The 230,686-nt window shown below is 31.6% G+C and carries 205 protein-coding genes and 5 pseudogenes (1 of these 210 running past the window's edge); 69 read left to right on the plus strand and 141 right to left on the minus strand.

The genetic code is table 11. The features are described from left to right. The 10 genes from nreB to Q4528_RS00305 form a co-directional block, all read right to left on the minus strand. Window positions 1–527, minus strand: the 5' portion of a protein-coding gene (nreB, locus tag Q4528_RS00260) for a nitrate respiration regulation sensor histidine kinase NreB (protein ID WP_017637740.1). It extends 505 nt beyond the left edge of the window; only the first 527 of its 1,032 coding nucleotides appear in the window; it begins with the start codon at window positions 525–527; the stop codon falls past the left edge of the window. An 8-nt stretch (window positions 528–535) separates the two neighbouring features. Continuing rightward, window positions 536–991: a nitrate respiration regulation accessory nitrate sensor NreA gene (nreA, locus tag Q4528_RS00265; protein ID WP_029055761.1), complete on the minus strand. Its 456-nt coding sequence runs from the start codon at window positions 989–991 to the stop codon at window positions 536–538. A 21-nt stretch (window positions 992–1,012) separates the two neighbouring features. Continuing rightward, window positions 1,013–1,690: a respiratory nitrate reductase subunit gamma gene (gene narI / locus Q4528_RS00270; RefSeq protein ID WP_017637738.1), complete on the minus strand. Its 678-nt coding sequence runs from the start codon at window positions 1,688–1,690 to the stop codon at window positions 1,013–1,015. Further along, window positions 1,683–2,258 carry a nitrate reductase molybdenum cofactor assembly chaperone gene (gene narJ, locus Q4528_RS00275; protein ID WP_046467070.1) on the minus strand — a complete coding sequence of 192 codons (576 nt, stop codon included), beginning with the start codon at window positions 2,256–2,258 and terminating at the stop codon, window positions 1,683–1,685. Before narJ ends, narI begins: the two co-directional genes overlap by 8 nt. After that, window positions 2,251–3,804: a nitrate reductase subunit beta gene (gene narH / locus Q4528_RS00280; protein WP_017637736.1), complete on the minus strand. Its 1,554-nt coding sequence runs from the start codon at window positions 3,802–3,804 to the stop codon at window positions 2,251–2,253. The genes narJ and narH overlap by 8 nt, the downstream gene beginning before the upstream one ends. Then, window positions 3,794–7,477, minus strand: a complete 3,684-nt coding sequence (locus tag Q4528_RS00285; protein WP_017637735.1) for a nitrate reductase subunit alpha — start codon at window positions 7,475–7,477, stop codon at window positions 3,794–3,796. Before Q4528_RS00285 ends, narH begins: the two co-directional genes overlap by 11 nt. A 293-nt stretch (window positions 7,478–7,770) precedes the next feature. Continuing rightward, window positions 7,771–8,703: a uroporphyrinogen-III C-methyltransferase gene (gene cobA, locus Q4528_RS00290; protein WP_046467069.1), complete on the minus strand. Its 933-nt coding sequence runs from the start codon at window positions 8,701–8,703 to the stop codon at window positions 7,771–7,773. Further along, on the minus strand, window positions 8,694–9,008 hold the full coding sequence (gene nirD / locus Q4528_RS00295) for a nitrite reductase small subunit NirD (protein WP_046467068.1): 315 nt from the start codon (window positions 9,006–9,008) through the stop codon (window positions 8,694–8,696). Before nirD ends, cobA begins: the two co-directional genes overlap by 10 nt. A gap of 2 nt (window positions 9,009–9,010) precedes the next feature. Then, window positions 9,011–11,416 carry a nitrite reductase large subunit NirB gene (gene nirB, locus Q4528_RS00300; RefSeq protein ID WP_017637732.1) on the minus strand — a complete coding sequence of 802 codons (2,406 nt, stop codon included), beginning with the start codon at window positions 11,414–11,416 and terminating at the stop codon, window positions 9,011–9,013. 70 nt (window positions 11,417–11,486) lie between these two features. Continuing rightward, on the minus strand, window positions 11,487–12,206 hold the full coding sequence (locus Q4528_RS00305; protein WP_072291824.1) for a sirohydrochlorin chelatase: 720 nt from the start codon (window positions 12,204–12,206) through the stop codon (window positions 11,487–11,489). 303 nt (window positions 12,207–12,509) lie between these two features. On the opposite strand from Q4528_RS00305, the gene nikA reads away from it, so the two are divergent. Continuing rightward, a complete protein-coding gene (gene nikA / locus Q4528_RS00310) occupies window positions 12,510–13,988 on the plus strand; it encodes a nickel ABC transporter substrate-binding protein (protein ID WP_272900874.1) in 1,479 nt (492 codons plus the stop codon). Window positions 13,989–14,270: 282 nt separating this feature from the next. Beyond that, window positions 14,271–14,648, plus strand: a pseudogene (locus Q4528_RS00315) (transposase); the annotation flags it as partial. Window positions 14,649–14,680: 32 nt separating this feature from the next. On the opposite strand, the gene Q4528_RS00320 reads toward Q4528_RS00315, so the two are convergent. The 7 genes and pseudogenes from Q4528_RS00320 to Q4528_RS00350 all read right to left on the minus strand — a co-directional run bounded on the left by Q4528_RS00320 (window position 14,681) and on the right by Q4528_RS00350 (window position 19,455). Continuing rightward, the gene (locus Q4528_RS00320; protein ID WP_046467064.1) at window positions 14,681–15,217 is read right to left on the minus strand and encodes a GNAT family N-acetyltransferase; all 537 of its coding nucleotides are present in this window, start codon (window positions 15,215–15,217) and stop codon (window positions 14,681–14,683) included. 153 nt (window positions 15,218–15,370) lie between these two features. Then, window positions 15,371–16,189 carry a formate/nitrite transporter family protein gene (locus tag Q4528_RS00325; RefSeq protein WP_046467063.1) on the minus strand — a complete coding sequence of 273 codons (819 nt, stop codon included), beginning with the start codon at window positions 16,187–16,189 and terminating at the stop codon, window positions 15,371–15,373. A 206-nt stretch (window positions 16,190–16,395) separates the two neighbouring features. After that, a complete protein-coding gene (locus tag Q4528_RS00330; protein ID WP_017637726.1) occupies window positions 16,396–16,581 on the minus strand; it encodes a hypothetical protein in 186 nt (61 codons plus the stop codon). An 84-nt stretch (window positions 16,582–16,665) separates the two neighbouring features. Continuing rightward, window positions 16,666–17,136, minus strand: a complete 471-nt coding sequence (locus Q4528_RS00335) for an SRPBCC family protein (RefSeq protein ID WP_046467062.1) — start codon at window positions 17,134–17,136, stop codon at window positions 16,666–16,668. A 153-nt stretch (window positions 17,137–17,289) separates the two neighbouring features. Then, window positions 17,290–18,279 (minus strand): annotated as a pseudogene (locus Q4528_RS00340) (metal ABC transporter solute-binding protein, Zn/Mn family); the annotation flags it as partial. Window positions 18,280–18,473: 194 nt separating this feature from the next. Next, window positions 18,474–19,073, minus strand: coding sequence for a DsbA family protein (locus tag Q4528_RS00345; protein WP_017637723.1), 600 nt, complete (start codon window positions 19,071–19,073; stop codon window positions 18,474–18,476). A 22-nt stretch (window positions 19,074–19,095) separates the two neighbouring features. Beyond that, window positions 19,096–19,455, minus strand: coding sequence for a DUF4467 domain-containing protein (locus Q4528_RS00350; protein WP_046467060.1), 360 nt, complete (start codon window positions 19,453–19,455; stop codon window positions 19,096–19,098). Window positions 19,456–19,745: 290 nt separating this feature from the next. Here Q4528_RS00350 and Q4528_RS00355 point away from each other — a divergent pair, with 290 nt between their 5' ends. Continuing rightward, a complete protein-coding gene (locus Q4528_RS00355; RefSeq protein WP_046467059.1) occupies window positions 19,746–20,993 on the plus strand; it encodes an aminoacyltransferase in 1,248 nt (415 codons plus the stop codon). 73 nt (window positions 20,994–21,066) lie between these two features. On the opposite strand, the gene Q4528_RS00360 is transcribed toward Q4528_RS00355, so the two are convergent. The 4 genes from Q4528_RS00360 to Q4528_RS00375 form a co-directional block, all read right to left on the minus strand. After that, the gene (locus tag Q4528_RS00360; RefSeq protein ID WP_017637720.1) at window positions 21,067–21,792 is read right to left on the minus strand and encodes an amino acid ABC transporter ATP-binding protein; all 726 of its coding nucleotides are present in this window, start codon (window positions 21,790–21,792) and stop codon (window positions 21,067–21,069) included. Then, window positions 21,789–22,508: an amino acid ABC transporter permease gene (locus Q4528_RS00365; RefSeq protein ID WP_017637719.1), complete on the minus strand. Its 720-nt coding sequence runs from the start codon at window positions 22,506–22,508 to the stop codon at window positions 21,789–21,791. The genes Q4528_RS00360 and Q4528_RS00365 overlap by 4 nt, the downstream gene beginning before the upstream one ends. Further along, complete coding sequence (locus Q4528_RS00370) at window positions 22,489–23,271, minus strand: transporter substrate-binding domain-containing protein (RefSeq protein WP_017637718.1); 783 nt, start codon at window positions 23,269–23,271, stop codon at window positions 22,489–22,491. Before Q4528_RS00370 ends, Q4528_RS00365 begins: the two co-directional genes overlap by 20 nt. Window positions 23,272–23,389: 118 nt before the next feature. Then, a complete protein-coding gene (locus Q4528_RS00375; protein ID WP_017637717.1) occupies window positions 23,390–24,826 on the minus strand; it encodes an MDR family MFS transporter in 1,437 nt (478 codons plus the stop codon). Between the two features lie 169 nt (window positions 24,827–24,995). Here Q4528_RS00375 and Q4528_RS00380 point away from each other — a divergent pair, with 169 nt between their 5' ends. After that, window positions 24,996–25,100 (plus strand): putative metal homeostasis protein, encoded by a 105-nt coding sequence (locus tag Q4528_RS00380; RefSeq protein ID WP_017637716.1) that lies wholly within the window; start codon window positions 24,996–24,998, stop codon window positions 25,098–25,100. A 159-nt stretch (window positions 25,101–25,259) separates the two neighbouring features. Here Q4528_RS00380 and Q4528_RS00385 read toward each other — a convergent pair whose 3' ends face one another. After that, window positions 25,260–25,946, minus strand: a complete 687-nt coding sequence (locus tag Q4528_RS00385) for a 2,3-diphosphoglycerate-dependent phosphoglycerate mutase (RefSeq protein ID WP_017637715.1) — start codon at window positions 25,944–25,946, stop codon at window positions 25,260–25,262. A gap of 406 nt (window positions 25,947–26,352) precedes the next feature. Here Q4528_RS00385 and Q4528_RS00390 point away from each other — a divergent pair, with 406 nt between their 5' ends. After that, window positions 26,353–26,862: an aggregation-promoting factor C-terminal-like domain-containing protein gene (locus Q4528_RS00390; protein WP_046467057.1), complete on the plus strand. Its 510-nt coding sequence runs from the start codon at window positions 26,353–26,355 to the stop codon at window positions 26,860–26,862. An 86-nt stretch (window positions 26,863–26,948) separates the two neighbouring features. Here the strand turns inward: Q4528_RS00390 and Q4528_RS00395 are convergent, their stop codons facing one another. From Q4528_RS00395 to Q4528_RS00405, 3 genes are all read right to left on the minus strand, one after another. Then, window positions 26,949–27,842, minus strand: coding sequence for a cation diffusion facilitator family transporter (locus Q4528_RS00395; RefSeq protein ID WP_046467056.1), 894 nt, complete (start codon window positions 27,840–27,842; stop codon window positions 26,949–26,951). A 539-nt stretch (window positions 27,843–28,381) separates the two neighbouring features. Next, on the minus strand, window positions 28,382–28,762 hold the full coding sequence (locus tag Q4528_RS00400) for a GtrA family protein (protein ID WP_017637712.1): 381 nt from the start codon (window positions 28,760–28,762) through the stop codon (window positions 28,382–28,384). Between the two features lie 2 nt (window positions 28,763–28,764). Further along, window positions 28,765–30,288, minus strand: a complete 1,524-nt coding sequence (locus tag Q4528_RS00405; RefSeq protein WP_108000327.1) for a hypothetical protein — start codon at window positions 30,286–30,288, stop codon at window positions 28,765–28,767. A 190-nt stretch (window positions 30,289–30,478) separates the two neighbouring features. Here Q4528_RS00405 and Q4528_RS00410 point away from each other — a divergent pair, with 190 nt between their 5' ends. The 3 genes from Q4528_RS00410 (at window position 30,479) to tcaB (ending at window position 33,773) form a co-directional block, all read left to right on the plus strand. Further along, window positions 30,479–31,624: a glycerate kinase gene (locus Q4528_RS00410; RefSeq protein WP_046467054.1), complete on the plus strand. Its 1,146-nt coding sequence runs from the start codon at window positions 30,479–30,481 to the stop codon at window positions 31,622–31,624. A gap of 36 nt (window positions 31,625–31,660) precedes the next feature. After that, a complete protein-coding gene (locus Q4528_RS00415; protein WP_303520106.1) occupies window positions 31,661–32,344 on the plus strand; it encodes a hypothetical protein in 684 nt (227 codons plus the stop codon). A 223-nt stretch (window positions 32,345–32,567) separates the two neighbouring features. After that, window positions 32,568–33,773 (plus strand): putative multidrug effflux MFS transporter TcaB, encoded by a 1,206-nt coding sequence (gene tcaB / locus Q4528_RS00420; protein WP_303520108.1) that lies wholly within the window; start codon window positions 32,568–32,570, stop codon window positions 33,771–33,773. A 70-nt stretch (window positions 33,774–33,843) separates the two neighbouring features. On the opposite strand, the gene Q4528_RS00425 is transcribed toward tcaB, so the two are convergent. Beyond that, window positions 33,844–34,320, minus strand: coding sequence for a GyrI-like domain-containing protein (locus Q4528_RS00425; protein WP_046467052.1), 477 nt, complete (start codon window positions 34,318–34,320; stop codon window positions 33,844–33,846). A 165-nt stretch (window positions 34,321–34,485) separates the two neighbouring features. On the opposite strand from Q4528_RS00425, the gene Q4528_RS00430 reads away from it, so the two are divergent. Further along, window positions 34,486–35,103 (plus strand): C39 family peptidase, encoded by a 618-nt coding sequence (locus Q4528_RS00430; RefSeq protein ID WP_029056149.1) that lies wholly within the window; start codon window positions 34,486–34,488, stop codon window positions 35,101–35,103. Window positions 35,104–35,157: 54 nt separating this feature from the next. On the opposite strand, the gene Q4528_RS00435 is transcribed toward Q4528_RS00430, so the two are convergent. Continuing rightward, a complete protein-coding gene (locus Q4528_RS00435) occupies window positions 35,158–35,967 on the minus strand; it encodes a putative phosphoesterase (protein WP_046467187.1) in 810 nt (269 codons plus the stop codon). A 349-nt stretch (window positions 35,968–36,316) separates the two neighbouring features. Between Q4528_RS00435 and Q4528_RS00440 the strand changes: the two genes are divergently transcribed. Together Q4528_RS00440 and Q4528_RS00445 are read left to right on the plus strand one after the other, a co-directional pair. After that, complete coding sequence (locus Q4528_RS00440) at window positions 36,317–37,720, plus strand: amino acid permease (protein ID WP_017637582.1); 1,404 nt, start codon at window positions 36,317–36,319, stop codon at window positions 37,718–37,720. A 133-nt stretch (window positions 37,721–37,853) separates the two neighbouring features. Continuing rightward, a complete protein-coding gene (locus tag Q4528_RS00445) occupies window positions 37,854–40,052 on the plus strand; it encodes a cation:proton antiporter (protein ID WP_046467050.1) in 2,199 nt (732 codons plus the stop codon). 61 nt (window positions 40,053–40,113) lie between these two features. Here Q4528_RS00445 and kimA read toward each other — a convergent pair whose 3' ends face one another. Continuing rightward, window positions 40,114–41,943, minus strand: coding sequence for a potassium transporter KimA (gene kimA / locus Q4528_RS00450; RefSeq protein WP_046467049.1), 1,830 nt, complete (start codon window positions 41,941–41,943; stop codon window positions 40,114–40,116). Window positions 41,944–42,196: 253 nt separating this feature from the next. Between kimA and Q4528_RS00455 the strand changes: the two genes are divergently transcribed. Further along, the gene (locus Q4528_RS00455) at window positions 42,197–43,696 is read left to right on the plus strand and encodes a serine hydrolase FLP (RefSeq protein ID WP_046467048.1); all 1,500 of its coding nucleotides are present in this window, start codon (window positions 42,197–42,199) and stop codon (window positions 43,694–43,696) included. A 151-nt stretch (window positions 43,697–43,847) separates the two neighbouring features. Then, entirely contained in the window at window positions 43,848–44,660 is an 813-nt protein-coding gene (gene yidC / locus Q4528_RS00460; protein ID WP_017637578.1) for a membrane protein insertase YidC, read from the plus strand. Between the two features lie 75 nt (window positions 44,661–44,735). On the opposite strand, the gene Q4528_RS00465 is transcribed toward yidC, so the two are convergent. The 4 genes from Q4528_RS00465 to Q4528_RS00480 form a co-directional block, all read right to left on the minus strand. Beyond that, window positions 44,736–45,587: an NAD-dependent epimerase/dehydratase family protein gene (locus Q4528_RS00465; RefSeq protein WP_029056142.1), complete on the minus strand. Its 852-nt coding sequence runs from the start codon at window positions 45,585–45,587 to the stop codon at window positions 44,736–44,738. Between the two features lie 41 nt (window positions 45,588–45,628). Beyond that, on the minus strand, window positions 45,629–46,102 hold the full coding sequence (locus Q4528_RS00470; protein ID WP_029056141.1) for a DUF1440 domain-containing protein: 474 nt from the start codon (window positions 46,100–46,102) through the stop codon (window positions 45,629–45,631). Between the two features lie 171 nt (window positions 46,103–46,273). Continuing rightward, complete coding sequence (locus tag Q4528_RS00475) at window positions 46,274–47,206, minus strand: 2-dehydropantoate 2-reductase (protein ID WP_017637576.1); 933 nt, start codon at window positions 47,204–47,206, stop codon at window positions 46,274–46,276. Window positions 47,207–47,370: 164 nt separating this feature from the next. Then, the gene (locus tag Q4528_RS00480) at window positions 47,371–48,774 is read right to left on the minus strand and encodes an MFS transporter (RefSeq protein WP_046467047.1); all 1,404 of its coding nucleotides are present in this window, start codon (window positions 48,772–48,774) and stop codon (window positions 47,371–47,373) included. 590 nt (window positions 48,775–49,364) lie between these two features. On the opposite strand from Q4528_RS00480, the gene lrgA reads away from it, so the two are divergent. Next, on the plus strand, window positions 49,365–49,811 hold the full coding sequence (gene lrgA / locus Q4528_RS00485) for an antiholin-like murein hydrolase modulator LrgA (protein ID WP_046467046.1): 447 nt from the start codon (window positions 49,365–49,367) through the stop codon (window positions 49,809–49,811). Window positions 49,812–49,813: 2 nt separating this feature from the next. Next, window positions 49,814–50,515 (plus strand): antiholin-like protein LrgB, encoded by a 702-nt coding sequence (lrgB, locus tag Q4528_RS00490; protein ID WP_017637573.1) that lies wholly within the window; start codon window positions 49,814–49,816, stop codon window positions 50,513–50,515. A gap of 75 nt (window positions 50,516–50,590) precedes the next feature. On the opposite strand, the gene Q4528_RS00495 is transcribed toward lrgB, so the two are convergent. From Q4528_RS00495 to Q4528_RS00510, 4 genes are read right to left on the minus strand one after another with little or no spacing between them, the layout of a single operon-like run. Continuing rightward, complete coding sequence (locus Q4528_RS00495; RefSeq protein WP_017637572.1) at window positions 50,591–51,280, minus strand: ABC transporter permease; 690 nt, start codon at window positions 51,278–51,280, stop codon at window positions 50,591–50,593. Between the two features lie 2 nt (window positions 51,281–51,282). Continuing rightward, complete coding sequence (locus Q4528_RS00500) at window positions 51,283–52,236, minus strand: osmoprotectant ABC transporter substrate-binding protein (protein ID WP_017637571.1); 954 nt, start codon at window positions 52,234–52,236, stop codon at window positions 51,283–51,285. 21 nt (window positions 52,237–52,257) lie between these two features. Then, on the minus strand, window positions 52,258–52,893 hold the full coding sequence (locus tag Q4528_RS00505) for an ABC transporter permease (protein WP_029056137.1): 636 nt from the start codon (window positions 52,891–52,893) through the stop codon (window positions 52,258–52,260). Beyond that, window positions 52,893–54,167, minus strand: coding sequence for a betaine/proline/choline family ABC transporter ATP-binding protein (locus tag Q4528_RS00510; RefSeq protein ID WP_046467043.1), 1,275 nt, complete (start codon window positions 54,165–54,167; stop codon window positions 52,893–52,895). The genes Q4528_RS00505 and Q4528_RS00510 overlap by 1 nt, the downstream gene beginning before the upstream one ends. A 494-nt stretch (window positions 54,168–54,661) precedes the next feature. On the opposite strand from Q4528_RS00510, the gene Q4528_RS00515 reads away from it, so the two are divergent. Then, entirely contained in the window at window positions 54,662–55,441 is a 780-nt protein-coding gene (locus Q4528_RS00515; protein ID WP_046467042.1) for a (S)-acetoin forming diacetyl reductase, read from the plus strand. A gap of 87 nt (window positions 55,442–55,528) precedes the next feature. Here Q4528_RS00515 and Q4528_RS00520 read toward each other — a convergent pair whose 3' ends face one another. Next, window positions 55,529–56,131 (minus strand): YdeI/OmpD-associated family protein, encoded by a 603-nt coding sequence (locus Q4528_RS00520; protein ID WP_017637567.1) that lies wholly within the window; start codon window positions 56,129–56,131, stop codon window positions 55,529–55,531. Window positions 56,132–56,309: 178 nt separating this feature from the next. Here Q4528_RS00520 and Q4528_RS00525 point away from each other — a divergent pair, with 178 nt between their 5' ends. Together Q4528_RS00525 and Q4528_RS00530 are read left to right on the plus strand one after the other, a co-directional pair. Further along, window positions 56,310–58,010, plus strand: coding sequence for an APC family permease (locus Q4528_RS00525; RefSeq protein WP_017637566.1), 1,701 nt, complete (start codon window positions 56,310–56,312; stop codon window positions 58,008–58,010). Between the two features lie 122 nt (window positions 58,011–58,132). After that, window positions 58,133–59,488: a carboxylesterase family protein gene (locus tag Q4528_RS00530; protein ID WP_046467041.1), complete on the plus strand. Its 1,356-nt coding sequence runs from the start codon at window positions 58,133–58,135 to the stop codon at window positions 59,486–59,488. Window positions 59,489–59,531: 43 nt separating this feature from the next. Here Q4528_RS00530 and Q4528_RS00535 read toward each other — a convergent pair whose 3' ends face one another. Further along, complete coding sequence (locus Q4528_RS00535) at window positions 59,532–60,701, minus strand: MFS transporter (RefSeq protein ID WP_046467040.1); 1,170 nt, start codon at window positions 60,699–60,701, stop codon at window positions 59,532–59,534. A gap of 729 nt (window positions 60,702–61,430) precedes the next feature. Between Q4528_RS00535 and Q4528_RS00540 the strand changes: the two genes are divergently transcribed. Together Q4528_RS00540 and Q4528_RS00545 are read left to right on the plus strand one after the other, a co-directional pair. Beyond that, window positions 61,431–62,108: a response regulator transcription factor gene (locus Q4528_RS00540; protein ID WP_046467038.1), complete on the plus strand. Its 678-nt coding sequence runs from the start codon at window positions 61,431–61,433 to the stop codon at window positions 62,106–62,108. Then, window positions 62,101–63,570 carry a sensor histidine kinase gene (locus Q4528_RS00545; RefSeq protein ID WP_046467037.1) on the plus strand — a complete coding sequence of 490 codons (1,470 nt, stop codon included), beginning with the start codon at window positions 62,101–62,103 and terminating at the stop codon, window positions 63,568–63,570. The genes Q4528_RS00540 and Q4528_RS00545 overlap by 8 nt, the downstream gene beginning before the upstream one ends. Before the next feature lie 88 nt (window positions 63,571–63,658). Here the strand turns inward: Q4528_RS00545 and Q4528_RS00550 are convergent, their stop codons facing one another. Together Q4528_RS00550 and lnsB are read right to left on the minus strand one after the other, a co-directional pair. After that, window positions 63,659–64,447 (minus strand): CPBP family intramembrane glutamic endopeptidase, encoded by a 789-nt coding sequence (locus Q4528_RS00550; protein ID WP_037555644.1) that lies wholly within the window; start codon window positions 64,445–64,447, stop codon window positions 63,659–63,661. Between the two features lie 34 nt (window positions 64,448–64,481). Next, window positions 64,482–65,237 carry a CPBP family lipoprotein N-acylation protein LnsB gene (lnsB, locus tag Q4528_RS00555; protein WP_046467036.1) on the minus strand — a complete coding sequence of 252 codons (756 nt, stop codon included), beginning with the start codon at window positions 65,235–65,237 and terminating at the stop codon, window positions 64,482–64,484. A gap of 207 nt (window positions 65,238–65,444) precedes the next feature. Between lnsB and Q4528_RS00560 the strand changes: the two genes are divergently transcribed. The 3 genes from Q4528_RS00560 (at window position 65,445) to arsB (ending at window position 68,750) form a co-directional block, all read left to right on the plus strand. Further along, on the plus strand, window positions 65,445–67,022 hold the full coding sequence (locus tag Q4528_RS00560; protein WP_046467035.1) for an FMN-binding glutamate synthase family protein: 1,578 nt from the start codon (window positions 65,445–65,447) through the stop codon (window positions 67,020–67,022). A 121-nt stretch (window positions 67,023–67,143) separates the two neighbouring features. Then, complete coding sequence (locus Q4528_RS00565) at window positions 67,144–67,461, plus strand: ArsR/SmtB family transcription factor (protein ID WP_046467034.1); 318 nt, start codon at window positions 67,144–67,146, stop codon at window positions 67,459–67,461. Beyond that, a complete protein-coding gene (arsB, locus tag Q4528_RS00570; protein ID WP_096807869.1) occupies window positions 67,461–68,750 on the plus strand; it encodes an arsenite efflux transporter membrane subunit ArsB in 1,290 nt (429 codons plus the stop codon). The genes Q4528_RS00565 and arsB overlap by 1 nt, the downstream gene beginning before the upstream one ends. A 49-nt stretch (window positions 68,751–68,799) precedes the next feature. Here the strand turns inward: arsB and Q4528_RS00575 are convergent, their stop codons facing one another. Further along, window positions 68,800–69,267 (minus strand): YehR family lipoprotein, encoded by a 468-nt coding sequence (locus tag Q4528_RS00575; RefSeq protein WP_046467033.1) that lies wholly within the window; start codon window positions 69,265–69,267, stop codon window positions 68,800–68,802. A 159-nt stretch (window positions 69,268–69,426) separates the two neighbouring features. On the opposite strand from Q4528_RS00575, the gene Q4528_RS00580 reads away from it, so the two are divergent. Continuing rightward, on the plus strand, window positions 69,427–70,503 hold the full coding sequence (locus Q4528_RS00580; protein ID WP_072291823.1) for a M42 family metallopeptidase: 1,077 nt from the start codon (window positions 69,427–69,429) through the stop codon (window positions 70,501–70,503). Window positions 70,504–70,527: 24 nt separating this feature from the next. Continuing rightward, entirely contained in the window at window positions 70,528–70,698 is a 171-nt protein-coding gene (locus Q4528_RS00585; protein WP_017636427.1) for a hypothetical protein, read from the plus strand. A gap of 72 nt (window positions 70,699–70,770) precedes the next feature. Here the strand turns inward: Q4528_RS00585 and Q4528_RS00590 are convergent, their stop codons facing one another. Continuing rightward, entirely contained in the window at window positions 70,771–71,589 is an 819-nt protein-coding gene (locus tag Q4528_RS00590; RefSeq protein ID WP_029056120.1) for an SDR family oxidoreductase, read from the minus strand. Between the two features lie 247 nt (window positions 71,590–71,836). On the opposite strand from Q4528_RS00590, the gene Q4528_RS00595 reads away from it, so the two are divergent. From Q4528_RS00595 to Q4528_RS00605, 3 genes are all read left to right on the plus strand, one after another. Continuing rightward, the gene (locus tag Q4528_RS00595) at window positions 71,837–73,375 is read left to right on the plus strand and encodes an AbgT family transporter (RefSeq protein WP_029056119.1); all 1,539 of its coding nucleotides are present in this window, start codon (window positions 71,837–71,839) and stop codon (window positions 73,373–73,375) included. Between the two features lie 243 nt (window positions 73,376–73,618). After that, window positions 73,619–75,151: an exopolyphosphatase gene (ppx, locus tag Q4528_RS00600; protein WP_046467031.1), complete on the plus strand. Its 1,533-nt coding sequence runs from the start codon at window positions 73,619–73,621 to the stop codon at window positions 75,149–75,151. Between the two features lie 58 nt (window positions 75,152–75,209). Then, window positions 75,210–77,375, plus strand: a complete 2,166-nt coding sequence (locus tag Q4528_RS00605; RefSeq protein ID WP_017636431.1) for an RNA degradosome polyphosphate kinase — start codon at window positions 75,210–75,212, stop codon at window positions 77,373–77,375. A gap of 83 nt (window positions 77,376–77,458) precedes the next feature. Here the strand turns inward: Q4528_RS00605 and Q4528_RS00610 are convergent, their stop codons facing one another. Next, window positions 77,459–78,154 carry an SDR family oxidoreductase gene (locus Q4528_RS00610; RefSeq protein WP_017636432.1) on the minus strand — a complete coding sequence of 232 codons (696 nt, stop codon included), beginning with the start codon at window positions 78,152–78,154 and terminating at the stop codon, window positions 77,459–77,461. Window positions 78,155–78,346: 192 nt separating this feature from the next. Here Q4528_RS00610 and Q4528_RS00615 point away from each other — a divergent pair, with 192 nt between their 5' ends. After that, window positions 78,347–78,634: a DUF1413 domain-containing protein gene (locus Q4528_RS00615; RefSeq protein ID WP_046467029.1), complete on the plus strand. Its 288-nt coding sequence runs from the start codon at window positions 78,347–78,349 to the stop codon at window positions 78,632–78,634. Between the two features lie 152 nt (window positions 78,635–78,786). Here the strand turns inward: Q4528_RS00615 and Q4528_RS00620 are convergent, their stop codons facing one another. The 7 genes and pseudogenes from Q4528_RS00620 to Q4528_RS00650 form a co-directional block, all read right to left on the minus strand. Then, window positions 78,787–78,978 (minus strand): hypothetical protein, encoded by a 192-nt coding sequence (locus Q4528_RS00620; protein ID WP_002450408.1) that lies wholly within the window; start codon window positions 78,976–78,978, stop codon window positions 78,787–78,789. Between the two features lie 204 nt (window positions 78,979–79,182). Further along, window positions 79,183–80,316, minus strand: coding sequence for an FAD-dependent oxidoreductase (locus tag Q4528_RS00625; protein WP_082082898.1), 1,134 nt, complete (start codon window positions 80,314–80,316; stop codon window positions 79,183–79,185). Window positions 80,317–80,565: 249 nt separating this feature from the next. Beyond that, window positions 80,566–81,423 carry a patatin-like phospholipase family protein gene (locus Q4528_RS00630; RefSeq protein ID WP_096807731.1) on the minus strand — a complete coding sequence of 286 codons (858 nt, stop codon included), beginning with the start codon at window positions 81,421–81,423 and terminating at the stop codon, window positions 80,566–80,568. A 93-nt stretch (window positions 81,424–81,516) separates the two neighbouring features. After that, window positions 81,517–82,452, minus strand: a complete 936-nt coding sequence (locus Q4528_RS00635; protein WP_046467026.1) for an alpha/beta hydrolase family protein — start codon at window positions 82,450–82,452, stop codon at window positions 81,517–81,519. A gap of 322 nt (window positions 82,453–82,774) precedes the next feature. Continuing rightward, a pseudogene (locus Q4528_RS00640) lies at window positions 82,775–85,639 on the minus strand (DEAD/DEAH box helicase). Between the two features lie 2 nt (window positions 85,640–85,641). Beyond that, window positions 85,642–86,034, minus strand: a complete 393-nt coding sequence (locus Q4528_RS00645) for a (deoxy)nucleoside triphosphate pyrophosphohydrolase (RefSeq protein WP_029056111.1) — start codon at window positions 86,032–86,034, stop codon at window positions 85,642–85,644. A gap of 149 nt (window positions 86,035–86,183) precedes the next feature. Then, complete coding sequence (locus tag Q4528_RS00650) at window positions 86,184–87,674, minus strand: glycosyltransferase (protein ID WP_029056110.1); 1,491 nt, start codon at window positions 87,672–87,674, stop codon at window positions 86,184–86,186. 304 nt (window positions 87,675–87,978) lie between these two features. Between Q4528_RS00650 and Q4528_RS00655 the strand changes: the two genes are divergently transcribed. Next, entirely contained in the window at window positions 87,979–89,619 is a 1,641-nt protein-coding gene (locus Q4528_RS00655; protein ID WP_046467024.1) for a phospho-sugar mutase, read from the plus strand. A gap of 186 nt (window positions 89,620–89,805) precedes the next feature. Next, window positions 89,806–91,662: a glycosyltransferase family 2 protein gene (locus Q4528_RS00660; protein ID WP_052728888.1), complete on the plus strand. Its 1,857-nt coding sequence runs from the start codon at window positions 89,806–89,808 to the stop codon at window positions 91,660–91,662. Window positions 91,663–91,711: 49 nt separating this feature from the next. Here the strand turns inward: Q4528_RS00660 and galU are convergent, their stop codons facing one another. The 10 genes from galU to Q4528_RS00710 form a co-directional block, all read right to left on the minus strand. Next, window positions 91,712–92,578 carry a UTP--glucose-1-phosphate uridylyltransferase GalU gene (gene galU / locus Q4528_RS00665; protein WP_029056107.1) on the minus strand — a complete coding sequence of 289 codons (867 nt, stop codon included), beginning with the start codon at window positions 92,576–92,578 and terminating at the stop codon, window positions 91,712–91,714. A gap of 725 nt (window positions 92,579–93,303) precedes the next feature. Beyond that, window positions 93,304–94,662, minus strand: a complete 1,359-nt coding sequence (locus Q4528_RS00670; protein WP_046467022.1) for a gluconate:H+ symporter — start codon at window positions 94,660–94,662, stop codon at window positions 93,304–93,306. Window positions 94,663–94,778: 116 nt separating this feature from the next. Beyond that, the gene (gntK, locus tag Q4528_RS00675) at window positions 94,779–96,317 is read right to left on the minus strand and encodes a gluconokinase (RefSeq protein ID WP_046467021.1); all 1,539 of its coding nucleotides are present in this window, start codon (window positions 96,315–96,317) and stop codon (window positions 94,779–94,781) included. Between the two features lie 25 nt (window positions 96,318–96,342). Next, the gene (locus Q4528_RS00680; RefSeq protein WP_046467020.1) at window positions 96,343–97,023 is read right to left on the minus strand and encodes a GntR family transcriptional regulator; all 681 of its coding nucleotides are present in this window, start codon (window positions 97,021–97,023) and stop codon (window positions 96,343–96,345) included. A 136-nt stretch (window positions 97,024–97,159) separates the two neighbouring features. Further along, the gene (locus Q4528_RS00685) at window positions 97,160–97,882 is read right to left on the minus strand and encodes a MerR family transcriptional regulator (RefSeq protein ID WP_303520153.1); all 723 of its coding nucleotides are present in this window, start codon (window positions 97,880–97,882) and stop codon (window positions 97,160–97,162) included. Window positions 97,883–98,087: 205 nt separating this feature from the next. Continuing rightward, on the minus strand, window positions 98,088–98,786 hold the full coding sequence (locus Q4528_RS00690; protein ID WP_046467018.1) for a GTP pyrophosphokinase: 699 nt from the start codon (window positions 98,784–98,786) through the stop codon (window positions 98,088–98,090). Window positions 98,787–98,926: 140 nt separating this feature from the next. Beyond that, window positions 98,927–99,340, minus strand: coding sequence for a DUF2188 domain-containing protein (locus tag Q4528_RS00695; RefSeq protein WP_046467017.1), 414 nt, complete (start codon window positions 99,338–99,340; stop codon window positions 98,927–98,929). Between the two features lie 105 nt (window positions 99,341–99,445). Beyond that, window positions 99,446–101,347: an FUSC family protein gene (locus Q4528_RS00700; RefSeq protein ID WP_232515349.1), complete on the minus strand. Its 1,902-nt coding sequence runs from the start codon at window positions 101,345–101,347 to the stop codon at window positions 99,446–99,448. A gap of 232 nt (window positions 101,348–101,579) precedes the next feature. Then, window positions 101,580–101,867: a putative quinol monooxygenase gene (locus Q4528_RS00705; protein WP_017636538.1), complete on the minus strand. Its 288-nt coding sequence runs from the start codon at window positions 101,865–101,867 to the stop codon at window positions 101,580–101,582. Window positions 101,868–101,991: 124 nt separating this feature from the next. Next, window positions 101,992–103,266, minus strand: coding sequence for a pyruvate MFS transporter (locus Q4528_RS00710; RefSeq protein WP_046467015.1), 1,275 nt, complete (start codon window positions 103,264–103,266; stop codon window positions 101,992–101,994). 432 nt (window positions 103,267–103,698) lie between these two features. On the opposite strand from Q4528_RS00710, the gene uptA reads away from it, so the two are divergent. From uptA to Q4528_RS00725, 3 genes are all read left to right on the plus strand, one after another. Further along, window positions 103,699–104,310 (plus strand): undecaprenyl phosphate transporter UptA, encoded by a 612-nt coding sequence (gene uptA / locus Q4528_RS00715; RefSeq protein ID WP_046467014.1) that lies wholly within the window; start codon window positions 103,699–103,701, stop codon window positions 104,308–104,310. A 275-nt stretch (window positions 104,311–104,585) separates the two neighbouring features. Then, window positions 104,586–106,550, plus strand: coding sequence for a fructose-bisphosphatase class III (locus tag Q4528_RS00720; protein ID WP_046467013.1), 1,965 nt, complete (start codon window positions 104,586–104,588; stop codon window positions 106,548–106,550). Between the two features lie 154 nt (window positions 106,551–106,704). Further along, window positions 106,705–106,815 carry a type I toxin-antitoxin system Fst family toxin gene (locus Q4528_RS00725; RefSeq protein ID WP_108016997.1) on the plus strand — a complete coding sequence of 37 codons (111 nt, stop codon included), beginning with the start codon at window positions 106,705–106,707 and terminating at the stop codon, window positions 106,813–106,815. Between the two features lie 108 nt (window positions 106,816–106,923). Here the strand turns inward: Q4528_RS00725 and Q4528_RS00730 are convergent, their stop codons facing one another. Further along, window positions 106,924–108,711 carry a cation:proton antiporter gene (locus Q4528_RS00730; protein WP_046467184.1) on the minus strand — a complete coding sequence of 596 codons (1,788 nt, stop codon included), beginning with the start codon at window positions 108,709–108,711 and terminating at the stop codon, window positions 106,924–106,926. 320 nt (window positions 108,712–109,031) lie between these two features. Between Q4528_RS00730 and Q4528_RS00735 the strand changes: the two genes are divergently transcribed. The 4 genes from Q4528_RS00735 to Q4528_RS00750 all read left to right on the plus strand — a co-directional run bounded on the left by Q4528_RS00735 (window position 109,032) and on the right by Q4528_RS00750 (window position 112,954). Continuing rightward, on the plus strand, window positions 109,032–110,081 hold the full coding sequence (locus Q4528_RS00735; RefSeq protein ID WP_046467012.1) for a YkvI family membrane protein: 1,050 nt from the start codon (window positions 109,032–109,034) through the stop codon (window positions 110,079–110,081). A gap of 92 nt (window positions 110,082–110,173) precedes the next feature. Next, window positions 110,174–111,601: an aldehyde dehydrogenase gene (gene aldA / locus Q4528_RS00740; RefSeq protein ID WP_046467011.1), complete on the plus strand. Its 1,428-nt coding sequence runs from the start codon at window positions 110,174–110,176 to the stop codon at window positions 111,599–111,601. Between the two features lie 127 nt (window positions 111,602–111,728). Next, window positions 111,729–112,010 carry a GNAT family N-acetyltransferase gene (locus tag Q4528_RS00745; RefSeq protein WP_303520158.1) on the plus strand — a complete coding sequence of 94 codons (282 nt, stop codon included), beginning with the start codon at window positions 111,729–111,731 and terminating at the stop codon, window positions 112,008–112,010. Between the two features lie 137 nt (window positions 112,011–112,147). Continuing rightward, window positions 112,148–112,954: a VOC family protein gene (locus Q4528_RS00750; RefSeq protein WP_017636546.1), complete on the plus strand. Its 807-nt coding sequence runs from the start codon at window positions 112,148–112,150 to the stop codon at window positions 112,952–112,954. 85 nt (window positions 112,955–113,039) lie between these two features. Here the strand turns inward: Q4528_RS00750 and Q4528_RS00755 are convergent, their stop codons facing one another. Further along, complete coding sequence (locus Q4528_RS00755; RefSeq protein ID WP_303520161.1) at window positions 113,040–114,533, minus strand: aldehyde dehydrogenase family protein; 1,494 nt, start codon at window positions 114,531–114,533, stop codon at window positions 113,040–113,042. 269 nt (window positions 114,534–114,802) lie between these two features. Beyond that, window positions 114,803–115,465, minus strand: coding sequence for an NAD(P)H-dependent oxidoreductase (locus tag Q4528_RS00760; RefSeq protein WP_046467009.1), 663 nt, complete (start codon window positions 115,463–115,465; stop codon window positions 114,803–114,805). A gap of 276 nt (window positions 115,466–115,741) precedes the next feature. On the opposite strand from Q4528_RS00760, the gene Q4528_RS00765 reads away from it, so the two are divergent. Further along, the gene (locus Q4528_RS00765) at window positions 115,742–116,734 is read left to right on the plus strand and encodes a D-lactate dehydrogenase (protein WP_046467008.1); all 993 of its coding nucleotides are present in this window, start codon (window positions 115,742–115,744) and stop codon (window positions 116,732–116,734) included. A 57-nt stretch (window positions 116,735–116,791) separates the two neighbouring features. On the opposite strand, the gene Q4528_RS00770 is transcribed toward Q4528_RS00765, so the two are convergent. Both Q4528_RS00770 and srtA read right to left on the minus strand, forming a co-directional pair. Next, the gene (locus tag Q4528_RS00770) at window positions 116,792–117,598 is read right to left on the minus strand and encodes a Cof-type HAD-IIB family hydrolase (protein WP_046467007.1); all 807 of its coding nucleotides are present in this window, start codon (window positions 117,596–117,598) and stop codon (window positions 116,792–116,794) included. A gap of 182 nt (window positions 117,599–117,780) precedes the next feature. Then, window positions 117,781–118,395 (minus strand): class A sortase SrtA, encoded by a 615-nt coding sequence (gene srtA / locus Q4528_RS00775; protein WP_046467006.1) that lies wholly within the window; start codon window positions 118,393–118,395, stop codon window positions 117,781–117,783. Between the two features lie 204 nt (window positions 118,396–118,599). Here srtA and Q4528_RS00780 point away from each other — a divergent pair, with 204 nt between their 5' ends. Continuing rightward, window positions 118,600–119,097, plus strand: coding sequence for a GNAT family N-acetyltransferase (locus Q4528_RS00780; protein WP_046467005.1), 498 nt, complete (start codon window positions 118,600–118,602; stop codon window positions 119,095–119,097). Between the two features lie 36 nt (window positions 119,098–119,133). On the opposite strand, the gene Q4528_RS00785 is transcribed toward Q4528_RS00780, so the two are convergent. The 5 genes from Q4528_RS00785 to xylB all read right to left on the minus strand — a co-directional run bounded on the left by Q4528_RS00785 (window position 119,134) and on the right by xylB (window position 124,087). Next, window positions 119,134–119,307 (minus strand): hypothetical protein, encoded by a 174-nt coding sequence (locus Q4528_RS00785; protein WP_096807728.1) that lies wholly within the window; start codon window positions 119,305–119,307, stop codon window positions 119,134–119,136. A 174-nt stretch (window positions 119,308–119,481) separates the two neighbouring features. Continuing rightward, window positions 119,482–120,381: an L-serine ammonia-lyase, iron-sulfur-dependent, subunit alpha gene (sdaAA, locus tag Q4528_RS00790; RefSeq protein WP_046467004.1), complete on the minus strand. Its 900-nt coding sequence runs from the start codon at window positions 120,379–120,381 to the stop codon at window positions 119,482–119,484. Window positions 120,382–120,393: 12 nt separating this feature from the next. Continuing rightward, on the minus strand, window positions 120,394–121,074 hold the full coding sequence (gene sdaAB / locus Q4528_RS00795; RefSeq protein WP_017636554.1) for an L-serine ammonia-lyase, iron-sulfur-dependent subunit beta: 681 nt from the start codon (window positions 121,072–121,074) through the stop codon (window positions 120,394–120,396). Between the two features lie 2 nt (window positions 121,075–121,076). Further along, entirely contained in the window at window positions 121,077–122,120 is a 1,044-nt protein-coding gene (locus tag Q4528_RS00800) for a PTS sugar transporter subunit IIC (RefSeq protein WP_017636555.1), read from the minus strand. Window positions 122,121–122,608: 488 nt separating this feature from the next. Then, window positions 122,609–124,087 (minus strand): xylulokinase, encoded by a 1,479-nt coding sequence (xylB, locus tag Q4528_RS00805; RefSeq protein ID WP_046467003.1) that lies wholly within the window; start codon window positions 124,085–124,087, stop codon window positions 122,609–122,611. Between the two features lie 233 nt (window positions 124,088–124,320). Between xylB and Q4528_RS00810 the strand changes: the two genes are divergently transcribed. After that, window positions 124,321–124,986 (plus strand): MBL fold metallo-hydrolase, encoded by a 666-nt coding sequence (locus Q4528_RS00810; RefSeq protein WP_017636557.1) that lies wholly within the window; start codon window positions 124,321–124,323, stop codon window positions 124,984–124,986. A 7-nt stretch (window positions 124,987–124,993) separates the two neighbouring features. Here the strand turns inward: Q4528_RS00810 and Q4528_RS00815 are convergent. The 6 genes and pseudogenes from Q4528_RS00815 to pgsB form a co-directional block, all read right to left on the minus strand. After that, window positions 124,994–125,170 (minus strand): annotated as a pseudogene (locus Q4528_RS00815) (IS5/IS1182 family transposase); the annotation flags it as partial. A gap of 378 nt (window positions 125,171–125,548) precedes the next feature. Further along, window positions 125,549–127,150, minus strand: a complete 1,602-nt coding sequence (locus Q4528_RS00820) for a gamma-glutamyltransferase (protein WP_017636559.1) — start codon at window positions 127,148–127,150, stop codon at window positions 125,549–125,551. 2 nt (window positions 127,151–127,152) lie between these two features. Further along, entirely contained in the window at window positions 127,153–127,314 is a 162-nt protein-coding gene (locus Q4528_RS00825; protein WP_017636560.1) for a hypothetical protein, read from the minus strand. Further along, window positions 127,304–128,377, minus strand: coding sequence for a CapA family protein (locus tag Q4528_RS00830; RefSeq protein WP_017636561.1), 1,074 nt, complete (start codon window positions 128,375–128,377; stop codon window positions 127,304–127,306). The genes Q4528_RS00825 and Q4528_RS00830 overlap by 11 nt, the downstream gene beginning before the upstream one ends. Before the next feature lie 26 nt (window positions 128,378–128,403). Beyond that, entirely contained in the window at window positions 128,404–128,856 is a 453-nt protein-coding gene (gene pgsC / locus Q4528_RS00835; protein WP_002450119.1) for a poly-gamma-glutamate biosynthesis protein PgsC, read from the minus strand. Window position 128,857: 1 nt separating this feature from the next. After that, window positions 128,858–130,015, minus strand: coding sequence for a poly-gamma-glutamate synthase PgsB (gene pgsB, locus Q4528_RS00840; RefSeq protein ID WP_026083444.1), 1,158 nt, complete (start codon window positions 130,013–130,015; stop codon window positions 128,858–128,860). A gap of 453 nt (window positions 130,016–130,468) precedes the next feature. Here pgsB and Q4528_RS00845 point away from each other — a divergent pair, with 453 nt between their 5' ends. Continuing rightward, the gene (locus tag Q4528_RS00845; RefSeq protein ID WP_029056088.1) at window positions 130,469–130,798 is read left to right on the plus strand and encodes a hypothetical protein; all 330 of its coding nucleotides are present in this window, start codon (window positions 130,469–130,471) and stop codon (window positions 130,796–130,798) included. A 56-nt stretch (window positions 130,799–130,854) separates the two neighbouring features. Here Q4528_RS00845 and Q4528_RS00850 read toward each other — a convergent pair whose 3' ends face one another. From Q4528_RS00850 to Q4528_RS00865, 4 genes are all read right to left on the minus strand, one after another. Next, complete coding sequence (locus tag Q4528_RS00850) at window positions 130,855–131,829, minus strand: alpha/beta hydrolase fold domain-containing protein (RefSeq protein WP_029056087.1); 975 nt, start codon at window positions 131,827–131,829, stop codon at window positions 130,855–130,857. 78 nt (window positions 131,830–131,907) lie between these two features. After that, window positions 131,908–132,756, minus strand: a complete 849-nt coding sequence (locus tag Q4528_RS00855; RefSeq protein WP_046467001.1) for a YitT family protein — start codon at window positions 132,754–132,756, stop codon at window positions 131,908–131,910. Window positions 132,757–132,946: 190 nt separating this feature from the next. Then, on the minus strand, window positions 132,947–133,288 hold the full coding sequence (locus Q4528_RS00860; RefSeq protein ID WP_303520177.1) for a thioredoxin family protein: 342 nt from the start codon (window positions 133,286–133,288) through the stop codon (window positions 132,947–132,949). A 66-nt stretch (window positions 133,289–133,354) separates the two neighbouring features. Beyond that, window positions 133,355–133,762 carry an acyl-CoA thioesterase gene (locus Q4528_RS00865; protein WP_017636567.1) on the minus strand — a complete coding sequence of 136 codons (408 nt, stop codon included), beginning with the start codon at window positions 133,760–133,762 and terminating at the stop codon, window positions 133,355–133,357. Window positions 133,763–133,977: 215 nt separating this feature from the next. Here Q4528_RS00865 and Q4528_RS00870 point away from each other — a divergent pair, with 215 nt between their 5' ends. Continuing rightward, on the plus strand, window positions 133,978–135,033 hold the full coding sequence (locus Q4528_RS00870; protein WP_029056084.1) for a zinc-dependent alcohol dehydrogenase family protein: 1,056 nt from the start codon (window positions 133,978–133,980) through the stop codon (window positions 135,031–135,033). A 358-nt stretch (window positions 135,034–135,391) separates the two neighbouring features. On the opposite strand, the gene ptsG is transcribed toward Q4528_RS00870, so the two are convergent. The 5 genes from ptsG to cidR (Q4528_RS00895) form a co-directional block, all read right to left on the minus strand. Continuing rightward, complete coding sequence (gene ptsG, locus Q4528_RS00875) at window positions 135,392–137,458, minus strand: glucose-specific PTS transporter subunit IIBC (protein ID WP_303520178.1); 2,067 nt, start codon at window positions 137,456–137,458, stop codon at window positions 135,392–135,394. Between the two features lie 229 nt (window positions 137,459–137,687). Beyond that, complete coding sequence (locus tag Q4528_RS00880) at window positions 137,688–139,427, minus strand: pyruvate oxidase (protein ID WP_029055994.1); 1,740 nt, start codon at window positions 139,425–139,427, stop codon at window positions 137,688–137,690. 44 nt (window positions 139,428–139,471) lie between these two features. After that, complete coding sequence (locus tag Q4528_RS00885; RefSeq protein ID WP_017636570.1) at window positions 139,472–140,161, minus strand: LrgB family protein; 690 nt, start codon at window positions 140,159–140,161, stop codon at window positions 139,472–139,474. Then, window positions 140,158–140,550, minus strand: coding sequence for a CidA/LrgA family protein (locus Q4528_RS00890; RefSeq protein WP_303520180.1), 393 nt, complete (start codon window positions 140,548–140,550; stop codon window positions 140,158–140,160). The genes Q4528_RS00885 and Q4528_RS00890 overlap by 4 nt, the downstream gene beginning before the upstream one ends. A gap of 213 nt (window positions 140,551–140,763) precedes the next feature. Further along, entirely contained in the window at window positions 140,764–141,642 is an 879-nt protein-coding gene (gene cidR / locus Q4528_RS00895) for a cidABC operon transcriptional activator CidR (protein WP_017636572.1), read from the minus strand. Between the two features lie 177 nt (window positions 141,643–141,819). Between cidR (Q4528_RS00895) and Q4528_RS00900 the strand changes: the two genes are divergently transcribed. Together Q4528_RS00900 and Q4528_RS00905 are read left to right on the plus strand one after the other, a co-directional pair. Further along, window positions 141,820–142,035, plus strand: a complete 216-nt coding sequence (locus tag Q4528_RS00900; protein ID WP_002450133.1) for a sterile alpha motif-like domain-containing protein — start codon at window positions 141,820–141,822, stop codon at window positions 142,033–142,035. Window positions 142,036–142,486: 451 nt separating this feature from the next. After that, complete coding sequence (locus tag Q4528_RS00905) at window positions 142,487–142,924, plus strand: CHAP domain-containing protein (RefSeq protein ID WP_046466998.1); 438 nt, start codon at window positions 142,487–142,489, stop codon at window positions 142,922–142,924. Window positions 142,925–142,981: 57 nt separating this feature from the next. Here Q4528_RS00905 and Q4528_RS00910 read toward each other — a convergent pair whose 3' ends face one another. Beyond that, window positions 142,982–144,337: a hydroxymethylglutaryl-CoA reductase, degradative gene (locus Q4528_RS00910; protein ID WP_256219682.1), complete on the minus strand. Its 1,356-nt coding sequence runs from the start codon at window positions 144,335–144,337 to the stop codon at window positions 142,982–142,984. Window positions 144,338–144,585: 248 nt separating this feature from the next. Between Q4528_RS00910 and Q4528_RS00915 the strand changes: the two genes are divergently transcribed. Continuing rightward, a complete protein-coding gene (locus tag Q4528_RS00915) occupies window positions 144,586–145,752 on the plus strand; it encodes a hydroxymethylglutaryl-CoA synthase (protein ID WP_046466996.1) in 1,167 nt (388 codons plus the stop codon). A 112-nt stretch (window positions 145,753–145,864) separates the two neighbouring features. Here the strand turns inward: Q4528_RS00915 and Q4528_RS00920 are convergent, their stop codons facing one another. After that, window positions 145,865–146,386 (minus strand): methylated-DNA--[protein]-cysteine S-methyltransferase, encoded by a 522-nt coding sequence (locus Q4528_RS00920; protein ID WP_017636577.1) that lies wholly within the window; start codon window positions 146,384–146,386, stop codon window positions 145,865–145,867. A gap of 89 nt (window positions 146,387–146,475) precedes the next feature. Between Q4528_RS00920 and Q4528_RS00925 the strand changes: the two genes are divergently transcribed. Next, window positions 146,476–146,808: a YrhK family protein gene (locus tag Q4528_RS00925; RefSeq protein WP_046466995.1), complete on the plus strand. Its 333-nt coding sequence runs from the start codon at window positions 146,476–146,478 to the stop codon at window positions 146,806–146,808. 57 nt (window positions 146,809–146,865) lie between these two features. On the opposite strand, the gene Q4528_RS00930 is transcribed toward Q4528_RS00925, so the two are convergent. From Q4528_RS00930 to Q4528_RS00945, 4 genes are all read right to left on the minus strand, one after another. Continuing rightward, complete coding sequence (locus Q4528_RS00930) at window positions 146,866–147,330, minus strand: hypothetical protein (RefSeq protein WP_017636579.1); 465 nt, start codon at window positions 147,328–147,330, stop codon at window positions 146,866–146,868. Window positions 147,331–147,541: 211 nt separating this feature from the next. Then, entirely contained in the window at window positions 147,542–149,086 is a 1,545-nt protein-coding gene (gene pruA / locus Q4528_RS00935; RefSeq protein ID WP_303520188.1) for an L-glutamate gamma-semialdehyde dehydrogenase, read from the minus strand. A 334-nt stretch (window positions 149,087–149,420) separates the two neighbouring features. After that, window positions 149,421–149,984, minus strand: a complete 564-nt coding sequence (locus Q4528_RS00940) for a sugar O-acetyltransferase (protein WP_017636581.1) — start codon at window positions 149,982–149,984, stop codon at window positions 149,421–149,423. 42 nt (window positions 149,985–150,026) lie between these two features. Further along, entirely contained in the window at window positions 150,027–150,896 is an 870-nt protein-coding gene (locus tag Q4528_RS00945) for an SDR family oxidoreductase (RefSeq protein WP_046466994.1), read from the minus strand. Window positions 150,897–151,088: 192 nt separating this feature from the next. Between Q4528_RS00945 and cwrA the strand changes: the two genes are divergently transcribed. From cwrA to copZ, 3 genes are all read left to right on the plus strand, one after another. Next, entirely contained in the window at window positions 151,089–151,295 is a 207-nt protein-coding gene (gene cwrA, locus Q4528_RS00950) for a cell wall inhibition responsive protein CwrA (protein WP_029055986.1), read from the plus strand. 215 nt (window positions 151,296–151,510) lie between these two features. Then, window positions 151,511–153,895: a heavy metal translocating P-type ATPase gene (locus Q4528_RS00955; protein WP_303520191.1), complete on the plus strand. Its 2,385-nt coding sequence runs from the start codon at window positions 151,511–151,513 to the stop codon at window positions 153,893–153,895. A 91-nt stretch (window positions 153,896–153,986) separates the two neighbouring features. After that, window positions 153,987–154,193, plus strand: a complete 207-nt coding sequence (copZ, locus tag Q4528_RS00960) for a copper chaperone CopZ (protein ID WP_046466993.1) — start codon at window positions 153,987–153,989, stop codon at window positions 154,191–154,193. A 99-nt stretch (window positions 154,194–154,292) separates the two neighbouring features. Here copZ and Q4528_RS00965 read toward each other — a convergent pair whose 3' ends face one another. From Q4528_RS00965 to Q4528_RS01010, 10 genes are all read right to left on the minus strand, one after another. Further along, complete coding sequence (locus tag Q4528_RS00965; RefSeq protein ID WP_046466992.1) at window positions 154,293–155,291, minus strand: D-lactate dehydrogenase; 999 nt, start codon at window positions 155,289–155,291, stop codon at window positions 154,293–154,295. 18 nt (window positions 155,292–155,309) lie between these two features. Then, window positions 155,310–156,464 carry an aminotransferase class I/II-fold pyridoxal phosphate-dependent enzyme gene (locus Q4528_RS00970; protein WP_181910900.1) on the minus strand — a complete coding sequence of 385 codons (1,155 nt, stop codon included), beginning with the start codon at window positions 156,462–156,464 and terminating at the stop codon, window positions 155,310–155,312. Between the two features lie 163 nt (window positions 156,465–156,627). After that, the gene (locus tag Q4528_RS00975; protein ID WP_072291822.1) at window positions 156,628–158,133 is read right to left on the minus strand and encodes a phytoene desaturase family protein; all 1,506 of its coding nucleotides are present in this window, start codon (window positions 158,131–158,133) and stop codon (window positions 156,628–156,630) included. Window positions 158,134–158,145: 12 nt separating this feature from the next. Next, window positions 158,146–159,009, minus strand: coding sequence for a phytoene/squalene synthase family protein (locus Q4528_RS00980; protein WP_046466989.1), 864 nt, complete (start codon window positions 159,007–159,009; stop codon window positions 158,146–158,148). 34 nt (window positions 159,010–159,043) lie between these two features. Further along, complete coding sequence (locus Q4528_RS00985) at window positions 159,044–160,189, minus strand: glycosyltransferase family 2 protein (RefSeq protein WP_117239241.1); 1,146 nt, start codon at window positions 160,187–160,189, stop codon at window positions 159,044–159,046. Next, window positions 160,189–161,691, minus strand: a complete 1,503-nt coding sequence (locus Q4528_RS00990; RefSeq protein WP_046466987.1) for a phytoene desaturase family protein — start codon at window positions 161,689–161,691, stop codon at window positions 160,189–160,191. The genes Q4528_RS00985 and Q4528_RS00990 overlap by 1 nt, the downstream gene beginning before the upstream one ends. A 4-nt stretch (window positions 161,692–161,695) precedes the next feature. Beyond that, window positions 161,696–162,181: a glycosyl-4,4'-diaponeurosporenoate acyltransferase CrtO family protein gene (locus Q4528_RS00995; protein WP_046466986.1), complete on the minus strand. Its 486-nt coding sequence runs from the start codon at window positions 162,179–162,181 to the stop codon at window positions 161,696–161,698. 226 nt (window positions 162,182–162,407) lie between these two features. Beyond that, on the minus strand, window positions 162,408–163,184 hold the full coding sequence (locus Q4528_RS01000) for an aggregation-promoting factor C-terminal-like domain-containing protein (RefSeq protein ID WP_303520199.1): 777 nt from the start codon (window positions 163,182–163,184) through the stop codon (window positions 162,408–162,410). A gap of 459 nt (window positions 163,185–163,643) precedes the next feature. Then, on the minus strand, window positions 163,644–165,068 hold the full coding sequence (locus Q4528_RS01005) for a polyphosphate--AMP phosphotransferase (RefSeq protein ID WP_017636594.1): 1,425 nt from the start codon (window positions 165,066–165,068) through the stop codon (window positions 163,644–163,646). Between the two features lie 97 nt (window positions 165,069–165,165). After that, window positions 165,166–166,221 carry a PTS sugar transporter subunit IIC gene (locus Q4528_RS01010; protein WP_303520202.1) on the minus strand — a complete coding sequence of 352 codons (1,056 nt, stop codon included), beginning with the start codon at window positions 166,219–166,221 and terminating at the stop codon, window positions 165,166–165,168. A 269-nt stretch (window positions 166,222–166,490) separates the two neighbouring features. On the opposite strand from Q4528_RS01010, the gene Q4528_RS01015 reads away from it, so the two are divergent. Beyond that, the gene (locus Q4528_RS01015) at window positions 166,491–166,850 is read left to right on the plus strand and encodes a DUF488 domain-containing protein (RefSeq protein ID WP_029055975.1); all 360 of its coding nucleotides are present in this window, start codon (window positions 166,491–166,493) and stop codon (window positions 166,848–166,850) included. Window positions 166,851–166,911: 61 nt separating this feature from the next. Here the strand turns inward: Q4528_RS01015 and Q4528_RS01020 are convergent, their stop codons facing one another. Beyond that, a complete protein-coding gene (locus Q4528_RS01020) occupies window positions 166,912–168,285 on the minus strand; it encodes an amino acid permease (protein WP_046466983.1) in 1,374 nt (457 codons plus the stop codon). A 202-nt stretch (window positions 168,286–168,487) separates the two neighbouring features. On the opposite strand from Q4528_RS01020, the gene Q4528_RS01025 reads away from it, so the two are divergent. The 3 genes from Q4528_RS01025 to Q4528_RS01035 all read left to right on the plus strand — a co-directional run bounded on the left by Q4528_RS01025 (window position 168,488) and on the right by Q4528_RS01035 (window position 170,480). Beyond that, the gene (locus Q4528_RS01025) at window positions 168,488–169,054 is read left to right on the plus strand and encodes a TetR/AcrR family transcriptional regulator (RefSeq protein WP_029055974.1); all 567 of its coding nucleotides are present in this window, start codon (window positions 168,488–168,490) and stop codon (window positions 169,052–169,054) included. 232 nt (window positions 169,055–169,286) lie between these two features. Beyond that, window positions 169,287–170,231: an LLM class oxidoreductase gene (locus tag Q4528_RS01030; RefSeq protein WP_303520204.1), complete on the plus strand. Its 945-nt coding sequence runs from the start codon at window positions 169,287–169,289 to the stop codon at window positions 170,229–170,231. 12 nt (window positions 170,232–170,243) lie between these two features. Beyond that, a complete protein-coding gene (locus tag Q4528_RS01035; RefSeq protein WP_017636600.1) occupies window positions 170,244–170,480 on the plus strand; it encodes a DUF896 domain-containing protein in 237 nt (78 codons plus the stop codon). Between the two features lie 52 nt (window positions 170,481–170,532). Here the strand turns inward: Q4528_RS01035 and Q4528_RS01040 are convergent, their stop codons facing one another. The 3 genes from Q4528_RS01040 to Q4528_RS01050 are packed head-to-tail and all read right to left on the minus strand — an operon-like array spanning window position 170,533 to window position 172,095. After that, window positions 170,533–170,910, minus strand: a complete 378-nt coding sequence (locus Q4528_RS01040; RefSeq protein WP_017636601.1) for a VOC family protein — start codon at window positions 170,908–170,910, stop codon at window positions 170,533–170,535. A gap of 49 nt (window positions 170,911–170,959) precedes the next feature. Beyond that, window positions 170,960–171,775, minus strand: a complete 816-nt coding sequence (locus Q4528_RS01045; RefSeq protein ID WP_017636602.1) for an NmrA/HSCARG family protein — start codon at window positions 171,773–171,775, stop codon at window positions 170,960–170,962. Window positions 171,776–171,792: 17 nt separating this feature from the next. Next, entirely contained in the window at window positions 171,793–172,095 is a 303-nt protein-coding gene (locus Q4528_RS01050; protein WP_017636603.1) for a DUF2316 family protein, read from the minus strand. Between the two features lie 126 nt (window positions 172,096–172,221). On the opposite strand from Q4528_RS01050, the gene Q4528_RS01055 reads away from it, so the two are divergent. The 4 genes from Q4528_RS01055 (at window position 172,222) to Q4528_RS01070 (ending at window position 175,434) form a co-directional block, all read left to right on the plus strand. Continuing rightward, a complete protein-coding gene (locus Q4528_RS01055) occupies window positions 172,222–172,785 on the plus strand; it encodes a TetR/AcrR family transcriptional regulator (protein ID WP_017636604.1) in 564 nt (187 codons plus the stop codon). After that, entirely contained in the window at window positions 172,778–173,482 is a 705-nt protein-coding gene (locus tag Q4528_RS01060; RefSeq protein WP_046466981.1) for an SDR family NAD(P)-dependent oxidoreductase, read from the plus strand. The genes Q4528_RS01055 and Q4528_RS01060 overlap by 8 nt, the downstream gene beginning before the upstream one ends. Before the next feature lie 74 nt (window positions 173,483–173,556). Continuing rightward, entirely contained in the window at window positions 173,557–174,558 is a 1,002-nt protein-coding gene (locus Q4528_RS01065; RefSeq protein ID WP_046466980.1) for an amidohydrolase family protein, read from the plus strand. A 42-nt stretch (window positions 174,559–174,600) separates the two neighbouring features. Next, window positions 174,601–175,434 (plus strand): alpha/beta hydrolase, encoded by an 834-nt coding sequence (locus tag Q4528_RS01070; RefSeq protein ID WP_046466979.1) that lies wholly within the window; start codon window positions 174,601–174,603, stop codon window positions 175,432–175,434. 89 nt (window positions 175,435–175,523) lie between these two features. Here the strand turns inward: Q4528_RS01070 and Q4528_RS01075 are convergent, their stop codons facing one another. After that, complete coding sequence (locus Q4528_RS01075; RefSeq protein ID WP_046466978.1) at window positions 175,524–176,381, minus strand: fructosamine kinase family protein; 858 nt, start codon at window positions 176,379–176,381, stop codon at window positions 175,524–175,526. A 237-nt stretch (window positions 176,382–176,618) separates the two neighbouring features. On the opposite strand from Q4528_RS01075, the gene Q4528_RS01080 reads away from it, so the two are divergent. Together Q4528_RS01080 and Q4528_RS01085 are read left to right on the plus strand one after the other, a co-directional pair. Continuing rightward, window positions 176,619–177,686, plus strand: a complete 1,068-nt coding sequence (locus Q4528_RS01080; RefSeq protein WP_046466977.1) for a quinone-dependent dihydroorotate dehydrogenase — start codon at window positions 176,619–176,621, stop codon at window positions 177,684–177,686. A 119-nt stretch (window positions 177,687–177,805) separates the two neighbouring features. Then, window positions 177,806–178,114, plus strand: coding sequence for a hypothetical protein (locus Q4528_RS01085; RefSeq protein WP_390323661.1), 309 nt, complete (start codon window positions 177,806–177,808; stop codon window positions 178,112–178,114). A gap of 52 nt (window positions 178,115–178,166) precedes the next feature. Here Q4528_RS01085 and Q4528_RS01090 read toward each other — a convergent pair whose 3' ends face one another. Both Q4528_RS01090 and Q4528_RS01095 read right to left on the minus strand, forming a co-directional pair. Next, window positions 178,167–178,853, minus strand: coding sequence for an epoxyqueuosine reductase QueH (locus tag Q4528_RS01090; protein ID WP_375371831.1), 687 nt, complete (start codon window positions 178,851–178,853; stop codon window positions 178,167–178,169). Between the two features lie 146 nt (window positions 178,854–178,999). After that, on the minus strand, window positions 179,000–179,500 hold the full coding sequence (locus Q4528_RS01095; RefSeq protein WP_017636612.1) for a DUF3278 domain-containing protein: 501 nt from the start codon (window positions 179,498–179,500) through the stop codon (window positions 179,000–179,002). 163 nt (window positions 179,501–179,663) lie between these two features. Here Q4528_RS01095 and Q4528_RS01100 point away from each other — a divergent pair, with 163 nt between their 5' ends. Next, window positions 179,664–180,113 (plus strand): VOC family protein, encoded by a 450-nt coding sequence (locus Q4528_RS01100; protein ID WP_046466975.1) that lies wholly within the window; start codon window positions 179,664–179,666, stop codon window positions 180,111–180,113. A gap of 503 nt (window positions 180,114–180,616) precedes the next feature. Here the strand turns inward: Q4528_RS01100 and Q4528_RS01105 are convergent. Further along, window positions 180,617–181,204: a TetR/AcrR family transcriptional regulator gene (locus Q4528_RS01105; RefSeq protein WP_029055960.1), complete on the minus strand. Its 588-nt coding sequence runs from the start codon at window positions 181,202–181,204 to the stop codon at window positions 180,617–180,619. A gap of 146 nt (window positions 181,205–181,350) precedes the next feature. On the opposite strand from Q4528_RS01105, the gene Q4528_RS01110 reads away from it, so the two are divergent. Beyond that, on the plus strand, window positions 181,351–183,033 hold the full coding sequence (locus tag Q4528_RS01110) for a CocE/NonD family hydrolase (RefSeq protein WP_046466974.1): 1,683 nt from the start codon (window positions 181,351–181,353) through the stop codon (window positions 183,031–183,033). A gap of 74 nt (window positions 183,034–183,107) precedes the next feature. Here Q4528_RS01110 and Q4528_RS01115 read toward each other — a convergent pair whose 3' ends face one another. From Q4528_RS01115 to panB, 7 genes are all read right to left on the minus strand, one after another. Next, window positions 183,108–184,472 (minus strand): zinc ribbon domain-containing protein, encoded by a 1,365-nt coding sequence (locus tag Q4528_RS01115; protein ID WP_046466973.1) that lies wholly within the window; start codon window positions 184,470–184,472, stop codon window positions 183,108–183,110. Then, window positions 184,472–185,563, minus strand: coding sequence for a zinc ribbon domain-containing protein (locus Q4528_RS01120; RefSeq protein ID WP_029055957.1), 1,092 nt, complete (start codon window positions 185,561–185,563; stop codon window positions 184,472–184,474). Before Q4528_RS01120 ends, Q4528_RS01115 begins: the two co-directional genes overlap by 1 nt. A 344-nt stretch (window positions 185,564–185,907) precedes the next feature. Then, window positions 185,908–186,795, minus strand: coding sequence for a TcaA second domain-containing protein (locus Q4528_RS01125; RefSeq protein WP_046466972.1), 888 nt, complete (start codon window positions 186,793–186,795; stop codon window positions 185,908–185,910). Between the two features lie 184 nt (window positions 186,796–186,979). After that, window positions 186,980–187,921: a zinc ribbon domain-containing protein gene (locus tag Q4528_RS01130; protein ID WP_046466971.1), complete on the minus strand. Its 942-nt coding sequence runs from the start codon at window positions 187,919–187,921 to the stop codon at window positions 186,980–186,982. 160 nt (window positions 187,922–188,081) lie between these two features. Continuing rightward, complete coding sequence (gene panD / locus Q4528_RS01135; protein ID WP_017636620.1) at window positions 188,082–188,465, minus strand: aspartate 1-decarboxylase; 384 nt, start codon at window positions 188,463–188,465, stop codon at window positions 188,082–188,084. Window position 188,466: 1 nt separating this feature from the next. Beyond that, window positions 188,467–189,318 carry a pantoate--beta-alanine ligase gene (gene panC, locus Q4528_RS01140; RefSeq protein WP_017636621.1) on the minus strand — a complete coding sequence of 284 codons (852 nt, stop codon included), beginning with the start codon at window positions 189,316–189,318 and terminating at the stop codon, window positions 188,467–188,469. Further along, window positions 189,311–190,129, minus strand: coding sequence for a 3-methyl-2-oxobutanoate hydroxymethyltransferase (panB, locus tag Q4528_RS01145; protein WP_046466970.1), 819 nt, complete (start codon window positions 190,127–190,129; stop codon window positions 189,311–189,313). The genes panC and panB overlap by 8 nt, the downstream gene beginning before the upstream one ends. A 76-nt stretch (window positions 190,130–190,205) precedes the next feature. Here panB and Q4528_RS01150 point away from each other — a divergent pair, with 76 nt between their 5' ends. Next, window positions 190,206–191,084 carry an oxidoreductase gene (locus Q4528_RS01150; RefSeq protein WP_046466969.1) on the plus strand — a complete coding sequence of 293 codons (879 nt, stop codon included), beginning with the start codon at window positions 190,206–190,208 and terminating at the stop codon, window positions 191,082–191,084. Window positions 191,085–191,147: 63 nt separating this feature from the next. Here Q4528_RS01150 and budA read toward each other — a convergent pair whose 3' ends face one another. The 5 genes from budA to Q4528_RS01175 form a co-directional block, all read right to left on the minus strand. After that, window positions 191,148–191,852, minus strand: a complete 705-nt coding sequence (gene budA, locus Q4528_RS01155; RefSeq protein ID WP_017636624.1) for an acetolactate decarboxylase — start codon at window positions 191,850–191,852, stop codon at window positions 191,148–191,150. Between the two features lie 34 nt (window positions 191,853–191,886). After that, window positions 191,887–193,551, minus strand: coding sequence for an acetolactate synthase AlsS (gene alsS / locus Q4528_RS01160; protein WP_017636625.1), 1,665 nt, complete (start codon window positions 193,549–193,551; stop codon window positions 191,887–191,889). Between the two features lie 110 nt (window positions 193,552–193,661). Further along, window positions 193,662–194,615, minus strand: a complete 954-nt coding sequence (locus tag Q4528_RS01165) for an L-lactate dehydrogenase (RefSeq protein WP_017636626.1) — start codon at window positions 194,613–194,615, stop codon at window positions 193,662–193,664. A gap of 346 nt (window positions 194,616–194,961) precedes the next feature. After that, window positions 194,962–195,843, minus strand: a complete 882-nt coding sequence (gene cidR, locus Q4528_RS01170; protein WP_017636627.1) for a cidABC operon transcriptional activator CidR — start codon at window positions 195,841–195,843, stop codon at window positions 194,962–194,964. 31 nt (window positions 195,844–195,874) lie between these two features. Then, the gene (locus Q4528_RS01175) at window positions 195,875–196,561 is read right to left on the minus strand and encodes a YoaK family protein (protein WP_303520213.1); all 687 of its coding nucleotides are present in this window, start codon (window positions 196,559–196,561) and stop codon (window positions 195,875–195,877) included. Between the two features lie 330 nt (window positions 196,562–196,891). Here Q4528_RS01175 and Q4528_RS01180 point away from each other — a divergent pair, with 330 nt between their 5' ends. After that, on the plus strand, window positions 196,892–198,346 hold the full coding sequence (locus Q4528_RS01180; RefSeq protein WP_029055948.1) for an APC family permease: 1,455 nt from the start codon (window positions 196,892–196,894) through the stop codon (window positions 198,344–198,346). Window positions 198,347–198,421: 75 nt separating this feature from the next. Here the strand turns inward: Q4528_RS01180 and Q4528_RS01185 are convergent, their stop codons facing one another. Next, window positions 198,422–199,759, minus strand: a complete 1,338-nt coding sequence (locus Q4528_RS01185) for an aspartate aminotransferase family protein (RefSeq protein ID WP_017636630.1) — start codon at window positions 199,757–199,759, stop codon at window positions 198,422–198,424. Window positions 199,760–200,022: 263 nt separating this feature from the next. On the opposite strand from Q4528_RS01185, the gene Q4528_RS01190 reads away from it, so the two are divergent. Next, a complete protein-coding gene (locus tag Q4528_RS01190) occupies window positions 200,023–200,454 on the plus strand; it encodes a hypothetical protein (protein ID WP_072291833.1) in 432 nt (143 codons plus the stop codon). 57 nt (window positions 200,455–200,511) lie between these two features. Here the strand turns inward: Q4528_RS01190 and Q4528_RS01195 are convergent. Beyond that, window positions 200,512–201,445: pseudogene (locus Q4528_RS01195) on the minus strand (YdeJ family lipoprotein). Window positions 201,446–201,749: 304 nt separating this feature from the next. Here Q4528_RS01195 and Q4528_RS01200 point away from each other — a divergent pair. After that, window positions 201,750–202,307, plus strand: coding sequence for a hypothetical protein (locus Q4528_RS01200; protein WP_017636632.1), 558 nt, complete (start codon window positions 201,750–201,752; stop codon window positions 202,305–202,307). Window positions 202,308–202,523: 216 nt separating this feature from the next. Continuing rightward, a complete protein-coding gene (locus Q4528_RS01205) occupies window positions 202,524–203,885 on the plus strand; it encodes an FAD-dependent oxidoreductase (RefSeq protein WP_046466968.1) in 1,362 nt (453 codons plus the stop codon). Between the two features lie 64 nt (window positions 203,886–203,949). Here the strand turns inward: Q4528_RS01205 and Q4528_RS01210 are convergent, their stop codons facing one another. Together Q4528_RS01210 and Q4528_RS01215 are read right to left on the minus strand one after the other, a co-directional pair. Continuing rightward, a complete protein-coding gene (locus Q4528_RS01210) occupies window positions 203,950–205,167 on the minus strand; it encodes a putative glycoside hydrolase (protein WP_232159553.1) in 1,218 nt (405 codons plus the stop codon). A gap of 157 nt (window positions 205,168–205,324) precedes the next feature. Continuing rightward, on the minus strand, window positions 205,325–205,783 hold the full coding sequence (locus tag Q4528_RS01215) for a P-loop NTPase family protein (RefSeq protein WP_046466966.1): 459 nt from the start codon (window positions 205,781–205,783) through the stop codon (window positions 205,325–205,327). A 155-nt stretch (window positions 205,784–205,938) separates the two neighbouring features. Here Q4528_RS01215 and Q4528_RS01220 point away from each other — a divergent pair, with 155 nt between their 5' ends. Beyond that, window positions 205,939–206,829, plus strand: coding sequence for a fructose bisphosphate aldolase (locus tag Q4528_RS01220; RefSeq protein ID WP_017636636.1), 891 nt, complete (start codon window positions 205,939–205,941; stop codon window positions 206,827–206,829). Window positions 206,830–206,887: 58 nt separating this feature from the next. Here the strand turns inward: Q4528_RS01220 and Q4528_RS01225 are convergent, their stop codons facing one another. The 14 genes from Q4528_RS01225 to betB all read right to left on the minus strand — a co-directional run bounded on the left by Q4528_RS01225 (window position 206,888) and on the right by betB (window position 225,537). Then, window positions 206,888–207,466, minus strand: a complete 579-nt coding sequence (locus Q4528_RS01225) for a PadR family transcriptional regulator (RefSeq protein WP_046466965.1) — start codon at window positions 207,464–207,466, stop codon at window positions 206,888–206,890. Between the two features lie 135 nt (window positions 207,467–207,601). After that, window positions 207,602–209,446, minus strand: coding sequence for a subtype A tannase (locus Q4528_RS01230; protein WP_046466964.1), 1,845 nt, complete (start codon window positions 209,444–209,446; stop codon window positions 207,602–207,604). A gap of 133 nt (window positions 209,447–209,579) precedes the next feature. Then, window positions 209,580–210,461, minus strand: coding sequence for a LysR family transcriptional regulator (locus Q4528_RS01235; protein ID WP_303520222.1), 882 nt, complete (start codon window positions 210,459–210,461; stop codon window positions 209,580–209,582). A 164-nt stretch (window positions 210,462–210,625) separates the two neighbouring features. Continuing rightward, the gene (locus tag Q4528_RS01240) at window positions 210,626–210,949 is read right to left on the minus strand and encodes a YciI family protein (RefSeq protein ID WP_046466962.1); all 324 of its coding nucleotides are present in this window, start codon (window positions 210,947–210,949) and stop codon (window positions 210,626–210,628) included. 31 nt (window positions 210,950–210,980) lie between these two features. Beyond that, the gene (locus tag Q4528_RS01245) at window positions 210,981–212,420 is read right to left on the minus strand and encodes a 6-phospho-beta-glucosidase (protein WP_046466961.1); all 1,440 of its coding nucleotides are present in this window, start codon (window positions 212,418–212,420) and stop codon (window positions 210,981–210,983) included. 127 nt (window positions 212,421–212,547) lie between these two features. Further along, complete coding sequence (gene lqo / locus Q4528_RS01250) at window positions 212,548–214,041, minus strand: L-lactate dehydrogenase (quinone) (protein ID WP_017636644.1); 1,494 nt, start codon at window positions 214,039–214,041, stop codon at window positions 212,548–212,550. Between the two features lie 256 nt (window positions 214,042–214,297). Then, window positions 214,298–215,122 (minus strand): pyruvate, water dikinase regulatory protein, encoded by an 825-nt coding sequence (locus tag Q4528_RS01255; protein ID WP_108000426.1) that lies wholly within the window; start codon window positions 215,120–215,122, stop codon window positions 214,298–214,300. Window position 215,123: 1 nt separating this feature from the next. Further along, entirely contained in the window at window positions 215,124–217,754 is a 2,631-nt protein-coding gene (ppdK, locus tag Q4528_RS01260; protein ID WP_046466959.1) for a pyruvate, phosphate dikinase, read from the minus strand. 240 nt (window positions 217,755–217,994) lie between these two features. Beyond that, entirely contained in the window at window positions 217,995–219,584 is a 1,590-nt protein-coding gene (gene mbcS, locus Q4528_RS01265) for an acyl-CoA synthetase MbcS (protein ID WP_029055936.1), read from the minus strand. A gap of 173 nt (window positions 219,585–219,757) precedes the next feature. Beyond that, window positions 219,758–220,231: an antibiotic biosynthesis monooxygenase family protein gene (locus Q4528_RS01270; RefSeq protein ID WP_303520231.1), complete on the minus strand. Its 474-nt coding sequence runs from the start codon at window positions 220,229–220,231 to the stop codon at window positions 219,758–219,760. Window positions 220,232–220,262: 31 nt separating this feature from the next. After that, on the minus strand, window positions 220,263–220,472 hold the full coding sequence (locus tag Q4528_RS01275; RefSeq protein WP_017636649.1) for a YozE family protein: 210 nt from the start codon (window positions 220,470–220,472) through the stop codon (window positions 220,263–220,265). 388 nt (window positions 220,473–220,860) lie between these two features. Continuing rightward, window positions 220,861–222,036, minus strand: coding sequence for an amidohydrolase (locus tag Q4528_RS01280; protein WP_046466958.1), 1,176 nt, complete (start codon window positions 222,034–222,036; stop codon window positions 220,861–220,863). A gap of 156 nt (window positions 222,037–222,192) precedes the next feature. Then, on the minus strand, window positions 222,193–223,902 hold the full coding sequence (gene betA, locus Q4528_RS01285; RefSeq protein ID WP_017636651.1) for a choline dehydrogenase: 1,710 nt from the start codon (window positions 223,900–223,902) through the stop codon (window positions 222,193–222,195). A gap of 144 nt (window positions 223,903–224,046) precedes the next feature. After that, entirely contained in the window at window positions 224,047–225,537 is a 1,491-nt protein-coding gene (gene betB, locus Q4528_RS01290; RefSeq protein ID WP_046466957.1) for a betaine-aldehyde dehydrogenase, read from the minus strand. A 500-nt stretch (window positions 225,538–226,037) separates the two neighbouring features. Between betB and cudC the strand changes: the two genes are divergently transcribed. Continuing rightward, complete coding sequence (cudC, locus tag Q4528_RS01295; protein ID WP_303520234.1) at window positions 226,038–226,595, plus strand: choline uptake/conversion transcriptional regulator CudC; 558 nt, start codon at window positions 226,038–226,040, stop codon at window positions 226,593–226,595. Between the two features lie 402 nt (window positions 226,596–226,997). On the opposite strand, the gene Q4528_RS01300 is transcribed toward cudC, so the two are convergent. Together Q4528_RS01300 and Q4528_RS01305 are read right to left on the minus strand one after the other, a co-directional pair. Beyond that, window positions 226,998–228,620 (minus strand): BCCT family transporter, encoded by a 1,623-nt coding sequence (locus Q4528_RS01300; RefSeq protein WP_017636654.1) that lies wholly within the window; start codon window positions 228,618–228,620, stop codon window positions 226,998–227,000. A gap of 350 nt (window positions 228,621–228,970) precedes the next feature. Then, window positions 228,971–230,263 carry an anaerobic C4-dicarboxylate transporter family protein gene (locus Q4528_RS01305; RefSeq protein WP_046466955.1) on the minus strand — a complete coding sequence of 431 codons (1,293 nt, stop codon included), beginning with the start codon at window positions 230,261–230,263 and terminating at the stop codon, window positions 228,971–228,973. Window positions 230,264–230,686 lie beyond the last annotated feature (423 nt).

Raw genomic sequence — 230,686 nt, forward strand, 5'->3', positions numbered from 1 at the left:
TACTTTAATAAGCGTAATTGAACGTTTATATTTAAAAGTTCTTGAACTAGACTATCATGTAATTCTCTCGAAATACGTTTACGTTCATTTTCTTGTGCAGAAATGGTTTTTCTTATCATCCTACGTTGGTTCATTTTTTCTTGACGTTCAATCTGAGGTGCAACATCTTGCAAAGTAAATGCATTGATACCTTTTTCTTTATCAATTGTTTGATATGTAGCAGTAAATGGTGCAATTTCTCTTTGATTAGTTTTCATAAAAACTTGAAATGTAGATCTATTAGGTTGTTCTACATCTAAAAAACAATTTTTACATGATTGCAAATCAAATTCATTGGTATAACCTTCACATCTACGACATATTGCATTGGTCATCGTACTATAATTATCTTCCATTGAAATCACTTCATTAGCTGCTTCATTCATAGCTATTACTTTGCCATCATTATTAACAAACACAATTTTCTCATTTGTGCACTCATAATATTTTTTCAATAAAGTTTCAAGTTTGATATCATCATGTCCCAACAATTTAATCACCTAATATCTTCTTTTAATTCACCTAGTCGCTCATTGATAATAATATTTTCTATATTATCAGGCAATGGTTTGTGATTTCTTTGGCCAAATAGTATTACACCATAAACTTGGTTATTAAAGCAAAGTGGTACTGCTATCACCGCTGTTAAACTTTCACTTAATAAAATGGGATATTTTACTTTTTCATCTGGTGACAGCGCCATATCTACATTAGAAATTAGCATTCTTTTCCCTGTTTTCATGACGTTACCAGCTAATCCACGACCTTTTCGTAGAACGATAAGTTTATATCTATCGTTGTTATTTCCGGATACATATTGCCATTTTATTGGGGAATAAGTACTCGAATGCTCACAAAATGCAATCGCTGCAAAATCGACGCCTTCTTCTTCTCTTAATTTATCAATATTGTATTGAATATTTTGCAGTTTCATATTTAAACCTGGAGTCATTATCATTCCACCTTTGGATCATTACAATTTATTTTTTCGATATATAATATATCTTCTATTAGTATAAGATAACGGTACACTCCATACATGAACTAAACGTGTAAACGGCCAACATGCTAATATTGTGAATCCTAATAATACATGAATTTTAAATTGAAGTGGTACCTCTAACATTAATTCAGCATGAGGTCTAAATAAAAATAACTGTCTAAACCACACTGAAATTGTTTCACGATAGTTAAATCCTTCATTTGTTATATTAGTAACAAGCGTTGAGTAACATCCCATAAAAATAATTAAAAGTAATAAAAAATTCACGAAGATATCAGAAAATGAACTCAAGCGTCTTACATTTTCAAATGTTATACGTCTTGCTGTTAACAATAACATACCAATCAATGTCATTATACCAAAAATGCTTCCTATATAAACGGCACCAAAATGATAAATTCCTTCAGTAACACCTAATGCTTCTGTCCATGATTCCGGTATTGCCAAACCAACAACATGACCAAAAAACACAGGAATAACTCCTAAATGAAATAATAGACTTCCCCATTTAAGTTGTTTCTTTTCAATTAATTCACTAGACTTGGCTGTCCAAGAAAATTGATCATATTTATATCTTGCAATATGTCCTATAATAAAAATCATCAAACATAAGTAGGGATAAATGACCCACAAAAATTGACTAATCATGTTGCGTCACTCCTTCTGGTGACTTTAGATATAATTTTAATGTCTTACGTAATGCTTGGATAACATATCCATAAGGATGATTATGTTTACCAAGCTCATTTGCCAATGCATACGTACCGTCTTCAATAATCATAATTACAAGTTGAATATTTTCTTCCGCTCTATCATCGCCATACCATTCGATAGTTTGTAGAAATTCTAACATTAACGGTAGATAATCAGATAATTCATTATCTACCATTTTTAATCCAAACATTTCGTATAATACTTTAAGTTTGGCTAACATTTGTCCTCGTTCTTTTTGAGTTTCAAATTTGTTATATGTCATATATAATGGAGAATTTTTACTGAAATCAAACGTATCAGTATAAATTTGTTTTGCTTCAGACAAAGTATAATTCATCATAACTTCTCTAAAATTAACAATATCTTGATAACCAGGGTGTTGTGAAGTAATGGATTCATTAAACACATTTTCATTAAATGTTAATTTTTCTGGAAAGCTTAATAACATTGCTATATAACCAAAACTATCTTGATATTTTTTTAAATTATCGAAATTAATCACGGAATATCCCTCCATAAAAGTTTTCGTTATATATTTCTTGGCCTGTTTTTCCAGAGCCAACTGCAACGCCGCATCCTTCACAATTTGCACCGAAGTTCTCTCCACCATATCCTTGAGATCCTTGAGCATGATAAGTATCTAAATATGTTTCTTTATGTGATGTTGGTATTACAAAGCGTTCTTCATATTTTGCTAAACCTAATAATCGATACATATCAGAAACTTGTCTTTCGGTAAGATCTAAAGCATCTAACTTTTTAACATCAAATGGTCTATTAGTCACTTTAGCTCTCATATAGCTACGCATCATTGCCATTTTTTGTAATGATTTTTTCACTGGTTCAGTATCTCCAGCAGTAAACATATTAGCTAAATATTCGATAGGTAATCTCATTTCTTCAATTGCTGGGAAAATCATGTCTGGATCTTGTTGTGTATTTTTACCTTCGAAATAACTCATGATTGGGCTTAATGGTGGACAATACCAAACCATTGGTAAAGTACGATATTCTGGATGTAATGGGAATGCTAATTTATATTCAATAGCCAATTTATATATTGGTGATTGTTGTGCCGCTTCAATCCATTCGTGGTTGATACCATCTTTTTCAGCTTGAGCAATAACATCTTCGTCATATGGATCTAAAAATAATTCTAATTGTTTTTCATATAAGTCTTGTTCGTTTTCAGTTGATGCGATTTCTTCAACGCGATCAGCATCATATAAAAGTACTCCTAAATATCTCATACGACCTGTACATGTTTCTGAACATACAGTAGGCATACCTGCTTCAATTCTTGGGAAACAAAATGTACATTTTTCTGCTTTATTTGTTTTCCAGTTGAAGTAAACTTTTTTATAAGGGCAACCAGTCATGCAATATCTCCAACCTCTGCATGCATCTTGGTCAACCAATACAATACCATCTTCATCTCTTTTATACATTGCACCTGAAGGACATGATGCTACGCAACTTGGGTTTAAGCAATGTTCGCAAAGTCTAGGTAAATACATCATAAATGTTTCATCAAATTGGAATTTAATATCTTCTTCAATTTTTTGGATGTTAGGGTCTTTAGGGCCTGTAACATTAGCACCTGCTAAATCATCTTCCCAGTTAGGTCCCCATTCAATATCCATATTTTTCCCAGAAATAACGGAATACGCTCTTGCTACAGGTGAATGGTTACCTTGTTTAGCTGAAGTTAAATGTTCATAGTTATAATTCCATGGTTCATAATAGTCTTGTATTAAAGGCATATCTGGGTTATAAAAGATTTTACCTAAAGCAATCTTAGACCATTTACTACCTGATTTAAGTTGTAATTTTCCTTTTTTATTTAAAACCCAACCACCTTTGTAATGTTCTTGGTCTTCCCATCGTTTCGGATATCCTGTACCTGGTTTAGTTTCAACGTTGTTAAACCACATATACTCAGCACCTGGTCTATTTGTCCATGTGTTTTTACATGTAACACTACAAGTATGACATCCTATACATTTATCTAAATTCAACACCATTGCGATTTGCGCTTTAATCTTCAAGCCAATTGACCTCCTTCATTTTTCTAACTGCAACGTAAACATCTCTTTGATTTCCTATCGGACCGTAGTAGTTAAAATGATAGCTAATTTGAGCATATCCGCCGACTAATTGTGTCGGTTTCAAATGTATTCTAGTTGGTGCGTTATGTGAACCACCTCTTGTATCTGTAATTTCAGATCCAGGTGTTTGAATATGTTTATCTTGAGCATGATACATAAACATTGTTCCTTGAGGCATTCTGTGAGAAATAACCGCTCTAGCAGTAACAACACCGTTTCGGTTGTAAACTTCTAACCAATCATTATCTTTAATATCATGTGCCTCAGCATCTACATTCGAAATCCAAACATTTGGACCACCTCTGAATAATGTCAACATATGTTTATTATCTTGATACATTGAATGAATATTCCATTTACCATGTGGTGTAAGGTAACGTAATACTAATGCATCCGTGCCGCCTTTAATTTTTTTATCTCTTGTACCAAATACCATTGGCGGTAAAGTAGGTTTATATATTGGTAGACTTTCACCAAATTGTTGGAACACTTCATGGTCTAAATAATAACTTTGTCGTCCAGTTAATGTTCTAAATGGTACTAAACGTTCAATATTAGTTGTAAATGGAGAATAACGTCTTCCATTTTTATTTGAACCTGGAAATACCGCTGTTGGTATAACTTCTCTAGGTTGCGATGTAATATTTAAAAATGTAATTTTTTCAGAAGCTCTTTCACTAGATATATCTGCTAATTTCATACCTGTTTGTTGTTCTAAATCTTGGTAAGATTTTTGAGATAATTTCCCATTAGTAGCTGATGAAATATTTAGCATGGCATCTGCAACATTTCGTGCTGAATGAATACGTGGTTTATCATTTTTAATTGAGTCTGGATCGGTATCATTCCATGTACCTAACATACTTTTAAGTTCTTCATATTGATCTTTAACGCTAAAGCTAACTCCATGTGCGCCTATTTTACCTGTCTCAAGTTTAGGTCCTACTGTAACGTATTTATCATAGATTAGTGTGTAATCTCTTTCTACGATTGAAAAGCTAGGCATTGTTTGACCAGGAATCGGATCAATTTCACCTTTAGACCAATCTTTTACAATTCCGAGTGGCGTACCTATTTCTTGTTTTGAGTCATGACCTAATGGTGATGTAACCACATCTTTAAATGTACCTGGAAGATAATCTTTAGCCATTTCAGATACTGCTTTAGCTAATGTTTTATAAATATCCCAATCTGAACGTGATTCCCATAATGGATCAATAGCCGGATTAAATGGATGAACATATGGATGCATGTCTGTTGATGATAAATCGTGTTTTTCGTACCAAGTTGCTGCCGGTAAAACAATGTCAGAATATAATGGCGTTGCTGTCATTCTAAAGTCGAGTGATACTAATAAATCTAATTTTCCTGTTGTTTCTTCTCTCCATTTGATTTCTTCAGGTTTGTCATCTTCGTTTGGTGAAGCTAATAAACCTGATTTAGTACCTAATAAATGTTTCATGAAATATTCTTGTCCTTTAGCAGAACTTGATATTAAATTTGAGCGCCAAACAAACAATGTTTTAGGATGATTTTTTCTTAAATCTGGATCTTCTACTGCAAATTTAGTTTTCTTAGATGTCACTTCATCTATAGCGCGTTTAAGAATTGCTTCATTTGAATTGTCACCATTTTCTTTAGCTTCTTCACCAAATAACAAACTATTTTTGTCAAATTGAGGATATGATGGTAACCAACCTAATTTTGCTGCTGTCACATTATAATCAGCAGGATGTTTATGTTTAATATTTTTAGCTAAAGGTGATTTTAATTTATCTACATCTGATTCTTCGTATTTCCATTGATCAGTAGCAAAGTAAAACCAACTAGTTCCATTTTGTAAACGTGGTGGTCCTTGCCAGTCTTTTGCAAATGCAAGTGTATTCCAGCCTTCTATTGGGCGACATTTTTCTTGACCAACGTAGTGAGCCCATCCTCCTCCGTTAACGCCTTGGCAACCACATAACATAACTAAATTGAGTATTGCACGATAAATAGTATCTGAATTGAACCAATGGTTTACGCCAGCGCCCATAATAATCATTGAACGACCTTCAGTATCAATAGCATTTTGTGCAAATTCTTTAGCTACTTGAGTGACTAAATTACTTTTAATACCTGTTATTTCTTGTTGCCATGCTGGAGTATATTTAGAATCTTTATCTTCATAACTATCTGCTTCTAAATCATGGTTAAATCGACGTACGCCATATTGACTTGCCATTAAATCAAATACTGTTGTGATATATGTTTCTGTTCCGTCAGCTAAAGTGACTTTTTTAGTAGGAATAGGTCTTTCAAATATTCCATCACCATTACTATCAAAATATGGAAATTGAATTTGCTGTAATTCATATTCACTATCAGCCATGGATAATGAAGGATCTATTTTGTTTCCTTCATCATCTTCTAATTTAAGATTCCATTGTTTGCCTTCTTCCCATCTTTGTCCCATTGTGCCGTTAGGTACTGTTAACTCATTTGAAATTTCATCAAAAATTAATGGTTTCCATTCCCCATTTTCAGTTTGTTGACCTAAATCAGTAGCTCTTAAAAATCTGCCTGCTTTAAATCCATTTTCATCTTTATCTAACATCAATACGAAAGGCATATCAGTGTATTGTTTAGCGTAATCGATGAAACGTTGGTTTGGTTTGTTTATATAATATTCTTGTAAAATGACGTGTGTCATTGCTTGCGCCACTGCTGCATCTGTACCAGGATTAGGCGCTAACCAATTGTCCGCAAATTTAACGTTCTCTGCATAATCTGGTGCTACAGAAATAACTTTAGTACCTTTATATCTAACTTCTGTCATAAAGTGAGCGTCCGGTGTACGTGTTAAAGGTACATTTGAGCCCCACATAATAATATATGATGCGTTATACCAATCACTTGATTCAGGTACATCAGTTTGTTCTCCCCAAATCTGTGGAGAAGCAGGTGGTAAATCTGCATACCAATCATAAAAGCTAAGCATTTCGCCGCCGAGTAAATTAATAAAACGTGCACCTGCAGCGTAACTCACCATTGACATTGCAGGTATAGGCGTAAATCCTGCAATTCTATCAGGTCCATCTTTTTTTATTGTGTATAATAATTGAGCTGCTATGATATCAGTAACATCTTTCCAATTAGATCTTACATGGCCACCCATACCTCTTGCAGATTTATACTGTTTAGCTTTTTCTTCATCTTCAACAATAGATGCCCATGCCGCAATTTTATTACCTTGATTTTCTTCTAGTGCTTCTTGCCAGAGTTCTAATAATTTTCCTCTTATATATGGATATTTAACTCTTAAAGGACTATATTCGTACCATGAGAATGATGCTCCTCTTGGGCAACCTCTAGGTTCGTATTCTGGCATATCAGGACCACAGCTTGGATAGTCTGTTTGTTGGTTTTCCCATGTAATAACACCATTTTTAACAAAAACTTTCCATGAACATGATCCAGTACAGTTAACACCATGTGTAGTTCTAACTTCTTTATCATGGCTCCAACGTTCTCGATACATTTTCTCCCATTCTCTGCTTTTACTTTCTAATACTGACCAGTTCCCGTTAAATTTTTCTGTTGGTTTAAAAAAATTCAATCCAAATTTCCCCATATATATCCTCCTACACTAGCAAAGTGATTATCTATGTCCGTTAATTAATTTCGCTACTTTTTCTTATATTCAAATTGTATATTTTTTCACAAACTTTTTATATTAGGGAAAGTCCTAATTGAAGGTATAAATCCCCTATGATTTTTTATAATCTTTCAATATTCTTTTTAATAAAAAAAGACCACCTCTTATTGGTGGCCATACTGAAGTCTAAGACAAAGATATAATGTACTCTCTTTTTATTATTGAGTTAGTCATATTTAGGGCTAGCTCCTAAAGGAACAATATAGAATCTAGACTTTAATAAATTGATGATGATATTGATTTTTGATTTTTTCATATAATTGTTGTTGTGAAATATGGTATTTGTCATTATTTTTCACTTCAATTATGCAACCATATCCTTCATCACTTAATATTTCGCATTTTTCCATTGCTCTTCCTTTTTCCCCTTGGACAATGTAAAAAGGTTGATCCGGTTTACTATCAATTTTAGATTCCACATAGTTAACGATATCTCCAATAATACAAACGCCTGGCATACCTTCAAGTTGATGAGATTTTATCTTTTGTTGAATATCGCTTAATGTTCCAATGATTACTTTTTCATCAAATAAGGAAGCTCGGAAAATAATAGCGATTGGAAAATTGATATCACTGAATTGTTGTATCTGATTTATTATTTTCGGAAGTCGTTTCACTCCCATATATATTGCTAATGTACCTTTATTAAGGAGCGGAGTAATATCCAACTGATTTTCTTGATTATCTTTAAAATGACCTGTTGAAAAAGTTACGTTTTTCGCTAAACTTCTCATCGTCAACCCAATATTCATGGATTGTGCAGCAGCACTTGCAGAAGTTACTCCTGGAACTATTTCAAAATTGATATCTAAATCACTTAGTGTCTCAACTTCTTCATGTAAACGTCCAAATATCGCTGGATCTCCGCCCTTAAGCCTTACAACATGATTGTGTTCTGAAGCTGCCTTAACCATGAGTTGATTAATATTATCTTGTTGAATATGTTTGGTATAAGGTTTCTTTCCTACATCTACAATTTCTATTTCAGGTTTAGCATACTGTAAGATTAATGGATTTACCAATCTGTCATATAGAATAATATCTGCATTTTCTATAAGACGTTGTGCTTTCTTAGTTAGAAAATTAGGATTACCTGGTCCAGCACCTACTAAATATACTTGACCATAGTTACTTACAGACATATGAATATATCTCCATCGATAATTTCCACAGGATAAGTTTCTACACAACCGGTATCTGGTTCTTGCACATTACCAGTAGTTAAGTCTATTTTTTGGTTATGTAATGGACAATAAACAAAATCTCCACTTACTGTGCCTTCTGATAATGGTCCTTGTTTATGTGGACATACATTATTCACTGCAAAAATTTTACCTTCATTCGTTAAAAACAAACCAATTTCTTTATCTTTTACAATTACTTTTTTTCCAATGAGTGGTGTTAATTCATTCAAATTAGAAACTTTAATCTTTTCCATACTTTTCATAACTATACCCTCTCAACTTCAAAGATTTTTTGTGATGCTTTGTCATTTGCTATTGCTTGCCATGGTTCTTCTTTAATTGCTTGTTTAGCATCCATCACTCTATCGAATAAAGCTTGTTGGCGTTCAGGGTCCAATAAAACTTCTTTTACATTTTCAAATCCAAGACGTTCTAACCAAGGCGCTGTTCTTTCAGCATATATACCAGTTTCACGATAATATTGCATTAACGCACCGCACATACGTATTACGTCATCTTCGGTTTCTACCGTAGTTAAGAACTGTCCTTTTGTTACTTCAGTTCCTCCATTGCCACCAATATATAATTGGTATCCATTTTCAACAGAAATGACACCAAAGTCTTTCACACCAGATTCTACACAACTTCTAGGACATCCTGATACGCCCATTTTAAATTTATGAGGTGTATCAATATATTCAAAGGTTTTCTCTAATCTGATACCTAATCGTGTTGTATATTGCGTTCCAAAGCGACAAAATTCTTTACCAACACAACTTTTAACGGATCTTGTTTTTTTACCATATGCTGAAGCAGAACGCATACCTAAATCTTTCCATACTTGTGGGAGTTCATCTTTTTTCAATCCATATAACCCAACACGTTGTGATCCTGTTACTTTTACAAGAGGTACATCATATTTTTTAGCAACTTCACCAAGTCTAATTAATTGATCTGCGTCTGTCACACCGCCACGCATTTGAGGTATTACAGAGAAAGTACCATCATTTTGAATATTTGCATGATATCTTTCATTTGCAAAACGTGATTCTTTTTCATCTTTATGTTCATATGGATATACCATATTCAAATAGTAATTAATAGCTGGACGACATTTAGGACATCCATTTTTATCTTTGAAATCAAGGACATGTCTAACTTCTTTTGATGTTTTTAAACCTTTTGCTCTAATTTGAGTTACAATTTGATCACGTGTTAAATCTGTACATGCACATATTCCTGAAGGTTTAGCGGCAACAAAATCATCACCTAAAGCATATTGTAAGATTTCTCCTATTTGACCTTTACATTTACCACATGAATTACCTGCTTTTGTTGCTTTAGTTACTTCATCTACAGAAGTTAGTCCGTTCTCTTTAATAGCTTTGACAATAGTGCCTTTGTCTACACCATTACATCCACATATTGTTTCATCATCAGCCATATCTTCTATAGAGTTACTAGCTTCCTCTCCACCTTTAGTTAGTAATGAAACTAATGTATAATCTTCAATTGATTCATGTTTTTTCATCATATTGTAAAATCGTGAACCATCATCTGTATTTCCATATAGTACTGCACCAACGACTTCGCCATCTTTTAGAAATACTTTTTTATAGTTATTATCTACACTATTAAAAATTTCAATGCCTTTAATTTCAGGTGATTCAACTATTTGACCGGCGCTGTATAAATCACAACCAGATACTTTTAATGACGTAAATGTTGTTGAACCTTTGTAACCTTCTGTGTCATTATCAGTTAAATAGTCAGCAAGCACTTTACCTTGTTCATATAATGGTGCAACTAATCCATAAACTTTACCTTGGTGTTCAGCACATTCTCCTACAGCATATATATTAGGGTCGCTCGTTTGCATCATATCATTAACTACAATACCTCTATTTACTTCTAAATCACTTTGTTTAGCTAATTCAGTATATGGTCTTATTCCAACAGCCATAACGACTAAATCCGCTTCTAAAACACGTCCATCAGCTAAACGTACAGCTTCAACATCTTCTTCACCTAAAATTTCTTTTGTATTAGCTTGTAGTTCAAAATTCATTCCTTGCTTTTCTAAGTCAGCTTTTAACATTTGTCCAGCTTTCGCGTCTAGTTGCATTTCCATAAGCCATTCAGCTAAATGAATTACCGTTACTTCCATACCTTGGTCCAGTAAACCTCTCGCACATTCTAAACCTAAAAGGCCCCCACCAATAACAATTGCATGTTTTTTAGATTTAGCAATTTCCATCATGCGTTTAGTATCATCAATCGTTCTCCATCCAATGACACTTGGAAAATCAGAACCTTGGATTGGTAAAACAAATGCTTTAGATCCAGTTGCAAATATACATTGATCATAATCAACTTCGATGCCACTCTCTGTCATAACTTTTTGATTATTACGATCTATTTTAATAGCTGGGTCATTATTAATGAGTTGGATATTATGCTCATCATACCAATCATATGAGTTCATTATCGTCTCTTCTACTGACATTTTATTTTGTAAAATATTGGATAACATTATTCGGTTGTAGTTTGGATATGGTTCCTTACCGATAATAGTAATATCAAAACGTTCATCGTCTCTTTCAAGAATCTCTTCAATCGTTCTCAAACCTGCCATACCATTTCCTATCATCACTAATTTCTTTTTAGCCATAAATATGCCCCTTTATCACTTGTGAATAGTTTTTATTAAAGGATTGGATAATTAGGCACATAGATTTTTCTTATACATATAATGCTTCGAATCGTTCTCTAATAATTAATTTAAGTGAACCATCAAAGTTAATTGAAGGTGTGATGTGTAGATTGCAGTGAATAGGCATCTCATCAATCACTCCTTTCACTTTGTTGACTAATCTGCCGTCAAAAAAGAACAAAGGCACTATAATAAGTTCATCATATTGTTTTGATATTTCTTCTAAGTCATTTCTAAATGTTAGTGCACCGTACAATGTGCGTGCATACACAGGTTGTTTCGAATCAACTGCTTCTACAAAGTCTATAAGTTCATCATGAGCCTTTGTAAATCGACCACTACCATTACCATGTGCGATAATAACAACCGCTGCGTTAGAATCATCGGATAATTTAACATCATCAATTCTTCTTTCAACTAATGCTTTCATATATGGATGTGTTCCTAACGGTTCACTAATATGACTAGAGATATTCGGATACTTATTTTGCATTTTCATTAAAATATCTGGAATATCACTCATATAGTGCATTGCACTGAAAATAAGTAATGGTACAATTCTAAATTCTTTAATACCTTGATGAACCATTCTTTCCATCGTTAATTCTAAACTTTGTGTATCACTCTCTAAAAATGCTAATTCATAATGGTAGTCTTCGTCTTTCAATAAAGTTGCAATAAATTCTGCTAAGGCCTTATTCTGATTTCCTTTTCTCATACCATGCGCCACTAAAATATTGCCTACCATAAAAACCAATCCTTTCACCTTGAATTGTAAACTAATTCTATGTATTTTTGTGATTATTTTCACATTTTAAGGAAAAATTAGGGAATCCCCTTATATAACAAGTATTATTTATATAGGTATTTGGGTCTTATAAAAAGCTATGAATAAAGATTTATTTTACATGAAATAAGATATATAATTGAATAGTTGGTTGTTAATATATTACACAAGTAATCACTATTCTAAATGAATAGTCATATACATAATGATTCGCACCTAATTTTTAATTAACAACTTAATCTATTTTCACATTAGAGAGGAGATATGTTCGTGAAAAGATTTACCTTTTTAATTATTATTGTATCTTTTATTTTAGCGAGCTGTAGTAATAATAACGCTTCTAAAAAGGATACTTTAAATGTTGAGATACCGTTAAAAACAACATCTATTGCGCCTTATGAAACTGACGTACCTGTCAAAGTTGGAGCATTAGAATCTTTATTTAAAATGTCTAAAGACGGTAAAGTGAAACCTTTGTTAGTGAAATCATACAAACAAAAATCTAATGACACATTAACACTTACACTTAAAGACAACATCAAATTCCAAAATGGTCATAAATTAACTGGTGATGCAGTGAAACGAAGTCTTGAACAAGGTATAGAAAAGAGTGATTTATTAAGAGGTTCATTACCAATAGATAACATTACTGCTAAAGGTCAAAAAGTGACTATCAAAACAAAAGAACCTTATCCTGAATTAAAATCAGAACTTGCTAGTCCATTTGCTGCTATTTATGATACGAAAGCAAAAGAAAAAGTCGCTGATCAACCTGTTGGTACAGGTCCTTATAAAATTGACAATTATAAACGTTCACAAAAAATTGAACTATCAAAATTCAAAGATTATTGGCAAGGTAACCCTAGATTAAGTAAAATTAATGTCACTTATCATGAAGATGGTAACACTCGTGTTAGTCACTTACTATCTGGCAAATCTGACTTAACAACAGACGTACCAATCGATCAAGTCAATGATGTAAAGAAATCTAATAAAGCCAATATCCAAAGCACTTCAGGTTTCCGAACTCATTTATTACTTTATAACCATGACAGTAAAAAAATGAATAAAAATGTTCGTGAGGCCTTTGATTCAGTCATCAATCGTAAAGAAATAGCGAAAACTATTTCAAAAAATTATGCTAAACCGGCATCTGGACCTTTCAATAGTAGGTTGAAAAATATTGATGAAGGTAAAGTTCAACCTCAAGATATTAACAAAGCTAAAAAATTATTGGCTAAAGAAGGATACTCTAAATCTCATCCATTAAAAATAAATATGGTAACTTATGATGGTCGACCAGAATTACCTAAAATTGGACAAGTCATTCAGTCTGAAGCTAAAAAAGCTAATATTGATGTAAAACTTCGAAATGTAGATGATATTGAAGGTTACTTGAAAGATAAAAATGCTTGGGATGCATCGATGTATAGTTATTTAACTGTCCCTAGAGGAGATACTGGTTACTTCTTTAACACTGCTTATTTACCAAAAGGTGCTAACAATAAAGGAAACTATGATAATAAAGAAGTCACTCAACAAATCAAACAACTTAATCAAACATTTAGTCAATCTCAACGTGAACAAATGACTAATAACATTTTGAGAACATCTAACAAAGATATTCCAAATAGTTATATTACTTATAATGATCAAATTGATGGTGTAAGTAAAAATGTTAAAAACTTTAATGTTACACCAGAATCAATCTATTTAATTGATTATAAAGTAGATAAGAAATAAATATTAAAAGAAACTAGGACATAAATCCTAGAAAAATAGCCAGTAAATGAGTTTATCCAAAAAACTCATTTACTGGCTTCTTTATTTATAATACTTCGTATTATCGGCTCGCTTTCTTAGGGGACAGCTTCAGCCTGTAGTCTTCAGCTTGTCCTGTTCCCTCAAGAGTCTCGCCAAAATACATCGTATTTATATGTAATTTTACATCAAAACAATTTTAAAAAATAAGGCCCCTTCGTACAATTTAATAAACATCACTAAACAAACTTAACGAGATACCTTATGTATAAAAATCATAACATGACTCAACTTACACTACTAATGGAAACTTCAGTTCTTATCCCCACAAATGATATGTCACGACATGTTAATAAAATCGTTGAAACTATTCCACATAATGAATTCGATGAATTCAAACATCATCGTGAAACCATATCATATCATCCTAAAATAATGTTGAAAGTCATTTTATATGACTATACACAATTTGTATTTTCTGGTAGTAAAATAGAAAAATTACTTAACGATAGTATACGAATGATGTGGCTTTCACAAAATCAAACGTCTTATACATTTGTATGGAAAAAGAGTTTTCAAAATTATGAATCCAAAATGAATAAAGATTCTAAAGCACTTTATCATGAACTAGTGACAAATCAGTTCGGAACTTATTAGTTCCGAGCTTTTGAATTTTAAAATGGCGGTTGTCCTAATATTTTTTCTTCAAAGCGTTCTGGAATTAAAATTTTTCTCATGATAACACCTAAATCGCCATCGTCATTTTCATGCTTTGCATAAATTTCATAGCCTCTTTTTTCATAAATGCTTAATAGCCACGGATGCAAACGTGCTGACGTACCTAACGTCACCGCTGCTGCTTTTAATGTATCTCTTAAAAAATCTTCTTCTACATATTTCAACAACTGACTTCCATAGCCTAGTCCATCATATTCTGGTTTAGTTGCAAACCACCATACAAACGGATAGCCAGAAATACTTCTAACACTTCCCCACGGATAACGAACCGTAATTGTTGAAATAATTGTATTATCTATTTCTAATACGAAGGTTGTATTATTCTTGATATTATCTTTGACCATTTCAATGCTAGCATTGACTGATGGCCAATCTATACCTAATTCTCTTAAAGGTGTAAAAGCCTCATACATTAATTGGTGAATTTCCTTAGTGTCTTTCTCGTTTGCAATTCTTATATTGACATTACTCATCTTATTCACGTCCCCATTTTTCTCATTTCATGATTTTAAGCGTAAAAAGAAATGAGTATATAGTCAATTAACTTGATTCAGCTTACATTAATTTCTAAAAGAAAGCATAAGTCGTTCAATGTTTATTATGAACGCTTACGCTTTATTATCAATTTATTTTAATTGATTTCTGTGGCCATTTAGATATGCATAGACTAATCCTACAAAAATACCGCCACCAATATAGTTACCAATTAAAGCAAATACGATATTTTTCAAAACACCTAAACCTGATAAGGCATCTATATTAAAAAATAACATCCCTGAAAATAGTCCTGCATTGAAAACAACGTGTTCATATCCCATGAATACAAAAACAACAACGCCACATGCAATAAAGAACGCTTTAGCCAATCCTTCTTTAAATTGCATAGAAACAAATATTCCAATATTAATGAAGAAATTACAGAAAATACCTTTAACTAGAATAGTTAACCATGTGGACGCTTCTGTTTTCTTATGTACTGTTTCAGTTAATGCACTTGTCATTTCTGGTGTCATAATATGTGCATATTTCATTAAGAAAAATAAAATGATGCCCCCAATAATATTGCCAATAAAACAAAATGTAAATATCCAAATCATCTTATTTAAGCGAATCGTTTTGTAATACCAACCTACAGTTAAATACATAAAGTTACTAGTAAGTAATTCTGAATTGGTCAATACGATTAATACTAAGGCTAAACTAAATGCAATAGCACCTAATAAATTAATCAACCCATCAATATGTGTAGATGCAAATTGTGTTTTAATGGCAAGCATAAACACAGTAACAATGGCTAACAAAAAACCAGCCATCATTGATTTTAAAGCATATCTCATAGGTGTTTTATCAGCCATCACTTCTTTCATTTGTGTTTGGCCGACGATTGTTTCTATAATCTCTTTCGTCACATATGTATCCTTAGTGCTTTTACGATTTTCTATCATTTCTATCCTCCATAAATATCTCACTCTTTATTCTAACCACACTTATTATATGTGGAATTAAAGATAAAAAATAGAGGTAAATCTACTAAAAATTAAAGTTTCACTATTATCAATCTACTTTTCATTTTGATAAATAGCAAAAATACTACCTACATCAACAACTATGACGTAGGTAGCTAATATTCTTATATTTAGTAATTAATACATTATTTTGCTTTTCTTTTTAATTTAGCAAAGTAATGTAATCCTGTAGCAAAAATACCATATCCTAATAATGTTCTTAATACAAAGCGTAAATAACGATTAGATATACATTTTGAACTAACAGTTATAGCTGAGACTAAATGTGTTAATGAGTATAATACTAATACAATAAGATATCTTTTCTTCATTTAAAATCTACCTCTTCTTTTGATTTGTTTATACCTATATTATACATCACTCATCCAACACTAAATGGTACAATTCGTTAACAATTATGATTCTAATAATTTTTCTAGTTGATCTAATGTTGAATTCATACCTTGTTCGACACCCATATCAAGCGCTTGTTGAGCAGCATCTTCTGTTGGGAAGACTGACGTCGATGTTACTGTTGTTTGATTGGGTTTTTCTTCGTTAAATTCGATAACAATATGCATACCTGGCATACTTGTATCCTTTTCCCCATCAGGTGTAGCAAAGAAGTCTAAATACTCTATATAATTCGGTTTCTCAACTTTTTTATACTCGGACAAAGTGTAACTTGTCATGCTAGGTGTATGAATTGCGAAAAACGCGTGCCCACCTTCTTCGACATTAAATTCAAATACTTCAGTTGAAGCGCCTGCAGGGTGAAACCATTGCTTAAATAAATCCTCTTGAGTATAGGCATTGAACACTTCATGTATTGTACCTTTAAATGTTCTTGAAAAAATGATTTTATTTTTATCAATGTTAATAGTCATAGTCCATCTCCTAATTCATTATGTTTTAACCAGTTTAATCATAGCAAAATATAGAAATGGTTACTAAAGAATTTATTAATAAAGCACTTCAAAAGTTAAATGCTTGGCTAACTTTTAAAGTGCTTAATATAGGTTTAAGGGGTAAATCTATTAGTGATGATGCTCGTGCTCATCGTCTTTGACTTTAATCTTACTATCTAATGCTTTTTTAATATTTTTAATATTTTCTTTCATTAGGGATTGATAAGATAGTCCATTTTCATTTTGTTGTTCTTTTGTCACTGATTCCATATTATTAAATTTCAATGGTTTAGCATCAGTTTCTTTTCGAATCGTTTCAGTGATTTTATTTGATACATTTTCTTCATATAAAATATATTCCACTTTATTCTTTTTAATTTCTTTTACTATGTTAGTTAAATCTTTTTGAGATGGATCTTCAGCACTCATATTTTGTACACCTACTTGTTTAAATCCATATCTATTAGATAAGTAACCTAAAGATTCATGTGATATAAATACTGCATTACCTTTTTTACCTTTAGTAGCATCTTTCATATTTTTATCAATATTCTCTAAATCTTTATTTAATTTCTTATAGTTCTTTTCATAATATTCTTTATGATCTGGATCTTTTTTCACAAGTTGGTCTTTAATTTCTTTAGCAAATGTTTGGTCCATTTTTGGATCTAACCAAATATGTGGATCATATTTACCATGATGGTGTTCTTCTTCTCCATGATGTTCCTCTTCACCCTCGTGATGATGGTGATCTGCTAATAAATCGTTCTTGCTAATTTTATCTTGTAAAGATAATTTTTTATTATCATTTTTGATTGTTGAAGCTACTTTTTTTGCGACTGGATCTAAATCATCGCCTGTATAGATGAATAAATCTGATTTAGCTGCATTCAACATGTCTTTTTGTGTTGGTTCATAACTATGTAAATCAGCACCTGCTGGATAAATTGATTTTACATCAACATGCTTTCCACCAATTTGTTCTGTAAACGACTTAAGTGGATATACCGTCGTGCTAACTTTGAGCTTATCTCCTTTGTTGTTAACACTATCGTTGCTGCAGGCTGCTAGTGCAAATATCATTAGAGGAATAAGAATTAATAAACTTAGATTTTTTTTCATATCGCTTCTCCTAAATAGTAATTATTACGATTAATGATTATATACCTTCTTTCTTTAAAAAACAAGTACCTGATTATACTTTTATATACTTATTATGTCTTTATGTATATTTAAATTTATTTATTCGAATACTCAATTTATTTTTGAAATTAAAAACTGCTAGCAAAGCAAGAAGCTTTGTTAGCAGTTCAATATCAATTCTCTTTTAAGACTTTATCATATTCTTTGAAATGATATGGATCTTCAATTTTCTTTCCTTTTATAAATACTGTAGGTGCTGTAGAAATATGATGTTCTTTGGTATCTTTTTTATCTTTTAAAGCTGCTTTCCATGATTGACTATTCTTGGTTTTATATTCCTCTTTGATTTTCTCTTTTTGATCTGAGGTAATATTAAGATGATTAATTTGTTGGTCAACCACCTTTTCAGTAATCCACTGTTTCTTTTCATCTTTTTGGTGTTCGAACATTAATTTTTGAAATTCTAAATAAGATTTAGGGGCAATTTGTTGGACAGCATGCCCTGCTCGGGATCCTATAATTGAGTCTTTACCTAAAAATGCCATATTTACATATTTAATTTTAGCTTTATTTTTGTCTAAATAATGGTCTTTAAGTTTAGGCATGACATTTTTCTCTACTTTTTTACAGTAAGGGCATTTAAAGTCACCATAAATGACGATAAGTGGTTTGCCATCTTTTGTTGCCTCGGGTGCTTTTTCTTGTTCTTTACCGCAACCACTAATTAACACAACAATTAAACATGCGCTTATTATTCCTATTAACTTTTTCATTGTTGCTCCTTATAACTAATAGCTAATGCATATTTTCTTCTTTGTAATCAGGATCATTTTGTTGGTAATAACCTTTTGAATTGAAATTTTCTTTATATTTAGCTTTCTTGCCTTTAAATTCATAAGTGTAGTAATGTACTTCTTCATCATCGTTTAAAGGTTTATAAGCCAAAATGACATATTTTCCTTTATCGTACACATAAATGTTAGCATCCTTTTTATCAAAGTGTTTAACTTCGTCGCCAGCATCTCTTTTAGCTATTTTTGATTGTTTCTTTTCTTGTAATTTAACTGCTTTATCAATTTTGTCAGTATACTTACCGCTACTACATCCAACTAATACAAGCGTCAATACTGCAATAACTGCCACTATCTTCTTCAATATATTCACTCCCGATAATATGAATCACTTTATATGAAATCTTATTTTAAATCCGTGTCATCTTTCACTTTAAATTTTATCACAGAATTCATAGCATCACAGTAATAATTAACGTAAAAATAACGTTTTTAAAGGATTTTTTAAATTTAATTAAATACTTAGTATTTGTTATATCGTACAAAAGTATGACGCTATTTTTTATGTTATGATGTGTAATGATTGCAGGAATTTGATAATATGAATATTAACGATTCATTTAATAGTTCTATTTCTAGAGGGGAAGATATATATTGAAATTTGTTAACTTAACATCAGAGGAGTTCGGTAAATTTACAGCCGAACATTTCTCACATTATACACAATCAAGTATCCATTACGATAATCGTAGTGAGATGAAAGGAGACGTCCATCTTGTCGGCGTAAAAGACGATCAAGATGAAGTCATCGCTGCTTGTCTTTTAACAGAAGCACGTACGTTAAAATTCTTTAAATATTTTTATACACACCGAGGACCAGTGATGGACTTCAAAAATTTATCACTTGTTCGTTTCTTCTTTAAATCTTTAACATCATATTTAAAAAAACATAATTGTTTATATGTACTTGTAGACCCATATATTCTTGAAAATGTTAGAAACGCTGACGGTGAAATTTTAACATCTTACGATAACCGTGCATTTGTTAAAACAATGGAAGACCTAGGATATAAACATCAAGGTTATACTGTTGGATATGATTCAATGAGTCAAATTCGTTGGCTTTCTGTATTAGATTTAAAAGATAAAACTGAAGATCAATTGATGAAAGAAATGGATTATCAAACACGTCGTAATATTAAAAAGACTTACGAAATGGGTGTTAAAGTAAGAACGTTACCTATTGAAGAAACAGATACGTTCTTTGATTTGTTCAGAATGGCAGAAGAAAAACACGGTTTCAAATTCCGTGAAAAACCTTATTTCGAAGAGCTACAAAAGACATACGAAGATCAAGCTATGTTGAAACTTGCCTATATTGATTTGCAAGAATATCTCACTACTCTAGAAGATAAACATAAAGAATTATCAAAACAACTTCAAGAAGTAGAAACAGCGTTACAAGAAAATCCTAATTCTAAGAAAAACAAAACGAAACATACTCAAGTTAAACAACAACATGATAGTAATGAAAGAAAAATCAATCAAACAAAAGATGAAATTGCTCAAGAAGGCCAAGTATTGAATTTAGCTGCTGCAATATATATTTATAATGACCATGAAGTGTATTATTTATCAAGTGGCTCTAATCCAAAATATAACCCTTATATGGGTGCATATCGTTTACAATGGGAAATGATTAAATTCGCTAAAGAACATAACATTGATCGCTATAATTTCTATGGTATCACTGGCGACTTTAGTGAAAATGCTGAAGATTTTGGTGTGCAACGCTTTAAAGAAGGCTTCAATGCTGATGTCTATGAATATATTGGCGACTTCATCAAACCTATTAAACCAGTATTCTATCAAGTAAAAGAACTTCTTGAAAAAAGAAAATAGCAAGTTTGTTTCCAACTTAATAACATATAAAAACCCAGTGAAATTAAATTCACTGGGTTTTCTATATCGTCATTTATTGTATTACATTTAAAAAGCGTTTAAGTTCGTCCGTTTTCGGATGATTGAAGATATCTTCTGGGGAACCTTGTTCACCAATTTTACCTTCATGAATAAACACTATTTGATTTGAAACTTCTTTCGCAAATCGCATTTCGTGAGTGACAATAACCATTGTCATACCTTCTTGTGCTAAATCTTTAATAACTTTCAACACGTCATTAACAAGTTCAGGGTCTAATGCTGATGTTGGTTCGTCAAACAACATCACTTTAGGATTCATAGCTAATGCTCTTGCTATCGCTACACGTTGTTGTTGTCCACCAGACAATGCATGTGGTCGTTGATCTTTAACGTGGGTTAAACCAACTTTTTCAAGTAAATCTAACGCTTTATTTTTAGCTTCTGATTTACTTTGCTTTTTAACTGTGACTAAACCTTCCATCACATTTTCTAATGCTGTTTTGTGCGGAAATAGATTATAACTTTGAAATACCATTCCAGATTGTTTTCTAACTTCTATTTGTGACTTTTTATCCTTTTCAGTGTATGTCTTGCCATTTACATAAACTGTTCCTTCAGTAGGAATTTCAAGTGCATTCATCATACGTAAAAGAGTCGTTTTACCTGAACCGGAACGTCCAACTAATGTCACAACTTCGCCCTGATCTACTTTTAAATCAATACCTTTAATCACTTCTGTTTGATTAAATGATTTATGAATATTCGATAATTCAATCATGAGCGATACCCTCTTTCAATGTATGATTCATAAAAACTTTGGATTACAGATATAATGAAACAAATTACCCAATACATTAATGCAACAAGAATATAAATTGTTAAATATTCATAAGTTGTTGAAGCTACTTCTTGAGCTTTACGAAACATTTCAGCCACTAAGATAAATCCTAATAGAGATGTATCTTTAATTAGGCTTAAGAACGTATTACCTAGTGCAGGGATGGAAACTCTTATCGCTTGCGGTAAAATAATACGTTGCACAGTTTGGCGGTAATTCATTCCGATTGAATATGCCGCTTCTGTTTGACCTTTTGGTATAGAAATAATTCCGCCACGAATGATTTCTGATGCATATGCACCTACATTGAGTGACAAACCAATAATTGCTGCTACAACAGGAGCTAATGTCCATTGATTATCAGCATCATTGGTAATTAATCTGCCTAATTCTGGAATACCATAAAATATAATAAATAATTGAACAATCATCGGTGTACCACGAATAATCGATACATAAACTCTTGCTACACCTTTTAAAAATTTACTTGTAGAGATACGCATTAATGCTGTAAATAAGGCAATTATTAAACCTAATACGAATGTAACAAGTGTAATCGGGATAGAATATTTAACTAACCCTTCTAACATTGGTCCAAATGCTTGCTTTGCAGCGTCTAATGCATGAAGTTGCTCACTATTCAGGTTTAGAGACATCTTGACCAAACCATTTCTTACCTATTTTTTTAAGTTCGCCACTCTCTTCGATTTTTTTCAATCCATCGTTGAATTTTTGAACTGTTTTATCATCAACTTTTTTAGAGAAGGCAAATGCTGATTTATTTTTCTCTGCGTCACCTTTGATTGCTTTGATTTTAGCATTAGACTTTTGTTTTTTATAATCTAAATAAGATAGGCTATCATTAAATGTAGCATCTACACGTTTAGATAATAATAAATCCATAGATTGGTTAAAACCATCTACTTTAGTAATTTTAGCACCTTTATCTTTTGCTAATTGACCGTAATTAGAAGTAAATGTTTGTGCTAATTTTTTACCTTTAACATCATTAAAAGATTTAATATTCTTTTCGTTATCACGAACTACTAACACTGCGCTTGAATAAGTATATGGATTAGAGAATTTATATTTTTTCTCTCTATCTTTATTAATACCTACTTGGTTAGCTATAACATCAAAACGACCTGCGTCTAATCCAGCAAACATAGAATCCCATGATGTTTCATTAAATTTTAATTTAAGTCCTTCTTCTTTAGCTACTGCTTTAATAACGTCGATATCATAACCAGTTAATTTGTCTTGTTTATTGTGGAACGAGAATGGTGCATATGTACCTTCTGTACCCACTTTAATCGTATTATCATCTTTACTGCTTGATTTACTGTCTTTACTAGAATTATTACCACATGCTGCTAGTACGAATACTAATGCAACGACACAAAATAATAGTCTTTTCATTAAACATTTCTCCCTTATCCTTATTATTCTAATCGGAATAAAAATATTTTAATCCTTAATGGGTGTGAAGTCAATAACTTGTTTCGTGATTCTTACTGTCATTTCAACTTTCAACCACTTATTTATCATTTGGAGTTTGAGCATTTCTTTTTAACATAAACGAACATAAGAAACTTACTATTGTAATAATAACTGCAAATAAGAATCCAGCATGATAACCATGTAACATTGTATCTATTTTAATTTGACCTAACATTTCACTGCGTTTCATACCATCATAATCACTCATATTAGGCGTATAGTTTTTACTAGCTTGGCTTAAGATTGTAATTAAGACTGCTGTCCCTATTGAGCCGGCAATTTGTTGAGCTGTATTCGTCATAGATGAACCATGTGCATTCATTTCATATGGCAATTGATTCATTGTATGTGTCATGACAGGCATTAAACCAAGCGCAATACCAATCATGCGTATACCATATACCGTTGCCAACATTGTCGAACTTGTATTTTCATCCATCACAACAAAGTAAGTAGTTGTGATGACTACAATTAACATACCTATTAATGCTAAAGGTTTAGCACCAAATTTTTCATAAAGTGATCCTGAAGCAAATGACATAATTGCCATTACAATTGCACCAGGTAATAAAATTAAACCAGAATCTAGAGGCGTACGATTTAGTAAGTTTTGGACAAACATAGGTAAAACAGTTTCTGAACCAATCATTGAAATCATCGTTACTGCCATAATTAAAATACCAATTGCGAATTGTGAATTTTTGAAAACATCAAAGTTTAACAATGGGACCTCGAGTTTTGATTGTCTCCAAATAAATAACACAACTAAAATAACGCCACCAATAATAGTGGTTAATACAATTGGATCGTTCCAGCCATCGTGTGATATAGAACTAGTACCATACAGTAAGCCTCCAAATCCTAAGACAGACAATATGATAGACAATACATCAATTGGGGCCTTAACAATTTGTCCTACATTTTTAACTGTAAATATTGCGATAATAAATACGAGTGCCGCGATAGGCGCAACAACATGGAATAATGATCTCCAGTTAAAATATTCAACTAAATATCCTGATAAAGTGGGACCAATTGCCGGTGCCAAACCAATCACTAAACCAAACATCCCCATATACTTACCGCGTTCATGTGGTTCAAATATATTTAAAATACTAGTCATCATGAGGGGCATCATGATACCTGAACCTAACGCTTGAATAATTCTTGCAATTAATAAAATAGTGAAATTAGGACTAAATCCACCTAATATTGTTCCAATAAAGAATACTAAAATAGCTATTAAGAAGACCTGTCTAGTGGTATATCTTTGAATAAATAAAGCTGATAGTGGAATGACTATGCCGTTCGTTAATAAAAAGGCGGTTGTTAGCCATTGCACTTGTGAATATTGGATATCAAAATCTTTCATAATACTAGGTAGAGCTGTTGTTAATAATGTTTCATTTAGTAAACCAAAAAAGCCACCTAGTAACATCGTAATAATCATTACCAATTTTGCTTTAAGTGTCACGTTAATTCCTCCTTACTTTCCTTTTCAATTATCACAACATTATACATAAGTTATATGCAATATGCATTTTATTAGTTTAGAATTAATATTTTCTTACAAATCGTAATAATTACTATTTACATTTTCGAAACTTTAATTCATAATATTACTACATAAAGGAGGTCATTTTATGAAAACTGATTTACAAACTGCACGCCGTAATTTGAACAGCCCAAATATTAAAACGAGAAAACGTGCTTTAAAAATTATTAAACAACATAAAAAAATAAAATAATTAGACATATCTGTTTTTGCAATGCTCATATATTTAATTTCTAATCATACTAAGCATAAATTTAGATAATAAAATGCTTAAATTCTTATTTAAATTACTCCACAAAAAAGGTCACTTATTGATGCTTTTCAACATCAGTAAGTGACCTAATTTTTTATTTTATAAATAATATTTATCTTTAACTTCTAAATCATCAGTCAATTCGTAAACAAGTGGTGCACCTGTTTTAATTTCATAACCAATAATATCCTCATCAGAAACATTTTCTAAATATTTGATTAATGCTCTAATGGAATTACCATGAGCTGAGACAAGTACAGTATTACCATCTAATAAATGTTGAGATATTTGATCTGTCCAAATAGGCACCACACGTTCTAAAGTATCTTTTAAACTTTCAGAATATGGCATCATACGATGATCTAAATGACGATATCTTCTATTTTTTAGGTATTCATTACGTTGTTCTTCACTTTCTGCTGGTGGCTGTACATCATAAGAACGTCTCCATTGATGAACTTGTTCTTCACCGAATTGCTCTTTAGCATCGTCTTTATTTAACCCTTGTAACGCGCCGTAATGACGTTCATTCAAACGCCAGCTTTTATTAACTGGAATCCATTGTTGTTCAGATTGAGCTAAAATATGTTGTGTTGTTTCAAGTGCTCTAGTTAATAATGAAGTATATGCAACATCTATTTCTAATTGATTTTCTAATACTTTTTTACCTGCTGTAGTTGCTTCTTCAATTCCTTGTTCAGATAATTTCACATCTGCCCAACCAGTAAATAAATTTTTCGCATTCCATTCACTTTGACCGTGACGACATAATATAAGTTTTGGCATAATTTAACACCTTCCTATTTATATAACGAACTAACTTGGATGTTAGTTGATACAATTAATGATTTAAATATAAAATAGATGACATTCATTACTAAATGATGACATGATTCTATTTATATTTTTACTGTATATCTTTATTATAGAACGCACTTGTAGATTTTCAATCAATAACGTTTGCTTTAGCTTTTGTAACTTTTGAAATATTCCTTTTTAAATTTGAAATGCTTGTATTCTAACTAAAATGTGTGTCATTACCTTTTTATATTCATGTAACCTATGCAATACCTATAGATGATATAGTATGAACACACCTTAAGAAATCAACACATTCAAATATGAACAGACACATATCCTTGGGATTATTTTTAAGTCTGATTGAAATCACATACTAAAGGAGTTAACTATTATGAAAAAATCAATATTAGCAATTATCGCTACAGTTTCTATAGGAGCAACAGGTTTAGAAGCGCATCAAGCACATGCGGCTGAAAACAATCAACCTTCACAATGCTCACCTCAACAAAATCAATCGTTTGGTAACCAACAACAAGATAAGTCTTCATCAGTTTCTTCAAATTACCAAACAACTCAAACGTCTACACAAAGCACTAGTTCGGAGAGTAAATCATCAACTAGTGAAGATTCATCATCAAGCAGTGAGTCATCAAGTGATGTCTATAAAGAATTTATAGAAGCAGGTGGCACAAAAGAATTATGGGATAGCGTAGTAATGCCAGAATCTGGCGGTGATCCTGATGCTTCAAACGGACAATATCATGGTTTAGGTCAAACGAACCAATCATGGGGCTATGGTTCTGTAGCTACTCAAACTAAAGGTATGATTAACTACGCAAAAGAACGTTATGGTTCAATTGATGCAGCTATTTCTTTCCGTGAATCAAACGGTTATTGGTAAGATTACTTTATATAAATAATAACAAGCGCCAAACAGAAATCGACGTTGATTTCTGCTTGGCGCTAATTTTGTTTAAATTTCTAGACTCAATTATGTATCTTATTACTTAAATTATCATTCATATTAGGTTCAGGATGTACATATACAGAAGAAATTCCCTTTTCATGTAGATGATCTTCAACTTTATCGCAAATTAAATGTGCTTGACTAATAGATAAATTGGGCTCTACCACTATCGTAACGTCTAAGAAAATACTACTTCCATGATAACGTCCCTTAATACTTCTAACATCTAACACATCGTCCACTTCTAATATATCATTTCTGTATTCTTCCAAATCTTTTTCATTAAAACCATCACTCAATGTAAAAATAGACTCTCTAAAAATTCCAAATCCTGTATAAATAATAAGCAAACCTAGTAAGGTTGCTAAAATAATATCCACGATTGGAAAGCCAATCTGAGTGAAAACCAAACCAATTGCTGTACCTATACTAACTAAACTGTCGGATAAATTATCTTTAGCGGCTGATTTTAGTGAACTACTTTTAGTTTTCTTTGCTAATTTTTGATTCACTAAAAATACACCTAGCATGATTAAACCACTTATAATACTTACTAAAATTGTAATTGGACTCGGTACATTTTTATCTTGTGTTAGAAGCCTTGGCGTATTTTCAATAACAACTTGTATACCTACAAACATGATTATAAATGAAACCAACAATGTAGATATATTTTCTGATTTTAAATGGCCATATGGATGGTTTCTATCAGCTGGTTTAATTGATATTTTTAATCCAATAATCACAGCAATAGAGACAACTATATCTGTCATATTATTTAATGCATCGGCTCTCACGGCAGCTGAATTAAAAACGAATCCTGTAACATATTTTGCTATAGATAATATGATATAAACGACTAAACTTAAATATGCACCTCGTTGTGCAATCTTTAAATTTTCATTTTGAGACATGACCTTTGACCACCTTGAATTCCTTTAGTAATCATAGTATGAATCATAAAAAATATTTTTACAACGTTTTTTAATTTCTATATTTTTTATATAATTAAGCTAATTATTTTTTTAGACTTCCCTAAAAAATTAACTCTTTTCTATAGAATAAACACCATAGGGTAACATCAAGATCCAGTTAAGAAAAAGTATCCGAAACATTAAGTTTTTGGACAAGTGGAAAAGAGTGATTTTTATTGAAATAATATAGAAATTGTCTTTTTCATTATTTTTTAGTCTTTTAATATAAAATTACATATAAATACGTAGTATTTATGGCAAGACTCCCGAGGGAACAGTACTAGTTGAAGACCTTAGAAATTCTCACAGATTTATCTGTGTAGTATTTCTGGCTGAAACTGTACCCTGGGAATGCGTAGCCATACAATACGAAGTATTGACAAAAAGAAAGCACTAAGATGATGAAAATAGGTCATCTTAGTGCTTTTTATTTCGGGATTTATGTCCGTCTATTTTAATTATGTATTTCATTTTTAGCATTAATCTTTTAATATCCATTTAGATAAAATAAAGGTTATAGGTATCGTAATGATTAATCCCGCAAATGGTGCAATTTCTGACGGGAAATGAAACCACTGTACAAAAACATATAATAGTAACGTTTGCATTCCCATATTCACAATTTGTGTCAGTGGAAAACTTATAAATTTACGTAATGTTGGTTTCACTTTATACACAAAATAACAATTTAAATAGTAAGAAATGATGAAACTAACTAAAAATCCAGTAATATGACTAATTAAATAATTCACATCTAGTAATTTTAATAATAGTAAATAAACGATGTAGTAATTTAATGTGTTCAAGCCACCGACTATTATAAATTTAATAATCTCAATATGCGTTTGAGTTAATTTCATACTTAATCTCCTTCAAGTCTCGCCAAGCTTGAACCATAAGGTACTATTTTCAGCTTAACATTCTGAGGTATATCATAATACATTTTAAATGATTTGTGTTGCATATTAGAAGTTGGCGTTGCCTTATTTAAGATATTTTCAAATGGTAACCTCTCTAACACGACAACATGTTTGTATCGATGTGTATCAAGTTGTTTGTTTATCATATCAATGCGTTGAATATTATTAAAATATATCACACTCATTGTAACAATAAAAATAAATGCCAATGCTATTGAAAATCCTTTTAAACCAATCCATATTGACTGACACTGTATTTTATATTGAGAAATTAATAATAATAAGTACAAACACCACAATACATAAATAGTATAAAAATTACCTGCCCCTAATGGAGATACTAATAATAACGGCAATGTTACCAGTGGTATCGATCCAAGTGCATAATAACCTAGATTCCTTATAACTTGTTCTTTAAAAATAAAACGAACTGAAATTACTAATGCTATAAAAAACCATCCACATATGAATGTGTTTAGCAACGCAACCGCTAATGAACCTTTTAATAGATTAAATTGAAGAAAATCATAAACAAAAAGTTTATAAAAAGGCAATATCGCTATACTTAATATTAGAAGTATCTTCCAATATAATTTCGTATGAGCAAACAACTGATTTTTAATAAGAAAACCAATTGTGATAAATCCAATCATACTTACAATTAAAAATTGATCGATAAATATATATTCTGGTATTTGCTTTAACAATGTATAACCTATTTTATGTTTTAACCCGAGTTTATCTGAGAAACGAAAATAACTATCTCCTCCTCGATAAATACTAATGTAAATAGGATTGATAAACATTAACATGGCACCAATTAAACTCAACATAAAACCTATAATTAAATAATAATTAAAATTACGATGTCTTATCATAAATACAATATTACCAATAAGTAATATCAATATATTGTAAAGGGTTATATTTTCTACAAAAAATTGCCCTAGCAATGTACAAATCAAGAATAAGACTATCCATTTTGTTGATAGCATTTCTAATTTATATATCGTTAATACGACAATAAATAATATAAATACAGAGATTAAAGTACTTGGCACATATCTAAAAAACCCATCAAAGCCCCCGTATGTTTCTCTGTAAATCACTCTTGGCATTATTAATAGTAATATAAATGATACTACGATATAAAAATTGAAGTGTTGCTGTTGTTGCTGTTGTTGCTGTATTAGTGCTAGTAAATAGACAAGTCCAAATGAAATAATCGCATATAATATGTAGCGTAAAATATTAATCTTCATAGCTGTCATTGCTAATAAATGACATAAATACCTTCCATCCGTATATTCAATCATTTCTCTATAATTAGATGCTTTATTTACAACAGACCATTTAAAATCATCTGCTGACAAAGGCGTTAATATACTGATTAATAAATAAAATAAAAAAATGAAAATACATCCAACGTATAATTCATTCATTCTAAACTTTATCATGTTGTACATTTCTGGTTGTTCTCCCTACTCCTAATAATTACTAAGTTATTTTATTATACTATTATATAATAAAATTTTCATATAGACGTTTCCATAGTAGCAACGTTATCTCATATATAAATACTTATATTTTGTCTTTTGTTTTAACCTGACCTCTTATAAAATAAAGATAAATAAAACGATGAGGAAGTGTTGATTCATGAAAATAGTCATCGCACCAGATTCTTTTAAAGAAAGTATGTCTGCAAGACAGGCAGCCGAAGCTATACATCAAGGCTTTTCAAAAGTATTACCATCTTCAACGGTTTATGATCTGATTCCCATGGCCGATGGTGGTGAAGGTACTACTGAAGTTTTAATGGAAGCATTAAAGGCAAGTACTATTGAAGTTGATGTTAAAGATCCACTCCTTAGAGATATACGTGCACGGTACGCTTATGCACAACACAATCAAACTGCGATCATTGAAATGGCAGCCGCTTCAGGGTTAGATTTATTATCTACGAATGAGAAAAATCCAATGACAACTAGTTCTTATGGTACTGGACAACTTATCAATCATGCTTTAGAACAAGGCGCTAAAAAAATTATACTTGGCATTGGTGGCAGTGCTACAAATGATGGGGGTGTCGGCATGTTACAAGCATTAGGCGTAAAATTTTCAGATTCAAATCATAATAGTATTGCCCCAGGAGGCATTCATTTGCTTGATATAGATAATATAGATATTTCACAGTTAAATCCAAAACTTAAAGACGTTGAAATTAAAGTAGCTTGTGACGTCACTAACCCTTTACTAGGAGACAATGGGGCTACTGCCATTTATGGCCCTCAAAAAGGCGCAACTGCAAAGATGATACCAAAGTTGGATACCGCATTAAGTCATTATCATGATAAGATAAAATTACAACTAGAAAAAGATGTCAAAGATGTACCTGGTGCAGGTGCTGCTGGCGGTATGGGGACTGCATTACTGGCTTTCCTAGATGTAGATTTAACTAAAGGCATTGATGTTGTCTTAGAAGAAACCCGTTTTACATCTAGAATTGAAAATGCCGATCTTGTAGTAACTGGTGAAGGAAAAATTGATAATCAAACAATATTAGGTAAAACGCCTATTGGTGTTGCTCAAGCGTCAAAACAAATCAATATTCCAGTTATAGCCATTGGAGGAAGTTTAGGAGAAAACTACGAAGCTGTTTATGATTATGGTATTGATAGTGCCTTTAGTATTATGAATCAACCCAGCGACCTTAAAAATGCTTTAGATAACGGATATGAACTTTTAACTAAAACAGCCCACAATATAGCCCGTACACTAGTGTTAAATTTGCCATTAAATTAATAATCCAGAAATGCCATTAAAAATGAGGTGGACAGTATGAAAAGAACTGATAAGTATAAAGATTCTTATCGATATGATGATCAATATCAAAATCATCGTAGACAAAGTGAAGAACGAGATTATAGAAACCAAAGCCAATATGATGATCGACGTGAATATAATGAAAATGAATATGAACAAAATCCAGAACGCTATTACAACGGTAGAGATTATAGAAGAGAACAAGAGCTACAGGAAGAAAACCAAAAAACACGTAAATCTAAAAAATGGTTGATAGCCATTATCGTTATTCTGTTAATTATTGTAGCTATCTTCATAACCAGAGCTGTATTAAATCATAATAATGATAAAGTTAGTAATGATCCTGACGTATCACAAAACTATAAAAAAGAAGTCAAAAGTCAAAACGATGATATTAATAATAAAGTTGACTCAGCTAAAAATGATATTAAACAAAATAAAGATAGCCAATCACAAATCAACCAATTACAACAAGACATCAATAATTTAAAACAAAAAGAAGAAACAAACGCAGATTCTAAACTGACTAAATTTTATCAAGATCAAATTGATAAACTGAAAAATGCTAACACTGCTCAACAAAATAATGAAAATCAAAGTAAAGTAAACAGTATGTTACAAGATATTAATACAAAGTTTGATAGCATTAAATCTAAAATTGAAGAATTAATAAATGGCTCTAGCTCAAACGGTCAATAAATAATGTTGTAATAATTTAAAACCAAAATAACAGGCTTGTATTCCCTAATTTGATAGGTATATACAAGCCTGTTAGTTATTACATTTATATTCACTGCACGCTTTAAAAGCAAATTTTCCCCTTATAAATAATATTGATGATATAAAAAGTGAAATAACTACATACAAATATGTGTAAAACGTATATAATTTGTTCTATAAATTCTTAAAAAGGAGAACGCTTATGCAAAATTCAAGTGCCAAGCACTTTCCATTCATATTAATTATCATTTTTGGGGTGATGACGACTTTTGGTCCCTTATCAATTGATATGTATTCACCATCATTGCCAAACGTTCAACATGACTTTGGCTCAACAACTTCAGAAATTCAATTAACTACATCGTTTGCGATGATCGGCTTAGCACTTGGGCAATTCTTCTTTGGCCCGTTATCAGATGCTTTTGGTCGCAAGAAAATCGCATTAACCATTTTAGTTATATATTTACTTGCATCTTTAATTGCTGTTTTTACAACTAGTCTATATTTCTTTTTATTCTTAAGATTAATTCAAGGATTAATGGCAGGCGGTTCTATAGTTATAGCCAAAGCTTCAGTTGGAGATAAGTTTAGTGGTGACGAGATGGCTAAAATGTTAACTTCACTTATGGTAGTTAATGGAATTATTACAATTATAGCGCCATTACTTGGCGGTTTTGCTTTAACGATATCTACTTGGAGAAGTATCTTTATCATCTTAACTATTATTACACTTATCGTCATTATTGGTGTATTCATGAAGATGCCACCATCAACTAAAGCTGAACAGACTACACTAAACTATTCACGAATATTTAAAGACTTTGGTACATTATTAAAAAAACCATCCTTTGTTATTCCAATGTTGTTACAAGGTTTAACTTATGTCATGTTATTTAGTTATGCATCTGCATCACCATTTATTACGCAAAAAGTTTATAATTTAACACCTCAACAATTTAGTGTTATTTTAGCCGTTAACGGTATAGGTTTAATTTTAGTAAGTCAAATCGTAGCATTATTAGTAGAAAAATTAAGCCGATATACTTTACTTATTTACTTAACTGTCATTCAAATTATAGGTGTAATACTGATTATTATTACATTATCTATGCACTTACCTATTTGGTTACTTATCATAGCATTTTTCTTAAATATAAGCCCTGTAACGTCTATAGGACCTTTAGGCTTTGCATTAGCTATGGAAGAAAGAACTGGAGGTAGCGGTAACGCTTCAAGTTTGTTAGGATTATTCCAATTTATTCTTGGTGGTGTTATTTCTCCTTTAGTTGGACTAAATGGCGAATTTGATCCGACACCGTATTTAGTTATTATTTCAATCACAGCAATCTTGTTAGTGTTATTACAATTCATTTATTTCAAACTTAATCCAACAAAATACCGTTCTTAAACTAAAAACGCAAATGTAAGGCATTAGTCAGGTTTAATATCTATTCTATGCCAAACACTTGCGTTTTTTATTATTTATTTTGCTCTATTGGTAACCAAAGTTCAGTTACATAGTTATCGTCTTGAGTATCGCCATTAGGATACAATTCGAAAAATGGCGCCTGTTTTAACTGAATATGTTCCTTAGGCAATAACTCATTATGAATGTGACGCATCGCATGTCTAATAGAATAAGGCACTTTACCTACTGCATTAACAACAAGATAGTCATTATCCTCTAACTGGTACGTTTCTAATCCATCATTAGGTGTTTTGTCACTAGGAACACCAATCATATAATTCATTTTTCCATCCTGTTGTGGTATACATAGACCAACTAAGCCTTCAAATGATTCATCACTTTTCTCTGACAATCTGCGATCTAAACCTATTATAGTCACATCTTCCCAAAAGTCTGGGATATTACTTTGTGCATGTCCCCCACTCTTAAATTGGCGTTTTACACCAATAAGATTAATAGCTTCCATACTTTTTATTTGATAATTCATTTTTGACTCCCCTTAAAAAATTCTGCTTTCTACTATTTATAACCTTTCTGATTCTGAAATAACATTAAAATGAACATTTCCAAACAAATAATTATCCAAAATATAAAGACTCAGTATATAATATTGAATACTATATAAACGTATATCAGCTTAAGGAGATTACCGATGAACAAAACGATTCTACCTGTTAAACCCATTAGCCAATTGTTTCCTATCCCTATGGTCATGGGATGTGAAGGCGTATCTGCTTCAATGATGTTTCAATTTAATCAACAGCCTATTAAAGCAACTGACATAATGAAAAATTGGCCAACACACCCAAATAACCCTTATAAAGGTTATGTAGGCAATCATTTGCTAGTTAAATTTGGCTACCATCAAACCATTTTTCCAGAGGCTTTTGTTCCATTTTTACAAAAATATAATTCAAATGTCATTAACGGTACAGGTACAAGTTTAGCTGAATTGGAAAAAATTATTGACCAACAACAACCAGTAGTCATGTATCATACGAGTTTAGGCGCTAAACCAATGCGTCGTAGTTTTAAATTTGATGGTTATAAAATTCGACTTGTATCAAACATTCATGTCACACTTCTTATTGGCTATGATAAAGACAATTATTACTACATCGATCCACTTTGGAGTCATATCAGTAAAGGAATTGTATTCCCTGCTATTATTCCAAATAGTAAACAAATCATTAAAATCAAAAAATCAAAAATGGAACGAAGTTTTAATGCACCAGGCCGTATGTGTCTATATATTAAACCTAATAACTAAATCTCCTTAATTTATACCGTCATCATATTTTCATATAAATAGATTGACGGTATTTTAAATGATAAAGTCAACCAAAGTATGATTTATTTCCTGAGAAATATCATCTGTACGCCATTGACGTGGATAACCTAAACAAGGACAAATATAATGTATATTATTTTCAATTAAATTTTTTCTAAAATGAACATGCCCCATAATACTATACTGAATATTGTTTTGTTGATAAATATGGTTAAAATCACTTGTTCCAATATATGCATTAAAGAAATCAAAAATGCGATGAGGTGTTGGCACGACAAAGGCTGGATGCGTAACGATATGAGTAACTAGAATAACTTGTCGATCGCCTATTGCTGCTATATCCTTTTTAACTTGATTAGCTGCTTGTAATGAACGCTCTCTATCAGATAGATTACAATCTATTCTTACTTTATCTTGCCATGTTGCACCATAATGTTTTCCCTTTTGTAATTTTTCCTTTGAAAATTTTGTATCGGCAAAGGAATAATCATACCACCCTGTATGACCAACAATTGCCCAATTTTCATTAATCATATATGGGCGCTCGATTAAACAATCTTCTTGTTGTTTAAATATTTCAAAAATCTCTTTAGAACTTTTATTTGTACTATCCGACCATAAATCATGATTACCTGGTACAAATAACACAGGTATTTCAAGTTTATTTCTCAAATCTTTAATAAATTGGATAGATTGACGATAATCATTTGAAATATCACCTGCAATAATGAGTAATTCGATTTCTCTCTTCATTATTACATTTACTAATGTTTCAAAATAATATTGTGAATTTAATTTTGGGTTTCGATCAACATGTAAATCAGAAATAGCCCCTATTTTCATTTTAGATTCCTTCTTCATATATTTTTCATTGCTATTCATTATTACACATCCTCATTTATATTTAAAATGACATTGTTTGGAACTTAATTTCACAAATCATTTCAAAAATGATTGACTTATCATTATAATAGTTATGTTTTCCGTAATTAATAACTAATGGTACTACCCCTGATTTACAGAATAATGTGATTTTTCAAAAAATATAAGTAATAATTATCATACAAAGCTTAATAAATGTATTTACTTATATTTTAAAAATTAATTGCTTTATTCCAAATAGTTCTATAGTATTAATTTAAAGAAAACGCTTTCATAAATTGTTTATTTTGCTTTCCTGAGGAGGAAAATTATGGCAAGACAACTGCATAGAGAGTTGAATAATAGACATATCCAATTAATTGCAATTGGGGGAGCAATTGGTACTGGACTATTCTTAGGTTCCGGACAAACGATTGCATTGACCGGACCTTCACTATTATTCACGTATATGATTATTGGAATGATACTTTTTGCATTTATGCGTGCTTTAGGGGAATTATTATTAAGTGGTACACACTTTAATTCTTTTGTAGATATAGCTAATGAATATATCGGACCTTTTGGTGGTTTCGTCATTGGTTGGACCTACTGGATTTGTTGGATTGTTTCAAGTATGTCTGACCTAACAGCAATGGGACAATATTTTGCTTTTTGGTATCCACAAGTACCCCATTGGTTAACCGTGTTATTCATAGTTTTAATCTTGATTTCATTTAATTTATTAGGTGCTAGATTATTTGGTGAACTAGAATTTTGGTTCTCTATTATCAAAGTTGTAACTATTGTAGCCATGGTAATTGTAGGTTTAGTATTAATCTTCTTTTCTTTCAAGACACACTACGGGCATGCGTCTTTTACTAACCTAGTTAAACATGGTGGTATGTTCCCGCATGGTATATTTGGGTTCTTAATGTCATTCCAAATTGCTGTCTATTCATTTATTGGTATTGAGTTGATTGGGGTTACGGCTGGGGAAACTAAAGATCCTCAAAAAACGATTCCAAAAGCAATCAATAATGTACCTATTCGAATTTTACTATTCTATATTGGCGGTCTACTTGTCATTATGTCTGTCATTCCGTGGAATGGTATTGATCCAGATAGCAGTCCATTCGTGAAGTTATTTACATTGATTGGTATCCCATTTGCTGCCGGTATTGTTAACTTTGTAGTTTTAACTGCAGCAGCTTCTGCAACGAATAGTGGTATTTATTCAAATAGTCGTATTCTATTTGGTTTATCTAAACAAGGCTTAGGACCGAAAGTGCTAAGTAAAACAAATTCAAATGGTGTTCCATATTTATCTATGTTCGTATCATCATTTACTTTATTAGTTGCAGCATTACTTAACTTCATCTTTCCAGATGCCATTCAATTATTTATATATGTCACTACACTATCAACAGTATTATTCTTAGTAGTTTGGGCAATGATTATTGTTTCTTATATTATTTACGTTAAAAAGAATCCTCAAGAACATAAAAATAATAAATTTAAATTGTTCGGTGGACAAGCAACTGCCTATGTCGTATTAGCATTCTTTGCATTCGTATTTATATTATTATTCTTTAGTGATGATACTAGAGCGGCTATCTTTATTTCACCATTCTGGTTTATCTTCTTATACTTTTATTATAAAAAGTACAAAAATAATGCTAAAGAATTAGCTGAGAAACAAAAATTAGCTGATAAAAAACATACTGAAAACCTATAATCTTAAGATTAATATAGAGTTTGCAAAGTTGATTTTGCTAACTCTATTTTTTTATATAACTTTGAAATTTACAAAATTTAAATGGTATATTTCATGTTAAAATAATACTTATTATTGATATAAGGAGATTAAGATGGAATTACTTGAAGCATTTTTAATATTTATATTTGCTGTTATATTAAGTGCAATCATTAATAATCGTTTTCCTAAAATTCCCACAGCGTTTATTCAGATTGCACTAGGTGCAGCCATTTTCACCTTACCTATTCCTATTCATTTTGACTTTGATTCTGAAGTGTTTATGATGGCTGTCATTGCACCATTATTATTTGTAGAAGGTACTCATATTAAAAGATCAAAATTAATGGAATATAGAACACCTATCATATTGATGGCAATGGCATTAGTATTCACAACAGTTATCGGTGTCGGCTACTTTATACATTGGATTTGGCCCGAGCTACCAATGCCTGCCGCATTTGCAATTGCAGCAATACTTTGCCCAACTGATGCTGTAGCCGTATCTGCTATAACTAAAGGAAAGATTTTACCAAAGGGAGCAATGTCTATTTTAGAAGGAGAATCTTTACTTAACGATGCTGCTGGTATCATTTCTTTTAAAATTGCTGTTACTGCCCTTGTTACGGGTATGTTCTCGGCAGTCAGTGCAATTGAACAATTTATAGTATCAACAATTATAGGGATATTAGTTGGTGTCATTCTTGGTATTTTAGTAGTGCAGTTACGCGTCTTTTTAACTGCAAATAAAGGTTTTAAAGATAATAATACTCTCACTTTTATCCAGTTACTTACACCATTCGTTATATACTTTATTGCTGAAGAATTACATGCCTCTGGTATTATTGCAGTTGTGTTTGCCGGATTAGTACATGGTTTAGAACGAGATAGATTACTTCGTGCTCAAACAGAATTACAAATTAACTATTCCCAGATTTGGAATACATTGAGCTATGCATTAAACGGTTTTGTATTCGTCGTTTTAGGGTTTATCGTACCTGAAGTAGTTATAGAAATTGTGAAAGTTGAACCTGATAATCTTAAATTTTTAATCGGTATTACATTGCTTATTTCATTAGCTATTTATAGCTTCCGTTTCATATGGGTCTTCTTATGGTATAAAGATTTTTATTATCCTAAAAATATACAACGTTATATTGAAGATGAAGAATTAGCAGAAGAAAAGCCACCAAACCGAATACTTTATTCATTTATCATGACTATGTGTGGTATTCATGGGACGATTTCTGTATCAATGGCTTTAACCTTACCTACAATGATGAGTCACCATCAAAACTTTGTATATAGAAATGATTTATTATTTATCGCATCATTAATGGTTTTAATTAGCCTTATACTAGCTCAAATCGTCTTACCTCTTATTACAAAATCGGAAAACAAAGATACTAAACAAGGTATGACATATCAAGCGGCTAAAATACTTATCATTCAGTCTGTCATACAACAACTGAAAAAGAATGCTAAAGAAAATGAAAACATTGATTATAGACCTTTATTCAATCAATATTTCACTGAGCTTTCGTTCTTAATTAATGTAGAACCAGATAACAAAGATACTAAAGAACTACACAGATTAACCAAAATTGCCGAAGAAGAAGAAACAGCAACCTTAGAACGTCTTATTAATAAAGGGAAAATTACATCTCAAGAATTATCTAATTACCGAAATATTGTAGAATTGAGTAAATCCTATAAAGAAGCATCGTTTATCACAAAATTCTCACGTTTCTTTAACATGATTTATTTAAGATTCAAAGCGAGAAAGAACTATAGAAAACACACTGCCCATACCCTTTCTTCAGAAGTGCAAAATAAAAATAAAGATAAAGTTAACTCAACTCATCATGAGAAAATATCAGTTGAACAAAATAATGAAAGACACAAACCTTCAAGTGATCAAATTGAAGAAAGACGTACTGAAATGTTGAAGTCATATAAAAATGAACTAAAAAGTGTACAAAAAATTATGCGCGTGGTGAATCATCAAATCACACTTAGATTACACAAAGAACAAAACAGTTCAAATGTGCTTGAAACATCACTTGTTGTGAACCAATATTATAATTTGATACGTACATTACGTAAAAGACAAAGTACCACTCAAAGTAGAAACAATAATGCAATAACTAATTTTTCTTCAGAAACACAATTGTCTTTACGTTTACACGCAATTTATAACGAAAGAAAATTTTTAGATGAATTAATTAAGCAACAAAAAGTCACATCAGAAATTGCTAAACAACTAAGAGAAAATATTAACTACAATGAAATTATTATTGCTGAAGAATCATAAATAAAAAAACCACAATGACTATTTATTCACTTATCTGAATATCAGTCATTGTGGTTTTTAATTATTTTTTAAGTTTAAATGGAATTGTACAGAGGATGACGTTTTTCTGATAAATCAAATGCATTTTTAAGCGTAAGCTTGTTTGGTTGTGTAATAGATGATGCCATGGTTTCTTAGGTATAAATTCTGGCACAACAACCGTGATTAAATAATTTTGATTTTCTGCTTTACGGTGAATTTTATCGATAAATCTAGAAATCGGTCGTATAATACTTCTGTATTCGGAGTGTAAAATAATAAGCCGTACATCTGGATAATGTTGTTTCCATTTTTCTTGAAATGCTTTTTCATCCTCATCACCAAATGATACATGCACTGCAATCACATCATTATTAGCTAACATTTGAGCGTAATAAATAGATTTGTCTACTACAGTCGTAATACTCATAATAGGTACAATGGCTAAACTACGATCTACAACTGGTACATCGTATACATCTTTATCTGATCGCAATTGTTCAGCGACATTACGATAATGCATTTTAATTCTTACAAAGATTGATACAAAGAATGGTAAGAACAATAATATTGGCCAGACATGTGTAAATTTAGTAATTAAAAATATCATAAATACAACAAATGTAATTGTTCCACCTAGTGTATTGATTGCTAGTTTCGCTTGCCAACCCTTTGGTCTCTCTCTAAACCATTTTAATACCATACCAAATTGTGCCAGTGTGAATGGAATAAATACACCTACTGCATATAATGGAATAAGATTTTCAGTTTTACCTTTGAATAAAATAATTAATATAATAGCAAAAATTCCTAATACTAAAATTGAATTAGAATAACCTAATCGGTCACCTCTGACTGTAAACATTCTAGGCATATACTTATCTTTTGACATAGACGCAGCTAACATTGGAAATGCAGTAAAACCTGTATTAGCAGCCAATACTAAAATCATTACAGTTGTTGCTTGTACAAAATAAAAGGCCACATTATCACCAAAAATTTGTGATGCTAATTGTGATAATACTGTCGTTTCAGTTTGCGGCATGACACCATAAACATAAGCTAATCCTACGATACCAACTAAAAGGAATGCTAAAATACTTCCCATTGTTACTAATGTTTTGACTGCGTTTTTAGCAGCTGGATCTTTAAAATTTGTAACAGCATTTGAAATAGCCTCTACCCCTGTTAAAGAAGAAGCCCCTGAAGAAAATGCTTTTAATAGTAAAAAGAGTGTTACACCATGTACTGATGTTCCAATTGACGATTGCATATGTGGTTGTATATCACCAGTAGCAACACGCCATGTACCTATCACTATTAACACAACTAATCCTATGATAAATAAATATACTGGGTAAGATAATAAAGTCGCTGATTCAGTTAACCCTCTTAAGTTCAATATCAAAATAAACAAAACTAATAGACAAGCTATTAATACCTTATGATGATATAAACCTGGAAATGCAGCTACAAATGCATCGGCTCCAGAAGAAATACTTACAGCTACGGTTAAAATGTAGTCAACCAGTAAGGAACCTCCAGCAAGTAATCCCCACTTCTCGCCTAAATTCGTTTTTGACACCATATATGCTCCGCCACCTTTAGGGTATGCATATATAATTTGTCTATACGATAATATAAGTGCTGCTAATAAAATCAATACACCTGCAGCAATTGGTAATGTATACCATGAAGCGACTGCCCCAACGACTGATAACGTAATTAGTATTTGCTCCGGCCCATATGCAACAGAAGATAAGGCATCTGATGATAATATCGCTAGTGCTTTGAATTTAGTAATCTTTTCATTTTTTAAGTCCCTATTCTTTTTAGGACGCCCAATTAAAAGTCTTTTAATTTGATTAAACATAACTCCAATACCTCTTTGTATGTTGATGGATAAACTATACTCCCAACACAGTCAGTTGTATAGATTCTCCCTTAATATTTTTAAGGTCTATATACAACTTAATTGTTATATTACACTTTTATTTATGTGTATTCTAATGATTAACCATTTTGATTGCAAGCACTTTAACTCGCTAAAATATTTCTAAACCTGCTATAATAAATTACACTTAATAAAACTTTATGCAACATATTTTAAAAAGGGAACTCTAACTATGAAAAAAAGGCCATTTATCATCACTCTCATTTTTACGATAGTTATACTTATAATCGTTATTATTACGAAACATTTTTTAGCTTATAATAAAAGCGAAACATTACTAACGAAATCATCACAAAACTTTATTGATACAATTGTACAATCAGACATGAAAGCTGGAGATATTCCAGGTGCTTCAATTTTAATAGTGAAAGATAATAAAGTCTTTTTAAATAAAGGATATGGCTATGCAAATGTTGAAAAGAAAATAAAAGCAAAACCAACAACAAAATATGAAATTGCTTCTAATACAAAAGCTTTTACAGGATATGCCATATTAGATTTAGCACATAAAGGAAAGCTTCATCTCAACGATAAAGTATCCAAATATATACCTGGATTCTATATGACATATAATGATAAAAAATATGATATCACTATCAAGCAACTTCTGGGGCAAAAGAGTGGCATTCCTTCGAACATTACTAGTGAGGATCAAACCGAGCAATATGGTGATTCAATCAACAATTTAGTTAATAGTATCAAAGGAAAAGAATTAAATCATAAACCTGGAGATACATTTGAATATTCAAATATGAATTACGATGTATTGGGGTTAGTTATACAAAATGTTTCTAAGGAATCTTATCAAACCTATATTACAGAGAATATTTTAAAACCGCTTCATATGAATCAAACATCATTTAAAACTACAAATACAAAGCATAAAAATGAAGCAGTTGGCTATGAACAAGCCAGTGGAGTTATTAAACAAAGTGCTCCATCGTTCAATATTGGAGATACACCTTCAGCTTATTTAATGTCGAATACTAGAGATTTAGAACATTGGGTTAAAATGCAATTATCACCTTCTAACAAAACAAAACGTATTGTTAATCAATCACATCAAACTATCAATGAATCAAGAGGTGAAGATAATGCAAATGGTTATGCTGCAGGTTGGTTTACCAATTCAAATAATAATTATGTATATCATATTGGAACGCTAGATAACTATTCCTCAATTATATTACTCAATCCTAAGAAGTCGTACGGTATCGTTATTTTAGCAAATTTAAAATCTACCAAAGTATCACAACTAGCAGATCACTTGAATGCACAAGTCATGAACCATAAACATTATACGACTATCGAAACTAAGATAGAACAAGCGTATGACATAAATATTGTTATTACTATTTTATCGGCATTAGGTATTTTAATTAGCTTATATTTTATTTTTAAACGTTTATTTGCTATCAAAAATGGCTTATATAAAGTTCAAAGAAGTAAAGCTTCTCTCTATGCCTTTATAGCATTAATGTTGGTATTCGTATTAATCAGTGTAGCTATTTATTTAATTCCTTATTTTGTATTAGGAAATAATAGTTGGTCATTTGTGATGACATGGTTACCTACCCACGCCAAATTTGCACTGTTTAGCTTTTACGGTTGTGTTATTTCAATAACTATTTTACTCACTATTATTATTTTAAGTAAAAAATCCTATAAATAAGTGACACACTTACGTTCAAATAGTTAACAGTTACGAATAATTTGATAAAACGCCCTCTTATTTCTGTTATATTAAACATAAAATATTTGTGTTATTGCAAAAAGTTCATACCTTTACACGAAAGCTATATTTTATAAAGAGGAAGTCATTTATGGCCAAACGTATATCAATATTATTAGTTGTAGTTTTATTTTTAACAGGTTGCGATTATTCAAAATCTGACAATCGTGCTGGTGTTTTTTATAATACATTCGTCCAACCTATGGATAAGTTACTGCATTTATTAGGTAGATTATTTAACGAGAACTATGGGCTAGCTATCATAACAATAGTACTCATTGTACGTTTTATTCTATTACCATTTATGCTTATTCAAGTTAAAAATATGCATATCATGCGAGAAAAAACGAAAGTAGTTCAACCACAAATAGATAAAATTAGAGAAAAAATTAAAAATGCATCTTCTCAAGAAGAGCGTAATGCAGCTAATCAATTATTAATGAAAAAGTATAAACAATACGGTATTAATCCATTTAAAAATGTCGTTGGTTGTTTACCAATCGTGATACAAATTCCTATATTAATGGGACTATATATGAGTTTGAAATATCCCAGTAGTGATGGTATTACTAAATATCCACATTTTTTATGGTTTAATTTAACAGAGCCGAATATTGTGATGACTTTGATTGCTGCTTTAATGTATTTTATTCAGCCATTAGTCAATTCTATTCATTATCCTAAAAAAGAACGCAAAACCTATTATGTCATGATGGTGTTATCTCCTATATTTATTACTTATGCATCTTTAACATCTGCATCTGCTTTAGGCCTATATTGGTCTATAAGTGCTGCATTTTTAATTATTCAAATGCATTTTGCCCATCGTCATTATTCAAAAGTAGGACAATTAGAAGCTGAACAACTTAGAAAGTCATTAAACACTAAAAATGATAACCATTAAATAACTAATCAAAAAATAAAAGCGACTTAATGTCACCTATATAAAAGGTAACATTAAGTCGCTTATTTTAAATTACTATTTGATAGGATTCATACCATCTTTCCAAGTTGAATAAATTAATTTACCACCTTGGGCTTTGAATTTATCATTTGTGATACCACGTTCAAATGGTTGTGCTGGTTGAATATCAATTTCAGGATCAACATTTAATTGTTGTTTATACCATTCAGCGAAGTCAGAACCTTTAACTGGTTCGTCATCAGCAACGTTATAAATACCATTATCAAAGTTTAACGCCTGAATTGATGTTTCAACTGCATCATCAAGATGAACAAATGAAGTAACGCCATCTGACAATGTTACTTTACCATCGATAAATTGATTATAAATCATTCCGTCTTTTCCATACCAAGTACCTGGTCCGTATAACCAACCAAATCTTAATACGACATATTCGTCCATGCGAGATGTTTCTTCTTCAAGACCAATAACACCATCAACTGTAATTTTACGATCACCTGTTGAATCTAAATCTAATGATGTTTCTTCAGTTGCAAGACCTTCACCTGCTTCATAAACGAAACCAATACTTTGTGCAATGACTTTTTTCACATCATATTTTTGAGCAGCATCAATTAAATTTTTTGATCCTTCAACACGTACTTTAGTATTCGCAGACATATCAACATTTTTTAAATCTGTGATTTGATTGATAATGATTTCTGGACGGAAATCTGCAATAGCACTATCAATAGTATCGTATTTTAGAATATCTCCAATATATGCTTTTACATTAGATGATTCTAATTTTTCTTTACCATTTTCAGATGTAGTAAATCCAGCTACATCATGTCCTTCTTCGATTAATCTTTTAGTTAATTTTGTTCCGATTAAACCTGTCGCTCCAGTTACAAAAATTTTACTCATATTCTCACCTTTTCTTTATTTTTTCTATTAGGGGGATATTTTTACTTGTTAGATGAGTGTACAAAATCTATCGTATTCATCCAAATAATATGCCCAAGTAATTCAGATAATCTTTCTTCTTTAGGTAAATCTTCCACTTTTGGTGTCAACGATAATTTAGGTAATAAGTATTCATGGAATGCTATATTAACTATTATGCCAAAAATAGAACCGTTTAAAGCTTTCACTTGTGGACACTTCTCAGCAATCAATGTATAGCTTATTGCATTTACAATGGAAAAGCCATAATGCACACCCATAATTGTTAAAGGTATGTCATTTCCGTTGTAGTGATAAGTAGCATTTTTAATGTTTTCGGGTAAGCCAAGTTGATTCAACAATGTCATTGGTGGCGGTTCTTCATCACGTTCAGGTGTTCTAGGTGGCATTAATGCTTCCCAACCCATTTTGACAGCTCCACCTAAGAAACCACCAACAATACCAGTTATTAATACATTTTTATATGAAATATTCATATATGCATCTCCTTAATTCAACATTTTAATTTATTTACCCTATCATGATATTTTAAGTCATTCATCATCAATTATTTCAATAATTGATATATTTACTATTGATTTAAATCCTAAAAAATAAGCTTATAAGCAAAAATTTCTATACGCTTATAAGCTTAAAATATACTTCATCTATTGTGCGTCTAATTTATTTTCTTTAGCATGAATAAGATTAGCAACAAATTGATTTACTGGTGCATCAATACCGTTCTCAACACCTAATTTAGCTACAGCACCATTAATATAATCTATTTCTGTTTTGCGATGATTATTAATTAAATCTTGATACATCGAAGGGAAATGAGGGCCGACTTTGTCATTGAGATCGATTAGATATTCAAATATTTCATCTAGATTTAAATGAACATTATCAATGGTTGCTACATGTACAATTTCCTGGGTAATTTTATAAATAAGATTTTTCGCATCGTTACTTTCATTTAATGAAGACATTTTGCATTCTAAAATCGTGCATAATGCATTCGCTGTTCCATTAACACAAATTTTCTTCCAGATTGACTGGTGCAAATCTTCACTTAAAGTGCCATTTAAGCCGGCTTGATTTAATATTTCAACAATGGTTTGAGCATTATCCATCCCTTCTGGCACAAGTCCACCTACTTCAACTGGTCCGCTTCCCATCAAGTGGGTACAACCTGGACTTTCTATTCCTGCTGTCCAAGTTGTTACACCTCTTACAATTTGCGATGTTTTAACATATTGTTCAATTAAACGTTCATGTTTCAAACCATTCATAGTACAAACAACAATAGACGTTTCACTTAAATGCGGTTTGATATAATCTAGGACATCTTTTAGTTGCATCGATTTTGGAAATAAAAATACTATATCATAAACATCATTATTAGGTATGTCTTCATGACTATACATTGGTATGTCTAAATGACAACGTTCTCCATTTATATCAATATGCAAGCCATTGGTTTGAATTGCTTTAACATGAGTCATCCAACTATCAATTAATGTCACATCAAAACCTTGTTGAAATAGTTTAGCACCAAATCCACATCCTAAAGCACCTGAACCTGCAATAGCAATCTTCATTCAAATCCCTCATTCCATGATAAAGTTAAACTTAAAATACTATTTAATTGCTTTAACGTCAACGTGAATAGCAAAATCTTCATAATTTTCTAACATTAATGAGTATAAATAAAGATCGAGACATGCTTTTTGTCTCGACCTTAATAATAACGTTTATTCTATTCTTATAAATTTGTTTGTTTCTTAGGTACTAATAATAAAATGGCAAAGAATGCAATTAGTGCGATGACAGCATTTAATACAACGCCCATAAAGCCACCTAATGCCATATTCATTTGCGAAGCAAAAGTACCATATATTGTTCCCGATATAGCTACGCCAAATGCATTGCCTAAAGAAGAAGCCATTTTATAAACCCCTGAAGCAACACCTACTTTATCATCAGGGGCTTGTGCAACAGCTGTATCAGTTGATGGTGTCGCATAAATACCAAGTCCTGTACCAAATAATAAATATCCGATAACACTTGAAGTAATGTACCAAGGTTCTGGTAAGAAAGTTAAAGATAGTAAGACTAATCCAATAGCTGTTATACCACTACCCATTAATAATGGTCGTTTCGGACCTAGCGCTTGAAGAATCTTCTCACCTACACGAATCATAATTAATACAGCGATTAAATATGTAAGAGAAATTACACCTGTTTGAGATTCATTAAAATCAAGTTGCTGCTGGTAATAAGTGTTTACTACGATTAGCGTACCACCTGCAACACCATTTAACATAAAGTTAGAAACAGTAGCTCCACTGTACCCTTTATTAGCAAATAAGCTAAAGTCTACTAAAGGATATTTAATTTTATTTTCGTACATAATAAATCCTATTAGTGAAACAAAAAATACTACGATTAAACTTATAATAATTGGTGAAAATAATCCTAATTTAGAAGATTGTGTAATAATAACGTTAATACTTAACATACAAATAATTAGTATTATTAAGCCAACAATATCAAATTTCTTTGCTTCACCATTTTTAGTGATTACTGGTTCTGCTTTCGTTTCTGGAGTGTGTTTAATTAAATACATAGACAATAATGTCAATACAATTGATACAATAAAGATGGTTCTCCAACCAAAGTGTGTGGACATTAGACCACCAAATAGCGTACAAATACCACTACCACCCCAAGATCCAATTGACCAATAACTTAATGCTCTTTGTCTTGCAGTTCCAATATAATATTCGTTAATAATAGCTAAGGTTGCAGGCATAATACATGCTGCTGATAAACCTTGAAATATTCTACCTGCAATTAAAAAAGGTATTAACGGTGTAATAATAATTAATAAAGACCCAATAATATTTAATATTAAGCCAATGTATGCAACTTTTACGCGCCCATACTTATCTGCAAAATCACCAGCACCTACAATGAATAGTCCTGACATTAAGGCTGTTAAACTAACAGCTATATTAATAGTGCCAATATCACTTTTAAATGATGTTTGTAATGGCACAACTAAATTGACTAATGATTGTGCAAATAACCAGAAAGTAATAACACCTAAAATAATACCTAGAAGAAGCCTATTGTCTCCTTCAAACTCCTTTGAAGTTTTGTTCATAAAATATTAATTCCTCCTACAAAACACTTTCCATATTTTACTTACTCATTTTAAATCGATTTATGTAAAAGTTTTTACTTAAAAACAACTGCTTTCCCTTTTCTATTTCTCTATTTGCTTGATTACTTTTAGATCGATTTTATCAGTTTTTTACTATACCCTTTAATTTCTTTTAATATTTAGAATATTTGTATATATGAATACATATTTTACACCAATTACTTTTATTTTTCCATTACATCTTGAAGTATATATTTTTTAGTATTATCTTTAAAATAGGTAAGCGCTTACTATATAATAATAAATGAATTTGTCGAAACTTACTAAAAAATAAAAGGATAAATTTTTTGAAAATTGTCACGAAAACGACGAATTCAATGTACAAATTAATATGAATTATATTGTATAATTGCTCGTGAATTACTTCACAAAAGATTCGTTTGAACTTTGCAATTGATTTTTTTATTTTTTAAAACTAAATAACTTTATCTTTTAGTTTACGTTTTAAATTAGTAAGTGAATCCTATTTTTGACAAATCCAAACGTTCTTACCGAATCCATATACAAATAGAACAGGAGGAATGTATGTTATGGCTAACTCATCTTCTACAAAAGAAAGAGTTCAACATACATCTGGAAGAGTGTACAATTTCTTCCAACAAGCTTTAACAATTGCAGTTATTTTGTTTATCTCTAAGATTATTGAAGCATTCATGCCTATCCCAATGCCCGCTTCAGTAATTGGTTTAGTTTTATTATTTATCGCTTTATGTACTGGAATTGTTAAATTAGAACAAGTCGAAACAGTAGGAACTACTTTAACTAATAATATTAGTTTTTTATTCGTTCCAGCCGGCGTTTCAGTAATCAATTCATTACCTGTATTAAGTCAAAGTCCAATATTGATTATTTTATTAATCATTTTATCTACAATCTTTTTATTAATTTGTACTGGTTTCGCTTCTCAATTATTAGTGACAAAATCATTGTTCCCTAGTAAAGAGAAAAATGAAGAAACTAGTAGTATAGGAGGTTAATCATGGTAGAACATTTAGGTATTAATACTCCATATTTTGGTATTTTAGTTTCCCTTATTCCATTTGTAATTGCTACATATTTTTATAAAAAAACGAATGGATTTTTCTTACTTGCACCTTTATTCGTTAGTATGGTTGTAGGTATTGCTTTCTTAAAATTGACAGGAATTAGTTATGCAAACTATAAAATAGGTGGAGATATTATTAATTTCTTCTTAGAACCAGCTACGATTAGTTTTGCAATTCCTTTATATAAAAAGCGTGACGTATTAAAAAAATATTGGTTACAAATATTTGGTGGTATTGCTTTAGGTACTATCGTTGCACTTATTTTAATCTATCTAGTTGCAACTTTATTCCAATTCAGTAATCAAATTGTTGCTTCAATGTTACCTCAAGCTGCAACAACAGCAATCGCTTTACCTGTATCAGAAGGTATCGGTGGTATGAAAGAACTTACATCATTAGCAGTTATTTTAAATGCTGTAGTTATTTCTGCATTAGGTACTAAAATTGTAAGATGGTTCAAAATTTCAAACCCAATTGCACGTGGTCTTGCTTTAGGTACTAGTGGTCACACATTAGGTGTAGCTGCTGCTAAAGAATTGGGAGAAACTGAAGAATCTATGGGTAGTATTGCAGTTGTTATTGTAGGTGTTATTGTAGTAGCAATCGTACCTATTTTAGCGCCAATATTATTATAGGTTAAACGTAGTGGTAATTTAAAATTAATAGAACAAGGTCAGGGCTATGAAAGTAGTCCTGACCTTGTTCTATATTTATTTAATTTGTTGTGGTTGATGTTCAAATTTCTTTTTGTTTTTACGTGTTGGATCTAGTCGTTTTTCTAAGAAACGTAATCCTAAATCAATTAAAATAGCTATTAAAGCAATTGGTATCGCTCCTGCTAAAATGAATGTTGTACCGTCTGTTGAGTTAGTTCCACGAATAATAATATCACCAAGTGTTGGTGCACCAATGAATGACCCAATAGCAACAATACCGATTGCAACTACTAGTGCAATACGAATGCCACCTATAATCACTGATAAAGATAATGGTAACTCAATCATTCGTAATACTTGGTTTCTAGTCATTCCCATACCCTTACCAGCATCTTTAATATTTTCATCTACATCTACAATACCTGTATAAGTATTTTTAATAATTGGGAGTAGCGAATATAAGAAAACTGTTACAACAACAGTTGTTGGACCTAGTCCCATAGCTAACATCAAAATCGCAAGCATTGCTATGGCTGGTACTGTTTGAATAATATTAGCAATTGTAATAATAGGCCAAGCTAGTTTCTTATATCGAGCTATGACAATGCCTAATGGAATACCTATAATACAAGCAAACAGTACACCGTAAACTGACATTAATAAATGTTTAAAGAATAATTCCATAAGGTAGCCAAAGTTCAATGAATAATATTCAATAATAGATTGGAATAAATTACCTTTCATAATTATTGACCACCTTTCTTACTATTTTTGTCATCATCAAAATAGTTATGTTTTTTCAAGTATTCTTCTGCAATAATTGCAGGTTCTTTCCCTTTACCGTCAGCTTCATAATTTAACTTTTGCATTTCTTTAGTTGAAACTTTACCTTCTAACTTTTTCAAAGCTGTATCAATTTTTGGATTATCTTTAATCACTTTTTCTGTAGCCAATGGACTACCATCATATGGTGGGAAAAATTTACGATCATCTTTTAAAATTTTCAAATCGTAAGCTGCAATACGTCCATCAGTAGAATATCCCACAGCTACATCCAATTTTTTATTTTTTAGTGCATCATATACTAAACCTATTTGCATTGGTCGTGCACTTGCAAATTTAAATCCGTAATCTTTAACGAAGGCTGGATATCCATCTCCTGCTCTATTCATCCATTGTGTATCCATACCTAATTTCAAGTCGTTTTTATGTTTTTCTAAGTCTGAAACTTTTTCTAAATGGTATTTTTTAGCTGTTTCTTTTGTCACCATAAATGCGTACGTGTTCGCAAATCCTAATGAATTATAATATTTTTGATCATATTTTTTCTTGAAAAGCTTTTGTGATTCAGACATCGCTTTTTTAGGATCTTTTGTTGGTTTTGCATTTAACACACTAGTTAATTCTGTACCTGTGTATCTTACAGCTGACATATTAACGTCGCCGCGTTGCAATGCGTTATGTTGAATAATACTTGATCCTAAGTTCCCAATGATTGTCGGCTTGATTTTGCCTTTAGTTTCATGTTCAATCATTAGTTTCTCCATATTTGCAATAATCTTTGTTTCACTTGTTTCAGTAGTCGTGATTTTAACATCATTTTTTGAATTGCCGTCACCTAAACCTGGTAAACTACATCCAGATAATACTAAGAGGGACAAGGCAATAAGAATCACTGTATATTTAATATGTTTCTTCATATTGTTACATCCTCCCTTTTCTTATCTAGATACTTTTAATCCTTTAGGTACCGCCCATTTTTCAACTAATGATAATAGCATGTCGACAATTAATGCTAACAATGTAACTAAAATAGCTGCACTAATAATCATAGGTGGTTGATATAAATTTAATCCATTGAATACTAAGTCTCCTAGTCCACCAGCACCAACATAACTCGCTAAAGTAGCCCAGCTGATGACATAAACACTTGAAAGTCTAATGCCACTAATAATTAATGGTAAAGCTAGAGGCAATTGGACATCTTTCATTAATTGAAATTGTGTCATACCCATACTTTGTCCAGCTTGTATAACATTTTTGTCTATATTTTTGACACCTAAAACAGTATTATTCAAAATCGGTAATAATACATAAATAAATAATGCAACAATGGCAGGTGTCTTACCTACTCCGAAAATAGGTATCATAATGGCCAATACAGCTAAAGTCGGTATCGTTTGAAGTACGCCAGCTATCGTTAATACAACATTAGCAGTTTTAGTCGTTTTAGATAATAAGATGCCAACAGGAACAGCTACGACGATTGCAATTAATAAAGCAATGATAGAAATATAGAAATGTTCAATCGTCTTTGATACGAGCTGGCTTCCATATTCATTCAAAAATGCTTTCATTATCGTTCATCTCCCGCTTCATCCTTATTCATCTTGTTTATAGAAGATGTATTCACATGTTGATGAGTGTCGTCTTGAGTGTGAAGATTATTTAAAGATTCATTCCCATTTGAAATGTTTGTCTCATTGGGCTCTAAAGATTCTGACACTTCAGTATCACCGTCGCCCCAAATGGAGTCATATACGATATCAACTAAGTTTGCACGTGTGATAAGACCTATTAATTTATTGTCATTATCAACAACAGGTATGTTTCTCACATTACGTTTTAAAATAGTTCTAACTGAATCTTGTAATTTGGAATCAATATGTACTTTATAAATATCACGTTGCATTGTATCAATCAGTTCTTTTTTAGCTCTTAAACCCTGGTTAATATCTTCTATATCTAAGAAACCAAGTAGTTTGTCATGGCTATTCACCACAAATATGGTATCTACACGTCTCTCACGCATGATATTAACTGCATCATTCAATGAATCATCTGCATGAACAGTAACAGGTTTAATCATGGCACCTTCAACTGTTTTCATATTTGGTCTATCTTGGATCAATCTGTTTTGACCAATAAAGTCTTTAACGAAATCATTGGCTGGGTTTCTTAATATATTATCTGGCGTATCAAATTGCACAACTTTACCTTGTGACATGATGCAAATTTTATCTGCGAGTTTAATTGCTTCATCCATGTCATGTGTAACGAAAATAAATGTTTTACCTAATTTTCGTTGTAATTCTTTAACTAAATCTTGTAACGTATCTCGAGTAATCGGATCAAGCGCACCAAAAGGTTCATCCATTAAAATGATATCTTGTTCAGCAGCGAGTGCTCTCACTACGCCAATACGTTGTTGTTGTCCACCAGATAATTCAGCTGGATAGCGATCTAAATATTCAACTGGTAAATCAACAAGTTGAATTAACTCTTTTGCTTTTGCATCTTTCTTTTCTTTAGACCACTTTAATAATTTAGGTACTAATACAATATTTTCTCTAATTGTCATATGCGGCATTAAACCAATTTGTTGAATAACATAACCGATACTTCTTCTTAATTCCACGGGATTCATATGACGAACATCTTTGCCATTCATCTGGATTTCTCCATCAGTGGCCTCAATCATTCGGTTAATCATTCTTAATGCAGTTGTCTTACCACTACCACTCGTCCCAATAAATGCGATAAACTCTCCTGATTCAATATCAAGTGATAAATTATCAACTGCCTTTTTATTCCCAGAGTAAATCTTGGTTAAATTCTTAATACTTAACATGATTATTTTCCCCTTCCATTAAGTAAAAAATGGCGAATATCACTATACAATTTAAAAGACCAGCAGAACAGTTGTTAACTAATAAATAATATTGGTTGAACAAGCGTACGATGGTCTTTACCTTCAATGTTTAATTTTAAAAAGATGTCATTATGTTACTGCTATGTGTATAACATTGGCTTTAGGTTTCTATGTATGCATATTCGACAACGATATAAATATATACCCTATATAATTTTAATAAACATATTGCGTTTTTACAAAATTCATTTATTTAAACTTAACAAATTTATAAAGATATTCATAATTTTAATTTGAATTACAAAACGATAAACATTGTATTTCTAGCTTAAAATTATGAATTGTGAAAGTTATTTTAATAATTAATGACAATAAATCGAAAAGTATTTTTATGTTACACATTTATGAATACCTAATGTTCTTTTGTGATATTTTGAACTTGTATTAAAAAATAATAAAAAGAAGGGTTAAAAATGAATGAACAAAATAAAGTAGCAGTTGTAACTGGTGGCGCACAAGGTATTGGTTATCAAATTGCTAAACGTTTATTCTCAGATGGTTTTAAATTGGCTATTGTAGATTTCAATGGAGAAGGTGCAAATCAAGCAGCACATGCTCTATCACAAGATGATTCAAAAGTAATCGCAATCAAAGCTGATGTTTCAAATCGAGACGATGTATTCAATGCGATGAATCAAACAGTAGAACACTTTGGAGACTTACACGTACTAGTAAGTAATGCAGGTTTAGGTCCTATGACACCTATTGATTCTATTACCCCTGAAGACTTTGACAAAGTATATGGTGTCAATGTGAAAGGTGTACTATGGGGTATTCAAGCAGCACATGCTCAATTTAAACAGTTAGGTCATGGTGGTAAAATTATTAACGCCACATCACAAGCTGGCGTTGAAGGAAATGCAGGTTTATCACTTTATAGTAGTAGTAAATTTGCAGTGAGAGGTTTAACACAAGTTGCTGCGCGTGATTTGGCAAATGAATCTATCACAGTAAATGCGTATGCGCCAGGTATTGTCCATACACCAATGATGGAAGGCATAGCTAAAAAAACAGCTGAAGAAGCTGGCCAACCTGAATCTTGGGGATGGAAACAATTTACTGATCAAATTGCTTTAGGAAAACTATCCCAACCAGAAGATGTATCCAATGTTGTTAGCTTTTTAGCTGGTAAAGATTCAGACTATATTACTGGCCAAACAATCATCGTTGATGGTGGCATGAGATTCCATTAATAATCATTGGCATTGTTTAAACTCTTACTATATAAAAAGACTAAGCGAAGTTAGCAGTATATGATTACTGTTAGCTTCGCTTAGTTATTACTTATCATGCATACCTTTACCTTCAAGGATATGATTAATATATTTATCCACACGCTTTTGTCTAGTATCTGCGCGTTTTGCTTCTCCGATATGATGTAAATATTGTCGTTGTCTCCCAGGTGTTAATTGTTTAAATGCTTCTTTTAACTCTGGCATTTTATCAAATTGTTGTTGTAGTTCATCTGGAACTTCATAGTCCTCTGTTTTCTTTAATTTTACTTCTTTACCTGCTTTTTCAATGTCTATCGCTTGTTTCACATAATCAATAATTTCTTCTTTTCGTGATTGAATATCTTCTAATTTTTCAAATCGTAACTGTCTTGCAGATTGTACGTTTTTCGTTTGTTGAATTAGCGTGTTGTAACTGTCTTCTATTAATGCACCTTTGAAAAACATAACCGCAACATATTCTTTAAACCCGTGTATTAAAACAACGTTTTTATTATTAATTGTGTAACAAGGGTGCATCCATTTCATTGTTTCTTCTAAATCATCAAAATTTACAATGGTCTCTCTTAAATAATTGAATTCATCTTTCCATTGACTATCCTTTTTTAAAAATGCTTCCACATCAGCATTGATATTTTTTTGACTACTCATTTGTTTGCCCTACTTTCTACTTTTTCCAGTGATTTATTCACTATTATATACCAAAATATTTAAAACACTATTTTTATACATTTATACAAAAATTACAATATATGCATTTGACTAATATTTTAACTAGCGTATAATAATGGCGTAGTATTTTCAGAATATAAAAGAATGAGGAGTCAATATGGCAAATAAAAATGAAACAGAATCGAATAACAGCAAGATTAATCTGCCCCAATTAGTGTTACTCGGACTAGGATCATTAATTGGTTCAGGTTGGTTATTCGGTGCATGGGAAGCATCTTCTGTTGCAGGCCCAGCAGCTATCATTTCTTGGATTATTGGATTCGTAGTTATAGGAACAATTGCTTATAACTACATAGAAATTGGAACTATGTTCCCACAATCGGGTGGTATGAGTAACTATGCTCAATATACACATGGTTCACTACTTGGTTTCATAGCCGCTTGGGCAAACTGGGTATCACTAGTAACGATTATCCCTATTGAAGCAGTATCTGCTGTTCAATATATGAGTTCTTGGCCTTGGGATTGGGCTAAGCCAATGAGTGCCTTAATGAAAGACGGTTCGATAAGTACTTCTGGTTTATTCGCCGTTTATGCTATTATTATCATCTTTTCATTATTAAACTATTGGTCAGTAAAATTACTAACTTCATTTACTAGCTTAATTTCATTCTTTAAATTAGGTGTACCATTATTAACAATTATCATGTTAATGGTATCTGGATTTGACACTGGTAATTATGGTCATTCTGTAGGTACATTCATGCCATACGGAAGTGCACCAATATTTGCTGCGACTACAATGTCTGGTATTATCTTCTCATTTAATGCATTCCAAACAATCATTAATATGGGATCAGAAATCAAGAGTCCTGAAAAAAATATCGCACGTGGTATTGCAATTTCATTAACTATTAGTGCTGTACTATATGTTATTTTACAAAGTACATTTATCACTTCAATGCCACAATCAATGATTCATGAACATGGTTGGAGCGGTATTAACTTTAACTCTCCATTCGCTGATATGGCTATTTTATTAGGATTAAATTGGTTAGCTATTTTACTTTATATTGAAGCTGTAGTATCACCATTTGGTACTGGTGTATCATTTGTTGCTGTAACTGGTCGTGTGTTACGTGCAATGGAAAAAAATGGTCACATTCCTAAATTCTTAGGAAAAATGAATGAAAAATATAAAATCCCACGTGTTGCAATTGTCTTTAATGCTATTATCAGTATGGTAATGGTGACATTATTCCGCGATTGGGGTACACTAGCAGCCGTTATTTCAACTGCAACATTAGTTGCTTATTTAACAGGTCCAACAACAGTTATCGCATTACGTAAAATGGGACCTAAGATGACGCGTCCATTCAGAGCTAGAATTTTAAAATTCATGGCACCACTGTCATTCGTACTTGCTTCATTAGCTATTTATTGGGCTATGTGGCCAACGACTGCAGAAGTTATTTTAATCATTATTTTAGGTTTACCAATTTATTTCTTCTATGAATATAAAATGAATTGGAAAAACACTAAAAAACAAATCGGCGGAAGTTTATGGATTATCATTTACCTAATTGTACTTTCTTTCCTATCATTTATCGGTAGTAAAGAGTTCAAAGGTTTAAACTGGATTCATTATCCATGGGATTTCTTAGTTATCATTATTGTTGCCCTTATTTTCTATCAATTAGGTGCAATTAGTTCATTCGAAAGTGTCTATTTCAGACGCGCTAAGAAAATGAACAGCAATATGGGTGATAAACTTAAGAAACGTAAACGTCGTGAAAGACGCGAAAAAATCGCCGAAAAACGTCAAGAACAACAAGAAGAGCAAGAACAAAATAAATAATATATTGAAAACTGCTAATGACTAAAAATAGTCTTTAGCAGTTTTTTGTATGTTGTTAGAAGTTATCAATCATTTATTATATAGTGAATATATAGTACGAATTGAGAGGACGAGTGGTGTGTATGGTGAACGTGAAAACAAGCAATGGAGAAATTAATGGTATTCATAAAGATGGTATAGATACATTTCTTGGTATTCCGTATGCCACCTTGTCTAATGGACGTTTTAATCATTCTAAAGTTTATAAACAATGGTCTGAAGCTATACATGCAACACATGTTCAAAGTATTCCTCCTCAACCTTATAATCAACTTGAAGACTTTTTCTCAAATGATGATGACTACCATTTCAATCAATTTTCTCAACATGAAGAGTGTCTATATTTGAATATATGGCGACAGCATCACCATTCTGAATCACGTCCAGTTATTATTTATTTTTACGGTGGAGGCTTTATCAATGGTCATGCTAATGCCGAATTATACTCTCCTAAAAATGTTGTAAAACAAGAAGATGTCATTGTCATCACTTTTAACTATCGTTTAGGTGCATGGGGATTTTTAGATTGGTCTTATATCAATTCTAATTATGATTTAAATAATGGCTTATCTGATCAACTAAATGTTTTAAAATGGGTTCACCAAAACATTGAAGATTTCGGCGGTGATCCTAACAATGTCACATTAATGGGACAATCAGCAGGAAGTATGAGCATTATGGCTTTAATGCAATTACCTCATACTTATCCATACTTCCATAAAGTAATGTTGCTAAGTGGCATCTTAAACTTAGATAGCCCAACAATAGGGTATGATAAAGCTCAAAGATTTAGTAACTTAATCTCAAAACAATATCCTAATGTCTCAATAGATGCATTATCGACTGACGATATATTAAATATCATGATGTTAGATCAAACATCGCGAGGTAATTCAAAAGGATTGGAATTAATATATGCACCCATTCAAACAGCTGATATGGACTTTAATAATGCTAACTTTTCAAAACCCATCTTCGTTTCATATACGAAAAATGAAGGTGATATTTATATAAAAAATGAATCACGCAAACTAACTCCCGAACGATTTGTTGAAGCCATGTCATTTAATAAAGTTAATATCGATTCGACGGAAGCGATATCTGCCAAACAGCAATCAGATTGTATTACTAAGTATATTTTTCAACAGCCAGTACATCGTTTCTTAAATGACATGAAACATAACCCAAATATATGGTTAGCTTGTTTCCAGTGGCATCGTACTGATAGTAAGTACTATAAAAGTGCATATCATATTTTAGATATGATTTTTTGGTTTGGTAACTTGAATATTTTAAAAGCGCATCAATTATCTGTTACACAGCATGAAACAAAGTTAAGCTCGAAAATGATACATGATTTATGTTACTTTGCTACACACAGTAAAATGCCTTGGCCCCCTTATAATGAAGACAATAAAAGACCATTTAAATACAAATAAAAGCGTCTCCTCTTTTGGGAGACGCTTTTGTTTACTTAAAAATTTAATTTTTAGCAAAATGATTATTTTTTAATGCTATAGTAACAATTAAACCTAAAAATCCAATGAATGCACTCGTATAAGTCACAAAGTGAACTGACATATTTGATACAACGAGTCCACCTATAATGCCACCCATTCCTATTCCGGCATTCAAACTAGACATGTTCCAACTCATCACTTGACTTGTGTCGCCTTCAACTTGTTCGATAAGACCACTTTGTACGGCAGGATTAGTACTCCATTGCATAATATTCCATACAAATAAACCAATTAATAACATAATAGTACCTGATAATATGAAGTTCAAAATAAGCATCATTACAATAAATATCGTAATTGAAATAATCAACCAACGCTTACTTGTCCATTTATCAGCAAAAATACCACCTAATGATGTACCAATGACACCAGCAACACCATTAATTAATAATGCGAGTGATACAAATGACATTTCGTGACCATTTGATAATATAAGTGGATTAATATATACAAATGTGACTGAGTTTGCAACTAAAATCAAGAATGTAATTGTTATAAATTTAGCAACTTCACCAGGACGTAATACTTTTGATATGACTTTATTGCTATGATTAGTGTTTGAGTTATTAGTATGACTTAATTCATTCTCTTTAGGTAGGAAAAACATCATTAAAATTCCTACAATAACACTGATAACAACTATAAATACAAATGTAAATCGCCAACCTACCATATCACCTATTAATGTTCCTACAGGCACTCCAAACACATTTGCTCCGCTAAAACCTGAATAAACGATTCCTATCATTTTCCCTCGATTTTTAGCTGGCGTTAACATTGCAGTGAGCGCTAGTACTTTAACAATAATTAATGAGGCCGCTGCAGATGAAAGAATTCGACCTATAACTAATATCGTGAAATTAGGTGCGACTGCTATAATTAAATTCCCTATAATAAAAGCAATTAAGGTCCATAACAGGACTGATTTAGCTTTAAAACGTTGTGTTACTTTAACAAGTATTGGCCCACAAATCGCAAAGGTTAAAGCATATAAAGTCACTAGTTGACCTATTACGGCTTCTGATACATGTAAGTCCTGACTCATTAAATTCATAATTCCAGCTACCATCATCTCAACCATTCCAACGATAAATACACTGAATATGAAGGTGATGATACGCATCAACGACATAATATATCCCCCTTCCCTATAAAAATACAATATTTGTAGCATCAAAAAAACAGCTACAAACCCATTTAATTAGATTAGTAACTGTTACATTATATAATATAAATTAATACTTTTGTTTGTCAGGAATTTAAAATTTTAAAATTTGTCTTCACCAATGGCATGATTAATGATTTCCAAAGCTACAATCAAAATCAGTGTGCATATTAAACTACCATTAACTATATATGAATTGTGTAATAACATTTCCATTCCAAAATCTTTATGCAACCCATTTTCAATAAACACTAAAACAAATCTTAAAATATTGTATGTTACTATAATCATTAACAAAAAAGACATTAGATAACCTAGGACTTTCATTTTATATTATCCCCCATCTTTAGTTTATTATCGTATTTCTCTTTAATTTCACCAAAATAGATTAATAAAGTATTAATAAAAGAAATACCACAAATGACGTATGGTCCCTCTAAGAAGTTAAAGAAAGTTAAATTGAAATACTCTCCCAATTCTCTCACGAATAATAGTGTTAAGACTGAAATTATAAAAACACAAGAAGTCACTAGAACTTTTTTCATTGCTAACATCTCCTAAACTTATTATTTAATTTCATGTTATGACATATAAATAAAGCTTCATTTATTTTAAGTTTAAATTTTCCTTAAATATCGAAAGTTTCATAGTTTAATTATTTAATAACGCGTAAACTATATCAGTGAGGTGGATAAAATGAATTCTCAAATATTAATCATTGAAGACGATAAAGATATTCAAGAATTAATCAAACTTTCTTTAACAACTAAAGGAATTTCATCTATAGATACGGCTGATGATATAGAAGAAGGCTTAAACTTTATAAATCAATATACATACAATGTCATATTATTAGATTTAAATTTAAAATCAGAAGATGGATATGAATTAATGAAGTATATTGATTTATCATCTACCTCAGTAATAGTCGTTACCGCTAAGGAAGAAAATATAGAATTATATAGAGGGTTTGAAAAAGGTGTTGTCGATTATATTAAAAAGCCCTTTGATCCAATGGAATTATATTATAGAGTGTCTCTTCATTTAAAAGAAACACCAAATGATACGTATAAACATGAACATTTAACAGTTAATTTTAAAAGTGGTTTAGTTCAAATTAACGAACAACCTGTTACACTCACAGCTCGGGAACTAGACTTACTTTTCTATTTTATTAATAATAAAAATCAAATTTTATCTAAGGATCAAATTTACGCAAAAGTTTGGGGATATGAAACATCAGTTGATGACAATACATTGATGGTACATATTAGAATGTTACGACGAAAAATTGAAAAAGATCCTAATCATCCACAATTCATAAAAACATTACGTGGAAAAGGATACATATTTAAGGATAATCATTATGAATAAACGATTTATATTAAAGTTTTTTAAATACTTAACGATATTTTTAACATTAACGATAATAATAGCAATGGTTTCTATTTTATTAATTATGAATTTTACTTTAAAGCATCTATATACAGATTTACGTAGTATAGAACCTGATTTTTTCACATTTACGCAATCGGTAGATAAACCTTCACAATATATACAAACACTTTCTAAAAAAGAAGATGCTAACATTTATTTTACAAATAAAAATGGAAATATTTTATATCCAAACCATTTAAAAAACAAAAATATAAAGCCAATAATTTTAAAAAACATCAATAAATCTAACGCAGTACCCACATATAAAGATGAAAGAACATATTTCATTTATATATATAAGAATCATAAAAAAACATATGTAACAAACTCAAATCAGATCAATTCTCATCAATTACTACAAAGTATTACGACACATGACTACAATAAATATGAATATAACTATAATAATGAAAAACTCTCTTTTCGTTATAATAGTAACCAGCGAGCTATATTAGACAAAACTCAAATTAACAATGATCCACATGACCGTATGAGTGAAATTCCAATTATTTTATTTAGTGCTTTAATCATCAATGTAGTATTAGCGTTAATTACTTCTTATTTAGTATCAAGAAGGCTAACTAAACCTTTAGGCTATTATATTGATTGGATTGGTAATCTATCTAAGGAAAAACTGCATCAACCGAATACTAAAGGTAATATTAAGAAATATAGTAAAACGTATCCAGAATTACACAAATCATTAACATCATTAAATCAACAATTACTTCAAGACAAAATATACCAAAATCAGATTAACTATTATAAATCAAAATGGATTTCTCAAATTTCACATGATTTAAAATCACCACTAACGTCTATCTATGGTTATTCAAAAATAATTGAAGTTGATGACTCAAATAAAAAATATTTAAATCTTATATCAGAAAAAGCTAAATACATGGAAGATTTGATACAAAGTTTAAATAAAGATTTTGATAACGAAACAAATCAAATGAAACATGATAAAGAAGGTTTTCCAATTCAATATACAGTAGAAAAATTCGTTTCCTCTATTGGTTATGACAATATAGAACTCTCTTTTCTATTTGATCAAGAAGAAACTTTTTATGGTAATAAATTATATTTTGAAAGATGTCTTATCAACTTAATAGAAAATAGCATTGAACATAATAATCTAAATCCAAAAATTAATATATTGTTTGATAAAATTGAAAATACTCTTTTAATTGATTACAAAGATAATGGTCAAGGATTACCAAGTAATAAAAATGATATTTTCAAACCTGGTTATAGTACTAAAGCGACCAACAAAGTTAATCATGGTTTAGGATTAACCATTATCAAAGAAGCTATTGATTATCATAATGGCAGTATTCATATTATTCCTACAACGAACGGCGTACATTTCAAAATCAAATTAATTTCACAGATATAAAAAAGCCAACTAATGATTTCAATTAAGTTAATCATTAGTTGGCTACTTGATTATTTAAAGCTCTAAATCATATTAAACAATCGCCTAACTATAAAGTAAATAACATCGCTACAAAGGCGACACTATTATTAATTACATGTAATGTTATGGTCGCTGCTAAGTTACGATTAGTAAAGTGATACGCTGCAACAAAACAACTTGCCATAATAATATATGGCCCTATTTCAAATGGTGACTGTGCATCTGTTACGTGCACACTTGCAAATATTAAAATGGACAACACATACATAACAACATAAGTTAATTTTTTACCCAGTTCATGAATTAATAAATGTCTAAACAGTAATTCTTCTACTATGGGTGTAACGATCACAATGTCTAAAAACAAGATTGGCCACATCCAACCTGATGTAAACATTTGTGCTAACATTTTATTATTTTCGGTATCATCAAATTGATATTTTTCAGGTAAAAATTCAACCATAGCTCCATACAAAATATTTAATACATACATAACAACAATAATAATCGCAATTGTTGCGAAATGTTTTTTCAAATCTTTAAAACGTTGTTTAGCTAAGGGAATTAATGTTTTTCTGTGCATTAAATAAAATAATAACAATACTAATGCCATACCAATCAAGCCAAATACAGTAGCAAAATTGGTTATAAGATTATTAATTTTATGATCTGACTTCATATGAAGTGAATTCGATATAATAAAAGCAATTAACATACCAATCATTGGTAATAAGAATTGCGCTAATATAATATAGGCAGGAATAAGCCAAAAATCTCTTTTAACTACCTTCTTTGATGCAAATTCATTCTGTAATTTATCAGAATCTAATAGTTGCTGAGTAGTTTCATTTTCCATAAAATTCTCCTTTAAATCTTCTTTAATTTTATTACTACATTAATAAGAATTTCACTGTAAAAACGATAAAAATAATGAGTTGGATACATGCTTGAAATAAATAAGCTGCTGCTAAATTCATTCCAGATTTAAGATACACAAATGTTGAACCTATAGCAATAATCAAATAAGGCAACATTTCCATTATATTTATCATATCATACACATGGACAACCACTTCTATGAATATAGAAAGTATAATCACTACAACAATATGCCACTTTTTCCTTAATTCATGAATTAATACGTGTTTATAAATAAGCACCTCAACCATAGGTCTTAAAACAACCATTGATATAAAGGTAAAGAATAATGCAGATGGATAGTTAAATAAACCTTCTACTCTACGTTCATATTGTGTTGGTCCAAAGTTTAATATACCTAGTAACCATGTTGCCATTAACAGACCTAATAATACAACGACGATAGAAATCATAATATGTATAGTGTATTGTTTTGCATAATGAAATTGTCTTTTCATTACTTGTGCTATATCAAATTTATGCATTACAAAAAAGGCAAATAATGTTAAAAACTGAGCTAACACGAATCCCACGCTTAAACTAAGATTATATAAAAATTGTGCCGGTGGTCTTTGCGTTACCATTGCTGTTAATCCTAATGTCCCAAATACCGTACCAATAGGAATTAACATTTGAAATAATATGTATATAGGTATGATTAAAAAATCCTTTTTCATCATTTGGTTTTGATTCCAAACGTCACGTTGTAATTGGTTATATTGGCTCATGTGTCACCTCCTAAATCGCATTTTATCACAATTACTTTATCATTTTATTATTCAGTTGAATACACTAATTAAAATAAATTGTCTCACATAAACATTTCATAAACTAAAATAATTTAAATTCTACAATATAAATTTAACCGGTTTCATTGTAAAACATTAAGAATGGTGTATCATAGTGTTGGAGTAATGATTAAGGGGGGCATATTAATGAGTGTACTAACGACGATGCAGTTCATTGTCAACATCATTATTATGATTTTTTTATTGGGTGCATTATTATTAGGTATCATTTGGCTAATCAAGGATAAACGACAAACACAACACAGTGTATTAAGAAATTATCCGTTACTTGCACGCATTAGATATCTTTCAGAAAAAATGGGGCCTGAATTAAGACAATATCTATTTTCTGGTGATAATGAAGGTAAACCCTTCTCTCGTACAGATTATAAAAATATCGTATTAGCTGGAAAATATAATTCAAGAATGACTAGTTTTGGTACTATGGAAGATTATAAAGATGGATTTTACATACAGAACACAATGTTTCCACTTCAAGCAAATGAATTAAAAGTGGATAATACCACACTACTTTCAACCTTTATTTATCAAATTGAGAATGAACGATTATTTAGTAGAGATGAACATCGTAAAAGTAAGGAAGTGGATCCTTATTATTTAACTGATGAACACGCTGTCGTTCTCGGAGAACATCTTGCGCATCCTTATAAAATCAAACGATTAGTTGGTCAATCAGGAATGAGTTATGGTGCATTAGGTAAAAATGCTATTTCTGCTTTATCTAAGGGATTATCTAAGGCTGGCACATGGATGAATACAGGTGAAGGCGGTTTATCAGAATACCATCTTAAAGGCGATGGAGATATCATTTTCCAAATTGGACCAGGCCTTTTTGGTGTAAGAGATAAAGAAGGTAATTTCAGTAAAAAAGAATTTAAAACACTTGCTGAACGTAAAAATGTACGTGCTTTCGAATTAAAATTAGCTCAAGGTGCCAAAACTCGTGGCGGTCATATGGAAGGTGCAAAAGTAAACGAAGAAATTGCTAAAATTCGTAATGTTGAACCGTTCAAGACAATCAATTCACCAAACCGCTTCGACTTTATTCATAATGCTACTGATTTATTAAATTGGGTAGATGAAATCCAACAATTAGGCCAAAAGCCAGTTGGTTTTAAAATAGTAGTGAGTCGTGTTGAAGAAATTGAAAACTTAGTCAAAACAATGGTTGAACTTGATAAATATCCAAGTTTTATCACTGTTGATGGTGGCGAAGGTGGTACTGGTGCCACATTCCAAGAATTACAAGATGGTGTAGGTCTTCCATTATTAACTGCTCTACCTATTGTTTCTGGTATGTTAGAAAAATACGGTGTTCGTAATAAGGTGAAAATCTTTGCATCTGGAAAATTAATTACACCTGATAAAATTGCAATCGCTTTAGGATTAGGTGCTGACTTAGTTAATATTGCTCGCGGCATGATGATAAGTGTAGGATGTATTATGAGTCAACAATGTCATATGAATACATGCCCTGTAGGTGTTGCGACAACAGATCCTAAAAAAGAAAGAGGATTAATTGTTGATGAAAAACAATATCGTGTAACCAATTATGTAACAAGTTTGCACGAAGGATTATTTAATATTGCAGCAGCTGTTGGCGTATCAAACCCTACCGAAATTACTGCTGAACACATTATTTACCGTAAAATGGATGGTGGCACACAGACTATTCATGATTACAAATTAAAGTTAATATCTTAAATAAGTTCAATATATCGCGATCACTTCAATGTGGTCGCTTTTTTAATGTCATTTTCTAATATAAACCTTCATAGACAGATATCTATATAGATGATAATCTATATTTAATTTGGAGGTTATCATGACTTATCAACAATTAGCAATTTCATTAAAAGTGTTATCAGATGAAAATAGATTAGAAATTTTAGATATTTTATCTTGTGGTGAATTGTGTGCGTATGACTTATTATCATACTTTCAATTTTCTCAACCAACGTTAAGTCATCATATGAAAATCTTAGTCACACATCAATTTGTCACCACTCGAAAAGAAGGAAATAAATGTTTTTACCAATTAAATGATGCGTTTTACACTCAAATACTTAATCATTTAAACCTCATTAAAAATAATAATGAACAATGTAAATGTCATTCAATGAAATTAGGTGATAGTCAATGATGAGTATCCTCGCTATTGCTATATTTCTAATCACCCTCTTTTTTGTTATTTGGCAACCTAAAGGATTAGATATCGGAATAACCGCTTTAATAGGTGCTGTCATCGCAATTGTTACAGGCGTTGTTAGTTTATTAGATGTCGTTGAAGTCACTCAAATTGTTTGGAATGCAACACTTACTTTCGTGGCTATTATATTAATATCCTTAATACTAGACCAAATCGGCTTTTTCGAATGGGCAGCCGTTCACATGGTACGTGCATCAAATGGAAATGGTCTTATGATGTTTATTTTAATTATGGTTCTGGGTGCTATAGTTGCAGCATTTTTTGCCAATGATGGTGCAGCATTAATACTAACGCCCATCGTACTTGCTATGGTGCGTCATTTAGGTTTTAATAAAAAAATTATCTTTCCTTTTATTATTGCCTGCGGATTTATCGCTGATACGACGTCCTTACCCTTTATAATTAGTAACTTAGTCAATATTGTTTCTGCTGATTACTTTGGTATTGGTTTTATTGAATATATGGGGCGCATGATTATCCCAAATATATTCTCATTAGTCGCAAGTATAGTTGTTTTATGGATTTATTTTAAACATTCTATACCTAAACGTGTAGATATCTCACATATCAATAAACCAAAAGATGTTATTAAAGACCGTCGTTTATTTAATATTTCTTGGATCGTTATTGTTGTTTTAATGATTGGCTATTTTGTTAGTGAGTGGATGCAAATTCCAGTTTCAATTATTGCTGGTGTTATTGCGATTATATTCCTAATACTTGCTAGCCAATCCTCAGTTGTAAATACGAAACAAGTCCTTATAGGTGCTCCGTGGAATATTGTCATCTTTTCAATAGGCATGTATTTAGTCGTATTCGGTTTGAAGAATGCCGGCATTACTACTTTATTGGCACATGTTTTATCAATGATTTCGAACCACGGATTATTTGCTAGTATTATGAGTATGGGATTCATATCTGCAATTCTCTCTTCTATTATGAATAACTTACCTACAGTATTAATTGATGCTATAGCAATTGGACAATCAGGTGTTTCTAGCACAATTAAAGAAGGAATGGTTTATAGTAATGTTATCGGCTCTGATTTAGGTCCTAAAATAACACCTATTGGTTCGCTAGCAACATTGTTATGGTTACATGTACTGGCACAAAAAGGCATGAAAATTTCTTGGGGAACATATTTTAAAACAGGCATTCTCATTACTCTACCTGTATTATTCTTTACATTACTGGGTCTCTATTTAACATATTTTATTTTTTAACATAAAAATGGCAACATTGAACACGTTTCGCTCAATGTTGCCATATATTTTAGTCGTCATGATCAGTCATATTACTTTTTTCTTTTAATCCATTACGTTTCATCTGACTAACCGTTTTATCAAGACTCACTTTATCATTTTTACCTTTAATTGACACAAATCCTAATTTTTTCTTCAATTGATCTATATCTGCTTTTTTATAATCAATATCAATATGTTCTACGGCTTTATCATTTTTATAATCTATTTTGAATGATACACCTTTATTACCTTTAAATGCTTTTTCATCTTTTTTTAATATATCTTTGGCTTGTGCTTTATCTATACCTAAATCTTCATATTTTAGTGTTCCTAATGTAGATTGTTTAAGTACTTCATCACCTTTATACGTTAAAGATGTAATAACTTGTTTACCATTAACGTCCCCTTCGAACGTTTTAGTCTGTTCTTTACTACACGCAGACAGTGTAATGACACTTAACGCAATGACTATCAAAACTGAAACTAATTTCTTCATATGGTCGCCTTCTCTCGCCTGTTTCTTAAATTAATTATACTCTTATTTTTGTTATTGTTGGTATTACTATACTCTTATTTAACACAAAATTCTAATAATATATCACACCATTATCGCTATGTTAAACTATACATAATACGTATTTGGGAGGATTGTAAAATGAGTGATTCAGTTCAATTACTTAAACAATTAACATCAGCAAATGGCATTGCAGGTCGTGAAATGCAAGTTAAATCATTAATGAAAAATCATTTATCAACTGTTAGCGATGCTATTATTGAAGATAATTTAGGCGGTATTTTCGGAAAGAAATCAGCTACCAATGGTTCAAAATCTATTTTAGTTTCTGGACATATGGATGAAGTAGGATTTCTAGTGACAAAAATTGATAAAGATGGCTATTTATCTTTTAATCCAATCGGTGGTTGGTGGAATCAAGTCATGTTATCTCAAAAAGTGACTGTTACCACAGATGATGGTAAAACTCTAAGAGGTATCATAGGTTCGAAACCACCTCATGTGCTTACACCAGAAGAACGTAAAAAAACTGTAGATATTAAAAATATGTTTATTGATATCGGTGTAAGTAGTAAAGAAGAAGCTGAACAATTAGGTGTATCTGTAGGAAATATGGTAACGCCATATAGCGAATTCGAAACACTAGCTAATGAAAAATATATGACAGCTAAGGCTTTTGATAATCGTTACGGCTGTGCATTAGCCATCGATGTACTTAATGCGTTAAAAGACGAATCAATCGACATTAATTTATATTCAGGTGCTACTGTACAAGAAGAAGTTGGACTACGTGGCGCAAAAGTTGCAGCCCAAACGATTCAACCTGATTTAGCTATTGCAGTTGATGTAGCCGTTGCTTTTGATACTCCTGGAATGTCAGGCCAAACGAGTGATAGTCATCTAGGCGGTGGTCCAGTTGTTATTATGATGGATGCATCTAGTATTGCTCATGAAGGTTTACGTCAACATGTTAAAGATTTGGCACAACAACATAACATTGAAGTACAATGGGATACTACACCTGGGGGAGGAACCGATGCTGGAAGTATACATGTAGCAAATGAAGGCATTCCAACCATTACTATCGGTATCGCTTTACGATATATGCACTCAAACGTTTCAGTTATCCATAAAGATGATTATGAAAATTCAGTTCGTCTCGTTACTGAAATTGTGCGTTCATTGAATGATGATACTTATAATAATATTAAATGGTAATATCTTAGGAGGCTTGATTAATGTATGAGGTTATTCGGAGAGTTAAAATGTTCCAACTGTCATCGTGAAATCAAAGATGATGAAAATATTTTCATAAAAGTACAAGCTAAAGATTTACATGGCTATACTAATTTAGATGGTTGGTCTAACGAACAATACAAATTATGCGAAACATGTGCTAAACAATTAAAGTAAAAAGCAAGCCAAGATTTCTCAGGAAATATGAGAAATCTTGGCTTTTCTATATAATATGGTGTTTTCAACTATTTATTTAATAGATTTTTTCCAACTATCATCACTTAACATTTCACCTGGCCATGTGTATGCCATGACGCCACCATCAATACGAATTGTTTCTCCTGTAATAAATGAACTATCATCAGAAGCTAGGAAAGTTACTAATTTACCTACTTCGTCTGGTGTACCTAATCGACCTAATGGTGTAACCCATTTTTGATTTTCACGGAATGTTTGACCCGCTTCATCTTGTGCAGTTCCCGCTAAGTTATCTACTAACGGTGTCTCAATAGTACCTGGTGCAATTGCATTGGCACGAATATTTTCACGACCATATTCAATTGCGATTGATTTAGTGAAGTTAATCACTGCACCTTTTGCAGCGTTATATCCTGAGCGATATAAGTCGGCAGCTTGACCAGAGAATGATGCTGTATTAATAATTGAACCGCCTTGATCCATCATTAATGGCAATAAGAATTTAGTTACTAAGAACGTACCTCTCATATCTACGCCCATAATCTTATCAAATACTTCTACTGGATATTCATGAATTCGTCCAGCACCATTATCAACACCTGCATTGTTAAATATCACATCAATACGACCATATTGTTGCTTCATATCATTCGCAAATTGTTCCACTTGTTGTTCATCTGAAATATCAACTTTATATGCAGTAGCTTGACCACCATTTTGTTTAATATCTTCAACAGTTTGATCTAATTCATCCGCAATATCTAATGCTAATACATGAGCACCTTCTTGAGCTAAAACTTTAGCAGATGCTTGACCAATACCAGTACTTGCTCCTGTCACAACGGCTATTTTATTTTCTAAACGTTTCATGTTGTTTCACTCTCCTAATATTTTTCATGAAAAATGAATCTTAATATTATATTTCCACTTCATATAAAGATCTAAACGCCGTTATGACAATGATAGCGCTTTATTCAGAAATTCTTTTGAAAGAGTTTATCAAATCATCTTTTTATACTCAATAGTTTTATTATTAATTTCAATTTCAGAAAATTCTTATCATTACATGTAATATTTGCTATACTTTTAGATAATTTAACTAAGGAGTGGTTCATGAATGGCAACAAATGCAAAGGAAAAACCATCAATCGTTAGTAAATTTTTAAATGGTGTAGAATGGGTCGGCAACAAATTACCCGATCCAACTGTGTTATTTTTCTTAATGTGTGTAGGTCTCGCAATCATCACTTGGTTTGTTTCACTATTTAATGTTTCTGTTAAACATCCTGGTAACGGTGAAACCATACATATCAAAAGTATTTTAAGTCATGACGGTTTTGCGATGATTATGAATGATGCAATTAAGAACTTTTCAGAATTTCCGGCACTTGGTTTGGTATTAGGTGTCATGATTGGTATTGGTGCTGCTGAAAAATCTGGTTATTTTGATAAACTGATGATTTCTGTAGTAAATAAAGCGCCAAAGAAGTTAATCGTGCCTACTATCATTTTAATAGGTATTCTTGGTAGTACGGCTGGTGATGCAGCAACTATTATTTTGCCGCCTTTAGCTGCAATGTTATTTATTAAAATTGGTTACCACCCTATTGCTGGTTTAGCAATGGCTTATGCGTCAGCGGTTGGTGGGTTTGCGGCAAATTTAGTTGTTGGTATGCAAGATGCACTTGTGTATTCATTTACAGATCCTGCTACTAAAATTGTATCTAAAAGTATTCATACAAATGTCGCAATGAATTGGTACTTTATTGCTGCAAGTGTTGTCGTCTTATTACCTACGATTCATTTTGTAACTTCAAAGTTAATTATTCCGAGACTAGGTAAATATGATGATTCAGATGCACATGAAGATATGGAAGAAACGTCTTCTCATATTACACCTGTCGAACGTAAAGCATTATTTTGGGCAAATATGAGTTTTATAGCTCTCATCATATTATTAATCATTTGTGCAATACCTGAGCATAGCTTTTTACGTAATGCTAAAACAGGTAGTCTTTTAGATGACGCACCATTAATTAATGGTGTTGGACTGATTATTTTAGTAGTATTCTTAGTTCCCGGCGTCATTTATGGTGTATTAAGTCGTGAAATTAAAAACACTAAAGATTTAGGACAAATGATTACAGATTCTATGGCATCTATGGGTTCATTCATAGTAATCGTATTCTTTGCGGCACAACTACTTGCGTTCCTTGAATGGAGTAACTTAGGTGTTATTACGGCTGTTAAGGGTGCTAAACTTTTACAACATCAAAATGGAGTCGTCTTAATACTCGGTGTCATTTTCTTAAGTGCTTTAGTCAACATGCTTATTGGTAGCGCCTCAGCTAAATGGGGTATCTTAGCACCTATCTTTGTTCCAATGTTAGTTTTAGTTGGTTTCCATCCAGCGTTTACTCAAGTTATTTATCGTGTGGGCGACTCTATTACTAATCCAATTACTCCTATGATGCCTTACCTACCTCTATTATTATCATATGCACAAAAATATGATAAAAACATGAAACTCGGTACACTTTTATCTAGTCTTATGCCATACTCCATTGCTTTAACTATTGTATGGACATTATTTACACTCATTTGGTTCTTCCTTGGAATTCCTGTTGGACCTGGTGGACCTATTCATGTGAAATAATAAAAAGCGTTAAAATAATAACAAAAGTCACTTTCATTTATAAATGAGGGTGGCTTTTATTGTTGTAGAAAATGATGATTTCTCCTCGCTATATAATCTATTTGTAAACGCATTTTATAAGTTAATTAAAATCTTCAAAAATTCTATGGAAAATGTCTGAAAAATCTTTTCATTTTATATATCTCATGTAAAATAAAATTAAACAGGGGTATATTGTTTGGCCCATAAACATAGGAGGCAGTGATGGAAGAACGTATTGGATTAATAGATATTGGTTCAAATACTATTAGACTGGTTATTTTTGGATTTGATAAAGCAACAGGCTTGAATGAAATCTTAAATATTAAGACACCTGCACGTCTAAGTCAGTATTTAACTAAAGATAATGATATGAATGATGAAGGTATTCAAGTACTAACTGAGGCACTAAGTAGCTTCAATAAAGTAGCAACTAAATTTAAAGTAGATGAATTACACCCTATTGCGACGGCAGCCATTCGTCAATCAAATAATCAAAAAGATATTATTAAAAAAGTCAAAAAAGATACTGGTGTAGAAATTAAAATCGTACCAGAAGAAGACGAAGCATTTTACGGTTATTATGCTATTACTCACACTACTGATATTGAAGATGGTGTATCCGTAGATATAGGCGGTGGCTCTACTGAGGTCACTTTATTTAAAGACAAACAATTAAAAGAAGCACATAGTTTTCCTTTTGGTGTTGTTTCATTAAAACGTCAATTTTTCGGGGATAAAGATCATAATGACAAATCAGCAATCAAAGGCATGGAAAAATTCTTATCAGAACAATTTGATCAATTAGACTGGTTGAAAGATCAGAAAGTTGCATTAGTCGGTGTTGGAGGGTCTGCACGTAACGTTGCGCGAATACATCAATCAGAACATTCTTACCCTATCGGTGGCGTTCACAACTATACGATGTCAGATAAAGATATCGAAGAAGTCTTTGACCTTATTCGCAAAAGCTCTAGAGATGAACTTACTAATTTAGACGGCTTAAGTCGTGACCGAGTAGACATCATCTTACCTTCCGTGTCAGTGTTTAAAACACTTTATAAAAAAATTGATGCGACTCAATTTACATTTTCAAGAAAAGGTATTCGCGAAGGTTACATTATGAATGCGATACGTCAACGCTACCCAGAAGAATTTTCAAAAGAGAATGTTAGAAAAGATGCATTACGTCAACTAGCCAACGAATATCATATTGAAGAAGGTAGTGCTAACCGAAGTCTTAAATTAGCAGAATCATTGCTTACACAATTACTTAATCATTCAGATCTTAAAGTTAATGACAATGACAAAGAATTATTTGTTGAAGGTGCTTATCTTTATTATCTAGGTAGTTTCATTGATTCAGATTCTAGTTCTCCACATACGTATTATCTTATCGCGAACTCAATGATTAATGGCTTTTCACATAAAGATCGTGTGAAATTAGCTCTATTAGCGAGTTTCAAAAATAAGTCATTACTTAAATTTTATTGTAAGGAAACTGAGTGGTTTAACAGTAAAGAAACGGATACCATTCAAGCTTTAGGCGGTATTATCAAATTTGTGAATGCTTTAAATATTTCTCACACGAGCTTTGTCGAAGAAGTTGAACTCAAACCTAAAAAAGACGATAAGTATGAACTATTTGTCTTCTATAAAGGCGAACCTATTGCTGAAGAATATCAAGCAAACCGTCAGAAAAAACATATCGAAAAGATTCTTGATGGTAAAGTAACGATTACCTTTACAAAATCTTAACAAACGTATGATACTTTTAGACTACGCAAATATATAAACAATGAGGTGTGTTGAGGTTATGCAAACTCAATTGGGAGAAAAGGATATTAATTTACCACAATACTATAACAACCGGGAACTAAGTTGGTTAGACTTTAACTACAGAGTCTTACAAGAAGCTTATGACAAGAACAACCCTCTACTTGAAAAATTAAATTTTGTATCTATTTTCAGTTCAAATTTAGATGAATTCTTTATGGTTCGAGTAGCTGGACTTAAAGATCAAGTTGAAATGGGATATGACAAACCTGAAAATAAAGCACAAATGACACCTCAAGAGCAGTTAAACGCGATAAAAGTTAAAAATACTGACTATGTAGCAATTCAGTATAAGCGTTATAATGAGTTGATTGAAGAATTACGTCAATATGATATTGAAATGGCGAAACCTGAAGATTTATCAGAAATGCTAAGCGAAAAATTAGAAAAAGAATTTAAAACAAGAATTCTACCTACTCTTACGCCTTTAGGTATTGATGCTTATCACCCATTTCCAAAATTGAATAATAAAAGTTTGAATATTTTCGTAGATATAGATACAGAAGATGCGATTAATTCAGCAATTGTCCAAATTCCATCATTAATTCCTAGATTTATTACACTTAATGAAGGTCCAAAGCAATTTGTTTTAATGATTGAAGATGTTGTTACTTACTTCATTAACTACTTATTCTCTGGTTATGAAGTTTTAAATACATTTACCTTTAGAATAACTAGAAATGCTGATTTAACTATTCATGAAGACGGTGCAGAAGACTTACTTATTGAAATTGAACGTTTCTTAAAAGAACGTCGTAGTGGCGCTGCAGTAAGATTGGAAGTAGATGGACGAACTGCTGAACGCGAAGATATTAGCTGGATTATGGAACAATTAGAAGTAGAGGAAAATGACATCTATTTCGTAGACGGTCCGTTAGATTTAACATTCTTATTTGGTTTAGTAGATCATTTATCTAATAAACTTTATTACTTAACATATGAGAAATACACGCCACAAGTGCCTAGATCTTTAGGTTATAACAACGTGTATCAACTAGCATTAGAACGAGATATCTTCTTCCATCATCCTTACGAATCATTCGAACCAATTGTAGACTTTATTAGAGAAGCAGCAGATGATCCTAGTACTATAGCAATCAAACAAACATTATATAGAGTTAGTAAAGACTCACCTATTATTAAAAGTTTGAAAGAAGCTGCTGAAAAAGGTAAACAAGTAACGGTATTAGTAGAACTAAAAGCAAGATTTGATGAAGAAAACAATGTCCATTGGGCGCGCATGCTTGAAGATGCAGGATGCCATGTGATTTATGGTATGACCCATTTAAAAACACATAGTAAAATCGCACTCGTAGTTAAAAAAATCGGTAACGAATTGACTTCATTTGTCCATTTAGGAACAGGTAACTATAACGATAAAACCGCTAAACTATATACAGATATGGGTATTATTACGACAAATAATGATATCGCAGAAGATGCTATTAACTTCTTTAATTATTTAAGCGGCTATTCAGTTAAACCAGATTATAAAAAATTAATTGTCGCACCTTTCGATATACGAGATGTTTTCATCGATAGAATTGATAAAGAAATTAGCAGCCATTTAGAACATGGTAACGGTAAAATCATGATGAAAATGAATTCATTAACGGATAAAGCCATCATTGAGAAATTATTTGAAGCGTCTCAAGCTGGAGTTAAAATCCAATTAATTATACGAGGTATTTGTTGTTTAAAACCGGGTATTCCAGGAATCAGTGAAAACATAGAAGTTGTAAGTATCGTTGGTAGACTACTTGAACATTCACGTATTTATTATTTCCATAATAATGGTGATGAACGTATCTACTTATCGTCTGCAGATGTAATGACACGTAACATGATTAAACGTGTTGAAATACTCTTCCCTGTTGAAGATAAAACCATTGCATCACGTTTACTAGACTTTATGAATTTACAATTGTCTGATAACCAAAAAGGTCGCTATCAAGATGAACATGGCAATTACCATTATATAGAAAATAATTTGTCACCTTTAAATTCTCAAGTCTATTTAATGCAAAATGCAATTAAACATGGACAAGAATTAAAAAAACAAAGTACACATCCTACAGGTCAACCTGTACGTTCAAGACGAGGCGGTAACTGGATGAGCCGTCTAAGAGATACGCTTAAACGCTAATATACAAAATTAAAGAGTTTGTAGATATATCCAAACGATAATCTACAAACTCTTTTTTATTTATTCAAATTATTGAAATAAATTTATACTGGTCTAACCGTCACTTCATTTACGTTAACATGACTAGGTTGAGTTAATGCATAAATCGCTGCATCTGCAATATTTTGTGCTTCTAATTTTTTACGTCCATTGAAATCGTAATGCTCAGTTAATGGTGTTTCAACCATACCTGGAGAAATACTTGTCACTTTAACTCCAGTCTTAGCTAGTTCTTTTTCTAAACCTTGTGTTATGGAATGCACAGCGGCTTTTGTCGCACTATAAATTGCACTCCCCTTCGTCACTTCAAAGCCAGAGATAGATGCGATATTAATAATATGTCCACTAGATTGCTCTAACAATGTAGGTAATGCTGATTGAATTGTATATAATGTGCCTTTAACATTTACATCAATCATTGAATCCCAGTCATCTACATTATAATCAGTAATTTTAGACGATTTCATTTGTCCCGCACTATTAACAACAATATCTAGTCTGCCAAATGTATCTTTAGCTGTGTCAATCAATTGTTGAACTTCTCTTTTATCTGTAACATCTGTCGCAACAACTTTGACATTTCCTTGTTCAAATTGAGTCGCTACAGCATTTAATTTATCCGTATTTCTACCTGCTAATACGACTTTAACACCATTATTACCAAGTGCTGTTGCAATTGCTTCACCAATGCCACTACCTGCACCAGTAACAACTGCTACTTTATTGTTTAATTCATTCATATTTTAAAACTCCTTTTTATTAATCACTATTTTTATAATTACCTACAAAGTTACACGTTTAAACCTTTGTTCTTTTAACAAAATCACATCTTCTCCTGTGATTATAAAAAATCTTGTTTGTAAAAATCATATATAAGTTATAAAGTTAGTATGTAACTATCATACATGTTTTCAAATTATAGGGGGGATACGATGACTTTTCACGATCGCATATTAAAATTAAGAGAGCAAAATAACCGTACTGCATTTGAATTTCGCTTCGAAGAATTATTTAGTGAAGAAGAATGGTTAGAAATGTCAATTGCTGAGAGAAAATCTTCTGAAAAACAATTCCAACATGAATTATCTAAAATGAGTGACGTAAGAATGCCTTACTCAAGTGTAGATAAAGCTAAAAATAAATTATTCAATCAAGTCTATGCTTATAATGGAATTAAGAAGAACTTTAAACAAGTTGAAGAAAAAAGTAATGCTAGATAATAGGATAAAAATAACCTGGGACCTTTAAATTGGTCTCAGGTTATTTTGTAGCATTTTCCAGAATTATATGGGGGTATAATAATGTATTTGCCTTCAATTGCTCACCAACGAAGGCAATCAATTGCTTTTTGATTAGGAGTCAAAAATTATTGTTAGTTTGTTACTAATGTTTTACGTTCTAAGCCATAGTAGTATAATCTTTCTGCATCAATATAAGGGATTGAATCGATAGTTAAATAGCCATCTTTGATGTCACCAATTATACCTTGATTAACACCTGTATTGACATAAATTTCATAACTGCTTACATCAGAGAATACAAGTTCTTCAATTACTTTTCTCACTTTTATCACTCCAACATGTCTTATTCCTTACAATTCATATACTACACCATTTTTCAGAAAACAAAAGTGTTTTGTGATTATTTTCACAAATTTATCACTTTTCAAAATCTGTGAAATTAATGTCTAAATTCATGAAATAAGTCATGTTTTTAGAACTACATCAATAATAAATTACAATTCCAATTCAATATCTACGTTTATTGTTTATTCTATTACTGAATTGAAAAATGCTGCCATTTGTTCAGCGGCAGTATCACTGAACATCACTTCTAAATTATCTTGAGATTCTTGTGCACTTTCTTTAGAAACACCATACATTTCTTCTTCATATTGAGCTATAGCTGACTTAAGGTCTTGAGATGTTTTAATGGCACTCGCTAATAAATATGCATCGTACAATGCCATATTAACACCTTCACCAGCAAACGGACTCATTAAATGTGCTGCATCGCCCATTAAAGTGATGTTGCCATTACTTTCCCAAGTAAAACCGATTGGTAATTTGTAAATTCGTCTAAGTAGCATATCATCACTGGCATACTCGATATATTTTTTTAATTCTGGTGACCAGTCCGCAAAGTCTTTTAATAATTGCTGTTTAATTTCTCCTTTTGATAAAGCTTTGTAATCATCAAGTTTATCTGCATCCATTAAATAAGACATATAGACTTTAATTCGTCCATCTCCATTAAGTTGTCCTAGAATTGCTTTGTTGTCACCTAATGCCATCATTTTACCGTTTTTATTGAATTGAGCTAAATCAGGATGGTCGTTTTTAACATTATTCACATTTAATTCGACCATTGAAATATCATTATATTCAACATCTACATCTGAAATAAATGAACGCACTTTTGAAAATGCACCATCAGCACCTATAACTAAATCAAATGTTTCTTTATTTCCTTCTTTAAATGAAACTTCAACTTGGTCATTTTCCAATTGAGTTAATGTATTAAAAGTATAACCATATTGAATGGATGAAGGTTCTAACTGATTCATAATAATATCACACAACTCACCACGATCAATTTCAGGTCGAGAACCTTCGCCTTCTGCATCTTCTTCAAATAATACCGTTCCATCTTTAGCTACAACTTTAGTGTCTTCACCTTCGTATCGGGCTAATTGTTTAAACTGTTCATAAATATTTGCTTCTTTTAAAGCAAGTTGCCCACTATCGTCATGAATATCAAGTGAACCACCACGATCTCTATTCACATTCGGATCTGCTTTTTCAAAAATAGTAACTTTATGACCTTGCTGTTGTAATAATAGACCAAGCATGAGTCCTCCAGGTCCACCACCAATAATTCCAATACGTTTTACATTTTCCATCTTCAACACTCCTCAACTTATTATTTATAGCGTTATTAACTTATAATGTTATTATTTGTCATTTAATTAGATATCTAACTATTTATTTGATGTTGCTCATTCTATTCCTTTTATTTGTAATGTGCAAGTATAAAGTTAGTTTTTATAAAAAAATCGAGATAAAAAATTGAATTAGAGAAAGTGTCGTTGCACTTTTCTAACCTATTTTTATCTCGATAGATTATGATTCATTCATTTAAATACTAGATACTAGTTCCAGAAATTTTTAAGACTTTCTGAATCTGACTGACCTTGCTTTTCACCTAATTTAGCCATATCTGGTCTAATAGATGGATCTACAGTATTGCCACCAAGTTCATTTAATTTATCAAATACTTCTTTACTAGGAGTGATGAGTTTAACTTCTGCACCATTTTGTTCTAATTCATTTATCGCATCTTCCAATTTATACGGTGTGTTAATCGGTAAATTTGTTGATAAAATTAAAACTTTTTTAGCTCCTTTTGCTAAATCGGCATTTTCCATTGAGTGACAACCGCCATCAAAATGTTTACTATTATTAACTGTTGTTGCTGGCCAAACACCTGGAAGTGATCCACTTGCTGCCATCGCTCTATAAATATCTACATTGGATTCTGTAGTAAATGCTGCTCTTGATTTCGCTTGTGCATCAACAGCCGTAATCATCAAATTTTCAGGCCATTGGTTAAGTTTAATTCTATTTTTCAATCGATTAATATGTTCATTTTCATCAAATTTGTCATACTCTAATGCATATTCACTATAGCCTTTTATCCACTCTTCTGGTGTTGATGAATTCTTTTCAATGTCTGCATATCTCGTGAAGATATGGGACATATCACTTTGTGGTGGTTCTTCGTTTGATTTCGGAGCAATTTGTTCTTCAAATATTTCATCCCAACTTTTACTAGACGTAATACCAGTAGCTACCTGAGCACCACCTGATGTACCTATAATTAAATCTGCATTACGAACATCAATACCTTCTTTAGAAAGTGTTGATAAGTATCCTAATTGCCATCCAATTGCTAGTGACCCTCCGCCACCTAGGACAATGGCATGATTCATGTTTTGTTTATTATTCATGTTTAATGCTCCTCTTTTTCTTTTAATTATATTATCTATGATATAGTTGTTCTTTTTCCAGTAAAAGACTAATATGATAGCTAATAATTTATGTTATTCATTTTTAGATTGAATATCTGCTTGGTCTGTATTGTTAGTAATTATTTGTTGAGCGATATTCCAACTATCATGCTCGATATCTAAAACACTTCTTAAATAAGCCCATGTTGTATGTTGTAGTAAGTCAATTCTTTCAGGATTTTCGTCAGTCGTTTCTTTGGCTTCATATCCTGCTATACCACCTAATGAATGTTCCGCTTCATATAATTTTAATAAACTTTTTTCACCTGGACTTAAATAATACGGTTCTTCCATCCATTCAGGTCCTATACTAGTTAATGGATTTTGATCTTTATCTCCCACTACAACTAAAGCTGGTTTAGTCATATGTTCAAAGGTTGGATTTAAAAACGAAAAATTATCTTTCGCAAATTGTGTTAACTTGTCTCCACCTTCTCCAGCAGTTGCTAATAAAATTCCGCCTTTCACTCTATCATCAGAATAATCTGTTGTCGCTTTAGTTATCGGATCAATCACTTGAAGTCCTAATAAATTACCTGCTGTTTGACCACCGAATGAGTGACCAACTGTCGCAATCTTACTCGTGTCTAATCGTCCACTCAAACCTGGGACTTGAGTCTCAATATATCCCAAATGATCTAAAATTGTTTTAACATCTTCCACTCGCTGACGCCATAAGTTTGATTGTCTAGGATCATCTTGAGACATGCCAATCGTTCTTGAATCTAAAAATGTAGGTTGAATGACAACAAATCCATGCGATGCCCAAAAGTCAGTTAAAGGTTCATATGCGTGCATTGAAGATCCAAATCCATGTGCAAATAAAATGATAGGTAAATTGTTACCTTCAGACGGCATACTTACTTTCACTTGTAATTCATCACCACGTTCAGCTGGCGTTGGTAAAGAAATCGGTTTGATGGTCATACTAGGAATAGCTTCGTTTATATTAAAATTGAGTTGATTCATTTTAAAAGCCTCACTTTTTTATTAGTTAAATTTTGTGGATTTTGAGTATAAAAAGTATATTTATTAAGCAAGTTTAAAATGAGACACTCTGAAATTCAAATATATTGACTGTAATAGACCAATTTGTATTTATTTAATAAAAATATGCCTTGATAACATCTTTTAAGATGTACCAAGACATATAGCTATATCAATATTATTTTTCAATCTATAAAATAAGCAGGTATGGATTTTCGATATATTTTGCAAGCACTTTTAGGAAGTCCGCTGCTCCTGCACCAAAATTTAAAAATTCTAACATTCCAATCAAAGTTCATTATATTTAATCAGAAGTAATATACCTATAAATATCATCTCTAACTGGTTGATACATAGATAATTTCATCGTTACAACTGAATTTCCGTTAGGCATTATATCTTCCTCTTCTGTCCCTTCAATATAATTAGCTGTTCCAAGATAGTAGAAGTACTTACCATCATCGTCTTTTTTCTTTACAAAAATATACATTGTTACATTATTTTCCACATGATTGAGTATATTTTGTACTTCTGGAGATTGGATTTTTCTTGGTGACCTTGTGTACCATTTCAACTCATCTTGGCTTAAAAACTCATCTTCATATTTAGTATTATCACTTATGTCTTCATGTTTATCATAAGTGATAAATATAGGTAAAGTTTGATGTTTCATTTTATAGCCATTTATAGTTCCCGACTCATCACTATCCCAATTAAGCAGTTTAACAAAATCTTCACGGGAATATTTATTATAAATAATCATCCTATTTCCACTATCTTGATATCGACGATTATTATATTTAGACAGTTCTATTAAATCAAAAATATATTTTAAAAATAATGGATTATTTAATGAGTTGGAAAATTCTTTTGTTAATTGAATTTTGTCATTTTCAATATTTATAAGTGGTTCACCATAAGTATCACCAATTGTTGATTTGAATAATGAGAAGTCTAAAATTTTCAGGGATGTTATTACATCTTTTTCAATTATATCGTCGTTTAATTTTCTCATTTTCTCTAATAATTCTTTAATGAATATGGGGCCTTTCAATATTTCTTCTAATACTAAAATATCCACTTTCTTTAAACCTGGAGTTAGTTGCCTTGATAAAAAAGTTAAGTTTTTAAATTCATTAAGATTGATTTTATCTTCTATGTATTTATTTTTTAATAAAAACTCATGATAATTTTTGTATTTAGAAAAAATAACACTAGGATCAATTGAATTTTGTCTAATAAAATCCATTAACATAGGTAGTCTACCAATTCTATTCTGAACTGTTTCATAGGCTTCTCTTATCAATTTAGGCTGATTTAATTTAACTGCATCTAAAGAATCATAAATCTTTTTCTTAGCTATTTCTTCAAAATTTATTGTAGACACACCGTTTAATTCACTATTAGAAGTTAAAAACTTTTTATAACTATCCTTATTTTGAGACTGATCTCCTGATAGAGCGACTGGTATTAAATAATTCGTTTTATAATTCCCAATAAAATCAATAACTGTAACGTATTCTTTATTGTTACTTTTCCTTAATCCTCTACCTGATTGTTGAATAAATATGATACTTGATTCAGTTGGTCTTAACATTACGACTTGATTAACTTCAGGAATATCAATACCTTCATTGAATAAGTCTACAGTTATAATATAGCTAATTTCTCCATTTTTTAAACGCTCAATTGTGGTACTTCTTAATTCAATTTTATCTTTTCCTGTTAATCCTACAGAAGGTATTCCATGATCCGTTAATTTCTGCGCTAATTCATATGCTTCATCTCTTCGACTTACAAAAATTAACCCTTTAAGTTCTTCTCCAGAATAACCATAATAGTTAGTTTTATCTAAAATATTTTGCAATCGTTCATCTGACGTTAGATTCTTTAAATCTGCAACTTCCTCACTTATTTCTCCACCAATTGAATAATCAGTAACACCAAAATAGTGAAAGGGACATAAAATTTCACTTTCCAATGCTTCTTGTAATCTAATTTCAAAAGCTACATTATAATCAAATAATTCATATATATTTAGATCATCAGATCTTTCTGGTGTAGCTGTCATACCTAACATAAACTTGGGTGTGAAATAGTTGAATATTCTTTGGTAGCTCGAAGCAGCAGATCTATGAGCCTCATCAAATACAATATAATAAAAATGTTCTTTTGAGAATGCTTTAAAATTTTCATTATTAGATAAAGTTTGAATAGTAGCAAACAAATATTTTGCATTAACGTTTTTGTGTTTACCAGTAAGTAAACCAAATTCATTATCATCAATATGAGGCATTACTTTTTGAAATTCTTCTCTGGCTCTATTTAAAATACCTTCGTTATGTACGATAAATAAAAACTTTTCTGGGTTAAACGCTCTAACATCTAATGCACACAATATTGTTTTCCCTGTTCCTGTAGCCGAAATAATAAGACTTCTATCTTTTCCTTCTTTTCTGTGTGAATCCAGACAACTTAATGCTTCTTTCTGCATTTTATTAGGCTGAATATTAAATACGCTTTTATATTTATCATTCAACACTTTTTGTTGATTTTGTAATTCAAATATTTGTTTTATTGACTTGTATTCAAAAGTCTCTTTATAATCATCAATCCATTTCTGAGTTAAGGATATACTTTTATCCCATAGGTCATTAAATTGTCACTTAATATTATGTACTAATTCACCATTTCTATGAGTTGATAACAATATATTATGTTCGTAATTAATTTTTAATGCATTAGAGGTTAGATTTGAACTACCAATGATCATAGAAGAGTAATTTTCATGATCAAAAATATACCCTTTTGCATGAAACCCTTCTACATCAGTTAAACGTACTTCCACATTTTCTAATTTTAATAATTCACTATACATTTTAGGACTATTAAATCCTAAATAATTGGAAGTTAATATTCTCCCTTTTATTCCTTTACGATTTAAATCATATAATATGGATTTTAAACTAGCTAATCCACTTTCAGTAATGAATGCTACTGAAATACTAAAAGATATACACTTTTGTAACTCTTGAACTATTGTAGATAAAACATTTTCATTTTTATTATTTATTAATAATTTGGGAGTAAAATTTCCTTGGTGCGAAACATTTTTATCTATAAATCCTTTATGTAAAGATTGTGTGAAATCTTCAATTAATCTATTCATAGCTATTCTCCTTCAATTATTAATTTAACCGCTGGAATATCTGCTGGAGCCCATGTTAATGAATTAAGCTGGTTAATTGGTAACCACTTTATTTCTTTATGTTCAGTTAAAGTAGGAACATCTTGGTTTAATTGACACTTAAAGGTTGTTAAGTTAACTATACCAAAATCATATTCATACTCTGTAGTTGTCAATTTTTCATTAATAGAAATATCACATTTCATTTCTTCTTGAATTTCTCTAATCAAGGCTTCTTCTTCTGATTCATTTTTTTCAACTTTTCCACCTGGAAATTCCCACATTAAAGGTAGGCTCATTTTTTCACTTCTTTGAGCACATAAAATTTTATTATCAGAAAATATAATTGCTCCAACTACATTTATCACTTTTTTCATATATTTCACCTTCTCTATCAAATTTATATATACATTCTATCAAATAATTTAAAAGCAGTAAGTTAACTAATAAAAATATAGAAATTTCATTGAAATCAGAAGTGTAAAAATCCGAACAAGTTCTTCACTTGTCCGGATTCAAAATCTTTCTATTTAATTTTATCAAACAACTTTTTAAAGTTGGCTGCGGCGTTTTCTTGTTTGAGTGTTGCTTTTGTAGCAACATGTGTTAGTGGTTCTCTAACTACTTTATCCATGTATTTTGCAAATTCTTCAATATTATCTGGTTCTACTAAATAACCATTAACGCCATCATCAATAATTTCACTTGGACCATATCTAACGTCATATGAAATAACTGGACAGCCTACTTCTATACTTTCCATTACTGTTAAGCCAAAGCCCTCATACTTACTAGTTAATAATGAAGCTTTAGACTTTCTAAATTCATCCAATGGATTATTAGTATAGTTATATACTTTTACTTTATCGCCTAAGTTATATTCTTTAATAAGGTCTAGCATTAATTTTTTTTGATTGGCTTCATCTGGGCCAAACACTGTTAATTCAGTATCATGACCATAAGATAGAAATTGTTTATATGCTTTAATCAAGTGGTCAATTTGTTTTTGTAAACCTAATCTACCGATAAATACAAATCGGTCTAATTTTTCAACTTGATCTGACTCAGGATATGGTTCAATAAAATGCGGAATAACAGATATTTTATTATCATCGATATCATACAAGTTTTGAATATCATCTTTTTGCATTTGAGTAAGTAATAAATATTGAGCTACTTTATCAGCATTACCTAGCGCTGTTTTGTATGAGCCTTTTACATTTTCTCCATCTAAATGACTATTGTGGAATACAAGAACATTTTTAGTTTTAGGTATTTGATTAAGCATTGGTTTATCTAATACTCTAGCATCATTAAAGATGATATCTCCATCTTTAAAACGATGATTGAAATAATACTCAAATAAATCTTTTTCAGTTTTAAATGAGCGTAAATATTTATTGTCTTTAAATATTTGAATAAAATCGATACGTTTATCTACACTAGCATCATAAAATTTCTTACAATAAATTTGTCCTTCTGTATCGTAGTATTCTTCTAATATTTTAAAGTATGTTTTACTAGAGAAATAATTAATTTTATGAAGTTGACCATACACATTGTACTCATGACGTTCAATTCTTTTCTTAGATACAGGAGACATAACATCTTCGAATTCTACAATATTAGTACCTTCATAATATCTTCTATAAAGAACGTACGTATCTCCATCATAATAACGAACGACATTACCATCTTTAAATTCTTTCTTTTGTAGTCCTTCAATTTCTTTATCTTTTTCTTTATAAATTGGTTTTTTCTTAAATTTTGTCGTTGGTATAGATAATAATTTAAAATCTGAAAGCCAATCATATAAATTTTCGTATTCTGTATTTTTAGTTACAAAACCTTTTTTTAAAAATTCATCATATACTTCTTTATAATTAGCATTATAATTTGTAGTATATATCTTATTAACGATATTCATTTCCTCATCTAAAAACTTGATTCGTTTTAATAACGCTTTAGTTCTTCCCCCATGGACTGGTGGCAATGTGCTTGTAATTGTATTAATCATATTTAATCCCCATTTATATTTGATATGCTAATTATATGAGACAATATTTAAAAAGTATAGACTTTTGATATTAAAAAATAATTGATAAACACTTATTTTTTAATATTGTCATAAATACTTAAATTTCAACTTTGAATTTTTCTCATCATTTTTTATATCTTTTTAATGTAACTTACAATAAATGTACTATATAATAAGATTAACTTACATGCGTACATCTGTATTCAATATACCCGTTTGATAATGATTTAAAATAATTAATTTAGATGTAACGCGATTATTTTTTAAAGGGGAATTTTATATTATGAAAGATAATTGGACTAAAGTAGCTGATGAAAGTTTAGTTAAAGACTTTTATGAGAACCAATCAACTGAAGCTCAACAAGAAGGCTTTGAAACAACACTTGCTTTTGGTACGGCTGGAATAAGAGGCAAATTAGGACTTGGAGAAGGACGTTTAAACCGATTTACTGTATCTAAAGTCGCTTTAGGCTTAGCCAAGTTTTTACAATCCAAACACACATCACCAGTAGCAGTGATTCATTATGATACAAGACATTTGTCACCGGAATTCGCTCAAATTATCGCAACGATTTTAGCTAGTAATGATATCAAAGTTTATTTATCTGATACATACCGTACAACACCTGATTTATCTTATGCTGTTAGATTTTTAGAAGCAGATGCGGGTGTCATGATTACTGCAAGTCATAATCCTAAAGACTATAACGGTATCAAAGTTTACGGTGAAGACGGTGCACAACTGTCTACAGAACCATCTGCCGAGCTAAGTGATTATATTAACGATTTAGGTGATCCACTTAACATTGAACTACCTGAATTAAATGAACAACAACAATCAAACATTTTAACAGTCCCAACTGACGTAAGAACATCATACTTTGAACACATTAAGGAATTAGTCGGTGACATTCCTAAATCAAATTTACAAGTGGTGTTTACAAGTTTACATGGAACAAGCGTACCTGTTGTACCTGACATTTTGACAACGTTAAATTTCAATCAATTTAATTTAGTTGAAGCGCAATGTAAACCTGATCCTAACTTCAGTTCTGTTGCAAGTGCGAATCCAGAAGATCATAAAGCGTTTGATCAATCCATTGAACTTGCAAATCAAATTAAAGCTGATTTATTAATTAGTACTGATCCAGATGCTGACCGTTTAGGTATAGCAGAGCGTGATGCAGACGGTAATATTCATTACTTTAATGGTAACCAAATTGGTGCCCTATTATTAAATTATCGTATTAATGAAACAGCACACTTAAACAATAGAATTATGATTCAATCTATTGTAAGTAGTGAACTAGCTAAGTCATTAGCGCGTTATCATAATGTAGAATACAAAGAAGTGTTAACTGGCTTTAAATATATTGCTGAAGAAATTAGAAATATGTCTGATGATCAAAATTACTTACTTGGTTATGAAGAAAGTTATGGTTTCCTAGCTGGTCCATTCGTAAGAGATAAGGATGCTATTCAGATCGTACCGCTTATTATTAAATATGCTTCTGAACTTAAAAATGAAGGACGTATGTTAAAAGATGAGTTGGAAGATATCTACCAACAAGTAGGACACCACAATAACAAATTATTCTCTCATACATTTGAAGGTGCAAAAGGCAAAGCAATTATCGATGATATTATGACAACATATAGAAATAACCCACCACGTTCTATTAATGGATTAGATGTCATTGCTATTGAAGATTATGAAACAGGAGAAAAAGTTGATTTCCAAACAAATCAAACCTCTTCTATTACGTTACCTAAAGCAAATGTACTTAAAATTTACTTCAAAGAAGGGTTTATTGCATTAAGACCTTCTGGTACTGAACCTAAGATCAAATTGTATGTATCATTAACACATGACGATTTTGATAATATTGCAAACAAAATAAATTCATTTATTTTTGATAAATAATAAGAAGCTTCTCCAATCAATGGAGAAGCTTTTTATTATACCGCACATTTAATTATTTAATATTTTGATATTTTAATTGATAGTGCTATACTTTTAGTGATTTTCAAATATATTATTCAGTCATAAAAATAACAATTTCAAAACACTAATTAGGGAGAGAGTATTATTCAAAAGCTTATTTCAATTATTGTACCTGTATATAATAAAGAAGCATATTTAGAAACATGTATTCAATCTTTGATAGACTTAAAAATAGATAAAACGCTTATTGAAGCAATATTCATAGATGATGTATCCACAGATAAATCATATGAATTACTAAAACAATATAACGAAAAATATGACTTTATTCAGACGTACCAACTAGATGAAAATTCTGGTGGTCCTGCGGTTCCAAGAAATTTAGGTATTAAAAAAGCACAAGGTGATTATGTTACTTTCTTAGATGCTGATGATTGGTTAGATACTGAAGGTTTCCCTAAATTTGTTGAACAAGTGAACAGTCATCAATCAGATATTGGATTTGGTCAATGTTATAAACATACTAATGAAAACATTAAAAAAATTGCTCGTTTTGCGTCATATAAACAGGATGATAATTTAGTTCCAAGTGATATTTTCAAAATATTTCGTGCTGTAGGACCACCAGGTAAAATTTACAAACGTTCTATTTTGTTAGATCATCATATTACCTTTAAACATATGAAATATGGGGAAGATAAATTATTCTTTTTTGAAACTTTACCTTTATGCCATTCAGCATCAATGACCACTGAACCTGTATATCATGTAAACCGTTACGAACTAAATGACTCTCTAGTTAATGACACTAACATGCTAGAGAAATCACAATTAAATTTAAATATACTTGAGCATGTCTTAAAGATGGATATAGAAAATGGAATTATGATTAAAATTTTAAGTAGAATAGTGGAAATTGATTTTATTTCTAGATTTTTATTAACTAAGACATTTAATAAATCAAAAGATAAATCATTCTTTTATAAGCAGTTTGATAAAGTAGAGTCTTTAATTACTAATGCAGGTTACAATATGAATGATTTAATTATTACTGATAAATTCAAACGTATTTATGACGCTTATCAACAAAATAAAAATATTTTAGAATCATTAATCAACTTTTTATTGAATGATGCAAAAGTTAGTAAGTATATTAAAGAAAATACTATGTACTACATGTATCCTGAAGATTTAAAACATTTACCTGAATTAGCACTAGATTGTGTGCCTATATTTAGAGGTACATATTATATTAAAGATGAATTATACGATGAAATTGAGATTTTTAAATTAGCAGAAACAGAAATAAATTCCGTCGAACTAATTAAAATTCACGACGAACGATACATTAAACCCGTCAAATATGAGTGGACAAATCAATCACTTTATATTAAACATAAAGATATCTTCTTTAAAAATACTGACTTTAATATTTCAATCACTTATAATGATTTTGAGAAGTGTTTAGTAAAAGCTACACCACCTCATTATAGCGATTATAATTATTTAAAACGTCAGAACTTATCATTAGCATTTCACTCATACAAAGATGGAGATGAAGACATAAACATGAAACAATATCTAACTGATACACCAAAGCATGTTGTCGCATTGCAAAAGTTTAAGAAGTATGAAGAAGCAAACTTTATAAACGAAATAAGTGATATTAATAAAGGTCAATGTATTCGTATTATCCAGATGGATAAAAGTGATAAAGGCACTCCTAGATTAGTTACAGAGGACGGAAGTTATATAACTGCTAATCAAGATTTTGTAACACCAATCAATCTTGATAGTATTGAAGGCTATATTACAAACACTCCGAAATCTGTTGAAGTAATTAAGAAATGTAAGCTATATGAGGATGTAGGTTTTAAGAAAGATCCAGTTAAGACTTTAGAAAAAGGCACAAAAATAGATATTATTGATATCGAATTTACTAGTAAGTTAACACCTAGATTAAAAACAACAGATGGTTATTATTTAACTGCTAATCAAGGTTTTATCAAAGTTTTAAAATAATATTGAAAAAGCATCAATCACTTTACATTGTGATTGATGCCTTTTTGCTTTATAAGTCTAATTGTTTAATGAATGCTTTTAAATCATCTTTCATGTCTTTATCTTTTAATGCATATTCGATCGTTGTTTTAACGAATCCTAATTTTTCACCAACATCATATCGATCTCCTTCGAAGTCATATGCGTACACTTGGCTTTCTGTGTTCATACGTTCGATTGCGTCAGTTAATTGAATTTCATTTCCTGCGCCTTCTTCTTGTGTTTCAAGATAGTCGAAGATTTCTGGTGTTAATACATAACGTCCCATTATAGCTAAGTTTGATGGTGCTGTACCTTGTTTAGGTTTTTCTACGAATTTTTTAACTTCATAACGTAATCCAGATTGTTCTAATGGATCAATGATACCGTAACGATGTGTATCTTCCGGTGCAACTTCTTGTACACCAATAACAGATTTACCTGTTTCATCGTAAACATCCATTAATTGTTTGATGGCAGGTGTTTCAGATTCAACAATGTCATCGCCTAATAACACTGCGAATGGTTCATCACCAATAAATTGACGTGCTGTATGAATGGCATGACCTAAACCTTTTTGTTCTTTTTGTCTAACGTAAAAGATATTAGCTAAATCGGTTGAATATTGAACGCGTTCTAATAAATCATTTTTACCTTTTTCTTCTAATACCATTTCTAGTTCTTTTTGGTTATCAAAGTGGTCTTCAATCGCACGTTTATGTTTACCTGTAACGATAATAATGTCTTCGATACCTGCTCTTGATGCTTCTTCAACGATGTATTGAATAGTTGGTTTATCTAGAATTGGAAGCATTTCTTTCGGCATTGCTTTTGTTGCCGGTAAAAATCTAGTACCCAAACCAGCTGCTGGAATAATTGCTTTTTTTATTTGTTTCAAAGTCTCTACTACCCCTTTTTTAAAAGAATAACTGCTAATGTATAACATCATTTTATCATTAATACCACAATGTGCATAGTTTACATCATTTTAATATTTTACATTAAATTAATGTGAGAATTTTTTATATTTAAAACAATATATTGTTCATTAGGATTTTGGGATTTCTATTACTATATCTCCTACTATTTGAAGTCAACTAGTAGTATTTTACACTCAAACTTATTGCCTTAATCTTCATATCATAGTATAATTTAAGTATAAAATTACACCTAGCAACTTTTAGAGTGTTTACTAGGTGGAAAAACTAAGCAACATATTTTGAGGGTTAACTCAATTCATATGTTCTACACAAACAGCTTTTAGACTCGTCTTATTGCAGTAAGACGGGTTTATTTTTTTGCTCGAATGTGCTTGATAAACCACATAACAATAAATGTAATAGTTACCACAACCGGTAAATATACAATGATATGTATAGTAATATCTATTGTTATCATTATCATCCCTGCACATTAGACCTTCTTAGTAATTGATTACTTAGAAGGTTTTATGCATGAACTTTAGTTCATGTATACCATTAAGTTTTCAAAGCTTTTATATCAATGCTTCACAGTTATTCAAAAATGGTTTAAACAGACAAGAAATATATCAGTTTTTGTTGCGACCCTTTATAAATCCATACAAAATACCGACTGTCTCCAGCCGGTATAATTATAAATATTTTATACGAATAAACTAATAAATAAGATGAAGATAATGCCTGATACCGAAATAACTGTCTCTAGTAATGACCAAGTTAAGAATGTTTCTTTAACTGTTAATCCAAAATACTCTCTGAACATCCAGAAACCCGCGTCATTGACATGAGATAAGATAACACTACCTGCACCAATAGCTAGTACGACTAAAGCAACATTGGTATCTGACGCTTGAAGTAATGGCATGACTATACCTGTAGTAGAGATAGCCGCAACAGTAGCAGATCCTAATGCGATTCTAAGTACTGCAGCAACAATCCATGCGAGTAAAATTGGGGACATATGTGTACCTTCAAACATTTTTGCGATTGTGTCACCAACACCGCCATCTATTAGAACTTGTTTGAATGTACCGCCACCACCAATGATTAACAACATCATACCAATTGGATATATAGCTTGTGTGACTGATTCCATAATATCTTCCATTTTTCTTTTTCGAAGTATTCCCATAGTAAATATTGCAAAGATAACTGCTATAAGCATTGCAGTACCCGCATTACCAATTAGATAAATGATCGACTCAACACTATTTTTAGGTGTATCATGTCCAGTAACCAATTGAACAATTGTTGAAATCAACATCAATATAACTGGTAATATTGCAGTTAAAATACTAATACCAAATCCTGGCATTTCCTCATTAGTAAATTCTTTTTGTGCGCCTAATGCTGAAATATCTCCTTCACGTGAGTATGCTGAAGGAATGATTTTTTGCGCAAATTTATTAAATAATGGACCTGCGATTAATGTGACTGGAATTGCAATAATAATTCCGTACATTAATACATGACCGATATTGGCTTTTAATTCTTTTGCAATAACAACCGGTCCAGGATGTGGAGGTAAGAATCCATGTGTCACAGATAAAGCAGTTACCATTGGTAGTCCTAGTTTTAAAATAGAAACGTTTGCACGTTTAGCTACTGTGAATACAAGTGGGATTAATAAGACTAGTCCTACTTCAAAGAACAATGCTATACCAACGATGAATGCTGCAATAAGCATCGCCCACTGTACATGTTTCTGTCCAAATTTTGCGATTAATGTATCAGCGATTCTTGTCGCGCCTCCACCATCAGAAAGTAACTTTCCTAAAATAGCACCTAATCCAAAAATTAAAGCGATATGACCTAATGTGCTACCCATTCCGTTTTCAACAGTTTCCATAATTTTATTGAGTGGCATTCCTAATAGTAATGCCGTGATTATCGATGTAATAATTAAAGCAATAAAGGTATTCAATTTTAAAAATATAATTAAACTTAATAAAATGATAATTCCTAAAACAACGCTAATTAGTGGCCAAATTTCTCCAAACATGGCAGTCCCTTCTTCCTTTTCTGTGTTATTCTCAATAAAGTTGCTCGAATTCAAAAGTGACATGGCTACATTGCAATTAAATACTGTCTATGTGCTAAGATATTTTATGAAATCAATTAATCCATATGTTGACGTTGAAAATCTGCAATTTCACTATAAGATTCTGTTAATGAACGACTAATCTTAATGAATATTTTGACTAACTGTTGATAAATGTCTACTGTATTGGGATCAGGTTGATGTTCATGAGTTGTTCCAACCATTTGTTCAATTATTGAAAAATCATCTATTTCTCCTAGTGCCTTCATACCTAGAACGCAAGCACCAAGACATGAGCTTTCATAGCTTTCAGGTACACTTAATTGTGTATCAAAAATATCTGCCATCATTTGACGCCATATTTCACTTTTCGCAAATCCACCTGTTGCTTTAATTTCATTTGGTGTTTCGTTCATCACTTCAATCAATGCAAGATATACAGTATATAAGTTATATAAAACACCTTCTAAAGCAGCACGAATCATATGTTCTTTTTTATGTGATAATGTAAGCCCGAAGAAAGATCCCCTTGCATCGGCATTCCACAACGGTGCTCGTTCACCTGCTAAATATGGATGGAAGATTAAACCATCTGATCCAGGCTTAACTCGACTTGCAATTTGTGTTAGTACATCATATGGATCAACACCAAGTCTTTTAGCCGTTTCAACTTCACTAGCTAATATTTCATCTCGAAGCCATCTTAAAATAACGCCACCATTATTTACTGGCCCACCAATAACATAGTGTTCATCAGTTAAAACATAACAAAATATACGTCCTTTTTCGTCTGTTCTCGGTTTATCAATAACAGTTCTTATCGCTCCAGACGTTCCGATAGTGACTGCTACTTCACCTTGCTGATAACTATTAACACCGAGATTTGATAAAACGCCATCACTTGCCCCTATGACGACTGGTGTATTTTCATCAATGCCCATTAAAGTTGCATATCGTTTTTTCATTCCAGTTAAAATATGTGTTGTTGGTACCAACTCTGGTAATTGAGATCGTGAAATACCTAATAAATTGAGTACATCATCATTCCAATCTAATTGTTCAAGGTTAAACATACCTGTTGCTGAAGCCATTGAATGATCAATCACATATTGCTCAAATAATTGATATAAAATATATGTCTTAATATCAGCAAACATAGCAGTATTATCGAAAGTAGATTGTTGTTCGTGTTTCATCCAGAAAATTTTTGATAACGGTGACATTGGATGGATTGGCGTGCCTGTTCTTCTATAAATATCTAATCCATTATATTGATTATTGATTAATGTTGCGTATTTGCTTGCTCTATTATCTGCCCAAGTAATGTTTTCAGTTAATCTATGATGATTTTCATCCATAGCTACAAGACTATGCATTTGTGCACTAAAAGAAATCAATTTAATATCTTCTTTTGCTATGTTTGCTTCCCTTACCACATATTTCACTGTCATTAAGACTGCATCAAATAGTTCGTCTGGATTTTCTTCAGAGACATCAACATTAGGTGTATGTAATTCATATCCAATGTTATGCTTCATTATAAATTGTCCATTTTCGTCATATAGCACTGACTTAGTACTCGTTGTCCCTATATCGACTCCAATCATATATTTCATCATTTCCCCTACTTTCTCAAAAAAATTATCGTAACCAAAATCCTTCTATATCTTTTCCAACATCATCAAAGTTTAAATGAAATGCTTCTCTTAATTTGTCTGAATCTTTATTATCAACCGCTTCCACAAAAACGTTATGATTGCGATGAATACGTTCAAAATCATCCGGATTTTGTAACATTCTACGTCTCATAGACAATAAAATGAGTGATTCCATGACAGGTTTAAGATGGTACCAAAAGGTTTTTAGATATTGATGATTAGAAGCTAAAATCATTGCCTCATGAAACTCGAAATCATGTTTTGTAAATGATTCAGCATCTTCGAATTGTACGGCTACTTTCATCATTTCTAACTGCTTTTTCATTTCCTTTGCGATAGCTTGTGTATCCTGTGTTCTCAACCTTGAAAAGGCAAACGATTCTAACATCAAACGTAAGTCATATAGCTCTCTCTTTTCTTGCTCTCCAAAAGGTAGAACCTGTGCACCCATTCGTTCTAAATGTATCAATTGGTCTGTTTGTAATAGTTTAAAAGCATCTCTAACAGGTGATCGGCTTACATTAAATTGTTTAGCAACTTGATTTTCTGTTAACCAAGTCTCAGATTCAATGTCACCATTAATAATGCCTAATCTTATTTCAGCAGCGATTGACTCACCTGTAGTTAAATGTCTTTTCCAACTTTCTGGATAGCCATATGTCATATCTTACACCTCAATTTCCAGTTACCTTTATACTTGTATACAAGTATATTAATACATGTACCCTTGTTTTGCAAGCGCTTACTTTAACTGCAAATAAAAAGCCTCGCTGATAGTCATCGAGGCTTAATCAAAATAATTATTTAGTTTTAGCTGGTGTTTCTATGCAATAATTCGTTTCGTGACAATTTGGACATTCCAGTCTTCGTGTCTTCATGGTATGTTTCGCAGTGATCACTTTATTCAGTGATGGTCGAAATTGGTTTTGAAAATTAGGACAAATAAACTCTACATTTTTGTAATAATAGCGTGTTATCTCAATTGCATAACTAATAATAAAAGGAGACACGATAAATAATGGCGTTTTATTTCTTAAAACGAATGAACTTATTAATCCTGTATATTGAATTATACCGACTATGCTTGCACTTAGAATTATTTTCTTATAAGTCTCTTTCATATTATTAGATTCTTTCACTATTTTCTCTATGTCATTTAATTTAAATATAGGTGTTACAGAACTTTCATTAAAATATTGTTTTGTTAATTTTATTTTATCAACTATGCTTTGCTTTTGTTCAATTTGTTTTATCAATGTTTCTTCTTTCATATTTAGAATATAGTTCAAGGTTTTCATCGTACTCTCTTCATTCATTAATGTTTTAATTTCATTTAATGAGCAGCCCATATTTTTTAATAGTAATATCAACTCTAGTTTTTTTAAGTCATCATCTGTATAAATACGTCTTTTGGTTTTTGTAAAATGACTGGGTTTTAAGATACCTTTTTTATCATAATATTGTATAGTTCTTACTGAAACATCATACTGTTCTGCAATGTCACCTGTCGTATAATAAGACATAGATTATTCACCTCCTAATACAAATGTAGCTTATTACGCTACGTCATTTTCAATAATTAAAACTCATTTTTTAGACTGCCGGTCGTCTACAAATTTATTTTATTATTATAACGTATACTTTTAATATATATTCTCTTAATATAAAAAAGTAGTATGGAATAATATACTATATTATTACTACATACTACTTTGAAAATTTAATTAATTAATCATTTTTAGAGATTTCTGAGTGAATTTGCTGCATTTTTCTTTCAACATCTGTTATTTCTGTTGCACATTGTTCTAACAGTCCTTTATATTTTTCAGTATCTGTATTATTTTTGTATCGGATTTTATGTTCTAAACTTGCCCACATATCCATACCAATTGTTCTTATCTGGATTTCTACTGGTGTTACTTCTACAGAATCAGCTAAAAATACAGGAATCGTTACAACAATATGTAAACTTCGATAGCCATTTTCTTTAGGATGTTCAATGTAATCTTTACGTTTGATTAATTTGACATCTTCTTGTTTTAATAACATTTTTTCAATTACATAAATATCATCTAAGTAATTACATATAACTCTTATACCAGCGATATCCATAATATTTTCTTTGGCACTTTCAGCACTTACTTCCAAATCTTTGCGTTTTAGCTTTCCAACTAAACTTCCCATTTCTTTCACACGACGTTCCATATGATGAATAGGGTTATGTTTATACATATGATTAAAGTTATCATCTAATATACTTAGTTTAGTACTAATTTCTTTAAGTGCTGATGAATAAATATGATCTAACTCAACAAAGCCTACTAAAATATCAAAAGCTTCGTCGCTATTTTTAAATGTATTCAAACTGTTTTTAAATTCTGTTCTTAAGTCTTCTAGATATAATGAGGGTTTTCTCTCTACATACATATTATTTCCTCCAACTTCTTTATCAATTTTATTATAACTAAGTTCATAAAGAAGAAGAAATAATTGCACTCCCTACTTTAGTCGCATCCAATATAAAAAGACTACCCTCATTTTGAGGATAGCCTTTCTAGACTTTTTCTCTATTCATCTTTTTGATGTTCTATTACTTTCGTATTTTTATTTTCTGCAATTTCTTGTGCTCGCTTAACTGCATCTTTTTTATATTGGAAAGTATCAGAAGCTTGTTTAGCCTTTTCTGTTTTTACTTTCCACTCATTGTCTTCAAAGTAAACGTGTATAGGTTCTTCATTTAATTCTGGGTTTGCAGACTGATCTGTTTGATGTTGTGTGATGTGTTTATTTTTCAATTCATTTAATTCATCTTTAGAAGCATCTTTGTACCATTTTTCAGCCTGTTTCGTAGCAATTGGGATAATATCTGATTCTTTATAACCATCTTTCAACATGGCATTAGCTATATCAATTGCTTTTTTACGTTCTAATTCATCAAGATTTTTTAAACTCTGTGGGTAATCATCCATTGTCCAAGGCATAGTATTCATCTCCAGTTTAATTTGCTTATATATTAGTATTACCACCAATACTAACTATTTAACCACTATGACGTCATACTACGGTTAGACAACCCTCAGACTACTCTACTTACCTAATATGCCTGCTTCAATAGCATCTTCACGTGCTTTTTGACTGTTTTTCTGTATTTTCATTAAACCAGACTTAATATAATTATACTGTGGTAAATCAGTTAATTCTTTTACTTCGAGATGTGATTGTAATTCGAAATGTTTAGCAATGTTTTCAAATGTAGCTAAATATTCACCCATTAATTGATCATCTATTCTTGAACGATGATTATCGCTAAGCGCCCTACTAAGCATAAAACTAATTTCTTCAAGCGCAAATATACTTGGATAATAGTATTGGATTACTTTTTTATTACTGAACAACTCACCATTTGCTGCATTATACATTTGAGTCATATTGTTCAATCTAACTGATAATCCTAGATTAAGATTTTTTTCTTCTTCTTTATTATGATACTTGTTTTCTGAGAATAAGTAATGGAAGAACGATGCTTCTTTTCTCACAACTTCTGCAATTGTATTTGGTAACAATATTGATGACGTTCTTTGTCCCAATATAAATAGGCCGATAGTAGAAATAGCTACACCAATAATTACGTCTACAATTCTTGGATATGCAATACTAATAGATAGGTTTTGTGAAGCAAGACCATTTAGTAAGATAACTTGAATTGTAATAAATATGACCGCAAACGTGTAATTTGCACCAACAAACATTTCTGTAATTCCAGCGCCTAATCCCATTAATATAATTGCTAATGGTGTTGGAATAGAAAATGCTAATATTCCTGTAAGCACTATAACACCTAATATAGTACCAAAACTTCTTGCAGTACCTCTTTCTAATGAATGAATTGTTGATGTTCCTACCAATAAGGTATGTGCAGATAATGGAATCCAGTATGCTTTATCAAATCCAAAGAATAAAGCTATGAATATTGCTGCTGACATGATGACTGTATATCTTAATGTGTTTCTAAATACAATAGAATCTAATGTTAGATTTTGTAAAATACGCTTACTATATAAAGGCGTTCTAATTTTTGCTTCATGTTCGATATGATTAGAATCAGCATGTGCAATTTCATCTATTTTTAGTATATGATTTAATAAATTTTCAAATTCAGAACTTACATTGATTTCCTTTTTCCATGTTTGATGATTAGTTTTTGGATGTTTTACTTTATTGATAATAAAATTCAACATTTCAATTAAATCATTAGGTAATGGTCGTATATTTTTTTCATTAAGCTCTAATAATTCTGAATAAATACCTTGAACTGAAGTATGAATTAATAATAATTTTTGAAATCGTGAACTCATCTTATCGTTATTCGCAGATGACGTTATGAGTAGTTTATCTGACGCTTTAAATGCAGATACTGCTGAATTTGCAACTTTTTTAAATGCTTCTGGGTCATTGTAATTTTCCATCATATCTTGAATTACTTTGAAATCTGCATTAATTGCACTATCTTCAGCTTTTTCTTTTTTAATATAAATCGTTAATAGCACCATTAATGTCGCTAATATTCCACCTATTAATATAGCCAACCCTCTAATTAATGCTTGGTCAGGTGCAATAGGTAAATTCATCGGTAAACAGAACGTTACGATGAAGAACGTAGATGAGGGTCCTGCTATTTTGAGAGAAGTGAATATATAAAATGGTACTACTGTAACAATTAATAGCAAGATACCAAATATAATTGGTTGTGCTGTTGTCAATGTTCCAAGCATCATACATACTACAAACGCTAAAGAACAAAGTATTACAATTCTAATTTGTGATTTTGGTGCTCCTTTAAAGACATATATATGCGCTAATGTACCTGTGGCAATTAATATACCAAAAGAGAAAAAGCCAAAATAATATCCTAAAAGAGCCGGGATAATCATTAATAATCCTTGTCTTAACCCTTTATATGGATCAACTTTTGATTTATTAAATGTCATGACTAGCTGTATAAAACTCTTCAATATGTCCTCTCCTTTCCTTTTTATTGATTTTAAACAAAATAAAAGAACGGAATGTTTCTCATTTCATTGATTTGAAATCAGCGTTATTCCGCTCTCAATAGCGTTAACTTATTAGATGTATTGTTCACAATCCATCAATGATACATACTATTATATCACTTTCATTAATATTTGATTACTATTTCCCATTATATTTTATCTACCAAATTTATTTAATTTGTTGGGCAATTTCTATAACTGGTTCTTCTGCAACATACTCTTTAACTTTATTATTAAAGTTTTGGAAATGTGGAGACTCCATATGTGAGTTGATTGCTGCTTCATCAATATAATTTTCAACTACCACAAATGTATTACGTTCTTGTACATCTTCAAAATGGCTATAGTATAAGACTCCATCTTCTTTTCTTGTTTCTTCAACTAAACTTTCCATTAATTTTAAATATTCGTCTCGTTTTTCTTCTAATATTTTAATTTTTGCATTAATGATCATCATTTAAAACACACCTTTCTTATTAAGATATTATGTACTTAACAAAATATAAAAAGCAATAAATGAGATTTGATATAGTACATTACTATATTTATACGATCTCACTTATTGCTCTTTTTAATATCTACTATTCTATTGTTTTATGTTCATCAATAACTAATGGTTTATCAGGTTTAACAAAGAACCACATTATAATTGCTACTACTGCAGGAATTGCTAACAATTCAAATGTTAAAGTCCATCCTAGACTTTCAACAAACATTCCTGCTAACAATGGGCTTGTTAATGCCCCAATATTACCCCATAAGTTCATCCATCCTGATACTGTACCTGAGAAGTTACGGCCTAAGTCAGTAGCTGCTGCCCAGCTCATACCCATAGACATACCAACTCCACCAAGTCCTAATGATAACCAAAAAATAGTAACATAAAGGCTATCTGTATGTACTGCAAGGAACATTGACGCAGAAAATACAATAAATCCTATAATAGCAATAACACCACGAGCGACAAAGCGTGATTTGCCAGTGTTTAAAATTCTATCTGAAATTGCTCCTCCGCTAAGTATTAAGAAGAACATTAATAACCATGGAAGAGAACTAATTGACATATCTTTAAAATCAACATGATATACTTCTGTTAAATATGTAGGTAACCAAATTAAAAACAGAGTGATAACGAATTGAACAACAAAGTATTGAATTGCAATTGCATAGAAACTAAAGTGAGTTAAGAATCGTTTCCAAGGTGGTAACGATTTGTCTGTGTCTACAATATCTCTATGTTGCATAATAAATTGTTTTTCAGCCTCGTTGACCATTTTATGTTGTTCAGGTAAATCTTTTGCAATAATTGCCCAAAGTATTGCCATTACAATTCCTATTGCACCAAAAATATAAAATACCGCTTCCCAGTTAAATGCATTTACGATAGCTATAGTCACAATTGGCGCTAATACAGGACCAAAGTACGAACCTGCTAATAAAGCACTTGAAGCTCGTCCCTTTTCATTTTTTGCGAACCAAAATGAATTGAATACTGCATTAGAAGGATACATTGGCGCTTCACCTACACCAAATAAAAATCTAACAAAATATAATAAACCATGATGCTTAATCATACCTGTAAATATAGTAAAAGCACTCCACCATACCAATGCAATTGTAATCATTTTACGTGGTCCAAATTTTTCAGCTAACATCCCAGAAGGTACTTGCATTAATGCATAACCTAGTGAGAAAAATGAAGCCAATAAACCAAATTGAGCTTTTGACAAATGCAAATCTTCCATCATTGGAACAGCAATATAAGAAATATTAGACCTGTCCATGTATGCAATAACTCCGATCAAGAAGAATGCAATTGCGAAGCCCCAACGAACGTTACTTCTTTTCTTATTCATTTCTTTTCCTACTTCCCTTATTAAATATGTTGTCTCTAAGTGTTGTCGTTCAGTTTCAGAAATCTTTCAAGATGACTATGATTAAACTACTAAGAAACAACTTAAAAATTTCTTGTAGCGCTACAATTTTTAATAATAATAGCACGAAATGGAAACGGTTACAATATAAATTTAATAAAATATTCACTTTTTATTCAATAAATATTAACAATACATTCAATATACTGTCACAAGTGTAATACTCAATTTAGAGTTAAAACTATAACTACAATAAACAAACAATTTTAGTGTTTTAAAAAACTAAAAATACTAATAAAATTTTAAATTGACTCCCCTTTCACAAGCATTTATGACTATTTTTTATTATAATGACGTTACCGTACTTTTAATTAAGTAGATTGTTTAGATGAATAAAGGAGTCTATTTATATAAATGGAACAAATTATAACGAATTTTATTAGCCAATGGGGCTATACAGCTATTTTTATTTTAATTTTATTAGAAAATGTCTTACCTGTTGTCCCTTCAGAAATTATTTTAACTTTTGCAGGATTATTATCAGTTAAATCTCATTTATCAGTTTGGACCTTGTTGATTATTGCAACGATTGCATCATTTATTGGATTATTAATTTTATACTATATTTGTCGTCTTATTTCAGAAGAAAAACTTTATCGTTTTGTCGATCGACACGGTAAATGGATGAAATTGAAAAGTAGTGATTTAAAACGTGCCAATAATTGGTTTAAAAGATATGGCGCATGGGCAGTATTTCTATGTCGATTCATACCAGTATTACGTGTATTAATTACCATCCCTGCAGGTATTAATCGTATGAATATTATTGTTTTCACATCTTTATCATTATTGGGTACAACTATATGGAACTTTGCGCTTATTATACTAGGTCGTTTGCTTAGCGATAGTTTTGGCGCATTAATGAATGGTATTCATACATATTCTAGAATTATGTATGTCATTATCATCATTGCCATTATTTACTTTGTTATTAGATATTTTGTGAAACGTAAACGTGTAAAATAATATATTATTACTTAACGCTAACATAGTGACTACTTTGTTGGCGTTTTTATTTTTTACATGTCCATATCTCTCCTATTTATTTGGCTACTCAATTGACTTGCCTCCTGGTAAAAAATTGTCATTTTCAAACTTGAATCACTCTGAATATGAAAATATATTTTCAAATAAAGCTTTGCTATTGAAAATTAATCACTTTTTCTTGATAATCAAATGTAAGCGCATTAATTATTACAAAGACTGACTATATTGGAACTTATAAACAGGAGTGACAAATCATGACACATATTACTGAAAGTGAATTGAAACAAAAATATTTAGACTTACTATCACAACGTTTTGATAGTGCTGAAAAATTAGCTACAGAAATTATCAATTTAGAATCAATATTAGAACTTCCAAAAGGCACTGAACATTTCGTAAGTGATTTACATGGTGAATATGAATCTTTCCAACATGTTTTAAGAAATGGTTCAGGTAATGTCAGAGCAAAAATAAATGATATATTCGGAAATACGCTTAACGAAAAAGAAATTAATGATTTAGCAGCACTTGTATATTATCCTGAAGACAAATTAAAGTTAGTTAAAAATCAATTCAATGCGAAAGGTCAGCTCAATGTTTGGTATATTACAACTATCGAACGTTTAATAGAATTAACAAAATACTGTTCTTCAAAATATACTCGTTCTAAATTACGCAAAGCGTTACCAAAACAATTTGTATACATTATTGAAGAGTTGCTTTATAAAAATAATGAATATCAAAACAAAAAAACATATTACGAAACATTGATTAACCAAGTTATTGAATTAGAACAATCTGATGATTTAATTATCGGTCTTTCATATACTGTACAACGATTAGTCGTTGACCATTTACATGTAGTTGGAGACATTTATGACCGCGGACCTAAACCAGATAAAATTATGGATACGCTTATTAATTATCATTCTGTAGATATTCAATGGGGAAATCATGACGTATTATGGATTGGCGCTTATGCCGGTTCCAAAGTGTGTCTAGCTAATTTACTTAGAATCTGTGCACGTTATGATAATTTAGATATTATTGAAGATGCATATGGCATTAACTTAAGACCATTACTAACTTTAGCTGAAAAATATTATAGTGGAGATAATCCAGCGTTCAAACCGAAAAAACGTCCTGACAAGGAAGTAAGTCTTACTCAACGTGAAGAACATCAGATTACGAAGATTCATCAAGCAATTGCAATGATACAGTTTAAGCTTGAAATGCCAATTATCAAACGTCGCCCATCATTTGAAATGGAAGAACGCTTAGTTTTAGAAAAAATTGATTACGACAAGAATGAAATTACTGTTTACGGTAAAACATACCCATTAAAAGATACATGTTTCCAAACTGTTGATCCAGAACATCCTGAAACATTATTGAAAGAAGAGGAAGATGTTATTGAGAAGTTACTCCTTTCTTTCCAACAATCTGAAAAACTTCGTCGCCACATGTCCTTCTTAATGAGAGAAGGAAAATTATATCTGCCTTATAACGGAAATTTACTTATTCATGGATGCATTCCAGTAGATGAAAATGGCGAAATGGAATCATTTGAAATCGATGGTGAATCACATAGTGGACGTGAACTATTAGATGTTTTTGAATATCATGTAAGAAAAGCATTTGACGACAAAGAAATCACAGATGATCTTTCTACTGATTTAGTTTGGTATTTATGGACTGGTAAATACTCTTCATTATTTGGTAAACGTGCCATGACAACATTTGAACGTTATTTTATTGAAGATAAAGCCTCACATAAAGAAGAAAAGAATCCTTATTATTACTTACGAGAAGATGTTGATATGATTCGTAAGATGTTAAAAGACTTTGATTTAAATCCTGATGAAGGCCGTATCATTAACGGGCATACACCAGTAAAAGAAATTGACGGTGAAGATCCAATTAAAGCAGATGGTAAAATGTTAGTTATTGATGGCGGTTTCTCAAAAGCTTATCAATCTACTACAGGAATAGCTGGTTATACGTTACTTTATAATTCATTTGGTATGCAATTGGTTGCTCACCAAGAATTTAATACTAAGAAAAAAGTATTATCAGATGGTGCGGATGAGTTATCAGTTAAACGTGTTGTTGATGAAGAACTAACACGTAAAAAAATTAAAGACACTAATGTAGGACATGAACTACAATCTCAAATAGATATTCTTAAAATTTTAATGCATGATAGATACTTAAAATAATATAAAAACAGAGCGATAATTGAGTAGAATTCCAATTATCGCCCTGTTTTTATATTTTATAATATTTTTTTCTTTTAAATTAATTATCCCTTGCTATAATAATACTATCGTCTATGCTTTAGACGTCCTAATGACGTGTAAAGGAGGTGTTATGATGCGGGATATTCTGATAAATATTCTGGCAACCATAACAAGCGGTTGCATCATTGCTTGGTATACTAATTGGTTACGCTGCCGCAATGATAAAAACAATAGACGTAAGTAACCACACCTATAAGAATCCCCTCACTATCACCAGTAGTGAGGGGATTGGTGTTATATGCGAGATATTTCTGATGTTATATTAACATTATTTTTTTATAAAAGCAATATTTTATACGTTATAAACATTTTTTAATATACCATATGTCCCATGTTCTTCTTTAGGTAGTGAATGATTATTCCTTTTAAAAGTGACATTTTTATTTTCATTAATATAATAAATTAACATATCTTTATCAGTAATTTCATGATATCTTTCGGCAGGCACTTCTATAATATTATGTTGTGTTATATAGTTATCAAACCATCTTGGTGTATGATTTTCATCAAATAAAATATGATTTCGAATAGGACCATTTAAATTATTACGTGCTTGTTCATCATTAAATGATACCGGCATCATATGGACATTATTCAAACCAAATTCAGGTACTAGTTCATTAAATGCTAAACTGTTAAAAATAAATGATTTTGTCATCAATATGCACTTATTATATCTTAGTAAATCTGAATATATACGGTCATTGCTAGATAATAAATTCCCTTTAAATACTTCAAATCCTTGCTGATGTGCTTTATCTGAAGTGTTTTCAAATAAATTGAACATCATAATGGGTATACCATGATCTTTAAGCATACTTCCTAAATGAAATGAGAATTCACTTTCCCCAACAATAATAACGCCAGGTGGTTCATTACTTGCTACGCCTAACAACTTACTTAACGGCGTAAAGCTAAATCCATAAATAACAACGGTAATAAATACAAGACCAAATGTGACTGGTGTTATGTATTGAGCCATCTTAACGCCGTCATCCATAAACAAACTTGAAAAGAATTGTGCAACGGTAAGTACAACAATACCTCTAGGCGCCATTAAGGCTACACTAACACGTTCTCTTTTAGTTATTTCTGTTCTAAATGTGGAAATAATTACCGATAAAGGTCTTACAAGTAAAATCATTACAATACTAAATACAAGTAATTGCCATGATAGTACGTTTAGTAATACATCTTTAGTAAGTGATGATGTAATTAAAATAAATACTGTTGAAACCATTATTGTTGATGCATTTTCTATAAAATGATCAGATTCCTTAAACATTAAGTCATGACGTTTATTTCGTGCCATTATAAGTCCAAATATGGTTACAGATAATAATCCAGATTCTGCTAAAATTTCGTCACAGATACTAAATATTAAAAGTATAAATACCAGTTGTATTGGCGGCATTAAACTTTGTGGTATCATGTCACGTTTAATTAACCAGTTAAATAAGAATGATGCACCAAAACCTATTAAAACAACGCTTAAAATTTTTAAGATAAGTAGTAAGATCACTAAAAAACTTATACCTTCATCAACAATTTGGTATACATAGAATGCTGATAGTGCCAACATAGGACCAATAGGATCTAATATGATACTTTCCCAACGTAATATTGAATCGACATTTTTCTTTACCTTTGCTTGTTTTAACAATGGTTGGATTACTGTAGGGCCAGTGATTAAAAATAATCCACCCATAACTAATGATACTGAAATTGGAAAATCTAATACAAAATGTAATGCAATTGCACCTAAAATCCATGCAATCGTTGCACCTACAGTAATAATTCTGATGACCGCTTTCGATATCCCTTTTAACTCTCTGAAATCTAAATTACTACTACCTTCAAATAATATAACGGCTACTGCTAATGAAACTATAGGACTAAATACTTCCGATCCCATTGCTTCTTTAGGATTCGCTATGCCTAATATTGGTCCAATTAACAGACCTACAATGGCCATTACTACTATGGATGGCCATTTTATTTTATTTGCTAACCATTGACTGAATATACCTAATGCTAAAAATACAACAATCATTAGCATTAAAGGTAAATCAAATATCATAACAACACCTTCTTCAACTTTTACACTTTTTCCAATCAATCGTTCAATATCCGATAATACTATCAAAGTATCATTAATAATGCATTAATATTTCTCATATTTTTTATATTTACTATTTTACACTAATCATTTTGTCTTTCATTATTTTTTTATATTTCGCAGCTACAGTACGTCTTATTCACACAATAGTCCACATACAATGTACTCAGGTATTTATTTTTAGTATTATTTCGTCTAAAATAGAAAGATATGAATTTTTAAGATAATTATAATTAAAATTGAAATCTCATTAATTTTGACATGAAGGGATAAGAACATAAATGAATATAGCTAAAGAGTCCATTATAGTGGCTTTCGCATTTGTAGGCGTTGTCGTAGGTGCAGGATTTGCGACTGGTCAAGAAATATTCCAATTTTTCACTAGCCATGGTGTTTATAGTTTAGCTGGCATCATTGTAACAGGAACTATTATTACTCTAGGCGGAATCTTTGTTTTAAAGACAGGTTATCGACTAAAATCAGGTAACCATTCAGAATCAGTACATTATTATTTACATCCAATGATTGCTAAAGTCTTTGATTTAATATTAACTGTTTTTTTATTTTCATTAGCTATTATAATGACAGCTGGCGGAGCCTCTACTATTCATGAGAGCTTCAACGTTCCATACTGGCTGAGTTCATTATTACTAGTCATTCTTATATTATCAACATTATTTTTAAAATTTGACCGTCTCATTGCAGTACTAGGAGGAGTGACACCGTTTCTAGTAGCAGTTGTAACAATGATAGCTATTTATTATTTTGCATCAGGTCATCTTAACTTTAATGCAGCTAACCAATACTCAAATCATCATAAATCTATTTCACCTGGATGGTGGTTTGATGGTATCAATTATGCTAGTTTACAAATTGCGGCTGCGTTCAGTTTCTTCTCAGTTATGGGTGGCAAATTAAAATATCGTCAGTCAGCAACGTATGGCGGACTAATAGGCGGTGTCATCATCACATTTTTAATATTAATGATTAATTTAGGTCTTGTAACTCAATTTAATCAAATTAAAGATGTTGCGTTACCTTCCCTATTATTAGCTAAAAATATTTCACCATCCATTGGACTAATTATGTCAGTCATTATGATTTTAGTAATTTATAATACAGTAGTAGGACTTATGTATGCTTTTGCTGCTAGATTTAGTAAACCCTTCTCGAAACGTTATTATATATTGATTATCACAATGGCATTCATTACGTTTATATGCACTTTCGTTGGATTTATATCACTTATTGGAAAAGTATTCCCTATTATGGGGTTATTTGGATTTATACTCCTCATACCTATATTCTATAAAGGGTTCACAAAAAGTTAGAGCATTGTTGCTCTAACTTTTTTTATGTCTAAATTTAATTTTAATATTTAATCACTGACTTTTAGGGAATATTTCAAGTGGAGGTATGTTATATGACTAATCAATTATTTATAAACAATGAATTTATAGAAAGTAATTCAAACGAAACAATGGATGTAATTAATCCAGCAACTGGTGAAAAGATAGATACGATTACATTTGCGACTACTGAGGAAGTTAATGAAGCCATCGAGAAATCTAAACATGCACAATTAGAGTGGGAAAAAGTTCCGCAACCAACTCGTGCCGAACATGTTAAATTATTAATCCCATTACTTGAACAAAATAAAGAAGAACTTGCACAACTTTACGTCAAAGAACAAGGTAAAACATTAGCCGAAGCTCAAGGCGAAATTGATAAATCTGTTCAATTTATTGATTATATGACTAGTTTAAGCATGAGTAATAAAGGCGAAGTTTTACAAAATAGTGTAGAAAATGAAACTATTCAACTCACTAAAAAACCTATCGGCGTAACAGCTGGTATTGTACCTTGGAATGCTCCTATTCTAGTATTATTACGTAAAGTCATTCCTGCTATTGTAACAGGTTGTTCTGTTGTCATTAAACCTAGTGAAGAAACAACATTACTTACTTTACGTTTAGCTGAAATTTTTAAAGCCTCAACGATTCCAGCAGGATTAATTCAAATCGTCCCAGGTACTGGCGAAACTGTAGGTACACAATTAGCACAACATAAAGATATCCAATTAATATCTTTAACTGGTAGCATGCGTGCCGGTAAAGCTGTATTTGAAAATGCAGCAAACACAGTTAAAAAAGTAAACTTAGAATTAGGTGGAAATGCTCCTGTCCTCGTAACGCCAAATGCAAATATTGATAAAACTGTGGATTATATTGTAACTGCTCGTATTAAAAATGCTGGTCAAGTATGTACATGTCCTGAAAGAATATTTGTACATGAAGACGTTCATGATAAATTTGTTGAAAAAGTAAAATCTAAAATGGAAGCTTTAACTGTAGGAGATCCTCTTGATGAAAAAACAGATTTCGGTGCTATTATTAATGAAACTCAATTAAATAGCATAGACGAAAAAGTACAAGATGCTGTTAATAATGGAGCTAAACTTGTATTAGGTGGTCACAAATTAGACCGCCCTGGTTATTTCTATGCTCCTACTGTTTTAGATAACGTTAAACAAACAGATAGTGCATTTAAAGAAGAAATATTTGGACCTGTATTAGCAATCACAACATATAATGACTTTAATCAAGTTATTGAAGACGCTAATGATACAAACGCTGGCCTTTCTTCTTATATATTCTCAAATGATTTATCAGAAGTCATGACAGCAACTGAACGTTTAAAATTTGGTGAAGTATATGCCAATTGTGAAGCTGAAGAAGTTGTTAATGGCTACCATGCTGGTTGGAGAGAATCTGGTCTAGGTGGCGCAGATGGTATTCATGGTTTCGAAGAATACTATAATACTACCGTTTCTTATATTAGATATAGTTAAATTGTTTAACTGCTCTGCTGTAATTTTATCTAGCACTTCAATTTAATATCTATTCTTATATAGCAAATGTTTTAAATTTTTATTTAGTGATAAATATACTATATACACAATAAAGGAGCGATGAATTATGGCTGAAGAAATTAAACAAGGTACAAATAAATTTTATGTTGGCGAAGATGAAAACGATCCTAAAGCAGTAATCACATTTAAAACTGCAGATAATAATGAAATTGATATTGATCATACTGGTGTTTCTGATGAATTTGGTGGACAAGGACTTGGAAAAAAATTAGTATATCAAGTTGTAGACTATGCTCGTAAAAACAATTTAAAAATTATTGCTTCTTGTCCATTCGCAAAAGATGTTCTTGAAAAAGATGATAGCGTACAAGACGTCTATTTAGGTTAAATTGATAAAGTAGAAGTAATAAGAGGGATAAATGTTTATTTCAATTTATCCCTCTTTTTTAAACTTTTATCTTGAATATACTTTTTATATCAGTTATAATAAATATATTCAAAAGAGAGAAAAGCGGGGAATTAACTATGACATTTCATGATAAAACTGCAACACAAATTACAAATATTAATTTAAACGTCAAAGATTTAAACACAATGATTGATTACTATACAAACATTTTAGGATTTAATGTATTATCACAAAGCGACGAACAAGCTATTCTGGCAATTGGTAAAAGTGGACACACTTTAACTTTAAATGTACTTAAAGATGGCAGACAACCTAGTGCATCAGAAGCCGGACTATTCCATATTGCTTACTTACTTCCTACTGATACTGACTTAGCTAACTTCTTATATTACGTAGCTAATAAAGGTATGAGAATTGGTGCTGGAGATCATCTTGTAAGCCAAGCACTTTATTTCGCTGATCCAGAAGGAAATGGCATTGAAATTTATAGTGACCGTCCAAAAGATGGTTGGATTTGGAATGACGGATTCGTCAAAATGGATACTTTAGAAGTTGATGGACCTACATTATTATTAGAAAGAACTGAAGATGGCTGGGATGGTATGCCTGATGGTGCTAAAATCGGACATTTACATTTAAAAACTAATAGTTTAGAAGATGCTAAATCATTCTATATAGATCAAATTGGTTTTGAACATATTTCTAAATTCCCACAAGCACTATTTATGTCTACTAATAAATATCATCATCATTTAGCTGCTAACACTTGGCAATCAAGTAAAAAACGTGAAGATAATGATAATAGCTATGGATTATCTGGATTTGATATTTATAAACCTAATCAATCAAGCGAAATTTTAACTTCACCTGAAGGACTTACTGTACAATTACATTCAGATGAATCAAAAGTACCACAACAATAACTTCAATATAAACATAAAGCCAGTCCAAGACATTGTTTAAGTCTTGGACTGGCTCTTATTATATATTCACAAACCTCAGAAAGTATTAATATAATCCATTAGTTTCATTTGAAGTATCGATATAAATATTTTTTACTTGCTGATAGTTTTTAATTGCGTCTTTGTAAACTTCACGACCGATACCTGATTTTTTATATCCGCCGAATGGTGCGCCAGCTGGAATTTGGTTATACGTATTGATCCAGATACGACCTGTACGCATTGCTTTAGCTACATTTAATGCACGGTTTAAATTAGTTGTAAAGATACCACCAGCTAGTCCATATTCTGAATCATTAGCAATATCAATTGCTTCTTGTTCATCATCAAATTTTTCAACTACTAATACAGGACCAAAAATTTCTTCTTGTGCTAATCGATGACTATTATCTTTTAATTCAATAATTGTTGATTCAAAGAAGAAACCTTTATCTCGTCCATTATCAGTAAGGCGATGACCACCTGTTACAATGTTAGCACTTGAATCTTCTTCAGCTAGTTTGACATAGTTTTGGATTTTTTCTAGTTGTTCTTCACCAGTTTGACTTCCCATTTTAACATCATCTGCAAATGGGTCACCTACTTTAATATTTTCAAATGCTTCTTTTAATTTTGGTAATAATTTATCATAAACTGATGATTGGACAAGTAATCTAGATCCAGCACTACATACCTCACCTTGGTTGAATAGAATACCTAATTGAACACCTTCAATAACTTGATCAATATTAGCGTCATCAAAGATGATATTAGCACTTTTACCACCAAGTTCTAATGTAGTTGGTACAATACGTTCGGCACCTGCTTTAGCTACGCCATAACCAACGTCTGTAGAACCAGTGAATGATAATTTATCAACACCTTCATGATTGAATATAGCATCACCAGATTCAGAACCTTTACCAGTTAATACGTTAACAACACCTTTAGGTAATACTTCTTGGAATATTTTAGCTAATTCAATTAATGTTAAAGGTGTAGATGATGAAGGTTGAATAACAACAGTATTACCTGCAGCAAGTGCTGGTCCTAGTTTCCATGATGCAAGTAAAATTGGGAAGTTCCATGCCACAACTGCACCTACAACACCAACTGGTTCATTTACTACTAAACTCATAGTATTATGATCAATTTCATTAACTGAACCTTCATCAGTAGTTAAAACACTTGCGAAATATTTAAATTGGTTAGCCGCCATTGGTACATCTATAGTAGATGTTTCACGATAAGGTTTACCATTTTGTAATGATTCGATAGTTGCTAATCGTTCAGCATTTTCATGAATTTTACGGCTAATTTCTAATAAATAATCAGCACGTTCTTCTTTAGAAATTTTACTCCAAGCATCAAAAGCTTCAGTAGCCGCTGTTACTGCTTTATCAACGTCACCTTTACCTGCTTTAGCTACTTGAGCTAATTCTTCTCCATTTGCTGGATTAGAAACTGTTAATGTTTCTCCACTTTCACTTTTATGAAACTCGTTATTTATAAATAAGCCATAGCTTTCATCTATATAATCTCTTACGTTAATATTTGCCATCGTATCCCGTCCTTTTATAATTTTTGAAATACTGTAGGAAATGTATTAAACAATATATAAAGTTATATCGAAAATGTAAACGTTTACTTTTCCTTAGTTATCATTCTACATCCATACGCTATGATTAAAAAATAATGTGCTCACAAGGATGTACACTTTAAGTTTACCCTGCAACATATGATTCTATTCATCAACCCAAAATAAGAGCGATGAGAAATAATTAAATCGAATTATTTCTCATCGCTCTTTCTTTATTTAAAAATATTTATTTACTCAAACCACTCAATGACATCGTTATAGTTTTGACGAACTTTACCGTGTGGTGGCTCATCAGCACGATAACCAAATGCTGCCATTACAGAAATACCAAAATGATCTGTATCTAAAATACCTTCATCTTTTAAAAGGGCTGTCACTTCATCTAAATCAAAGCCTTCCATTGGACAAGAATCAATACCTAAAAGCGCTGCACTTGTCATCATATTTGCTAAAGCAATGTATGTTTGTTTACTTGCCCAATCAAACAATGTTCTTTCGCTATCATTAATATGGAAATTAGTTTGGAAATTATCAAATTTTTCATAAACTGCTGGTAATGTACTTTCCTTATAACCTTTAACACCTTTTACTAAATCTTGAACGAATTGAGATTGAGACGTTACATTTTTACGCGCAAGTACGATTACAAAATGGCTTGCTGAATCAAGTTGTTTTTGAGCGCCCCAACTGTAAGGTTTCAATTTGTCTCTCAATACTTTATTTTGCACAACTACAAACTTCCATGGTTCTAAACCTAATGAACTTGGTGACAATCTTCCCGCTTCCAAAATTGTTTCAAAATCTTCTTTTGGAATGATTTTTTCAGGATCAAATTGTTTTGTTGCATGTCTAAAATTAAACGCATCTATAATTGTTTGATTCATATTACTCATAAAGGTACCTCCATATTATTATTATGGATATTATATCTTAAAAGATGCCCTCTCTAAAATAATTGAACTAATTCATATTTTAATGCTTGTTAACATACATTTGTAATTAAACATATAAAACTATTTCTATTCAGATTTCAAAAAAACTAATTTTTAACTTGATTTGTGAAAAGATTCACAATATAATGTGGATGTAGGTTATAGTTTTACTTATTTTTTATATCATACTATTTGTTAAACAACTTTTTATAATTTTTGAAATGGGGTAATTTCATTATGACAAGAATAATGTTTTTCGGTACAAGAGAATATGAGAAAGAAATGGCGTTAAACTGGGGTAAAAATAATAATATAGAAGTCACTACTTCACCTGAGTTACTTAGCAAAGACACTGTTGATCAACTTAAAGATTATGATGGTGTTACGACAATGCAATTCGGTAAACTTGAAGACGAAGTTTATCCTAAATTAGAATCATATGGTATTAAACAAATTGCACAACGAACAGCTGGATTCGATATGTACGATTTAGAATTAGCTAAAAAGCACGGCATCATTATTTCAAATGTACCTAGTTATTCACCTGAAACTATTGCTGAATACTCTGTATCAATAGCATTACAATTAGTACGTAAATTCCCTGCTATTGAAAAACGTGTACAAAATCACGATTTCACTTGGGCAGCACCTATTATGTCACGTCCTGTTAAAAACATGACTGTAGCTATTATCGGTACTGGACGTATTGGTGCAGCAACTGCGAAAATCTATGCTGGTTTCGGTGCAAAAATCATTGGTTATGATGCTTATCCAAATGAGTCACTCGATTTCTTAGAGTACAAAGATTCAGTAGAAGAAGCTATTAAAGATGCTGATATTATTTCTTTACATGTACCAGCAAATAAAGATAGCTATCACTTATTTGATAAAGATATGTTTGCCAAAGTAAAAGAAGGTGCCGTGCTAGTTAATGCTGCTCGTGGTGCCGTATTAGATACAAAAGCTTTAATTGACGCTGTTAATAATGGTCCTTTATATGGAGCAGCTGTTGATACTTATGAATTTGAATCACCTTACTTCACATTTGATTGGACTAATAAAAAAGTTGAAGATGAAACGTTATTAGAACTCATTGAAAATGAAAATATTTTATTAACACCTCACATCGCTTTCTTCTCTGATGAAGCCGTTCAAAATCTTGTAGAAGGTGGATTAAATGCTTCATTATCAGTTATCAATACAGGTACTTGTGATACACGTTTAAATTAAGTGTATAAATAAAATGCGACGTAGTGATTCAATTAGAGTCACTTCGTCGCATTTTTATTATTTGTGATTATCAAGTACCATTGTTTCAATTGTTGTTAACACGCCTTGCTCATCATTACTTGGTGCAACGTCATACGCTATATCAAACAATGAGGCGTCTTGACTATTTTTCATTACATAACTATATTGCGCTAGTTCTAGCATGTCCTTATCATTATTTGCATCACCAAAAGCCATCAATTCAGAAGGTTCTAATCCCCATAATTCAAGCAATCTATGTAAAGCTTGTCCCTTTGTCATATTTGGCATAATAATATCAATACTATCATGACCACTTGATACTAATTTAATAGTTTCTGGGAAACGTTCTTGTAAATCTTTATCTAATTGTGGATGTGTTTCTCTATTAATGTTTAAAGCTATTTTGACATATTCATCTTCTGGTAAATTTTGTAATTGGGATATTTCACTTAATTGATGGTAATAAAATTTTGTATCTTTTTTAAAATCTTCTGGTGTGTCTTCTAAAATATAAGCACTTTCTAAACCACATACAACTAATTGATTAATGTGTCTTTCTAAATTTAAATAATCAATAACGTCTTGGTAATCTTGATGATTAAAACTTCTATATTGATATAATTCATTACCCTTATATATCACTGCACCATTTTCAGCAATAAAAAACATGTCTCTTTCACCAAAAATAGACTTTAACTTTGCATATTGATTTCCACTAGCAGCTATAAATTCAATACTTTTACCTTTTAATGCTTTAAAAATTCGTTCGAAACGTTCTTTATCGAATTGCTTTTTTGAATCTAAAAATGTCCCATCCATATCTACAGCAATTGCTTTAATCACATATAATCCCCCTATCTCATCTTTATCCTAATTATAGACAACATTTCAAAGACAATGAAGATGGGCTATCCAGACTGAAACTATATTCATAATTTGAAATTACTTTCATTATAGAAAAATAAAAAAGATGAACACCTTCACCATTGATTCATAGAAAGCTGTTCATCATCTAAATATCTTTTCTATTTAATTTCTTTCGCGACAAATATTTTACGTTTTTCCCAAACTCCAGTTTCTTTATTATAATTATCACAAGTAATCAATGTTAATTGATTTTTTTCACCTTTGTGTTCATCTAATACTTTCACATCAGATGGATCAACATCTCTTATACTTGTCATTTTATATTTTCGTGTCTCATTACCAACTTTAAAGTAAACTTTACTTCCCTTTTTGGCAGCTTTCAAATTAGTAAATTGATAATGTGGTCTGTCAGTAAATGTATGACCTGCAATAGAAATATTTTGATCGCTTAGAGATTCGTTACCTTCCGCAAAGCTAACACCACGATTTAATTGTTCTGGTGTAGCTGGGCCAGGGTAAACTGGCTCTTCAATTTCAGCATCTGGTACTTTAATATATCCAACCATTTTAGATTTATCCTTAGGAATTTCCACTGCTTTATCTTTAGAATGATTGTTTTGTTTACTTTCTGTTTTATCATATTTTTCGATTTTATTACTATTATCTTTTTCGTGGAAATAATTATCAATATGTGGTTTAGCAAATAAATATATTGCTACTAATATTAAAATGACACCGACTATAGTCATTAATCGATTTGTCCATTTTTTCATAAATGTTTCTCCTTTAACTAAAAACGATATCATTGAGACCAAATTTAGCTATACTTTTATTTTGCTTTTAGTATATCATTAAACATTGTTCACTACATCATCTTTGAATAAAATTTTGTTTTCATTTAATGATACAAAATTCAAAATATATAAATCTTGCAATCTTTATTTAAATAGTTTCTAATTGACTGAGAGGTGATTGAGATGATTAGAGAAGCGCAAAAATCAGATTTAGAGGCTATATTAACGATATATAATGATGCGATTATTAATACTACTGCAGTATATACGTATGAACCCACAACTATAGAAGAACGTATTCAATGGCTTGAAAATAAAAAACAGAAAAATGAACCTGTTTTTGTATTTGAGGAAGATAATATCGTTCAAGGATTTGCAACTTATGGTTCTTTCAGAGATTGGCCTGCATATCTATATAGTATTGAACATTCAATTTATGTTCACCCTGACTATAGAAATAGTGGTATTGCGTCACAATTATTATCAAAATTAATTGAGGAAGCACAACAAAGTGGCTATCGTACAATTGTTGCAGGTATAGATGCTTCAAATATAGGTAGCATAAAATTACATGAGAAATTTAATTTCAATCATGCTGGCACTATTACGCAAGTAGGTTATAAATTTGAACAATGGCTTGACCTTGCTTTTTATCAACTTGATTTATATAACATAAAATGAGATTAAGTCAGATTGAATATCCATTACTTAACCTCACTAGCTTTCCCTATTTTCAATAACAAAACGAATGTAATAAAACATGAACACAATGATCATACTTAGCGATAATGATTTGAATAATAAATTCACCCAAGTTCCCTCTGATGTCCACAAATACGTTATCGTTGTGTTAATGATGAATGCTATAAAAATTAAAGTTAAACGTAGCATTGCACCAGCCCCTTTAAAATTATTTTATTTATTGGGATGTGCAATTGCAATAAGTTTTTTTAATCTTCAGAAAAAATAAATGATTATATTTCCATATATTAATAAAAACATATGAAAAAAGCACTTAAGTACCAGAGTTATCCGGCACTTAAGTGCTAAATTATGATTAATGAATTAGTTGTTTTTTACCATATTTTCAGCTTCACCAAAGATTTTACGTTTAATTTCTTCACCAGTTGGTGTTCCTGCTAAACCACCTAAACCAGTTTCACGTAATGATGCTGGTAAATTTCTACCAATTTTATCCATAGCGCTAATCACTTCGTCAACAGGTATTCTACTTTCAACACCTGCTAATGCAAGGTCAGCTGAAATTAACCCATTACCTGAACCAATTGCATTTCTCATAACACAAGGAATTTCTACTAGTCCAGCAACTGGGTCACAAACTAGACCTAACAAGTTACTGATAGCTAATGCCATTGCATGACCTGATGCTTCTGGAGAACCACCAAAAATTGCTACTGCTGCTGCAGCTGCCATTGCTGATGCAGAACCTACTTCTGCTTGGCAACCACCTGTTGCACCTGCAACACTAGCATTATTAGCAACTACTCTTCCGAATAATGCTGCTGTAAATAAGAAATCTACCATTTGATCTTCAGTAATATTATGCGTTTTTTCTAATTTAAATAGTACGCCTGGGATTGTACCCGACGATCCAGCTGTAGGTGTTGCACAAATGATACCCATTGCTGCATTGACTTCATTAGTTGCTACCGCACCTTTAACTGCTTCAATCATTTCATAACCTGATAGCGCATGATTATTTTCGTTATAATCACGTAGTTTTGCTGCGTCATGTCCAGTATAGCCTGTAACACTTTCTACACCTTCGCCCGTAGTACCTTTAACTACAGCATCTCTCATTACTTCTAAGTTTTGTCTCATGTTTTCACGTACTTCATCACGTGAAAGTCCTTTAAGTTCCATTTCTTCTTGGATCATGATTTCTGCAAAGGACATATCTTTTTCAACTGCATAATCTATAGTTTCTCTAATTGAATCAAACATTTTGAATCCCCCTTAATTAATATAGGAAACGGTAAAATCACTGTATTTGTCTCTTAATGTGTCTAATGCTGATTCTTTGATTGCTTTATTTAATGGTAACACTACTAAGCTTTTATCATCATTAATTTGAGTTAATTCATCTTTGTATTCAATTGACATATCGTTTAAATCGTTAATCAAATGATTGATTTGCGCTTTATCTGCCGGTCCATCTACAGTTAAAATCGGTAAACCATGATTCATTTTCGTTTCTAAACCATTAACATGGATACCTTTTATCTTGATAGTTCCGCCACCAATTGAAATACCGATAACTTCTATATAGCGTCCGTTTGCATCTTTAGCTTTGATGAAAGCACAGTTTGGATGTTCTCCAATACTTTCTCCTTCATCTTCAATAATTTCTACTTCAATGCCTTCTTCTTCTGCGATGTCTAATGCTTTTTTAATTCTATTATCAAATGTACTATAACCCATTGCACCACCGACAACTGCAACATCTGTGCCATGCCCTTGATGTGTTTTGGCAAATGATTCATAATAACGAATTTCTAAACTTTTAGGTACATCACCTAAAACCGCTCTTGCTGAGTTTCCGATTTTTACTGCTCCGGCTGTGTGAGAGCTTGATGGACCCATCATAACTGGTCCAATAATGTCAAACGCACTTTGATAATCATAGCTTTTAGCCATCACTAAACACTCTCCTTAAGTTTGTTCTTTTTGCTCGGTACATTTAAACTTAAATTCATTAAATTGAATTTTTTAATAATCATACTCATGATGAACGCTAGTATTATACTTACAATAGCTACAATTACAATTGTAATAATCGCTCTAACTGGTTGGTTGAAACCGAATAATACGATCGCACCAGCAATTGGTGTTGCCATACCTTTAACGCCGATGACTACGCCCATAAATGTCACGATACAAGCGTTAACCATACCTATTATTGCATTTGAACCGTAAAGCTGTACTGGATATTGTGCGATTAAATCAATTTGAGTTAATGGTTCAATACCAACTGCAAATGCTTTAGACTTACCACCAATGTGTAATCTACTGAATAATACGTAGTTTACAAATGAACTTCCCATACATGTCATTGCACCAATTGCCATCGGTACTCCTGTTAGTCCTAATAAGCTTGTTAATACCATTGAACTTAATGGTGTCATACCTGTTACTGGTATTACCAGTCCTAAGATAATTGCTAGTGCATATGGGTTATTGTCGCCAACTGAAGTTACCGCACTACCAATTTGTTTAAGTGTAGCCATTACTCCTGGTGTAATAACGCTTGCTAAACCAAATGTAATTGCTGGAGCCAATAAAATAACAACAATTAAATCTAGTCCTTCTGGAACTTTTTTCTCTATTAATTTAATTCCAAAAGCCACAATATACGCTGCAATAAATGCTGGTAATAATTTGAAATCATGTAATACTAAACCAACAATAACTGCAAACACTGGAGATACGCCTAAATTTAAACAAGTTAGTATACCTACTGCTATACCACTTAAACTTCCTGCTAAATCACCAATTTCTTGCAAAAATTTAATGTGGAATACGCCACCAATTGCATAACTTAAAAACGCTTGAGGTAAAAACGTTGCACAAGCAGCTCCTGATAAAGCTTGCAACCCCTGTTTACCGTATGGCGCGAATTTTAAGAATAGCGTCATAATTACAAGTACTAATACTAAAGTACCCACTCCTAAGATAATATTCATTTCCCCAAAACCTCACTTTTATATTTTTAAGCCATAGTTATCGTACACCCTTAAGAAAGCGATTTCAACAACTAAAAAGGTTTAATTAAGACTAAAATGTGAAATCATTCACGAATTAATTGTAAAATGCACATTATATAAACTTAATACGTTTATATAGTAATTCTATTAGTGGTTTGTATTTTACATGAAAATAAATCTAATTGTAAAATCACTCTATTTCGTGTAACATTTTTACAACCATAATGGCGACTTAACTATTCTAACGCTTATACACTAAATTTGTAACAAATTGCTCACAATTTTTTAGAGATTTTTATCACAAATTTGTGTAATAAATAATTATAAAGTGAATTATTACAATATAGTAAGGTTTTACACTTAATCAAAACGTTTCATACCTTCTCATTCCATTAATAATTACCATAATTAAATAAAACGGCGTGGTTACAAATTTCATTTTGCACCACGCCACTTCATAATTTATATTATCGAATTAACATTGCTGTTATTTCTTTAGTTTGTTTATAGATATCTTTATATATATTGAAATAATATTGATATTGATGATGTCTGTCTATATTAGGTTCGAACGTTGTATCTGTTTGAATAAATTGCTCAACACATTCTTCAATAGAGTTATACCAACCTAATCCATATGCTGCAAGTATAGCAGCTCCCATGCTTGGTCCTTCTTCGTGTTTTAATTTTTTAACCGATGCATTGAAAACATCAGCTTGTAATTGTAACCAAAAATCACTTTTTGATCCGCCACCGATAGAAACTACGGTATTTATGTCTTTACCTTCTTGTCGAATCAATTGTATAGATTCATACAGTGAATACGTAATGCCTTCAATCGTTGCTCTAACAAAATCTGAATGTTGATGTTGATCACTGATACCAATAAAACTTCCTCTAATTAGTGCATCACCATGTGGTGTACGTTCTCCAGCTATATATGGGGTAAATAGCAATCCATTGGCACCTATCCTAGATTGTGATGCTAGTTTTATAAGGTTGTCGAAGCTTTCATTTTCAAAGAACGTATCTTTTAACCAATTTAAACTATGACCTGCTGCTAAAGTTACGCCCATCGCATAATAAGTGTTAGGAATTGCATGATTAAAGAAATGAAGATTATTTCCATATTCTGTTACACTTTGATGTTCTACATTTAATATCACACCTGACGTACCAATACTACACAACGTTTCTCTATCATGAATAATACCTGCCCCTAAGGCACCACATGCGTTATCTGCACCTCCAGCAAAAACAGCTACGTCTTCATTTAAACCTAGCTCACTAGCAATTGAAGGTAATAAATAGCCTACACTCTCATGTGAATTAATAAGTGGCGGATATATATCACCAATTTCAAACTTATCGCCAATATCTTTATTCCATTGATTAGTCTTAGGATCTAATAACAATGTTCCAGCAGCGTCACTATATTCCATATGTATTTGACCAGTAAGTCGATAACGCAAATAATCCTTAGGTAACATAAAGCGATCAACCTGTTTCCAAATATCTGGCTCATGTTGTTGCACCCATAACATCTTTGGTAATGTGAACCCTTCTAAAACAGGGTTACCATTTACTCTATTACCTAATTTGTTGATAATTTGCTTACATTGCTCTGAATTTCTTGTATCATTCCACAATATTGCGTTTCGTAATACGTTACTTTGTTGGTCAATCATGACTAAACCATGCATTTGTCCTGAAAATGACATACCTTTGACTACGGTATCTTTCATTTTAGAAGATGCTAGTAAACTAGAGATGGCATCTTTTGTTGATTGAAACCATTCTTCAGGATCTTGTTCGCTGTAACCATTATGTTCTTGTATTAATGATAACGATGAATTGGTCACATCAAGAACATTACCTTGTCGATTTACTGCTATCACTTTAACAGAACTTGTGCCTAAATCTACTCCGAGAACTATTTCATCCATTTATCTCACACCTTTTATTTTATAACATTAAACGATCTAGTTACTGGTGTTGCCTTAGATAATCAATACAACTCTATCTAATTAATATTTCATACTGTTTCATCTTAATATACACACTAAAAACTGTCTATTTAATGGTAATTAGACATGTTATTCATTTATAAGAATCTTTCAAAATAAAAAGGGTAAATATAATAAATCAAATTAAATCTACTCACAAAGGATGAATGTATATGAATCATAATCAATTTGAACATTTAAAATATATTGATGAGGGACTTTATGCAACACCAACAACTGAATTACCTTTCGACTCTAGATTTGAATTTAAATCATTAGTTTTACAACGAGATTCTGAAAATGTCATCATTTATCATTCTTCTCATTTAAAAGAATCAGAAAAGGATATTAACGCTTTAGGCGGTGCAGATAAAGTGTTAATGAATCACGATCATGAATCTTTAGGTGGTAGCAAAAGCATTGATGTACCTTATTTTATAAATGAAAATGATGCTTCAGCTTTAAAACCTAGTATTCCTGTCGAAGGTTATCTAAATCAACGCGAAATGTTATATGATGATTTAGAAGTGATTCCAGCCCCTGGCCATACACCTGGAACAACATTATATTTATGGGATAATGGTAAACATCGCTATTTATTCACTGGTGATTTCCTATGCTTTGAAGGTGATCAATGGCGTACAGTTATTCTAGGTTCAAGTGACAGAGAACAATCAATACAGAGCCTTGAAATGATTAAAGAATTAGACTTCGATGTACTTGTTCCTTGGGTCACAATCAAAGAAGGACCACTTGCCTACTATGTAAAAAATGATGAAGAAAAGCGCCAACAAGTCCAAAATATTATTGATCGAGTACGTAATGGTGAAAATGTTTAATAAAGTATAAAAGAAAAATAGGGTGATATGACGTAGCATCACGATAATGTTTGAATTCATCGAATTCATTAAGTTGAATTGTTTCAACGATTTCATTAACATGTCGCGACATATCATTTGTGGGAATATGGACTGAAGTTTCCATAGGTAGCGTATGTTGAATCATGTTATAATCTTTATACATAAGTCACTTCGTTTATTTAGTTTAGTGATGTTTATTAAATTATACGAAAGTGCCTTATTTTCCCAAAGTGTTTTAATGTAAAATTACATATAAATACGTAGTATTTATGGCAAGACTCCTGAGGGAACAGTACTAGTTGAAGACCTTAGAAATTCTCACAGATTTATCTGTGTAGAATTTCTGGCTGAAACTGTACCATCGGAAGGGACTCAACACAGAGAAACTGATTAAATCAGTTTCTACAAGCAAAGCAAGTTGGGCATAGTGTAGCCATACAATACGAAGTATTGGGTATAAAGTAAGCACTAAGATGATTAAAATAAATCATCTTAGTGCTATTATTTTAGTATTTATTTCACAGCCTGTTGTAGATATATCTTATCTGTTACCAACGTCTGAACCGACGTCTACTTTCTTACTTTTCTTGTCGTATACTGCTCCTTGTACACTACCAAAGTTTGGATCATTTCGTTTTTCCTTCACACCATATCCAAGATTTTTGAAAATCTCTAAGTCTTCGTCACTCGTAGCATTTTCATAATAAATGGTACCACCATCATTGTAGAATCTTGGTTTGTCGACCGCTTCTTGTAAGGTACCGTCACCTCTTAAATAATCGACAATGACTTCATTTAACATTGTTGGAATTTTGTTACCACCAGGAGTACCAATACCCATATAGAAGTCTGTACCTACTATAATTGATGGCGAAATAAATGAACGTGGTGCTTTATGTTTTTCACCATAGTTAGGACTTGCTTGAGATTTAGAGAAGTCTCCTAATGAGTTGTTCATATAGAAACCTTCCTTCATAAAGTCACCTGAACCAAAGTAACTTGATAATGTATTGGTAGTACTCGCAACTTTACCTTGCTTATCAATAACAACAAAGTGTGTTGTACTAGTATTATCTGTTTGAATTGGATTAAAATCACTTCCACCTTCAGCTGTTGTACCTACATTTACTTTGTTCAATTCACCTAGTAAATAATCATCTGATAAATGTTCTTCGCTACTAGGTTCCGCACCATTTACAATGTCACGATTGCTATACATAACATCACGAGATTCTAATATACCTTTAATGTAGCTATTACGATCAGCAGTACCTTGATTTTCTTGTTCATCTATTTTTAATCCTTGTAGTGTCAATGTTCCTCCTAGAGGATTTGAAGCTGAATAAACTTTGTTTCCTAAGTACTCTGTACTTACTGGTTCTTTCTTTTCAGTTTTAAATGTATTGAAATCTTTCTCTGTTAATTGATTATCCAATTGTTTAGAGATACTTTTACCTACATCTTTATAGAAATAATCTGGACCTTTATCACGAATTTTCTTCAATGTATCCGCTAGTTTATCTTGTTTAACAACATCGCCTTCACGGACCGTTTTCTTACCTTTAAAGAATGGTGAATTACGATCAATTTTAGAACCATATATTTTCAAACTACGTTCTAATTCTGAATCTACTTCAAATCCATCTTCAGCAAGTGGAATAATATAACCAAAGAGTTTCTTCTCATCCATCTTACCTTCTTTTTCATGCATATCATGCATACCTCTTACGAAACCAGGCGTACCAATTTTATCTCCTTGTTTATAGTTATAAGAAGAATATGTTTTATATTCATATAAATTTGGTACTTGGCCTTCTGTACCATCATAAGTTAATGTGGCGCCACCACCACCTAGACCAGATGAATGAGGTTCAGTAACCGCTAATGCATATGATACTGCGAAAGCAGCGTCTGTTGCATTTCCACCATCTTCAATAACCTTGTTACCTATTTTAGTAGCAATCGCATTGTTAGATGCCACCCCATAGTTTTTATTTCCAGCCTTTTTATGATTTGTTATTTTGTTCTCGTATAGTTTATCTTTATCAATCTTTTCATCTTTCGTAAAATAGTAAAATACAAACGAAATAATAATGGTCAAGATTAATATGACAGTCAAGGTTGCTTTATTATATATGTTCATTCCTAACTTGCCCCTTTTGAAAGATATTGCTGTTCTCCATTTTTCAATTCTTGCTGTTCATAACTATCTAAACCTTCATTTGCTCTTGCGAATATGACGAGTAGGAAAATAATTACTACAATAACGATTACAGTGATCGGCAGCCAATGTTTTTTAATATTCAAATGTATAACCTCCATCGTCAGCTTTTTTTAAATCAATTGATTGGTCTTTAATATTATTGTAAAAGCGTCTTTGGTCCATTTTGTTCATATCATCTTCAGAAATTTTACCGTCTTTCGATTGAATTGGTGTGAGATGGAACTTATGTTTTTTATCTTTCCAATCATCTTGTACAACCATACCTTTTTGATTTTTCGATAAGAAATCATCTGATGTTGTATTTCCCAGGCTATAAAAAATAGGAGTGTTCTTGTATTTTTCGACTTTTTGAATAACTGAATTATGTCCAATAATCACATCTGCTCCTGCTTTGGATAAAGCATGCGCATATTCTTTTTGACGATCTGTAACATTTCTTTCGTTTGGAATTCCCCAGTCAACATTAACTACTACATAATCATTATTTTGTTTTAATTTTTTAATTAATGGATAAAAAATGTCTGGATCCAAACTGATAGATGTCGTATTTTTAAGTGGTTCTGCATAATTTGATTCTACATCTGTAAATGATACATTAGCTATTTTCTTACCTTTAACATCTTGTTGCACGGTTTTACTATTAATAGGGTTAGAACCATTCCCCGTTAGGAAATTATACCCAGCTTGCGATTCTACCTTTTCCATCAAGTCTCTTGCAGTAACATTATCCGCAGTCTGATTAATTAAATTTACACTTTTAATGTTCTGCTTTTTCAAGAACATGATGTTTTCTAAATTTTTCTCAATCTCTTTCTTAGAATCTTTAGCAAAGTCATTCACTAACAATGAGGCCGTTGAAAAGTCACTATTCTTCAGTGGCTCTTGTAACCCTGAAAATACACTATTGAGATTATTTTGACGTATATGTTTATTTAATGTGATATTACCCAAATAGGTCATGCGAACACTGTTTGGATCTTTTGCATCACTTTTCACAGGTACCACTTTAACTGCGCGAATAGCGAAGACTATTAATACTAAAGCGATAAGAAGAACTATGGCTGTGTATAAAGTGTTTCTACGTTTATGACGTTTAGATTGTTTGAGCAACCATTCGCTTGGTGTTAATCGTTTTTTCTTTTTCATTGTAATTACGCGCTCCTTGTTCTTGATTAATTAATAAAACTGTATAAGAACAAGATGACATATGTAATACATGTTAATAACATAGTAGATGATAATGTTATTACAACACCTTGTTTTTGAATTGTGTTCGCGATGATACCAGGAATAACTACCCCAATACCAGACACTTCGACCATTTCAAATGGGGTTAATGGATATATCAAATCAAATATAAATTTTAATACCATACCTGTTAAAATCATGGCAGCGAATTTTCTTCTACCATATAAAATAACCCATTTACTAATACCGTTGTTTACAATAAAGAATGTTAAACAACTGATAATTAATACTGATAAAAGCATGATGGGTTGATCAAAAATTAATGCTAAATAACCAGGTACTACCAGTCCTGCTGGATTAATACCAAATTTCTCAGCGAATATAAGACTGAGAACAACACCTACAAATAAGGAGAAATATAATTCTGAACCTATCATTTTATTCTATCCCTTCTATGAATTCCGCTATTCTTCCACCTGGTCCGTGTATGTTACCTACACAAAAGACAAGTGCATTGTCCGCTTCTTTCATAATAGCTTTTTCTATTTCTGTAAAATCTTGTCCTTCAAAATTTAAATATTTCTTATCAGGTAATCGATGCATCAAATCTGATACCATTTGTGTACTTTTTCCGGTACAGATAAGCGTATCGTATTCCACATCTTCTAAGAAATCTTCAACAAACAATTTAGTTCTATCAATTCTATCTGAACGACAATTTAATATGACGATTTTCTTACTATAAGGATAATTGTATGATTCTACTTTATTTAATATCGCTTTCGTAGATTTTGGCTCATTAGCAGCAAATGCATTAACAAAAACATTTTTCGTGTTATTTGCATGGAAATATTTAATTCTAACTGCACCTGGATCTGCAGGCGCATTTAACATTCCTTCTAACGCTGTTTCACTATCAACGCCTACTGCTTGGGCAATGCCTAATACAATAGCCACATTATCTGGAAAGACTAAATAATCAAATTTTCTTAAGTATGATTCAGGTATTTTATCTTTATCAACAACAATTAATTCTGTTTTACGTTTTTTAGCTTCTTTAGCAAAAAAGTCTGTAAACTCATCTTTCATAACAACCAATTTCCCTTTATAAGGAATGGTTGCGGTAAACGCTTGTGCTACATCTTTTAGTGTCGGTCCTAATACATCCATATGGTCTTCCATTACATTAACGATAACGCCCACGTTAGCTTTTACTAAGTCCTTCTGGAATGTAATTTGATAGTCAGGATTGACAGCCATACATTCATTTACAAGTGCATTGGCTTTTTGTTTAACAACTTTACGAATGATATCTCTTTGTTCACCTATATTGGCACCTTGAGGTTTTCTTATTACTGGATACTCTTTTTGAGTAAACCAATACATCATTCGTGCGTCTGTTCCTGTTGTTTTCCCTATGACTCTATAGTGATCTTCTCTCAATACACTATATGCCATTCGAGTAATAGTTGATTTACCTCGAATACCATTAATATTAATTCGTATAGGGATTTTCTTAAGTCGATTCGCATGGCGCCTTTTTTCTTTAATACCTAGCCATAGAATCAACACAACACATATTGTTATGAGAATCACGCTACAATCCCTCTCTTTTCTATGTATATTGAATTGTTAATGGAATGGAAATTTATTTTTCTCTATAAAGTATGAAAAAAATCTATCCAATTATTAAAACGCTTCCATTAATATAAATCTTATAAAAACAATTAATCAAAAGTCAATATATATTAAATATTCACTTAAAACTTAAAATAAAAAATTACTTATCTATAACTTATAGTAGTAGACTATCATTTGGTTATTGATTCAGTTTTAACTCTTTTAATTAACCATTAAAATAATGTAAATAAATGTAAAGGCTTACTTGAAGAATAGGACATATTGTTAATCATTTAGACTGTATTTGGTTACTAGCCTTGACATACCTTGTATTGAGAAAGACATATATTTTTTACTAGGAATTTACATTAAATTAAAAAACAAATGTTAAATTAAGAGTGTAGTTACTCAGACCTTAGGAGGAGAAGAATGGAAAAGTCAGTTAAATTTGCTATTGGAATTTATTTAGCAGCTATTTTAATAGTGACAACACTTTACTTATCATTCATTCTAGTTGGAAGTTTACAAGGAAAAGACATGAGCAATTCTGTATTAGATACAGATCACACTAAAATAAATAATAAAACACGTAATAGCGATGAAGCCGTAGACTCTAGTTTAAAAAATGAAGATGCTTCATCAAAAGAACATTCATATACATCTACAAATTATAAAAATGTTGATTCTAAAGACTCAAATCAGCATCAATCAAAACAAATAGATAACAAAACAGCGAATTCAAATTATCAAACATATTGATAAATGAATTCGCTGTTATACTCAATGTAAACCCACTCATTTTATAAGGAGTAGGGTTATTTTTTTATAATAATTTGTTTAAGTTGATTCAAGACGTCTTCTCTTTCCGGAAGAGGAAATATAGGATAAATATGAAACAAATTGTCACCTTGTATAAATTCATGTTCAATCCCTTTTTGATCAAGCATTTGGGATAATTTAAGCGCGTCAGGATATAATGTTTCTTTAGTACCTATGACAATAGTCAAGTGACCGAGATGGTTTATATCACCATTAATAGGTGAAATTCTATAGTCATCTAAAGGCGTATCCCCTGCCCATAAACCTGCTAAGTATTTACTTCCATCAATACCTAACATTGGGTCTATTTGTTCATATTTTTTCGTTTCTGGATTACTAAATGTAGCATCTAACACAGGTGATAATAATACAATATGTCCTGGTTGTGGTAATGATCTATCATTTAATGATTGTGCAAATGATAAGGCAATTTGACCACCTGCTGAATCACCCATAACAATAAGTTGATCCGGATTATCTACTTTATTAAGTAAATTTTGATAAATTTTATGGAGGAGTACCTCTGTCGTTATATAATCTCTATGTGGCACTTTAGGATATATAGGCATTACTATTTTAGCGTCTAACGTTTCTGCAAGTAAGTCTATAAATTCAAAGTGATAATCTAAAGGATCTTGAAACCAAGCGCCACCATGAATATATAATACTGTCCTTTGTTGTCGGTCACCTTGATTGTTAACAACATAAACTAATGAACCAAAGTAATCTTGGATACTAACGTTATGGTTAAATTCATATTCAGTACCTGCATACTTACCCGCAGTTTCATCTTTGGTCTTTTCAAGTGCTTTTTTAGCGCCTTCAACACTATCGAACGTGCTTTTCATTCCATTTAATCGCATCATTTTTTCTTGAACGAAACTACGATAACTTCTCTGTTCTTTGACTTTAGCGAATAATATACTACCTACTAAAGTAGAACTTATCACAGCTAGAACTTTCTTGAACATTGAAATCCACCTCCTTTATCCTTTACTTCTATAATATAATAATTTCGAATTTTTCGCGTTATAAAAGTCTTTTTAAGTTTATTTAATATTCATAAATCCGTTACCTAAAACGTCTCTTACATCATGAATAACAAGAAATGCATTGTCATCATAACGGTTAACAATTTTCTTTACTGTAGCAATCTGACTTTGAGATACTACTGCATATAATATATCTGTATTATCTAATTGATAAGCACCTTTACCATCTAACAATGTTGATCCTCTTCCAGTAGCTTGGTATATTTCAGAACTAATATCTTTATTGTGATCTGAAATAACTGTTACTGCTTTTTTAGGATTAAATCCTTCTACTACAAATGCCATCGTTTTTTCGACAATAAATAGCATAACGATTGTATATAGTACATTAGTGATAGGCAACACTAGTAAAAATGATAGTACTACCAATGCGTCTAATATAAATAACGCTTGGGATGTTTTAACTTCTGAATATTTACTTATAATACGTGCAATGACCGATGTACCACCTAATGTACTTCGTGATGCAATAACTAGGCCTGAACCTATACCGATTAATACACCAGCAAAGACTGCATTAATAAAGTTTTCATTAATTCCTAAACTAAAACTTTTAGTTAAATCTAAGAAAATGGAGCTGGCTGTAATCGTAATCACTGTATAAATTGCCGTCGTTTTACTCAAATATTTCCAACCAATGATAATTAAAATAGCATTAATGAGGAAAGATGTAAGCGCCGGTGATAAACCTAGGGTATATTTTAATACAAGGGACATACCAATAGCGCCGCCCTCACCAAGGTTACCAGGTATCACAAAACTATTTACCCCGAGCGCAATTAATAGTGTTCCTACAAGACAGAAAACTGTATTTTTAATATGATAAGTACGAGAATGTTTTGCCATTTTAGCCTCCTTCTGTAACACTGCTTAAATCGTTACTATCGTATTTTTATATAAAAATTTCACACGTTTTCTATCATAACACTTAATTATTACACGTCCCACCAACTCGGGTTAAATCGTATAATGAGAATTTAGTATATTAAAAAACACTCGAACATTAATTTCATTCGAGTGTCTGTAAACCTATTTATTATTTTGAACTTTCGTATATTTGTTCATACATCGGTGTTAACTGGCGTTCAAATTTTTGTAAATCAATAAACCTACCTTGTCTATGCATTTCTTTACCATTCATAAATATTAAATCTACAGGTACGGTAAAAATAGATAATTCTCCTGCAATATCTGTTACTTCATTTTGATTAATAATAACTAATTTCACTTGAGGAAACGTTTCTTGTAATAAGTCTTTCACTTGAGGTAACACGGCATGACAAACACTACAGTGATCTCTCATCACATGAACTACAACTAATGGATGTTGATTAATGAAAGTTTTAAATTGTGCTACATCTCGAATTGTCTCAGTCATACCATACACCCTCTCGAGTTAAAATTAGTACAGATCATCTTTAATATATAAGTACGAATTTTCACTTTATTTCATTATATCTTGAAAAACTTGAGGTAACTTCGTTATTTTTTGCTTTTCTAAATCATAAAAACCACCTGTTTGGTAACCTATACAATGTACTTTATCTTCAGATGAGATTTCAAATTTGAATATCCATTTCATTTTACTTGCTTTAATCATCCAACAACGTGCTCTCGGTCTATCGTGTATCGTTACTGGTACTTTATAATCCGCTTCCGTTTTCATTAAAATTGGTGAAATGCCTTTAGATATCATTTCTGAATAATTCATATATTGATTAATAAAAATGGTACGTAAATCTTCAAACCATCTTATAAACACGATATTACTTACAATCCCCATTGCATCAATATCATATCCATTTACTTCTATCTCTGTATCAACAATTAATTTGCCTTCTTCAGTATCCATTATTTATTTCTCCCTTATATCTATATTCATGTCTATTTTAAGCTATTTAAACATTATTTTCATCTTTGTGGACTTTAATATGTTTATCGGGCCTCTTTTTTATAACTATATTATTCTATTATTTATAATCATTATTTTAATATAAAACAATTCAAAAATTTTAAATTATGGTATAATAGATGTGAAATCATTCACATTAAAATGGAGGGATTCCTATGAAGGCCTATAATTACTCAAAACCTGGTGTAGCAAAGTTAATTGATAAGGAAAAGCCAGTCATTACAGAAAGTACTGACGCTATTATTAGAATGGTCAAAACGACTATTTGTGGTACAGACTTACACATTATCAAAGGTGATACTCCAGAAGTACCTGAAAATACAACACTTGGTCACGAAGGTATCGGTATTGTTGAATCAGTTGGATCTAATGTGAACAACTTTAAAGTTGGAGATAAAGTCATTGTCTCTGCAGTATCTTCTTGTGGTAAATGCTATTACTGTAAAAAAGGTATTTATGCACACTGTGAAAATGACGGTGGATGGATTTTAGGACATTTAATTAATGGTACACAGGCAGAATATGTTAAAGTTCCTTTTGCAGATAACTCGTTATATCACGCACCTGACTCATTACCAGATGAAGCTTTAGTTATGCTTTCAGATATTTTACCAACTGGTTATGAGATTGGTGTATTAAAAGGAAAGGTTAAACCCGGTAGTACTGTAGCTATTGTTGGTGCTGGACCAGTCGGTTTAGCTACATTATTAACTGCACAATTCTATTCTCCATCAAAAATTATTATGATTGATTTAGATGATAACCGTTTGGAAACTGCCAAATCACTTGGCGCGACACATACTATCAATTCTAGTAATGTTGAACAAGCTATTAAAGAAGTCTATGAGCTCAATCATCGCGGCGTCGATGTCGCTATTGAAGCTGTAGGTATTCCTCAAACGTTTGATTTATGTCAAAAATTAATTGGCGTCGACGGTACAATTGCTAATGTCGGTGTTCACGGTTTACCAGTTCAATTTGATATCGACAAATTATGGATCAAAAATATCAATGTCTCTACTGGTTTAGTTTCAGGTAATACTACAGAAGAACTATTAGAAGCATTAAAAAGTAAAATCATTCAACCTGAACAACTCGTTACTCACTATAGTAAGTTAAGCGAGATTGAAAACGCATATGATTTATTTAGAAATGCTACTGACCACAAAGCGATTAAATTATTAATTGAAAATGATATTACAGAAGCATAATCCTTTAGATATAAAATAGACTGTGACATGAATCCTAAAATAATAGCACTAAGATGATTTATTTTAATCATCTTAGTGCTTTCTTTATACCCAATACTTCGTATTGTATGGCTTCGCTTTCCAAGGGTACAGTTTCAGCCAGAAATACTACACAGATAAATCTGTGAGAATTTCTAAGGTCTTCAACTAGTACTGTTCCCTCAGGAGTCTTGCCATAAATACTATGTATTTATATGCAATTTCATACTAAATTACTTAAAAAAATAATAAAATAGACAATTTCTATATTATTCCAATAGAAATTGTCTATTTTCACTTGTCCAAGAACTTTATATCCCTGATACTTTATCTCTATTAATTATTTAACTTTCATAATACGTTTACTTGGCTCAACATCTTTAATATCGTCCACTGTTAACGTTTTGTTATCCAAGTTTGTGATAACTAATGGTGTCACAATGCTTGGTGCATTTTCTTTAAGATATGCTAAGTTTACTTTCATTAAAGGTTGACCTTGAGTCACTGGTTCATCCGCATTGACTAAACTTTCAAAACCTTCTCCATTTAACTTAACTGTATCTATACCAATATGAATTAATAATTCAATTCCTGTATCAGATTCTAATCCAATCGCATGTTTTGTTGGGAATATTGTCTTCACTGTACCGTCAAATGGCGCAACGATTTCACCTTTTTCAGGGATAAATCCAATACCGTCTCCCATCATTTTTTCAGAGAATACTTTATCAGGTACTTCAGATAATGGAATAATTTGTCCAACACCTGGCGCATAGATTTCAGTTTCAGCAATATTTTCTACGTGTACTGGTCCTTCTGAATCTTCTTCAGTGACAGTTGTTTCACTTGGTTTAGTAATTTCACCACTCATGATTTTTGCCATATCATGTTTAATTTGATCTGATTTTGGACCAAAAATAGCTTGCATGTTATTACCAACTTCAAGTACACCAGAAGCACCTAATGCTTTTAGTCCTGGTACGTCTACTTTTGCTTTATCATTAACTTCAACACGTAAACGAGTGATACAAGCATCTAAATGTTTAATATTCTCTTTACCACCCATTGCATCTAATACATCAAATGGTAATTTAGCCACACTTGAATTTCTGACTTCTTGTTCTTTATCTTCTCTACCAGGCGTTTTTAAATTGAACTTTCTGATAGCAAAATCGAATAAGAAATAATAAACCAGTGCATATACGGTACCTACTGGAATAACTAATAACGCATTTGTTCTATGCCAGTTTAATAATCCGAATAATACATAGTCTATGAATCCACCAGAGAATGTCATACCAATTTTTACACCTAATAAATGCATAATTAAGAATGAAGAACCTGCTAATACAACGTGGATTGCATATAACAATGGCGCTACAAATAAGAATGAGAACTCAAGTGGTTCTGTAATACCTGTTAAGAATGATGTTAATCCTGCTGATAGCATCAAACCACCAACAATTTTTTTACGTTCTGGACGAGCATTTTTATAAATAGCAAATGCTGCAGCTGGTAAACCAAACATCATAAATGGATATTTACCAGTAGTAAATGTACCAGCAGTAAATGGTACACCGTCTTTTAATTGAGCCATCCAAATACGTTGGTCACCACGAACCAATTCACCAGCATGGTTTGTATAATGTCCGAACTCGAACCAGAATGGTGCATAGAAAATATGATGCAAACCAAATGGAATTAGTGAACGTTCAATAACACCAAAAATAAATGTTGTTAATACTAAGTTTTTCGTTAATAAGAAGTTTGATAAATCATTTAAACCTGTTTGAATAGGTGGCCATACCCAACTTAATACAATACCAACAATAATTGCGGCCACAGATGTTGCTATAGGGACGAAACGTTTACCTGCAAAGAATCCTAAAAATGCTGGTAACGTAATATTATAGTATTTGTTATAACACCATGCGGCTACGGCTCCCATGATAATACCGCCAAACACACCAGTTTGTAGTGTAGGGATACCTAACACTAACGCAAATTCAGGTTGTTTAGCAGCTTGACTTAATTCTTTAGCACCTTTTGCATAAGAGAAGATATCATCAATTGTAATATTTAAATATTTACCCATAGTGGCATTCATAATTAAATAACCAACTAGTGCTGCTAATGCTGCTACACCATCTCCTCCTGCTAATCCAAGTGCTGTACCGACTGCGAATAATAGTGGTAAGTTGTCAAAAATGACTTGTCCTGCTGCTTCCATAATAGAAGAAATCATAACAAAGACATTATTTGTTAACCAAGGCGCAATTTTGACTAACTGTTCATTGTGCATTGCATTCCCAAATGCAAGTAAAATCCCAGCTGCTGGTAAAATTGCCACAGGTAACATTAACGCTTTACCTATACGTTGCAATTGCCCAAAGAGCTTTTTAAACATATAAAAACATTCCTCTCATATTGTAGTCATTTACATGTACATAAAAAAAGACATGAACAAACAAGACCATAATAAATGGCCAAATGTTTGCTCATGCCTGCATCACCAGTAACACGCAAATGTTATTTTTAATTTAAATATAGTATACACATTAGCTGAAGCGTTTACAATAGTTTATTTTAAAAAAATCTCAACCAAAACGAGTTGGTTGAGATTTATAGAATCTATATTATAAGAAACGTTTTGTTGCTACTGAGATTGGTGGGATTTGATCAAAGTCTAAATGTTTATCTTCAGTAATTGATCTGTATGCCCATTTACCATAACCAAGTGCTTCTGAGTTAACAATTTTACCTGGTAATGGTGCAGCATTAGGGTCAACATGTACATCAACGATAGTTGGAACGTTTTGTGACATTGCTTCTTCAACAATATCATCTAAACGACTAGCATCTTTAACTGTATAACCTTTACCGCCAGCAGCTTCAGCGAATTTAGCATGATCCATATCAGAGAAATCAATGGCATATTCTAATTCACCAGCAGCTTGTTGTTCATATTTAATGAACGCTAATTGTTTGTTGTTTAATACGAAAATTGTTAATGGTAAATCGTATTGAACTGCAGTTGCAAAGTCTTGCATTACCATTTGGAATGCGCCGTCCCCTGCAATTGCTACTGATTGACGGTCTGGGTAAGCAACTTTAGCTGCCATAGCACCTGGAAGTGCACAACCCATAGTACCTAACCAACTTGAGATCATAAATTTGTTATTTACACCTAAGTTTAAATAACGAGTTGACCATACTGTTGAAGTACCAACGTCTGCTGAAACAATAGCATCGTCTTTTAAGTTGTCATTGATAGCTTTCATTAAACGTTCTGGACGTAATGGTGAATTATTATTATTTAAATCTTGTTCCATCCATTTATCCCATACTGCTTTACGTTCTAAAGTTTTGTCTAAGAATGGACGTTTAGCAACGTGTTTAATGTTTTCGCTTAATTGTTCTAATGCAATTTTAGCGTCTCCTAAGATACCAACGTTGATATCGAAACGGTGACTAATATGTGCTTCATTAGTATCAATTTGGATTGCTTTAATATTTTTCTTAGGTAAATATTTAACGAATGGGAAGTTAGTACCAATCATAATTAAAAGATCTGCATCTTGAATTGTTTGATATGATACTTTAGTACCGATTTGTCCTAAGTTACCTAAATTGTAAGGATGATCATCAGCAAGGATTGCTTTTGCTGGTAATGAATGAATAGCTGGGATTTTAGCCATTTCTATAAATTCACGTAATTCATCTTTTGCATGTTGTGCACCAACACCGAAAAGAACAACTGGTTTTTTACTTTTATTGATTAATTTAGCAGCTTTTTTGATGTTTTTGAATTTAGGTGCAATTGCTTTAGGTTTAGTTGTATTTACTGGTTTGTTAGTAGTGTCTTTAATTTGTTGAGTTAATAAGTCATTAGGACAGATGATTACTGCTACACCTTTTTGCTCATAAGCTGTACGAATCGCTTCATTAACGATTTCAAATACGTTATCGCCTTTTTGAATTTGGTGGTTATAAACAGCTACATCTTCACATAATTTAGATAAATTAGTTTCTTGGAAAGCACCAGTACCTAATTTATCACTATTTGTTTGACCAGAAATAACTAATTGAGGAACGCTATCCATTTTAGCGTCATACATACCATTTAATAAGTGGATTAAACCAGGTCCACCAATACTTAATGCTACTCCGATTTTACCTGTAATTCTTGTATAACTACCAGCAGCTAAACTTGCTACTTCTTCGTGACGTACGTGGTAGAATTTGAATGAGTCTCTTACTGTACGTAATGAGTCAACTACTGCGTCGATTGAGTCTCCTGGTATACCATATAAGTGATCGATGTCCCATGCTTCTAATGCTTTAACTAATGCTTCATTTGCTTTAATTTTTGCCATTTTTCCAAATAGCCTCCCTTTCTATTTATATGAGTTTCTTCCCTTTAATAGAACAATAAAATAAGTATTGGTATTAAAATCGAACTAATTACTGCAGTTAATATCATACCAATCGAACTAAATGCGCCTGATTCTATATCTAATTCTAGTGCTTTTGCTGTACCGAAAGCGTGAGAAGCGTTACCATATGTTAAGCCTCTCGCGATTGAAGATTTAAAGCCTCCCATACGCAATAGCATTGAACCTAGAATACTGCCTATTAACCCTGTAGCTATTATAAAAAGTACAGTCATTGTATCTGTGCCACCAAGTTCGTTAGAAACTTCTATCCCAACAGCTGCTGTGATAGACCTTGGCAACATAGTAACAATCGTTTCTTTTGAATAGCCGAAGATTTTCAACGTTACGTATACTAACATAAAATTAAGTATTACACCAGTTAACACGCTCGTGAAAATCACAAAAAGGTATTTCTTTATCTTATGTCTGTTTTGATAGAGTGGATAAGCCAAGCAAACGACCGTTGCGTTTAATATATGATTTATCCATTCCCCACCCTTCATGTATCCTTTATAACTAATATCAAACATAAGAAGTATCGCTATAATAATAATTGATGCAATTAATGCTGGATTAAGAAAAGGATTTTTATATTTGTCTTGCAGTTTTTTAGAAATAACATATACCACAATCGTTATAATTATCATAACTGCTGCTTGTAATATGTTATTCATAACTCATCCATCTCTTTTCCTATATCTTTTTTGTTCACCAATTTTTCAGCGATATAGCCTGAGGATAATGCTACTAAACATGTTCCTAAAATAATAATTAAAAAGAACAATAGATAGTTAAGCGTAATGTCTGATACTACATCCATAACGCCGACAACAGATGGAATAAAGAAAAACACCATCGTTTTTAATAGGAAGTCTGCACCTTCATTCACCCACGATACAGGAATTATTTTGAACTGTAATAATAGGTAAAAAATGATGAGACCTACAATACTACCTGCTAAAGGGATGTGTAATAAGCGCTGCACTTCGGTACCGATGAATGAAATAATTAAAATAAGTACGAGTTGTACAATAAGATGTATGAAATCTCTCACCTTATGCATGCTATCTTTCCCTTCTAAAAAATTTGTCTAAATTGTTACAACAATTTTTTAGTGATATTTATAATTATAGTCTTTCTTTTTCTATTATTAAAATACATTTTTCGAATACTAAACATTCCTTAAATTTATGAAAGCGGTTTCTTTCGTTAAGATTAATTCTATTATTATAAATGTGAAAATTTAAGTCATATGAATATTTTAAGGAAATTTATGTTAGGTTAATCTATCTCTTAAATATTCTATCCATTTATTAGTCGCATAACTAAGACGTTTATCCTTTTTCCATACTAGTCCTAGTTCCCACTCTACATTTGCATCTTCAATATTAATGGCACATACATTTTTGTTCATCAATTGAGTAATAGAAAGTGGCAAAATACTTATCCCTAATCTATTACTGATAAGATTTTCAATCACATTCCATTGAGATATTTGAGAAACCATATTGGGTATAAAACCGGCATTTTTAGTTATTTCTATAATTTTATCATTTAAGTAAAAGTCATCATTAAATAAGATAAAGTCTTCGTTAGCTAAATCTTTAATTTTAATAGTTTGATACTTGGCTAATGGATGGTTTTGGTTTAATACGACACACAACGATTCCTTATTAAATGACAGAGCTTCAAAATATTGATGATCGACAGGAAGTGTCGTTATTCCTAAATCTAATTCATCATTTAAAATTTGTTGTTCAATTGATTTTCCACCGTGTTCAACAAAGTTAAATGTCACATTAGGGAATTGATGATGAAAGTCTCCTATCATACCTATTATAGTCTCCATATTCATCACTGCTGATAGACCAATGTTAATATGACCGGTTTCTAAACCATATAAACTACTGATTTCTGACGGTAAATTTTCATATAAGGAGATAATCTCTTTGCTTTTATTGAAAAAGATTTTGCCAGCATCAGTTAAAACAAGTTGCCTCTTTCCTCTATCGAACAATGGTACTGCCATTTCGTCTTCAATATCTTTAATAGCTTTACTAATCGTAGGTTGAGCAATATATAAAAACTTAGAAGCATTTGTCATACCACCTTGCTTCACAACCTCTACAAAATATTTCATATGTTTAATATCCACTAATGTCACCTACTCAAAAAGTTTGTTCCTATTATTATACATTAACGCTTTTGTTTTAATGTGGTTTAAGTATTTCAGCTCTTATATTGGCTTTTATATTGGTTTTTTCACATTAATATTAATAGATAATTGTGTTATAATATGCTTTGGCTCAAAATGATTATTCGAGGTGAGGAATTGAGCTTTTACGAATTTATGCAAAATTTTCTTGGTGATGACACACCATTAGGCGAATTGGTTGATTGGATTAATCAAGATAACAATTTTCCTAGACAAGTGAAGAGCCAAAGTGAAATATTGTCATATTTTCGAACTAATCCGTGTCCTGAAGACTTATCAATGACTATTGTTAAAAGAGCATTGTCAGTCTTCAACCAATTCACTAATGTATGATCTATGTTAATTGTTATTTAGCATTTATCTAACATAAGAATACATGGAAGTCTATCATCTCGAGGGGAGCGGGACAGAAATTTTTCGTAGTTCCACCCCAGCAAAGATGACTAGAATTGAAAAAACTTTAAATAAGTACATTTCAATTCAGTCATCTACTGCCAATATATGCTTTTATTTAGAAATGTTAAATTTATTTATATACTTTTAATGCTGTCGACAAAGTTTCGTGCTTTGTTGATGGCTTTTTTATTTGTACTTATACACTTTCTATTCATAAGAGTAAAACATGAAACTTACATGAAAGTATAAAATATTATTACAATTACCCTATTTATATTTCAGTAACATTACAGTTCCTTGTATAATTCATTTCTAATATTGTATTCTACCTTTTTTACATCTATTATGAATACGGTTACTAAATAAAAAACGATTTTTGGGAGAAAAAATGAAACTTAAAAAATTATTATCTCGTGTCATAATCGCTACTGGAATCTTGTTAACAGGGACTATAACTTATCAAACAGCTGAACAGACACATGTGTCAGAAGCAGCTTCATATAAAAATTATTATAATAAAGGTCAATGCACTTGGTGGGCTTATCAAAGACGCGCACAATTAGGTAAACCTATATCTAATCGTTGGGGCAATGCGAAGAACTGGTATTCAAATGCAAGACGTTCAGGCTATGCTACTGGTCATACTCCTAGACGTTATGCGGTAATGCAATCTACTGCAGGTTACTACGGTCATGTTGCTGTTGTTGAGAAAATTTATAGCAATGGAAATATAAAAATATCAGAATATAACTATAATCGCCCATATAAATATGGAACTAGAATTATAGGAAAATCATCTGCACGTCATTATAATTACATCTATTAAATAAAAAAACGACATGGCATATGCAACTTTAAATGCATAGCATGTCGTTTTTTTAGTTTAAGAATTTTGACGTAATTGTTCTAAAATCTCTTTTGCTTTTGCTGAATTGGCTTGTTCTTCTTGTTTAAGTGCATCAGCAACTTGTGCAATTTCATCGCCTTTAGCACCTACGATAATTGCTAATGATTTATATTGTAAGCTCATATGACCTTGTTGAATTCCTTCAGACACTAATGCGCGACACGCAGAAAAGTTTTGTGCTAATCCAACCGCTGCAACAACATGACCTAGCTCTTGTGCAGTTTTGACATTTAGTAAATCAAGTGAAGCTTTAGCAATTGGTAATACTTTTGTACCACCACCAACAATAGCTAAGGTCATTGGCACTTCTATTGTTCCTATTAATCGTTGGCGATCTGAATCATACTCCCACGTTGCTATACCACGATATTGACCATCACGGCTAGCGTATGCATGCGCACTCGCTTCTGCACCACGCGTATCGTTACCAGTTGCTAAAACAACTGCATGAATACCATTCATAACACCTTTATTGTGTGTAGCAGCTCTGTGTATATCTACTTGTGCTAATACAGACGCACGTTCCATTCTTTGTGCTACTTCTGCACCTTCTCTACCACCTTTAGTTAAATCGTTAACGTCTATTTCTCCTTGTACTTTGACAACAGATGCAGTGGCATGATTAGATAATATGCTCATTAATACGTCTTTATCTGGAAATTCATTTTTTAAATGTGCTGTAATGGCCTCTAATATTGTATTTAACATGTTAGCACCCATTGCATCTTTTGTATCTACAAATACTTTCAATGATAACAGTTGCTGTTCTGGAAACGTATCTATGTCAATCTTTTGATAACCTCCACCTCTTGCTTTAATAGATGGATAGGCTTCATCTGCAATTTGGTGTATTTGTTCTTCTTTATTTTGAATCGCCTGTGCCAAAGCTTCAGTATCTTCAACACCATCAAATACAATTTGTCCGATCATTAAACGTTGGCTTGATACTGTTTTAAATCCGCCAGTTTGATTTACTAGCTTTGCACCATAACTCGCAGCAGCAACTACTGATGGTTCTTCCACCATCATTGGCACAACGTAAGGTTGTTCATCAACGATAATTTCAGGTAATAATCCAACGGGCAATGTACCTTGGCCAATCACATTTTCAATTAAACTATTAGCAATATCTTCATCTATTAGTGGATGATTTAACAAAATGTCATGATTTTCGCTAGATAACCAACCATATTCTTCTAATTGTTTTAATTTATCTTCTCTCGATAAATGACGAAATCCTTTATCCAAATTTTGCATATTTTTTCTCCTTTTTTCACTATGAATTATCACTTTTAATTCTATATATTCAAATAAAACAAAACTTATTACCATTATAAAACAATTAAAGTTTTCTTTGTAAAAGTTACTTGTTTTATATTTTAAAAATCTCTGTATTTATAACAATATCATTTGCTATTTTTTAAATTTATATATTAATAACAGGCGATTTAACGCAATTATTAAAACGCTTACATAACTGTTATACATTCATACCAAAATCTGTTATATTCATTGTATATCATTAAATTATTTTGGTATGATACTAATGCTACTTTTAAAACTGAAAGGATGTAACCCTTATGAACATAGGTATAGATAAAATAAACTTTTATGTACCAAAATTTTATGTAGACATGGCTAAGCTTGCTGAAGCACGCCAAGTTGACCCAAATAAATTTTTAATTGGAATTGGCCAAACTAAAATGGCCGTAAGTCCTGTAAACCAAGATATCGTATCTATGGCCGCTAATGCCGCTAAAGATATTATAACAGACGAAGATAAAAAGAAAATCGGTATGGTTATTTTAGCGACTGAATCTGCAATTGACTCTGCAAAGGCTGCAGCTGTTCAAGTCCACAATTTACTAGGCATTCAACCTTTTGCGCGTTGTTTTGAAATGAAAGAAGCGTGTTATGCTGCTACACCTGCAATTCAATTAGCGAAAGATTACCTAGCAAATCGTCCAGAAGAAAAAGTATTAGTTATCGCAAGTGATACTGCACGTTACGGTTTACAATCTGGTGGTGAGCCTACTCAAGGTGCCGGTGCCGTAGCAATGATGATTTCTCATAATCCTAGCCTCTTACAATTAAATGATGATGCTGTAGCATATACTGAAGATGTCTATGATTTTTGGAGACCGTCTGGCCATGCATATCCACTTGTTGATGGTGCATTATCAAAAGATGCATATATCCGTTCATTCCAACATAGCTGGGATGAATATTCAAAACGTGAAAATAAATCGTTAGCTGATTTCGAATCACTATGTTTCCATGTTCCATTTACAAAAATGGGTAAAAAAGCTTTAGAATCAATTATCGATGAAGCAGATGAAACAACACAAGAACGTTTAAGAACAGGTTATGAAGATGCCGTTTATTATAACCGTTATGTAGGTAATATTTACACAGGTTCTTTATATTTAAGTCTTATATCATTATTAGAAAATCATGACCTTTCTAGCGGACAAACAATCGGATTATTTAGTTATGGTTCAGGTTCTGTTGGTGAGTTCTTTAGTGCTACTGTCGTTGATGGTTTCCAAAATCAATTAGATACTAAAGGTCATCAATCTGCTCTAGAAAAACGACAAGAAGTTTCAGTAGAAGAATATGAAAACTTCTTCAATCGCTTTGATAATTTAGAATTTGACGCACAACAAGATGCAGTAGACAATGATCAATCTATCTTCTATTTAGAAGCTATTAATGACAATATTCGTGAATACCACGTTCCAAAATAATAAACTATAAACCATACTGGAATACAAATTCCAAAATAATAGCACTAAGATGATTAGGAAGAAAATCATCTTAGTGCTATCTTTATATTCAATGCTCAAAAATTACGTATTTTTATGGTTTAGTACTATGTTTTGGTACAAATAAAGGACTCATGTCTACTTTTTCAGTTTCTAATAATTTTACTTTGTTTTTGATTGTTCCACCATATCCTGTAAGACTTCCATTTTTAGCGACAACTCTATGACATGGAATAATAATAGATATTGGATTACTCCCAACTGCGCCACCAACTGCCTGAGCTGACATTTTGTCTTTATTCATTCGTGTTGCTACTTTTTGAGCTATATCTCCGTAAGTTGTTAATTCCCCGTATTCAATTTTTTCGAGTTCTTGCCATACAAATTGTTGAAACTCAGTACCCTGAGGTTTAGTAGGAATATTTAAGTTTGGAACATCCCCTTTAAAATAAGCATCAAGCCATTCTTTAGTTAATTGAAATACTTTTATATCATCTTTTTCAACTCGACCATCTTCTAATTGTTGGTTTTGATAAAGTACATGTGTAAGATATTCGCCATCGCTAACAAGTTCTAATAACCCGACTGGTGAATCATAATAAGTTTTATATTCCATTAGACTCATTCCTTTCTTTATAGTAACTCATGCGTTTTATTAATTATTATAAGGGTATTTGATGTTATGAATTTAAAGGAGGTTTACCCATGTTTACCCACCACAACAATAAAAACAGTGTCGACTTACATTTAAACACTAATAATCAAAAATATGATCTAGCTACACAAGATCATGCTAATCAAATCACCAATTTTTATAAAGCAATATATCAAATTAATGATATTATTTTGGGATTAGTATTTTTGGTAGGAAGCTTTTTCTTTTTTAGTGATGCAACTATGACTTTGGGTACGATATTATTTGTAATTGGTAGTATTCAAATGACAGCAAGACCTGTTATTTCATTTATACATGATATGAAATTATCTAGATATTATCATAAACGATATATTGAAGAAAAAAATAATTCACATACTTAAAGTAATTTAAAAGTAAAATGACAGCGCCTAAATTCATAAGACGCTGTCATTGTTTAATTAAGCAAAGTTATAAAGTTTAATTTCCTTTTCTTTAGCATATTCTAAAGCAAGAATTTCTAAAATATTAATAAAAGCGGGTTCCCCTTTAACTTTAATATATTGGAATGTTAAACCATAATTTTCAGCAGTCATTTCTTTTAGTTCAGAAGTATCTGCATTTTTATTTTTAGCAAGTTCTTTTCTGAATTTAGTTGTACCACTATCAGATTTAGAATTATATTGAGCTAATTTTGTATTTAAATCTTTTTGAATTGGTTTATAACCTGTCGCATAACCACCTGTTTGACCAACAAATATAGGTTTCTTACCATCGAAAATGACATAAACTCCATATTGATCTTCAACTTTTTCTCTATCTTCTTTTGTAAATGACAAAGATTCTTTCTTATCGTATTTAAAAAGCTTTTTTAATTTCTTTTCATTATCTTCTAATAATTGATTTAGTTTCTTACTACCCTTCATGATTAAATCCTCCCAATAGCCTTATATTTAAAAGTTCTTATTGAGTATATATCACTATTTAAATGTTTTAATCATTTTTCTGTAAAATTAATATTTCATCAATCTTTTCTTAATATTTATAAAATTAATTTTGCACTTGAATTCATAAAAAAACGTTGCATAAATCTGAGATAGACTTACACAACGTCTTTGACTATTACTTTATTTTGTATTAGAACATTTCAGATACAACTTTTTGTTCTAAGAAGTTTAATAAGTAGTCTGGGCTACCTGTTTTAGCGTCAGTACCTGACATTTTGAATCCACCAAATGGATGATATCCAACAACTGCTGCTGTACATCCACGATTTAAGTATAAGTTACCTACATCGTATTCATTTACAGCTTTAATCCAGTGTTCACGATTATTAGTAATTACTGCACCAGTTAAACCATAGTCAGTATCATTAGCAACATCAATCGCTTCATCAAAATCTTTTACTTTAACAAATCCAACAACTGGGCCGAAGATTTCTTCTTGCATAATTCGGTCTGAAGATTTCAAGCCAGAGAAAATAGTTGGCTCAATGAAATATCCAGTAGAATCATCAGTGCCTCCACCTTGTTCTAATTTACCTTCTTCTTTACCAATTTCGATATAATTTTTGATTTTATCAAATTGTTTTTGATTAATTACTGGTCCTACAAATGTATTGCCTGTTGTGTCTCCTAAAGATAATTCTTTAGTTAATTTAACAGCTTTTTCTAATACCTCATCATAAACATTTTGATGCACAATTGCTCTTGAACATGCAGAACATTTTTGACCTGCAAATCCAAATGCTGATGTTACAATTGATTCTGCTGCTAAATCTGTATCAACATTTTCATCGACAACGATAGCATCTTTACCGCCCATTTCAGCGATAACACGTTTTAAGAATGTTTGTCCTTCTTGAACGACTGCACTTCTTTCATAAATACGTGTACCTGTTGCTCTTGAACCAGTAAATGTTACAAAGTGAGTATCTTTGTGGTCTACTAAGTAGTCACCAATTTCTTTAGGATCTCCTGGTACAAAGTTAACTACACCTTTTGGTAAACCTGCTTCTTCTAAAATTTCTATTAATTTATAAGCAGTTAACGGCGTATCTTCTGCTGGTTTTAATAAAACTGTATTACCTGCTACAACTGGTGCTAATGTTGTTCCAGCCATAATCGCAAATGGGAAATTCCAAGGTGGAATTGTAACACCTGTTCCTATAGATTTATAGAAGTATTTGTTATGTTCTCCTTCTCTATCTAAAACAGGTTTACCACCAGCTAAATCCATCATTGAACGTGCATAGTATTCAATAAAATCAATACCCTCAGCCGCATCGCCTACTGCTTCATCCCATGGTTTACCCGCTTCATAAACCATAACAGCAGAAATTTCTTCTTTGCGACGACGAATAATTGCAGCAACACGTAACATTAATTCAGCACGATCTTTATGAGACCATTTTTTCCATGTCTGGTATGCTTCGTTAGCAGATTGAAATGCTTTTTCAACATCTTCTTTTGTTGCTTTTGAAACTTTAGCAATAGTTTGAGAAGTATTAGCTGGATTTATAGATTCAAATTGATCTTTTTTATCTATCTTTTCTCCATTAATGACTAATGGAATACTTTGACCTAATTGACCCTCTACTGCTTTTAAAGTCTCTTTAAATTTATCTACATTCGTTTGAACAGAAAAATCAATTCCTGGTTCATTTTTAAAATCTACTACCATTATTGCGTACCCCCTATGAAATATTAAAATGAGTTGTTGAACCCTTTGTTTAATTACATACAGGTCTAGATAAGTGCGCTATTTTACTCATGTTACTGTCACGCTAATGCAACTTTATCTCAACCTTTCTTTCATTCTACTATGTATCATTGTAATTTTGCAATCGCTTTCATTTAAAAATCTTAATATTTCAAAAATTAACTAAAATATTAAAGAAATGAAAATTAGTCTCAACTTATAAAGGCTTATATTTTACTTTTTATAAAAAACAAGTCCATAAGAAATCATATTCAGGAATAACCTAAATTAATCTTATGGACTATATCTCATTTATTTATTCATTGTCTATTTGACGTATCACTTTACAAGGGTTACCTACTGCTAAACTATTTGGTGGTATATCTTTAGACACTACACTACCCGCACCTATTACACTGCCTTCACCTATAGTAACTCCAGGTAAAACTGCTACATTACCCCCAAACCATGTATTACTTCCTACTATAATTTCTTCAGCTAATTCTAAACCTTTATTTCTGTCTTTAAACTTTAATGGATGTGTTGCTGTATAGAATCCACAATTGGGACCAACAAATACATTATCTCCAAAAGTGATACCTCCGCCATCCATTAGATAGCAATTAGTATTTAAAAATACATTTTTTCCAAAGGTAATATTCCAACCATAATCTGTATCAAAAGGAATCGCTATACTTATATTTTCAAGTTTTGCATTAAATAAAGTCGATAATATCTCATGTCTTTTTGTTTCATTACTAGGTCTCGTATGATTATATTCAAAACATAAGTCTTTAGCTTTCTTTCTATCTTCAATTAATTCATTATCAAAATTAGCATCATACCACTGATGAGCTAACATTTTTTCCTTTTCAGTCATTAATCTTTTCACCCTAACAATTACTCTTTTCTATATTAACTCCTATGTTGTCATGTAGTCTCCACCGTTAACATGAATTACTTGTCCAGTAATATAAGAACTATCAGCAGATGTAGCTAAAAATACATAGGAAGGTGCTAGCTCTGCTGGTTGACCTCTACGTCCCATAGGAGTGCCACCGCCTTGATTTTCAACTTTATCTTCATCAAATGTAGAAGGAATTAAAGGTGTATAAATCGGTCCAGGTGCAACTGCATTTACACGAATATTTTTCTCCATAAGTGTTGTAGCTAATGAACGCGTAAATGATACAATGGCGCCTTTTGTTGCTGAATAATCAATCAAGTGTTCTGAACCTCTATAAGCTGTCACACTTGTTGTATTAATAATCGTATCTCCATCATTTAAATATGGTACGGCAGCTTGTGATAAAAACATCATGCCGAAAATATTAGTTTGGAATGTTTCTTTAACTTGTTCTGGCGTAATTTCTTCAAAATGGTCTCTTGGAAATTGTACGCCACCATTATTAACTAATATATTAAGTCCTCCGAAATCCTCTACAACATCTTTGATAAGTTGTTGTGATTGCTTTTCGTCTTTTAAATCATGCGCATATGCTTTAGCCTCGACACCTAGTTCTTTTAATCGATTAACGGTATCTTCTGCATCTTGATGTTCATTATAATATCCGATAGCTACATTAGCACCTTCTTTAGCAAATAGAATTGCTACAGAGCGTCCAATACCAGAATCTCCGCCAGTAATAAGTGCTACTTTTCCTTTTAATTTTCCAGCTGCTTTATATTCGTCTAATTCAGCAATTGGTTTAGGATTCATGTCAGCTTCAATGCCTGGTTGTTGTGGTTGCGTATATCCTTTAATTTGTTGATGAAATTCTAATAAGTTCATAGTTTTGCCCCTTTCCTAATCTTTATTCACCTTCCCTATAAACTTACATATAAAACTACTTATACACCTTTATAGGGCTATTCTTTAAGAATCATACTGAAGTACGAGTTCACATCAATACTATAGCCTCATGTTTTTTATCAACATATTTTTTATAATAGACTCTACCAACACATTAAAGGAGCCAATATCATGAAACGTATTTTAAAATCAGCAATCGCAGTTCTTATACTTTTAGGCGTGGTCAAAACTTTCCAAACTCATGACGTTATTAATGAAGCCGATCGTTATTATCAACAAGCAAAAGATGGTCAAATCTTAGAAAATATTTCTAATTATGACATCAATCAAGTTAAAGATATTGATCTTAAACAATTTTCCCCTTCAGACTTTTTCTAACTCGTTAACCAAAAATCCATTCTATTTATAAGAGCTACAATTCCAGCATATTAGCTGTTAATATAGATGATAAAATCCCACACAAATGTTTCTTAAAATATTTGTGTGGGATTTTTTTATTATCTAGTCTTACTTTCTTCTTTTGGCAAACAATGTGTTTGACTTATATACCTATAGGGGGTACATTAATGATGAGAAGAAACGGAGGCTTTCACATGGATAATAACAAAAAAACAACTATAGATATCACAGGAATGACATGTGCTGCGTGTTCAAATAGAATAGAAAAGAAACTCAATAAACTTGATGATGTTACTGCTCAAGTTAACATTACAACTGAGCAAGCAACAATTGATGATCATCAAGGACAATATCATACTGAGGATTACGTTAACGAAATTCAACATTTAGGCTATGATGTCGTTAAAGAAAGTGTAGAATTAACGATTTCTGGCATGACATGTGCAGCATGTTCTAATCGTATTGAAAAAGTACTTAATAAAATTGATGGTGTTATCAATGCCAACGTCAATTTAACTACCGAACAAGCTACTGTTGAATATTATCGTGGAGTAGTTAATAGCGATGATTTCATTTCTAAAATACAAAATTTAGGCTATGATGCAAAAGTAAAAGAAGGACAAAATCAATATTCTAATAAAGATAAACGACTTAAAAAGCAACTTACTAAATTAGTCATAGCTGCTATATTATCAATACCATTACTAGCAACGATGTTAGTTCATTTGTTTCATATGCCATTACCTTCAATATTTATGAATCCATGGTTCCAATTCATATTAGCCACACCGGTACAATTCATTATAGGTTGGCAATTCTATAAAGGCGCCTATAAAAATCTTAAAAATGGTTCCGCAAATATGGATGTATTAGTGGCATTAGGCACGAGTGCTGCCTATTTCTATAGTATCTATGAAATGTTTAAATGGCTCAATCACACAACTCAAATGCCTCATCTTTATTTTGAAACGAGTGCAGTGTTAATTACTTTAATTTTATTTGGTAAATATTTAGAAACGAAAGCTAAAACACAAACTACTAATGCATTAGGTGAACTATTAAGCCTTCAAGCTAAAGAAGCACGTGTTATTAAAGACAATAAAGAAATGATGATACCTGTAAAAGATGTTCAAGTAAATGATAATATTTTAATTAAACCAGGTGAAAAGATTCCAGTTGATGGCATTATTCTAAAAGGTACAACGTCAATAGATGAATCTATGCTTACAGGTGAATCTATACCTGTAGATAAACAAATCAACGATAAAGTTATTGGTGCGACAATTAATCAAAATGGCGCCATTGTTATTCAAGCTACTCAAGTAGGTAATGATACCGCACTAGCTAATATCATTAAAGTCGTTGAACAAGCTCAAGGATCTAAAGCACCTATCCAACGTTTAGCAGATCAAATTTCTGGATATTTTGTACCTACTGTTATAGGTATTGCTTTACTCACATTTATTATTTGGATTACGTTAGTACATTTCGGAGAATTTGAACCAGCACTTGTAGCCGCTATTTCAGTGCTAGTGATCGCTTGTCCATGTTCATTAGGATTGGCAACTCCAACATCTATTATGGTAGGTACTGGTCGTGCTGCTGAAAAAGGCATCTTATTTAAAGGTGGTCAATACGTTGAACAAGCACAAAATATTGATACTATCGTATTAGATAAAACAGGTACTATTACAAATGGTAAGCCTGTTGTAACTGATTTTGAGGGTGATAACGAAACGTTACAATTACTTGCAAGTGCAGAATATGCTTCTGAACACCCTCTTGCAAAAGCAATTGTTGATTATGCTCAAACAAATAATATCAACTTAATAAATACAGATACATTTAATGCACTGCCTGGTCATGGAATAGAAGCATCTGTTAGTCAAAAACAAGTTCTAGTAGGTAATCGCCAGTTAATGACATCAAATAATGTTGAACTCTCAAATCATATTGAATCTAAAATGACAGATTGGGAGAGCAATGGTAAAACTGCCATGCTTATCGCTATTAACGGCGTTTATCAAGGTCTGATAGCAGTAGCAGATACTATTAAAGACAATGCAATTGAATCAATTCGTCGATTACACGATATGAATATTAATGTTGTTATGCTAACAGGTGACAATGATAATACTGCTCAAGCTATTGCAAAACAAGTGGGTATTGATCGTGTTATAGCAAATGTACTTCCTGACGAAAAATCTGCACATATAACACAATTACAAAAGGAAGGTAAACAAGTTGCCATGGTTGGAGATGGCGTTAACGATGCTCCTGCACTTGTAACAGCTGATATTGGTATAGCGATGGGTACTGGAACTGAAGTTGCGATTGAAGCCGCCGACATAACTATATTAGGTGGTGATTTATCCTTACTACCTAAAACATTAAGTATTAGCCAATTAACAATGCGTAACATACGACAAAATTTAATTTGGGCATTTGGTTATAATATAGCCGGCATCCCTATTGCAGCATTAGGCCTACTCGCCCCTTGGATTGCTGGTGCTGCAATGGCACTTAGTTCTGTCAGTGTAGTCACAAATGCCCTAAGATTAAAACGTATTATAAAATAATTTCAACACTAACTGATATGTAATTTCCTTTCAAGTTATGCAATATAGTAATAAAATAGAAGTAAGTCATTAATTTATAGAGGTGAATAAAATGGGACAAAAAATTATAAATGTAGAAGGTATGAGTTGCGATCATTGCAAAAATGCAGTTGAATCTGCACTAGCAAAAATCAATGGTGTTTCTGCAGCAGAAGTTAATTTAGACAATGGTCAAGTACGTGTTGATTATGATGAAGATAAAGTACAATTATCAGACATGAAAGATGCTATTGAAGATCAAGGTTACGATGTTAAATAATTCAAATAAAGCATTGAGTATAGATAAAGCACTAAGATGATTTATTTTTAATCACCTTAGTGCTTTTATTTTGGGGTTTATGTCTCAATCCCCCCATTTTTAATTTACTCGTAAGTGTGTTGTTCCAGTTTGTAGTACTTCTAATGTTGCATCTAATGCATCAACGATTAAATTTTTTACTGCAGCATCTGTATAAAATGCAATATGCGGCGTAATAATGATATCTTCTCTATCAATTAATTGTTGCAATAATTGATCATTAAACTGTTGTTCACGTTGATCACTAGGGAATAATCCACGTTCAAATTCATACGTATCTAAAGCAGCTCCTTTGATTTGTCCACTATCTATACTAGATAATAATGCATTGGTATCTACTAATGAGCCTCTAGCACAGTTTACAAATACAGCTCCTTTTTTAAAATGAGAAAATATGTGTTTATCAAATAAATGGTGGTTGTATTTTGTAGCAGGCACATGCAATGTCACTATATCTGCACCTTCAATTGCTTCTTGTAATGTAGGTTGATAAGTTACATATTCTTCACTAACTTCATTTGGAAACGGATCATACGCTACAACTTCACAATCATATCCTTGTGCAAAAATCTTGGCAACAATACTTCCAATTCTACCTGTTCCAATTACTGCTACTTTTAATTCACTTATTGATTTTGATAATATCGAAGATTCCCATCTAAAATCATGTACTTTCATTTTATTTTGAATCGCATTAAAGTTTCTAACTATATTAATTGCTTGCGTCACTGCAAATTCAGCAATTGAGCTTGGTGAGTATGACGGCACATTGGAAACAACGATGCCATACTTTGATGCTAATTCTAAATCATATGTATCAAACCCCGCACTTCTTTGAGCGATTTGCTTAATACCAAATGATTTTAACTTCGCAAATACTTCTTCAGAGATAGGTATTTGTTGTGAAAGTGATAGTCCATCAAATCCTTCTGCTTCATCTATATTATCGTCTGTTAAAGGATGACGTGATAGTTCATATTCAACGTTATTCTTCTTAGCCCAATCTTCAATATAGACAATATCCTCATCACGTACACTCATTATTTTTATTTTAGTCATACTAACATCCCCTACACATTATTTTTCATATAAATTGTATAATGTTGATAATCGTTTTGCTGCTGTTTCAAGTTGTTCTTCAGATAATGCTAATGAAAGTCTGACATAATACTTTCCATTGTCACCAAATGGTATACCAGGTGCGACTAAAATTGATTGTTCTTTTAATAACATCTGTTCAAACGCTTCACTATCGTATTGAGGTGGGGTCTTCAACCAGCAATAAATGCCTCCTGTTGAATGAACAAATGGTATTCCCGCTTCCTCTAATTTACTCTCAAAGATATCTCGTCTTCGTTTAAATGTGGCATTTTGTTCTTCTAAAAAGTCATCATAATGATTTAATGCATAAGTAGCTGCGTCTTGTAACGCCCCAAACATACCAGCATTTGTATGTGTTTGATATTTTTTCAAAGCTTGAATCATGTCACGATTACCTACTGCGAAACCAACTCTAAATCCTGACATATTGTATCCTTTAGATAATGAGAAGATTTCTACTGCTACATCCTTTCCATTTTCTGAAGATAAAATACTTGGATTTTTAGCATCAAAACCAAATGCGCTGTATGCAAAATCATGAATGATTTTGGTATCTGTATGTTTAAATTTTTGTATTGCTTCATCAAACACTGCTTTCGTAGCAGTTGAACCTGTAGGATTATTAGGATAGGTTAAATAAACTAACTTTGTTTTTTCTAATATTTCTGCATCCACTTCATCCCAATTTGGTAAATAATACGGCGGTTCTAAATTTAATGGAACTGGGTTAGCGTTAGCTAGCATCACACCTGCCAAATAATCCGTATATCCTGGATCTGGTAATAAGACGTTGTCACCTGGATTTGCTAGACATGTTGGTAATGCAACTAACCCATTTTTTGTACCATATAGTATACATACTTCTTCATCTTTATCTAATTTGACCCCGTAGTGTCTTAGATAAAAATCTACAATAGCTTGTTTAAAAGTATCTTTACCGTGAAAGGCACCATATTTTTGATTTTCAGGTATTTTTAATGCTTCAGCAAAGTGGTTAATAATACCTTGTGGTGTTTCTCCATCTGGAATACCAACAGCCATGTTGATTAATGGTAATGGTCCATGTTCAATTTTACGTCCCATCGTTTTTCCAAAATAACTCTCAGGGATAGCCGCTAATCGATTCGACATTTTCAACTTAAAACGCCCCCTTTATACATTATTCAACTATTTTTATAATCATCTATTAGTACATTCATTTTATCAACCGTTAAAATATTGTCAATATTCTTAATTTTTAGATGATTTAATCAAAAAAAGCTAACAGAGTTATTACACTCCGCTAACTTTTAATTTAAATCTGATTATCTATATCTTTAAGTATTTCATCAACTGTAATTTTAGCACTAGTTAATACGATAGGTACGCCTGCTCCCGGATGGGTACTTGCACCTGCAAAGTATAAATCTTGATAGTCTTTAGAAACATTAGGTGGTCTAAAGTAATTACTCTGTGATAATGTCGGCATTAAACCGAATGCAGTACCGAATTTAGCATTAAATTTACTTTCAAAATCTTCTGGAGTAAAAATCGTTTCTGATATCACGTGTTCCTTAATACTTTCTAATGTAGGAATCGTTTCCAGTTTACGATAAATAATATCTTTAACTTCATTTATAAAATCTTCGTTGTCCCACTCTAATTGTCCTGTTTTAAGTTCTGGCGTTGGCATAAGAACGTATAGCCCTGTTTGACCTTCTGGTGCTAATGATTGATCTCCTACTTTTGGTACATATAAATATAATGAAGGATCTTTTGATATATTACCGCCAAAAATCTCTTCAATATTTTGTCTGAAATGATTAGAAAATATGACATTATGCAATAACACATCTTCTGTAATATCTTTATCTATTCCAATATACATTAGAAAAGCAGAGCAAGAGTAATCCAATTTGTCTATCTTTTGAGGTGGATATTTTTTAATAGGTGCATGTTTAGGCATTAATTCTTGTGCTGCATAAGGAAAGTCAGCTGTACATAATACTTTGTCAAAACGCTGGACCAAACCATTTACTTTGACACCATCTGCTGTCTTATATTTAGGATCTATAATAATTTCTTCAATATCTGCATTACATTGAATATCGACACCTAAATCTTCGTTTAACTTTTGTAATCCTTTAACCATGCCGTACATTCCACCTTTAATGAAATGAACACCAAACATCATTTCAATCATCGGTATGATAGAGTATAATGATGGACCTCGTTTAGGATCTATTCCTATATATAACATTTGAAAGGCTAGTAATTTTTGAATTTTTTCATTATCTACATATTGACCAATTAGGTTGTCAGCATGATTCAATGTTTTTAATTTATATCCTTGAATCAATGATGTCATATTATAAAAGTCAGATGGTTTTCTGTATGTACGTTCTAAAAAGTATTTTCTCGCAACCTCATATCGTTTATAAATATCAGTTAAGAATTTCATAAATCCGTGTGTTGTTCCTGGTTCAATCTGTTCTAACGTTTCATGTAATTCAGCTAAATCAGTAGGTACACGTACTTTGTCATCTTTATCAAAGTAGACGTCATAAATGTATCGTAATTGTTCCATTTCAACGTAATCTTCAAAACGCTGTCCGCAATCCTCAAACACTGCTTTGTATACTTCAGGCACCATTACAATAGTGGGACCCATATCAAAGGTAAAACCATCTTTCGTAAATTGATTCATTCGTCCACCAATTTTATTATTCTTTTCAAATAGTGTGACTTGATGTCCTTTTGCGGCTAGTTGAGCTGCCGAGGCTAATCCAGTTACACCTGCACCTATTACAGCAATATTCAATTCGCATTCATCCTATTCTTGATATTTATTTTTAATCTGTCTATATATCTTTAATTTTTTAATTCTAGAAACATAAACTCGACGATGTAATGGATAATCGTGTTGTCGTGCTTCATCAATAATTCCTTTATAAATGAGTGCTGCTAATTCTATAATTGGTCTTGCTTCAGGTTTATATACTTCCAAATGATCTAAAGTATATTGATAATCTTTTTCTGCAATTTGAGCGTAATGTTCCCATAATTGAATATAATTTTGTGTAGGTTGATTATGGAAGGCATGTTTTATATCTACATCAAATTGATGAATCATTGATTGACTAAAGTAAATTCTACCTTTTTCAAAATCTTCACCAACGTCACGTAAAATATTAGTTAATTGTAAAGCTTCTCCTAATTGTCTCGATACTTCATAAGTTTCTTCATCGGGATGTTCAGTCAAAATAGGTGTCAATATTTCACCTACTGTGCCAGCTACACCATAACAATATCCCATCAAATCTTTATCTTCTTTAAACATTTCAAAATCTTCATCTTCTGATACAGCATGAATAAGATTATATAATGATTGATATTCCATTTTGTATTGTTTTGACGCATCTAAAAAAGCTAACATAATAAGCTCATCACTTTTGAATTGATCAATTGACTGAACTTCTTGTGCCTCAATTAATTGAATATCTTCTTTAATAGCTTGTAACTTTTCAGGGTCTTGTTCTTCATCAATACTATCATCTATAATTCGGCATACTGCATATACTGCCCATATCGCACGCCTCTCATGTTCAGGTAATAAATCAAACGCATAAGAAAAACTTTTAGAATACTTTTTCATAATTTGATGGCAATATTTATAACTTTCATTAATCGTTGTCATTATTTGACCTCCTGTTGCTTTAATACTATTCACTTTAATGAATGTCAAAGTGTCTACCTTTCCATTCAACCTTTTTCAAAATATATGTATGCCACAATGATTTCCCAAAAATACTACAGAAAAATAAAAATAGTAATGGATGTAAACATAACAATATCCTAGAAAAATTACCAACACGTCGATGCAATTGAATAAACTGAATTGTATAGATAAAGTATAGCGTTAACATTTTAAATTTTGAAATAGGTTTATAAATACAACTAAATATTATTCCTAAACTAGTCATTATAGAACCAAATAGCCAAATCATTATAGCAAACATTATGCGTGACTCTGTCTGATTAGCACCTACAGATAAATGCTTGGTCCAACCTTTAACTAATGCATTCAACCCCTCTTCGTACATTCTAAAATGAATATTGCCTTTTCCTTCATAAAGTGTGACAGGTAAATTGAGTTGTTGATAAGCTTGGCCAATTGCAAAGCCTTCAATAATACTGTGTTCTGCATTCAGATGCCCATTAGTAGCTAAATAGTCATCTATGTTAGTTAACAATATTGGCCCAAATGCTATATTATTGTCCTTCTGTTTCTTTAAAGACGAGAAGTGATTCATACCTACTACAGTCATTAAATTAAAAATTGCTGATAAACTTTCATATGTGTTTCGTGTTTTATGATAAGGTTGAACACTTAGTAACCCTTTATCGTCTTGATGATGATAAGTATGAATAAGTTTCTCAATGACTTCGTTATTTTCAAATACTACATCTGCATCCACAAACATTACTAATTTACTATTACAATACTTCATTCCTTCATAACATACACGTGATTTACCACGCCATTTATCTTCAATGGAATATTGAACTTGATGAACCTCAACTTGATATGCTTTTGCAACGTTGACTGTGTCATCTGTAGAACCATCATCCATGACAATCACTTTAAAATTTCCAGTTTGCGTTAATAAGGATTCCAGTAATTGTGGTAATCTATGAGCTTCGTTTCTAGCAGGAATAATAATAGTTATGATTGGATTACTCCCATTTATTTCTTTCAAATCATGGCTATTATTTGTTTTCTGATGGTTCAATCTATATCTATGATTATATATAAAATGACCACACACTATTGATAACGTTGTAAAAACAGTAATAATATATTGAATCATTCTCACTATTTTTCTCCTTTAGTTCCTTCGCGCAGATTAATCATATCTGCTACTTGCTGTCCGCTTAAAGTAACCATAGGCATACCGCCTCCTGGGTTGACGGAACCACCAACAAAGTACAAGTTATTAAAATATTGGCTACATTTAGGGAATTTGAAACCTTTATTTTTCTTTTTATCTGCTACAACACCATATATTGCTCCTCTATTAGAACGGTAATGTTGCTCAATATCTTCAGGTAACCAATAATCTTCATATATAATATGCTGTCTTAAATCAGTTAGTCCCATACGTTCTAATTTATCTAATACGATGTTTCTAAATATTTGATACTCTTCTTTTTTAAAAGGTTTATCTTGAATATATGGGATATGTGGTAAAACTTTTATATTTTCATAACCATTAGGTACTTGAGTTGAGTCAGTTTTATTCGTATTTACTAAATAAATAGTTGGGTCTTGAGGTAATATTTTTTGATCAAATACTTCTTCATAATTTCTTTTTGAATTACTGGAAAAGAAAAAATTATGATGTCGTAGCTGAGGATAAGATTTACTGACACCCAAATGCATTACAAATCCAGAACTAGCCGGTTCGTATACGCCTTCTAATTTATCAATACGTTTTTGATTAAAATGTAATAATTCTCTATATGTAGGAATAACTTCCATATTAGAGATAATATAGTCAGCTTCAAAAAATCTACCATCTGCTAATCTAACTCCTACTACGTCGTCATGATAGGTTTTTATATTTTTAACAGATACACTAGTGTGAATTTGAACCCCTTCTTCTATAGCAAGTTGTTCCAATGCTTGAGCGAGTCGATGTATACCGCCCTGAACATACCATAGACCTTGTTCTTGTTGCATATTAAATAGCATTGATAATACTGCTGGTGCATGATAAGAAGATGAACCTACATATTTGATAAAGTAACCTAACATATCTCTTAATTTAGGATTACTAACACGTTGATTTATTGCTTGTTGCATAGTAGAAAAATAATCAAACTCTTTTAAAGAACGTAAAGGCCCATGATATTTTATAATATCTTTTAATTTGTCTAACCCTTTATTAAAATAGCCTTTTTCTGTAATTCGCTGTATACGTCGTGTATACTCTAAATAATTTTGTAACTCTTCTTTATCAGTCAAAGATAGTTGGTCATTATTTGAAAATGTTTGTTCTATTCCTTCATATAAATCTATATATGTACCATCTGTAAAGAAGCTTCGCCATTGTAATGGTAATCTTTCAATTGTTACATAATCTTCCATATGTTTATTACTATATTCGAATAAACGTTCAAAAATTTGAGGCATAGTTAATATAGAAGGTCCTAAATCAAAACCAAACCCTTTCGTTTCAAGGCGATTGACTTTACCTCCTATATGTTCATTTTGTTCGAATAATGATACTTCATAGCCACTTTGTGCCATTCTAATTGCAGCAGATATACCACCTAATCCACCACCAATAACAACCACTTTAGTATTTTCAGTCATGTATTTAACCTCTTTTATAAATTAAACGAATTAACTTTTCTAATCTTGGACGATTATATCTTTGTACTAAGATCACAGGAATATGACTAAATAATACATAGATTAAATTGATTATTTGTATGTATCTAGAAGATTTCACAAATATAATAACTGGTATTATAGACAACCAATGAATCAATTCTGCTCTTTTCATTTCAATATCAAGTTGTTTTAATGTTTCAATATTTAAATCTTCTATTGAATTCTTATTATATATATGAGAATTTAATTTACTTCCTTCAGGTATCAAGTACTTCCATTGGTTTACTTTTAAAATTCTATTCCAAAATTTACCATTATTTTCCCAAGAGTATATACGAAATATATGATCATTTTTTTCAAAAAATGAATTAGGTATTTTAGTTCCAAAGTGTGCTAATGTCATTTGAATCGAAAACCAATACAAACTATGTAAAACAGTTAATTTCAAGGTCTTTTTAATAATTTTCAAACACATAACAACACCTTCACTATTTTATCACCTATTAACATACGTTTTAGAACATGTTCCCTCATTATCATTATTTAAACTCTAAACACCAAATGAATTAAAATTTTTAATTAAACTTTGTAAAAAATTAATAAGCTAAATAAAAAAAGACATAAAAAAAGAGGATGACATAGTCATCCTCTCAATCATTTATAACTCGAAGTTCTTTCCAGTTATAAACTGAATCCTACCACCATCCGTGGCTTTGACGGAAAGCAATTGCACTGCTTAATGAACCGTAACGGCTATTAGCATAGTTAAGCATACCTTTAGTTTGGCTAGCTACTGATCCTGAACCCCAAGATTCTTTAGTTTGACCTAAACCTCTGTATCCAGCTGGGTTAACTGCGTTAGGGTTACCACCTGATTCAGGCATAACGATAGCGTTCCATGCAGCTTCAGTACCACCATTAGCTAAGAATTGAGCTTTAGTTGATCCACCAGTTGAAGCACTTGAAGTTGAAGCACTTGAAGTTGATGGTGCTGAGTATGAAGTTGTTTTAGTGCTGTAGTTATGGCTTGAACTACTGTTTGAAGAAGTAGTTGGAGCTGAAACAGTTTTTACGTTAGTGTTGCTTGATTGTTGGTTAGAGCTTACTGATTGAGTACTAGCTTCTTGGTTATAAGAAGTTGTGTAGTCAGCTGATTGAGCTGCAGTATTTGATGTTTGAGCTGATGCTTGAGTTGTTGAAGCGTTTGAACCAACTTCTTGGTAGTTCCAAGTGAAGTTTGTACCGTCTGAAGTGAAGTTATATTCGAATCCACCACTTACAAAGTGAATGTCGTAAGCGCCAGCTTGAACTGGTTGAGTGTTTAATTGTTCTGGGTGGTTATGAGCTAAGTCGATTAAATGTGCTTGATCTACGTTAGTAGTTTCTGAAGCGTGTGCTTCGTGACCTGATACTGCGTAACCTGCTGCTCCTAAAGTTAATGCTAATGTTGATGCGATAAATGTCTTCTTCATAATTGAAAAATCCTCCAAAAAGTTTTTTGTTTTTATATGTTTTCTTGTATTAAATTCGTTGTGCAATATTGAAAATGTTTTTGTTTAACTTTCGACGGTATTCACTATACCATAAAAATCGGCTTTGTATATTACACGTTCCTTACAAAAAATTACAAACTAAACCTCGTTTTGTAACTTTGAAATATAAATGTCGTCCTTGTAATATAAAGACTTAAACTTTTTAGTTTAAAATTTCATCACAAACCCTTATATTACATTAGATTTTTAAGAGTTTTGCTCAACTTTTACATTTGCCGTAATATTACAGATTGCATTTTAGTTACATAACTGTAATAGTTCTAAAAATTTAAAATGGTTAGTTTTAACATAAAAATAGATGAAATATCCAAACTTTATCATTAATTTGAATCATTTCATCTAAACACAAACTATATTTATTTTGTAATCCGAATTAGTTTAATAGTCTTTAACGCCCCATAATACTTTTTCACATTGTCTAATAATATATTTCAATACTTCAACTCTTGCAGTCTTCTTATGATCAGCAGGCACAATGAACCAAGGTGCGTAATTAGTATCAGTATATTTAATCATGTCATGACTTGCTTCTAAATATAAATCCCATTTATCACGATTACGCCAATCTTCATCCGTTATTTTCCATTGTTTATTTGGATCTTGCTCTCTATCCTTAAATCGCTTAAGTTGTTCATCTTTATCTAAACACAAGAAAAATTTTAAAAGAATCGCACCTTCATCTGTCCACATTTTTTCAAATTCATTAATTTCATGATAAGCTCGTTTCCATTCTTCTTTATCGGCAAACCCCTCTACTCTTTCTACCAACACTCTGCCGTACCAACTGCGATCGAATATTTCAAGGTGACCTGTTTTAGGCATTTCTTTAGCAAAGCGCCATAAGTAATGATGAGCTAATTCAACATCGGTTGGTGCACTGATACCATTTACTTCATAACCTGTAGGATCTAACTTTTCTCGAATTCGCTTAATATTACCACCTTTACCAGCTGCATCCATTCCTTCGAAAGTTAAAATAAGTGGAATCTTTCTTTCATATAATGCAAATTGAATTTCTCTCATACGTTTTTGTAAAGGTTCAATCATTTCTTTATATTCTTTTTTAGAAATTTTCTCGAATTTAACATCAAACATATTAGTCGAAAAATCTTTGCTAAATGCACCATCTTTATTAGCTTGTTGTCGTTTTGATTTCTTAATCGCGTTTTCTAATCTTTCTATTATATGTTTGTACATTTTTTCAAATGCGACTTCACGTTGTGTATAATCAATGACTTCCCATTGGTTATCTTTATGTGTGAACTTTCTCATTTCTGCTAAATACGTTTCATTAGGGATGACCTGTTCATATTCTTGAACTTTCCATTTCATTAATGGATTGTCTTTAGTTTGTTGAATATGTTCTTGTCGTTTTTCTTCGCTCACTTCAATATAAAACTTAATTAATTCATAATTGTCATTTTGTAGCATTGTTTCAAAACTTTTGATTTGATTAACTAGTTTCTCACTTTTTTTATAATATGCTTGTTTAATACCGTTTTCTTTATAATCTAAGAAATGAGAATACCAACTTCTAAAATATATGTTAATGTGTCCTTTTTGAGGTAATGTGTTCCAATATTTTTGTAAAAATTGATATCTTAAATCTTCATATTGTGGTGACTTAGTAGAGATGAATTGTGTGTATTTTGCATCAAAAGTCAGTAATAGTTCGTTAGATAAACGTGTCTTCCCTGACGCCGGCATACCTTCAAATAAAATCATAATTGGAATGCCTAATTCATGAGTTTGGCGAGTCAGACTTGCTGCTTTCAATTTTAATTCTTCTATTTTTTTATTCATAATACCCACCCTTTGGTTAAAAATGAAATTTTATAAAGTATAGCATAATAAAAACAGGTCTTTTACTATTAAATGAAAGAAACCTGTTTTTTACTTATTATGCTAAAAATTTAAATATTTCATTACTATAAATTTTAAATACCTTTCTAAATAGAATATCTAAAATCCATGCTATAAAAAAGGGAACGATAAAGAAGGCAACAACGATAAGTAATAAACTCAACCAAGCAGAATCAACACCCATAAATTTAAATGCATTAATAGGTCCTACCATCCCTATAAATCCAAATCCTGCTGATTCTTTTGTACCTGCTATACCTACAATTCCTGAAGTAATCCCTGAAACTGCGGCTGTAATTAATATTGGTAGCATAATAATCGGATAACGCACCATGTTAGGCATCATCATTTTCACACCACCAAAGAAAATAGACATTGGCACACCCGCTCGATTGACTTGGCTAGTTCTAATTAGTAATACCGCTTCTGTAGCTGCTATACCAATAGATGCGGAACCAGCCGCTATACCCGAAATACCAATCGCTATGGCAATCGCTACTGTTGATAGCGGCGATATGATAATGAAACTAAATACCATTGAAATTAACATACTCATTAATACAGGCTGTAATTCTGTAAAACTGTTTACCATATTTCCTATCCCTGTTGTAATCAAATGTACATAAGGTAGAATCAATACACCTATTGTTGCGGCAATGCCTCCGACAACTGTTGGATATACAATTAAAGCCATACTACCTACACGGTGCTCTATTAACAAAATCAACAATACCGCAATAGATGCAGTAATCATTGTATTAATCAAATCTCCTATTCCAGCAATCACCCATGTACCATTCTTAAATTGGGCAGCACCACTTCCAACATAAGAAGCACTTGCTACTACTGCCATAGCTAATGGTGTCAAATTAAATTTTAAAGCGATTAACGCTCCTACTAGTGCTGGTACAGTAAATTGAATTGCTTGAACAACACCTAGTAATGTTTTAAAAATAGGATGATATTGCATCAAATATTTAAATATTTCTCCCAATATCGCATTAGGTACTAAACCTGCTACAATACCTACTGCTACCCCAGATAACACTCTGAATATAAAATCTTTTGGTCTTATTTTACTCAATGTTGTCATTTCTAGCGCCTCCAATAATCTATTACAATAAAAAAAGACAAATAGCCTTATTTGAACTAACTATACACATGATGAAATCTAAGGTGTGTTGGTATTCGTTGATGCAATCATTTGTTGTGTAAAGTTGGGCCAATTAAGACTATAGCTAGTATTATACCATATTATTTAGAATTTTCAGATAATTATTTTAAATTTTCATCATTTTTTAACATCTTTATGCCATTATGATTGTTATGCTAAAGTTACAAATAAAAGAGGAGATGTATACGATGACTGTTAAATGTCAACGCATCTATGATAAGCAAATTGCTAAAGGTAAGCGTGTGTTAGTTGATCGTGTTTGGCCAAGAGGTATTTCTAAAGAAGATGCACAATTAGACGAATGGTTAAAAAAAGTGGCCCCTACTACTGAATTAAGAAAATGGTTTAATCATGAACCTAAATTATATGCTGCGTTTTCAGAAAAGTATGCTAAAGAATTACGTGAAAATAGCGAACAACAAGAAGCTTTTGAATATCTTAAAGACTTTGTGTCATCAAGTAAGGAAGATGTTATTTTATTATATGCCGCAAAGGATACTCAATATAATCACGCTAATGTATTAATGAAACTTCTAAAAAATAACTAAATCAATAAAAAGCATTTAATGAGTTTACCTTTCATTAACTCATTAAATGCTTTTGTTTTAATTATTCATCTACAATTTCTGCTTTTCTAGATTCTTTCTTATATCTCAAATACATTAAACCTAATATTCCCATCCAAAATGGCGCAATAATAACTGCTATTCTTGTTCTATTGTTAATTAATAAAATAATAAATATAAATGCAAAGAATGTAACAATACCATAAGCCATCCACTTACCGCCTGGTAATTTGTATTGACTTTGTTTATGTAACTCTGGATTTTGTTTTAAATAACCGATATAAGCAATCATAATAATAGACCAAATTACGATATTTAATACTGTAGAAACTGTTGTAATATATACAAATACTTTCGTTGCATCTTTAAAGATGGCATTAAGTACAACAGAAATACTTAACAATCCACATGTTACTAAAATCGCATAATAAGGCACACCATTTCTATTTGTTTTTCCTAATATAGGAGGTGCTTGTTTACGTTGAGATAATCCAAACATTGTTCTACTATTGGCAAACACGCCACTATTACAAGCTGAAGCTGCTGCAGTTAATACTACAAAGTTGATAAGTCCTGCCGCAAAAGGAATACCAACTAACCCAAATAATTTAACATACGGACTATCTGACGGACTAAGTTGATTCCAAGGTACCGCAGCCATAATAACTGCTAAAGAACCAATATAAAAAATCAAAATTCGATAAGGTACATTATTGATTGCTTGAGGAATTGTTTTATGAGGATTCTTAGTTTCACCTGCTGTGATTCCTATTAATTCAATACCTATAAATGAAAAAATTGCCATTTGAAATGACATGAAAAAGCCAGATGCACCATGAGGGAATATACCACCATGACTCCAAATATTAGATACACTAGCTGTTCCGTATGGCGTCTTCATTGCAAAAATGACCATAACAATTCCTACTATTATTAATGCTAAAATTGTTAAAACTTTAATAATAGCAAACCAAAATTCCAATTCTCCAAATAATTTAGCGCTGAATAAATTTAAAGACATGAGAACTAGTAATGTAAATAACGCCGTTAACCAGTTCGGCATAGCCGGGTACCAGTAATCTACGTATTTAGCTACAGCTGTAATTTCGGCCATACCAGAAATAATCCATGTTAACCAATATGTCCAACCTACAATAAATCCTGCCAATGGACCTATATGTTTATGGGCGATATCCGCAAATGATTTAAAACCAAGATTAGATAATAACATTTCTCCCATTGCACGCATAAACATAAATAATACAAAACCTACTATAATATATGTGAGTAAAATTGAAGGACCAGCCAAATGAATAGATTCACCTGCTCCTAAAAATAAACCTGTTCCAATTGCACCACCAATAGCAATCAATTGAATATGTCTATTACTTAACTCACGTTGCAATTTATCCGCCATTATTGTCTCCCCATTCCGGTCATTGCTTAACTATAATTTTTTGTTTAATATAATCTTTCATTTCTACTATAAAGTTACACATACCCTCATTTTCAAATTACAATCAAATATTAAAAATGATTTAGCTTAATACTTTGACATCACGATAGTTTAGCAAGATAATTTAATAAAGATATACAACACATGTTAGGTAGGTAAAAAGATGAATACGACTAAAATAGATCCACGAGTTTTACGTACTAAAAAACTATTAGTTGAAGCATTTCAAACCGTATCCCGAGAAAAACAATTCTCACAATTAACCGTGAAAAATATTACTGACGAAGCAACAGTGAATAGAGCTACTTTCTATGCCCATTTCACTGATAAATATGATATTTTGGATTATTCACTATCAGTAACCATTCTTAAAGATTTAAACGATACATTGAAGGTTTCAGATTTTATAAATGAACAAGTGCTTTCACAATTATTTATGACTATCTGTGATTATATGGTAGATGTTCAAAATTTTTGCAAGTTAAATCAAGACGTATTTTGTAACCAAGCACATCAACGTATTAATGAAGAATTAGAAGATATATTCACGATTATGTTAGAAAATAGTTACCCTAATCATGAACGAGACATCCTCGTCAACAGTGCTAGTTTCTTATCGGCTGGTCTATGTGGCTTATGTAAACACTGGCTTAATACAAGTCAACAAACTGCTAAAGTATTTATAGAGAAAAATCTTCCATTTCTTATTCACCATGTTGCGCATTTATAATTTTCTTATTCAAAATTCACCTATATATCTATTCATAAAAATCGTTCTAAAACGTTAATTTATGAATAGATTTTTTACTATAAGGCAACATATTTTAAAATATGTTAGTTAAACGACAATCTTATAAACATGTTGTTTGCACTTTTTTAGATTAAGGTATATATTATATTTAAACAACAGATGTTGTATAGATGATATGTGTTGTTAAACTAAAAAGACTGGAGGGTATGATATGACGACAATAGAGGATCACGAGGGATTTAAGCGGACATTCAAAGATAAGCATTTAACTTTAGGTTTATCTATTCCGTTCGATCAGCCAAAACAGAAACAAATTAATATCGATGAACAAGTTGAATTAGCTCAATTAGCTGAAGAGTTGGATTACTCAAGCCTATTTGTGAGGGACAATCCGTTATATAGCAAATATTTAGGTAATGTAACCGAGAATTACGACCCATTTGTATTTTTAACTTACTTAGCTGCCCATACTTCCAAAATATCTCTTGGCACAGCAAGTATTGTTGCTACATTACGTCATCCCCTCCATTTAGCTAAGGCAGCTACATCTCTCGATATTTTATCCCACGAAAGACTATTATTAGGTATGGCTACAGGTGATCGATCGTTTGAATTTCCAGCTTTTAAAGTGAATGAAGATGAATTATCAGAACGATATCGTACAACTATTAAGTCGCTACAACAATTATGGCAGTCAAATGCGCCTGACATTTCAAATGCTATATTTGAATTAAGTGAAGAATCAGTACTACAGGTTTTACCTAAAAATAAAGCCATTCCGATGTTAGGTACTGGATACTCTAAACAATCTATAGAATGGCTCAAACAAAATATGGACGGTTGGATATTTTATGCTCAACATTTTCAAGATCAAAAGCAACTGGTAGAACAATGGCATAAAGATAATGAAATTTTTAAACCTTTCATAAATATATTGTTCGTCGATTTATCTAGTAATCCTAATGAGACAGTCAAACCTATTAAAGGCGGCTATCGAACAGGTAGAAAAATGTTACTTGAAATTTTAAAGGCATACGAAACCATAGGTACAAACCATATAATATTACGATTTATCAATAAAGACAGACAACTAAAAGATATCATCAATGAAGTTGGAACGTATATAGTACCCCACTTTCCAACTCACCAAATTTAGGAGGAATTAATAATGGAAATTTTAAACAGAATAAATGAATTAGCAAATAAAGAAAAAGTACAAACATTGAGTGTAGAAGAAAAACAAGAACAACAAGCGCTTAGACAAGATTATTTAAAAATGATTAGAGGACAAGTGTTAAATACATTTTCAACTATGAAAGTCGTTGATCCACTTGGTCAAGATGTAACACCAGACAAAGTTTATGATTTGCGAAAAGAATATGGCAACATTCAAGAAAATGAATAACTAAATTGAAAAAGCACTTAGTATCCAAACGGAAACTAAGTGCCTTTGTTATTTAACAAACTAAAAAATTGAATTTATGGCCATCTGGATCAGCAAACATTGCACCATAATAACCTTGCTTAACACAAGGTTTTTCTAAAATAGTACCTCCTGCTGATTCGACGCTTTCGATAAGTTGGTCTACTTCTTCATTCGTATTAACACCTAACGAAATAATTGTTTCATTCGCATTAGAAGTTACCGTATCTTTAGTAACCGCTTCAAAGTGATTATTTTCAATTAAAATAACAATCGTATTGCCTATTTTAATCCCTACCATTTTATCTAACATCTCTGGGTTATGATTAATTTCAAAACCTAAAGCTCGGTAAAATGCTTCACTTCTATTCAAATCTTTCACATGCAAATTAAACCACATTGATTTAATCATAAATTCGGCTCCTTTAATTGGTTAATTTAAATCGCAACAATATTTCTACTTAAAATTGTACATGTTCAATCCACTGTGCTAGAGATAGTTTATCAGGGTTAATTTGATTCATTAATTCAAAATCAACCACATATCCTTTATCTTCTAACCAACTTCTTTCAGCTGTACCACTCACAAATTCACCTTTAATTTCTGTAGGTAGACCAGTGACAGTTGCAAATGTTTTAACCACTTCATTTAAAGTTAATTCATCTGACGCAATTTCGATGGCTTGATGATTATATTGTTCTGTTTTTTTAAATAAATTAGCAGCAACTTTCGCAATATCAATTGAAGAAATCATTGCGAATTTAACTTCAGGATTGATAAACTCAGGTATTGTTATTTGTTGGTCTTCTTTCTTAGCAATTCTAAGGAAGTTATCCATAAAGAATGATGGTTTAATAATTGAGAAGTTTAATGATGATGCTTTCAGTTCATTTTCTATTTCAGCTAACGCTTCAAAATGGGGTCCTGTTCTATCTCTATTTACACCGCCTGCTGTACTATACACAACATACTCAATATGTTGTTTTTCAGCTAATTTAATAATCATTTTTCCTTGTCTTAATTCTTCCTCAATATCATCTTTTATGATTGGTTGAACACTATATAATCCATATTGTCCTTCCATTGCTTCTTCTAAGCTTTGTTGATTACTCAAATCACCTTCAAAAATTTCAAGTTGATCACTTTCAATAGAAGTTAATTTATCATTATGTTTATTACGAGTTAAAGCACGTACATGCCAACCATCAGTTAATAATTGTCTTACAACTGCATTACCTTGTTTACCTGTAGCTCCAATAACTAGAATACTTTTCATTTATTTTCTCTCCTTTATTACTGTTGTAAAAACCAATAATCTTCCTTCTCACCTTTTAAATAAGTGTATTCTTTAGGTGATTTACCCATATGCCATATATTTTCATTCATTAAATCTCTTATATCCCATACTAAATGAATAAATTGATGTAAATGATTTCCAAACAATTTGTTTGGTGCTTTCATCTGTAATACATGAGATACCTCATTAATTGAAATATTCATTTCATCTGCTATATTTTTCAAACTCAAAGTCGTTTCATCAAAATGCTCTTGTAATTCTCTAGCTGTAATTTGTCTTTGTTCTTTATTTAATGACATCTACATCACTCTTCCCTTTTATTAAAACATCTACATCTCTTTTATTTGTCTTTTTATATGATAGGCTTTATAATAAACGGATAGTTGTCCGTTTGTCAACAAACTTATTTTAAGAAGGTGATGTATTTGCGTAAAGACGCCCTAGAAAATCGACAGCGTATTGAGAAAAAAGCAATTGAACTCTTTAACCAACATGGCGTTCAAGAAGTAAGTATGAATCGTATCGCAAAAGACTTAAATATTGGAATGGGAACATTGTATCGTCATTTCAAAGATAAAAGTGCATTATGTGCAACTATCATTGCACATGACTTTACTGACATTATCAACGAAATGTATGAAGTTAAAAACAAGAACAGTGATAAACAACTGATTTTTAGTGATTCACTAGACATCTTTTTAACATTTAAATCTAATAATAGTGAGTTATTACATTGTATTGAAGACACAACAGATAAAAATGACTTTTACAATAGCGACATTTATTTACAATTATTTAAGTTTTATTATGAAGTTCTTGGCAATAATACAAGTACACCATGGACAACATTTAAAGTAGATATGTTACTTAAATCTTTATCTACCAATTCTTTTGAATTACAAAAAGAAAAGCGCGGTCTTTCAAACGAATCAATTAGAGACTATTTAATCAAACTATATATTACAGACGAGGTGGCAACAAATGGCTAAAATTACATTAATTACAGGTGGAAATAAAGGACTAGGCTTTGAAACAGCTAAATCACTTATCGACCAAGGTCATAAAGTATATATCGGTTCACGTGATGAATCCCGTGGACAAGAAGCAGCACAACAAATTGGCGCTCAACTTGTTCAATTAGATGTCACTGATGATACATCAGTTAAAAAAGCATTCGATTATATCAAAGAACAGGAAGGCCGTTTAGATGTATTAGTAAATAATGCAGGTATCTCTGGTCAATTTGCTAAACCTGCTGATATTACAGTTGAAGATATGAACAAAGTTTATCAAACGAATGTTTTTGGCATTATAAGAATGATGAACACATTTGTTCCATTATTAGAACAATCTGAACAACCAGTTGTCGTTAATGTCACAAGTGGTCTGGGTTCATTTGGTATGGTCACTGATCCAAATACTCAAGAATATCATGTTAATTCATTAGCATATTGTTCATCTAAATCTGCAGTAACTATGTTAACTGTTCAATATGCTAAAGGTTTACCAAATATGCAAATCAATGCTGCAGATCCTGGTTCTACTAATACTGACTTAGTTGGCGATTTTAGTAACAATGCTAAACCAGCAACAGAAGGTATTAAACCAATTGTAGAGTTAGCAACAATTGATGCGGATGGACCAACTGGCACATTTATTAATGCTGATGGCAAAATGCCTTGGTAAACTTTTGAAAGTTAGAACTAAAAACTTTATAACAAATGATGTAAATAACATACATTCTATTGGAGGATTTTATAATGAAAAGTATTACTTTTGAAGAACACTATGTCATCGATGAGATTCAAAAAGAAACAATGAAAGCAGCATCTGCTGATCCTAATGGCGTACCAATGAAAACAATGCTTGAAGGTTTAGAACAAAAATCTGGCTTTACTGATGCGGATGAAATTAAATACCATGATAAACGTATCAAATTTATGGATGAACAAAATGTTCAAATGCAAGTTTTATCATATGGTAACGGCGCACCTTCTAACTTAGAAGGGCAAAGAGCTATCGATCTTTGTAAACAAGCTAATGATACATTAGCTGAATATGTTAAAGAATATCCAGACCGTTTTGTTGGTTTTGCTACATTACCTATTAACGAACCTGAAGCAGCTGTTGAAGAATTTAAACGTTGCATCAATGAATTAGGTTTCAAAGGTGCACTTATTATGGGACGCCCTAAAGACGGCTTCTTAGATCAAGACAAATATGATGGCATTTTTGCAACGGCTGAAGCTTTAAATGTACCAATTTACTTACATCCAGCACCTGTTAATAGCGATGTATATCAAGCATATTATAAAGGTAATTATCCAGAAGTAACTGCTGCAACATTTGCTTGTTTCGGTTATGGTTGGCATATTGATGTAGGTATCCATGCTATTCATCTTGTACTATCTGGTGTTTTCGATCGTTACCCTAACTTAAATATGATTATTGGACACTGGGGAGAATTCGTTCCATTCTTCTTAGAACGTATGGACGACACTTTATTTGCAGATCATTTACAACACCCAGTTAGTCATTATTTCAAAAATAACTTTTATGTAACACCAAGTGGTATGTTAACTAAACCTCAATTTGATTTAGTTAAAAAAGAAATGGGCATCGACCGTATCCTTTATGCTGCTGACTATCCATATATCGAACCTGAACGTTTAGGCGTATTTTTAGATGAATTAGGTTTAACTGACGAAGAAAAAGAGAAAGTAAGTTATACAAATGGAGCTAAGTTATTAGGATTAGAATAATATTCCAATAATCATTGTTAATAATAAATGGAGGTATTTTATATGAATACTATAGAACTAAAAGGTGCTAAATTACGCTATCATCAAATCGGACAAGGACCTGTATTAATTTTCATTCCAGGAGCTAATGGTACTGGTGATATCTTTATGCCACTTGCACAACAACTTAAAGATCATTTTACAGTTGTAGCAGTCGATCGTCGTGACTATGGTGAAAGTGAATTAACAGAGCCACTACCTGAATCAGCTGCTAACCCAGATGATGATTATCGTGTAAAACGTGATGCTAAAGATATTGCAGAACTTGCACAATCATTAAGTGATGAGCCAGTATATGTATTAGGTTCAAGCTCTGGTTCAATCGTTGCTATGCACGTATTAAAAGATTATCCAGAAATCGTTAAACAAATTGCTTTCCATGAACCACCTATCAACACATTCTTACCTGATAGTAAATATTGGAAAGACAAAAATGATGACATCGTAAACAAAGTATTAACTGAAGGTTTAGAAGTTGGTATGAAAGACTTTGCTGAATCATTAAAAATTGCACCTATTGATGCTAAAATGATGACTGCTCAACCTGAATCAGAAGAAGCTAAAAAAGAGCAATATCAACGTTCAATGTTCTGGGTAGAATATGAAATTCGTCAATATACACATTCTGATATTACTTTAGACGATTTCAAAAAACATGAAGATAAAATTACTTTATTAAATGGTACTGACTCTAAAGGTTCATTCCCACAAGATGTGAACTTCTATATCAATGAACAAATTGATTTACCAATTGTTGATATTCCAGGTGGCCACTTAGGTTATGTTCAAAAACCTGAAGGCTTTGCAGAAGTATTATTAAAAATGTGGAATAACTAAAAAGTTGTTCTTTATCTAAGAAGTTTATATGAAGTATTAAATATATTATTCACGCGTTGAGATTTACCTTCTCAACGCGTGTTTTTTCTTTATCCTAATATTGTTTCCATGGAGCGATTAACACTACCTTCATACATACCGCCAAATTTTAATAAATGAATCATAAGTAAATATAATCTATAAAACTCTAAACGCTCATATGCGCCTTTAGCTAATGGATAATGCTTTTCATATTCATCATAAAATTCTTGTGTAAACCCACCAAATACTGTCGTAATACCTAAATCAAATTCACGATCGCCATAAAATGGTGCTGGGTCAAATAAAGCTGGTTGACCATCCGTTAAGAACATATAATTGCCACCCCATAAATCACCGTGCAATAATGATGGCTTGCTTTGGTGATTGTCTAAGGCGTTGACCATTACTTCTCTGACCTGTTCATATACTTTATTATCTTCTTTATTCCATAATCCTTTGCGCAATAATTCATCTCTAATGTGATCCATACGTTGTTCTATAAATAATTCTTTCCATGAATTTGTCCATGTATTTTCAAATGAAATATCGCCACCTTCATGAGGTAATCGAAAACCAAATTGACCGTCTTCTTGTTGTTGGCTATGCATTTTAGCAACTAATTGACCTAATTCTCTTTGGCTTCCACCAGTACCTTCTTCTAAATAGCTTAATAATAAATAAGCATCGTCATTAATTTCCCCGCTTGCGATAACTTTCGGTGCAGTAATGCCAGCATTTTCAAATTCATTAAGACCTGCAATCTCCGCAGCATAAAAAGATTCATTTCTATTTCGTTGAACTAATAAGAAAAATGTGTCATCTTGCTGTGTAGTAACTTTGAATGCTTCGTTAACATCCCCACCACTTATAGACGTAATATCTTTAATATAATCTAGAGGTAATTGTTCTTTCCAATCTATTGCCATTATCTCACCTTCCATTTATCTGTAATACTTCTTATATTTCCTAAATATATCACTTTTAATCTTTAAGTATGTCACCTATGTGAATGAATCATTATTTAGAAGTTCGACTATTTTTTAAATTTTTATAATTTAACTAGGAAATTTAATATGAAAGTGCTAGTCTATTAAAAGGAAAAGTTTCAAATATATTAAATTGAGGATAGTAAGCCTCAAATATAATGAACTAGGAGCGTTAATATGTATAAACTAATCAAACCATTATTATTCAAAATCGAACCTGAAAAAGCACACGGATTAACAATTGATGCACTAAAAATCGCGCAAAAACAGTCATATGTATTACCTATTATGAAAAAATTATTCGACTATCAAAACCCAATTCTTTCACAAAATATCCATGGTATCACATTTGAAAATCCTATTGGACTTGCCGCTGGTTATGATAAATCTTGTGAAGTACCTAAAGCTTTAGAAAACCTTGGATTTGGTGCATTAGAATTAGGTGGTATCACGCCAAAACCACAACCTGGTAATCCTCAACCTCGTATGTATAGATTATTAGAAGACGATGCTTTAATTAACCGTATGGGCTTTAATAATATTGGAATGAATAAAGCACTTAGTAACTTACGACGTCATGCTTATCATACGCCAATCGGTCTTAACGTTGGTGTAAATAAAATGACTTCTTATGATAACCGTTACCAAGATTACATTAAAGTTATAGATACATTTAAAAATGACGTGGATTTCTTCACTGTGAATATTAGTTCTCCAAATACTGAGAACTTACAAAATTTTCATGACAAAGATGAATTTTCAATGTTATGTAGTGCTTTAGAAACATTCAAAGCACAAAATGAAATTAATTTACCTATATTCTTAAAACTTACTTCTGACATGGATGAAAATGGATTAAAATCACTCTTACCAACTATTAAAGAACATTTTGACGGTGTTATTCTTGCGAATACGACACGTCAACGTGATGGTTTAACATCAGCTAATCGTGTTGAAGATGGTGGGTTAAGTGGTCGTCCATTATTTGAACGTAACTTAAAATTAGTTAAATTAGCATACCAAGAAACTAATGGAGAATTACTAATTATTGGTACTGGTGGCATCTTTAGTTCTGAAGACGCAATTAAAATGATACGTAATGGAGCTTCATTACTACAAATTTATTCATCTCTTGTAATAGAAGGTCCAGGTCTAACTAAGAAAATAAATAAAGAAATCGCTCAGTATTTAAAACAAAATGATTATCAAAATATTAGTGATATTATTGGATTAGATGCAAAGTAGCGTACTAATAATTCAGTTAATAGTATAATATCTTTACTTTGTATAGGTCTTTTATATAGGATATAAATTAAAGTAATCATAGATAGTTATAAATTAAAACTTACTCAATGTTATGTGTCATGAATATGGGAGGCATTCTTAAAGTGCGAGAAGAAACAAAAGAAAAAGATATGAATCATTCAACGCAACAAGATAATATCGATAACAATAGCAAGGCTGAAAGTAACGAAGAAGATGAACGTAAAGGGCTACATGATTATCGCAAAACAGATCTTGATTTAGAAATTGAACGCGAATTACAAGAAATGATGGAAAATGATGACAAAGAAGTAAAGAAAGAAAATAAACGCTTTAAACTATTCTCTTTCCTTGCTATGTTAGTTATCGCCATTATGGCAATTATACGTTTCATTCATAAAATGATTTAACTTTATTAGAATACCCAGAGTTAAGGCTCTCGCCTTTTAACTCTGGGTATTTTTAAAATTGTTGTAAAAATGCACTTGCATCTTTATTGATTTGTTTAAAGTCAATACCTTGTTTCATTGCTGCAAAGACACATCCACAATAACATTGTCTAAATATATTATAGTCATTACACATTTCTATAGAACGTTCATAACCTTTGTTTTTCTTGAAATCACTAGGTAGGTATTTAACGTTATATACATTTTGCACATCCATCCCTAATTGATTAATTAATTGTGCATTCTTTTTAGGAGATAATGTAATCGCACTACCAAAATAATCATAACCATATTTAATAGCTGCTTCTGCTACTAATTCAAGTCTCATTTCAAAACAAGCAGTACATCTTAGACCACCTTCAGGCTCCTCAGTTAACCCTTTAGCCTTAGCCATTTTCATAAATTCATGTGGTTTATATTCAGCTTCAATATACTTCACATTTGAACCTGTCTTTTTATTGAAATCTTGAACAAACATTTCTTGTACTTTGGCACGTCTTAAGTATTCATTTTTAGGGTGAATATTGGGATTAGCAAAATAAATAGCGATATCAGCATATTGTGTTAAAAATTCTAAAGTATATGTGCTACATGGCGCACAACAGCTATGTAATAAAATTTTAGGGCGCTCGTTTTCCCTTTCCCATTGTTGAATCATTTTCCTTAACACTTTGTCATAGTTTACCTTTTGATTTTTCATTTTTTTCAAAATGTCGCCCGCTTCAATCAAAAGAAAACATTCCCTTCATTATTTATTATATAATTTATGAATATTATACAATAAATCGATAATGAAAGAGTGTTCTCAGAGAAATTACTTTTATTTTATTTAATTCAATATTAAGTTTAATATTCTTTCATGATTTTATTTACTTGATAAACATACATAAATCCACCAAATACAATACCCGCAATAATGGCAGTAATAATTTCCATACCCCATTGAATACTTGTATGCTGTAAATATTTTATGATTAAACCTAAGAGAAACATAGCACTTCCGAAGTAAAGCATCAAAATCACACTTTTAATTCGATATTTATTCACTAATTTTTTATATTCTTCTGGTGAATAAACTTTATCTTTATTTAGTTCATCAGATTTTGTTTTATATAACAATACGCCATTAATTATAAAAAAGAAAATGAATAGTAATATTGTATTTAATGAAATTGTTTGGTGATACGCATCAATGATTAGGTTAGACAGTAACAAAATAGGCATACCAATATAGGTAATTATAAATGTAGTGGCCAATTTTTGATTTAAAAGCGTTCTCTCCCTTTCATCTTTTTCAGTTGATGTATTAGTAATCCAATTTAATAACTTTTCATTCAACTGACTCATATGAATACCCCTTTCAACTAGTAATTTTAGTATATGTCTAATATATATGACACATGTATTAATGTCAAATATAAATGACATTAATACTTAATTGTATTCATTTAACATAGAACATTGTATGATGTTGTTAGCAATATAATATAAAAGACTAAGGAGCAGTTTTATGACTCAATTATCACCCTATTTAGCATTTCCAAACACTAAAGAAGCTTTAAAATATTACGAAGAAGTATTTGGTGCGACGAATATTAAACGTTTAGAAGTCGGAGAAGATCAAGCGGAACATTTTGGAATGACAAAAGAACAAGCTAAAGAAGCAACTATGCATGCAGAATTTGAAATTGTTGGTGTGAAAATTTTAGGTGCAGATTCATTCGAACGTATTCAACCAATCAATAACGGCATTTCATTATTAATTGATTTTGACGTTAATGATAAAGAAGAAACTGAAAAAGTAGAAGCTTTCTACGATAAAATTAAAGACCATGAGTCTATCAATATTGAACTACCATTATCAGAACAATTTTGGGGCGGTAAAATGGGCGTCTTCAACGATAAATATGGCGTAAGATGGATGTTACATGGTCAAGATTATAATGCAACGAATCAGTAAATAGGTAATAATAAACAGGCTGGAACATAAATCCCAAAATAATAGCACTAAGGTGATTTATTTTAATCATCTTAGTGCTTTCTTTATACCCAATACTTCGTATTGTATGGCTCTCTTTCCCAGGGTACAGTTTCAGCCAGAAATACAGCACAGATAAATCTGTGAGTATTTCTAAGGTCTTCAACTAGCACTGTTCCCTCGGGAGTCTCGCCATAAATACTACGTATTTATATGTAATTTTACTTTAAAATATTTAAAAAATAAGGCACTTTCGTATAATTTAATAAGCATCACTAAACTAAATTAATGGAATCCTTATGTATAAAGATTAATCGATTTAGAGTAAACTCCAAAGTAGATGCTTTATCAAAATCTTTATTTGTACAATTTCATAATCAGTGTTTAAAACAAAATCTCATAGATAAAAAGGTAATTTCTATATTATTTAAATAGAAGTTACCTTTTTTCTCTTGTTCAAGAACTTTATGTCTCTGCCTCATTTATTATTTCTCTCGTTGTATTATTGTAGCTGGGCCGTTATTGACAATATCATAAAAATATTGAATCAATTCTTCTTTCGATATACGGTTAGGATCCTCTACCCAATGACGTATAAATGAAAGCCCCGCTCCAGATACATAACTCATAAAATAAGAAAATGGTATGTTACCAATTTTATTATTGTCGTTTTTAAAATGATTTAAATGTCCTGTGATAAGTTCATATAGCTTCTCATGCAAATTGGAATCCTTACCAATATTAAACATAAGTTGATAAAACGACATATTCTCTTCTATATTACCAATTAAAAACTCCATAATCGTACGTATATTATCAGCTGATATTGCTTTATTACTATATACATCATTTTCTTCAATAAATACTTTAATTTCTTTAACCTGCTCATCTTCCATTTGTTCTAATAAATCATATTTATCTATGTAATGCGTATAAAATGTACTACGATTGACGTCTGCTAAATCTGAAATTTGTTGAACTGTAATTTGTTCTAATTCCTGTTTATGCAATAAATCGATAAATGCTTGTCTGATTGCTTGCTGTGATTTTCTAATGCGTCGATCTTGCGGCATAATGTCACATCCTTTATCTCTATACAACAATTATACGTTGTTTGTTGGTTATTACACAAATTAAGGACATTGATGATTGGAATTCTGATTATTACCTCTTATCATGAAGGTGTAAAGAAAAAGAAATCATGTAAAGGATGATTCATATGACAAGCAAATTATTAGGAAATCCAAAATTAACTGTTACAGATGTTAACGATGTCAAAGAAGATTTAAATCATATTGTTGTAGATAGTGTACAATTTGGTAATCAAGAAATGATTATGGAAAAAGACGTTACTGTAGAAATGAAAGATGGCGAAAAATTATATGTGAATATTTTCCGTCCTAACAAAGAAGGTCAATTCCCAGTAGTGATGTCTGCAGATACGTATGGTAAAGATAACAAACCAAAAATAACTAATATGGGGGCTAATTGGCCAACATTAGGTGCTATACCTACTTCAAGCTTCACGCCTGAAGAATCACCAGATCCAGGTTTCTGGGTACCTCAAGATTACGTTGTTATCAAAGTTGCTTTACGAGGTAGTTCAAAATCTAATGGTGTCTTATCTCCATGGTCAAAACGTGAAGCAGAAGATTACTATGAAGTGATTGAATGGGCTGCACAACAAGAATGGAGTAATGGTAATATCGGAACTAATGGTGTGTCATACCTTGCAGTTACGCAATGGTGGGTTGCGTCATTAAATCCCCCTCATTTAAAAGCTATGATTCCATGGGAAGGTTTAAACGATATGTATCGTGAAGTTGCTTTCCACGGCGGTATTCCAGATACAGGATTCTATCGTTTCTGGATTCAAGGAATCTTTGCGAGATGGACAGATAATCCAAATATTGAAGATTTAATTCAAGCTCAAAAAGACCATCCATTATTCGATGATTTCTGGAAACAACGCCAAGCACCACTTCATCAAATCAAAACACCTATCTTAGCTTGTGCAAGTTGGTCAACTCAAGGTTTACACAATCGTGGTTCATTTGAAGGATTTAAACAAGCAAGCTCAGAAGACAAATGGCTATATATCCATGGTCGTAAAGAATGGGAAAGCTATTATGCTAGAGAAAATCTTGAACGTCAAAAAGCGTTCTTCGATTATTACCTAAAAGAAGAAGATAATGATTGGAAAGACACACCAACTGTCACTTATGAAGTAAGAGACCAATTCTATAGAGGTGAATTCAAAACAGCAACATCATTCCCATTACCAAATACTGAATATACTCCTTTATATTTAAATGGTAAAGAATTAACATTAAATCAAAATGCTGTCTCTGAAGAAAATACAACTAGTTATGATTCTGAAAATGAAAAAGACGAAGTACGCTTCAGTTATACATTTGATAAAGATACAGAATTAGTAGGTAATATGAACTTAAAATTATGGGTAAGTACAGATGATACAGACGATATGGACTTATTTGCAGGCATTAAAAAATTAGACCGTCGTGGTAATGAAGTACACTTCCCTGACTTTAACCATATTGAAGATGGTCAAGTTGCAACTGGTTGGTTACGTGCTTCACATCGCGAATTAGATCAAGAAAAATCAACCATTGCTCAACCTTGGCATGCACATGAACAAGAATTAAAACTTAATAATGGTGAAGTCGTTCCTGTAGAAATTGAATTACTACCTTCAGGCACATTATTTAAACAAGGTGAAACTCTAGAAGTTGTTGTAAAAGGAAGCGAAGTAGTAAAAGGTAATAGTACACCTGGTATGAGTACACGTTATGAACATAACGAAACAGTAAATAAAGGACATCATCATATTCACACTGGCGGACAATACGATTCTCAACTAATCATTCCCGTAACAAAATAAATATATTAAAATGACCACTCAAAAGGATTTCTCCTTTTGGGTGGTCATTTATTATTAATTATTTTCTGGAACTTTTAGTATCCAGAACCTACTTTTTCTCCGTCTTCATCATATTCAGTTACATAACCGTCATCTGAATCTACAGTATATGAACCTGCTAAATTACCATCTTTATCTTCAAATGAGAATCCCCATTTGCCATCATCTGTTTTTTCAGGTTCTTTGTACGTATATTCATCTGTATCTAATGTATGTCCTTCATATGACTCAACTTTGTCGATAACGTTATCACGAGTTACTTCTTCTGAATCACTGTCACTATCATCGTCATCATCATCGTCGTCTGATTCCATTTTCTTATCGTAATAATCATCTATAGCGTCTTCATCAAATTTGACTGTTACATCTGATACGCCATTATCTTCTTCACTAGCACTTGAAACATTTACAGAACTTGATTTAAATGTTTCACCTTCTAAAGTACCTTGTGCATATACGATAACATCTTCGTCAGGATCATAAGGACCAAATGTATCAGATTCATCACCTTCATTTTTATCGTTCACGTAGATGTTAATATCATCTAACATTGATCCGCCTTCAGTAGTTACGTTGAATCTCTTTTGTCTAAATGATTCTTTCGCAATACCGTCTTCTTCACTCATAGTAATGTTAATTGCACCATCGAATGTTTTACCTTCCATTTTCTTAGAGGCCTTTAAATTATAATCTCCAATTGGGAACGTGCCCATTGGTTTACTTTCAGCTTCATCAACAGAAAGATGATGTTTTTCCCCATTAAATTTATAAGTAATATCACCGGTATCAGTAGGTTCAATATATACCTTTTTTTGTGGAATATTGAATTTATAGTTATTAAAGAATAAATATTTTTTGCCGTCTTTTTCAATATTTAATACATTATCATCGTCTGTATTAACAGATAAACTATGATATTTACCGTGCTCAACTTCTTTCGTATTACTTTCAATTTGGTTTGCTACATTAGTTAAGTCGCCTTCAGCCTTGAGGTAATTTAAATAAGCACGTGCTTCTTGTTCACTCAATTTATTATCTGCTGAAGTCACTTGTTTAGCTAGACCTTTTGCATCATCTTTCTTAACTGCATGTGCGATTTGGTCTGCTTGTTTTTCAGGTGAAAATTGATGTTTTAAAATCGCAAAGATAGCAATTAACATTGCTAAAACAACTGCAACTATAACAATGATTAATATTGTTTTTTTCTTACTTTTCTTCGGTTGTGGTTCATATTGTTGATACATAGATGCATTATTATAACCTTGGTTATGTTGTTGTGAATGAGTATGATTGTGAGAATTTTGTTGTGAATCCTGAGATGCGTTAACTGGTGCCCCACAATTAGTACAAATTTTAACGTCTTGGCGTAAGGGTTTACCGCAATTACTACAATATTTCATTAATAACCACTACCTCCACCGAATAAGTTATTAAAGAATGAATCTCTTGTTTCATCAAATGATTCTAAAATACTTGAAAGTGTTACTTCTCCGAAAATTCTCATCAAGATAAAAATAACAATTAAGTAAATAACAATACCATAAAAACTTGAAAATCTAGTGAAGTTAATACCACTATATTTCGCAATTAAATATACACCAGAAGCTACAAGTATAACGAAAGATAACATTAAGACAACCATGCCAAATGTGTATGCTTCCATAACTAATAGAATGATAGATACAAGTAACATTGCAACTGTGACACTATTAATTAATATGAAATCAGAAAATACCTTTTTAAATGGTATCGCTTGAACTACAACTAATCTTGTCATTCCGAATATTGTACCTACAATTGCAGCTAAAAGAATAATTAAGCTAATAATAATAGAGAACACGATTTTGGATTCTGAAGTAAATAAAGATACTTCTTCTGGAATAGCTAAGAAAAGAATGATTGCAAGTACGATTAATCCAATTGCTAATAGTGAACCTAATAATTTAAAACTGAATGTATGAGTACTTTTAATCTCTCTATCAGGATCTACAAAAGCACTTTTGAAGAAACCTTTACTTTCTTGAGTCACTTCTTTAGCTTGTTCACTAAACTGATTTGTTTGTTGTTGATACTGATGTGGTTGTTGTTGGTACTGTTGATTTTGATTATAGTTTTGATATTGATTCTGGTATTGGTTCTGATTTGGATTTTGATTTTGATTTTGATTCTGGTTTGGGTTTTGATTTTGGTATTGCTGTTGTGTGTTGTTAGGTTGTGAGTGTTGGTATTGATTGTGATTTGCGTGAGTTTCTGCAGATGCATTACTTTGATTCATTGATTGTGATTGTTCATGTGAGGCATTGCTAGTAGAATTCATTGTGCTATTATGAGTTGATTGAGTGGCCTGTTGTTTATTTGAGTGAGAATCAGCTTGTTTAATATCGTCCTCTGCTGATGTAACTGCATTAGATTGACGATTAACTTTTGTGCCGCATTCTCCACAAAATACATCATCTTGTTCGATTTGATGACCACAATTAGGGCATTTCATAATGGTACCTCCAGTATTTTATTGTTTATCTTTGCAAATTATAACATTTTATTTATGTTGTTTTCTATGAAATTTCAAATATTTTTAAAAACCTTTAATAAAGTTTGTTATATTTTTAGATATATCAAATACCTTAATAGATATTTTTACTAAAAAAATATTTTTTAATAGATAGTAAGTAGTTGGTAACACAATTAGTCCTAATATAAAAAGCGTTTTATTTTTTAATTTAAAGTCACACAAAAATACGATATATTGTAAATAAAAAAGCTAGTAAACGAGTTTTGATAAACTCATTTACTAGCCATTTTTCTAAAAGATATGTCCCAGGTTCTTAATTGTTATTATTTATTTTTATGTATTTTCTTATTTAGTTGATGATCAGATTGACTAAATACTTCTGCTTCATTAAATGTAAGAACAACATTAACAGGACTTTCATCACTATTAATAGATGGTACATTCACTTCATTTGATTTAAATGCTTGGTTCCCTACATAACCTACACCATAAACAAGCAAGTCATCTTCTCCACTAAAAGGTCCATAAGTAATATAGTCTTTTAATCTACCAACATTTTTATCATTAATAACTAAATCCATTTTATTAAACATATAACTATTTTTAGTTGTTACTTTAAATCGTTTTTCACTAAAATCTTCTTTAGCTAAAGTACCATATTTTTTCAAACTAAAAATAATATTGCCGTCATATGTACGATTTCCGATTTTTTTAGTTGCGTCTAATTTATATTCACCTAAAGGTACAGCATTTAAACTAACGATATGACCTTTTACTAAACGAACATTATACTTTTTGTTATTTAAACGATATGTCAATTTACCATTATCTTTAGCATCTAATGTAAAGTTAAATCGTGGTATTTCAAATTGAAAGTTTTTAAACAAACCGAATAAATGAATCTGTTGATGTATCGTTAAGATTGTCACTCCTTCTAATTCAACATCTTGTGTTTTACCTTTATTTTGTTTTAAATGATATGCTGCCGATGTTAATTGATGTAAGAATTTTTTATTACCACCAAATGAATTGATCAAAGATACATATGCCTTAGCTTCTTCATTTGTTAATTGTTGATTATTGGATATTACTAATTCAATCAATTGGTCCGTATTTTTATGATCGATTGCATCTGAAAATAATTGAACCTTTTTATCTAGTGCGTTTTCTAATCTATAGAAAGATAAAATACTAATTAATATGATCGTCATCAAACAAAGTACCAGTATTATAAGTGACAATGGTTTTTTAGGTTTGCGAAATCGATACCTTTTAGACGCATGAGAAGCATGAATTTGATGCGAATATCTTTCTGTATATTTTTTTGTAGCTAACATAGAATGATAACATCTTGTGCAGTAATCATTATTAATATACATAGGTTTCTTGCATTGTTTACAGTAAGCCATTAAAACCACTATCCCATAATTTCATAAGATAATCGTTGATTAATTGTTCTATAATCATATGACCTAATAAATAAACTAAAATTGTCATTACCAATTGATAGATAATGATACTATATATGCTTGCGATTTTTGTACTATACATAACACTATATTTAGCCAAAATATATGACGGTGAAATGATATATAACATAACACAAGCAACAACTAAGATAATGATAGCTAATTTTGTTACGCCTAGTATAGCTAATATCAATCCTATTAATAATGTTATAACTGAAAACGTATTAACGACAATGAAATCAGACACAACCTTGTGAAGTTGGACTTTCGTGTTTAAACTTATTTTCAAAACACTATACAACACGCCAATTGATAAAGTTGTACTACCTAACATTATCATCAATATATAGAAAGTTATCTTTAAAGGTGAGCTGCTTGCCATAAATAAAAATAAATCTGAAGATAAAATGATTATTAGTAAAGTACTCAATAACGTTCCTATACATACTAATGATAATAAAAAACGATAATTAAATGTGACTTGATTCTCAAAAATATCATCCACAGATTTAAATACATGGGTGAAGAATTTTTTACCTTCAATTTGTAAATCTTTAAAGAAATATTCCATTGACGACATATTATCATCTGTTATTTCTTCAACAAATGAGTCATTTTCTTCAAGTGTAGATCGCTTTCTCGTTGTTTGATGAACCGATGTCGTCTTTTTATATAATTGACGTTCATTATTAACATCATCTTTTTTCTGAGATTGCTTTGAAGTACTTTGAAGTTGTTGGTCCTCTGTCATTGTAGATGCTGTTGGAACGTTTTGTGTCGCTTCATCTGGTTTAATTATTTCTGCACCACATTGAACACAAAATCGATCTTCTGGTTGATAATTCTGACCACAATTAAGACATTTCATGAATTTTTAATTCCTCCACTATAACTATTTAGATAGATTATATTACATTTCAACACCCTATTCTATATTATTTTTATTTTATTTATTAATATTTAAAAAGTCCTAACAATAAATTATACTAATTTGTTAGGACTTGCATTTATATATTTAATTATCACTGTTATAAAACAATTGTGTTTTCTTTTTCATGTATCATTTCAATGATGTCATTATGTTCATTCAATACAGCTACTTTTGGTGCATGATGCTTAATTTCTTCTTCATTTAATTGAGCATAAGTCATAATTATAACTACATCATCTATTTCAACTAAACGAGCTGCAGCACCATTCAAGCAAATCTTACCAGTACCTCTTTCACCAGCAATGACATAAGTTTCAAAGCGCGCACCGTTATTATTATTTACGATTGCAACCTTTTCATTTGGTAATATATCAACCGCATCTAAAATATCTGAGTCAATCGTGATACTGCCAACATAGTTTAAGTTAGCTTCTGTCACCCTTGCTCTATGAATTTTAGAATTCATCATTGTTCTTATCAACTTATTCAGCTCCAATTATTATATTATCTATCAAACGTGCTTTTGAAAATTTAACGGCTAATGAAATAAAGATTTGACCTTCAATTTTAGTTTGTTCTTCTAACTCTGGATAACTATAGATAGCCACTTCATCTACTTGACCACTTGTGTAATCAAGTAAATATTGAGTAATTTCATCTATAATAACTGAACTATTGCGTTCTCCATTATTATATAATTCACGTGCTAATTTCAAACTCTTACTTAAATGAACCGCTTCTTGTCTTTCCTCTACTGTTAAGTAAACATTTCTTGAACTTTTTGCTAATCCATCTTTTTCTCGAACAATATCCACACCTATAATTTCAATTGGCTGATTAAAATCTTTGACCATTTTTTCTACGATTGCCAGTTGTTGCGCATCCTTTTTACCAAAGTAAGCATAATCTGGACTTACAATATTAAACAATTTATTAACTACAGTTACAACACCTTCGAAATGTCCCGGACGTTGTGCACCTTCAAGTACATGTGCTAATTTACCAATTTTAAGTGTTACACCTAGTTCATCAGGATACATTTCTTCTACACTTGGATAAAACACATAATCGACATCAATTTGTTCTATCATTTCAACATCTTTATCAATTTGGCGAGGATATGCATCAAAATCTTCATTAGGTCCAAATTGTAGCGGATTAACAAAAATACTCACTACAGTTACATCATTAAATTCTGATGATAATTCCATCATTTTCAAATGACCTTCGTGTAAAGCACCCATAGTAGGTACAAAACCTATCGTTTGTCCGTGTGTCTTATATTCTTTAGCAATATTTTGCATTTCACTTACCGTTGTTATCACTTTAGTCATTGTTATTTACCTCACTCATAATTTTTTTCTTATACGTGTGTGTTTCAGAGGGAAATGCGCCTGATTTAACTTCTTCATTGTACTGTTTTAAACCATTAATACCAATTGAAAAGTCACTATATTGCTTAACAAATTTTGCATGACGTTCAACACCATAGTTGAGCATGTCATGATAAACCAATACTTGCCCATCAGTGTCTTTTCCTGCACCGATACCTATGACTGGAATCGTCAATTTTCCACTAATTACTTGGGCAAGATCACTAGGTATTGCTTCAAGAACTAGCGCAACTGCACCTGATTCTTCCATAAGGCGAGCATCTTCAATTAATTGTAATGCTGCTTCTTTAGTACTACCTTGTAATTTGTATCCTGTTACGCCTACACTTTGTGGTGTTAAACCTAAATGTGCTACAAAGGGAATACCCATTCTTGTCGCTTTTTTTATAAACGTTGCTAAATGTGCACCTTCCGCTTTAATCGCATTTGCGTTCGTTTGTTGGTATAAATCTAAAGCATGTTGTAAATCCAGCTCATCACTGATACCAACCGTACCAATTGGCATATCTACGACTACAAACGTGTCTGGCGCTCCACGACGTACGGCTTTTGCGTGGTGTATCATATCATCTATTGTAACTTGAACTGTACTTTCGTAACCTAACACAGTCATCCCTAAGGAATCTCCCACTAGTATCATATCTATATTTGCTTCTTGTGCTTGTTTTGCACTAGGAAAATCATAAGCAGTAACCATTGAAATTTTGTTACCTATTTGTTTCATTTCAATTAACTGAGCTAAAGTTTTCAATTCAATTCATCCTCAATTTCCTATATTATTAGCAATAGTATAATGAATCTAATCAAGAAAGGAAAGCATAAATATTATGACAATTGGTGTTATTGGTCCTGGAGCTGTTGGAACGACTATAGTTATTGAATTACAAAAGAAATATCCTGACACTTTATTAATTGGTAAAAAAAGACAAGAATTACATTATTTCCCAGAAAATGAAAAAGAAGGAATCATAATGTCTGTTACACCTTATCAGAATATAATTCAACCTCTTGATGTACTATTCATTGCCGTTAAAACATACCAACTAGATTCTGTACTTTCAAAATTAACTTCAATCATACATGAAAATACATTAATTATCCTTGCTCAAAATGGATATGGATATCTAGAGAAAATTCCTTATGAACATGCATATCAAGCTGTAGTCTATATTAGTGGTCAGAAAAACAATAATAATATCGTGCATTATAGAGACTATTGTCTTCATTTGAAAGATACACCAAGAACAAGACAATTACAAAAGTTAACTAACAAAACTAAAATTGAAATAATACTTGAAGATAATATTGAACAAAAAATATGGTATAAACTATTAGTCAATTTAGGAATTAATTCAATAACAGCAGTAGGTCGTGATACAGCTAAAATTTTGCATTCAGCTCATATTAAACATATTTGTAGAGAAATTATTTCAGAGGGTATTACAGTAGCAAATGCTGAGGGAATCACTTTTGATGAAAGCACGCTAAACTCTATTATGACAATATATGAAGGTTATCCTGATCAAATGGGAACAAGTATGTATTACGATATCATGTCAGATCGGCCTTTAGAAATGGAAGCAATACAGGGCTATATATACAATAAGGCACGACAACATCAATTACATACGCCTTATTTAGATACTATTTATTCATTTTTATCTAGCTATCAACAACGTATTATTCAAAATTCAAGTTCACAATAATTTATTTTTATAGACAAACAAAAAAACTGAGACGTGATCTATCACGCCTCAGTTTTACTATAATTATTCAGCTTCTCTTATTTCATCTGCAATATCTTTATAATCAATATCAGCATTTGTAAATGTTTCATCATATGATGGGAAATGTTGTTCAAATGTTTCGAAGTTTTGTATTTCAACTTTAACGTCTTCGACTTCAAAGTCTAATACGTGACCACCAAAGTTACGATCATCGTTAGCGAAATGAACATGGAAACCTGCTGAACCTACACCATGGAATAATTCTGGTGTAAAGAAACCAACTACAGAACCTTTGATATTCGTTTCAGTTTGTTCAGGTTGTCTACGTGCTGAATCAATTAAACGAGTATACGGTGGTTCTTGACCTGGCATCATACGTACATGCATTTTTTTGAAAACTCCAGAAATTTTTACTGCTGAGAATAAATTTTCACTAAGCATTTTTTCTTTCACTTCATTAAAGACCGCTTCAGATGATTTATCTTTAGTTTGATAAGTCGTATCTGCTGTGAATTTTGCTACTGTAGCATAAGGTGTTAATTCATCGCCTTTTAATTCAACAAATTCTTTATGTTCATTAGCATGATAAGCTTTACCATCAATAAATATTACTTCCCCATTAGAACCAGTAAGTGTTGCTATTCCTAAATCACCATGTTCTAATAGTTCATTAATTGATGCAGTCCCTTTTAGTAATCCTGCCATCAATGTTCCTAATGTACCGTGTTGGTATAAGACATTAGTCATAAACAATTTCACTCCTAATTCGTGTTCATCTTTATTAGTTAAATGCGTCAGGTAACATGTTTGTAGAAAGCTTCATGTTATCTTTATAGTTAACTGGAATATCAATCAATACTGGACCATCAGTGTCATATCCTTCTTTGATAGCTGCTTCTAGTTCTTCTTGGTTAGTGACACGTATTCCTTTAGCACCAAATGCTTCGGCATATTTTACATAGTCAACTGAACCAAAATCTACACCTGATGAACGTTCATATTTCATTTCTTCTTGGAATTCGACCATATTATATTTACCATCATTCCAAATTAATTGAATGATATTTAAATTTTTCCGCACGGCTGTTTCTAAATCTTGTGCTGAGAATAAGAAACCACCATCTCCAGCAACTGAAACAACTTGTGTATTTGGTCTTACAAGTGCAGCTGAAATAGCCCAAGGTAAAGCAACACCTAATGTTTGCATACCATTACTGAATAGTAAATGTCTTGGATTATAGCTTCTGAACTTACGAGCCATCCATATATAGTGACTACCTACGTCCACTGTCACAGTTGTATCATCAGTCAGCATTTTTTGCATTGATTCGATAATTTCGATTGGATGTAACACACCGTCTTCATGTGTTGCTTTAATACCAGTTTCTTCAATAATATGCGCTCTTAATTTTTCTAATTCATCTAAATGTTGTTGATTAATAAATGGTTCATCAACTTTGTTAGAAATGATTTCAATTGTTCCTGCAATATTACCAATTAATTCTTTCATTGGTTGCATATAATTAGTAATTTCTGCTGGAATTTCATCAATATTGATAATTTTAGTATCTAATTCTTTATTCCAGTTACTTGCTTCATATTCAATTGGATCATAACCTATTGTAACTACTAAATCACTTTTACGAAGTAATTCATCACCAACTTGGTTACGGAACAATCCTACACGACCAAAGAAATGATTTTCTAATTCACGGCTAATCACGCCAGCACCTTGGAACGTTTCTACAACTGGTAAATTGGTTTTTTCAACTAATTTACGAATTGCGTTCGTTTCGTTAGCACTTGAACTTCTCATACCAGCAAGTAAAACAGGGAATTCAGCATTTTTAATCTTTTCAATCACATCATTAATATCTTGTTCACTTGGAATACCAAGACTAGGTTTTTCACAATGTGCGATTGCTTTAGATTGAACTGGTGCTGAAATGACATCTTGCGGAATACTAATAAAGCTTGCACCATTTTTACCTGATGTCGCTGTTCTCATTGCGTTTGTCATAACTTCTGATAAAGATTCAGGATCTTGAACTTCTTCACTATATTTTGTTGAATATTTTAATAAAGCAGCATTGTCGATACTTTGATGTGTTAAACGAAGTAAGTCATTACGTTTAACTTGTCCTCCTAATGCTAATACGGGATCTCCTTCAGATGTTGCTGTTAATAATCCAGTAGTCAAGTTACTCACTCCTGGACCACTTGTAACAAGTGCGACACCTGGTTTACCAGTTAATCGTCCTATACCTTGTGCCATCATTGCCGCGTTTTGCTCGTGACGCGTTACAATAAGTTCTGGTCCGTCGTCTTCCAATGCATTGAATAAATAATCAATTTTTGCACCTGGAATACCAAATACGTACTCAATACCATTATTTTTAAAAGTATCAATTACCATATCGGCTGCGGTATATTGTTTGTCTGCCATGCTATTCATTTCCTTCCATTTTTCACATATTTATTTTATCGTGACGATAACATCAGTGTGAAAATGATTCCCCATTACTTGATAAAATATTTAAAGTATATTCTGATAGATTAATCTAAAAGATGTTTCACTGAATCATAAGTTGTTTCTAATGCTTCAACAGATTGTTTGAATAATTCTTTTTCATGATCGCTTAAAGGTGTTTCATAAACCTTGCTTGCACCATTTTCATTGATTAAAGTTGGTACACCAACATATACACCATTAAATCCATATTCACCATTCAATTGTGAAGATACAGTTAATACATTGTTTTCATTATTTAATAATGCTTTTGAAATTCTTAATAATGCTAGTGCAATACCATAATAAGTTGAACCTTTAGCTTGAATGATTTCATAAGCAGCATCTCTTGTTTGTTCATAAATTTCTTGTGCTTTAGCTTCGCTACCAGTTTGTTCTTTAAGTGTGTCATAAACTGAAATACCAGCAATGTTGGCTTTTGACCATACAGCTAATTCAGAATCACCGTGTTCACCAATAATTGAAGCGTGGACACTTGCAGGTGCTACATTCAATTCTTTACTAATTAAATATCTAAGTCTTGAAGAGTCTAATACTGTACCTGAACCGATAACGCGTTCAGCTGGTAATCCAGTTAACTCTTTAACATAACGAGTTAAGATATCTACTGGATTTGCAGCGATTAAGAAGTAACCATCAAAACCACTATCCATAATACTAGTTACAATATCTTTCATGATTTTTGTGTTTTTCTCTACTAATTGTAAACGTGTTTCACCTGGTTTTTGTGGTGCTCCAGCTGTAATTACAACTAAATCTGCATCATTACAATCACTATATTCTCCAGCTTTAACGACAACTGGTGAATCACTATGAAGTGCGCCGTGGTTTAAGTCTTGAACGTCAGCATTAACTTTATCTTTAGCAATATCGATAATTACGAATTCATCTGCAACACCTTGAGTTACCATTGCAAATGCATAACTAGATCCTACTGAGCCATCTCCAACTAAAACAACTTTTTTACCAAATTTTTTCATATCGAAAAACTCCTTCATTTTTGATGAGACTGAATACAAAGCATATGTTATCGCCTCATACATATATTTAATTACATATAATCCACTTTCATTTTAAATATACTTTATTAATATTTGTGTGTAAACATACAAGGGTTCAAATGATGTTAACGTCACTAATTTGTTGGTTTTAAGTTCCCTACGCACTTAATTATAGTAGTTTGCGAAGTATTAATAAAATACATAATTTCGATTAATAACATTCCAAAAAGGAATAGGTTTGATATAGAAAAAAGTAATAGAAAAAATACTTCAATGTACATGTCCATTAAAGTATTTTTTACTGTTCTGATATTAAATTAAATGTCTATTTCGTTCTTAAGTCTTTTATAAATTGAATCCATTCACGTGTTACAAAATTAAGATATGCATCTCTTCTCCAAATTAAACCTAGATGCCATGATAAATCTGCATTTTCTAATTGTAATGCTTTTACATTATCTCCCATTAAACGAACTAAACTCTCTGGTACCACGCTAATTCCGATACCTTGACTAATCATATTCGCTATAAAACTAATTTGAGATATATTAGCTACAGTCTTAGGATAAAATCCTAGTCGCTTACAGTTTTCAATAATTTGATCTTTAAGATAATAATCATCATGGAACAATACAAATTCTTCCTCTTTAAGTTCAGCTAAATCGACTTTTTCTTGTTGTGCTAGTGAATGATTTTTACTAACCACTAACAATAACTCTTCATTATATAGTGAAACTGAATGAAATAATGATGCATCGACAGGTAACGTCGTAATTCCAATATCTACTTCATCTGTTTCTGTGAGGTTCTCAACTATTTTACCTCCACCTTCCATGACTTCATAAGTCACTTTCGGATATAACTGGTGAAATTGATTCAAACTATCAGTAAATAATTGAACATTCATCATTGGTGACAAGGCTATTCTAATATGTCCTTTTTGCACATTCATGACATCATTCATCTCTAATGATAGTTTTTCAAATAACGCTAAAAATTCTAAACTGTTATCATAAAATGTCTGACCAATATCTGTCAGTTTGATTTGCTTTTGAGAACGATCGAATAATGTTATATCGTATTCATTTTCTATACTTTTGATTGCTTTACTTATCGTTGACTGTGCGATATATAGATGTTCTGATGCTTGTGTCATACCACCACGTCTGACTGTTTCAACAAAGTATTTGATTTGTTTTATTTCCATAGCTTTTACCTCTTAAATTAAAGTTTAGTAGTTATTCAGCTGTATGTTCTCTTCTATAAATTAATGAACTGTAAAATATAAAAATGACTATCAATATTGTTGCCGCAACTAATATGGCATAAGTTCCTAAAAATAGTTGAACTTCTGCTGAGACAATGGCACCAATAATAAAGCTTAATACTATTCTAATGTAAAGTTGAGCCTTTCTCAATTGAGCCTTATCCTTATTTAACATATACTCACTCAATGCAATGACACCATTCTTAATGTTTCCTGTAGAGAAGGTATTATTATATCCTTCCCCCTCAATTTTACTAAAAGATGTTGTAAGCATTGCCATACCAAATGCTAGTGGAGGGAGAATATATAAATTTGAAACAGAAGTAGGTAAAAACCCGACAATAATACAACTTAATGTGATAGGCACTAAAGATACTAATCTCCAATATCGTGTTGCCATTTGATGATGGATTAAAGAGACGAACATGACACCAACCATAAATGAAATGACTGACGAAATTTTTAACATTCCTCCATTTAAATCACTATGTGATAACTCTGAAGCAAGAAATATAATGTTTCCTGTTTGTCCGGCTGCAAGTGTGCCTCCTCTAGTTAAGAAGGTATATGCATCAATATATCCGCCTACAAAGGTAAGAAGTACGGCAATTTCTTTACTTTGATATATGTTCTCTCTAATAAATTTTTCTAAAGCCACATTTATCGCCTCTATTTTTTACTTTTAAAATATTAAAACGTGATAATCTTTATTTTATTGAAAGTTCAATATAACTCTATTGTAAAGAATAAATTGTAAAAAGCTAAAATATAGTTCACATTTATTAAAAAAATACTTTTTATAGGGTTATTTTCTGTTATAATCAAGTTTATCCTTTTATATTTGAATATTTTGTCAACAATATCCTCCAATTAAAACGGAAAGTTTTAATTTTTCAGAATTTTTAGACAAAATATAAACGATTTATGCTATTATATAAATTATTAAAATGACAGTTAAATATAACTCATTTATTTACGGAGGTTTAGTATGTCTAGTTTTTTTAAACGTTTAACACAAAAAGAAGATCCTTCCATCTATCAAAGTAAAGATGGTCATTTAAAAAGAACTTTACGTGTTCGTGATTTTCTTGCATTAGGTGTGGGTACTATCGTTTCCACATCAATATTTACATTACCTGGGGTAGTAGCTGCGGAACATGCAGGTCCAGCAGTAGCTCTATCATTTTTATTAGCAGCTATTGTAGCCGGATTAGTTGCATTTACATATGCAGAAATGGCCTCTACAATGCCCTTTGCTGGTTCTGCTTATTCATGGATCAATGTCTTATTTGGTGAATTCTTTGGTTGGGTTGCAGGATGGGCCTTATTAGCAGAATACTTCATTGCCGTTGCATTCGTTGCATCTGGTTTCTCGGCCAATTTAAGGGGTCTAATTAAGCCTCTTGGTATAGAATTACCTAAAGCATTATCGAATCCATTAGGTAGTAATGGCGGTGTCATTGATATTGTCTCTGCCATTGTTATTATTTTAACTGCATTACTTTTATCAAGAGGTATGAGTGAAGCTGCTCGTATGGAAAATATTTTAGTAATTTTAAAAGTATTAGCTATCATATTATTTGTAATTGTAGGTTTAACTGCCCTTAACTTTAGCAATTATGTTCCATTTATTCCTGAACATAAAGTAACTGATGCAGGTGATTTCGGTGGTTGGCAAGGTATTTATGCTGGCGTATCTATGATTTTCTTAGCATATATTGGATTTGATTCAATCGCTGCTAACTCTGCAGAAGCGGTTAACCCTTCTAAAACAATGCCTAGAGGTATTTTAGGTTCTTTAGTCATTGCTGTCGTATTATTTGTAGCGGTAGCATTAGTATTAGTAGGTATGTTCCATTACAGTCAATACGCTGATAATGCTGAGCCTGTAGGTTGGGCATTACGTGAAAGTGGTCATGGTATTATTGCAGCTATAGTACAAGCTATCTCAGTTATTGGTATGTTTACTGCTTTAATTGGAATGATGTTAGCAGGTTCAAGATTGCTATATTCATTTGGACGTGATGGTTTGTTACCTGCTTGGTTAGGAAAACTTAACAACAAACATTTACCAAATAGATCCTTAGTTATTTTAACAATCGTCGCCGTTATTATTGGATCAATGTTCCCATTTGCTTTCTTAGCACAATTAATTTCAGCTGGAACATTAATAGCATTTATGTTTGTTTCGTTAGCAATGTATCAACTTAGAAAACGTGAAGGTAAAGACTTACCTGTTCCATCGTTTAAGTTACCATTGTATCCAGTATTACCAGCAGTAACTTTTATCCTTGTTCTATTAGTATTCTGGGGATTAAGTTTTGAAGCTAAATTATATACATTAATTTGGTTTATTGTTGGTATAATCATTTATCTATTTTATGGAATGAGACATTCTAAAAAAGACCGTGACGATGCATATCACTCACCTAAAAAATCTTAAAAACATAAAAAAAGAGTTCCACGAAGTTTAATTCACTTTGTGGAACTCTCTTTTTTTAGATATTTTCACTATAGATTACCAACCTTGGCCCTCTATTTCATATTGATTTAATTCTCCATTATTTAATGCTTTTATCGCATTTTCAATTGTAGTTAAAGCATAATCTAACTGTTCATATGTGATAACCAATGGAGGTTGGAACCTTAATACGTTACCTGCAACTGCGATAATAACTATGCCTTTATCAAAGCAATAGTTACAAATCTTTAATGCAGCTTCTGGATCACGTGTCTTTTCTATAGAATTAGATACGACATCAATACCTATTGATAATCCTATACCTCTTACATCTCCGATACAGTCGTAATCTTTTACCCATCGATCCATTGTTTGACGCACATATTTACCCTTTTCAGTGCTTGCTTCAAGTAAATGTTCTTCCTCTATCATTTCAAGCGTCGCCAATGCCGCTTCGCAACTAACAGGATTAGCACCCGTAGTAAATAAATGAGCCGGAGCTTCTAGTGTCTCCATAATTTCCTTACGGCCAACAATAGCTGACATAGGTAATCCACCAGCTAATGATTTGCCAAATGTAATTAAATCAGGTGTAAAATCAAAGTGTTCAACTGAACTCCATGTACCTGTGCGACCTAATCCCTGTTGAATATCATCTACAGCAATGAGTATGCCATGTTCTCTACAAATACTTTCTAAAGCTTTGAAATAACCGGGAACTGGCTCTAATAAACCTCCATCGCCTTGAATCGTTTCTAAAACAATACAAGCGACTTCTTCAGCTGGGACATACTTATCAAACATTTCTCGAAGTGGTGCTAAATATTCATCTACAGTATTTGAAGCGGGTTGTTCAAATAAACCTCTATAATTATCAGGAAATGGAATATGGTAAAAACCATTCAATAACGGTCCATAACTTTTTCTCATATTCAAACTAATCGCTGACATGGATAAAGCCCCAAACGTTGAGCCATGATAGGCATTAGTAAAACTAATAATATATGGTCGACCAGTATATGCTCGGGCAAATTTGATAATGCCATCATTAGCATCTGATCCTGTTAAACCGAATGTCACTCTTTTTTCGTAGTCACCTGGTGTAATATCACATAATTTTTTAGACAAACGAATCAATGGTTCATGATACATATAAGCAGGTGTGTAATGTACGAATTTGTCGACTTGTTTTTTAATTGCATCTGTTACTTTTTTTGGTGCATGCCCTACATTTTGTGAACTTGCACTAGCTAATAAATCAATGTATTCTTTGCCATCAACATCAACTAATGTTGCACCATAGCCATGATCAATGGCTAAAGGATAATATTTGATTCTTCCAGATTTAGCAAAATATTGCTCATCTTCTTTTATTAAGTCGTGCGCTTTACTCATAATCAAATCATCCTTCCATGATTGAACTTCACTTCATTACTGTTAATTAATTAGATAAAATAATATTCATTATTCCTCAGTTATAAAATGATTTCGATTTGATGATAGTACTCAATATACTAATATTTTTCAGATTTGTAAATATTTTCCGAAAATTCTAACTAAAAATAATCATAACTACTATTTATACTGAAATATTTGTGTATAAATAGTAGTAAATAGGGAAATCATTACTATCAAATAACTGTTAGGATGTGTTATTTATTTTAAAAATTTTATACCATTTTTTAAGTGCTATAATCATTTCCTTTATCTTATTAATAAGTAATGTCGTTATAGACTTATTTTTACAACATACGCACTTAACTCAATTGTTACTTAATATAGATTTTTTAACTAATCCTCAAAATGTACCAACTTGGATGGAGATAATTATTCACCTATTTATTGGTATTAGCATTTATATTGTTTTTGTGATTTTGTATTATATTTCTAAACATTTTTATCATTTAGCTTATCTACCATTAATGATTATATTTGTAATTATGTACCCTTTACTTATTAGTATTGCTCAAAGATCATTTTTCACATTTAGTTGGTTAGAATACATGTGGTGGATGATTGCACATATTATTTTCACTTTATTAATGTATATCAGTATCAGTTTCATTAGTAGGAACAATAAATATAGATAAAGCAAAAAGGTCGACGCAAATTCATGCATCGACCTTTTTTAGCTTATTTAACTTTTTCTATTCTTCGTCACCATTTTCATCATAATTTAGTAACATTACCATCTTCGTCAACAATATATGATCCTGCTAGGTCACCGTCTTTATCAGTGAATGAGAAGCCCCACTCTCCATCACTATTCTTTTCTGGTTCTTTATATGTGTATGTGTCAGTATCTAATTTGTGACCTTCATAATCTTCAACTTTATCTATCACGTTATCACGCGTTACAGTTGTGTCTTCAGAATCTGAAGAACTATCACTATCATCAGAATCGTCTGATTCACTAAAATCTTGATTTTCATCAATAGGTTCTCCAAAACCTTTAACTTCTTCAGATGACATGTATTTTAACATTTTATCAATTTCGGATTGACTCGCATCATATAATTTAACTGTTTTCGCTTCATCTATAATTCTTTGTGTTTCTCTATCGGAATAACTAGGTGTAACCCATTCTTTTCCTTGGAAATGTGATGGAACATTATAAAGTGTGATTGTGCCATCATTGTTATTTTTATATACAACCTGACCTGCTGCATTAACACTCGGTAATAATACTTGAGTACCTTCTGGTAAACGAGCAGAATTTTTAGGCATGTATGGATTAACGAGCCCATTTGACGCATCTCCATGTTGGATTTCTAAATCTTCAAATTGGCTTTCTTTAGAACCTCTATAACTATCTAGCGCAGTTAACCAAACTTTAGCATAATATTCTTCAGAGTTTGTATCTTCTTGTTGTGATTTTGAATGATTTGAAGATGAATTATTTGAACTACTACTAGATTGTGAAGATTGATTGTTATTCGATTTATTATCACTGTTACTATTACTCTCACTAGTTGAGTCATCAGATACTTTAGAACTTCCTTTGTCATTGTCATTATTTCCAAAACTGCACCCTGCTAAAAGTAAAGATGCTGTTAATAAAGCCCCTGCTACCTTTTTCATTAAACAATCCCCTTTGTTATTTTTGTATATACATTACATTATAATTTTATTATAAACTACATTATTTCAAAAACATATATCCATTTACACAATAGTTGTAATTTACATAACTTTAACAATAGTATTGTTTTCAATATCAATTTAAATCGTTATAGTCCCATCTGTATGAATTATTAAGTTCTTTAACATAACTTAAAGTTTAAGTGTTGATTACTTTAAATTAGCCTATTTATAAAAAATGGGTGGTACACTATTGATGTAAGAAATATTAAATCATTCACTAATTGGAAATGGGGTTTTCATTATGAAGAAACGCTCTATACTAGTAACAACTGTTTTAGCAACTGCTGTTCTCTTTTCAACATCATTTGCTAGTGAAGCTAAAGCTGAGGAAGTCACAACAAACAATGCCGTCCAAGTGGCAAAACAGGCTATGACAAATAGTGGTGGTAATCCCGACTTGCAAAACTTTAATCAAGTTAAAGATAAAGGACAATATTTCATCATTGGTATAAACAATAAATCTGGTGTTGGCGTTGGAACATATAAAGTATATAAAAATGGTGAAGTTGAATATAAAAGTGGTAACTTTGGAGAATATAGTACTTTAAATTCAAAAGATAATTATACTGCACAAGGTATTAGTTCAAAATCCTATAACGAAAAAGAAGATGCTAAACAAGAAAATACATCTGTAGACAGTACAAAAGAGTTAAATGCTTACTATGTTGGTCATGTAAAATCAGATGAACTACCTGAATCTGGCCAAAAAGATATACTACCTAATGAAGCATTAGCTGGTCTGTCACTTGTTGCAGGTACAATACTTATCAGCCAAAGACAATTAAGAAAAACCTCATAAATTCAATATATATATATGTAGAGAGTTATCGTTTTTAAAATGATAGCTCTCTATTTTTTATATAATTTCTCATTTAAATAGTGACGAATTTTTGAAAAATGCCTACTATTTTAGAACAACCTGAATAAAAAAACTATGTCGTGGTATATATTATTTGTAGACAAATTCAATATATAAACGCTTATATATATAAATACATTAGGAGGTAATGTAATAATGAAATATGTAATTGTAGGTACATCCCATGCAGGTTACGAAGTTATTCAAACTATTTTAAAAGAAGATAAAAATGCAGAAATAGAAGTATTCGAAAGTGGTGACAAACCTTCATTCCTTTCTTGTGGTATTCAAAGCTATTTAGAAGATGTATCACCTTCTTTAGATTCTTTACACTATGCAAACGAACAATCATACAAAGACCAAGGTGTTAATATTCATGTTAATAGTACTGTAACGGATTTAGATACAGATAATAGAACAGTTACAGTTGAAAAAGATGGCAATAGTTCAGAAGTATCTTATGATAAATTATTCTTAAGTCCCGGTGGTAAAGCCGTTGCACCACCTTTTGATGGTATAGATAAATATAACAACGTACTATTTATGCGTGGTCGCGAATGGGCAGATCAAATTAAAAAACGCATGCCTAATGCTAAAAAAGCTGTTGTAGTTGGTGGCGGCTATATCGGTATTGAAGCAGCAGAGGCATTTGCTAAAGCAGGTATTGAAACAAAAGTTATCGATGTTGCTGAACGTATTTTAAATACCTATTTAGATTCTGAGTTCACTGATATTTTAGAACAAAATAGTAAAGAACATAACTTAGAATTTATTGGCGGCGAATCAGTAAAAGCTTTAGAAGGCGACAATGAAGGTAATGTAAATAAAGTAGTAACTGATAAAAATGAATATGAAGCGGATACAGTATTAATAGCTGTAGGTGTTGCACCTGCTACTGAATGGTTAGACGGCAAAATTAAACTAGGTAATAAAGGTATTATCGAAATTAATCATAAACAAGAAACTTCAGCTAAAGATGTTTATGCTGGTGGCGACGCTACGTTAGTTCCATTCGCACCTATTGAAGAAGACCGTTATATTGCATTAGCTACTAATTCAAGACGTCAAGGTGTGACTGCTGCTAAAAATATGTTAGGTCATGACGTAGAAATGCCACGTGTCTCTGGTACTTCAGGATTACAATTATTTGATTATAAATTTGGTCAAACTGGTGTTCACGGAACTGAAAAAGACAGCTATGATGGTAATTTAGGTGAAAAATATGTCAAAGAACTTATTAGACCTAAATTCATGCAAGATGAAACAGACATTCACATGAAAGTGATATTTGATGAAGATAGTCATAGAATTTTAGGTGCTCAATTAATGTCTAAAGAAGACGTTACAGAAGCAATTAATACTATTTCTATTGCAATCTCTGCTGGTTATACTTTAGAACAGTTAGCAGTACAAGACTTCTTCTTCCAACCAGATTATGACCGTCCTTGGAACTATTTAAACGTATTAGCTCAACAAGCATTAAATGATACGTTCGGTAGCGATCAAATGTTATTCTAATTCAATATTATTGATTGTAAAACACCTCTTGTGGTTAATTGGCCACAAGAGGTGTTTTTAATTTCTACTTATTTTGTTTATCCTTTTGATAATCTTTATCTTGGTTTTCACCTTTTTTAGGATTAAAGTTAGCGCCTTCAGTATAGTCATTACCTGCATTCCATAATAAGAATTCATTCACACCATTGTCTTTTAAAGCTTGGACTTGATCAGATAATGCTTGAGCATCATATTCTTTATAATTTCCCTCTCCTAAATAAGAAGCAGTAAAGTCTTGAATCCAAGGTCTTGAAATTGGCTTTTTCTTACCTAATTCATCTAAAATACTATTTTCCTTTTGAATATATCTATTTACTGTTTTATATGGTTCTGTATCTGGCGCTTCTAATCCGAAATCACCCGGACTCCAATGAGACGGATAAATCATTGAAGAAATAGCGTCAACATTTTTAGAGATTTTAGGGAAACTTTGTCCAATTCCTGGCGCATTTTTTACTAGTGCAGAATAACCAAAAACATCTGCAGATATTCTAACTTTATACGGTTTTAATTCTTTATGTGCATATTCTAAGTAATTTGTGACCGTATCTACACGTTGGTCACCTTTACTTAATTTACTGTTTTTATAATCGCCTTTATCATAATCTAATTGATCTGCTTCATTTTCAAAACCTTCAGGGAATCTAACATAATCATATTGAATATCTTGGAATCCGGCTTTTGCGGCTGCTTTTGAAATGTTTACATTATATTTCCAAACATCTTTGACAAATGGGTTAACAAAACTTTCTCCTTTGCCATTTTGCCAAACTGAGCCGTCCTTTTCTTTAAATGACCACTCTGGGTGTTCTTTAGCTAATTTAGTATCTTTAAATGTGACTATACGAGCAATGGGATAAATATCATTATCTTTCAATTTTTTCAATAATGGTTTTGCTTCTGCAATATCCATCGTATTTTTATCTATCAATTTATTACCTGTATTAAATTTCATAGTGACATTTCCTTCGTCATCTTTAACATCGATAACCATTGCATTTAATTTTGCATCTTTTACATATTTAATCAATTGATCTATTTTCTCACCTTGTGTTGAATTACTCGTAACATAAATACCTTTAACACCATCTTTAGGGTATGCTACTTTATTCTTTTGGTTTGCTGTTTGTTCTGATTTATTAGTATCTTTATTATCATTGTTGCCATTATTGCTACCATTACTACAACCTGCGATAATTATTGAACTTGCTGCTAATGTCACCCATAATTTTTTATGATTCATCCCTAAACCCCTTATGTGTATTAAAAAAGATTTCTTAACCATTTTATGTTTTTAAACAATATATTAAATTAAAGAAAACTTTTCTTAATTATATATTAGCACATTGCATCATTTAATTTGTATTTTACATACATAAATTATCGGAAATAATTGTTGGTTATTTAATAATCCATAATTTCTCTGGATATTGACGTTTAATCGCTTTTATTTTTTCGTAATTTTCTTTAGGAAAGTCCCATATGTACTTTAGAAATTCTATACTCATTGTTTTAGGATTCGCACCGACATTTTTATTGGTTACAACATGTTTAATATATCTTTTAACTACTCTCAACATACACTTTACTCTTGTTTCTTGTAACCAAATTATTGTATCAGCCTTACACACTCTCATTTCTAAAGTATCTGTATAGTTTCCATCAATAATCCATTTATTTAACATTATTATTTTCTGAATTTCACTAATAAATTGTTGTTGACTTATAGTTGAAATTGAATTTTTCCAAAATATGTCATCTAAATGATAAAGTGGTAAATTCATTTGATGGCTAAGTAGATTGCTTAAAGTTGATTTACCTGTTCCCGGACTACCAATGATTAGTATTCTTCTACACATCATCCCCACCGCCTTTACGAACATTATTATAAGTCGATTTTTTGACTTTATACTATTATAGTGTAATTTTCTTGAAATTTATAAGTTGAATCGCTTGAGAATCAGATTAATTTTTATCATACTGTAGATGAAAGTTAAGTTAAGGAGTGGAAAGTATGAATAAAGAACAATTAGAAAAAATGAAGAACGGTAAAGGCTTTATTGCAGCATTAGACCAAAGTGGTGGTAGTACACCTAAAGCTTTAAAAGAATATGGTATTAATGAAGATGAATATAGCAATGATGATGAAATGTTCAAACTTGTTCATGATATGCGTACACGCGTTGTAACTTCACCATCATTCTCAGCTGATAAAATTTTAGGTGCGATTCTTTTCGAACAAACTATGGATCGTGAAGTTGAAGGTAAATATACTGGAGACTATTTAGCTGATAAAGGTGTTGTTCCTTTCTTAAAAGTAGATAAAGGTTTAGCTGAAGAACAAAACGGTGTTCAATTAATGAAACCAATTGACGATTTAGACGACACTTTAGATCGTGCTAATGAACGTCATATTTTCGGTACTAAAATGCGTTCAAACATTTTAGAATTAAATGAACAAGGTATCAAAGATGTTGTTGAACAACAATTTGAATTCGCTAAAAAAATTATCGCTAAAGGTTTAGTTCCAATTATTGAACCTGAAGTAAATATCAACGCTAAAGATAAAGCAGAAATTGAAAATGTCTTAAAAGATGAACTTAAAAAAGGTTTAGACAATTTAGACAGCGATCAATTAGTTATGCTTAAATTAACTATCCCAACTCAACCTAACTTATATAAAGAATTAGCTCAACATCCAAATGTTGTACGTGTTGTAGTATTATCAGGCGGTTACAGCAGAGATGAAGCTAATAAATTATTAAAAGACAACGAAGATCTTATCGCAAGCTTCTCTCGTGCATTAGCTAGTGACTTAAGAGCTAGTCAATCACAAGAAGAATTCGATAAAGCATTAGGTGACGCAGTAGATTCAATCTATGATGCTTCAGTTAATAAAAACTAATATATTAATATAGAAAAGACACGTGATTAAATCACGTGTCTTTTTTTATTCTTATCTATTATTTAGTTAGTTGTTCTAATTTTTCTTTAGTTTCTTTAATAATCGCATCAAATTTTTCTTTTTTCTCGTTATCATTCATTGCTTGTTGTGATGCTTCCATAAATAATTTAAACACTTCATGTAGTTGTTTACGTGCTGCTTTCATTCCTTCAAAATCAGCATTTTTAAATTGTTCCATTCGTTTCTTAAAGTCTTCATTTTCAGGATTTTCTTCTAAAAATTGAGTACCTTCATCAGTAATAGAATATACTTTTTTATTTCCTTCTTTATGAATAGATACAAAATCTCTATCTTCTAACATTTGTAATATTGGATATACTGAACCTGGGCTAGGTGCATAGAATCCATTGAATCTTCCTTCTAAATCTTTAATAATTTGATACCCGTGTCTTGGTTCTTCTTGTAACATTTGTAAAATGACATATTGAAGATTTCCTTTTTTAAAAAATCTATCTTTGCCATTCATTTGTCTAAAGCCACCAAACTGTCCTGGTCCTCTACCAGGTCCTCCATTCATACCAAATCCTTCAAATCTTCTCATATGACCGTTCATTCTATTTTCATTTCTATTAAACATATTAATCACCTTTCTCTATTTCGATATATCAGTATCATAAACGATATATCGAAATAAGTCAACGATATATCGTTATTTTTTAGTATAAATTAAAACCTGAAACATCTATTTGACGTTTCAGGTTCAATTGTCACTTTATTTTTTATTATTTTTTTCTACCCATTTGATAAAATTAGTATCGCTATTTCCTGAAGTTTCTGCCATTGTATGGCCTTGATCCCATACAGTTTTGAAATCAACATTTTTATTTCCAACATACTGTTTTAAAGCTAATGACAGATTTGTTTCAGTATTTAATGCTGTATCGCCTTGTTGAATTCCCGTTCTGATTCTCCAATGTTTCGCAAAATTTGATTTTCCATATCCTTTATAATAATTAGATAAATAGTACATCGGATTATACATATTCATACGTGTTTCTACAGATTGGTTAAGTTTATCTTTTTGTTTTAAGTCATCATTATAATTATCTACATATTTATTTTTCCAGCCACTCATTTTTGAATATTTACTTTGATTTTGTTTTAACAATTTAGCCGTTGTTTTATCAAAATGTAGTTTTGTATGATTACCATTTGTGCCAAATACATTATTTTCTGCTTGACTACGTTTTAAATCATCAAATGCTGGTACTGATTTAGATGGTGTTTTATAATATTTGGCAAAGTCTTTAAGACTAGTGATATGCGCTTTCTTAGTTTTCTTATTATAAGTGATCCATTTACCTTTTTTATTCAGATCTTTAAGATAAGCATCCATAGTTTTATATGTTTTGTTATTTGATTGAGAGCCCATTTTTGGCATAGCACCTTTACCTTTTGGCTTTTGACCATTAGATGGTGCCTTACTTTGACCCATTCCAGCTTGTTGATTATCTGTTTTCTTATAAGGAAACTTAGTATTATTTAAAAAGTCAGTAGCTGATTCTTCAACTTCTTTTTTTAGATATTTTGCATATGAACCTTCAGTATAATAACCTTGTTTAGATTTATTAAGTGATAATTTTTGTCCATTAGTAGTTAAATTTAATTTGTTGATATATGATCCATATGATTGAGCTAAATCATTAGATAATGCTTTTTGGAATGTTTTGTTTTTTCTACTATTGCTGTTTGTATATTGCCCCATTTGCCATTCATATGCTGCATCTGCTTCATCTAAATTTGTAATAGGACACCAAGACATTACACCGTCAATTTTATCGCTAATATATTTCCCTTTTTTATCAGTCATTGCTGCGCCAATTTTTTTCAAATATTTATAATATGTTTTACTATCTCCAGATGCTCCTGCAATAGCACTTTGTGCGCCACCACCACTGTGACCAAATGTGTAGACTTTTTCACTATTACCAGGTAATTCATTAGAATTAAATCTATAATAACGAATAGCCGCTTTCAAATCAGTAACTCCCCATGGAGCTCCATACTCATATGATTTATTAGATGAACTACTGGAACTATTTCCGATATTCATACTACGTCCTCTTAATCCAGCCTCTACATATATAAATCCGGCTTTCATATATTTTGAAATATTACTATATTTATATGAAGTTGGTGCACTTTGTTCAGCATAACCCGGTGTATTAACCGGATACACTAATGGTGCATTTTTAGCTGAATAACCATTTACTTTGTTTTCATTATTTACAGTAACAGTATATGTACCATCTTTATTTTTCTTACCTTTAAAATACGCAGCAGGAACATATATACCTAATTTTTCAACATTTTTAGCTTGAGGATGACTTACATAACTTATATTTAATTGATAATACACTTTATTTTTACTATCATATTTCCATTTTGTATTATCAATCTTTAGTTTAGATGATGCTTGTTTATAGTCTTTAACCTTTGTCTTTGAAACGTTCACGCCTTTTGTATGAGTTTTACTTTGATTATCATCGTGATGATTTGACTCACATCCAGTTAGCAATAAACTAGCTGTTAACATTAGGGCTAGGGCTTTTTTCATATAAGTTTCCTCCTTTAATTAATATAATTTTAATCATAGCGAGGAAACTAAGCACTATCAATTCGATTTTAGAGGTGTTTGTATTCTGAATTAGAAACGTATATTAAGTCGTTGGTCTCTTGACTTACCTTCTTTAATTTTTTGAATATTGACGGGCAATAGACATAAAGTTCTCTAATTCTTTTGAATCTGGGCAGTCATGATGTAACTTACAATTAATATAAGAATCAATTTCCGGCTTCAATGGAATTAACTTGTAAGATTCATTTAAATAAAAACGGGCTTGATGCTCCATTATCAATGCAATACCTTCATTAATATTAACCATTTCTAATAAATTCTCCATTCGAGGAGCAGTAAATGAAATAATTGGATAAAATTGTTCTTTCTCACAACATTTGAGGAAGGCTTGGTGTTCTACTGTAAAATCAGGTGGCAAATAAAGTTGTTCATCTTTTAACATTTCTAATGATATTTCATCTTGGTTAGCTAAAGGATGTGTATTCTTAACAATTGCACAAAGTTGTTCTTTCATATATACAAAACTATTATTACTTTTGGCCGGAGAAAGTTCTCTAATAAAACTAATATCAAGTTTTTGTTGATCAATAGCTTGTTTTAATTCTATCTCCGAGCCTTCTGTAATTTTAAATCTAACCTTAGGATATAATTTCACACATTGAGATACCAATTCCGTAATACCATATTCAATCATCAAACGAGAAGCGCCCATATTTATTGTTACTATATCATCTACATCTTTTAATGAAAGATGTTTCTTTAATTCCTCTTCATTTTGACAAATTTGTTTAGAATAATGAAGAAATAGACTACCAGATTCAGTTAATTCTATCTTCTTATTAGTCCTATCAATTAAACGATGTCCTATATCATTTTCCAAAGCAGTCATATGTTTTGATAATGTTGACTGTGCTATAAACAATTCTTGTGAAGCCTTAAGATAATTCTCATATTTTGCAAGAAGTATAAATTCTTTTAAATGATTTATATCCATGAATAACAACTCCTTCAATTCGATATCTTTCAATAAATTATAAAGATATAATTGTGGTTTAATAATTATGAAAAATTATATACCTTATTAAAAAAAGATGGAACTAAAATAATTACAAATTCTAATTATTGTATAGTTCCATCTTCTATAATGTTATATATTTTTTAGTTGTCTTGATTTGTTGGAGGTGTTATATAGATATTTTCAGGATTCCCAAACATTGGTGTCCATTTTTCGATAGTATAATCTGATACTAATCCTTGTTTCCAAAATGGATCAGCTTTCAACAATGCCATTAATTGTGCTTCATTGTCTGCTTTGAGTACCAGATAAGCTTCTTTTTGATGATCATCATTATTTTCAATAGGTCCTGAAAGTAATAAATCTCCTGATTCAACAAGTTGATATAGATATATTGCATGATCTCTCACATGTTGTTTCCAATGTTCTATATCGGTGTGTACAAATTTTACTAAATAATAGGCCATCTTGCGTCTCCTTTAGTTTGTCATTATATTTCTATAAATCCTCACCATTGGTTTCAATCACGTGTTTGTACCAATCAAATGAATCTTTCTTAGTACGATCAAGTGCACCATTACCTTCATTATCTCGATCAACATGTATTAAACCATAACGTTTTTTCATTTCTCCTGTTGTAAATGAAATGATATCAATAATACCCCAAGGTGTATAACCCATTAAATCTACGCCATCTTGATCAACCGCTTCAATTGAGGCTTGGATATGTTCTTTTAAATAATTGATACGATAATCATCATGTATTTCTCCATTTTTATCAAACTCATCCACAGCACCAAAACCATTTTCTACAATGAATAATGGAATTTGATAACGATTGTATAATACATTCAATGTAAATCTAAGTCCAACTGGATCAATTGCCCAACCCCAATCGCTTGTTTGAATGTAAGGATTTTCAACTGAATTAGGTAGTCCTCCATTAATGATATTATCTTCAACACTTGTTTCACTATCAGATTTAACAACAGTAGACATATAATAGCTAAATCCAATATAATCTACAGTACCTTCACGTAAAATTTGATCATCACCTTCTACCCAACCAATATCCATATTCTCACGTTCGAACATTTTTGTAGCATAACCTGGGTAATAACCTCTTACTTGAACATCTGGGAAGAAGAATCTTAATCTACCAGCAATTTCTGCTTCCATCATATCTTTAGGGTTGCAGCTATATGGATAAATTGGAACGTGAGAAATCATAGCACCAATTTCAAATTCAGGGTTAATTTCTTTACCAATTTTAACAGCTTTAGCGCTAGCAATAAGTTCATTATGTGCAACTTGATATAGCACTTCTTCTTTATTATCATCTTCTGAAAGTAATACTCCAGAATTCGTCCATAGGAAAATTGGATTATTTAAATCCATTTGGTTATTAATTTCATTAAAAGTCATCCAATATTTAACTTTATTTTTATAACGTTTAAATACAGTTTCTGCAAAATGAGCAAAGAAATCTGCTACTTTTCTATTTTTAAAACCACCATATTCTCTAGCTAAATGAAGTGGCATTTCAAAATGAGATAATGTAATAATTGGTTGAATATCGTATTTTAGTAATTCATCAAATAAATCATCATAGAATTTCAAACCTTCTTCATTAGGTTCTACTTCATCGCCATTAGGGAATATTCTTGTCCACGCAATAGAGGTACGAAGACATTTCAGTCCCATTTCACTAAATAATTTCACATCTTCTTTATAACGATGATAAAAATCGATACCTTCATGATTTGGATAATATTTATTAGGATCAACATCTTGTGTAATTTCACGTGCTTTACCATGTTCGCCAGCTGTCATGACATCAATAACACTAAGACCTTTTCCACCTTGATCATATCCCCCTTCAAATTGATTGGCTGCTAACGCGCCTCCCCATAGAAAATCTTTTGGTAATTTAGACATTTGTAAAACCTCATTTCTCTATTTATTGGTTTTATTATAACAATTTATTTTTCAAATTTTCGATAAAATAAACAAAAAACTCAACCAAAGTGTTCGTTCAACTTTGGTTGAGTTATTCTATCTATTACTATTCGTAATAACCTAATTTTAGATCTTTTGAAGTTTGTTTACGGATTTTTCTCATTAATTGTTCATCTTCAATTAATGATTCACCGTATGAAGGAATCATTTTTTTGATTAATGGTTTCCATTCATCAGCATATTCAGCGAAGTTCTTTTCAAGTACTTCTAATGCTACTGATACTGAAGTTGATGCCCCTGGTGATTCACCTAATAATGCAATTACTGAGTGATCTTCAGAGTTTACTACTTCTGTACCAAATTGGATATAACCTTTACCGTGTTCTTTAGTATCTTTGATTACTTGAACACGTTTACCTGCTGTATAAACTTGCCAATCTTCATCACGTGCTTCTGGATAGAACGTACGTAAGTGGTTCATACAACCTTCTTTAGTCATAATCACTTGGTCGAATGAATATTTAATTAATGGTAAGTTTTTAACAGCAGATGCTAGTAATGTTGTAATATTGTATGGTTTAACTGATTTGAATAAATCTAAGTTTGAACCGTTTTTAAGGAATTTAGGACCTACATTCGCAAATGGTCCAAATAACAATGTTCTTTCACCATCAATATAACGTGTATCTAAGTGAGGTACAGTCATTGGTGGTGTGCCTGGTGGTTCTTTACCATAAACTTTGGCATCGTGTTGTTTAATCACTTCTGGATTTGTACAAGCGATAAATTGTCCACTAATTGGGAATCCACCTAAATGTTTACTTTCAGGGATACCAGTTTTTTGTAATAGTGGAATTGCTCCGCCACCGGCACCAATAAATACATAGTCAGTTTCTTGTTCAAAGACTTCACCAGTGTTACGGTTTTTAATTTTAACTGACCATTTACCATTAGATAAACGTTCAAAATCAATGATTTCATGATTATAATGAACATCTACATTGTCAGTTTCTTGAAGGTGTTGTGCCATTTTACGTGTTAATTCACCGTAGTTAACATCTGTACCTTCATTAATTTTACTTGCTGCCATGTAGCTACCATCATCTTGACGGCCTTTCATCATTAATGGAATCCACTTTCTCATTACATCAATATCTTCTGTGTATTCGATATTATCGAACATTGGGAAAGCTTTCATTTTTTCATAACGGTCTTTTAAGAACTTAACGTTATTTTTACCTCTTACAAAGCTAATATGAGGTAATGGGTTAATGAATGCACGTGGATCTTCAATGTTTCCAGTTTTAACTAAATGACCCCAAAATTGTTTAGAAATCTCAAATTGTTCGTTGATTTCTTTTGCTTTTTCAATATCAATTGAACCATCAGGTTGTTGAACAGTATAGTTCAATTCACAAAGTGCGGCGTGACCTGTACCAGCATTGTTACGTTCATTAGAACTTTCAATACCAGGACGGTCTAAACGTTCATATAAATGAATATTCCAGTCTGGCGCAATTTCTTTTAGCATTGAACCGAATGTTGTACTAAGTACACCGGCACCAATTAAAATTACGTCTTTTTTGTCAGACTTTGCCATTTTGTTCACCTCTCCAATATAATAAATACTTACACCAGTCCACTAAAACTGTATTTTCAATCAAAGCTCAATACAATTTTTCTAACAATCCATCTCGCAAACTAGTCTTCTATTATTATGTTAAATCAAGCTATCGGAAAAGTAAATTATTATTCTTTATAATAATAGAAATTGGTTTTGTTTATGATTATATTTTATTCACAAAAGCATGCAAATCTATATATTACTTTACTTCATTTCATAATAGTTTTAACTTTTAGTCTTTCTGTTGTAAAAACCTTTCGATATAAAATGCCGATTCTTCTATCGATTTGTATTCTGTATTAATCACAATAGCATTTAATTTATTAAATATTTCTTCAGCGTAGGACAGTTCCTTCTTAATTCTTTCTAAACTATTGTAAGTTGATGTTTTAGAAATACCTAAAGCTTCTGCACGATTTTTTCTAATATTGGCAATATAATTAGGGCTTGCTGTTAATCCAAATACTTTTAAATTTTTATGTTGAAATACACTTTCAGGAATTGTAACTTCAGGTACTAATGGTATATTAGCAATTTTGTAACCTTTATTAGCTAAATACATACTTAACGGTGTTTTAGACGTTCTAGAAACTCCGACAATTAATGCGTCCGCTTCTCCAATATCAGTAAAATGTTTACCGTCATCGTACTTCACAGAATACTCTATAGCTTCAATTCTATTAAAGTATTCTGTATTCATCTTACGTAACGCGCCACTTTCCATTAAAGGCGTAGATGTCGTATGTTTTTCAATCATCGTAATTAACTCTGACATATAGTCTATATATGATAATTGATGTTCGTTCGCGTATTGATGTCCTAATGCATTAAATGATTCATTAACTAATGTTGTAACAACAATGGCATTTTTTTCACGTGCCAATTCTAATACGTTAAGAAACTCCATCTCATCTTTAATATAAGGAAATTTCTTAATTTCTATTTGTGTTAAATCTGGAAATTGAGTTAGCGTTGCATGAATCATTCGCTGAGCTGTTTCCCCTATTGAATCAGAAACAATATAAATCGTTAATTCTTGTTCATTATGTTCTTTCACCTTATCTCTCACTTTCTTCAGCTTGACTCTGAGCTGTAGCTAAGATTGCCCCAGGCACGCGGAATGGAGAACATGAAACATAATCAATAGATAACTGATTAAAACGATGAATTGATTTAGCATCGCCACCTAATTCTCCACAAACTCCAATTTTAATAGACGGATTGACTTGTTTAGCATTTGTTACGGCTAAGTTAATCAATTGACCTACACCATCATTATCTAATGATTGGAATGGATCAAGCTGTAATATGTTATTTTCAGTATACACGTTTATAAATTTACCTGCATCATCTCTTGAGAAACCATATGTCAATTGTGTTAAATCGTTAGTTCCAAAGCTAAAGAAATCGCAATGTTGTGCTAATTGGCCAGCAATCAAGCATGCTCTTGGTGTTTCAATCATTGTGCCAATTAAATATGGTACTTTGCTATTCGTTTCATTCTCTAAATCATTGATTGTTGTAATTAATTGTTTTTTTAGTGTCGTAAATTCCTCTACTGTAGAAACTAGTGGAATCATAATCTCAGGTTGGGATTCTATTCCTTGTTGTTGAAGGTTAAATACACTACTCATAATTGCTTCTACTTGCATCTCATATAATTCAGGATAAGTGACTGCCAAACGACATCCTCTATGACCTAACATAGGATTGACTTCATTCAAATCATTGATTCTTCTTTTTAAGTAATCAGTTGAGACATCTAATTGTTTGGCTACAATTTGAATATCTTCTTCTGAAGCTGGTAAAAATTCATGTAATGGTGGATCGAGTAAACGTACAATTGTTGGACGGCCATCCGATAATTTAAAAATAGATTCAAAATCTTCTATTTGATATGTTTTAATTTTGTTTAATGCTTCAACACGTTCTTCATAATTTGACGCTAAAATAAATCTTCGCATTTCTACTAGTCGTTCAGCTCCAAAGAACATGTGCTCTGTTCTTACTAAACCAATACCTTTAGCATTAAATTCATACCCAGATTTAATATCTTGAGGAGTTTCAGCATTCATGCGTACTTGTAATCTAGCCGTTTCTTCAGACCACTGCATAAACTGTTCAAATTCATCACTATGTTCTGCACTTACTGTTTCAATTTCCCCTAGATATAAATCACCTGCACTACCATCTACGGATACAATATCTCCTTCACGTAAAACATCTCCATTAGGATAATTTACAGTTTTATTCACTGTATCTATCTCTACATCAGAACATCCAGTAACACAACATTTTCCCATACCTCTTGCAACGACTGCTGCATGAGATGTCATTCCACCATGAGTTGTTACTATAGCTTCACTAGCTACCATTCCTTCTATATCCTCTGGAGATGTTTCAGGTCTCATTAAAATCACCTTATTACCACTTTCTGCTTGTTCTTTAGCTTCCTCCGCAGAAAATACGAGTTGACCAGTAGCAGCCCCTGGACTGGCTGGAAGTCCCATTTTAGAAATTACAGTTGCCTGCTTTAATGATTCTTCTTTAAAGTTTGGATGTAAAAGTGTTTCAATTGATTTAACATCTACTTGAGTTACAGCTTCTTCTTTAGATATAAGACCTTCATTAACTAAATCAACTGCAACTTTTATTGCTGCTCGTGCTGTACGTTTACCATTACGTGTTTGAAGTAAGTATAGTTGTCCATTTTCAATAGTAAATTCAATATCTTGTAAGTCTTTATAATGTGTTTCTAATTGCTTTGTTACTTCGACAAAATTTTTATGTACATCAGGCATTTGGTCTTTTAATGTATTAATATCTTGTGGCGTACGTATACCTGCCACTACATCTTCACCTTGTGCGTTTAATAAGTACTCACCGAACAATTTATTTTCTCCAGTAACTGGATTCCTAGTAAACGCCACACCAGTACCGCTTTGTTCTCCACTATTACCAAACACCATTTCCTGTATATTTACAGCTGTACCTATGTCATGAGGAATATCATTCAAATCTCTATAGACACGTGCACGATCATTGTCCCAAGATTTAAATACTGCTTCAATTGCTTCTTTTAATTGCTTATAAGGATCTTGAGGAAATGGTTTACTACCATACTCCATATAAATATCTTTATACTTTTCACATATATGTTTTAATCCATCGGCAGTGATATCTGCATCTGACTCAAATTGATGTTCCTTCTTATAGTTATCAAAATATGTATCAAATCGATTCATTGGTACGCCGTATACAACGTCACCAAACATTTGTAGTAAACGACGATAACAATCATATGCAAATCTGGCGTCATTAGTTTTATTTGCAAGTTTTTCAACGTTTTCGTCATTTAATCCTAAATTTAAAATCGTATCCATCATCCCAGGCATCGATATTTTTGCACCACTACGCACTGATACAAGTAATAAGTCTTCTTGAGATGAAAATGACTTACCTGTTCGATTTGAAAATGTGTTTAAATGTTCTTGTAATTGTGATGTCACATTATCAGATAACTGTCCACCTTGTTTCAAATAGTCAATACATGCTGCAGTTGTAATAGTAAAACCATCTGGAACTGGTAATCCTAACCGTTTCATTTCAGATAAATTCGCACCTTTACCTCCAAGTAAATCTTTCATAGTCTTATTACCTTCATCAAATGCATAAATTAATTTTTCCATAAATAAGCACCTCTCTTAATATGTCATACTAATCATTTTATAGTATGTCATATTAAGCTAAAAAAGACAAGATTTATATGTAAACGTTTTCTATTAGTTAATAATATTGTCATAATTTGGTTATAAAACATTCTTAAATTAGAACTGTTTAAATATTAATATTATTTTGGTTAAATGTGTCATACTAATATCTATTAAAAAAGACACCACTTTAATTAAAGCGGTGTCTAATGTACTTATTTATTCATGTTGTTGATTATATTTTTCAATTTCTGCATCTCTTAATTCTACACGTCTGATTTTACCTGAATTAGTTTTAGGTAAATCTTCTACAAATTCAATAGAACGCGGATACTTGTATGGTGCAACTTCATTTTTCGTAAATGTTTGAAGTTCTTTAATTAATTCTTCAGTTCCTTCATATCCATTTTGAAGAATAATAAATGCTTTTACAATATTACCTCTCAATTCATGAGGGCTTGCAACGACAGCACATTCTTTGACAGCTGGATGATTTGTTAAAGCATCTTCAACTTCAAATGGTCCAATCGTATAGCCAGAGCTAATGATAATGTCATCTTTACGACCTTCAAACCAGAAATAACCATCTTCATCTTGGTGTGCTAAATCTCCAGTAACATAGTAATCGCCTAATCTTGCTGAAGCAGTTCGTTCTGGTTCTTTATAGTAACCTTTAAACAGTGCAGGTAAGTCTAATGGGACTGCAATATTACCTTTAACATTGGCTTCTACTTCATTACCATCGTCATCAATAATTGTTGTATAACTTCCTGGTATAGATTTACCCATTGCTCCAGGTCGAGGTGCTGTATCTTTCAGGAATCCAATTAATAATGTACTTTCTGTTTGACCATATCCATCTCTAACAATAATATCAAAATATTTTTTAAACTGTTCTACAACTTCTCTATTTAATGGTTCACCTGCAGAAACTGCACTATGCAAATGTTCTAAATTATATTCATCAAGATTTTGTAGTTTAGCCATCATACGATACTCTGTAGGTGTACAGCATAGGACGTTAATTTGATAATCTTGTAATAATTCTAGATATGTTTCTGGTTTAAAACGACCATTATAAACAAATGCTGTTGCTCCAGAACCTAAAGTTGATAAGAAAGGACTCCATACCCATTTTTGCCATCCAGGTGCAGCAGTTGCCCAAACTAAATCATCTTCTTTAATACATAACCAATGTTTAGGTGCCATTTGTAGGTGGGCATAACCCCAACCATGTGAATGAGTAACTGCTTTTGGGTTTCCTGTAGTGCCTGATGTATAAGATAATATAGCAACATCTTCACGAGATGTGTCTGCTGCTTCAAGTTCATCACTAACATTTGCTTTTTCTTCCTCAATCGAAATCCAATCTTCGTGTGTATCACCAACGATAAATTTAGTAAGGCTTTGATATTCTTTTAATCCTTCAAATTCCTTAATAAATTTTCCAAATGAAATAACCGCATCAATTTCTCCATGACTTACACGATATTGTAAGTCTTTTGTACGTAACATTTCAGAACTTGGAATAATGGCAATACCTAATTTTAAAGCTGCAATGTATAATTCATAGGTAGCAATAGCTCTTGGCATCATAATTAAAACTTTGTCACCATATTTCAAACCATGCTTTTTAAATATATTACCTACTTTATTAGCATTTTTTATTAATTCCTGATAAGTCACTTCTATATGATCATGTTCTGAATCACGATAAATGATTGCTTTTTTAGATGCGTCTGAAGCATATTGTTCGATTGCAGATGTAATATTGTATTTTTCTGGTGCTAGTAAATCAGTTTTTTCCATTATATTACTCCCTTTCCTTAACATTCACTATTATATTATCAAATGTATAATCTCATTGATATATTTTACTCTTTAGTATCTATCTACTAAACTAAAATGATCTTTTATAATAAAAAAAGGACGGATCCGAAATAGCATTTACATAAAATGATTTCTGTCCGCCCTTCTATGATTTAAAATATATCTTCATAATCTAGCATTTGTTTTTTCAAATCTTCTAATTCTATTCTAATATTATATGACAAATCACGATTCACAATTTGATTATCAACGCCTTGTTTAGTACCTCGTTTACGATGTGTTTGTGCGTATTCTGATGAATTTTGCCAGTCATAAAACGCTTGTCTCGATTCCCATAATGTAACAATAATATAATGTCTATGATTTGTTCGAGGTTTAAGGAAGCGCAATGCTTTAAACCCTGGTACATCTTGAAGGTGTTTTTGACGTGATAAGAATTTATCTTCAAATTGGTCTTCTTTATCTTCATTTACAAATAAATGATTGAGCACACAAAATGTATCATTTGATAATTGATTAATTGATTCTAAAATATCATAATATTGTGCATCATTATTTTTCTCAATTATAAATTCATCATTAGATTCATTCATTTTATACGTTTTATAATAATCATTTAGTAACATATTAGTTCCTTCATTCTAATTCATTTTACGTTTAAATATTTTGTTCATATATTGAAAGTGATCTTTTAACTATTTCTAGTATTTCATCATCTAAATTTGTTATTTGTTTAAAATAATTTAAAATATTCTTCGCTAATTTTTCTTCTTTTGGAAATTGTACATCTTTATCAACCCAAGCGGCTAGTTCTCCTAGAGGTGTTTGGTCTCCAGTAAATCCTTGTATAAACTCATAAAACGTCACTAAATCACCTCTTCTTACTTAATATATTAATGATATCACGAATTAGTAAATAAAACACCAATCAAAATTAAATAGTCTAATATATTTTTCTATTTGCAAAATAATGACGAAATTAATTAGTTCATTTTTATATCATAAATTTCTCTTTAATACATTAGTTATTGATGTCTCGTTCATCAGTTTGCTTAATGATTTAAACAACGTTAAATACAAGTTTAAACATGGATTTGATAAGTTAAAATATTAAAACTTATAAGCGCAATAGTCATATGTATGAGTAGCCCGCCAGTACTAATAGCAACATAGCACATAAGAGTGCTGTTAGACTGACGGGCATACTTATTATTTTAATTTACATATTTTAATCTGTAATTTATAGTCATCTATCTTAATTTAAATAGTCTAATACAACAGTACCTACTGCTTCAGCAGCAACTAACATAGATGATTCACTAATATTAAATTTAGGGTGATGGTGTGGATATACTTCGCCATCTTCTGGTGCTGCTCCTGAATAAATAAATGTACTTGGTAGTTCTACTGCATAAAATGCAAAGTCTTCAGAAGGTGGTTGTGCTTCACATTCTTCAACACCTTGAATGTCTGTTCCTTCTGCATTTTTAATTGTTTCAGCTACATAAGATGTGAATTCTGGATTGTTATATAATGCAGGGTAATCTTTGTTAAATTCGAAATCACATTTTACGCCAAATGAAGCTTCTAATCCTTCAACAAGATGTGTTAATTCTTTTTGAATTGTATCTCTTGTATCATCGGTAAGCGCACGCACGTCACCTTCAATTTCGATAGTGTCTTTAATCACATTGAATTGACCTTTACCATCGAAAGAACCAATTGTAACGACACCAGTTTCAAATGGACTTAAACGTCTAGATACAACTGTTTGTGCAGTTGTTACAAAGTTAGATCCTGCCACAATTGCATCATTTGCCATGTGAGGTGATGAACCGTGACCGCCTCTACCATGAACTGTTAATTTAAAGTAAGCACGACCTGTTTGTACAAATTCTGGTTTGTAAAAAATTTTCCCAGCTTCCATCGTACTCATCACGTGAACACCTAATACATGGTCAACGCCATCAAGCACACCATCTTTAATCATACCTTGCGCGCCACCTGGAGGCATTTCTTCAGCTGGTTGGTGAATGACAATTACTTTACCGCTAAATTGATCTTTCATTTCAATTAAGGTTTCGGCTAAAATAAGCATGTAAGCTGTATGTGCATCATGTCCACACGCATGCATAACACCATCATTTTTAGATGCAAATGATAATCCTGTTTCTTCTTTAATAGGTAAGGCATCAAAATCTGCACGAATTGCTAATGTTTTGCCAGGTTTACCACTATCGATAGTTACTTTGACACCATTTGGTCCCACATTTGTTTCCAATTTACAATCTTTATCTTTATAAAAGTCAGCAATATATTTTGGTGTTTCTTCTTCGTGGAAGGATAATTCTGGATGTTGGTGAAGATGTCTTCTAATTTCTATCATTCGATCTTCTTTTTCGCGTAATTTTTCAACTAAAGTATTACTCATAAAATCCTCTCCTTTATCTATACATCTACATTATAATATGTTATTCCCGTTTATTGTTGTGTCACACTTTTATTGACTAAAAATGACATAAATTTAGAAAAAAATCACTCCAATATGAGCATTGTCATATTGAAGTGATTGAAATCATATAATTAATTAGTGTTTATAAAATGGATCGTTTTCTTTAGCGCCTGCCATTTCATCATGTACACCATGTTTATAATAATCTACATATTGAGGTTCTAAAGGTTTTCTACCTCGAATAATATCTGCAGCTTTTTCAGCTAACATAAGTACTGGTGCATGGATATTACCGTTAGTTGTTCTAGGCATAGCAGAAGCATCTACGACACGTAAATTTTCCATACCATGTACTTTCATAGTAAGTGGATCAACAACTGCCATTGGATCTGATGCTGGTCCCATTTTAGCACTACATGATGGATGTAATGCAGTTTCTCCGTCTTTACGCACCCAATCTAAAATTTCTTCATCTGTTTGTACAGAAGGTCCAGGTGAAATTTCTCCTGCATTAAATGGATCCATCGCTTTTTGAGATAAGATATTTCTTGCAACTCGAATAGCTTCTACCCATTCACGTTCGTCTTCTTTAGTTGAAAGATAATTAAATACTATACTTGGCTTTTCAAATGGATCTTTAGATTTAATTTTTAAGCTACCGCGTGAATTAGAGTACATAGGTCCAACGTGTACTTGATAACCGTGCGCTACTGGTGCTTTTTGACCATCATAGCGAACTGCGATTGGCAAGAAGTGGAACATTAAGTTAGGATAGTCTACTTCGTTATTTGAACGTACAAATCCTCCACCTTCAAAGTGGTTAGAAGCTGCTGCACCTTTTCGAGCAAAAATCCATTGCAATCCAATAAATGGCATACGTTTTACATCTAAACTAGGTTGTAAAGATACCGGTTCTTTACATTCATGTTGGATATACACTTCTAAATGATCTTCGAAGTTCTCCCCAACACCAGGTAAATGAACTCTAGGTTCAATACCTTTAGATTTTAAGAATTCTGAATCACCAATTCCAGATAATTGTAGCAATTGTGGTGTATTAAATGCGCCACCTGATAAAATAACTTCTTTGGCATTGATTGTTCTTTCTTTGCCGTTTTTCTTATAAGTCACACCTGTAGCTCTTCTACCATCAAAGTTAATTTTTGTTACGAATGCTCTTGTTTCTACATCTAAATTTTTACGTCTCATTGCAGGTCGTAAATATGCTCTTGATGCAGACATACGGCGTCCGTGATGAACTTGGCTATCAAATGGTCCGAAACCTTCTTGTCGGAATCCGTTTACGTCTGGTGTTTTATGATATCCTGCTTCAACCCCAGCATCAAAGAATGATTTGAATAATGGATTCGTTGCAGGACCTCGTTTTAATTTAATTGGTCCATCATGACCTCTGTATTTATCATAAGGCGCTGATCCATATGCTGTTTCTAACTTTTTAAAGTATGGTAAGCAATGTGCGAAATCCCAAGTTTCCATACCTTCTGGTTCTGCCCAACCTTCATAATCCATTGGGTTACCTCTTTGGAAGATCATTCCGTTAATTGAACTTGAACCACCTAACACTTTACCTCGTGCATGGTCAACTTTACGTCCCATGTGCGGTTCTTCTTCAGTTTGATAAATCCAATCATATAAAGGATTTCCTGAAGGGAACATTAATGCTGCTGGCATTTGAATAAATAAATCCCAGAAATAGTCACTGCGTCCCGCTTCTAATACTAATACATTTTTATCTTTATCTTCACTTAGTCGTGCACCTAAAACTGAACCTGCACTACCTCCGCCAATGATAATATAATCATATGAATCATGTTTTCTACTCATCACAAATAACCTCCGAAATTAATTTTTTTAGTTTTTATATTCATCTCTTTCATAGTTATCTTGAATCGTTCTTACATATGTAAGAGGCCGAATGACCTATTAAGTAATAGCGCATCATTCAAACCTCTGAATAATTGTTATGTTTTATTTACTAAAGAAGTTAACTGGTTCTGGGTTTGTATTAGTTAAGATATGTTTAGTAGATAAATACTCTTCTAGGCCTTCTTTACCAAGTTCTCTACCAATACCTGATTGTTTATATCCACCCCATGGTGCTTGTGCAAAGTAAGGATGGAAATCGTTAATCCAAACTGTACCTAATTTCAATTTATTAGCTACACGTTGTGCTTTACCAATATCTTTACTAAATACAGCGCCTGCTAATCCATATATTGAATCGTTAGCTAAACGAATTGCTTCTGCTTCATCTGCAAATCCTTCAACAGTAACAACTGGTCCAAATACTTCTTCTTGCACTATACGCATAGATGTATCGCAATCTGTAATTACCGTAGGCTCGAAGAATAATCCATCTTGTAAATCTTCTCTTTCAGGACGTTTGCCACCTATAGCAATTGTTGCACCTTCATCTTTTGCAATTTGCATATAATTTTCAATTTTATCTCTATGTTCTTGAGAAATAACTGGTCCCATTTCAGTATCATCATCAAAGCCATTACCTAGTTTAATTTTACTAACGCGATCTATAAGTGCTTTTTCAAATTTTTCTTTGATATCGTTGTGAACTAAAATTCTAGAACCCGCTGAGCATACTTGACCAGCGTGGAAGTAACCACCATTTAATGCTTGGTCTACTGCTAATTCAAAGTCAGCATCATCAAAAATAACATTAGGGTTCTTACCACCAAGTTCTAAAGCTACATTAGTTACGTGGTCTGCAGCCTGTTTCATGATATGTTTACCTGTTTTAATGCCACCTGTAAATGACACTAAATCTACTTCTTCGTGACCTGACATGACGTCACCAATTTCAGCACCTGAACCTAATACTAAGTTAATTGTACCTTTAGGAAATCCTACTTCTTCCATTAGTTCAAAGACACGAATTGTTGTTAAAGGCGTAATTTCACTTGGTTTCATTACTAATGAACAACCTGTTGCTAAGGCCGGTGCGATTTTCCAAGATGCTTGTAATAAAGGATAATTCCATGGTGTGATTTGAGTCACTACGCCTACTGGTTCTTTAACAACTTTACTTTCTGAATTTGGAATTGGCGTATTGATAATTTCTCCGCCATCTTTATCTGCTAAACCAGCAAAATACATAAATACATTATGGATGTCATCCATATCTGCATATGACTCTTCCATTGTTTTACCAGTATCTAGTGTTTCTAATTTAGCTAATTCGTCACGATGTTCTTTAATTTTATCTGCAATCGCTCTGACTTTTTGACCTCTGACTTCACCTGTTTCTGAAGATAACTCGCCATCTTCAAATGATCTTCTTGCAGCTAAAATTGCTCGTTCTACATCTTCTTTTGTACCTTCAGCTACTGTAAAAATAACTTCTTGATTATATGGATTAATAATCTCTCTCGTATTTTTATTTGAGCTGTCTACCCATTCACCATCAATGTATTGGCGATTAGACAAGTTCTTTACAAGTTCCATCAAATGACCTCCGTTAAGTTTGTTAAATTTTTATTTAACGAATTTTACAGAATTATGTTAGCATAGAAATTGAAAATATGTCAATTTATCAAAAAGGTCTGGAGATAAGCGGTTAGAGTTTGAGCAGATTCGAATTGGTGAGCAAAATTGTTTTTCAAATTTTGTCGAACCATGAGAACTTCTGCCGAGAACTCTGCTTTTCGAAAGCCGTCAAAAGGTCTGGAGAATAAAGTATCACTCCTATTCTTAATAGGTTAGTGATACTTACGCATTAGCTTTAGCTAAGGTGTTCCTTTTTAATCTCAGCAGATTCGAATTGGTGAGCAATGGGATGATAAAGCAATCTTTTCACATATTCATCAATAAATAATGATAATATATAGTCTTTTTTCATCTCTTTAAAATAAAATATATAAAATGTTGGCATATAAAAAATGAAATCATGTTAAATTTGTTGTGATACGTGGTAAAATAAAATAATTATTATTGGAGGTACAGTCATGACACAATCGAATAACTACTCATCTCAAGTCGAGCAAGCCAAAGACTTGGTCATTAATTCCATTGGAGAAACTATGGATTTATATGGAATTAATCGTAGTGTCGGCAACCTATACGGTATCATGGTGTTTGAAGGAAGTATGACACTTGATGAAATGCGACAACAACTACAAATGAGTAAACCTAGCATGAGTGCAGGGGTTAAAAAATTACAAGAATATGATATCGTCAAACAACAATTTACAAGAGGTAGTAGAAAGCAACACTTTATCGCTGAAAAAGATTTCTTCACTTTCTTTCGTAATTTCTTCACTAAAAAATGGGAAAGAGAAATTGACACTAATATGGAAGCTGTTAAAGATGCGGAAACACTTCTAAAACCGCTACTGGATAACAACAATTTAACTGATGAAGAACGTCAAGACATTAATAAAGTCAAAGCACAACTCGACCATTCAAAGGTTTATTACGAGTGGTTAGCTCAGCTTAGCGAAGCCTTAGAAACCGGTGAAATATTTAAATACTTCCCTATTCCAGAACATAATGATGGTAAATAAAAATCAGCCTGGGACATAAATCAATGTCTCAGGCTACAATTATATATAGGCAGTAGTTGACTGATAAAGTAATTCTTTTTTCTTTAGAAATTAGAATTACTTATGCATGAGTGTTAACTCATGTAATCCTTAGTGGAACACCTTAGCTAAAGCTAATGTGTAAGTATCACTAAACTATTAAAATAGTAGTGACACTTTATTTTTCAAATCTAGTCAACCTTGCCGGGGTGGGACAACGATAAAGAAATACTTTTTCTTTAGAAATTAGTATTTCTTACGCATGAGTTCAACTCATGTGTTCCATTAATGTACACCTTAGCTAAAGCTAATGTGTAAGTACTACTAACCTAATAAAATTAGGAGTAGTGCTTTATATTTCTGTCCCGCTCCCATTTTCTTATTCTATAAATTATCGTCTTGTTCTTCTTCTCTAACTTGAACAATCCTCAATGAGCGTCTTTCTATTTCTTTATGTTTTTCAGCACGCGTTTGTAACTTGATACGATCGTTACCTAGAGTAATCAAGAATGAAATCATCATAAATATAAATATAACTATCAGCGGTACACTGGCTAATATGGAAGCTGTTTTTAGAACTTCTAATGCTCGCTCCCCGCCTACTAACATTAATGAGAATGGTAATAGACATAATGCAAATGCCCAAAATAAACGATTGGCTCTTAATGGTTCGCCGATTACTTTTTTCTGAGATGCAGCAGCTAAAATATATGATCCTGAATCAAATGTTGTTGCTAAGAATAAGAATGCTGATACTAGGAATAGAACAATAATCAGCGATGGGAATGGTAGTTGATGCATCACTTCAATAATTGTCGACTCTGTACTGTGATGATTTAAAAAATCTACTACGTTAAATTGTCCTGAAATTTGTAAATAAACAGCATAATTACCAAAAATACCGAAGAATAGAACACAACCTAAGGTACCATATAACATTGTACCTAGTACTACTTCTTTTAATGTTCTACCTTTTGAAATTCGAGCAATAAATAACCCTATAAATGGTGCATAAACTAACCACCATGACCAATAGAAAATAGTCCAATCTTGTGGGAAATGAGACTCTTTACGGTGCCCTATTCCTCCAAATGGTTCAACCCAAGTTGCCATATGGAAAAAGTCATTAATCATATTCCCTAATCCAGTAACTGTTGTTTCCATAATAAATATTGTTGGTCCTACGATGAATACAAATGCTAATAGTAGGAACGATAACCAAACGTTGACGTCACTTAATTTTTGAATACCTTTTTTCAGTCCAGTATAAGAGCTAACTGCAAAGACAACAGTAATCGTCAAGAGAATGATTGAACGCATAATCATGTTATGACCATCAAGTCCTGTAAGTCTTTCTATACCTGCTGAAATCATAGGCACACCTAATGCTAATGATGTTGCCGCGCCGCCTAATAATCCAAAGATAAATAAGATATCAACTACTTTACCGACAAATTTGTCAGTTTGGCCTTTTAAAATTGGACGGCATGCTTGGCTAATTTTATAAATTGGTTGCTTTTTAACAAATACTAAATAACCAATCGGTAATGCTGGTAGCACATAAATTGCCCATGCTATTGGTCCCCAATGGAACATGCCATATTGAGTGGCGTATTGGAGAGCCTCATCAGACATACCTTTAGCGCCGTTTGGTGGCACTTGATAATAGAATGCCCATTCAATGACACCCCAATATAAAATATCTGAACCTATTCCTGCACAGAACAGCATTGCTGCCCAAGTGAAAGTATTAAATTCTGGTTTATCAGTTGCTTTACCCAAGGTAACATTACCGTACTTGCCAAATGCTATGTATAATACGAAACAAAATATAACTAAACCTAAAAACAAATAAACAGAACCAATGGAATTTGAAATAGCACTATTGATATCTGTAATAATTGTTTCACTTGCTTTCGGGAAAACCATCATAGGTATAACAGCTATAAGTAATACTACGACTACACCTATAAAGGTCGTCCAGTCCATAACTTTTTCCTTTTTCAATCGTGATCCCCCTAATACTAAATGATTTATGAATCTTGATGTTCTAAAAGTTACACGCTCAAAATTATTCGATTCACAAAATTGACAATAACGAACATTTAATAATAATGCAAATTACATACAAACAATAACAGCAGTCAAATTGAATATTTATATAATTTCCGTCATATAATTCATCACTATTAATTGTCGTGACAACAGTGTTAAGTTTAGATTTAACGTATTGAACAAACTTTACTTTAGTTTAATATTGAATTTTTATACGAAATAAAAGAATATTTATTTATTTCAAATAAAAAAACTATCTTTCATACGAATGATGAAAGATAGTTGCTTTATTTATATATTTGTTAATAACCTAATAAGAATTTTAATGCAAAACCAATGATGATAGATACGACAATGACAAAGAATCCTGGAATGATGAAACTAGTTGGTCTTGTTCTACCTGTCTCATCTAATTCAACTGCAAACAATAATGTTGGTTGTGCAGGAATTACAAAGTTAACATTAAGTGTTTGGATCATTGCGACAAAATAAATAGGCGGAATACCTAAACTCATAACGATAGGTACCATTATAGATGCAGTCGCAGTTTGAGAAATAACAATCATCGCAACAACTGAAACTAAAATAATAACTAACCAGGGTGTATTACTAATTGTTGCACCAATATCTTGTTTTAATATTTTCAAGTTATTCGGTGCATTAAATATAGTTGCACCTAACCAACCTGGTCCTAATACAGCAAATAAAGCACCAAATGCTGACTGTGTAATATGAGAAGTTAAAATGTCAGAAGTGTTAATTTTGGCTAGTAATAAGTTTGTTGCTGCACTTAAATACATAAAGAATTGAACAATATCAGTCATTTCAACATTAACGGTTTTACCGTTCACATTAAATGATGGCATCAAATTTGGAAAAATGCCGAATGTTAAAATACACAATACACATAATAAGAATGCTAGCACGCCAAATTTAACCTTTTTAGAAAATTGACTTTGCAACGTTTCTTCAGGTAACTCAACTAACTTATGTGATGGTATTGGATCTTTTTTACCGACAAACGTACAAAATACACTTAATAAAAGCATACTCAATATAGCAGTAGGTAATACGATACTTAAATATTTACCCATTGAAATTTCATAACCTGCTAATACAGAAATGATGTATGCTGTAGCTGATGCAGCTGGACTACATAAAAGTGCTAAATTAGCTGTCAAAACTGATGCAGTTAAAGCCTTTTTAGGCTGTATATGGGCTTTTTGAGCGGTCTTTGCAATAATTGGTTCTAATGATAAAGCAATATTTGCAGTACCTATACCAAAAACAAAGATAAATACAATCATAGGTGCGATAAAAATGATTGATTTAGGAAATCTTTCGATAACTTTTGATGCAATATATACTAGATAATCAATCCCGCCAGTAGCTTGTAACGTACCTCCTGCTATACCTATTGAAAGTATAATTAATACTGCAGTTACTGGTGCTGAACCTGGTGGCAATTGAAATCCGAAGATCATAATAAGTTGGGCTACGATGGCAAAGATTCCACAGCCAAGCGCGCCAGCTGTTCTTAAACCGAGTAGCACTGCTAAAATCATAATGATGATTTCTATTATAAATAGTAGCAATTCATGAACCCCTAATCTTTATTGAAGTTAAATTTTGGAACATTAATATTTTATCACTTTAATATGTGATAAGTATATATTTTCATATTTGATTATAAAATCAAAATCATGTTTTTTTATGTATAAAATATCTATCAGAACTGTTGTATCAATGGTTTTAATACAGTCAAAAATTAGTAACAATTGAGAAAATACATAATTTTAGTGTCTAGGACATAAAATTTTTGGACAAGTGAAAAAGTTTTTTAATATAACATGACATATAAATACGTAGTATTTATGGCGAGACTTCTGAGGGAACAGTACTAGTTGAAGACCTTAGAAATTCTCACAGATTTATCTGTGTAGTATTTCTGGCTGAAACTATACCCTAGGAAGGGACCCAACACAGAGAAACTGATTAAATCAGTTTCTACAAGCAAA

The sequence above is a fragment of the Staphylococcus pasteuri genome (assembly GCF_030547725.1).
Taxonomy (GTDB): Bacteria; Bacillota; Bacilli; order Staphylococcales; family Staphylococcaceae; genus Staphylococcus; species Staphylococcus pasteuri.

Bases quoted from the DNA above. Each gene is read 5' to 3' on its own strand.
- Q4528_RS00580 (WP_072291823.1), top strand. From the start codon at position 69,427: ATGAGTGATTCAGTTCAATTACTTAAACAATTAACATCAGCAAATGGC.
- Q4528_RS00545 (WP_046467037.1), top strand. From the start codon at position 62,101: ATGAATAAACGATTTATATTAAAGTTTTTTAAATACTTAACGATATTT.
- betA (WP_017636651.1), bottom strand. From the start codon at position 223,902: ATGAGTAGAAAACATGATTCATATGATTATATTATCATTGGCGGAGGT.
- Q4528_RS01050 (WP_017636603.1), bottom strand. From the start codon at position 172,095: ATGTCATTAAATAAAGAACAAAGACAAATTACAGCTAGAGAATTACAA.
- cwrA (WP_029055986.1), top strand. From the start codon at position 151,089: ATGAAACGTATTTTAAAATCAGCAATCGCAGTTCTTATACTTTTAGGC.
- Q4528_RS00650 (WP_029056110.1), bottom strand. From the start codon at position 87,674: ATGATTAATACAATTACAAGCACATTGCCACCAGTCCATGGGGGAAGA.
- Q4528_RS01105 (WP_029055960.1), bottom strand. From the start codon at position 181,204: ATGCCGCAAGATCGACGCATTAGAAAATCACAGCAAGCAATCAGACAA.
- Q4528_RS00830 (WP_017636561.1), bottom strand. From the start codon at position 128,377: ATGAAAAAGAAAAAACGATTAACACCAAGCGAATGGTTGCTCAAACAA.
- Q4528_RS00505 (WP_029056137.1), bottom strand. From the start codon at position 52,893: ATGAAAGCATTTTTGAATGAATATGGAAGCCAGCTCGTATCAAAGACG.
- lrgB (WP_017637573.1), top strand. From the start codon at position 49,814: ATGGTAGAACATTTAGGTATTAATACTCCATATTTTGGTATTTTAGTT.
- Q4528_RS00385 (WP_017637715.1), bottom strand. From the start codon at position 25,946: ATGCCAAAACTTATATTATGTCGTCACGGTCAAAGTGAATGGAATGCG.
- Q4528_RS00425 (WP_046467052.1), bottom strand. From the start codon at position 34,320: ATGAATTATCAAATAAAAAGTATGGAAGCTATTAATCTTATTGGTGTA.
- Q4528_RS00465 (WP_029056142.1), bottom strand. From the start codon at position 45,587: ATGAGTAAAATTTTTGTAACTGGAGCGACAGGTTTAATCGGAACAAAA.
- Q4528_RS00575 (WP_046467033.1), bottom strand. From the start codon at position 69,267: ATGAAGAAATTAGTTTCAGTTTTGATAGTCATTGCGTTAAGTGTCATT.
- lnsB (WP_046467036.1), bottom strand. From the start codon at position 65,237: ATGAGCCAATATAACCAATTACAACGTGACGTTTGGAATCAAAACCAA.
- lrgA (WP_046467046.1), top strand. From the start codon at position 49,365: ATGGCTAACTCATCTTCTACAAAAGAAAGAGTTCAACATACATCTGGA.
- Q4528_RS01075 (WP_046466978.1), bottom strand. From the start codon at position 176,381: ATGGCAATAGATTGGAAAGAACAATTACCTCTAGATTATATTAAAGAT.
- Q4528_RS01040 (WP_017636601.1), bottom strand. From the start codon at position 170,910: ATGATTAAATCAATGTGGTTTAATTTGCATGTGAAAGATTTGAATAGA.
- cidR (WP_017636627.1), bottom strand. From the start codon at position 195,843: ATGGAAATAAAACAAATCAAATACTTTGTTGAAACAGTCAGACGTGGT.
- Q4528_RS00360 (WP_017637720.1), bottom strand. From the start codon at position 21,792: ATGATTGAATTATCGAATATTCATAAATCATTTAATCAAACAGAAGTG.
- xylB (WP_046467003.1), bottom strand. From the start codon at position 124,087: ATGGATGAAATAGTTCTCGGAGTAGATTTAGGCACAAGTTCTGTTAAA.
- Q4528_RS00885 (WP_017636570.1), bottom strand. From the start codon at position 140,161: ATGAATAACATATTACAAGCAGCAGTTATGATAATTATAACGATTGTG.
- Q4528_RS00695 (WP_046467017.1), bottom strand. From the start codon at position 99,340: ATGCCTTGGACAATGGATGATTACCCACAGAGTTTAAAAAATCTTGAT.
- Q4528_RS00955 (WP_303520191.1), top strand. From the start codon at position 151,511: ATGGATAATAACAAAAAAACAACTATAGATATCACAGGAATGACATGT.
- Q4528_RS00605 (WP_017636431.1), top strand. From the start codon at position 75,210: ATGCAAACTCAATTGGGAGAAAAGGATATTAATTTACCACAATACTAT.
- Q4528_RS00680 (WP_046467020.1), bottom strand. From the start codon at position 97,023: ATGACATATGGCTATCCAGAAAGTTGGAAAAGACATTTAACTACAGGT.
- gntK (WP_046467021.1), bottom strand. From the start codon at position 96,317: ATGAAATATATGATTGGAGTCGATATAGGGACAACGAGTACTAAGTCA.
- Q4528_RS00625 (WP_082082898.1), bottom strand. From the start codon at position 80,316: ATGGAAAATGTAAAACGTATTGGAATTATTGGTGGTGGACCTGGAGGA.
- Q4528_RS01005 (WP_017636594.1), bottom strand. From the start codon at position 165,068: ATGAATAAAAAAATAGAAGAATTAAAATTGAAAGCAGCAAGTCTGACT.
- kimA (WP_046467049.1), bottom strand. From the start codon at position 41,943: ATGTTTAATCAAATTAAAAGACTTTTAATTGGGCGTCCTAAAAAGAAT.
- Q4528_RS01095 (WP_017636612.1), bottom strand. From the start codon at position 179,500: ATGAGTCAGTTGAATGAAAAGTTATTAAATTGGATTACTAATACATCA.
- yidC (WP_017637578.1), top strand. From the start codon at position 43,848: ATGGCCAAACGTATATCAATATTATTAGTTGTAGTTTTATTTTTAACA.
- Q4528_RS00850 (WP_029056087.1), bottom strand. From the start codon at position 131,829: ATGTTCAAGAAAGTTCTAGCTGTGATAAGTTCTACTTTAGTAGGTAGT.
- Q4528_RS01165 (WP_017636626.1), bottom strand. From the start codon at position 194,615: ATGAAAAAATTTGGTAAAAAAGTTGTTTTAGTTGGAGATGGCTCAGTA.
- Q4528_RS00820 (WP_017636559.1), bottom strand. From the start codon at position 127,150: ATGAACATATATAATAAAGCAACCTTGACTGTCATATTAATCTTGACC.
- Q4528_RS01120 (WP_029055957.1), bottom strand. From the start codon at position 185,563: ATGAAATGCCCTAATTGTGGTCATCAAATCGAACAAGATGATGTATTT.
- Q4528_RS00905 (WP_046466998.1), top strand. From the start codon at position 142,487: ATGAAACTTAAAAAATTATTATCTCGTGTCATAATCGCTACTGGAATC.
- uptA (WP_046467014.1), top strand. From the start codon at position 103,699: ATGGAACAAATTATAACGAATTTTATTAGCCAATGGGGCTATACAGCT.
- Q4528_RS01045 (WP_017636602.1), bottom strand. From the start codon at position 171,775: ATGAAAAGTATTCTAGTTATTGGAGCTACAGGTAAACAAGGTAATGCA.
- Q4528_RS00400 (WP_017637712.1), bottom strand. From the start codon at position 28,762: ATGAAATTAACTCAAACGCATATTGAGATTATTAAATTTATAATAGTC.
- alsS (WP_017636625.1), bottom strand. From the start codon at position 193,551: ATGGCAGACAAACAATATACCGCAGCCGATATGGTAATTGATACTTTT.
- Q4528_RS00475 (WP_017637576.1), bottom strand. From the start codon at position 47,206: ATGAAGATTGCTATTGCAGGTTCAGGTGCTTTAGGATGTGGATTTGGT.
- Q4528_RS00940 (WP_017636581.1), bottom strand. From the start codon at position 149,984: ATGACTGAAAAGGAAAAAATGTTAGCTCATCAGTGGTATGATGCTAAT.
- Q4528_RS00645 (WP_029056111.1), bottom strand. From the start codon at position 86,034: ATGAAAAAAGTGATAAATGTAGTTGGAGCAATTATATTTTCTGATAAT.
- Q4528_RS00685 (WP_303520153.1), bottom strand. From the start codon at position 97,882: ATGTCTTATTATACGACAGGTGACATTGCAGAACAGTATGATGTTTCA.
- Q4528_RS00535 (WP_046467040.1), bottom strand. From the start codon at position 60,701: ATGTCGTTGATGCGTATCATCACCTTCATATTCAGTGTATTTATCGTT.
- Q4528_RS01130 (WP_046466971.1), bottom strand. From the start codon at position 187,921: ATGAAATGTCTTAATTGTGGTCAGAATTATCAACCAGAAGATCGATTT.
- Q4528_RS00565 (WP_046467034.1), top strand. From the start codon at position 67,144: ATGACTTATCAACAATTAGCAATTTCATTAAAAGTGTTATCAGATGAA.
- ppdK (WP_046466959.1), bottom strand. From the start codon at position 217,754: ATGGAAAAATTAATTTATGCATTTGATGAAGGTAATAAGACTATGAAA.
- Q4528_RS01180 (WP_029055948.1), top strand. From the start codon at position 196,892: ATGTCTAGTTTTTTTAAACGTTTAACACAAAAAGAAGATCCTTCCATC.
- Q4528_RS01230 (WP_046466964.1), bottom strand. From the start codon at position 209,446: ATGAAAAAAGCCCTAGCCCTAATGTTAACAGCTAGTTTATTGCTAACT.
- ptsG (WP_303520178.1), bottom strand. From the start codon at position 137,458: ATGTTTAAAAAGCTCTTTGGGCAATTGCAACGTATAGGTAAAGCGTTA.
- copZ (WP_046466993.1), top strand. From the start codon at position 153,987: ATGGGACAAAAAATTATAAATGTAGAAGGTATGAGTTGCGATCATTGC.
- Q4528_RS00655 (WP_046467024.1), top strand. From the start codon at position 87,979: ATGAAAGATAATTGGACTAAAGTAGCTGATGAAAGTTTAGTTAAAGAC.
- Q4528_RS00865 (WP_017636567.1), bottom strand. From the start codon at position 133,762: ATGGATACTGAAGAAGGCAAATTAATTGTTGATACAGAGATAGAAGTA.
- Q4528_RS00525 (WP_017637566.1), top strand. From the start codon at position 56,310: ATGGCAAATAAAAATGAAACAGAATCGAATAACAGCAAGATTAATCTG.
- Q4528_RS00585 (WP_017636427.1), top strand. From the start codon at position 70,528: ATGAGGTTATTCGGAGAGTTAAAATGTTCCAACTGTCATCGTGAAATC.
- pruA (WP_303520188.1), bottom strand. From the start codon at position 149,086: ATGGTAGTAGATTTTAAAAATGAACCAGGAATTGATTTTTCTGTTCAA.
- Q4528_RS00920 (WP_017636577.1), bottom strand. From the start codon at position 146,386: ATGGAATATAAAACTTATTATGATTCACCAGTCGGGTTATTAGAACTT.
- Q4528_RS00745 (WP_303520158.1), top strand. From the start codon at position 111,729: ATGGCTGAAGAAATTAAACAAGGTACAAATAAATTTTATGTTGGCGAA.
- Q4528_RS01070 (WP_046466979.1), top strand. From the start codon at position 174,601: ATGAATACTATAGAACTAAAAGGTGCTAAATTACGCTATCATCAAATC.
- Q4528_RS01025 (WP_029055974.1), top strand. From the start codon at position 168,488: ATGAATACGACTAAAATAGATCCACGAGTTTTACGTACTAAAAAACTA.
- Q4528_RS00635 (WP_046467026.1), bottom strand. From the start codon at position 82,452: ATGAATCAACTCAATTTTAATATAAACGAAGCTATTCCTAGTATGACC.
- Q4528_RS00670 (WP_046467022.1), bottom strand. From the start codon at position 94,662: ATGTTTGGAGAAATTTGGCCACTAATTAGCGTTGTTTTAGGAATTATC.
- Q4528_RS00880 (WP_029055994.1), bottom strand. From the start codon at position 139,427: ATGGCAAAAATTAAAGCAAATGAAGCATTAGTTAAAGCATTAGAAGCA.
- Q4528_RS01220 (WP_017636636.1), top strand. From the start codon at position 205,939: ATGAATAAAGAACAATTAGAAAAAATGAAGAACGGTAAAGGCTTTATT.
- Q4528_RS00325 (WP_046467063.1), bottom strand. From the start codon at position 16,189: ATGATAGAAAATCGTAAAAGCACTAAGGATACATATGTGACGAAAGAG.
- Q4528_RS00540 (WP_046467038.1), top strand. From the start codon at position 61,431: ATGAATTCTCAAATATTAATCATTGAAGACGATAAAGATATTCAAGAA.
- Q4528_RS00845 (WP_029056088.1), top strand. From the start codon at position 130,469: ATGGAAAAGTCAGTTAAATTTGCTATTGGAATTTATTTAGCAGCTATT.
- Q4528_RS00810 (WP_017636557.1), top strand. From the start codon at position 124,321: ATGAATCATAATCAATTTGAACATTTAAAATATATTGATGAGGGACTT.
- Q4528_RS01015 (WP_029055975.1), top strand. From the start codon at position 166,491: ATGACTGTTAAATGTCAACGCATCTATGATAAGCAAATTGCTAAAGGT.
- cobA (WP_046467069.1), bottom strand. From the start codon at position 8,703: ATGTCTGTAAGTAACTATGGTCAAGTATATTTAGTAGGTGCTGGACCA.
- Q4528_RS00380 (WP_017637716.1), top strand. From the start codon at position 24,996: ATGAAAACTGATTTACAAACTGCACGCCGTAATTTGAACAGCCCAAAT.
- Q4528_RS00285 (WP_017637735.1), bottom strand. From the start codon at position 7,477: ATGGGGAAATTTGGATTGAATTTTTTTAAACCAACAGAAAAATTTAAC.
- Q4528_RS00495 (WP_017637572.1), bottom strand. From the start codon at position 51,280: ATGAAAGGTAATTTATTCCAATCTATTATTGAATATTATTCATTGAAC.
- Q4528_RS01090 (WP_375371831.1), bottom strand. From the start codon at position 178,853: ATGAAAAATCAAAAGGTAAACTATGACAAAGTGTTAAGGAAAATGATT.
- aldA (WP_046467011.1), top strand. From the start codon at position 110,174: ATGACTAATCAATTATTTATAAACAATGAATTTATAGAAAGTAATTCA.
- Q4528_RS01115 (WP_046466973.1), bottom strand. From the start codon at position 184,472: ATGAAATATTGTAGTAATTGCGGTAAACCCTTACGCCAAGACGTTAAA.
- Q4528_RS00720 (WP_046467013.1), top strand. From the start codon at position 104,586: ATGACACATATTACTGAAAGTGAATTGAAACAAAAATATTTAGACTTA.
- panC (WP_017636621.1), bottom strand. From the start codon at position 189,318: ATGACTAAAGTGATAACAACGGTAAGTGAAATGCAAAATATTGCTAAA.
- nirD (WP_046467068.1), bottom strand. From the start codon at position 9,008: ATGAAAAGTATGGAAAAGATTAAAGTTTCTAATTTGAATGAATTAACA.
- Q4528_RS01270 (WP_303520231.1), bottom strand. From the start codon at position 220,231: ATGTTACTAAATGATTATTATAAAACGTATAAAATGAATGAATCTAAT.
- Q4528_RS01065 (WP_046466980.1), top strand. From the start codon at position 173,557: ATGAAAAGTATTACTTTTGAAGAACACTATGTCATCGATGAGATTCAA.
- Q4528_RS00800 (WP_017636555.1), bottom strand. From the start codon at position 122,120: ATGAATATTATCTTAGGAGTGGGTACTTTAGTATTAGTACTTGTAATT.
- Q4528_RS00615 (WP_046467029.1), top strand. From the start codon at position 78,347: ATGACTTTTCACGATCGCATATTAAAATTAAGAGAGCAAAATAACCGT.
- Q4528_RS01080 (WP_046466977.1), top strand. From the start codon at position 176,619: ATGTATAAACTAATCAAACCATTATTATTCAAAATCGAACCTGAAAAA.
- Q4528_RS00755 (WP_303520161.1), bottom strand. From the start codon at position 114,533: ATGGCAAATATTAACGTAAGAGATTATATAGATGAAAGCTATGGCTTA.
- Q4528_RS01280 (WP_046466958.1), bottom strand. From the start codon at position 222,036: ATGAGTAATACTTTAGTTGAAAAATTACGCGAAAAAGAAGATCGAATG.
- sdaAB (WP_017636554.1), bottom strand. From the start codon at position 121,074: ATGGCTAAAAGCTATGATTATCAAAGTGCGTTTGACATTATTGGACCA.
- Q4528_RS00445 (WP_046467050.1), top strand. From the start codon at position 37,854: ATGGAATTACTTGAAGCATTTTTAATATTTATATTTGCTGTTATATTA.
- Q4528_RS00855 (WP_046467001.1), bottom strand. From the start codon at position 132,756: ATGGCAAAACATTCTCGTACTTATCATATTAAAAATACAGTTTTCTGT.
- Q4528_RS00930 (WP_017636579.1), bottom strand. From the start codon at position 147,330: ATGAAGGGTAGTAAGAAACTAAATCAATTATTAGAAGATAATGAAAAG.
- Q4528_RS00515 (WP_046467042.1), top strand. From the start codon at position 54,662: ATGAATGAACAAAATAAAGTAGCAGTTGTAACTGGTGGCGCACAAGGT.
- Q4528_RS00725 (WP_108016997.1), top strand. From the start codon at position 106,705: ATGCGGGATATTCTGATAAATATTCTGGCAACCATAACAAGCGGTTGC.
- Q4528_RS00860 (WP_303520177.1), bottom strand. From the start codon at position 133,288: ATGACTGAGACAATTCGAGATGTAGCACAATTTAAAACTTTCATTAAT.
- Q4528_RS00710 (WP_046467015.1), bottom strand. From the start codon at position 103,266: ATGAATAAGAAAAGAAGTAACGTTCGTTGGGGCTTCGCAATTGCATTC.
- srtA (WP_046467006.1), bottom strand. From the start codon at position 118,395: ATGAAAAAATGGACAAATCGATTAATGACTATAGTCGGTGTCATTTTA.
- Q4528_RS00510 (WP_046467043.1), bottom strand. From the start codon at position 54,167: ATGTTAAGTATTAAGAATTTAACCAAGATTTACTCTGGGAATAAAAAG.
- Q4528_RS00430 (WP_029056149.1), top strand. From the start codon at position 34,486: ATGAACAAAACGATTCTACCTGTTAAACCCATTAGCCAATTGTTTCCT.
- Q4528_RS01020 (WP_046466983.1), bottom strand. From the start codon at position 168,285: ATGGCGGATAAATTGCAACGTGAGTTAAGTAATAGACATATTCAATTG.
- Q4528_RS01240 (WP_046466962.1), bottom strand. From the start codon at position 210,949: ATGGCCTATTATTTAGTAAAATTTGTACACACCGATATAGAACATTGG.
- Q4528_RS00390 (WP_046467057.1), top strand. From the start codon at position 26,353: ATGAAAAAATCAATATTAGCAATTATCGCTACAGTTTCTATAGGAGCA.
- Q4528_RS01200 (WP_017636632.1), top strand. From the start codon at position 201,750: ATGAAGAAACGCTCTATACTAGTAACAACTGTTTTAGCAACTGCTGTT.
- Q4528_RS00560 (WP_046467035.1), top strand. From the start codon at position 65,445: ATGAGTGTACTAACGACGATGCAGTTCATTGTCAACATCATTATTATG.
- Q4528_RS01110 (WP_046466974.1), top strand. From the start codon at position 181,351: ATGACAAGCAAATTATTAGGAAATCCAAAATTAACTGTTACAGATGTT.
- Q4528_RS00735 (WP_046467012.1), top strand. From the start codon at position 109,032: ATGAATATAGCTAAAGAGTCCATTATAGTGGCTTTCGCATTTGTAGGC.
- Q4528_RS00595 (WP_029056119.1), top strand. From the start codon at position 71,837: ATGGCAACAAATGCAAAGGAAAAACCATCAATCGTTAGTAAATTTTTA.
- budA (WP_017636624.1), bottom strand. From the start codon at position 191,852: ATGACTAATGTCTTATACCAACACGGTACATTAGGAACATTGATGGCA.
- Q4528_RS00780 (WP_046467005.1), top strand. From the start codon at position 118,600: ATGATTAGAGAAGCGCAAAAATCAGATTTAGAGGCTATATTAACGATA.
- Q4528_RS01000 (WP_303520199.1), bottom strand. From the start codon at position 163,184: ATGAAGAAGACATTTATCGCATCAACATTAGCATTAACTTTAGGAGCA.
- mbcS (WP_029055936.1), bottom strand. From the start codon at position 219,584: ATGGAAAAAACTGATTTACTAGCACCAGAAAAATACAATATTACATCT.
- Q4528_RS01100 (WP_046466975.1), top strand. From the start codon at position 179,664: ATGACTCAATTATCACCCTATTTAGCATTTCCAAACACTAAAGAAGCT.
- Q4528_RS00750 (WP_017636546.1), top strand. From the start codon at position 112,148: ATGACATTTCATGATAAAACTGCAACACAAATTACAAATATTAATTTA.
- betB (WP_046466957.1), bottom strand. From the start codon at position 225,537: ATGGAACTTGTAAAGAACTTGTCTAATCGCCAATACATTGATGGTGAA.
- Q4528_RS00925 (WP_046466995.1), top strand. From the start codon at position 146,476: ATGTTTACCCACCACAACAATAAAAACAGTGTCGACTTACATTTAAAC.
- Q4528_RS01215 (WP_046466966.1), bottom strand. From the start codon at position 205,783: ATGTGTAGAAGAATACTAATCATTGGTAGTCCGGGAACAGGTAAATCA.
- Q4528_RS00405 (WP_108000327.1), bottom strand. From the start codon at position 30,288: ATGTACAACATGATAAAGTTTAGAATGAATGAATTATACGTTGGATGT.
- Q4528_RS00335 (WP_046467062.1), bottom strand. From the start codon at position 17,136: ATGACTATTAACATTGATAAAAATAAAATCATTTTTTCAAGAACATTT.
- Q4528_RS01205 (WP_046466968.1), top strand. From the start codon at position 202,524: ATGAAATATGTAATTGTAGGTACATCCCATGCAGGTTACGAAGTTATT.
- nirB (WP_017637732.1), bottom strand. From the start codon at position 11,416: ATGGCTAAAAAGAAATTAGTGATGATAGGAAATGGTATGGCAGGTTTG.
- Q4528_RS00395 (WP_046467056.1), bottom strand. From the start codon at position 27,842: ATGTCTCAAAATGAAAATTTAAAGATTGCACAACGAGGTGCATATTTA.
- Q4528_RS01150 (WP_046466969.1), top strand. From the start codon at position 190,206: ATGACAATTGGTGTTATTGGTCCTGGAGCTGTTGGAACGACTATAGTT.
- arsB (WP_096807869.1), top strand. From the start codon at position 67,461: ATGAGTATCCTCGCTATTGCTATATTTCTAATCACCCTCTTTTTTGTT.
- narI (WP_017637738.1), bottom strand. From the start codon at position 1,690: ATGATTAGTCAATTTTTGTGGGTCATTTATCCCTACTTATGTTTGATG.
- Q4528_RS00500 (WP_017637571.1), bottom strand. From the start codon at position 52,236: ATGAAGAAACATATTAAATATACAGTGATTCTTATTGCCTTGTCCCTC.
- Q4528_RS01060 (WP_046466981.1), top strand. From the start codon at position 172,778: ATGGCTAAAATTACATTAATTACAGGTGGAAATAAAGGACTAGGCTTT.
- Q4528_RS00890 (WP_303520180.1), bottom strand. From the start codon at position 140,550: ATGCATAAGGTGAGAGATTTCATACATCTTATTGTACAACTCGTACTT.
- nreA (WP_029055761.1), bottom strand. From the start codon at position 991: ATGACTCCAGGTTTAAATATGAAACTGCAAAATATTCAATACAATATT.
- pgsC (WP_002450119.1), bottom strand. From the start codon at position 128,856: ATGATAGGTTCAGAATTATATTTCTCCTTATTTGTAGGTGTTGTTCTC.
- Q4528_RS00550 (WP_037555644.1), bottom strand. From the start codon at position 64,447: ATGGAAAATGAAACTACTCAGCAACTATTAGATTCTGATAAATTACAG.
- Q4528_RS00610 (WP_017636432.1), bottom strand. From the start codon at position 78,154: ATGAATGAATTAAACAATAAAGTAGCAGTTGTTACTGGTGCAGGTAGT.
- Q4528_RS00700 (WP_232515349.1), bottom strand. From the start codon at position 101,347: ATGACATTTAATAAATCAAAAGTTGATCCATATAAAGGGTTAAGACAA.
- Q4528_RS00415 (WP_303520106.1), top strand. From the start codon at position 31,661: ATGAAAAGAACTGATAAGTATAAAGATTCTTATCGATATGATGATCAA.
- Q4528_RS00410 (WP_046467054.1), top strand. From the start codon at position 30,479: ATGAAAATAGTCATCGCACCAGATTCTTTTAAAGAAAGTATGTCTGCA.
- Q4528_RS01210 (WP_232159553.1), bottom strand. From the start codon at position 205,167: ATGAATCATAAAAAATTATGGGTGACATTAGCAGCAAGTTCAATAATT.
- tcaB (WP_303520108.1), top strand. From the start codon at position 32,568: ATGCAAAATTCAAGTGCCAAGCACTTTCCATTCATATTAATTATCATT.
- Q4528_RS00345 (WP_017637723.1), bottom strand. From the start codon at position 19,073: ATGAAAAAGTTAATAGGAATAATAAGCGCATGTTTAATTGTTGTGTTA.
- Q4528_RS00990 (WP_046466987.1), bottom strand. From the start codon at position 161,691: ATGACTGAAAATACTAAAGTGGTTGTTATTGGTGGTGGATTAGGTGGT.
- sdaAA (WP_046467004.1), bottom strand. From the start codon at position 120,381: ATGTTTGATTCAATTAGAGAAACTATAGATTATGCAGTTGAAAAAGAT.
- Q4528_RS00365 (WP_017637719.1), bottom strand. From the start codon at position 22,508: ATGTCTCTAAACCTGAATAGTGAGCAACTTCATGCATTAGACGCTGCA.
- Q4528_RS00730 (WP_046467184.1), bottom strand. From the start codon at position 108,711: ATGATATTTGATTTACCTTTAATGCTAATGATTGTTGTATTTTTAGCA.
- Q4528_RS00590 (WP_029056120.1), bottom strand. From the start codon at position 71,589: ATGAAACGTTTAGAAAATAAAATAGCCGTTGTGACAGGAGCAAGTACT.
- Q4528_RS00945 (WP_046466994.1), bottom strand. From the start codon at position 150,896: ATGAACTTATTAGAATTTCATCAACAAATTAAAGGATATACGCAACCA.
- Q4528_RS00630 (WP_096807731.1), bottom strand. From the start codon at position 81,423: ATGAATAATAAACAAAACATGAATCATGCCATTGTCCTAGGTGGCGGA.
- Q4528_RS00765 (WP_046467008.1), top strand. From the start codon at position 115,742: ATGACAAGAATAATGTTTTTCGGTACAAGAGAATATGAGAAAGAAATG.
- Q4528_RS00705 (WP_017636538.1), bottom strand. From the start codon at position 101,867: ATGATGATCATTAATGCAAAAATTAAAATATTAGAAGAAAAACGAGAC.
- lqo (WP_017636644.1), bottom strand. From the start codon at position 214,041: ATGGCAAAGTCTGACAAAAAAGACGTAATTTTAATTGGTGCCGGTGTA.
- Q4528_RS00440 (WP_017637582.1), top strand. From the start codon at position 36,317: ATGGCAAGACAACTGCATAGAGAGTTGAATAATAGACATATCCAATTA.
- Q4528_RS00965 (WP_046466992.1), bottom strand. From the start codon at position 155,291: ATGACTAAAATAAAAATAATGAGTGTACGTGATGAGGATATTGTCTAT.
- Q4528_RS00320 (WP_046467064.1), bottom strand. From the start codon at position 15,217: ATGAGTAATGTCAATATAAGAATTGCAAACGAGAAAGACACTAAGGAA.
- Q4528_RS01085 (WP_390323661.1), top strand. From the start codon at position 177,806: ATGAATATGGGAGGCATTCTTAAAGTGCGAGAAGAAACAAAAGAAAAA.
- Q4528_RS01010 (WP_303520202.1), bottom strand. From the start codon at position 166,221: ATGACAACATTGAGTAAAATAAGACCAAAAGATTTTATATTCAGAGTG.
- Q4528_RS00970 (WP_181910900.1), bottom strand. From the start codon at position 156,464: ATGTCGAATCGATTAGCGGCTATCCCTGAGAGTTATTTTGGAAAAACG.
- Q4528_RS00305 (WP_072291824.1), bottom strand. From the start codon at position 12,206: ATGGTAGGCAATATTTTAGTGGCGCATGGTATGAGAAAAGGAAATCAG.
- Q4528_RS00520 (WP_017637567.1), bottom strand. From the start codon at position 56,131: ATGAGTAGTCAAAAAAATATCAATGCTGATGTGGAAGCATTTTTAAAA.
- Q4528_RS01125 (WP_046466972.1), bottom strand. From the start codon at position 186,795: ATGACGATCATATTAATTAGTATTTTATCTTTCTATAGATTAGAAAAC.
- Q4528_RS00455 (WP_046467048.1), top strand. From the start codon at position 42,197: ATGAAAAAAAGGCCATTTATCATCACTCTCATTTTTACGATAGTTATA.
- Q4528_RS00760 (WP_046467009.1), bottom strand. From the start codon at position 115,465: ATGAGTAATATGAATCAAACAATTATAGATGCGTTTAATTTTAGACAT.
- Q4528_RS00690 (WP_046467018.1), bottom strand. From the start codon at position 98,786: ATGTATGTAGAGAGAAAACCCTCATTATATCTAGAAGACTTAAGAACA.
- ppx (WP_046467031.1), top strand. From the start codon at position 73,619: ATGGAAGAACGTATTGGATTAATAGATATTGGTTCAAATACTATTAGA.
- Q4528_RS01225 (WP_046466965.1), bottom strand. From the start codon at position 207,466: ATGTTTAATAGAAATGAAAATAGAATGAACGGTCATATGAGAAGATTT.
- Q4528_RS00530 (WP_046467041.1), top strand. From the start codon at position 58,133: ATGGTGAACGTGAAAACAAGCAATGGAGAAATTAATGGTATTCATAAA.
- Q4528_RS00980 (WP_046466989.1), bottom strand. From the start codon at position 159,009: ATGACAACGATTAATGAAAGTTATAAATATTGCCATCAAATTATGAAA.
- Q4528_RS00915 (WP_046466996.1), top strand. From the start codon at position 144,586: ATGAACATAGGTATAGATAAAATAAACTTTTATGTACCAAAATTTTAT.
- Q4528_RS00330 (WP_017637726.1), bottom strand. From the start codon at position 16,581: ATGAAGAAAAGATATCTTATTGTATTAGTATTATACTCATTAACACAT.
- Q4528_RS01245 (WP_046466961.1), bottom strand. From the start codon at position 212,420: ATGTCTAAATTACCAAAAGATTTTCTATGGGGAGGCGCGTTAGCAGCC.
- Q4528_RS00480 (WP_046467047.1), bottom strand. From the start codon at position 48,774: ATGAACAAAACTTCAAAGGAGTTTGAAGGAGACAATAGGCTTCTTCTA.
- Q4528_RS00370 (WP_017637718.1), bottom strand. From the start codon at position 23,271: ATGAAAAGACTATTATTTTGTGTCGTTGCATTAGTATTCGTACTAGCA.
- Q4528_RS01030 (WP_303520204.1), top strand. From the start codon at position 169,287: ATGACGACAATAGAGGATCACGAGGGATTTAAGCGGACATTCAAAGAT.
- Q4528_RS00785 (WP_096807728.1), bottom strand. From the start codon at position 119,307: ATGCTACGTTTAACTTTAATTTTTATAGCATTCATCATTAACACAACG.
- Q4528_RS01185 (WP_017636630.1), bottom strand. From the start codon at position 199,759: ATGAGTAAAGCGCACGACTTAATAAAAGAAGATGAGCAATATTTTGCT.
- Q4528_RS01235 (WP_303520222.1), bottom strand. From the start codon at position 210,461: ATGGATATAAATCATTTAAAAGAATTTATACTTCTTGCAAAATATGAG.
- nikA (WP_272900874.1), top strand. From the start codon at position 12,510: ATGTTCGTGAAAAGATTTACCTTTTTAATTATTATTGTATCTTTTATT.
- Q4528_RS00870 (WP_029056084.1), top strand. From the start codon at position 133,978: ATGAAGGCCTATAATTACTCAAAACCTGGTGTAGCAAAGTTAATTGAT.
- Q4528_RS00435 (WP_046467187.1), bottom strand. From the start codon at position 35,967: ATGAAAATAGGGGCTATTTCTGATTTACATGTTGATCGAAACCCAAAA.
- cudC (WP_303520234.1), top strand. From the start codon at position 226,038: ATGACACAATCGAATAACTACTCATCTCAAGTCGAGCAAGCCAAAGAC.
- Q4528_RS00470 (WP_029056141.1), bottom strand. From the start codon at position 46,102: ATGAATATTTCATATAAAAATGTATTAATAACTGGTATTGTTGGTGGT.
- Q4528_RS01035 (WP_017636600.1), top strand. From the start codon at position 170,244: ATGGAAATTTTAAACAGAATAAATGAATTAGCAAATAAAGAAAAAGTA.
- Q4528_RS00910 (WP_256219682.1), bottom strand. From the start codon at position 144,337: ATGGTAATAAGTTTTGTTTTATTTGAATATATAGAATTAAAAGTGATA.